Source organism: Ruegeria sp. SCP10 (genome assembly GCF_040329495.1).
Taxonomy (GTDB): Bacteria; Pseudomonadota; Alphaproteobacteria; order Rhodobacterales; family Rhodobacteraceae; genus Ruegeria.
This window is the reverse complement of sequence record NZ_JBDZYF010000002.1, coordinates 337,721-541,431: the sequence shown is the minus strand read 5'-3', so window position 1 is coordinate 541,431 and position 203,711 is coordinate 337,721. Positions and strand designations below refer to the sequence as shown.

207 protein-coding genes and 1 other RNA gene (1 of these 208 cut by a window edge) are annotated in these 203,711 nt (G+C 58.2%); 82 read left to right on the top strand and 126 right to left on the bottom strand.

The genetic code is table 11. From position 1 onward, the window contains the following. From ABLN87_RS09055 to rpsL, 4 genes are all read right to left on the bottom strand, one after another. Positions 1–111: GTP-binding protein (locus ABLN87_RS09055; RefSeq protein ID WP_170744588.1), on the bottom strand; the 111-nt coding region annotated here is incomplete at its 3' end. Between the two features lie 60 nt (positions 112–171). After that, complete coding sequence (fusA, locus tag ABLN87_RS09050) at positions 172–2,289, bottom strand: elongation factor G (RefSeq protein ID WP_170455048.1); 2,118 nt, start codon at positions 2,287–2,289, stop codon at positions 172–174. A gap of 18 nt (positions 2,290–2,307) precedes the next feature. Next, positions 2,308–2,778, bottom strand: coding sequence for a 30S ribosomal protein S7 (gene rpsG / locus ABLN87_RS09045; RefSeq protein ID WP_039529242.1), 471 nt, complete (start codon positions 2,776–2,778; stop codon positions 2,308–2,310). 15 nt (positions 2,779–2,793) lie between these two features. Beyond that, entirely contained in the window at positions 2,794–3,165 is a 372-nt protein-coding gene (gene rpsL / locus ABLN87_RS09040; RefSeq protein ID WP_005621086.1) for a 30S ribosomal protein S12, read from the bottom strand. 370 nt (positions 3,166–3,535) lie between these two features. Here rpsL and ABLN87_RS09035 point away from each other — a divergent pair, with 370 nt between their 5' ends. Further along, positions 3,536–4,351, top strand: coding sequence for a putative rhamnosyl transferase (locus tag ABLN87_RS09035; protein ID WP_353009237.1), 816 nt, complete (start codon positions 3,536–3,538; stop codon positions 4,349–4,351). A 14-nt stretch (positions 4,352–4,365) separates the two neighbouring features. Continuing rightward, entirely contained in the window at positions 4,366–5,172 is an 807-nt protein-coding gene (locus ABLN87_RS09030; protein WP_417750393.1) for a putative rhamnosyl transferase, read from the top strand. Here the strand turns inward: ABLN87_RS09030 and ABLN87_RS09025 are convergent. From ABLN87_RS09025 to rplJ, 7 genes are all read right to left on the bottom strand, one after another. Further along, positions 5,157–6,026 carry a DMT family transporter gene (locus ABLN87_RS09025; protein WP_353009231.1) on the bottom strand — a complete coding sequence of 290 codons (870 nt, stop codon included), beginning with the start codon at positions 6,024–6,026 and terminating at the stop codon, positions 5,157–5,159. The two genes, ABLN87_RS09030 and ABLN87_RS09025, sit on opposite strands and share 16 nt — an antisense overlap. Positions 6,027–6,108: 82 nt before the next feature. Next, the gene (locus ABLN87_RS09020; RefSeq protein WP_353009229.1) at positions 6,109–6,564 is read right to left on the bottom strand and encodes a macro domain-containing protein; all 456 of its coding nucleotides are present in this window, start codon (positions 6,562–6,564) and stop codon (positions 6,109–6,111) included. Continuing rightward, positions 6,545–7,084 carry an NADAR family protein gene (locus ABLN87_RS09015; protein WP_353009227.1) on the bottom strand — a complete coding sequence of 180 codons (540 nt, stop codon included), beginning with the start codon at positions 7,082–7,084 and terminating at the stop codon, positions 6,545–6,547. The genes ABLN87_RS09020 and ABLN87_RS09015 overlap by 20 nt, the downstream gene beginning before the upstream one ends. An 81-nt stretch (positions 7,085–7,165) precedes the next feature. Beyond that, positions 7,166–11,407, bottom strand: a complete 4,242-nt coding sequence (gene rpoC / locus ABLN87_RS09010) for a DNA-directed RNA polymerase subunit beta' (RefSeq protein WP_353009224.1) — start codon at positions 11,405–11,407, stop codon at positions 7,166–7,168. 215 nt (positions 11,408–11,622) lie between these two features. Next, a complete protein-coding gene (gene rpoB / locus ABLN87_RS09005; protein ID WP_353009222.1) occupies positions 11,623–15,759 on the bottom strand; it encodes a DNA-directed RNA polymerase subunit beta in 4,137 nt (1,378 codons plus the stop codon). 251 nt (positions 15,760–16,010) lie between these two features. After that, a complete protein-coding gene (gene rplL / locus ABLN87_RS09000) occupies positions 16,011–16,388 on the bottom strand; it encodes a 50S ribosomal protein L7/L12 (RefSeq protein WP_353009219.1) in 378 nt (125 codons plus the stop codon). A gap of 79 nt (positions 16,389–16,467) precedes the next feature. After that, complete coding sequence (gene rplJ / locus ABLN87_RS08995; protein ID WP_170533156.1) at positions 16,468–16,986, bottom strand: 50S ribosomal protein L10; 519 nt, start codon at positions 16,984–16,986, stop codon at positions 16,468–16,470. 411 nt (positions 16,987–17,397) lie between these two features. Between rplJ and ABLN87_RS08990 the strand changes: the two genes are divergently transcribed. Then, on the top strand, positions 17,398–18,357 hold the full coding sequence (locus tag ABLN87_RS08990) for an aminoglycoside phosphotransferase family protein (protein WP_353009216.1): 960 nt from the start codon (positions 17,398–17,400) through the stop codon (positions 18,355–18,357). 65 nt (positions 18,358–18,422) lie between these two features. On the opposite strand, the gene rplA is transcribed toward ABLN87_RS08990, so the two are convergent. The 10 genes from rplA to ABLN87_RS08940 form a co-directional block, all read right to left on the bottom strand. Next, on the bottom strand, positions 18,423–19,121 hold the full coding sequence (gene rplA / locus ABLN87_RS08985; protein ID WP_353009213.1) for a 50S ribosomal protein L1: 699 nt from the start codon (positions 19,119–19,121) through the stop codon (positions 18,423–18,425). 1 nt (position 19,122) lies between these two features. Next, on the bottom strand, positions 19,123–19,572 hold the full coding sequence (gene rplK / locus ABLN87_RS08980) for a 50S ribosomal protein L11 (protein ID WP_010440985.1): 450 nt from the start codon (positions 19,570–19,572) through the stop codon (positions 19,123–19,125). Positions 19,573–19,810: 238 nt separating this feature from the next. Then, complete coding sequence (locus ABLN87_RS08975; RefSeq protein WP_353009211.1) at positions 19,811–20,629, bottom strand: DUF2189 domain-containing protein; 819 nt, start codon at positions 20,627–20,629, stop codon at positions 19,811–19,813. A 205-nt stretch (positions 20,630–20,834) separates the two neighbouring features. After that, positions 20,835–21,368, bottom strand: a complete 534-nt coding sequence (gene nusG / locus ABLN87_RS08970) for a transcription termination/antitermination protein NusG (protein WP_170533167.1) — start codon at positions 21,366–21,368, stop codon at positions 20,835–20,837. Between the two features lie 192 nt (positions 21,369–21,560). Beyond that, positions 21,561–21,758, bottom strand: coding sequence for a preprotein translocase subunit SecE (secE, locus tag ABLN87_RS08965; RefSeq protein ID WP_170533170.1), 198 nt, complete (start codon positions 21,756–21,758; stop codon positions 21,561–21,563). A gap of 101 nt (positions 21,759–21,859) precedes the next feature. Continuing rightward, the gene (ccoS, locus tag ABLN87_RS08960) at positions 21,860–22,018 is read right to left on the bottom strand and encodes a cbb3-type cytochrome oxidase assembly protein CcoS (protein WP_353009207.1); all 159 of its coding nucleotides are present in this window, start codon (positions 22,016–22,018) and stop codon (positions 21,860–21,862) included. 6 nt (positions 22,019–22,024) lie between these two features. Beyond that, positions 22,025–24,190, bottom strand: coding sequence for a heavy metal translocating P-type ATPase (locus tag ABLN87_RS08955; RefSeq protein ID WP_417750391.1), 2,166 nt, complete (start codon positions 24,188–24,190; stop codon positions 22,025–22,027). A gap of 16 nt (positions 24,191–24,206) precedes the next feature. Further along, entirely contained in the window at positions 24,207–24,665 is a 459-nt protein-coding gene (locus tag ABLN87_RS08950) for a FixH family protein (RefSeq protein WP_353009202.1), read from the bottom strand. 2 nt (positions 24,666–24,667) lie between these two features. Further along, positions 24,668–26,095, bottom strand: a complete 1,428-nt coding sequence (ccoG, locus tag ABLN87_RS08945) for a cytochrome c oxidase accessory protein CcoG (RefSeq protein WP_353009200.1) — start codon at positions 26,093–26,095, stop codon at positions 24,668–24,670. Positions 26,096–26,195: 100 nt separating this feature from the next. Beyond that, a complete protein-coding gene (locus ABLN87_RS08940) occupies positions 26,196–27,074 on the bottom strand; it encodes a LysR family transcriptional regulator (RefSeq protein ID WP_353009198.1) in 879 nt (292 codons plus the stop codon). Between the two features lie 101 nt (positions 27,075–27,175). Between ABLN87_RS08940 and ABLN87_RS08935 the strand changes: the two genes are divergently transcribed. After that, entirely contained in the window at positions 27,176–27,334 is a 159-nt protein-coding gene (locus ABLN87_RS08935; RefSeq protein ID WP_353009195.1) for a hypothetical protein, read from the top strand. A 150-nt stretch (positions 27,335–27,484) separates the two neighbouring features. Here ABLN87_RS08935 and ccoP read toward each other — a convergent pair whose 3' ends face one another. The 4 genes from ccoP to ccoN are packed head-to-tail and all read right to left on the bottom strand — an operon-like array spanning position 27,485 to position 30,914. Then, complete coding sequence (gene ccoP, locus ABLN87_RS08930) at positions 27,485–28,348, bottom strand: cytochrome-c oxidase, cbb3-type subunit III (protein WP_353009192.1); 864 nt, start codon at positions 28,346–28,348, stop codon at positions 27,485–27,487. Beyond that, a complete protein-coding gene (locus ABLN87_RS08925) occupies positions 28,345–28,551 on the bottom strand; it encodes a cbb3-type cytochrome c oxidase subunit 3 (protein WP_353009189.1) in 207 nt (68 codons plus the stop codon). The genes ccoP and ABLN87_RS08925 overlap by 4 nt, the downstream gene beginning before the upstream one ends. Positions 28,552–28,563: 12 nt before the next feature. Beyond that, positions 28,564–29,292 carry a cytochrome-c oxidase, cbb3-type subunit II gene (ccoO, locus tag ABLN87_RS08920; RefSeq protein WP_170533196.1) on the bottom strand — a complete coding sequence of 243 codons (729 nt, stop codon included), beginning with the start codon at positions 29,290–29,292 and terminating at the stop codon, positions 28,564–28,566. Positions 29,293–29,306: 14 nt separating this feature from the next. After that, a complete protein-coding gene (ccoN, locus tag ABLN87_RS08915; protein ID WP_353009184.1) occupies positions 29,307–30,914 on the bottom strand; it encodes a cytochrome-c oxidase, cbb3-type subunit I in 1,608 nt (535 codons plus the stop codon). 192 nt (positions 30,915–31,106) lie between these two features. Here ccoN and ABLN87_RS08910 point away from each other — a divergent pair, with 192 nt between their 5' ends. Next, positions 31,107–31,946, top strand: a complete 840-nt coding sequence (locus tag ABLN87_RS08910) for a universal stress protein (protein WP_353009181.1) — start codon at positions 31,107–31,109, stop codon at positions 31,944–31,946. 46 nt (positions 31,947–31,992) lie between these two features. Here the strand turns inward: ABLN87_RS08910 and ABLN87_RS08905 are convergent, their stop codons facing one another. Next, the gene (locus ABLN87_RS08905; protein ID WP_417750392.1) at positions 31,993–32,223 is read right to left on the bottom strand and encodes a GlsB/YeaQ/YmgE family stress response membrane protein; all 231 of its coding nucleotides are present in this window, start codon (positions 32,221–32,223) and stop codon (positions 31,993–31,995) included. 80 nt (positions 32,224–32,303) lie between these two features. Then, a complete protein-coding gene (fnrL, locus tag ABLN87_RS08900; RefSeq protein WP_353009177.1) occupies positions 32,304–33,047 on the bottom strand; it encodes a transcriptional regulator FnrL in 744 nt (247 codons plus the stop codon). 61 nt (positions 33,048–33,108) lie between these two features. Between fnrL and hemN the strand changes: the two genes are divergently transcribed. Further along, on the top strand, positions 33,109–34,464 hold the full coding sequence (hemN, locus tag ABLN87_RS08895) for an oxygen-independent coproporphyrinogen III oxidase (protein WP_353009175.1): 1,356 nt from the start codon (positions 33,109–33,111) through the stop codon (positions 34,462–34,464). A gap of 209 nt (positions 34,465–34,673) precedes the next feature. Next, positions 34,674–36,602 (top strand): elongation factor G, encoded by a 1,929-nt coding sequence (locus ABLN87_RS08890; protein ID WP_353009173.1) that lies wholly within the window; start codon positions 34,674–34,676, stop codon positions 36,600–36,602. A 19-nt stretch (positions 36,603–36,621) separates the two neighbouring features. On the opposite strand, the gene ABLN87_RS08885 is transcribed toward ABLN87_RS08890, so the two are convergent. The 5 genes from ABLN87_RS08885 to ABLN87_RS08865 all read right to left on the bottom strand — a co-directional run bounded on the left by ABLN87_RS08885 (position 36,622) and on the right by ABLN87_RS08865 (position 43,026). Beyond that, entirely contained in the window at positions 36,622–38,199 is a 1,578-nt protein-coding gene (locus ABLN87_RS08885; protein ID WP_353009171.1) for an ABC transporter ATP-binding protein, read from the bottom strand. Next, a complete protein-coding gene (locus tag ABLN87_RS08880; RefSeq protein WP_353009169.1) occupies positions 38,196–39,302 on the bottom strand; it encodes an ABC transporter permease in 1,107 nt (368 codons plus the stop codon). The genes ABLN87_RS08885 and ABLN87_RS08880 overlap by 4 nt, the downstream gene beginning before the upstream one ends. Then, positions 39,303–40,388, bottom strand: a complete 1,086-nt coding sequence (locus tag ABLN87_RS08875; RefSeq protein ID WP_170533221.1) for a microcin C ABC transporter permease YejB — start codon at positions 40,386–40,388, stop codon at positions 39,303–39,305. Between the two features lie 6 nt (positions 40,389–40,394). Continuing rightward, positions 40,395–42,338, bottom strand: a complete 1,944-nt coding sequence (locus ABLN87_RS08870) for an extracellular solute-binding protein (RefSeq protein ID WP_353009167.1) — start codon at positions 42,336–42,338, stop codon at positions 40,395–40,397. A gap of 175 nt (positions 42,339–42,513) precedes the next feature. Further along, complete coding sequence (locus ABLN87_RS08865; RefSeq protein ID WP_353009269.1) at positions 42,514–43,026, bottom strand: c-type cytochrome; 513 nt, start codon at positions 43,024–43,026, stop codon at positions 42,514–42,516. Between the two features lie 120 nt (positions 43,027–43,146). On the opposite strand from ABLN87_RS08865, the gene ABLN87_RS08860 reads away from it, so the two are divergent. Next, positions 43,147–43,980, top strand: a complete 834-nt coding sequence (locus ABLN87_RS08860) for a prephenate dehydratase (RefSeq protein ID WP_353009164.1) — start codon at positions 43,147–43,149, stop codon at positions 43,978–43,980. Between the two features lie 10 nt (positions 43,981–43,990). On the opposite strand, the gene ABLN87_RS08855 is transcribed toward ABLN87_RS08860, so the two are convergent. The 4 genes from ABLN87_RS08855 to nudC are packed head-to-tail and all read right to left on the bottom strand — an operon-like array spanning position 43,991 to position 46,532. Further along, a complete protein-coding gene (locus ABLN87_RS08855; protein ID WP_353009161.1) occupies positions 43,991–44,533 on the bottom strand; it encodes a chloramphenicol phosphotransferase CPT family protein in 543 nt (180 codons plus the stop codon). 5 nt (positions 44,534–44,538) lie between these two features. After that, positions 44,539–45,012, bottom strand: a complete 474-nt coding sequence (locus ABLN87_RS08850; protein WP_353009159.1) for a GNAT family N-acetyltransferase — start codon at positions 45,010–45,012, stop codon at positions 44,539–44,541. Between the two features lie 34 nt (positions 45,013–45,046). Next, positions 45,047–45,514 carry an SRPBCC family protein gene (locus ABLN87_RS08845; protein ID WP_353009156.1) on the bottom strand — a complete coding sequence of 156 codons (468 nt, stop codon included), beginning with the start codon at positions 45,512–45,514 and terminating at the stop codon, positions 45,047–45,049. A gap of 34 nt (positions 45,515–45,548) precedes the next feature. After that, positions 45,549–46,532 carry an NAD(+) diphosphatase gene (nudC, locus tag ABLN87_RS08840; RefSeq protein WP_353009153.1) on the bottom strand — a complete coding sequence of 328 codons (984 nt, stop codon included), beginning with the start codon at positions 46,530–46,532 and terminating at the stop codon, positions 45,549–45,551. Between the two features lie 180 nt (positions 46,533–46,712). On the opposite strand from nudC, the gene ABLN87_RS08835 reads away from it, so the two are divergent. The 3 genes from ABLN87_RS08835 (at position 46,713) to rsgA (ending at position 49,916) form a co-directional block, all read left to right on the top strand. Beyond that, complete coding sequence (locus ABLN87_RS08835) at positions 46,713–48,590, top strand: bifunctional 2',3'-cyclic-nucleotide 2'-phosphodiesterase/3'-nucleotidase (RefSeq protein WP_353009151.1); 1,878 nt, start codon at positions 46,713–46,715, stop codon at positions 48,588–48,590. Positions 48,591–48,629: 39 nt separating this feature from the next. Next, an RNA gene (gene ffs, locus ABLN87_RS08830) (signal recognition particle sRNA small type) lies at positions 48,630–48,728 on the top strand. Positions 48,729–48,887: 159 nt separating this feature from the next. Beyond that, entirely contained in the window at positions 48,888–49,916 is a 1,029-nt protein-coding gene (gene rsgA / locus ABLN87_RS08825) for a ribosome small subunit-dependent GTPase A (protein ID WP_353009148.1), read from the top strand. Positions 49,917–49,947: 31 nt separating this feature from the next. Here rsgA and ABLN87_RS08820 read toward each other — a convergent pair whose 3' ends face one another. After that, on the bottom strand, positions 49,948–50,805 hold the full coding sequence (locus ABLN87_RS08820) for an alpha/beta hydrolase family protein (protein WP_353009146.1): 858 nt from the start codon (positions 50,803–50,805) through the stop codon (positions 49,948–49,950). A gap of 181 nt (positions 50,806–50,986) precedes the next feature. Then, complete coding sequence (locus ABLN87_RS08815) at positions 50,987–51,499, bottom strand: protein-tyrosine phosphatase family protein (protein WP_353009144.1); 513 nt, start codon at positions 51,497–51,499, stop codon at positions 50,987–50,989. 173 nt (positions 51,500–51,672) lie between these two features. Here ABLN87_RS08815 and ABLN87_RS08810 point away from each other — a divergent pair, with 173 nt between their 5' ends. The 3 genes from ABLN87_RS08810 (at position 51,673) to recR (ending at position 54,583) form a co-directional block, all read left to right on the top strand. Next, positions 51,673–53,436 carry a DNA polymerase III subunit gamma/tau gene (locus ABLN87_RS08810; protein WP_417750390.1) on the top strand — a complete coding sequence of 588 codons (1,764 nt, stop codon included), beginning with the start codon at positions 51,673–51,675 and terminating at the stop codon, positions 53,434–53,436. A gap of 147 nt (positions 53,437–53,583) precedes the next feature. Further along, positions 53,584–53,928: a YbaB/EbfC family nucleoid-associated protein gene (locus tag ABLN87_RS08805; protein WP_353009142.1), complete on the top strand. Its 345-nt coding sequence runs from the start codon at positions 53,584–53,586 to the stop codon at positions 53,926–53,928. Between the two features lie 61 nt (positions 53,929–53,989). After that, positions 53,990–54,583 (top strand): recombination mediator RecR, encoded by a 594-nt coding sequence (gene recR / locus ABLN87_RS08800; protein ID WP_353009140.1) that lies wholly within the window; start codon positions 53,990–53,992, stop codon positions 54,581–54,583. A 9-nt stretch (positions 54,584–54,592) separates the two neighbouring features. Here the strand turns inward: recR and ABLN87_RS08795 are convergent, their stop codons facing one another. Beyond that, on the bottom strand, positions 54,593–55,300 hold the full coding sequence (locus ABLN87_RS08795) for an SMI1/KNR4 family protein (protein WP_353009137.1): 708 nt from the start codon (positions 55,298–55,300) through the stop codon (positions 54,593–54,595). Between the two features lie 165 nt (positions 55,301–55,465). Between ABLN87_RS08795 and ABLN87_RS08790 the strand changes: the two genes are divergently transcribed. Next, the gene (locus ABLN87_RS08790) at positions 55,466–55,954 is read left to right on the top strand and encodes a hypothetical protein (protein WP_353009135.1); all 489 of its coding nucleotides are present in this window, start codon (positions 55,466–55,468) and stop codon (positions 55,952–55,954) included. On the opposite strand, the gene ABLN87_RS08785 is transcribed toward ABLN87_RS08790, so the two are convergent. Next, on the bottom strand, positions 55,951–56,592 hold the full coding sequence (locus ABLN87_RS08785) for a ribonuclease T2 (RefSeq protein WP_353009133.1): 642 nt from the start codon (positions 56,590–56,592) through the stop codon (positions 55,951–55,953). The two genes, ABLN87_RS08790 and ABLN87_RS08785, sit on opposite strands and share 4 nt — an antisense overlap. 130 nt (positions 56,593–56,722) lie before the next feature. Here ABLN87_RS08785 and ABLN87_RS08780 point away from each other — a divergent pair, with 130 nt between their 5' ends. Both ABLN87_RS08780 and ABLN87_RS08775 read left to right on the top strand, forming a co-directional pair. Then, positions 56,723–57,487: a DUF1013 domain-containing protein gene (locus ABLN87_RS08780; RefSeq protein WP_353009131.1), complete on the top strand. Its 765-nt coding sequence runs from the start codon at positions 56,723–56,725 to the stop codon at positions 57,485–57,487. Positions 57,488–57,539: 52 nt separating this feature from the next. Continuing rightward, positions 57,540–57,929 carry a hypothetical protein gene (locus ABLN87_RS08775; RefSeq protein ID WP_353009129.1) on the top strand — a complete coding sequence of 130 codons (390 nt, stop codon included), beginning with the start codon at positions 57,540–57,542 and terminating at the stop codon, positions 57,927–57,929. Positions 57,930–57,976: 47 nt separating this feature from the next. Here ABLN87_RS08775 and ABLN87_RS08770 read toward each other — a convergent pair whose 3' ends face one another. Both ABLN87_RS08770 and ABLN87_RS08765 read right to left on the bottom strand, forming a co-directional pair. Beyond that, on the bottom strand, positions 57,977–59,008 hold the full coding sequence (locus ABLN87_RS08770; RefSeq protein WP_353009126.1) for a permease: 1,032 nt from the start codon (positions 59,006–59,008) through the stop codon (positions 57,977–57,979). Then, positions 59,001–59,309 carry an ArsR/SmtB family transcription factor gene (locus ABLN87_RS08765; protein ID WP_353009124.1) on the bottom strand — a complete coding sequence of 103 codons (309 nt, stop codon included), beginning with the start codon at positions 59,307–59,309 and terminating at the stop codon, positions 59,001–59,003. Before ABLN87_RS08765 ends, ABLN87_RS08770 begins: the two co-directional genes overlap by 8 nt. A gap of 132 nt (positions 59,310–59,441) precedes the next feature. Between ABLN87_RS08765 and ABLN87_RS08760 the strand changes: the two genes are divergently transcribed. The 7 genes from ABLN87_RS08760 (at position 59,442) to ABLN87_RS08730 (ending at position 69,530) form a co-directional block, all read left to right on the top strand. Further along, complete coding sequence (locus tag ABLN87_RS08760; protein ID WP_353009122.1) at positions 59,442–60,902, top strand: PLP-dependent aminotransferase family protein; 1,461 nt, start codon at positions 59,442–59,444, stop codon at positions 60,900–60,902. Between the two features lie 125 nt (positions 60,903–61,027). Beyond that, entirely contained in the window at positions 61,028–62,797 is a 1,770-nt protein-coding gene (gene xsc, locus ABLN87_RS08755) for a sulfoacetaldehyde acetyltransferase (protein ID WP_353009120.1), read from the top strand. Positions 62,798–62,824: 27 nt separating this feature from the next. Then, a complete protein-coding gene (pta, locus tag ABLN87_RS08750) occupies positions 62,825–63,868 on the top strand; it encodes a phosphate acetyltransferase (RefSeq protein ID WP_353009118.1) in 1,044 nt (347 codons plus the stop codon). A 55-nt stretch (positions 63,869–63,923) separates the two neighbouring features. Next, positions 63,924–64,955, top strand: a complete 1,032-nt coding sequence (locus ABLN87_RS08745; protein WP_417750389.1) for a YeiH family protein — start codon at positions 63,924–63,926, stop codon at positions 64,953–64,955. Positions 64,956–64,982: 27 nt separating this feature from the next. Beyond that, positions 64,983–67,802, top strand: coding sequence for a molybdopterin oxidoreductase family protein (locus tag ABLN87_RS08740; protein WP_353009116.1), 2,820 nt, complete (start codon positions 64,983–64,985; stop codon positions 67,800–67,802). A 91-nt stretch (positions 67,803–67,893) separates the two neighbouring features. Next, the gene (locus ABLN87_RS08735) at positions 67,894–68,643 is read left to right on the top strand and encodes a 4Fe-4S dicluster domain-containing protein (protein ID WP_353009114.1); all 750 of its coding nucleotides are present in this window, start codon (positions 67,894–67,896) and stop codon (positions 68,641–68,643) included. After that, a complete protein-coding gene (locus ABLN87_RS08730; RefSeq protein ID WP_353009112.1) occupies positions 68,643–69,530 on the top strand; it encodes a dimethyl sulfoxide reductase anchor subunit family protein in 888 nt (295 codons plus the stop codon). Before ABLN87_RS08735 ends, ABLN87_RS08730 begins: the two co-directional genes overlap by 1 nt. 146 nt (positions 69,531–69,676) lie before the next feature. On the opposite strand, the gene dapA is transcribed toward ABLN87_RS08730, so the two are convergent. Next, complete coding sequence (dapA, locus tag ABLN87_RS08725; RefSeq protein WP_353009109.1) at positions 69,677–70,549, bottom strand: 4-hydroxy-tetrahydrodipicolinate synthase; 873 nt, start codon at positions 70,547–70,549, stop codon at positions 69,677–69,679. A 135-nt stretch (positions 70,550–70,684) separates the two neighbouring features. Between dapA and ABLN87_RS08720 the strand changes: the two genes are divergently transcribed. Beyond that, positions 70,685–72,658, top strand: coding sequence for a lytic transglycosylase domain-containing protein (locus ABLN87_RS08720; protein WP_353009107.1), 1,974 nt, complete (start codon positions 70,685–70,687; stop codon positions 72,656–72,658). Here the strand turns inward: ABLN87_RS08720 and ABLN87_RS08715 are convergent. Together ABLN87_RS08715 and mnmD are read right to left on the bottom strand one after the other, a co-directional pair. Then, positions 72,632–73,501, bottom strand: a complete 870-nt coding sequence (locus tag ABLN87_RS08715; RefSeq protein ID WP_353009105.1) for a DMT family transporter — start codon at positions 73,499–73,501, stop codon at positions 72,632–72,634. The two genes, ABLN87_RS08720 and ABLN87_RS08715, sit on opposite strands and share 27 nt — an antisense overlap. Further along, positions 73,498–74,163, bottom strand: a complete 666-nt coding sequence (mnmD, locus tag ABLN87_RS08710; RefSeq protein ID WP_353009102.1) for a tRNA (5-methylaminomethyl-2-thiouridine)(34)-methyltransferase MnmD — start codon at positions 74,161–74,163, stop codon at positions 73,498–73,500. Before mnmD ends, ABLN87_RS08715 begins: the two co-directional genes overlap by 4 nt. Before the next feature lie 55 nt (positions 74,164–74,218). On the opposite strand from mnmD, the gene ABLN87_RS08705 reads away from it, so the two are divergent. Beyond that, a complete protein-coding gene (locus ABLN87_RS08705) occupies positions 74,219–75,253 on the top strand; it encodes an NAD(P)/FAD-dependent oxidoreductase (protein ID WP_353009100.1) in 1,035 nt (344 codons plus the stop codon). Between the two features lie 7 nt (positions 75,254–75,260). Here the strand turns inward: ABLN87_RS08705 and ABLN87_RS08700 are convergent, their stop codons facing one another. From ABLN87_RS08700 to ABLN87_RS08690, 3 genes are all read right to left on the bottom strand, one after another. Beyond that, positions 75,261–75,800, bottom strand: coding sequence for an NADPH-dependent FMN reductase (locus ABLN87_RS08700; protein WP_170533307.1), 540 nt, complete (start codon positions 75,798–75,800; stop codon positions 75,261–75,263). 87 nt (positions 75,801–75,887) lie between these two features. Continuing rightward, positions 75,888–76,559 (bottom strand): OmpA family protein, encoded by a 672-nt coding sequence (locus tag ABLN87_RS08695; RefSeq protein WP_353009098.1) that lies wholly within the window; start codon positions 76,557–76,559, stop codon positions 75,888–75,890. Positions 76,560–76,689: 130 nt separating this feature from the next. Then, complete coding sequence (locus tag ABLN87_RS08690) at positions 76,690–77,385, bottom strand: helix-turn-helix transcriptional regulator (protein WP_353009096.1); 696 nt, start codon at positions 77,383–77,385, stop codon at positions 76,690–76,692. 104 nt (positions 77,386–77,489) lie between these two features. Here ABLN87_RS08690 and ABLN87_RS08685 point away from each other — a divergent pair, with 104 nt between their 5' ends. After that, positions 77,490–77,681: a hypothetical protein gene (locus tag ABLN87_RS08685; protein WP_353009094.1), complete on the top strand. Its 192-nt coding sequence runs from the start codon at positions 77,490–77,492 to the stop codon at positions 77,679–77,681. A gap of 2 nt (positions 77,682–77,683) precedes the next feature. On the opposite strand, the gene ABLN87_RS08680 is transcribed toward ABLN87_RS08685, so the two are convergent. Further along, a complete protein-coding gene (locus ABLN87_RS08680; protein ID WP_353009093.1) occupies positions 77,684–78,331 on the bottom strand; it encodes an RluA family pseudouridine synthase in 648 nt (215 codons plus the stop codon). A 97-nt stretch (positions 78,332–78,428) separates the two neighbouring features. Here ABLN87_RS08680 and ABLN87_RS08675 point away from each other — a divergent pair, with 97 nt between their 5' ends. Together ABLN87_RS08675 and ABLN87_RS08670 are read left to right on the top strand one after the other, a co-directional pair. Continuing rightward, positions 78,429–78,839 (top strand): nuclear transport factor 2 family protein, encoded by a 411-nt coding sequence (locus ABLN87_RS08675; RefSeq protein ID WP_353009090.1) that lies wholly within the window; start codon positions 78,429–78,431, stop codon positions 78,837–78,839. Positions 78,840–78,841: 2 nt separating this feature from the next. After that, entirely contained in the window at positions 78,842–79,552 is a 711-nt protein-coding gene (locus ABLN87_RS08670; protein WP_353009089.1) for an SGNH/GDSL hydrolase family protein, read from the top strand. Here the strand turns inward: ABLN87_RS08670 and rarD are convergent. The 12 genes from rarD to ABLN87_RS08610 form a co-directional block, all read right to left on the bottom strand. Then, positions 79,543–80,448 carry an EamA family transporter RarD gene (rarD, locus tag ABLN87_RS08665; protein ID WP_353009086.1) on the bottom strand — a complete coding sequence of 302 codons (906 nt, stop codon included), beginning with the start codon at positions 80,446–80,448 and terminating at the stop codon, positions 79,543–79,545. The genes ABLN87_RS08670 and rarD overlap by 10 nt on opposite strands. A gap of 262 nt (positions 80,449–80,710) precedes the next feature. Then, positions 80,711–83,164, bottom strand: a complete 2,454-nt coding sequence (locus ABLN87_RS08660) for a GcvT family protein (protein ID WP_353009084.1) — start codon at positions 83,162–83,164, stop codon at positions 80,711–80,713. An 89-nt stretch (positions 83,165–83,253) separates the two neighbouring features. Beyond that, positions 83,254–84,237: a GlxA family transcriptional regulator gene (locus ABLN87_RS08655; protein ID WP_353009081.1), complete on the bottom strand. Its 984-nt coding sequence runs from the start codon at positions 84,235–84,237 to the stop codon at positions 83,254–83,256. A gap of 17 nt (positions 84,238–84,254) precedes the next feature. Then, positions 84,255–85,148: a homocysteine S-methyltransferase family protein gene (locus ABLN87_RS08650; RefSeq protein WP_353009078.1), complete on the bottom strand. Its 894-nt coding sequence runs from the start codon at positions 85,146–85,148 to the stop codon at positions 84,255–84,257. 11 nt (positions 85,149–85,159) lie between these two features. Further along, entirely contained in the window at positions 85,160–86,212 is a 1,053-nt protein-coding gene (locus ABLN87_RS08645) for an alcohol dehydrogenase family protein (RefSeq protein ID WP_353009075.1), read from the bottom strand. Between the two features lie 12 nt (positions 86,213–86,224). After that, positions 86,225–86,701, bottom strand: a complete 477-nt coding sequence (locus ABLN87_RS08640) for a cupin domain-containing protein (RefSeq protein ID WP_353009072.1) — start codon at positions 86,699–86,701, stop codon at positions 86,225–86,227. Positions 86,702–86,720: 19 nt separating this feature from the next. Further along, on the bottom strand, positions 86,721–89,171 hold the full coding sequence (locus ABLN87_RS08635) for a GcvT family protein (protein WP_353009070.1): 2,451 nt from the start codon (positions 89,169–89,171) through the stop codon (positions 86,721–86,723). 15 nt (positions 89,172–89,186) lie between these two features. Then, entirely contained in the window at positions 89,187–89,567 is a 381-nt protein-coding gene (locus ABLN87_RS08630; RefSeq protein ID WP_353009068.1) for a GFA family protein, read from the bottom strand. A 4-nt stretch (positions 89,568–89,571) separates the two neighbouring features. Continuing rightward, positions 89,572–90,195 (bottom strand): LysE family translocator, encoded by a 624-nt coding sequence (locus ABLN87_RS08625; RefSeq protein ID WP_353009065.1) that lies wholly within the window; start codon positions 90,193–90,195, stop codon positions 89,572–89,574. Beyond that, positions 90,195–90,764, bottom strand: coding sequence for a helix-turn-helix domain-containing protein (locus tag ABLN87_RS08620; RefSeq protein WP_170533351.1), 570 nt, complete (start codon positions 90,762–90,764; stop codon positions 90,195–90,197). The genes ABLN87_RS08625 and ABLN87_RS08620 overlap by 1 nt, the downstream gene beginning before the upstream one ends. Positions 90,765–90,888: 124 nt before the next feature. After that, positions 90,889–91,341, bottom strand: coding sequence for a GAF domain-containing protein (locus ABLN87_RS08615; RefSeq protein WP_353009064.1), 453 nt, complete (start codon positions 91,339–91,341; stop codon positions 90,889–90,891). Positions 91,342–91,411: 70 nt separating this feature from the next. Further along, the gene (locus ABLN87_RS08610; RefSeq protein WP_353009062.1) at positions 91,412–92,584 is read right to left on the bottom strand and encodes an acetyl-CoA C-acyltransferase; all 1,173 of its coding nucleotides are present in this window, start codon (positions 92,582–92,584) and stop codon (positions 91,412–91,414) included. Between the two features lie 103 nt (positions 92,585–92,687). On the opposite strand from ABLN87_RS08610, the gene ABLN87_RS08605 reads away from it, so the two are divergent. From ABLN87_RS08605 to ABLN87_RS08595, 3 genes are all read left to right on the top strand, one after another. Next, positions 92,688–93,026: an STAS domain-containing protein gene (locus tag ABLN87_RS08605; protein WP_353009060.1), complete on the top strand. Its 339-nt coding sequence runs from the start codon at positions 92,688–92,690 to the stop codon at positions 93,024–93,026. Positions 93,027–93,045: 19 nt separating this feature from the next. Continuing rightward, positions 93,046–93,495 carry an ATP-binding protein gene (locus tag ABLN87_RS08600; RefSeq protein ID WP_353009059.1) on the top strand — a complete coding sequence of 150 codons (450 nt, stop codon included), beginning with the start codon at positions 93,046–93,048 and terminating at the stop codon, positions 93,493–93,495. Between the two features lie 217 nt (positions 93,496–93,712). Continuing rightward, complete coding sequence (locus tag ABLN87_RS08595) at positions 93,713–95,290, top strand: gamma-glutamyltransferase family protein (RefSeq protein ID WP_353009057.1); 1,578 nt, start codon at positions 93,713–93,715, stop codon at positions 95,288–95,290. A gap of 34 nt (positions 95,291–95,324) precedes the next feature. On the opposite strand, the gene hspQ is transcribed toward ABLN87_RS08595, so the two are convergent. Further along, entirely contained in the window at positions 95,325–95,651 is a 327-nt protein-coding gene (gene hspQ, locus ABLN87_RS08590; RefSeq protein ID WP_170533369.1) for a heat shock protein HspQ, read from the bottom strand. Positions 95,652–95,731: 80 nt separating this feature from the next. On the opposite strand from hspQ, the gene ABLN87_RS08585 reads away from it, so the two are divergent. Both ABLN87_RS08585 and ABLN87_RS08580 read left to right on the top strand, forming a co-directional pair. Then, a complete protein-coding gene (locus ABLN87_RS08585) occupies positions 95,732–96,613 on the top strand; it encodes an AEC family transporter (protein WP_353009055.1) in 882 nt (293 codons plus the stop codon). A 61-nt stretch (positions 96,614–96,674) separates the two neighbouring features. Beyond that, positions 96,675–97,256, top strand: a complete 582-nt coding sequence (locus ABLN87_RS08580) for a lytic transglycosylase (RefSeq protein ID WP_353009053.1) — start codon at positions 96,675–96,677, stop codon at positions 97,254–97,256. A gap of 37 nt (positions 97,257–97,293) precedes the next feature. Here the strand turns inward: ABLN87_RS08580 and ABLN87_RS08575 are convergent, their stop codons facing one another. The 4 genes from ABLN87_RS08575 to ABLN87_RS08560 all read right to left on the bottom strand — a co-directional run bounded on the left by ABLN87_RS08575 (position 97,294) and on the right by ABLN87_RS08560 (position 103,430). Then, positions 97,294–97,866 carry a LolA family protein gene (locus ABLN87_RS08575; protein ID WP_353009051.1) on the bottom strand — a complete coding sequence of 191 codons (573 nt, stop codon included), beginning with the start codon at positions 97,864–97,866 and terminating at the stop codon, positions 97,294–97,296. 39 nt (positions 97,867–97,905) lie between these two features. Next, positions 97,906–100,797 carry a DNA translocase FtsK 4TM domain-containing protein gene (locus ABLN87_RS08570; RefSeq protein WP_353009048.1) on the bottom strand — a complete coding sequence of 964 codons (2,892 nt, stop codon included), beginning with the start codon at positions 100,795–100,797 and terminating at the stop codon, positions 97,906–97,908. A gap of 14 nt (positions 100,798–100,811) precedes the next feature. After that, a complete protein-coding gene (locus ABLN87_RS08565) occupies positions 100,812–101,993 on the bottom strand; it encodes an aminotransferase class I/II-fold pyridoxal phosphate-dependent enzyme (RefSeq protein WP_353009047.1) in 1,182 nt (393 codons plus the stop codon). A gap of 108 nt (positions 101,994–102,101) precedes the next feature. Next, positions 102,102–103,430 carry an amidase gene (locus ABLN87_RS08560; protein ID WP_353009045.1) on the bottom strand — a complete coding sequence of 443 codons (1,329 nt, stop codon included), beginning with the start codon at positions 103,428–103,430 and terminating at the stop codon, positions 102,102–102,104. A gap of 52 nt (positions 103,431–103,482) precedes the next feature. Between ABLN87_RS08560 and ABLN87_RS08555 the strand changes: the two genes are divergently transcribed. Then, a complete protein-coding gene (locus ABLN87_RS08555; RefSeq protein ID WP_353009042.1) occupies positions 103,483–104,745 on the top strand; it encodes an FAD-dependent monooxygenase in 1,263 nt (420 codons plus the stop codon). Here ABLN87_RS08555 and ABLN87_RS08550 read toward each other — a convergent pair. The 6 genes from ABLN87_RS08550 to ABLN87_RS08525 form a co-directional block, all read right to left on the bottom strand. Continuing rightward, positions 104,742–104,927, bottom strand: a complete 186-nt coding sequence (locus tag ABLN87_RS08550) for a Trm112 family protein (RefSeq protein WP_353009039.1) — start codon at positions 104,925–104,927, stop codon at positions 104,742–104,744. The genes ABLN87_RS08555 and ABLN87_RS08550 overlap by 4 nt on opposite strands. Continuing rightward, complete coding sequence (locus ABLN87_RS08545) at positions 104,924–105,565, bottom strand: LON peptidase substrate-binding domain-containing protein (protein ID WP_353009037.1); 642 nt, start codon at positions 105,563–105,565, stop codon at positions 104,924–104,926. The genes ABLN87_RS08550 and ABLN87_RS08545 overlap by 4 nt, the downstream gene beginning before the upstream one ends. A 27-nt stretch (positions 105,566–105,592) precedes the next feature. Then, positions 105,593–106,510, bottom strand: a complete 918-nt coding sequence (trxA, locus tag ABLN87_RS08540; RefSeq protein WP_353009035.1) for a thioredoxin — start codon at positions 106,508–106,510, stop codon at positions 105,593–105,595. Positions 106,511–106,586: 76 nt separating this feature from the next. Then, positions 106,587–107,375 carry an exodeoxyribonuclease III gene (locus ABLN87_RS08535; protein ID WP_353009034.1) on the bottom strand — a complete coding sequence of 263 codons (789 nt, stop codon included), beginning with the start codon at positions 107,373–107,375 and terminating at the stop codon, positions 106,587–106,589. A gap of 107 nt (positions 107,376–107,482) precedes the next feature. Further along, positions 107,483–108,121, bottom strand: a complete 639-nt coding sequence (locus ABLN87_RS08530) for a hypothetical protein (RefSeq protein WP_353009031.1) — start codon at positions 108,119–108,121, stop codon at positions 107,483–107,485. A gap of 291 nt (positions 108,122–108,412) precedes the next feature. Next, positions 108,413–109,099: a response regulator transcription factor gene (locus tag ABLN87_RS08525; RefSeq protein ID WP_170533404.1), complete on the bottom strand. Its 687-nt coding sequence runs from the start codon at positions 109,097–109,099 to the stop codon at positions 108,413–108,415. 160 nt (positions 109,100–109,259) lie between these two features. On the opposite strand from ABLN87_RS08525, the gene ribA reads away from it, so the two are divergent. Together ribA and ABLN87_RS08515 are read left to right on the top strand one after the other, a co-directional pair. Further along, positions 109,260–110,354: a GTP cyclohydrolase II gene (ribA, locus tag ABLN87_RS08520; RefSeq protein WP_353009030.1), complete on the top strand. Its 1,095-nt coding sequence runs from the start codon at positions 109,260–109,262 to the stop codon at positions 110,352–110,354. Next, on the top strand, positions 110,351–110,851 hold the full coding sequence (locus ABLN87_RS08515; RefSeq protein WP_353009029.1) for a L,D-transpeptidase family protein: 501 nt from the start codon (positions 110,351–110,353) through the stop codon (positions 110,849–110,851). The genes ribA and ABLN87_RS08515 overlap by 4 nt, the downstream gene beginning before the upstream one ends. Here ABLN87_RS08515 and ABLN87_RS08510 read toward each other — a convergent pair. Next, positions 110,835–111,494 carry a YggS family pyridoxal phosphate-dependent enzyme gene (locus tag ABLN87_RS08510; protein ID WP_353009027.1) on the bottom strand — a complete coding sequence of 220 codons (660 nt, stop codon included), beginning with the start codon at positions 111,492–111,494 and terminating at the stop codon, positions 110,835–110,837. The two genes, ABLN87_RS08515 and ABLN87_RS08510, sit on opposite strands and share 17 nt — an antisense overlap. 105 nt (positions 111,495–111,599) lie before the next feature. Next, a complete protein-coding gene (locus ABLN87_RS08505) occupies positions 111,600–112,580 on the bottom strand; it encodes a porin (RefSeq protein ID WP_353009025.1) in 981 nt (326 codons plus the stop codon). 282 nt (positions 112,581–112,862) lie between these two features. Here ABLN87_RS08505 and ABLN87_RS08500 point away from each other — a divergent pair, with 282 nt between their 5' ends. The 5 genes from ABLN87_RS08500 (at position 112,863) to ABLN87_RS08480 (ending at position 118,147) form a co-directional block, all read left to right on the top strand. Beyond that, complete coding sequence (locus ABLN87_RS08500) at positions 112,863–113,351, top strand: DUF3576 domain-containing protein (RefSeq protein WP_353009023.1); 489 nt, start codon at positions 112,863–112,865, stop codon at positions 113,349–113,351. Positions 113,352–113,423: 72 nt separating this feature from the next. Continuing rightward, entirely contained in the window at positions 113,424–115,976 is a 2,553-nt protein-coding gene (gene leuS, locus ABLN87_RS08495; RefSeq protein ID WP_353009022.1) for a leucine--tRNA ligase, read from the top strand. After that, positions 115,963–116,466, top strand: coding sequence for an LPS assembly lipoprotein LptE (gene lptE / locus ABLN87_RS08490; protein ID WP_417750388.1), 504 nt, complete (start codon positions 115,963–115,965; stop codon positions 116,464–116,466). Before leuS ends, lptE begins: the two co-directional genes overlap by 14 nt. Beyond that, entirely contained in the window at positions 116,463–117,491 is a 1,029-nt protein-coding gene (gene holA, locus ABLN87_RS08485; protein WP_353009017.1) for a DNA polymerase III subunit delta, read from the top strand. Before lptE ends, holA begins: the two co-directional genes overlap by 4 nt. 68 nt (positions 117,492–117,559) lie before the next feature. After that, entirely contained in the window at positions 117,560–118,147 is a 588-nt protein-coding gene (locus tag ABLN87_RS08480; protein WP_353009015.1) for a glutathione S-transferase family protein, read from the top strand. Here ABLN87_RS08480 and ABLN87_RS08475 read toward each other — a convergent pair. Then, complete coding sequence (locus ABLN87_RS08475) at positions 118,140–119,321, bottom strand: TIGR03862 family flavoprotein (RefSeq protein WP_353009013.1); 1,182 nt, start codon at positions 119,319–119,321, stop codon at positions 118,140–118,142. The genes ABLN87_RS08480 and ABLN87_RS08475 overlap by 8 nt on opposite strands. 46 nt (positions 119,322–119,367) lie before the next feature. Here ABLN87_RS08475 and ABLN87_RS08470 point away from each other — a divergent pair, with 46 nt between their 5' ends. Beyond that, on the top strand, positions 119,368–119,664 hold the full coding sequence (locus ABLN87_RS08470; protein ID WP_353009011.1) for an HNH endonuclease: 297 nt from the start codon (positions 119,368–119,370) through the stop codon (positions 119,662–119,664). On the opposite strand, the gene ABLN87_RS08465 is transcribed toward ABLN87_RS08470, so the two are convergent. From ABLN87_RS08465 to ABLN87_RS08455, 3 genes are read right to left on the bottom strand one after another with little or no spacing between them, the layout of a single operon-like run. Continuing rightward, entirely contained in the window at positions 119,665–120,402 is a 738-nt protein-coding gene (locus ABLN87_RS08465) for a VOC family protein (protein ID WP_353009010.1), read from the bottom strand. After that, positions 120,399–121,007, bottom strand: coding sequence for an enoyl-CoA hydratase/isomerase family protein (locus tag ABLN87_RS08460; protein ID WP_353009007.1), 609 nt, complete (start codon positions 121,005–121,007; stop codon positions 120,399–120,401). The genes ABLN87_RS08465 and ABLN87_RS08460 overlap by 4 nt, the downstream gene beginning before the upstream one ends. Next, positions 121,004–121,747, bottom strand: a complete 744-nt coding sequence (locus ABLN87_RS08455) for an SDR family oxidoreductase (RefSeq protein ID WP_353009004.1) — start codon at positions 121,745–121,747, stop codon at positions 121,004–121,006. The genes ABLN87_RS08460 and ABLN87_RS08455 overlap by 4 nt, the downstream gene beginning before the upstream one ends. A 139-nt stretch (positions 121,748–121,886) precedes the next feature. Between ABLN87_RS08455 and ABLN87_RS08445 the strand changes: the two genes are divergently transcribed. From ABLN87_RS08445 to lpxK, 5 genes are all read left to right on the top strand, one after another. Next, entirely contained in the window at positions 121,887–123,407 is a 1,521-nt protein-coding gene (locus tag ABLN87_RS08445; protein WP_425328971.1) for a DUF2125 domain-containing protein, read from the top strand. Positions 123,408–123,542: 135 nt separating this feature from the next. Further along, a complete protein-coding gene (locus ABLN87_RS08440; RefSeq protein ID WP_353008997.1) occupies positions 123,543–124,889 on the top strand; it encodes a TldD/PmbA family protein in 1,347 nt (448 codons plus the stop codon). After that, on the top strand, positions 124,876–125,676 hold the full coding sequence (locus ABLN87_RS08435) for an inositol monophosphatase family protein (protein ID WP_353008994.1): 801 nt from the start codon (positions 124,876–124,878) through the stop codon (positions 125,674–125,676). Before ABLN87_RS08440 ends, ABLN87_RS08435 begins: the two co-directional genes overlap by 14 nt. Beyond that, positions 125,673–126,908, top strand: a complete 1,236-nt coding sequence (locus tag ABLN87_RS08430; RefSeq protein WP_353008992.1) for a 3-deoxy-D-manno-octulosonic acid transferase — start codon at positions 125,673–125,675, stop codon at positions 126,906–126,908. The genes ABLN87_RS08435 and ABLN87_RS08430 overlap by 4 nt, the downstream gene beginning before the upstream one ends. Beyond that, positions 126,895–127,893: a tetraacyldisaccharide 4'-kinase gene (gene lpxK / locus ABLN87_RS08425; protein ID WP_353008990.1), complete on the top strand. Its 999-nt coding sequence runs from the start codon at positions 126,895–126,897 to the stop codon at positions 127,891–127,893. The genes ABLN87_RS08430 and lpxK overlap by 14 nt, the downstream gene beginning before the upstream one ends. Before the next feature lie 33 nt (positions 127,894–127,926). Here the strand turns inward: lpxK and ABLN87_RS08420 are convergent, their stop codons facing one another. Both ABLN87_RS08420 and ABLN87_RS08415 read right to left on the bottom strand, forming a co-directional pair. Next, a complete protein-coding gene (locus ABLN87_RS08420; RefSeq protein WP_353008988.1) occupies positions 127,927–128,589 on the bottom strand; it encodes a DsbA family protein in 663 nt (220 codons plus the stop codon). A 13-nt stretch (positions 128,590–128,602) separates the two neighbouring features. Further along, positions 128,603–129,109 (bottom strand): DUF721 domain-containing protein, encoded by a 507-nt coding sequence (locus ABLN87_RS08415; RefSeq protein ID WP_353008986.1) that lies wholly within the window; start codon positions 129,107–129,109, stop codon positions 128,603–128,605. Between the two features lie 105 nt (positions 129,110–129,214). Here ABLN87_RS08415 and mutY point away from each other — a divergent pair, with 105 nt between their 5' ends. Beyond that, the gene (gene mutY / locus ABLN87_RS08410) at positions 129,215–130,246 is read left to right on the top strand and encodes an A/G-specific adenine glycosylase (RefSeq protein ID WP_417750387.1); all 1,032 of its coding nucleotides are present in this window, start codon (positions 129,215–129,217) and stop codon (positions 130,244–130,246) included. A gap of 59 nt (positions 130,247–130,305) precedes the next feature. Further along, a complete protein-coding gene (locus ABLN87_RS08405; RefSeq protein ID WP_353008982.1) occupies positions 130,306–131,442 on the top strand; it encodes an alkane 1-monooxygenase in 1,137 nt (378 codons plus the stop codon). A 78-nt stretch (positions 131,443–131,520) separates the two neighbouring features. Here ABLN87_RS08405 and ABLN87_RS08400 read toward each other — a convergent pair whose 3' ends face one another. The 4 genes from ABLN87_RS08400 to ABLN87_RS08385 all read right to left on the bottom strand — a co-directional run bounded on the left by ABLN87_RS08400 (position 131,521) and on the right by ABLN87_RS08385 (position 135,438). Further along, positions 131,521–132,903 carry an adenylate/guanylate cyclase domain-containing protein gene (locus tag ABLN87_RS08400; RefSeq protein WP_353008979.1) on the bottom strand — a complete coding sequence of 461 codons (1,383 nt, stop codon included), beginning with the start codon at positions 132,901–132,903 and terminating at the stop codon, positions 131,521–131,523. A gap of 141 nt (positions 132,904–133,044) precedes the next feature. Beyond that, the gene (locus tag ABLN87_RS08395) at positions 133,045–134,148 is read right to left on the bottom strand and encodes a site-specific DNA-methyltransferase (RefSeq protein WP_353008977.1); all 1,104 of its coding nucleotides are present in this window, start codon (positions 134,146–134,148) and stop codon (positions 133,045–133,047) included. Positions 134,149–134,253: 105 nt separating this feature from the next. Further along, a complete protein-coding gene (locus ABLN87_RS08390; RefSeq protein ID WP_353008975.1) occupies positions 134,254–134,871 on the bottom strand; it encodes a ribonuclease HII in 618 nt (205 codons plus the stop codon). A gap of 111 nt (positions 134,872–134,982) precedes the next feature. Beyond that, complete coding sequence (locus tag ABLN87_RS08385; RefSeq protein WP_353008974.1) at positions 134,983–135,438, bottom strand: hypothetical protein; 456 nt, start codon at positions 135,436–135,438, stop codon at positions 134,983–134,985. A gap of 176 nt (positions 135,439–135,614) precedes the next feature. On the opposite strand from ABLN87_RS08385, the gene ABLN87_RS08380 reads away from it, so the two are divergent. The 3 genes from ABLN87_RS08380 to ABLN87_RS08370 all read left to right on the top strand — a co-directional run bounded on the left by ABLN87_RS08380 (position 135,615) and on the right by ABLN87_RS08370 (position 138,254). After that, positions 135,615–135,902, top strand: coding sequence for a hypothetical protein (locus tag ABLN87_RS08380; RefSeq protein ID WP_353008971.1), 288 nt, complete (start codon positions 135,615–135,617; stop codon positions 135,900–135,902). Next, positions 135,874–136,575 carry a winged helix-turn-helix domain-containing protein gene (locus ABLN87_RS08375; RefSeq protein ID WP_353008969.1) on the top strand — a complete coding sequence of 234 codons (702 nt, stop codon included), beginning with the start codon at positions 135,874–135,876 and terminating at the stop codon, positions 136,573–136,575. Before ABLN87_RS08380 ends, ABLN87_RS08375 begins: the two co-directional genes overlap by 29 nt. A gap of 107 nt (positions 136,576–136,682) precedes the next feature. Next, on the top strand, positions 136,683–138,254 hold the full coding sequence (locus ABLN87_RS08370) for a DUF427 domain-containing protein (RefSeq protein ID WP_353008966.1): 1,572 nt from the start codon (positions 136,683–136,685) through the stop codon (positions 138,252–138,254). A 113-nt stretch (positions 138,255–138,367) separates the two neighbouring features. Here ABLN87_RS08370 and ABLN87_RS08365 read toward each other — a convergent pair whose 3' ends face one another. The 6 genes from ABLN87_RS08365 to ABLN87_RS08340 form a co-directional block, all read right to left on the bottom strand. Continuing rightward, positions 138,368–139,162 carry a DUF1217 domain-containing protein gene (locus tag ABLN87_RS08365; protein WP_353008965.1) on the bottom strand — a complete coding sequence of 265 codons (795 nt, stop codon included), beginning with the start codon at positions 139,160–139,162 and terminating at the stop codon, positions 138,368–138,370. After that, positions 139,159–139,560, bottom strand: a complete 402-nt coding sequence (gene flbT / locus ABLN87_RS08360) for a flagellar biosynthesis repressor FlbT (RefSeq protein WP_353008964.1) — start codon at positions 139,558–139,560, stop codon at positions 139,159–139,161. Before flbT ends, ABLN87_RS08365 begins: the two co-directional genes overlap by 4 nt. Beyond that, positions 139,560–139,934 carry a flagellar biosynthesis regulator FlaF gene (flaF, locus tag ABLN87_RS08355; RefSeq protein WP_170533496.1) on the bottom strand — a complete coding sequence of 125 codons (375 nt, stop codon included), beginning with the start codon at positions 139,932–139,934 and terminating at the stop codon, positions 139,560–139,562. The genes flbT and flaF overlap by 1 nt, the downstream gene beginning before the upstream one ends. A gap of 77 nt (positions 139,935–140,011) precedes the next feature. After that, on the bottom strand, positions 140,012–141,262 hold the full coding sequence (locus tag ABLN87_RS08350) for a flagellin (RefSeq protein ID WP_353008961.1): 1,251 nt from the start codon (positions 141,260–141,262) through the stop codon (positions 140,012–140,014). Between the two features lie 209 nt (positions 141,263–141,471). Next, positions 141,472–141,831 (bottom strand): flagellar biosynthesis protein FlgN, encoded by a 360-nt coding sequence (locus ABLN87_RS08345; protein WP_353008959.1) that lies wholly within the window; start codon positions 141,829–141,831, stop codon positions 141,472–141,474. Then, on the bottom strand, positions 141,821–142,090 hold the full coding sequence (locus ABLN87_RS08340; RefSeq protein ID WP_170533505.1) for a rod-binding protein: 270 nt from the start codon (positions 142,088–142,090) through the stop codon (positions 141,821–141,823). The genes ABLN87_RS08345 and ABLN87_RS08340 overlap by 11 nt, the downstream gene beginning before the upstream one ends. A gap of 113 nt (positions 142,091–142,203) precedes the next feature. On the opposite strand from ABLN87_RS08340, the gene ABLN87_RS08335 reads away from it, so the two are divergent. The 3 genes from ABLN87_RS08335 to ABLN87_RS08325 are packed head-to-tail and all read left to right on the top strand — an operon-like array spanning position 142,204 to position 145,026. Beyond that, complete coding sequence (locus ABLN87_RS08335; protein WP_353008956.1) at positions 142,204–143,436, top strand: flagellar hook-length control protein FliK; 1,233 nt, start codon at positions 142,204–142,206, stop codon at positions 143,434–143,436. Between the two features lie 2 nt (positions 143,437–143,438). After that, positions 143,439–144,101 carry a flagellar hook capping FlgD N-terminal domain-containing protein gene (locus tag ABLN87_RS08330; protein WP_353008954.1) on the top strand — a complete coding sequence of 221 codons (663 nt, stop codon included), beginning with the start codon at positions 143,439–143,441 and terminating at the stop codon, positions 144,099–144,101. A 58-nt stretch (positions 144,102–144,159) separates the two neighbouring features. Next, positions 144,160–145,026: an aminoglycoside phosphotransferase family protein gene (locus tag ABLN87_RS08325; RefSeq protein WP_353008951.1), complete on the top strand. Its 867-nt coding sequence runs from the start codon at positions 144,160–144,162 to the stop codon at positions 145,024–145,026. Positions 145,027–145,033: 7 nt separating this feature from the next. Here ABLN87_RS08325 and ABLN87_RS08320 read toward each other — a convergent pair whose 3' ends face one another. From ABLN87_RS08320 to ABLN87_RS08300, 5 genes are all read right to left on the bottom strand, one after another. Further along, positions 145,034–146,335, bottom strand: coding sequence for an NAD(P)/FAD-dependent oxidoreductase (locus ABLN87_RS08320; RefSeq protein WP_353008949.1), 1,302 nt, complete (start codon positions 146,333–146,335; stop codon positions 145,034–145,036). Further along, entirely contained in the window at positions 146,332–147,150 is an 819-nt protein-coding gene (locus tag ABLN87_RS08315; protein ID WP_353008946.1) for an ABC transporter permease, read from the bottom strand. Before ABLN87_RS08315 ends, ABLN87_RS08320 begins: the two co-directional genes overlap by 4 nt. Further along, positions 147,147–148,037: an ABC transporter permease subunit gene (locus ABLN87_RS08310; RefSeq protein WP_353008944.1), complete on the bottom strand. Its 891-nt coding sequence runs from the start codon at positions 148,035–148,037 to the stop codon at positions 147,147–147,149. Before ABLN87_RS08310 ends, ABLN87_RS08315 begins: the two co-directional genes overlap by 4 nt. Continuing rightward, positions 148,037–149,164, bottom strand: a complete 1,128-nt coding sequence (locus ABLN87_RS08305) for an ABC transporter ATP-binding protein (protein ID WP_353008942.1) — start codon at positions 149,162–149,164, stop codon at positions 148,037–148,039. Before ABLN87_RS08305 ends, ABLN87_RS08310 begins: the two co-directional genes overlap by 1 nt. Before the next feature lie 66 nt (positions 149,165–149,230). Then, on the bottom strand, positions 149,231–150,316 hold the full coding sequence (locus tag ABLN87_RS08300; protein ID WP_353008941.1) for a polyamine ABC transporter substrate-binding protein: 1,086 nt from the start codon (positions 150,314–150,316) through the stop codon (positions 149,231–149,233). A 176-nt stretch (positions 150,317–150,492) separates the two neighbouring features. Between ABLN87_RS08300 and ABLN87_RS08295 the strand changes: the two genes are divergently transcribed. The 4 genes from ABLN87_RS08295 to ABLN87_RS08280 all read left to right on the top strand — a co-directional run bounded on the left by ABLN87_RS08295 (position 150,493) and on the right by ABLN87_RS08280 (position 154,025). Continuing rightward, positions 150,493–151,140 (top strand): GntR family transcriptional regulator, encoded by a 648-nt coding sequence (locus tag ABLN87_RS08295; RefSeq protein WP_353008940.1) that lies wholly within the window; start codon positions 150,493–150,495, stop codon positions 151,138–151,140. Between the two features lie 71 nt (positions 151,141–151,211). Beyond that, positions 151,212–152,609: an aspartate aminotransferase family protein gene (locus ABLN87_RS08290; RefSeq protein WP_353008938.1), complete on the top strand. Its 1,398-nt coding sequence runs from the start codon at positions 151,212–151,214 to the stop codon at positions 152,607–152,609. Between the two features lie 269 nt (positions 152,610–152,878). Next, positions 152,879–153,358 (top strand): hypothetical protein, encoded by a 480-nt coding sequence (locus ABLN87_RS08285; protein WP_353008936.1) that lies wholly within the window; start codon positions 152,879–152,881, stop codon positions 153,356–153,358. Positions 153,359–153,548: 190 nt separating this feature from the next. Then, a complete protein-coding gene (locus tag ABLN87_RS08280) occupies positions 153,549–154,025 on the top strand; it encodes a hypothetical protein (RefSeq protein WP_353008935.1) in 477 nt (158 codons plus the stop codon). Positions 154,026–154,155: 130 nt separating this feature from the next. Here ABLN87_RS08280 and ABLN87_RS08275 read toward each other — a convergent pair whose 3' ends face one another. Both ABLN87_RS08275 and ABLN87_RS08270 read right to left on the bottom strand, forming a co-directional pair. Further along, complete coding sequence (locus ABLN87_RS08275; RefSeq protein ID WP_353008934.1) at positions 154,156–155,448, bottom strand: lytic murein transglycosylase; 1,293 nt, start codon at positions 155,446–155,448, stop codon at positions 154,156–154,158. Positions 155,449–155,538: 90 nt separating this feature from the next. Then, on the bottom strand, positions 155,539–156,252 hold the full coding sequence (locus ABLN87_RS08270) for a helix-turn-helix transcriptional regulator (RefSeq protein WP_353009264.1): 714 nt from the start codon (positions 156,250–156,252) through the stop codon (positions 155,539–155,541). A gap of 84 nt (positions 156,253–156,336) precedes the next feature. Here ABLN87_RS08270 and ABLN87_RS08265 point away from each other — a divergent pair, with 84 nt between their 5' ends. After that, on the top strand, positions 156,337–157,035 hold the full coding sequence (locus ABLN87_RS08265; RefSeq protein WP_353008933.1) for a glutathione S-transferase family protein: 699 nt from the start codon (positions 156,337–156,339) through the stop codon (positions 157,033–157,035). Then, positions 157,032–157,418: a DUF1801 domain-containing protein gene (locus ABLN87_RS08260; RefSeq protein ID WP_353008932.1), complete on the top strand. Its 387-nt coding sequence runs from the start codon at positions 157,032–157,034 to the stop codon at positions 157,416–157,418. The genes ABLN87_RS08265 and ABLN87_RS08260 overlap by 4 nt, the downstream gene beginning before the upstream one ends. On the opposite strand, the gene rnr is transcribed toward ABLN87_RS08260, so the two are convergent. From rnr to dapE, 3 genes are read right to left on the bottom strand one after another with little or no spacing between them, the layout of a single operon-like run. Beyond that, positions 157,409–159,667, bottom strand: a complete 2,259-nt coding sequence (gene rnr, locus ABLN87_RS08255) for a ribonuclease R (protein ID WP_353008930.1) — start codon at positions 159,665–159,667, stop codon at positions 157,409–157,411. The two genes, ABLN87_RS08260 and rnr, sit on opposite strands and share 10 nt — an antisense overlap. 57 nt (positions 159,668–159,724) lie before the next feature. Next, positions 159,725–160,300: a TIGR04282 family arsenosugar biosynthesis glycosyltransferase gene (locus ABLN87_RS08250; RefSeq protein ID WP_353008928.1), complete on the bottom strand. Its 576-nt coding sequence runs from the start codon at positions 160,298–160,300 to the stop codon at positions 159,725–159,727. A gap of 3 nt (positions 160,301–160,303) precedes the next feature. Beyond that, positions 160,304–161,443 carry a succinyl-diaminopimelate desuccinylase gene (gene dapE / locus ABLN87_RS08245; protein ID WP_353008926.1) on the bottom strand — a complete coding sequence of 380 codons (1,140 nt, stop codon included), beginning with the start codon at positions 161,441–161,443 and terminating at the stop codon, positions 160,304–160,306. Positions 161,444–161,652: 209 nt separating this feature from the next. On the opposite strand from dapE, the gene ABLN87_RS08240 reads away from it, so the two are divergent. After that, positions 161,653–162,711: a transporter substrate-binding domain-containing protein gene (locus ABLN87_RS08240; protein ID WP_353008925.1), complete on the top strand. Its 1,059-nt coding sequence runs from the start codon at positions 161,653–161,655 to the stop codon at positions 162,709–162,711. Here the strand turns inward: ABLN87_RS08240 and ABLN87_RS08235 are convergent. From ABLN87_RS08235 to ABLN87_RS08220, 4 genes are all read right to left on the bottom strand, one after another. Beyond that, positions 162,708–163,055 carry a hypothetical protein gene (locus tag ABLN87_RS08235; protein WP_353008923.1) on the bottom strand — a complete coding sequence of 116 codons (348 nt, stop codon included), beginning with the start codon at positions 163,053–163,055 and terminating at the stop codon, positions 162,708–162,710. The two genes, ABLN87_RS08240 and ABLN87_RS08235, sit on opposite strands and share 4 nt — an antisense overlap. 38 nt (positions 163,056–163,093) lie before the next feature. Then, positions 163,094–163,720 (bottom strand): LysE family translocator, encoded by a 627-nt coding sequence (locus tag ABLN87_RS08230; protein WP_353008922.1) that lies wholly within the window; start codon positions 163,718–163,720, stop codon positions 163,094–163,096. A gap of 108 nt (positions 163,721–163,828) precedes the next feature. Beyond that, complete coding sequence (dapD, locus tag ABLN87_RS08225) at positions 163,829–164,656, bottom strand: 2,3,4,5-tetrahydropyridine-2,6-dicarboxylate N-succinyltransferase (RefSeq protein ID WP_353008920.1); 828 nt, start codon at positions 164,654–164,656, stop codon at positions 163,829–163,831. A 108-nt stretch (positions 164,657–164,764) separates the two neighbouring features. Beyond that, positions 164,765–165,676 carry a threonine/serine dehydratase gene (locus ABLN87_RS08220; RefSeq protein WP_353008918.1) on the bottom strand — a complete coding sequence of 304 codons (912 nt, stop codon included), beginning with the start codon at positions 165,674–165,676 and terminating at the stop codon, positions 164,765–164,767. Positions 165,677–165,755: 79 nt separating this feature from the next. On the opposite strand from ABLN87_RS08220, the gene ABLN87_RS08215 reads away from it, so the two are divergent. Next, positions 165,756–166,598 carry an LOG family protein gene (locus ABLN87_RS08215; RefSeq protein ID WP_353008916.1) on the top strand — a complete coding sequence of 281 codons (843 nt, stop codon included), beginning with the start codon at positions 165,756–165,758 and terminating at the stop codon, positions 166,596–166,598. Positions 166,599–166,601: 3 nt separating this feature from the next. Next, entirely contained in the window at positions 166,602–167,699 is a 1,098-nt protein-coding gene (locus tag ABLN87_RS08210) for a cystathionine gamma-lyase (RefSeq protein ID WP_353008915.1), read from the top strand. On the opposite strand, the gene ABLN87_RS08205 is transcribed toward ABLN87_RS08210, so the two are convergent. Next, entirely contained in the window at positions 167,700–168,083 is a 384-nt protein-coding gene (locus ABLN87_RS08205; RefSeq protein ID WP_353008913.1) for a hypothetical protein, read from the bottom strand. Between the two features lie 157 nt (positions 168,084–168,240). On the opposite strand from ABLN87_RS08205, the gene ABLN87_RS08200 reads away from it, so the two are divergent. Beyond that, a complete protein-coding gene (locus ABLN87_RS08200; RefSeq protein ID WP_353008911.1) occupies positions 168,241–169,161 on the top strand; it encodes a J domain-containing protein in 921 nt (306 codons plus the stop codon). Beyond that, on the top strand, positions 169,158–169,496 hold the full coding sequence (locus ABLN87_RS08195; protein WP_353008909.1) for a hypothetical protein: 339 nt from the start codon (positions 169,158–169,160) through the stop codon (positions 169,494–169,496). The genes ABLN87_RS08200 and ABLN87_RS08195 overlap by 4 nt, the downstream gene beginning before the upstream one ends. Before the next feature lie 8 nt (positions 169,497–169,504). Here the strand turns inward: ABLN87_RS08195 and ABLN87_RS08190 are convergent, their stop codons facing one another. From ABLN87_RS08190 to ABLN87_RS08175, 4 genes are all read right to left on the bottom strand, one after another. Then, positions 169,505–170,128, bottom strand: coding sequence for a cytochrome P460 family protein (locus ABLN87_RS08190; protein WP_353008907.1), 624 nt, complete (start codon positions 170,126–170,128; stop codon positions 169,505–169,507). Positions 170,129–170,317: 189 nt separating this feature from the next. Beyond that, a complete protein-coding gene (gene rlmN / locus ABLN87_RS08185; RefSeq protein WP_353008905.1) occupies positions 170,318–171,505 on the bottom strand; it encodes a 23S rRNA (adenine(2503)-C(2))-methyltransferase RlmN in 1,188 nt (395 codons plus the stop codon). 168 nt (positions 171,506–171,673) lie between these two features. Beyond that, a complete protein-coding gene (locus ABLN87_RS08180) occupies positions 171,674–171,841 on the bottom strand; it encodes a hypothetical protein (protein WP_353008904.1) in 168 nt (55 codons plus the stop codon). A 164-nt stretch (positions 171,842–172,005) separates the two neighbouring features. After that, the gene (locus ABLN87_RS08175; protein ID WP_353008903.1) at positions 172,006–172,539 is read right to left on the bottom strand and encodes an invasion associated locus B family protein; all 534 of its coding nucleotides are present in this window, start codon (positions 172,537–172,539) and stop codon (positions 172,006–172,008) included. 182 nt (positions 172,540–172,721) lie between these two features. Between ABLN87_RS08175 and ABLN87_RS08170 the strand changes: the two genes are divergently transcribed. Next, the gene (locus tag ABLN87_RS08170; protein ID WP_353008902.1) at positions 172,722–173,720 is read left to right on the top strand and encodes an asparaginase; all 999 of its coding nucleotides are present in this window, start codon (positions 172,722–172,724) and stop codon (positions 173,718–173,720) included. Positions 173,721–173,725: 5 nt separating this feature from the next. On the opposite strand, the gene ABLN87_RS08165 is transcribed toward ABLN87_RS08170, so the two are convergent. From ABLN87_RS08165 to serB, 4 genes are read right to left on the bottom strand one after another with little or no spacing between them, the layout of a single operon-like run. Next, positions 173,726–174,046, bottom strand: coding sequence for a YciI family protein (locus ABLN87_RS08165; RefSeq protein ID WP_353008900.1), 321 nt, complete (start codon positions 174,044–174,046; stop codon positions 173,726–173,728). 22 nt (positions 174,047–174,068) lie between these two features. Beyond that, the gene (locus ABLN87_RS08160; protein ID WP_353008897.1) at positions 174,069–174,497 is read right to left on the bottom strand and encodes an SRPBCC family protein; all 429 of its coding nucleotides are present in this window, start codon (positions 174,495–174,497) and stop codon (positions 174,069–174,071) included. After that, positions 174,485–174,814: an ArsR/SmtB family transcription factor gene (locus ABLN87_RS08155; RefSeq protein ID WP_170533604.1), complete on the bottom strand. Its 330-nt coding sequence runs from the start codon at positions 174,812–174,814 to the stop codon at positions 174,485–174,487. Before ABLN87_RS08155 ends, ABLN87_RS08160 begins: the two co-directional genes overlap by 13 nt. Before the next feature lie 43 nt (positions 174,815–174,857). Further along, on the bottom strand, positions 174,858–175,736 hold the full coding sequence (gene serB / locus ABLN87_RS08150; RefSeq protein WP_353008894.1) for a phosphoserine phosphatase SerB: 879 nt from the start codon (positions 175,734–175,736) through the stop codon (positions 174,858–174,860). Between the two features lie 157 nt (positions 175,737–175,893). Between serB and ABLN87_RS08145 the strand changes: the two genes are divergently transcribed. After that, entirely contained in the window at positions 175,894–177,411 is a 1,518-nt protein-coding gene (locus tag ABLN87_RS08145) for a malonate--CoA ligase (protein WP_353008892.1), read from the top strand. Here ABLN87_RS08145 and ABLN87_RS08140 read toward each other — a convergent pair. From ABLN87_RS08140 to ABLN87_RS08120, 5 genes are all read right to left on the bottom strand, one after another. Beyond that, on the bottom strand, positions 177,401–178,135 hold the full coding sequence (locus ABLN87_RS08140; protein WP_353008890.1) for a metallophosphoesterase family protein: 735 nt from the start codon (positions 178,133–178,135) through the stop codon (positions 177,401–177,403). The two genes, ABLN87_RS08145 and ABLN87_RS08140, sit on opposite strands and share 11 nt — an antisense overlap. A gap of 117 nt (positions 178,136–178,252) precedes the next feature. After that, a complete protein-coding gene (serA, locus tag ABLN87_RS08135) occupies positions 178,253–179,848 on the bottom strand; it encodes a phosphoglycerate dehydrogenase (protein WP_353008889.1) in 1,596 nt (531 codons plus the stop codon). A gap of 57 nt (positions 179,849–179,905) precedes the next feature. Next, entirely contained in the window at positions 179,906–181,060 is a 1,155-nt protein-coding gene (locus ABLN87_RS08130) for a phosphoserine transaminase (RefSeq protein WP_353008886.1), read from the bottom strand. Positions 181,061–181,219: 159 nt separating this feature from the next. Then, positions 181,220–182,317, bottom strand: a complete 1,098-nt coding sequence (locus tag ABLN87_RS08125; protein ID WP_353008884.1) for a Gfo/Idh/MocA family protein — start codon at positions 182,315–182,317, stop codon at positions 181,220–181,222. Positions 182,318–182,328: 11 nt separating this feature from the next. Then, positions 182,329–183,039 carry a GntR family transcriptional regulator gene (locus ABLN87_RS08120; RefSeq protein WP_353008882.1) on the bottom strand — a complete coding sequence of 237 codons (711 nt, stop codon included), beginning with the start codon at positions 183,037–183,039 and terminating at the stop codon, positions 182,329–182,331. Between the two features lie 106 nt (positions 183,040–183,145). On the opposite strand from ABLN87_RS08120, the gene ABLN87_RS08115 reads away from it, so the two are divergent. The 6 genes from ABLN87_RS08115 to dctP are packed head-to-tail and all read left to right on the top strand — an operon-like array spanning position 183,146 to position 188,721. After that, complete coding sequence (locus tag ABLN87_RS08115; protein WP_353008881.1) at positions 183,146–184,300, top strand: LLM class flavin-dependent oxidoreductase; 1,155 nt, start codon at positions 183,146–183,148, stop codon at positions 184,298–184,300. Beyond that, positions 184,300–185,190, top strand: coding sequence for an aldo/keto reductase (locus ABLN87_RS08110; RefSeq protein ID WP_353008879.1), 891 nt, complete (start codon positions 184,300–184,302; stop codon positions 185,188–185,190). Before ABLN87_RS08115 ends, ABLN87_RS08110 begins: the two co-directional genes overlap by 1 nt. Next, positions 185,190–185,705, top strand: a complete 516-nt coding sequence (locus ABLN87_RS08105) for a flavin reductase family protein (protein ID WP_353008876.1) — start codon at positions 185,190–185,192, stop codon at positions 185,703–185,705. Before ABLN87_RS08110 ends, ABLN87_RS08105 begins: the two co-directional genes overlap by 1 nt. Before the next feature lie 52 nt (positions 185,706–185,757). After that, positions 185,758–186,345, top strand: coding sequence for a TRAP transporter small permease (locus ABLN87_RS08100; protein ID WP_353008874.1), 588 nt, complete (start codon positions 185,758–185,760; stop codon positions 186,343–186,345). Next, a complete protein-coding gene (locus ABLN87_RS08095; protein ID WP_170533636.1) occupies positions 186,346–187,635 on the top strand; it encodes a TRAP transporter large permease in 1,290 nt (429 codons plus the stop codon). 24 nt (positions 187,636–187,659) lie between these two features. Then, complete coding sequence (gene dctP, locus ABLN87_RS08090; protein ID WP_170533639.1) at positions 187,660–188,721, top strand: TRAP transporter substrate-binding protein DctP; 1,062 nt, start codon at positions 187,660–187,662, stop codon at positions 188,719–188,721. Between the two features lie 31 nt (positions 188,722–188,752). Here the strand turns inward: dctP and ABLN87_RS08085 are convergent, their stop codons facing one another. Continuing rightward, a complete protein-coding gene (locus ABLN87_RS08085) occupies positions 188,753–189,223 on the bottom strand; it encodes a tetratricopeptide repeat protein (RefSeq protein WP_353008871.1) in 471 nt (156 codons plus the stop codon). A 42-nt stretch (positions 189,224–189,265) separates the two neighbouring features. On the opposite strand from ABLN87_RS08085, the gene ABLN87_RS08080 reads away from it, so the two are divergent. After that, positions 189,266–190,507, top strand: coding sequence for a cytochrome-c peroxidase (locus tag ABLN87_RS08080; protein WP_353008868.1), 1,242 nt, complete (start codon positions 189,266–189,268; stop codon positions 190,505–190,507). A 36-nt stretch (positions 190,508–190,543) separates the two neighbouring features. On the opposite strand, the gene gcvP is transcribed toward ABLN87_RS08080, so the two are convergent. From gcvP to ABLN87_RS08060, 4 genes are all read right to left on the bottom strand, one after another. Next, positions 190,544–193,399, bottom strand: a complete 2,856-nt coding sequence (gene gcvP / locus ABLN87_RS08075; protein WP_353008600.1) for an aminomethyl-transferring glycine dehydrogenase — start codon at positions 193,397–193,399, stop codon at positions 190,544–190,546. Positions 193,400–193,577: 178 nt separating this feature from the next. Next, positions 193,578–193,943 carry a glycine cleavage system protein GcvH gene (gene gcvH, locus ABLN87_RS08070; RefSeq protein WP_353008599.1) on the bottom strand — a complete coding sequence of 122 codons (366 nt, stop codon included), beginning with the start codon at positions 193,941–193,943 and terminating at the stop codon, positions 193,578–193,580. A gap of 17 nt (positions 193,944–193,960) precedes the next feature. Then, a complete protein-coding gene (gene gcvT / locus ABLN87_RS08065) occupies positions 193,961–195,055 on the bottom strand; it encodes a glycine cleavage system aminomethyltransferase GcvT (RefSeq protein WP_353008867.1) in 1,095 nt (364 codons plus the stop codon). A 289-nt stretch (positions 195,056–195,344) separates the two neighbouring features. After that, on the bottom strand, positions 195,345–196,541 hold the full coding sequence (locus tag ABLN87_RS08060) for a Zn-dependent hydrolase (RefSeq protein ID WP_353008864.1): 1,197 nt from the start codon (positions 196,539–196,541) through the stop codon (positions 195,345–195,347). Between the two features lie 135 nt (positions 196,542–196,676). Between ABLN87_RS08060 and ABLN87_RS08055 the strand changes: the two genes are divergently transcribed. The 4 genes from ABLN87_RS08055 to ABLN87_RS08040 all read left to right on the top strand — a co-directional run bounded on the left by ABLN87_RS08055 (position 196,677) and on the right by ABLN87_RS08040 (position 200,641). Then, the gene (locus ABLN87_RS08055; protein ID WP_353008862.1) at positions 196,677–197,327 is read left to right on the top strand and encodes a histidine phosphatase family protein; all 651 of its coding nucleotides are present in this window, start codon (positions 196,677–196,679) and stop codon (positions 197,325–197,327) included. A gap of 483 nt (positions 197,328–197,810) precedes the next feature. Continuing rightward, entirely contained in the window at positions 197,811–198,425 is a 615-nt protein-coding gene (locus ABLN87_RS08050; protein ID WP_353008861.1) for a glutathione S-transferase family protein, read from the top strand. Between the two features lie 14 nt (positions 198,426–198,439). After that, on the top strand, positions 198,440–199,495 hold the full coding sequence (locus ABLN87_RS08045) for a saccharopine dehydrogenase (RefSeq protein WP_353008860.1): 1,056 nt from the start codon (positions 198,440–198,442) through the stop codon (positions 199,493–199,495). Between the two features lie 3 nt (positions 199,496–199,498). After that, on the top strand, positions 199,499–200,641 hold the full coding sequence (locus ABLN87_RS08040) for a saccharopine dehydrogenase family protein (RefSeq protein ID WP_353008858.1): 1,143 nt from the start codon (positions 199,499–199,501) through the stop codon (positions 200,639–200,641). A 98-nt stretch (positions 200,642–200,739) separates the two neighbouring features. On the opposite strand, the gene ABLN87_RS08035 is transcribed toward ABLN87_RS08040, so the two are convergent. After that, on the bottom strand, positions 200,740–201,057 hold the full coding sequence (locus tag ABLN87_RS08035; RefSeq protein ID WP_353008856.1) for a DUF3775 domain-containing protein: 318 nt from the start codon (positions 201,055–201,057) through the stop codon (positions 200,740–200,742). Between the two features lie 87 nt (positions 201,058–201,144). Further along, positions 201,145–201,915 (bottom strand): DUF1365 domain-containing protein, encoded by a 771-nt coding sequence (locus ABLN87_RS08030; protein ID WP_353008854.1) that lies wholly within the window; start codon positions 201,913–201,915, stop codon positions 201,145–201,147. Positions 201,916–202,064: 149 nt separating this feature from the next. Between ABLN87_RS08030 and ABLN87_RS08025 the strand changes: the two genes are divergently transcribed. Further along, positions 202,065–202,721: a sigma-70 family RNA polymerase sigma factor gene (locus tag ABLN87_RS08025; RefSeq protein WP_353009261.1), complete on the top strand. Its 657-nt coding sequence runs from the start codon at positions 202,065–202,067 to the stop codon at positions 202,719–202,721. A 10-nt stretch (positions 202,722–202,731) separates the two neighbouring features. Further along, positions 202,732–203,382, top strand: coding sequence for a ChrR family anti-sigma-E factor (locus ABLN87_RS08020; RefSeq protein WP_170534546.1), 651 nt, complete (start codon positions 202,732–202,734; stop codon positions 203,380–203,382). Positions 203,383–203,389: 7 nt separating this feature from the next. Here the strand turns inward: ABLN87_RS08020 and ABLN87_RS08015 are convergent, their stop codons facing one another. Then, positions 203,390–203,711: the final stretch of an adenylate/guanylate cyclase domain-containing protein gene (locus tag ABLN87_RS08015; protein WP_353008852.1), read on the bottom strand. Its footprint extends 983 nt past the window's final position; 322 of the gene's 1,305 nt are visible here — the last part of the coding sequence; its start codon lies off the right edge, out of view — the gene reads right to left on this strand; it ends in the stop codon at positions 203,390–203,392.

The following is a 203,711-nucleotide window of genomic DNA, read 5'->3' as shown; positions in this document are numbered from 1 at the left end:
ACCGAAATACTTGGTGATTGCTGCGGTCAGCGTGGTTTTACCGTGGTCAACGTGCCCAATCGTGCCGATGTTGACGTGCGGTTTTGTACGCTCAAACTTTTCCTTTGCCATGATGGCCTCCTTTTTCGGTAATGAAGGGAGCCCGTGAACCGGACCCCCTCAAATCTTCGCTTATGCGTATTTCGCCTGGATCTCGTCCGAGATGTTCTGCGGAACCGGATCGTAGTGGTCGAACTGCATGGTGAACTGGGCACGGCCCGACGACATCGAACGCAGAGTGTTGATGTACCCGAACATGTTCGCCAGCGGAACGAACGCGTCGATCGCGATCGCGTTGCCGCGCGGTTCCTGACCAGACACCTGGCCACGACGCGAGGTGAGGTCGCCGATGATACCGCCGGTGTATTCTTCCGGGGTGATCACTTCGACCTTCATGATCGGTTCCAGCAGTTTCGCGCCAGCTTTGCGCATGCCTTCACGCATACACATACGAGCCGCGATTTCGAACGCCAGAACGCTCGAGTCAACGTCGTGGAACTTACCGTCCAGCAGGGCAACCTTGAAGTCGATCACGGGGAAGCCAGCCAGCGGGCCGCTGTCCATGACCGAGTTGATGCCTTTTTCAACACCCGGGATGTATTCCTTCGGAACGGCACCACCAACGATGCGGGACTCAAACGAATAGCCTTCGCCCGGCTCGGTCGGCTGGATTTCCAGCTTAACTTCACCGAACTGACCCGAACCACCCGACTGTTTCTTGTGGGTGTAGGTGTGCTCGACCGGCATCGAGATGGTTTCGCGATAGGCCACCTGCGGTGCACCAATGTTCGCTTCGACTTTGAACTCGCGCTTCAGACGGTCCACCAGGATGTCCAGGTGAAGTTCGCCCATGCCCTTCATGATGGTCTGACCCGATTCCAGGTCAGTTTCCACACGGAAGGACGGGTCTTCGGCGGCCAGACGGGCCAGACCCTGGGACATTTTCTCCTGGTCGCCCTTGGTTTTGGGCTCAACCGCGATCTCGATCACCGGATCGGGGAAGGTCATGGTTTCCAGAACCACCGGATCCTTCGCGTCACACAGGGTGTCACCGGTGGTGGTGTCTTTCAGACCCGCCAGCGCGATGATGTCGCCTGCAAACGCTTCTTCGATCTCTTCCCGGTTGTTCGAGTGCATCATCATCATACGACCGATGCGCTCTTTCTTACCTTTGGTCGAGTTCAGGATCGAGTCACCCTTGTTCATGGTGCCCGAGTAGATCCGGGTGAAGGTCAGCGAGCCAACGAAGGGGTCGTTCATGATTTTGAACGCCAGACCCGAGAAGGCCATTTCGTCGTCTGCACGACGGGCGATATCACGAACTTCTTCCTCGTCGCCGGGTTTGAAGCCCATGTAATCAACAACGTCCAGCGGGCTGGGCAGATAGTCGATCACAGCATTCAGCAGCGGCTGAACGCCTTTGTTCTTGAACGCCGAACCACCCAGAACGGGAACGAACGCGATGTCCAGAGTGCCCTTGCGCAGCAGGGCGCGCAGGGTCGGAACGTCGGGCTCATTGCCTTCCAGGTATTCCATCATCGCGTCGTCGTCCATTTCGACGGCCGCTTCGATCATCTTGCCACGCCATTCGTCAGCCATATCTTTCAGGCTGTCGCGGATCGGCGCTTTGATCCAGCTTGCGCCCAGATCTTCGCCCTGCCACAGCCACTCTTCCATGGTGACCAGGTCGATCAGACCTTCCAGCTCGGATTCGGCGCCAATCGGAATACCAACCGGAACAGCACGTGCGCCGGTGCGGTCTTCGATCATGCGAACGCAGTTGAAGAAGTCTGCGCCGATCTTGTCCATCTTGTTGACGAAAACCATACGCGGAACCTTGTAGCGGTCAGCCTGACGCCACACGGTTTCGGTCTGGGGTTCAACACCGGCGTTTGCGTCCAGAACGCAGACGGCACCGTCGAGAACCGCCAGCGAGCGTTCAACTTCAATGGTGAAGTCAACGTGGCCGGGGGTGTCGATGATGTTCAGGCGGTGCTTGGGGGTATCGGCGGTCTGACCGTCCTCGGTGCGCTCCCAGAAAGTGGTGGTCGCAGCCGAAGTGATGGTGATGCCGCGTTCCTGCTCCTGCTCCATCCAGTCCATGGTGGCTGCACCATCGTGCACCTCACCGATGTTGTGGGATTTACCAGTGTAATACAGGATACGCTCCGAGCAGGTGGTCTTACCTGCATCGATGTGCGCCATGATACCGAAGTTACGGTATAGTTCGAGCGGATATTCGCGTGCCATTTTTGATAAGCCTCTGAATTACCAACGGTAGTGGCTGAAGGCTTTGTTCGCCTCGGCCATCTTGTGGGTGTCTTCGCGCTTCTTCACGGCGGTACCGCGGGACTGTACAGCGTCCAGCAGCTCACCGGCGAGGCGTTCTTCCATGGTGTTTTCGTTGCGGCCGCGCGCAGCAGTGATCAGCCAACGGATGGCTAGTGCTTCGCGGCGCTCGGGGCGCACTTCGACCGGAACCTGATAGGTTGCACCACCAACCCGGCGCGAGCGAACCTCGACCGACGGTTTGATGTTGTCGAGCGCTTCGTGGAACACTTCGACAGGTGCGCGCTTGATCTTGTTCTCAACGCGGTCAAAGGCGTTGTAAACGATGCGCTCTGCAACCGACTTCTTGCCGTCGATCATCAGGTTGTTCATGAATTTTGTCAGAACCTTGTCGCCAAATTTGGCGTCAGGCAGGACTTCGCGTTTTTCGGCGGCGTGACGACGTGACATATCAGCCTCTCCTTCTTACTTGGGACGCTTCGCGCCGTATTTCGAACGACGCTGCTTACGGTCTTTGACGCCCTGAGTATCCAGAACACCGCGCAGGATGTGGTAACGCACACCGGGAAGGTCTTTTACACGGCCGCCACGGATCAGCACAACCGAGTGTTCCTGCAGGTTGTGGCTTTCACCGGGGATGTACGAGATGACCTCGAACCCGTTGGTCAGGCGCACCTTGGCAACCTTACGCATAGCCGAGTTCGGCTTCTTCGGTGTGGTGGTATACACACGTGTGCAGACGCCGCGTTTCTGCGGGCACTGCTCCAGGTGCATGGACTTCGAGCGTTTTACTTTGGGCTGCCGCGGCTTGCGGATCAGCTGTTGAATAGTTGGCATTCCGGTTTCTTCCCCGTTTTGCAACACACATGACATGCACGCGCATTGCGTGCGGTTAAACTTGCTGCACTTATGCGTCCACAAGCGCAAAACCCGCGAGCGTTCCCATTCCGAGGTGAACGTCGCGGTTTGTTATCAGAGGACGCGAACGGCAAAATTGTCCGGGTCTTGACCAGTTCATTACTGAAATCGGTTATGGGGCGGCCCCCGGTACCGAGATGTCGCGCGTATTAAGGGGAGTCGGGCCAAGTGTCAACAGCCCGGCATTCAGAGCGTGATCCGCCCCCGGTTCGCGCGCTAGTGTCTTTCGGTTGCCGCGGGTCTAAAGCAACGCCATAGTGGCCGGAAGAGCGAAAAGAACAGGTTCTCAATGCAAGTCATCGGACTGTGCCGTTTCTCGTTTCCGGCTTTGGGCAGCTTTCAGATCGAACATGGAACGATCGACGAGCGGCGGCATCATCTGTACAACCCCGACCGGTTAGAAGAACGGTTCCGCCTGTTCGAATCCTCAACCCTGCCGTGTTTCCGCGAACAGACGGATGAGGATTTTGAGCTTTTGGTCGTGACAGGCGACTGTCTTCCCAAACAGGCGCGCGATCGGCTGCATGATCTGACGGCGGATGTGAAACAGGTTCGGATCGTTTCAAAACCTGCCGACAGCGGGTTGAAGACACGCCAAGTGATGCGCGATGTCCTGAACGAGGCCCGCATCGACGCGGATCAGCCCTGCATTCAGTTCCGGCATGATGATGACGATGCCGTATCCGTTGATCTGGTCGAACGCTTGCGCATCGCCATCCACGAAGGTCGCGGCCTGGTCGAAAGTCATTCAACCGTTGCCGTGGATTTTTGCCACGGGTTTCTGGCCCGCTGTGGTGCAGATGGTATTCAGGCCGCGCGTGTTTTTATCAATCAATTGGGCGTCGGACTTGGTATGTATGTTGCTGGCGGCTGCGACAAAGCCGTAATCAGCTATACCCATAACAAGATCGGGCGGTCGATGCCCGTGATCTCATATGGGGATGCGCCGATGTGGGTGCGGACGCTGCATGAATTTAACGACTCCCCGCATGCCCGCAAGAACAAGGTCGTCCTGCAGCCCCTGACCCCCGAGATGGAAGGTGAGTTTATCGCCCGCTACGCCATTGATCAGGAGGTCGTGCGCAAGGTGCATGGTGCGGCATGACGCGTCTGACCTCCATGCCGGTCATTGGCCTGTGCCGGTTTTCCTACCCCGCCATTGGTGGTTTTCAGGTCCAGCATGAAACAACCGAGGACCGGCGGCGCTACCTCTATGCTCCCGCACGCCTGGAAGAGAGGTTTCGATTGTTCGAAGCCTCGACCCTGCCCTGTTTGCGCAACCAAACGGATCAAGAGTTTCAACTGCTGATCCTGATCGGCGACTGCCTGCCCAAACCCGCCCATGATCGCCTGCGTGACCTAACCGCTGGAATGTCGCAAGTGCGGATCATACAAAAGCCGCCTGCCCGACACCGGCGTTTAATGAAAGAGCTTCTGAACAACGCCCGCACCGACCCGAACCAAGCGTGCCTGCAATTTCGCCATGACGACGATGATGCCGTCTCGGTAGATTTTGTGGAACGTCTGCGCCAAGCCGCTCAGGATTGCGCCGGTCTGATGCAAAGTCATGAGACAGTGGGGATCGACTTCAATTGCGGTTATCTTGCGCGAATGAATGCGGATGGCGTGCAGGCCACAATGGTGCATCGGCCGCTGGTCACTGCTGGCCTGGGTATGTATGTGCGCGGTGGAAGCTCTGCCACCATCATGAGCTATACCCATAACCGGCTGGGTCGCATCATGCCGGTCGTCAGCTATCCGGACGCTCCAATGTGGGTGCGCAGCCTGAACGGGTTCAACGATTCACCTGCTACACGCAACGCGCAGATCGAATTGAAACCTTTGGACCTCGCACACGAAGCAGAGTTTCGCACCCGCTTTGCCATCGACACACAGACCGTGCGGCGCGTTCACACTTCGGGCTGACGCGCACGCGTCCGAAACAGCGTAAATAGGCCCGAGCCAACCACAAGCATCGCACCCATCAAGGTAATCGCATCTGGCCAGTCCCCAAAGACCAGCCAGCCCAACCCAAGCGCCCACAGTAAACCGGTATAGCGAAACGGCGCGACGAAACCGACCTCACCAACACGCATCACCATGACACTGCACAAATAGGCAACCAGAACGAATATTGCAGCCGAAACAACCAATCCGCCCGTGGCGACAGAGACCGGCACCCATCCTTCAAAGATCGATACAATCGCGGCCGTCACCGTGATCGAGAACGAGGTCGCAAGCGTAACGAGCATCGAAGGTACCTCGGCCGACATTCGGCGCGTGATCAGATCGCGCGCCGTGACCGAGAGCACCGCAACCAACGCATAGATCGCGTATAGGTCAAACCCCTCGGGGCCGGGCCGAACGATCAGCAGCATCCCGGCAAACCCCATCGCAATCGCCACCATGCGCCGCCAGCCGATTGCTTCGTGAAAGAACAACGCGGCCCCAAGCGTTACTGACAGGGGCAAGACCTGCAAAACCGCCGTGACATTCGCCAAAGGCATATGTTTCAACGCAGTCAAAAAGAAGAAGGTTGCTGACAGCTCCGCCACACAGCGCAGGGCAATCAACCATCTGTCATGCCGTGGAAATCGTAGATGAAACGCGCCCAGATGCCGGGCCAACAGATAGACAAGCGACGTCGCCAACAATCCACGTAAGGCAATCAACTGAAACAGCGGCAGATCCTGCAAGGCGACCTTCACCAGCGTGTCATTGATGGTAAAGGCCATCATGCTGCCCATCATCAGCAGCGCGCCTTTCAGGTTGGGGGTCATTCGGGCAGAGTCCAAAGGTCAATACTTGCGGCCATTGGCCGGTAAACAAGTCAGGTTGTCAACTGAACCTGCTCACCAGTGTTCAACCTGAGTATTCGACCAGTGTATGGTCCAGCCCGTCCAAAGCCGCCTCGATCCGTGGTGCGATCTGGGCCCAATCCCCCCGCGCAAGACCGGCCCCGATCAACGGATATCCGATTCGGGATTTTAAGAAACGTCTGGCTACGTCCTCGAAACACCCGGATATTGCATCGTAGTCGGCTCGCCTGCCGCGCCCTCGCCAATCAAACTGTGTGTAGGCATTTACAACAACAAAACTAACCGCGCCTCGTGTGATTGTGGCCGTTGAAATCGTGCCGAGCTTCGATCTCTCCCCATAGCTGGTTTGTTTGTCCGCCTCATAAGCTTCAGGAAACCGCTGAGCGATGGTTTTGGCGACACCCGCACCCATCGTGTGAAAACAGTTGCAACCGTGGATTATCACGTCGAAGTGCCCGTCCATCGCAAGATGGATCAAATCACCCTTCACCTTCTTCATCGTCGACCTCTTGTTCCAAGCTCAGCTCTTGACGAACCTGCATCAATATCTTGCCCAGTTTATTCAGACCCCGCCCATCAGGGCCACAGCCCCAATAGGAATCCATCGGTGCATTTTCCACGATCCGAGCATTTTCAGTCGCAAGTAAGACCAGTCTGAGGGTTTCATGAGTCCGAAATTTCACCCGAACCGCGTCCAGCATGATCTGGTCCTTCACCTCCTCCCAATCGTCGCGCAACGGTAGTTTTCGCGTCATCCCCAGCGCCTTGGCATCCTTTGGCTTGCTCGTAAGTCTGATGCGTTCTCGATAGCCGGGGTCTAAGAACTTCTGAGCCTGAAAAAAGTGTTCGACAGTCCGCCACCATTGGCCGTCCACTGCAATACCGAAAGGGGCAAAGTTGGAAAACTCTGCATAATCGTCTGTTTGTGCGTAGAAAAATATTGTCGGGACAGTTGAATTTTCAGTCATGCCACAAGAAACACCCAAGTCACATCGGAAGGCAAGGCATGCTTTTGCCATCGACTATTCAGTCAAATGCATCAGCGACAAAAAAAGGCCCCGCGAAATCGCCGGGCCCTTCCAATTTGTAATCTGCAAGCCTTACTCGCGGCTTTCTGGGGTTTCCACCAGAACGTCCAACTCGTCGCCAACCATGTCGTCGTCGAATGCCGGCGCTGCCAGGGCTGCGGCAGCTTCGGCCTCTTCACGGCGAGCTTCGATCACGACGTTGTCGCGCGATTGCGCAACCTGACGCACGGCCTGAGTTGCGCCACCGGTACCGGCGGGGATCAGGCGACCAACGATGACGTTCTCTTTCAGGCCAACCAGCTTGTCTTTCTTGCCCTGAACCGACGCCTCGGTCAGAACACGAGTGGTTTCCTGGAACGACGCCGCCGAGATAAACGAACGCGTTTGCAGCGAGGCTTTGGTGATCCCCAGAAGGATCGGCTCGCCTTGTGCCGGACGACCACCGCGGGCGATGGTCTTCTCGTTGGCTGCGTCGAACTCCTGCTTGTCGACATGTTCGCCTTTCAGCAGGGTGGTGTCGCCTGAATCCAGGATCTCCCACTTCTGCAGCATTTGGCGCACGATGACCTCGATGTGCTTGTCGTTGATCTTCACGCCCTGCAGACGATAGACGTCCTGCACCTCGTCGATCATGTAATCCGCCAGCGCTTCGACACCCATAATAGACAGGATGTCATGCGGTGCCGGGTTACCGTCCATCAGGTATTCACCCTTCTGGATGAAGTCCCCTTCGGCGACCGGGATGTGCTTGCCCTTGGGTACCATGTACTCGATGGTCTCCATGGACTCGTCAGCCGGTTCGATGCTGATGCGGCGCTTGTTCTTGTAGTCGCGGCCAAAGCGTACGTAACCATCAGCTTCTGCGATGATCGCGTGATCTTTCGGACGACGCGCTTCGAACAGTTCGGCCACACGCGGCAGACCACCGGTGATGTCCTTGGTCTTGGCGCCTTCACGCGGGATACGCGCAACAACGTCACCGGCTTCGACGGTTTGACCGTCTTCGACCGAGAGGATCGCATCCACCGACATCGGATAGTGAACCGGGTTGCCCGCATCATTGCGGACCGGTTCGCCATCTTCGCCGACCAGAATGATCTCGGGCTTGAGGTCGCTGCCTTTGGGGGCCGCGCGCCAGTCGATCACGATCTTCTGTGTCATACCGGTTGCGTCGTCGGTCTCGTCGCGGACAGCAAGGCCCGAAACAAGGTCAACGTATTTCGCGGTACCGGCTTTCTCGGCGATGATCGGCAGGGTGTAGGGATCCCATTCGAACAGCTTGTCGCCACGGGCCACTTTGGTGCCGTCCTTGACAAACAGCTTGGAGCCGTAGCCCAGCTTGAAGCTGGCGCGCTCTTCGCCATGCTCGTCGTTGATCACCAGCTTCATGTTCCGGCCCATGACCAGGCTTTCACCTGCGGCATTGACCAGGATCTGCGGGTTCTCGAACGCAACAACGCCTTCCTGGTTGGCTTCCTGGAACGACTGCTGACCACCTTGCGCAACACCACCGATGTGGAAGGTCCGCATGGTCAGCTGTGTACCAGGTTCACCAATCGACTGCGCGGCGATAATGCCGACAGCTTCACCTGTGTTCACCATGGTACCGCGTGCAAGGTCACGACCGTAGCAGGTTGCACAGACGCCTTCCTCAGACTCACAAGTCAGAGGCGAGCGGATGCGCATCGAGGCAACACCGGCTTCGTCGATGGTGTCCGCCATGCGTTCGTCGATCAGCTGACCTGCGGCCACGATCACCTCATCGGTGCCCGGACGCAGCACATCGTCAGCAGCGACACGGCCTAGCACACGCTCGGCCAGCGAGGCAACAACCTCACCGTCGTTCACGGCAGCTTCGGCAGTGATCGCACGTTCAGTGCCACAGTCGATCTCACGCACGATGCAGTCTTGTGCCACGTCCACCAGACGGCGGGTCAGGTACCCCGAGTTCGCCGTCTTCAGAGCGGTATCCGACAGACCCTTACGGGCACCGTGGGTCGAGTTGAAGTACTCGAGAACGGTCAGACCTTCTTTGAAGTTCGAGATGATCGGCGTCTCGATGATGTCACCGTTCGGCTTGGCCATCAGGCCGCGCATACCGCCCAGCTGTTTCATCTGAGTGACCGAGCCACGCGCACCGGAGTGGGCCATCATGTAGACCGAATTCGGCTCCTGTTCGGAGCCGTCCTCTGCCCGATCCGACGACGAGATCGTGCTCATCATCGCATCAGTGACGCGGTCGTTACACTTCGACCAGGCATCAACAACTTTGTTGTACTTTTCGCCCTGAGTGATCAAGCCGTCCATGTACTGTTGCTCAAAGTCTTTCACCTGACCACGAGTGTCATCGACGATGCCCCACTTGTCGTCCGGAATGACCATGTCGTCCTTACCGAACGAGATGCCCGCCTTGAACGCTTCTTTAAAGCCCATCGACATGATCTGGTCACAGAAGATAACCGACTCTTTCTGACCGCAGTAGCGGTAGACGGTGTCGATCACCTGCTGCACTTCTTTCTTCCGCAGCAAGCGGTTGACCAGCTCGAACGGCGCCTTGTTGTTCATCGGCAGCAACGCACCCAGACGCAAACGGCCCGGAGTGGTTTCATAACGCTTCTGAACTTCGTTGCCTTCGTCGTCGATCTGCGTGATCCGCGCGGTGATTTTCGAGTGCAGATGCACTTCGCCCGAATCCAGCGCGTGCTGAACTTCGTCGATAGACCCGAACACCTTGCCTTCGCCCGGCATGCCTTCGCGTTCCAGGGTCACATAGTAGAGACCCAGGATCATATCCTGCGACGGAACGATGATCGGCGCGCCGTTTGCAGGCGACAGAACGTTGTTCGTCGACATCATCAGAACACGGGCTTCCAACTGGGCCTCAAGGCTGAGGGGCACGTGAACGGCCATCTGGTCACCGTCGAAGTCGGCGTTAAAGGCCGAACAGACCAGCGGGTGCAGCTGGATGGCTTTACCTTCGATCAGAACCGGTTCGAACGCCTGAATGCCCAGACGGTGCAGCGTCGGCGCGCGGTTCAGCATGACAGGATGTTCGCGGATCACCTCATCAAGTATATCCCACACTTCGGGACGCTCTTTCTCGACCAGTTTCTTCGCTTGCTTAACAGTCGAAGACAGACCCTTGGCTTCAAGGCGCGAGTAGATGAACGGCTTGAACAGTTCCAGCGCCATCTTCTTGGGCAGACCACACTGGTGCAGCTTAAGCTCCGGGCCAGTCACAATGACCGAACGGCCCGAGAAGTCGACGCGTTTCCCCAGCAGGTTCTGACGGAAGCGGCCCTGCTTGCCTTTCAGCATGTCCGACAGCGATTTCAGCGGACGCTTGTTGGCGCCGGTGATCACGCGACCACGACGGCCGTTGTCGAACAGAGCGTCAACGGATTCCTGCAGCATCCGCTTTTCGTTACGAACGATGATGTCAGGCGCACGCAGCTCGATCAGACGCTTCAGACGGTTGTTCCGGTTGATGACACGGCGATACAGATCGTTCAGATCCGACGTTGCAAAACGGCCGCCATCCAGCGGTACCAGCGGACGCAGTTCCGGCGGAATGACCGGGATCACAGTCATAACCATCCACTCGGGCCGGTTGCCCGACTCGAGGAAGGATTCAACAACCTTCAGACGCTTGATGATCTTCTTGGGCTTCAGTTCGCCGGTTGCTTCGGCCAGATCAGCGCGCAGCTGCTCGGCTTCGGCTTCCAGATCGATCTGGGCCAGCATCTCGCGGATGGCTTCAGCACCGATATTGGCGGTGAACGCGTCCATGCCATAGGCATCCTGCGCATCCATGTACTCTTCTTCAGTCAGCATCTGGCCGTAGGTCAGGTCGGTCAGACCGGGCTCGATGACGACATAGTTTTCAAAGTACAGAACGCGTTCCAGATCGCGCAGAGTCATGTCCAGCATCAGACCGATGCGAGACGGCAGCGATTTCAGGAACCATATATGCGCAACAGGCGCGGCCAGTTCGATGTGGCCCATACGCTCGCGGCGGACTTTCTGCAGGGTGACTTCCACACCGCATTTCTCGCAGACAACGCCGCGATACTTCATCCGCTTATATTTGCCACACAGACATTCGTAATCTTTGATCGGGCCAAAGATACGCGCGCAGAACAGACCGTCACGCTCAGGCTTGAACGTCCGGTAGTTGATGGTTTCGGGTTTCTTGATCTCGCCATAGGACCAAGACAGGATCCGCTCGGGTGACGCCAGCGAGACCTTGATCTCGTCGAAAACCTTCGGGGGTGTCAGCGGGTTGAACGGGTTGTTGGTGATTTCCTGGTTCATTTAAAGTCCCTTTCTTAGGGGATTTAGAAGAAGATGATATGGACCGATGCCAGGAAGGCGAACCCTCCAAAAAGAAAGAGTATCGGTCTTAGAATCTTGAAAAGGGTTGAGGTGCTGTGCGGGGCGTATTGAATTGACGCTATTATAAGGCAGCCACTCAGGTAAGCTCCTAGGACACCAGTCCATACTGGAAGCTCCCCAACCCAGTTCATTGATTACTCATCGACCTCCGCATCCAGGAGTTCCATATTCAGGCCGAGGCCACGGACTTCTTTAACCAGAACGTTGAACGATTCCGGTACGCCCGCTTCAAAGTTATCCTCGCCCTTGACGATCGACTCATAGACCTTGGTCCGGCCGGCGACGTCATCCGATTTCACGGTGAGCATCTCCTGCAGGGTGTAGGCGGCGCCGTAAGCTTCCAAAGCCCAGACCTCCATCTCACCAAAGCGCTGACCACCGAACTGCGCCTTACCACCCAGCGGCTGCTGGGTCACCAGGCTGTACGGCCCGGTCGAACGCGCGTGGATCTTGTCATCCACCAGGTGGTGCAGTTTCAGCAGGTACTTGATGCCCACGGTCACCGGACGCGCAAATTGCTCACCGGTGCGACCGTCGAACAGAACCGACTGACCGCTTTCCGAGAAGCCCGCACGCACCAGCGCGTCGTTGACGTCAGCCTCTTTGGCACCGTCGAAGACCGGGGTTGCGATCGGAACACCGCGGGTCACGTTGCCCGCAGCCTCGATCAGGCCATCCTCGTCCAGACCGGTGATGCCTTCTTCGTAGACATTCTCGCCATAGGCCAGCTTCATCGCTTCGCGCACCGGGGTCAGATCGCCGGAGCGGCGGTATTCACCCAGAGCCTCGTCGATGTTCAGACCCAGACCGCGTGCGGCCCAACCCATGTGGGTTTCAAGGATCTGACCAACGTTCATACGCGAAGGAACGCCCAGCGGGTTCAGACAGAAGTCAACCGGCGTACCATCAGCCAGGAACGGCATGTCTTCCATCGGAACAACCTTGGAGATCACACCTTTGTTCCCGTGACGACCGGCCATCTTGTCGCCCGGCTGCAGCTTACGCTTCACAGCGATGAAGACTTTGACCATCTTCATCACACCCGGCGGCAGGTCGTCGCCACGGCGGACTTTCTCGACCTTGTCTTCAAAACGGGCGTCCAGAGCACGCTTCTGCACTTCGTATTGCTCGTTAAGAGCTTCTACGATCTGTGCGTCCTGCTCGCCTTCCAGCGCCAGCTGCCACCACTGACCACGGGTCAGGGTTTCCAGCAGCTCCTCGGTGATCACCGACCCTGCCTTGACACCTTTCGGGCCTTTGACGGCGGTTTTACCCAGGATCAGGCCTTGCAGACGCGCATAGATGTTGCGGTCCAGGATCGCCAGCTCATCGTCCCGGTCACGGGCCAGACGTTCGACTTCCTCGCGCTCGATCTGCAGCGCACGTTCATCTTTTTCAACGCCGTGACGGTTGAAGACGCGGACTTCCACGACCGTACCGTAATCACCCGGTTTCACGCGCAGCGAAGTATCGCGCACGTCAGATGCTTTCTCACCAAAGATGGCGCGCAGCAGCTTTTCTTCCGGGGTCATCGGGCTTTCGCCCTTCGGAGTGATCTTGCCGACCAGAATATCGCCCGGCTCAACATCCGCACCGATGTAAACGATGCCCGCCTCGTCGAGGTTACGCAGCGCTTCTTCACCGACGTTCGGAATGTCGCGGGTGATCTCTTCCGGGCCCAGCTTGGTATCACGGGCGGCGACTTCGAATTCCTCGATGTGAACCGAAGTAAAGACGTCATCACGCGCGATACGTTCCGAGATCAGGATCGAGTCTTCGTAGTTGTAACCGTTCCACGGCATGAACGCGACGACCACGTTCTTACCAAGGGCCAGTTCACCCATATCCGTCGACGGACCATCGGCAATGACTTCGCCTTTCTGGACGGTGTCACCCACCTTGATCAGCGGACGCTGGTTTATGCAGGTATTCTGGTTAGACCGCTGGAACTTGCGCAGGCGGTAGATGTCAACGCCAGCGTCGCCCAGTTCCAGATCTTCGGTGGCACGGATAACGATACGCTGGGCATCAACCTGGTCGATGATACCGGCGCGTTTCGCCTGGATTGCAGCACCTGAATCGATCGCAACCTTTTCCTCGATCCCGGTGCCGACCAGCGGTGCCTCGGCCCGCAGCAGCGGAACCGCCTGACGTTGCATGTTCGAGCCCATCAGAGCGCGGTTAGCGTCGTCATTTTCAAGGAACGGGATCAGCGATGCCGCTACTGATACCAGCTGTTTCGGCGACACGTCGATCAGGTCTACATTCTCTCGCGGGGCAAGCGTGTAATCGCCGGCCTGACGGGTCGAAACCAGATCATTGATGAACTTGCCATCGGCGTCCAGCGTCGCGTTCGCCTGCGCCACGGTGTGACGCATTTCCTCGGTCGCGGACATGTAGTGAACCTCATCGGTCACCTCGGCGTCTTTGACGACTCGGTAGGGTGTTTCGATGAAGCCATACTTGTTCACGCGGGCAAAAGTGGCCAGCGAGTTGATCAGACCGATGTTCGGACCTTCCGGCGTTTCAATCGGGCACATCCGGCCATAGTGGGTCGGGTGCACGTCGCGCACCTCAAAGCCCGCACGCTCACGTGTCAGACCACCGGGGCCAAGCGCCGAGAGACGGCGTTTGTGGGTGACTTCCGACAGCGGGTTGGTCTGGTCCATGAACTGCGACAGCTGCGACGAGCCGAAGAATTCACGAACAGCAGCCGCAGCGGGTTTCGCGTTGATCAGGTCCTGCGGCATGACAGTGTCGATCTCGACCGACGACATACGCTCTTTGATCGCGCGCTCCATGCGCAGCAGGCCAACGCGGTACTGGTTTTCCATCAGTTCGCCGACCGAACGGACACGACGGTTGCCGAGGTGGTCGATATCGTCCACGTCGCCTTTGCCGTCACGCAGTTCAACCAGCGCCTTGATGCAGGCCACGATGTCTTCGCGGCGCAGGGTACGCAGGGTGTCCGGCGCGTCCAGAGCCAGACGCATGTTCATCTTCACGCGACCAACGGCGGACAGGTCATAGCGCTCGCTGTCGAAAAACAGCGTGTCGAACAGGGCCGATGCCGCTTCAACGGTGGGCGGCTCACCCGGGCGCATGACGCGGTAGATGTCCATCAGCGCGCTTTCGCGGTTCAGGTTCTTGTCCTGAGCCATGGTGTTGCGCATGTAGGGGCCGACATTGACGTTGTCGATGTCCAGAACCGGGATGTCGGTGATGCCCGCATCCATCAGATCCTTGACGGTGCCACCGATCAGATCGCCGTCTTTGTCATATTCCAGGGTCAACTCATCACCGGCTTCGACATAGATCGCGCCGTTTTCTTCGTTGATGATGTCCTTGGCGACATACTTGCCGACGATGTTGTCGAAAGGCACCAGCAGGTTGGTGACGGTGCCTTCGTCGATCAGCTTCTTGACCGCCCGCGGAGTGACTTTCTTGCCCGCTTCGGCAATCACTTCACCGGATTTGGCGTCAACCAGATCATAGGTCGGACGGGTGCCGCGCACACGCTCGGGGAAGAACGGCGTGATCCAGCCTTTCTTCTTGTCCAGCTTGTACGACACGGTGTTGTAATACGCGTCCATGATCGCTTCCTGATCCAGACCCAATGCGTACAGCAGGGTGGTCACAGGCAGTTTGCGCCGACGGTCGATACGGGCGAACACGATGTCTTTGGCGTCGAATTCAAAGTCCAACCAGCTGCCGCGATACGGGATGATGCGGCAGGCAAACAGCAGCTTGCCCGAGGAATGGGTTTTACCTTTGTCGTGGTCAAAGAACACACCGGGCGAGCGGTGCATTTGGCTGACGATCACACGCTCGGTCCCGTTCACGATGAACGTCCCGTTCGGTGTCATCAGGGGCATGTCACCCATGAACACGTCCTGTTCTTTGATGTCTTTAACCGATTTCGCGCCAGTGTCTTCATCGACATCAAACACGATCAGACGCAGAGTGACTTTCAGCGGTGCGCTGTAGGTCATGTCGCGCTGCATGCACTCTTCGACGTCATATTTGGGTTTTTCCAGATCGTATTTCACGAACTCCAGAACAGAGGTTTCGTTGAAATCCTTAATCGGGAAAACCGACTGGAACACACCCATGATACCTTCGCCGTCTGTGGGCTGTTCAGCATCGCCGGAGCGCAGGAAAAGATCATAAGAAGATTTCTGGACCTCAATGAGGTTTGGCATTTCCAAAACTTCACGGATTTTGCCATAATATTTACGAAGACGTTTCTGGCCAAGGAACGTTTGAGCCATGTCAGATGTCACCTTTCGATGTTCTCAGCGGGCAAAGACACCGTCGGGCCCCGGCATCTTGCACAATCGAGACAACACGTCCGGATCAATTCGTGGCCACCGTCCCGAAGGCGGCCTCCCGATCCGAAAACCGTGTCTTAGAAAACGCCCCCCCACCTTGAGGCCCTTTCTAAGACAGGTTCGGCTGGACCCGGATTTCTCCGGACCCAGCCAAATTTCCAGGCACATCAGAGATGCGCCAGCGGACTGACTTAGGCCAGTTCGACCTCGGCGCCAGCTGCTTCCAGCTTGCCTTTGATCTCTTCGGCTTCGGCTTTGTCCACGCCTTCTTTGATCTTGCCGCCAGCTTCGACCAGCTCTTTGGCTTCTTTCAGGCCCAGACCGGTGATGCCGCGAACTTCTTTGATCACGTTGATTTTCGAAGCGCCGGCGTTCTTCAGAACGACGTCGAATTCGGTTTTTTCTTCCTCAGCTGCGCCGCCGGCATCGCCAGCTGCGCCTGCGACCATAACGGCGCCGCCAGCTGCGGGCTCGATGCCGTATTCGTCTTTGAGGATGGTTTTCAGTTCTTGTGCTTCCAGCAGGGTCAGACCCACGATGCTTTCTGCGAGTGCTTTCAGATCAGCCATTGTATCAGCTCTTTCCGTTTACAGTGTGTGTTCCAACGTCAGGGAGTTTCCCCTACGCAGATCATTCAGTGCCAACCGCTTACGCAGCTTCCGCCTTCTCTTCGATGGTGGAAAGGATGCTTGCGATGTTGCTTGCAGGTGCGCCAATTGCACCGGCGATGTTCGAAGCAGGCGCGCCAAGCATACCAGCGATCGTAGCAATAAGCTCTTCACGCGACGGCATTTTCGACACGGCTGTAACACCAGCCCGGTCCAGAGCGTTCTCACCCATTGCACCGCCAAGAATTTCGAACTTTTGGTTCTCTTTGGCGTAGTCCTCGGCCACTTTGGCAGCTGCCACAGGGTCCTCGGAATAGGTCAGAACGGTCATCCCTGTCAGCAGGTCGGCCATGTTTTCACACGGCTTACCCTCAAGGGCGATTTTGGCGAGCCTGTTCTTGGCAACACGCACGGAACCACCCGCGTCACGAGCACGTGCGCGAAGGTCCTGCATCTCGGCAACTGTCAGACCGGCGTAATGGGCAACCACTACGACGCCAGAGCTTTCGAAGATTTGGCCGAGTTCCTCGACCACTTTCTCTTTCTGGGCTCTATCCACAGTTCTCTCCAAGTTAGGGGCGATACCTCACCCCGGCTCATATTTGCCGCGGGCAAGCCCTCGGCGTTCAGGTCCGTTGTTACGGGATTGGCCAAAATGCGCCCGAGGATGGGACCCTCAGAATTCTTTGGTCTTACCCGTCTCAGGCAGGAAATTAAGGAGTCAGATGACACCACCCACCGTCTTGGACGAAACGAAAGAAAGCGCACGACGAATCGCACGCTTTGTTCCGCAGGTCTACTTAGGGCAGACGCGCCCAGTTTCCAAGAGGTAAATTGCACGTCCGCGCAATCAATCGCGCCTATCGTTAGCCTCTGCCACCTACGCTCGAACCATTGACACAGGACTGACGCTCTTGTCTTGTCGGATGCGCCGAACACGCTCAGACAAACAACGCATAAACGCCAGACCATGCCGACACTCACGATTTCCGAATACGACATGGCATCGGGCTTCGCCAGTGAGTTTGCTCGACACCAACTAAACGACCGCATCACCGGTTTGGAATGCGTCTATCGCTCGCACGGGTTTCCCGGATCCCGGCTGGTGATGAAGGTCGAAACACCAGGTCAAGACTTTGCCCTCAAGATCGATACCATCTCGCCTGAATCGGGGCGTCTGGGCAGAGAGTTCGAAACGCTAGGTCGGGTTTTCGACCATTTCAAAGGACACGAATCCGGCCGCGTCGTGCGACCTGTCTATTTGGACCCCGGTGGCGCTTACATGGTGACGGAATATGTCGACCGGCCCACAGCTGTCGATGTGATCTATAACAGCGACGATGACAAACAGGTTGCGCAGGTCTATCGCCGGGCCGGAGCCTGGCTGCATCATCTTCACAGCCTGCAGAACCCAGTTCAATACGCGTTCCGGCCCCGCTGGATGACTGACAACATCCGCGAATTGTCAGCCTTGGTCCCGGATCATATCACTCCGATCAGCCAACCCATGGTGGACACGTTTCTGGCCGAAGCCGCACGGCTGCGAAACCGGCCTGATCTGCGCGTATTCTCGCACGGGGATTTCCATGGCCTCAACCTGATCATGGGTCAGGGCACCACCATCGGCCTAGACTTCACCGAAGCGCGCGACAAGCTGGCCGTCTACGACATCGTCGATTTTGTGAAAGCCGACATCTTTCGCGGCGCCACTCAGGAGGAGGTTGACCGGAGCGGTATGCTCAAGATTAACAAACAGATGTTCTTCAAACTCTACCGCCACCCAATCGACACCGAGATCCTGGATTGCTGCCTGCGTGGCCGCCTGCTGAAGGACTGGCTACGCCTCTGGCGGCCAGACTTCATTTGCAGCCAGTTTGAAGAGCGCAAGCGCGACCTGTTAGAAGCGCGCCTGAAACAGATATTCCTGTAGCAGACAAAAAACCCGGGCAGTTCGCACCACCCGGGTCTTGTTACTAGTGGCTGGATGCCTAGGGTTTATTCGCCCGATGCAGCTGCCACATCCAGTGTCACACCGGGGCCCATGGTCGAGCTCAGCGCGATTTTCTTCATGTAGGTGCCTTTGGCGCCCGACGGCTTGGCTTTTGCAACGGCCGAGATGAAGGCACGGACGTTTTCGACCAGTTTGGCTTCTTCGAACGACGCTTTGCCAACACCGGCGTGCACAACGCCGCCTTTCTCCGCTTTGAACTGAACTTCACCACCCTTGGCTGCTTCCACGGCTGCTTTCACGTCCATGGTCACGGTGCCGACCTTGGGGTTCGGCATCAGGTTGCGAGGGCCCAGAACTTTACCCAGACGGCCAACGATGGGCATCATGTCAGGGGTTGCAATGCAGCGATCGAATTCGATGGTGCCGCCCTGAATGGTTTCCATCAGGTCTTCTGCGCCAACGATATCGGCGCCAGCTTCTTTTGCTTCGTCAGCCTTGGGGCCACGCGCAAAAACAGCAACGCGCATCGCTTTACCGGTGCCGTTCGGCAGGCCAACAACGCCGCGCACCATCTGGTCCGCATGACGGGTGTCGACGCCCAGGTTCAGGGCGATTTCGATGGTCTCGTCGAATTTCGAGGTCGCGTTGCCTTTGACCAGGGAAACAGCTTCTTCAACCGACAGGTTTTCCTTGCCGGCGACAGCTTCGCGCGCAGCGCGTGTACGTTTACCGAGTTTTGCCATCTTACTTCACCTCGATGCCCATAGAGCGGGCCGAGCCCAGGATGATCTGCATTGCGCCTTCGACGTCGTTGGCGTTCAGATCTTTCATTTTGGCTTCGGCGATTTCGCGAACCTGCTTGCTGGTCACGGTTGCCACGGTCTCACGACCTGGGTTCTCCGCGCCACGAGGACGGTTGCGCTTGCCAACCGGCTTCAGACCAGCTGCTTTTTTCAGGTAGTAAGACGCGGGCGGCGTCTTGATGTCCATGGTAAAGGACTTGTCCTGGTAATAGGTGATCACGGTCGGGCACGGAGCGCCGGGCTCCATGTCTGCGGTTTTGGCGTTAAATGCCTTGCAGAATTCCATGATGTTGATGCCGCGCTGACCCAGCGCCGGACCAACTGGAGGCGACGGGTTCGCCTGACCTGCAGGAACCTGCAGTTTCATTGTACCAGCAAGCTTCTTGGCCATTTGGTTTTCCTTTCAACGTAGGTAGGACGCGTCCCACCCGGTTTATGTTGCGTGGTCCGGTTCGGGATCGCGATCCCTGAGACCTCCCACGAGAGAATCTCGCCCGAAGACGATAGAGGCGGCGTTTATAGGGGAATGTATGGGTTGGCAAGTGGGTGGCATCCTGAATTCTCCCCACTTGATCAAACCTAAAGGCAAGTTTTGCTGAGGTGGGTTTCTTTGCCTATTGCAAAGGATCTCATATCTCAGATGGTGACACAGCCCGCTTATAGAGATGCCACGTGGTATGGCCAAGGATCGGCAGAGTAAAGATAAGACCCAGAAATGCCGGAACCAAAGACAACAACATGGTAATCGAAATGATCGCCGCCCAGCCTAACATGACAACGGGGTTCTCGGTGACAACCCGAATGGACGTAAGCATCGCTGAAACAAAATTTGTTTCGCGGTCGAGCAGCAGCGGCATCGCGACGACGGTCACCGAGAACAAAACGGCTGACAGAAAGGCTCCGACGCAAGTACCAATTGCAAGGAAAGTCCAGCCCTGCGGTGTGAAGAATACCGAGTTTATAAACCCGTCGAAGTCAGAGAATGATGCATTTTGCAGGATGATCGCCAGCCAAAGCCTGATTTGGTAGGTCCAGACCCAGAAAATGAACAGCGTAACAAATGCCATCCAGCCCATTTCACGATTGCGTTGATTAGCCATGGTTTCGAGGATGTCAGACCAACCGAAGTCCTCTCCCTTCTCCAGCCGACGGGACATCTCATAGAGCCCGGCTGCAGCGAATGGCGCGACCAGCGGGAAGCCTATGGCTGCGGGAATAATCATCCAGATCTTGCCAAGCCAGACCAGACACCAAACAAACAGGATTCCGAAAACCGCATAGAAAAGGCCAAAGAAACCGCTCATGAGGGGGCGCGCGAGAAAGTCAGAAAACCCCGCTTTGAGCGAAGCTGTGATATCATCCTTTGTTAGACGATTGACCTCGGGCACGTCCTCTTGTTGCGGTGTCAGATTTTTCGGTGATGTGGAACCGTTGGCACTGGGTGCCATCACAAACTCCTCCCAAACCGTAATGTCTGAATGGTCTGCCTATCCAGATGAGCAGACGGCGAGACAGATGACATTACCTTGACAACAAGTTTGCAGCAGATGAGCCTTAGGCACAAGAAGAGTATATAGCAGCCAGATTTGCCCCGCAGCTATCGAATGTCTTGGTGATCTATCTCAGCTCGGGTAGTCGAACCCAGAAGCGACGTTAACTCTGCTTCGTGACCTGCGTGAAGTCCAGCTCGACCGGGGTTTCGCGGCCAAAGATCGAAACAGACACTTTCAGCTTCTGCGCCTCGTCGTCCACGCCTTCGACCATGCCGTCGAAATCCTCGAACGGGCCGTCGTTGACCTTGACCTTCTCGCCCACCTCGAAGGTGATCATCAGCTTGGGCGCTTCTTCACCTTCTTGAACGCGGTTGAGGATCTGGTTGACCTCGGCATCGCGCATCGGCATCGGGCGGCCTTGAGGACCGAGGAAGCCGGTGACGCGGTTGATTGAGTTGATCAGGTGATAGCCCTGATCGGACATTTCCATATGCACCAGCACGTAGCCCGGCATAAACCGGCGCTCGGTGGTGACTTTCTTGCCGCGGCGCACTTCGATCACCTCTTCGGTGGGCACCAGCACTTCGTCGATATCGTCTTCAAGGCCCTGTTCAGCCACCGACGTGCGGATCTGCTCTGCGATCTTCTTTTCGAAATTCGAAAGAACGCTGACCGAGTACCACCGTTTCGCCATGAACCTGTCGTCCTTGTTTAGCTCCGAGGCGGCAAGCCGCGCACCCCGCGTTGAAATTCAATTGCGTGACCCGGAATAAAAAGCGGCGCGCAACCTGATTCGCCGCACGCCCATTCCGAATAGTCATGTCACCTACTCTGACACGCCGTGCTGTGCAAGGGGGCAGTGGTGTTTCCGCCCGCCCAAACTGCCTTAGCTGAACGCGCCCAGCACCAGCTGAAGACCCCCGCGAATGCCCAGATCGACCAGCGCAAAGAAGGCAGCGGTCAGGGCGGCCATGATGAACACCATAACCGTGGTCAACAGCACCTCACGCCGGGTCGGCCAGACGACCTTGGAAACTTCGGCACGGACTTGCTGAATGAACTGGATCGGGTTGGTGGTGGCCATGTGGCTTGGTCTCTCTGCTAGCGGATAGGCCGGACATAGCCGGGCATTGCGGCAATTTCAAGGGCGGTTCGGATCAACTCTGCTTGGTCGATGCGCCGCGGTTACGGCTTGGGCTTGTCGTCCCATTCATCGCTTAGGATGCGGCGGGCATCGCCCTCGGGATCCTCGTACTGGTTCGACCGAACGGTATAGACAAACGCCACCAGACCAACACAGCCCAGAAACAGGGATATTGGGATCAGATAGGCCAGCACTTCCATTCGAGGTTACCTCAGCCGCAGGGCGTTCAGGGATACGGTAATGGACGAGGTCGACATCGCCAAGGCCGCTATCAGTGGCGTCGCCAGACCAGCAACGGCCAGCGGAACCGCAATAACATTATAGACGGTGGCGATGCGGAAGTTTTCCCGAATCCGTTTGGTGGCTTTGACGGCGGTATCGCAAGCGTCCGCGATGGGCGACAGATCGGTGCCCAACAAAACGATGTCCGACGCGACGCGGGCAGCATCCAAGGCAGAGGCCGGAGAGATCGAGACATGCGCGGCAGCCAGTGCCGCCGTGTCGTTCAGGCCATCCCCGACCATCAGCACATGCCGGCCCTGGTCGCTGAGCTCTTGAATACGCCGGGCCTTGTCTTGCGGCAGCGCCTCGGCGATCCAGTTCTGGATGCCCAGCTTGTTGGCCAATGCCTCTACAGCACCTTTGGAATCGCCCGAGATCAGCATGATCTGCTTTCCAGTCCTGGCAAATGCCTTGACCGCCTCTGCCGCTCCGGGCCGTAGGGTGTCTGAGAAGATGAAAGCCTTGGGGGGACTTGATCCGACCGACAGCCACGCTGAAGTCTCGGGCCCTTGCGCGCCACCGACCCAAGCCGCCCGGCCCAGGCGAACCCGCTGACCGCGATACTGCCCTTCGGTGCCGTAACCCGGCACCTCAACGATATCCTTCACCCCGGCGGGTTTGACACCGGCAGCCTGCACTGCCTGTGCCAATGCGACCGATAGCGGATGGGCCGATGCCTCGGCCAGTGCCAGCGCGACTTCCAGATCGGCGCGGGAATGGTCGCCCAGATTGATCAGTTCGGGCGCGCCTGAGGTGAGCGTGCCGGTCTTGTCGAAAACAACCGTGTCGACCTCGGCCAGACGTTCCAGCGCTGTTGCATGTTTGATCAGCATCCCTTTGCGGAACAACCGGCCTGAGGCGGCTGTCGTCACCGCTGGCACAGCCAGCCCCAAGGCACAGGGGCAGGTGATGATCAACACCGCCGCAGCAATGTTCAATGCAGTGCGCAGATCGCCGGAATAGATATACCACCCCAAAAAGCTGAGCGCAGAAAGGATGTGAACCCCCGGCGCATAAAGCTTGGCAGCCTTATCGGCCAGCGACGTGTACCGAGACCGACCGGATTCTGCGATCGCTACCAGATCGGCCATGCGGTGGAGTGAAGTGTCTTCGCCCACGGCGGTGACTTGAATGGTCAGCGGGCCGGTTAGGTTGACCTCGCCCGCGCTAACGGTTTGACCTGCTTCGGCAAATACCGGCAAGGTTTCACCGGTCAGCAAAGAGCGGTCTAATTCGGACTGGCCCGAGACGATCTGACCATCCACCGGCATGCGCCCACCGGGGCGAACCAAGATCAGATCACCAACGATCAAATCGGAAACGGCAACCTCTTCCTCGGACCCATCGATGACGCGAATGGCGCGAGGCACCTCAAGCGCGGTCAACTCTTCAGCTGCCGAGCGCGCCGCTGCCCTGGTTCGGTAGTCCAGATACCGTCCGGCCAGCAGGAAAAAGGTCAGCGTCAGCGCAGCATCAAAATAAGCATGCTCACCGCTCAGCGCGGTTTCCCAAACCGACGTGACCAAGGCCAGCAGGATCGCCAGTACAATCGGCACATCCATGTTCAGGCGTCGGACGCGCAGGGCGCTCCAGGCGTTGGCAAAGAAGGGCTGTGCCGAAAAGGCAATGGCTGGCAAGGCGATGGCAGCAGAAATCCAGTGGAACATGTCGCGCGTCGCATCGGCGGCACCTGACCAGACCGATACGGACAGCAGCATGACATTCATCGAAGCAAAACCGGCCACCGCCAGCCGCATCAACAGATCCCGACCCGCCTTATCCGCGCTGGTTGCAGACAGGGCACCGGAGTCCAGCTCATGCGCCTCATATCCGGCGCGTTCCAGAACCGGGATCAGGTCTGCGGCCCGCGTCTCGGGCGCGGCTTTGATCATCGCGCGTTTGAGAGTCAGGTTGACGCGCGCATCCTCGACCCCGGGATGTGCGTTCAATGCACGCTCGACATTCGCGATACAGGCCGAACAGTGAATGCTTGGTAATGACAGCGCAATCTGTACATCCTCGGGGATCGGGCGCGCCGGTTCAGCCGGGGTTGCGATGCACCCGGGACAAGCTGCCGCACCAGAAGGCATTTGCGCCGTCACACTGTCAGCCTTTCACGTAGAGTGGAACGCGCTGAGCAAACTCAGCGCCCGCATGATCGCGGGCCACCAGCCGGATATTCCAGTTTCCCTTACCCAAAGCAGCCGGTGTCGCGTAGGCGATGCCATCAAAGGTGAACTCGGGCGAGAAATCATCCTTTACATGGGTTGCTCGGCCCACGACGGCCTGCAATTCTGCAACCTGAACCGGCGCACCGGTCGCATCAGTAATGTGCAGGATCAGCAGACCGCCTTTGGTCTCGGCCCGAACCTCCCACCCCAAGGCTCGCTGTTCTTGCAGGCGTTCGTTGAAGTTCTGGCTGGCGACGTAGGAGTTCTTTACCTCCAACCCCGGAAAGGTTTTCACCGCGCTATAGGCCAACAGCAGGTTGACTGAGATGATGACTGTGAAGGCACCCACAAATATGGCCAGTGCATGTTTTCCCGTGAACTTACGCTCTGTCATGATCAATTTCCTCGTCCATTGAACGTGGTGTCTTTGTAAGCACGCTCGCCGTTGGTGATGTCCTCGACCCAAATCCGAACCGGCGTTGTGTCCGCACCAGCGGGGCCGGTGTCACCCGAAGCCACGATATAAACCCGAACCAGCTGTGCCGTATCAGCCGTCACATTTACAGTATGCAGGTTTGTGCCCTCAATCTCCATCCGCATGCTTGGGTCGCCAGCAAGTGACAGGCTGAACAACCGATCCTCGCCATGTTTGTTGCGCAAGCGCACATCATAGGTGTTGCGAATGGTGCCATCAGACAATGTCACAAAGGTCGGGTTGCGGACAGGAGCAACGGTCAGATCAATATCGGACCGGATGAACAGGGCAAAGAGAAGCGCGAAGCCAACCGCAGACCAAAGTGACGTGTACATAATGGTGCGCGGGCGCAAGATATGTTTCCAGACACTCTTTGGGGGATGGCCCGCACGTTCGCGAGACTCATCGCTCAGTGCCATATAGTCGATCAAACCACGCGGCTTGCCGATCTTAGCCATCATGTCGTCGCAGGCATCGATGCAGAGCGCGCAGGTGATGCATTCCAACTGCTGACCATCGCGGATATCGATGCCAACAGGGCAGACATTCACACAGGCCATGCAGTCGATGCAATCGCCCAACTCGGAGTCAGCCGTGCGCTTGCCCTTGCCGCGCGGCTCACCGCGCCATTCTCGATAGCCAACGACCAGAGTATCCTCGTCCATCATCGCCGCCTGAATGCGCGGCCAGGGGCAGGCATAGATACAAATCTGTTCGCGCGCGAAGCCGCCGAACAGGAAGGTTGTGCCGGTCAGGATCAACACGGTTGTGTAAGCCACCGGGTGCGCATTGCCGGTCACCAGATCGCGCAGCAGAGTTGGTGCATCGGCGAAATAGAAAACCCAAGCGCCGCCCGTCAGCAAACCGATCAGGAACCAAGACACCCATTTGGTCAGGCGCAGGCGTGCTTTGCGAAAATCCAGCTTCTCTTGCCGATGCAGCCGCAAGCGCGCGTTCCGGTCGCCCTCGATCCAGCGTTCGACCAGAATGAACAGGTCGGTCCACACGGTTTGCGGGCAGGCATAACCGCACCAGACTCGACCCAAGGCCGAGGTGAACAGGAACAGTCCAAGCCCAGCCATGATCAGCAGGCCCGCGACAAAATAGAATTCATGCGGCCAGATCTCGATCCAGAAGAAATAGAAGCGCCGGTTGGCCAAATCCAGCAGCACCGCCTGATCCGGCAAACTGGGGCCACGATCCCACCGGATCCACGGGGTTAAATAGTAGATCCCCAAGGTCACGATCAGGATGATCCATTTCAGGTTGCGGAATGGTCCGGATACGCGCCGCGGAAAGATAGGTTCTCGTGCGGCATATAAGCTGGGGGCGGGGTCGGAATCGCTCACTGGCTGGCTCCAAGAATTGGCACTTTGGCTCGCGTGTTTTCTCAGATCACGTCGGTGCAAACTTTGACATGGGTCAAAACGCGCATCGAGCAATCATCTTTTATTGAGCTGCGCCAGCTTGTCGCTTCAACCACCGAACAAAGGTCTTCACAGCCGGTCTAAGCGGTGTTTTTGCCGTTAAAACATGGTATCCGCTACTTTCTGGCTCGGCATAGAGCTCGACCAGGCGCCCGGCGCGGATATCCTGTTCGACGAAATGTCGCACCGTGGCCGTCACTCCTTGCCCGGCGCGAAGACCATCTAATAGCAGATTGCCTGGCAAAGATAAACGACCCGCCAACGGGGGATGATCTACACCCCGTTTGGCCAGCCAATTGCTGGCCTCGGTGGTGCCAAGTTCTTCCAGCCAAGGCAACTGGCTCAGCTCTTCCGGCGTCCACTTGGCTTTGCCCCCTAACAAAACAGGCGCTGCCACGACAACAAAAGGTGTTTTTAGCAACATCTCAACATCAACTCCCGGCCACCCTCCAGCGCCGTACCGGATTGCGACATCAACCCCGCCGGGCACAAGGGTGACGAGATGTGGTGAAGGGTCGATAGCCAGGTTGATATCAGGGTACTCGGCCTGAAACGCGGGCAAGCGTGGCATCAACCACGATGCGGCGAATGAAGGTGTCAAAGACACATGAACCGGGCGCGCCTCGCCCGACCGCATCAGATCTTCTACAACAGCACTGATTGATCCAAACCCAAGCTGCAGGGCGCGGGCCAGATGCTCGCCTTCGGCAGTCAGGGTCAACACCTTCCCAGTGCGATCTAAAAGCGCAACACCAAGGTGTTTTTCAAGCACACGAAGCTGTTGGCTGATTGCCGCATGACTGACGTTCAACGCGGCACCGGCATCGCTCACATTCCGCCTTTCAGCAAAGGCTGCAAAAGCCCTGAGTGAGGCCATCGGAGGAAGAGAAAGCCAATCCATATGTAACCCATACTTACATGTTGGAATGGTAATTGAGTGGCATTCAGGGCGTCAAAGGTCAATCTCTATTGTCAGAAATGCTTCTGCACAGGAGAGAAACCATGCTAGATGTTCTTGCCCGTTCTTATATGACTGCGACCCGAATAGACACACCGCGCATCCAAGACGTTCCAAAGCAGGGCGACCGCAAACGTCACTGGCTGCCAGAAAGTCACTGGTGGATCAAGAACCCGCGCGATGTGGATCTGGGCAATCTTTGATGCGCGCAAAGACAAGGTGTACGAACCGCTGCCAAGGACAACCTTATTCATAATATACAGGCACCGGCTGCCCAGGAAACGCGCGAACAGATCGAGCAGCCGGTGCCTGAACCTGCGGGCAGCGAACTGCCTGCAGGTATTCTTGTAGGCTTACTGACCGCCACCCAGCTGGTGGACATAGGCCGTGACCGCACGGATCTGAGCTTCGGTCAGGCGGGTATCCCAAGGCGGCATCACGCCAAATCGGCTGTAGGTTACCGTTTCGGTCAAAGCCTCCTCACTTCCGCCATAGAGCCAGATCGCATCAGTCAGGTTCGGGGCCCCTTGGAAAACATCCCCCTGACCATTCTCACCATGACAGGCCGAGCAATTGTCTTCGAACACCACCTTGCCAGCTTGCGCCGCCGCTTCGTCGGTTTGCGCGTTGGTCAGAGACATGACGTATTGAACCACCTGTGTGATCTCCTCCTTTTCAAGGATCTCACCAAAGGCTGGCATCTCGGACCAGCGGGTATCATCACTTTCCTCGCTGCGGATGCCGTAGCTGACTGTGGTTTCGATGTCTTCCAGCGTTCCGCCCCACAGCCACGCGTCATCCAGCAGGTTCGGGAAGCCCGGAGCGCCCTGCGCACCGGAACCGTGACACTGTGCACACCAGGTGCGGAACACTGCGCTGCCCGCGTTGACAGCATATTGCTGTAACTCGGGATCCCCGGAGATGTCCTGCAGCGGGGTTTCCACCAGCTTCGCGTTCCAGGGCGCGTTGGCCTCTTCGAACGCAACCAGTTCCTTCTGCACTTCTTCGCGGGATGACCAACCCATGACGCCTGCGGTGGCGGATTGAACCAGTGGCCATGCCGGATACATGATCGTGTAGATCACGCCCCAGACGATCGTGGCATAGAAGGTCCACAGCCACCAGCGCGGCATCGGGTTGTCAAACTCTTCGATTCCATCCCAGGTATGGCCGGTTGTATTTGGATCACCCGGCTGTTTATCAGGTGTCTTGTTCATTGCCGCGCCTCCTTGGATGTGGCGGGTTCGTCTTGCTGCGGTGCAGGTGCATCGGCGTGCCGGAAGGGGATGTTTGCGGTGTCCTTGTATTCCTTGCTGGCGCCGGGACGGAAAACCCAGATCACGATGCCAATGAAGAAGGCAAAGAGCAGCAATAGCATCCAGCTATCCGCGAATTGCCGTAGGAGTGTGTATTCTTCCATCCTACCCTCCTGTTACCGATTTGCTTCTGGGGTGAAGGTCGAGAAATCGACCAGCGTACCCAGCATCTGCAGATAGGCGATCAGCGCATCAGCCTCGGTCAGTTCGGGCTGACCATCGAAGTTACGCACGTTGACCTTGTCGCCATAACGCTCCAGCAACCCGTCAAAATCACTGTCTGGATCGGCCTGAGCGCGGAAGTCCGCCACTGCGTTCTCCAACATCTCTTCGGTGTAGGGTGTTCCAACAACAGCGTTCACCGCCATGATGTCACCAATGTATTCACCGTCGATCTTGCGGTTTTCAAGGAAACCGTATTTCGGCATCACAGATTCCGGCACCACCGACTGTGCATCGCGCAGGTGGCGCACATGCCAGTCATCCGAGTAACGGCCGCCCACACGGGCCAGATCAGGCCCGGTGCGCTTCGACCCCCATTGGAACGGATGGTCATACATCGACTCGGCCGCCAGCGAGTAATGGCCATAGCGTTCGACCTCGTCCCGCATGGGGCGGATCATCTGGCTGTGGCAGACATAGCAGCCTTCGCGGATGTAGATCTCACGCCCTGCCATCTCGAGCGGGGTGTAAGGGCGCATGCCCTCTACCTTTTCGATGGTGTTCTCAAGATAGAACAAGGGGGTGATCTGAACGATGCCACCGATGGTTACGACCAGAAAGCTAAAGATCAGCAGGAGGGTCGCGTTGGTTTCGAGGATCTTATGTTTGTCAAGAATTGCCATTGCTCCGGCCTCCTTTATTCAGCCGGGACTGCGACGGTCAGGTTGGCCTCACGGGCCGGCGCTTTCCGCACAGTCATCCACAGGTTGTAGCACATGATCAGTGAACCAGTGAGGAACAGGACCCCACCCAAACCGCGAACCACATACATCGGGAACTTGGCGGCTACGGTGTCAGCGAACGAGTTCACCAGGAAGCCATTGGCATCCACTTCGCGCCACATCAGGCCTTCCATGATACCGGTGACCCACATCGACGCGGCGTAGAGCACGATGCCGATGGTGGCGAGCCAGAAGTGCCAGCTGACCATCTGCAGCGAATACAGACGCTCACGCTTCCACAGGACAGGAACCAGAAAGTACAGCGCCCCAAAGGTGATCATGCCGTTCCAGCCCAACGCGCCCGAATGCACGTGACCAATGGTCCAGTCGGTATAGTGGCTAAGGCTGTTCACCGCACGGATCGACATCATCGGTCCCTCGAACGTGGACATGCCGTAGAAGCCGACCGAGATAACCATCATACGGATGATCGGATCGGTGCGCAGCTTGTCCCATGCGCCCGACAGGGTCATCAGACCGTTGATCATACCACCCCAGGACGGCATCCACAGGACGATCGAGAACACCATGCCCAGCGTCGAGGCCCAATCAGGCAGCGCGGTATAGTGCAGATGGTGCGGACCGGCCCAGATGTACAGAAAGATCAGCGCCCAGAAGTGGATGATCGACAGCTTGTAGCTGAAGACCGGACGTTCGGCCTGTTTCGGGATGAAGTAGTACATCATGCCCAGGAAACCCGCGGTCAGGAAGAAACCCACAGCGTTGTGGCCATACCACCACTGGATCATGGCATCTTGCACGCCAGACCATACGATGACCGATTTCGAGCCCCAGATGCTGACCGGGATGGTCATGTTGTTGACCAGGTGCAGCATGGCGACGGTCACGATGAACGCCAGATAGAACCAGTTGGCCACATAGATGTGGGGCTCTTTCCGCTTGATGATCGTGCCCAGATAGACCGCCAGATAGGCGACCCAGATGATTGTCAGCCACAGGTCAACATACCATTCCGGCTCGGCGTATTCCTTGGACTGCGTTCCGCCCAGAACATAGCCAGTTGCGGCCAGCACGATGAACAGCTGATAGCCCCAGAACACGAACCACGCGAGGTTTCCACCCCACAGCCGCGCGGCACTGGTGCGCTGAACCACATAGAACGAGGTTGCGATCAACGCGTTGCCCCCAAAGGCAAAAATCACCGCCGAGGTGTGCAGCGGACGCAGACGACCAAAGTTCAGATAGCCCTGCGCCCATTCAAAGTTGAGCGTTGGAAAGGCCAGCTGGAACGCAATAAAGGTTCCTGCAAGGAACCCAACAACACCCCAGAAGGCTGTTGCGATCACGCCATAGCGGATCACGTCATCCATGTATTCGCCCGAGCGATCTACAAGAATATCTGGCTCATCCGTGTTTCGAAGCGTCCAGATGAACAATCCCGCGGCGATGACCATCACCAGAATCGCATGCACCTGATACGCCAAATCCCGTGCGTAATTTGACCCTATGGCAGCAAACACCACCAAAAGGCCAAGCACGATCAGCTTGATGTAATTCGACATATTGCGTCCCTTTACCCTGCTCTGCCCGATTTACATGCCGCGCAGAACCTTTTTGACTGCTTGATGTAATGTCGAATGATGGTCCCGACTGCTTTGATCTGAGTCAAGACAACCCGCCGTTTTCTGTGACACCCATAATAGGTGAATGGGCGTCTACTGATACCGAACCCGCGCCCGGAAGATGAGGTCGACATGGCTTATAAATCTATTCTCACCATCATGACTGAAACAAAGTTGGCCCAGCCTGCACTTGCCCAGACCGCCGTTCTGGCCGAAGCGCAGGATGGTCATGCCGAGGCCCTGTGCCTGGGTGTTGATCGCAGCCAAACCGGCTATTATTACGCTGGCGCAAATGCGTTGATCCTTCAGGAAACACTCAGCCGGGCCAATGCGGATGCCGATGAAGTTCTGGCGTTTGCAAAGGATTATCTGAAAAAGACATCTGCACGCTGGTCAGCCGAAAGTGGCGTTGCCCAGATTGCCGATATTGGCCGCCACGTCGCGCACCGCGCCCGTTTCTCAGACCTCGTCGTTCTCCCTCAACCCTATGGCGAGGAGTGCGGGGCTGAAGCAGAGCCCATCATCGAGGCTGCGATGTTCGAAGGCCACGCCCCGGTACTGGTTGTCCCGGGCAAGGACAACCCTGTCGCTGCACCCCAGAATATCATGATTGCCTGGAACGAAAGTGTCGAAGCGATGCACGCCGTTCGACGCGCTTTGCCGCTCCTAATACAAGCTGAATTGGCGCGCATCGTTGTAATCGACCCGCCCCGCCACGGGCCCGACCGGTCGGATCCAGGTGGCGGCTTATCGCAGATGCTGGCACGGCACGGCGTGAAATGTGAAATCGAAGTACTCAGCAAAACCATGACCCGTGTGTCCGACATTCTGAACCGGCATGCGACCGACACAGAATCGGACATGATTGTCATGGGGGCCTATGGCCATTCGCGTTTTCGCGAGGCGATATTGGGCGGGGCAACGCGCAATATGCTCGAGCAGTCTGTGGTGCCGGTTTTTTTGGCCCACTAAACAGGGTTTGCACTGTGGAAGCTGCCTGTCTGGGCAGCTTCCTTGATCATCCGCGCCGCACCAAACCGATCAGGAACAGCAATATCACCGCGCCAATTGTGGCAGCGAAGATAGACGAGAACACGCCTCCGCCTACGGAAAAGCCCAGCGCCGGGAATATCAGACCGGCAACAAAAGCGCCGACTATGCCGACGACGATGTTCCCGAACAGGCCAAAGCCACGGCCTTCCATGATTTTGCCTGACAACCATCCTGCGATTGCGCCGATTGCAACCATCGCCAATACACTGCTGAATTCCACGGTGTTCTCCTTAACACTGGCGCGCGGCCGTTTGAGCCCGCTAGCGAGCCAGACACTCAGACAAGAAACCCGCCATCCGAGTCATCTCCGGCCTCTTCCAACAGCCGATCCATATCCGGTACGGTCACATGGCGTTTGCCTTCCAGCAAGATCACTCCGTCCTTTTTGAGCGCCGAAATCTGCCGACTGACGGTCTCTAGCGTCAAACCAAGATAATCCGCCATGGCTTCGCGTGTAAGCGGGAGATCGAAAACAAACGGACCAGACAGCCCCTTTTGGCTGACTGATGCATCGCGCCGGGCAATGATCGACAACAGGCTGGCAATCTTTTCCCTTGCGGTTTTGCGCCCCAGAACCAACATCCACTCGCGGGCGGCATCCAACTCGTCCAAGGTCATTTGAAGCAGGCGATGTGCGATATGTGGCGTCACATTCATCATCTCTTCGAAGGGTTTCTTGCGAAAACAGCACATCACCACATCCGTGGTGGCCTGCACATCATAGGCCGCCGCGTCGCGCCCGGGGCGACCGACAAAATCGCTGGGCAGCAACAGACCCACCATCTGGGTCCGGCCATCCTCCATCGTTTGAGTCAGCGAGGCGATGCCTGATACGACGGAGCCGACAAAATTCATATGATCGCCCGACCAAATGATCGTCTGACCTGCTTCGAAGCTACGGTAGTACTTGATACTGTCGAGTGCTTCGAGTTCATCCGCATCACAGCGCGCACACACAGCGCGATGGCGGATAGGGCAACTTTCACAGTTAGCGTGATCGAACTGTAGTTTTGCTGTCATGCGCGTTCCCACTTGATCTCGGTCAAAGCAGCCAAGTCGTCTATGTGCCTAGGGTATCGCTATGATACAGAAATCACAATTGGCTCGGCTTGGACTTTTTGACGCGAAGGTGCCGCGTTACACCAGCTATCCCACCGCCCCCCATTTCAGCAATGATGTGGGGGCGGATCGTTTTGGCGACTGGGTTTCCGCAATCAAGCCTGAAAGCGCGATCTCGCTGTACATCCATGTCCCGTTCTGTCGCAGGTTGTGCTGGTTCTGCGCTTGCCGCACGCAGGGAACACAAACCGATAACCCGGTGATCGCCTACGTGGATGTGCTGAAGGCCGAGCTTGATCTGCTAGCCGCGCGTCTGCCCGATGGTGTGGTTTTATCGCGCCTGCATTGGGGCGGAGGCACCCCGACCCTGTTGAATCCCGATCTGATGCGCGATCTGTCCCGCCATATCTTTAGCATTGTTCCTCTGGGCCACGATGCCGAGTTCTCAGTAGAGATCGACCCGAACGAGGTTGACGAAGCGCGGCTGGATGCGCTGGCCGAGGCGGGCATGAATCGGGCCTCAATCGGTGTCCAGGATTTCGACGACGAGATTCAAAAGACAATTGGCCGCATCCAAAGCTATGACACCACCCGAGATGCGGTTGATACGATCCGTGCGCGCGGTATCACCAGTCTGAACACCGATATTCTGTATGGCCTGCCCCACCAGACCAAGGAGCGCATGACCGAAAGCGTTCAAAAGCTTCTGTCGCTTAATCCGGACCGGGTGGCGTTATACGGCTACGCCCATGTCCCTTGGATGGCGAAACGACAGCAACTTATCCCGTCAGAGACGCTGCCAACGCCGGAACAACGGCTGGATTTGTTCGACACAGCCCGCCGCCTGTTCATGTGGGACAACTACGCTGAGATCGGCATCGACCATTTCGCGACGCAAGAAGACGGCCTGACCAAGGCGTTGAATTCAGGGCGGCTGAAACGGAACTTTCAAGGTTATACAGACGACCAAGCCGAAGTTCTGATTGGCGTCGGCGCAAGCTCGATTTCGCGCTTCCCGCAGGGTTATGCACAGAACAACCCGGCGACATCGGCGCATACCAAAGCAATTCGCGATGGGAGGTTTTCGACTTCGCGCGGACATTTGTTCAAGGATCAGGACGCGCTACGCGCCCGGCTGATCGAAGCACTGATGTGCGATTTCCAGATCAACACGGCCGAAATCCTAAGCAACTTCGATGTATCGGCCGAAGATCTGGGTGGTATGTACGATTCCACAAATTCGGCCTTCGGCGGTTTGCTGCGCATCACCGAAAATGGGTTGTTCATCCCGCCCGAGGCTCGCGCATTGACCCGGATGATTGCGCGAAGTTTCGACGCTTATGACCTAAGCAAAGCCGGGCACAGCTCCGCGATCTAACATCCCCAGTTGCGCAGCACCCCCGGACAAGAGATGCGAAACAGGGGACTTGACGCACGGCATGTGTATTCCGCACACTCAAGGCGTGGGCCGCCATATGGGCCCACAGCCCGAGGCAGGCCCATTCGCAGACAACCCGTGCCGACGCCCCAGCGTGAGGCAACCCCTTTCGTGCAGCCACTCTGCAACCTGAAAGAGGGACAGCACTTATGCGCGTTTTCACGGTTCTAGGCCCCAGCCAATCGGGCAAATCCACTCTGGTCGAGGCCATAAGCCGCCTCGACGGGCGCCCCACAACATTCGACATCTGCGGAACCGTGCATTTGCACGGTTTTTCTTATTTGGACGAACCCTGGTGTGCAGTTGACGTCGATGGCGGTGGCGATGCGCTGGCCTATGTCGGCCCTGCCATGGCCATCTCGGACGCCGCAGTTGTGGTTGTGCCACCCGACCCCGACGCTGCGGTCTTATGCGCGCCCTATCTGCGCTTGGTCGAAGAGGCCGGTATCCCCTGTTTCCTGTTCATCAATCGAATGGACAACCCAAATGGCCGCATCCGCGACATCATCGCCGCGCTGCAAACCTATTGCTCTCATCACATCGCATTGCGACAGGTGCCGATCCGGGATGGGGACACGATCATTGGCGCGGTTGATCTGATTTCAGAGCGGGCGTGGAAGTATCAGGAAGGCCAACCCTCGGCCCTGATTGAGCTGCCGCTATCGGTTGAGGATCGCGAACAAGAGGCGCGCACCGAGCTACTAGAAACCTTGTCGGATTTTGATGATCATCTGCTAGAACAATTGATCGAAGACAAACAGCCCCCAAGCGCCGAGGTTTATGAACTGGCCGCGCAAGTCTTACAGAACCATCAACTAATCCCAGCCTGCCTGGGGGCCGCGAGCCATGGCAACGGCCTGACCCGGTTGATGAAAGCCCTGCGGCACGAGGCCCCAGAGTTTGATATCGCCGCTGGGAGGGATGAGGCAGCCAACAATGCACGGGCCATTGCTGGGTTTGCTGACGTGAAGAAGCATATCGGTAAGATTACAGTGCTGCGCGGCCTGGGCGATGGTGTCAAAGCGCATGAAGCCTTAGGTGGTGAAACCGTTGGCAACCTGACCACGTTGGATGCAAAAACACAGATTGGAGCGCTAGAAGCCGGACAGATCGGCCTCGCAGTCAAGTCCGATCATCTCAACCCCGGGTTCATATACGACAGCCGCGTCGCCACACCGCTGCCCGATTGGGCCGCGTCGCACCCGGTTGCGCATCGACAGGTGGTCTCGCCCGCGCATGAGAGGGACGATGTGCGCCTGTCAAACGCCCTGAGCCGATTGGTCGAGATCGATCCAGGGCTTCAGATGGAACAGGATGAACTCAGCGGGCATGCTGTTCTGGGTTCGCAAGGACCGCAACATATGCGGCGCGTGACCGCCAAGCTGGCCGAAGATTTCGGGATTGAGATCGAGACCGACGCGGTTGAAACCGCTTATCGCGAGACAATCCGCACACCCGTCGACCACCGACATCGCCATCGCAAGCAATCGGGCGGGGCAGGACAGTTCGCCGATGTCGTCATCTCGGTTTCGCCATTACCCCGCGGCTCGGGCTTTCAGTTTGAAGAGGTCGTCAAGGGCGGGGCCGTTCCCAAGAACTACATCCCGTCGGTTGAACACGGGGCACAGGATGCTCTGGTTCAAGGCCCCGAAGGCTTCCCGGTGGTGGATGTCAAAGTCACACTGAGCGATGGGAAACACCACAATGTCGACAGCTCGGACTATGCCTTCCGAACGGCTGGCAAGAACGCTGTACGTGAGGCCCTGCCGCAAGCCAAGCCAGTTGTGCTGCAGCCCATTCTGAATGCCGAGATTCACCTGCCATCCGATTTTGTGGGTGATCTGGTCCCCACAATCAGTTCGCTGCAAGGGCAGATTCTGGGGTTCGAAGGCAACCCGAATGCGTCGGGTTGGGAGATATTCAACGCCCAACTTCCCGCAGTCGCACAGGATGAACTGCACCGAACCCTTGCCAGTGCCACGCGCGGTACCGGCTGGGTAAACCTGAAATTCGATCACTACGAGGAGTTGCGCGGACCGGTCCCAACTACGGCCACACGCGAAAAAGCCAACGCCTGATAAACGCGTAGGGCGAGCGTCAGCCCGCCGCTGCGATCAATTCGCGCGTATAATCTGTTTGAGCGTTTTCAAACAGGTCTTCCGCTGCGCCCATCTCGATCACGTCGCCGTTGCGCATGACGATCACGTTATGCGACATCGCCCGGACGACTTTCAGATCATGGCTGATGAACAGATAGGCCAGGCCGTATTTCCGCTGCAAATCGCGCAGCAGGTCGACGATCTGCACCTGCACCGTCATGTCCAGCGCGCTGGTCGGTTCATCCAGCACCAGCAGTTTCGGCCGCAGCACCATGGCACGTGCAATCGCGATCCGCTGACGCTGCCCGCCCGAAAACTCATGCGGATATCGATCCATCGAGGCGGGGTCCAGACCCACTTCGGTCATCACCTCAGCCACCAATTCACGTGGGGCGCGGTGCGGGTCAACCTTGTGGATTGCCAACCCCTCGGCGATGATCTGCATACAGGTCATACGCGGACTCAGACTACCAAACGGGTCCTGGAACACGATCTGCATGTCCTTGCGCAACCGCCGTAGCTGCCGCGTTGACCAGCGGCGCACGTCCTGATCGCGGAACGTGATACCGCCTTCAGATGCGATCAACCGCATGATGGCCAAGGCAAGCGTCGTTTTACCCGAACCACTTTCACCGACAATCCCCAAAGTCTCGCCAGCCCTGACACTCAGCGTGGCGTCATTTACGGCCTTCACGTGACCTACAGTTCGTTTCAGGAACCCACGCTGGATCGGGAACCAGACCTTAAGGTGATCGGTGCGCGCAACCTCTTCGGCACCGGCGGCCACAGGGTCAGGCTGGCCCGAAGGCTCAGCCTCCAGCAGCTTGCGCGTATAAGGGTGCTGCGGGTTGTCGAAAATCTCAGCCGTGATCCCGCTTTCGACGATCTCGCCATCCTTCATCACGCAGACGCGATCAGCGATCCGCCGCACGATGCCAAGGTCGTGAGTGATAAACAGCATCCCCATATTCTCGGATTTCTGAAGCTCAGCCAGCAGTTCCAGTATCTGCGCCTGAATGGTCACATCAAGCGCCGTTGTCGGCTCATCCGCGATCAGAATGTCCGGCTTATTGGCCAAGGCCATCGCAATCATCACCCGCTGACGCTGCCCACCCGACAGTTGGTGCGGATAGCTGTCCAGCCGTTCCTCGGGATCGCGGATGCCAACCTTGGTCAGCAATTCGACAATCCGAGCGCGCGCTGCATCGCCTGTTAGCCCCTGATGCAACGCCAGCGACTCGGCCATCTGTTTTTGGATGGTGTGCAACGGATTCAACGATGTCATCGGCTCCTGAAAGATGAAGCTGATGTCGTTTCCGCGAACCTCCATCAGCTTGTCCTCGGACGCACCAATCATTTCTTGCCCATCATACCGCACGGACCCTTCCACAATCGCGCTGTCCCCCAGCAGGGACACTGTCGACAAGGCTGTCACGGATTTACCCGATCCCGATTCCCCGACCAGCGCAACAGTTTCGCCCCGGTCCACGGTGAAGGAAACACCTTTGACCGCTGCCGAAACCTGCCCGTCCTGCCGGAACGAGACCCTCAGGTTGTTCACATCCAACAGGCTCATGAGAAGGTCTTTCTGGGATCAAACGCATCACGGACACCTTCGAAAATGAAGACAAGCAGCGATAGCATGATGGCAAAGGTGAAGAACGCAGTGAAGGCCAGCCAAGGGGCCTGAAGGTTCTGTTTCGCCTGCAAAGTCAGCTCCCCCAGTGACGGGGCCGAGGATGGCAGGCCGAAGCCCAGGAAATCCAGCGAGGCTAGCCCGCCGATGGTGCCGGTCACGATGAACGGCATGAAGGTCAGGGTGGCAACCATCGCATTTGGCAGCATGTGGCGGAACATGATGGTCATGTTTCCCACGCCGAGCGCGCGCGCGGCACGGACATATTCCAGGTTACGCGCCCGCAGGAACTCGGCCCGAACAACACCCACAAGGCCTGTCCAGCCAAACAGGATCATCAATGCCACCAACAACCAGAAACTTCGCCCCAAGATGGCGAACATGATGATGATGACATAGAGCGAGGGTGTTGCCGACCAGATCTCGATAATCCGCTGGAAAATCAGATCAAGCCAACCGCCAAAGAACCCCTGAATGGCCCCGGCAAATATGCCGATCAGGCTGGCCGCGCCTGTCACCAGTAGGGTAAACAGGATCGACAGGCGGAAGCCATAGATGACCCTCGCCAGCACATCGCGTTTCGTGTCATCCGTGCCCAGCAGGTTCTGCCCGTTGGGCGGCAACGGGGCCGCACCGGAGCGGTCGACGCTCGTGTTGTAGGAATACGGGATCAGAGGCCAGATGGCCCAGCCGCGTTCGAACCCGTCGGCCTGATAGGTTCCGGCGTCGATCTGTTCGATAATGCCTTCGGGATCGTCGAAACAGGCGTCCATGCCACCACTGTCGATCAGGCACATAACCTCGGGGTCGCGATAAATCGCTTCGGTTTGGAAGTCGCCGCCAAACTCGGTTTCTGGGTAAAAGTTGAAGATCGGCGTATAGAACTCGCCGCGGTATTGCACCAGGATCGGTTTGTCGTTCGCGATAAACTCGGCAAACAGTGACAGGCCGAACAAAATTGAGAAGATGATCAAAGACCAGAATGCACGGCTGTTACGCCGGAAATTGCGCCAGCGGCGCTGGTTCAGAGGGGAGAGAGCCACTTATCCCTCCCGCTTTTCGAAGTCGATGCGCGGATCGACAAGGACGTACATCAGATCGCTGATGATCCCAACCACCAAACCCATCAGGCCGAAGATGAACAGCGTCCCGAATATCACCGGGTAGTCCCGCGCCACGGCAGCTTCGAACCCGAGGCGCCCAAGCCCGTCCAATGAGAAGATCGTCTCGATGATGATCGATCCACCGAAGAACACCCCAATGAAAACAGCTGGAAAACCAGCGATCACGATCAGCATGGCATTGCGGAACACATGGCCATAGAGAACCCGTTTTTCGCTCAACCCCTTGGCGCGCGCGGTCATGACATATTGCTTCTTAATCTCATCGAGAAACGAGTTTTTGGTCAGCAGCGTCAGTGTCGCAAAGGCGGAAATGGTCAGCGCAATGATCGGCAAGGCGATGTGCCAGAAGTAGTCAGCGATTTTGCCAAGCAGGCTCAAGCTCTCCCAATTGTCCGAGGTCAGCCCGCGCAGTGGGAAGATTTGCCAATAAGATCCACCGGCAAACAGAACCAGAAGCAGGATGGCGAACAGGAAACCGGGGATGGCATAGGCAACGATAATGGTGCCGCTGGTCCAGGTATCGAAGGTCGATCCATCCTTGACGGCCTTGCGAATTCCCAACGGAATGGAAACGAGATAGGCAATCAGGGTCGACCAAAGGCCCAGAGAGATCGACACGGGCATCTTTTCCAGCACCAGATCAATCACGCTGATCGACCGGAAATAGCTCTCACCAAAATCCAGCGTCAGGTAGTTCCCCATCATGGTCAAAAACCGCTCTAGCGGCGGTTTGTCGAAACCGAACTCCTTTTCCAGTTCTTCGATAAATTCCTTCGGCAGTCCACGGGCGCCGATGTACTCGCTGTCTGACCCAAATGTTTCTTCGGTCTGAACGTTCTCGCCCCCGGCAAAACCGGCGAATACATCACCTTCGCCCTGCATCTGGGCCAGAATTTGTTCGATCGGGCCACCTGGCACAAATTGCACCAGTGTGAAATTCACGATCATGATGCCAAGCAACGTTGGAATGACCAGCAAAAGCCGGCGTAGTATATATGCGCCCAAAGTCTGTTACCTCACCGCGCCGGCAGTTTTTAGCTTCTGGTACTTCTCGTCATTGAACCACCAGAAATCAAACTGACCCACAGCCAGCGGAGGCAGCACCTCGGGATGCTCATACATGTCGTAATAGGCGACCCAAGTATCCGCAACATATCCGGAAGGTACCTGAATTCGCAGGTATCGAAGGACACGATCCAGAGCTTTTAGCGATGCAATCTCTTCCTCGCGCGATTTGGTATCCAGAGCCGCATCAATGATCGCGTCAACCAGCGGGCTTTGCAAAGACTGCGGATTGTAAGACGATACGACAGCGGTTTCTGATCCATACGCCTGTTTGAGACCGGTACCTGCTTCCAAGAACGGCTGGTTGCGGAAAAAGATCATGTCGAAGTCTTTGTCATAGTACCGCTGAATCCACTGGGCACTGTCGATCTTTTCAACCGTGACCGAAACACCAAAGCTTTCCAGGCTTGATGCATAGGTGGTCACGATAGCCTCTGCCGTGTCCGAAGAGGACGCATTCAACATGATCTGGATGGACATCGGATTGCCATCGGCATCCTGCAGCTTCCCCGCACCATTTACGGTCCAGCCCGCTTCGGAGAGCAGCTTTAAGGCAGTACGTTTGTTCCGACGGTCCACGGTGCGGGCCGGGCTTGAGCTGTGCGCACGTACCGCTTCCTGTGTCAGCACCTCTGCGGGCACCAAATCGCCAAGCGATTCGAGGAAGGTTTTCTCAAGACCCGTGGGAACCCCCTCGGCAGCAACTTCCGAGTTTTCTGCGAAGGAATGGCGCTGTTCGGTCAGACCATATTGCAGGGATTCGGACGTCCACTCGAAGTTGAAGGCAAGCCCCAAAGCCTCTCGCACTTTGATGTCGTCAAACGGTGCCCGCGTCATATTGAAGATAAAGCCCGAAGGCGATGGAGGCGACATGACCGGTATTTCTTCGCGTTTCACATAGCCGTTTTGGACAGCCGGAAAATCATATCCCGTTGCCCATTTCTTTGTGCTGCCTTCAGCCCGGAAGGTGTAGACACCCGCCTTAAACGCCTCAAATTCGGCAGCATCATCTGCGAAGTATTCGACCCGAACGGTCTCAAAGTTGTGACGGCCAACATTGATCGGCAGATCCCAACCCCAATAGTCGGGGTTGCGCCGATAGACGATATAGCGGTTCAGCTCAAAATCGTCGACCACGTAGGGCCCGCTGCCCATCGGGGTTTGCAAGCTCTGTTTGTCCAATCGCTCGCCCGTTTTTTCGTACCAGGCTTTTGAAAACACTGGGGTTCCGCCAACCTGAGAAATCAAGGAGCGGCGCGAAATTCCGTCCACAAAATTGTATTTGATCGTGTGGTCATCGATGATCTCATAGCCTTCGATCCGCTGCTTCACCGCGCGGGCATAGCTGCGGATGCCTTGTTCCAGAAACAGGTCATGCGTAAACGCTGCGTCATGGGCGGTCAGTGGAGTGCCATCTGCAAACCGGGCTTCAGGACGCATATAGAATATGCACCATTCCTTGGTGTCTGGGTATTCGACGGCTTCTGCCAACAACCCGTAAGCTTCTGTGATGGAGTCTGCAGGCGTCGCAGATCCAAATGGGCTTTCGCCAAACATGCTTTCCGCAATCAGCCCCGAATACAGCCCGGCTTTGCCTTGCCAGTTGAACCGGTTCATCCCGTCGAACGTTCCGCGCGTTGAAACCGATATATGGCCCCCAACAGGCGCATCAGGGTTCACATAGTCAAAATGTTTGAAGTCGGGTGGATATTTAAGGTCACCAAAGAACGAATACCCATGTGCCCGAATGATGGTCTCCGCATCAGCACCAGCGGCCAAAGCGCCGCCGAGCCCGGGGGCGGTTGCAGCAACAGCCGTACCGCCCAATAGTTGCAGCGCTGTACGCCTGTTCATACGCGCCTGCGTTGGTGTCGTGCTTTTGCGTGTCATCCCCACCTCTCCTACAAACCTGTCAACGTCTTGATGCGTCTCAGCCTAGCTAAAAGCCTAGACCACACAGTTTCAAGTTTAGAATGCATAAGCGTATTGTGAAGTAATCCTCACGCAAAAATTAAAGCCGCTGCAACAGGCAGCGGCTTTCACGAGTTTTTGATCTGTTAAAAGATCAATTGCCAATGGTTTGCAGATAGGCAATCAGATCGGCGCGTTCTTCTGGCTTTCTGAGACCAGCAAAGCTCATGGATGTGCCCGAGATATAGGCGCTTGGGCGCTCAAGGAAGGCATCCAGGGCTTCTGGCGTCCAGTTGCCGCCATGCGCCTGCATCGCCGCCGAATAGCCGGTGAACCCCTTGGCCGTTGCAACAGGACGGTCAACAATTGCATAAAGATACGGACCCGTACCATTTTCCCCGTCTTCCAGCTTGTGACACGCAGTACACTTCCGGAATACGCGTGCGCCCTTTTCCGGATCTGCTGCGGCCAGCAGGTCCTCGAAGACCACTTCTTCGCCATTCGCGCTTTCGCCCGCACTTTCGGTTTCGATAATGTAAGCGGCTTCCGCCTCGCCGTGACCACCGGGTGAATACAGGATATCCGCGCCCCATTTAGCCAGGAGAAGCACCAGGAAAGTGCCAAACAGGCCTGCTGAGGCCTTGGTAACTGTCATCGTGTCGAACATTGATCGCGTGTCCATTTCAGCTGTCTGCGCAGGTGTCTAAGGCTTCCCCTGACGAGAGGCAAGGTATAGACACCGCGACTAAACGCCCAATTCAAGAACTTGTTGCACGGAATCGACCAAATGACCAATCGCATTGCTTTTCAAGGGGAACCCGGTGCCTATAGTCACGAGGCCTGCCGCAATGCGCGGCCGGAAATGGAGGCGCTGCCCTGTCGTACGTTTGAGGATGTGATCGAATCGGTTCGCTCGGGCCAGGCCGATCTGGCCATGCTACCGGTCGAAAACACCACCTATGGGCGCGTGGCTGACATTCACCGGCTTCTGCCCCATAGCGGCCTGCATATCATTGACGAGGCTTATGTGCGCGTTCACATCAATCTGCTTGGTGTCCACGGTGCCAAACTGGAAGATGTGACCGAGGCACATTCCCATCTGGTTTTGCTGCCTCAATGCGCCACTTTCCTGCGCGAACATGGCATTCGGGGCCGCGTCAGCCCCGACAACGCCCGCGCCGCACGTGAAGTCTCTGAGGCGAATGATCCGCATTCAGCCGCATTGGCCAGCGAACTGGCGGCCGAAATCTATGGCCTGGACGTACTGGCGCGCCATATCGAGGACCACGGCGACAACACAACGCGGTTTCTGGTCATGTCACCCGAGGCTGATACCTCGCGTCGTGGTGACCATGAGATGATCACCAGTTTCGTCTTTCAGGTCCGCAACATTCCCGCTGCTCTCTATAAGGCCATGGGTGGTTTTGCGACCAATGGGATCAACATGACCAAGCTGGAAAGCTATATGGTTGATGGCTCGTTCACGGCGACCCAGTTCTACGCCGATATCATGGGGCATCCGGACGACCGGAATGTCCAATTGGCAATGGATGAGCTGCAGCACTTCACGACCAATGTCGAGATTCTGGGGGTCTACCCAGCCGCCCGGCCCAGAGGCTAACAACTATTAGTTAGTTTTTGGCGTCCGAGAACTCGGACCGGCGTTCACCGCTGCGCCATGTGGCGAGTATGGCATCAACGCATAGATCGGTTCCATCGGTCGACGTGACCTCAAGATCGTATCGCCTACCGATGTGGATCGTAGCGTTATCCCGCTCGGCGCTGCCCAATGGGCGGTCCCCTCGTCGACGCTCACGCTCGGTCAATACCGGCAATGGACAATGGACCGCGACAAACAGCACATCATGAGCTCTGAACAGGGACTGCAGCTGTTCGACCCAACCCGGGGTATCCAAGATATGCTCTAGGATCAGATGATTGCCCGCATCCGCATAAGCGGCCACCGACCTGTGGAACCCATCAAAGAATGCGGCCCGATCCGAGGGCCAATCAAACTCTGCTGCGCGATACCGATCCAAGGGCAGCACACCGGAATCCCTCAGATGATCAATCGAGATGTGCCAGAACGGCAGTTCTATCTTCTTCTGAAGCGCGCGGGCGATTGTGCTCTTGCCACTGCTTGATGCACCATGAAGGACAATGATATGAGACATGCGTGTCAGACTAACAGAGTATAGGCTTTCGACACCCCAGCATCGAGCCGTCGATAGGTTCGGAAACCCATCGCGTCATAATAGGCAAGGCCGTCTTCGTTATCCGCACCAATCGTTGCGTCGATTGATGTCAGCCCGAAATCGCGGGCAGCGTTCAACGTTTGGGCAAACAATCCGCGCCCGATGCCGCGTCGCGCGGCTGTTGGCCGGATATGAGTGCCAATGATGCCCCAACCCACCGCGACATCATATGGGTTGTCTTCGGCCGCATATCTCAGCGACTGAAACCCAAGGATCTGCCCGATGTGTTCAACGGCAACCGTGCAGCGAACACTGTCAGGATGGGCTATATAGTGACCCAGAACAAACTCGGCTGTTACTGGCGCCTTGCGCTTTCCGGCATCAAAGATGTCCTGCAAGACGCTTGCGATGCTCTCCGCGTCACCTTTTTGCGCTCGCCTGTAGAAGATTTCGCTCAAAAGCTTTGCCCCTAACTGTCCGCAGCAACCGACACTACGCGCCGTGCTTGTAGCGTTGCTCCAGCTCGCGCGCGAATTCAGCCAGCCGCAGTTGAAATTGCTTGCGGAACCGCGCTTGCCCCAGCTTCATCGATTGCAACAGCAACCGGGCGGGCAGAGATTTCGCGCTTAGTGACATATCCACACTCAACCGAGTCCGACGCTGCGACAGCGCCAGCAGATCAATCGTCGTGACGCCTGCCATCCCCTTGCTGTTGGCCTCAAACCGCATCTGCGCCGGGCGTTCACAATCGGTCATGACAACGGTCATCTGGCGCGCTTTGCCACGCAGTTTGAATTCGGTGTCCCAGGTGGTGCCTGCGACGGGCGGGATATCCTGCGTCACGCGCCGCACATCGATGCCACGCCGCATCGCCATCCGCTCGAACCGGTCGAAATCGGCGACCATCTCGAACACCGAATTTATCGGGGCTTCAATATCTTCACGTGCTGAAAACTGCATTTCGGCCTTTACTACTTTTTTTTCTAGTTTTCCGTCAGTCTAATGTATCTGCAAGCCAGTTTCGCAGAAGGAAATGCGCAATTGCACCTTTCCGGGCGGGCAACAGCTTGGGATGATCTCCGGCGAAGGCCTGCATCATTTCGGTTTTGGTGACCCAAAGTGCGTCCTCGATTTCAACTGGATCAATCTTGATGTCACGCGATAGTGCTTCACCCGCGCAGCCAAACATCAGCGACGACGGAAACGGCCAAGGCTGGCTGGACAGGTACGAGACGACGCCCACCGGCACCCCTGCTTCCTCCATCACTTCGCGGCGCACAGCGGCTTCCAAAGTTTCGCCCGGCTCCACAAACCCCGCGAGTAGAGAATACATCCCTTCGGGCCAGCCGGGCGACCGGCCCATCAGAACCGCATCGCCATGTGTGATCAGCATGATGACAACCGGGTCGGTGCGTGGGAAGTGCTGGGCCCCGCAAGACGGACAGCTGCGTTGCCAACCCGCCTGCGCGATCTGGGATGGCGCACCGCATTGGGCGCAGAACTTATGCGTCTTGTGCCAGCCAATAACGGCCTTTGCGGTTGCTGCCAGCTCGGCATCGCGGGTTGAAAGCCGGGTCATGATCCGGCGCAGCTCAGCAAACGCAGTGCCCATGGGCAAGTCGGGGTGTTGCTGTTCCGACCGATCAACAAAAGTATCAAGGCCAGTCAGATCCTGACCCTCGGCTGCCCAGCCCGAGATGTCAAAGGCAAAGATCGGGGCGCGCCCTTCTTCTAAACCCAAAAAGATCGGGGCAGAGATAATCCCACCCGGTCCGTTTTGAATCACGGGGTGTGACATCGGAAGCCTGACAAGCTGATCCAGCGCCTCACCCTGCACCAGCAGTTTTCCGCGCCACAGGAGCACGCAGCGCGCCTTTGTATCACCTTGCGCTTGTTGCAGCCGTTCTGCGTCAGATCGCAGCTCAGCGGCTCGATCCAGGCCCGAGCCACCAAAAGTCACCAGTTCTGCGTTTTTCATTCATTGTCCCTTGGGCTTTGCTGACAGGGCTGCCACGGCAACCAGAATGTTGCAATGCAATTCCTCGGCACACCCCTGACCCTGCGACAACGCCGTGGTTGATACGCCTAAAAATATGTGCATTAAATCTACTAAATGTTGATTTTGAATAATATTATCGCCCAAAAGTAGTAGTTCAGAGTGAAAACAAGACCAGTTTGTACAAGTCAGACTGAAAGCGCAGACGTGAAAATTCGTATTCTCGCGACCACCGATCTGCACATGAACCTGACTGGTTTCGACTATTATTCCGACCTGCCTGATGCTTCAGTCGGGCTTACGCGAACCGCCAATCTGATCAACTCCGCACGTCATTCTGCAGGTGATGCAGTTGTCCTGCTGTTCGACAATGGCGATGCGCTTCAGGGCACACCGCTTGGTGACCGGGCGGTACAAGACCACGACACCCATCCGATGATGCAGGGCTTTGCCACTTTGCAGTACGATGCGATAGGTCTGGGCAATCACGACTTTGGCTTTGGACTGGACGCGCTGGATCGCATTCTTGCAGACGCGCCCTGCCCGGTTCTGTGCAGCAATCTGCACCCAACCAAAGGCATCCGAACACGCTGGCAAGACCACACGATCTTTGACCGAACCGTTACCTGGGACGGGCAAAAGATCCCACTGCGCATTGGTGTTTTTTCTGTTCTGCCGCCGCAGACAACCCAGTGGGAAGCGCACCACCTAAGTGGAATGGTAACCTCCGAAGGTATTCTCGACGCGGCCAAACGCGCGGTACAGAGCCTGAAATCGGCGGGATGCCATCTGATCATCGCATTGGCGCATTCAGGGATCGAGCAGGAAGACGAAGCCCCCGGGTCTGAGAATATGGTGATCGCGCTTGCAGGTCTTGCGGGCATAGATGCCCTGATCGCCGGGCATACGCATTTCACGATGCCCGGTCCAAGCCATAGCACCATGCCCCAAGTGGATCATGACGCCGGGTTGATCCATGGCAAACCCGTGGTCATGGCCGGTTCCGCAGGCTCACATCTGGGGCAGATTGATCTGCATATGGCGCATTCAGCCGATGCGGGCTGGGCCGTTGTCGCGCAAAATGCAAAACTGCATGCGGTGAGCACGGCATCAAATGACGCCGAGGCGCCGGAAAACCCCGAACTGGTCACGCTTTTTGAGCCAATCCATTCCAAAACCCGCGCTGAGATGGCAGAACCGGTGACCCGAATCTCGCAGCCCTTGCACAGCTATTTCAGCTTTTGCGCCCCGGATCAGGGGCTTGCACTTGTTGCAATGGCTCAGGCAGCAGGCCTCAGGCCATATCTAGCGGGCTCGGCACTGGCAGATCTACCGATGCTGTCGGCCGTCTCTCCTTACAAGTGTGGCGGTCGATCTGGCCCTCGCTTTTATACCGACGTCCCCGCAGGTGAGGTTTGCCTGCGCCACATCGCCGACCTGCATATTTTCCCCAATGAGCTGCGCGCCGTCAGAGTCACCGGCGCACAGGTTCTCGACTGGCTTGAGATGTCGGCTGGCGTTTTTCATCAGTTGCGATTCGATGCCGCATCCGAGCTGATTGATCCAAGCCGCGCAGGGTATAACTTTGATGTGCTGTTCGGGCTGAGCTACCAGATCGATCTGTCACAACCTGCGCGATTTGACCGCCAAGGGCAATTGCTGGGCCAAGACAATCGGCGCATACGACACTTACGCTTTAACGGGTCTGATCTGCGGCCCGAGCAGGAGGTCATCGTCGCACTCAACAACTATCGCGCCAGCGGAGGAGGGTATTTCCCATTCGTCGATCAGGCGCAGGCCATCAACTTACCGCCGCTGGATATCAAAAGGGTCCTGCGCGACTATTTGATCGGCGATCTGCCCGCCGATCCGCTGGCGCAGACACCCTATCCTTTTGCGCTTGCCCCCCAACACGGCGCACAGGCGATCCTGACCACCGGGCCCGGCGCGCTGAAGTACTTGGCCGAGTTAAACATATTTGAACCACAAGTTCTGGCCCCTGATCCCTCAGGTTTTGAACGCATTGAGTTAACTCTCTGACGGGTTGCCATTTGCAACGGGCTTGCCTATATCAAGCCCTGAGAGGTTGGCGCGGGCGAGCGCCTCGCCAACCTGGTCAGGTCCGGAAGGAAGCAGCCACAACGAGCCCCGCTTGGGTCGATGTCCAACCTCTCACTGATCGCAACCGACAAGCCGCAGGAGGGCTTTTATGAGTGTAGCAAAAACCCTTCAGGCAGCGCGGTTCTGATCGCAATCTACCCGACTGCCTGAACACATCGCCACTGGATGCGCGTCTGCCATCTGGTCGCTATGCTGTTTCTGAACATAGGCAGATCAATGTCTCATACACTTTCGGACCTGGGATGGTCCTCTCATTTTGCCGCGCAAAGCGTGGATTACTCTAATCACACCCCCTATCGCATCTCAGCGGTACACCGCGATCGCCTGATCGGGCTGTCAACTGAAGGCGAAACGCCACTTACTTCACCCAGTCGTTCAACTGGCGACTTTGCAGTGGGCGACTGGGTGCTTGCTGATCAGGATCAGCGCATTCAGCACCTGCTCGACCGGCGCAGCCTGCTGCAACGGCGTGCCGCTGGCACAGGAGCCGAGGCGCAACTGATCGCCGCAAATCTGGATGTGCTGTTCATCGTCACCTCATGCAATGCGGATTTCAACCTGCCCCGGCTAGAGCGATACTTGGCCCTTGCCAATCAGGCCGGGTGCTATCCGGTTATCGTGCTGACCAAAGCGGACCTGTGTGCTGATCCCGACGCAGTTCAGCGTCAGGCACAAAAACTTGGGCCATTCCTGACCATTCTGACCGTCAACGCGCTTGACCCTGAGGATATAGAAGAAGTCCTCAGCTGGTGCCCCACCGGACAGACGGCTGCTCTGGTTGGCTCATCCGGCGTTGGAAAAACCACGCTGGCCAATGGAATGACGGGTCAGGCAGAGGCAACGGCAAGCATCCGCGAGGATGACGCCCATGGCCGTCATACCACAACCGCCCGTGCCCTGCATCCAATGCGGAACAAAGGCTGGCTGATCGATACCCCAGGCATGCGCGCGTTGCGTTTGCTTGATGCGCAAGAGGGTGTGGATGAGGTCTTTTCAGACATTCTGGACCTTTCGCAAGGATGCCGGTTCTCGGATTGCCAACATGAACAGGAACCGGGATGTGCCGTACAGGCTGCGATTACCGATGGCACGCTTGATCCTGCGCGGCTGGATCGATGGCGTAAGCTGCGGCGCGAGGATCAGAGGAATTCTGAAACCCTCGCCCAATCTCGCGCGCGCGATAAGGCGTTCGGAAAGATGGTCCGGTCGGTTGTGAAAGGCAAAAAGCACCTAAAAGGTCGGTGAGCAAAACAGGGGCGTCGCGCAATCGACGCCCCTACTCAATCAACCGGGGCCAAACGGCCGCGTTACGCCGCGCAAACGCGCCGATATGACCGATCTCCCTAACCCCGAAGTCACGTGCAGACAGCACATGGCGTTGCGCTTTTGAACCATAAAGATCGGCCAATCGCCATACCGCCTTAGGCGGAACGGTCTGATCATCATCGCTGGTAAACAGATCCACCGGGACACCCGATTCCGCCCAGCGCGCTTGTGGCAGGTTTTGCCCCATCTCGGGTAGATAGCTGTGCGGCGCAGTGCACCACCTGCGCCATTGCCAGTAGACAGGGCCCGGCAAATCAGCCCCAAACCCGATTGCCTTGCCCGGCAAATACCCCAGCGCCTTCACCAGCAACGGCACATGCCCGCGCCAAAACATCCAGGCCAGCCCTTTGTAGGGCCAGGGATGATCCGACAAGGTGACCAGCCCCGAGCAGACACAGATCATTCGGTCGATCTTGTCGATATCCCGCTGCACCGGCCCCAACATCCCGCCGACCGAATGGCCAATTGTCCACTGGTTGGCATCAGGAAAACGTCGCCGCATCTCGGCCCGCGCCGCCGGCATGTCGATCAATGCCCAATCGGCCATTGTGACCTTTGAGTCTTTCAAACGCCCAGTGCATGAGTGGCCAAAATCGCTGTAGTCATAAGTTAGGCAGGCCATACCGCGCTCTGCAGCCAACCATCTTGCGAAGTGTTGATAATAGTCGCGTGGGACGCCCGTTGCCCCGTTCAATACAACAACTGTTTCGGGGTTGACTAAGGGACAATACAAGCGCGCCGACAGCATCGCTGATCCGGATGGGAACTGAAAGTCTTCAACTTTCGCTGCCTCGTGCGTATCTAACATCGCGTCTTCGGGTGCTTTCTGAACCGATCAGTTTACCGATCTACAAAGCACAACAAACCTTGTCCGAGTCAACCCGAGGACTACTTGACCAAACGTCCACCTGCGCAACACCATGCATCTGCCCAGAGTTGCAACGACACCGCACGCGCCCCTGCTCAAGACCCTTAGAGATTTAGCCGGATCACCCCGAACGCAGTTCGAGTACGTCGGTGGTCGCGCGTGTGGCCCATCTCATCTGCTCGTCGGTCTCAACTGCGCACGGACGCAGCGCTCGCAAGCGAGTCAACGCTTGATCAAAACGCTCACCGCATTCGATCATCAGCCGCAGAACAACCATTCCTGATCGCCCGCACCCACCCCGGCAGTGAACCAGCACCCGGCCACCCCCAGACAGCGCATGTCGCGCCGCCGCGCTGACGGCAACCCACTCATCCTCGATACTGGGTGACGGAACTCCATAGTCCTCGACCGGCAGATGTACCCACCGGCTGGCGCGCCCCTGAATGTCGCTGCCAAAGCTCTGTGCGCCGACCTGCAACATCTCGGCATCTGTCGTCATTGAGATCACAAGCCCGGGTTTCCAATCTGATATCGTGTCCAGATCATCGGCATAGTCGCCCCCACGACCCGGCAGCGACGTCAGCGCAAGCGTGCCACCCCCAACCTGCAAGGCATAGACCACCAGCTGAGACATCAAAGTCCTCCTCCCAAAACCGCGCCTGTTCAAAAGTTTTGTTTCTGCAAATCTGAGACCCCAGTTTACGCAGATCGCGATTCGCTCCAAACCAAATTTCCTGAAGCGCGCTGTGGACGCGGGCAGCGGCGGCCACTACGCTGTGGCGACGTCCCGAATCCGCCAGAGCAGACATGACCGAAACAGACAGCCCCGCCTATCAGGTTCTCGCCCGCAAATATCGCCCGGAAACCTTTGCGGATCTGGTGGGTCAGGATGCAATGGTGCGCACCCTGAAAAACGCGTTCGAGGCCGATCGGATCGCGCAAGCCTTTGTCATGACCGGCATTCGTGGGACGGGTAAAACCACCACGGCCCGTATCATCGCCAAAGGCATGAATTGCATCGGTGCGGACGGCAATGGCGGCCCGACCACCGAACCCTGCGGCCAGTGCGAGCACTGCACCGCGATCATGGAAGGTCGTCATGTCGACGTGATGGAGATGGACGCCGCCAGCCGCACGGGCGTCAATGACATCCGCGAGATCATCGACAGTGTCCGCTATCGCGCCGCCTCAGCCCGTTACAAGATCTACATCATCGACGAGGTTCACATGCTCTCGACCAGCGCTTTCAACGCGCTGCTCAAAACGCTGGAGGAACCACCCGCCCATGTGAAATTCATCTTTGCGACCACCGAGATTCGCAAAGTCCCCGTCACGGTTCTGTCTCGCTGCCAGCGCTTCGACCTGCGCCGGATCGAACCCGAAGATATGATCGGCCTGCTCCGCAAGATCGCCACAGCCGAAGGGGCCGAGATTGCCGAGGATGCATTGGCATTGATCACTCGTGCGGCGGAGGGATCAGCGCGGGATGCGACCTCGCTGCTGGATCAGGCGATCTCCCACGGGGCCGGGGAGACGACGGCTGATCAGGTGCGTGCCATGCTCGGTCTGGCCGATCGTGGACGGGTTCTGGACCTGATGGACATGATCCTGCGCGGCGATGCCGCCGGCGCGCTGACCGAACTCAGCGCGCAATATGCCGAGGGCGCCGACCCGCTGGCTGTGCTGCGCGATCTGGCCGAGATCACCCATTGGGTCTCGGTCGTGAAAATCACGCCGGACGCAGCAGAGGACCCAACCGTATCGCCCGACGAACGCGCGCGCGGCCAACAGATGGCTGAGGCCCTACCCATGCGCGTGCTGACTCGGATGTGGCAGATGCTGTTGAAAGCGTTGGAGGAAGTCTCCGCTGCGCCAAACGCGATGATGGCAGCCGAAATGGCTGTGATCCGCTTGACCCATGTGGCCGACCTGCCCAGCCCGGAAGAGTTGATCAAACGTCTTCAAGATGCACCGCCACCGCCCATGGGCGGGACGGGAGGCGGCGCACCCGCCCACAACAATGGCGCGGCCCCTGTGGAAACACGCGGTCCGATGGCTACACCTAACCAGCCCACACCGCGCAGTTCCGGCGGCGCGCCTGTCGCAGCGCTCGCACAAGATGTTCAGGTCGCGCTGGCCCGGTATCCGACCTTCGACCATGTGGTCGAGCTGATCCGGACCAACCGCGATGTCAAATTACTGGTCGAAGTCGAAAACGGTGTTCGCCTGGTTTCATACCAACCCGGTCGGATTGAGTTCACACCCGCCCCGCAAGCCCCAACTGATCTGGCCCCTCGGCTCGGCTCGGCCTTGCAACGCTGGACGGGCAACCGCTGGGCTGTTTCTATTGTGTCGGACGGCGACGCGCCGACAATTGCCGAAATCCGCGACAAGGCCGAGCTTGCGCTGAAGGAAGAAGCCACTGAACACCCTCTGGTTCAGGCCGTGCTTGCGCAATTCCCGAAAGCCAAGATCACCAGGATCGAAACCCCCGAACAGCGCGCGGCGCAGGTGGAAACCGAAGCCCTGCCCGAGGTCGAAGACGAATGGGACCCGTTCGAGGAGGACTAGGCTTCGCGCCTTGAGACTAAGCTGCAGGGTCAGAACCTCGGGAAAGCTATCCTACGACCTCGAAGACAACGGGACGTTGTCTGCCCCCTTGTACCATAGCTGCACCCCTCGTATTTAGGCATCAAACAGAGATACAGGAGAAATCGGATGCTCAAAGGTTTAGGCGGTCTGGGCGATATGGCCAAGATGATGAAATCGGCTCAGGACCTGCAGACCAAGATGACCGACATGCAGGAAGAACTGAACACCATCATGGTGGTTGGTGAATCCGGTGCAGGTCTGGTCAAGGCAACAGCCACAGCCAAGGGCGAACTCAAGGGGCTGGATATTGATCCGTCGATCTTCAACGGCGACGACAAGGAAGTGGTCGAGGACCTGATCCTGGCCGCGATCAAGGACGCCCAGACCAAAGCTACCGAACGCTCTCAGGCCGAAATGGCCAAGCTGACCGAAAGCATGGGCTTGCCCGCTGACATCAAACTGCCGTTCTGATCTCGGTCATTTCGCTAATACACTCACCGGAGGCCACCTCCGGTGCCAGACAGGACAGGCCGTGAGCTCAAACAGCGACATCGACAATCTGATCGACCTGATGGCAAAACTGCCGGGCCTCGGCCCGCGTTCGGCCCGTCGCGCCGTGCTGCACCTGATCCGCAAACGTGCCCTGTTGCTGACGCCCTTAGCGGACACGATGCAACAGGTCGCTGCCACCGCCCGCGAATGCCTGAATTGCGGCAATGTCGGCACCACCGATATCTGTGACATCTGCAATGACGAGGCCCGCGCGACCGGAGAGCTCTGTGTGGTTGAAGACGTCTCGGACCTCTGGGCGATGGAACGCGCCGGAGTCTTCAAAGGCCGCTACCATGTTCTGGGCGGCACTTTGTCTGCTCTGGATGGCGTGGGCCCCGACGAATTGCGCATTCCGAGGTTGAAAGACCGCGTTGTAGCCGAAGAGATTTCCGAGGTCATCCTTGCCCTGAATGCTACTGTCGATGGCCAGACCACCGCCCACTACATCGCTGACCAACTAGAGGGTCAGGTCCGCCTGACTTCACTGGCACAGGGTGTGCCGATTGGAGGGGAGTTGGACTATCTGGATGATGGGACAATCACAGCAGCATTGAGGGCGAGGAAAGAGTTGTAGTTGTCGGCTTTATTGACGAAAAAACACATTTTTCAAGCGATCCAGTATTCCTATGTCGGGACTTCTTGAATCCTCAGCCTGCTTCGCCAGACGCTCCCAATCCTTGGTGTCACCTGGAAGTGGGCTAACTTCTGCGATCTCTGTTCCGTCGTCCCGATACCGGGTCATCTGCCTGCTGACTTCATCTTCAAGAAATCTTGATAGGGAGGGCCAACTCGCCCCTACCAAATCAAAATCACGATGATAGAGTTCGACCTCTCCAGTGCTGTTCAAATAAAGTTGACCCTGAGAATACCAATCCCCATTCATTGTACCGAAACCGAAATGGCCTTCTGGGATGTACTCGGGTCTCAAATAGTAAAGGTTCTGATAGCTGATGCTAATTGGTTGCCCAATAGGGTCTTCCAAACTTCGGGGATTTATTCCCATCGTAGCACCCAACAACGAAATACCCATAATCTGTGCGCCATTAAACACTCTCAATAAGTCCTTATACGGCTCAGGCAGGTATCGCCCGCTTTCCTCCTCAGCACACACAAGCCCTTCTTCAGACAGACCCGCGTAACACCGGCATAGATAAGCAGTAGGAGCCTCGCTAGGCATGTGCCCGGTCGCAAAACCACCGTCTTCGGCTTCAACAAAACCTAGTGCATCCCACCTTTCACGCATCATTTGCGAGACTAGGTTTGTTTGCTCCAAAACGCTTTTGGTTTCCATCTCAAGCTTCCGACCGTTAATGTGAATCTGCATCTACTAGGCCACGGAAAAGATAGATCAAATACCTTTTTTGAAAGAAGATGAAACCGTAAGCCAAAATAGTCTTTGTTGTACAAATCACCTATGCCAGATTGCACATGAACACTGGAAATCACTGATAGTCCCATGACCCGCCTTCTCGCCCTCACCATCGCCGCTTTCACGGCCACCTCTGCCCTCGCTCAAGACCTCGTCGACAAGGGCTTTGTCGAAAGCTGGAACATCATGATGGATCCCGCGCTTGGGAACAGGTGCCTGATCCAGACGGTGTATCAGGACCTCTCGGTCGTGCGTCTGGGCTATGACGCGCTGGACAATCGCGGGTATTTCACTGTGTTCAACAAGGCCTGGGGCGAGATTGAGCCGGGGCAGAGCTATCCGATCCGGTTCGAGCTGGACGGTAAGAGCTTTGATGCCACAGCCATCGGGTTCAAACAGGACCGCGTGCCGGGGGCGACGGTGTTCTTCACGGACCGCGACTTCGTGACAGCGATTGCGCAGAACAAAACGATGACCGTTTTCAACCCCGAGGGTCAGCCGGTCATGGCGATTGATCTGACAGGCACAGCCAAAGCGCTGGAATATGCGCGCGAGTGCCAAAACAAAGAGCTTTAGCGAATCGGATCAAGCAGCGCGTCTTTGGCCGCACAATCGCGGATCACATCCCGTCCACACGGGACCGGGTTCAGATCGCGGGACAGGCACAAGCGAACCTCTTCGATGTACCCCTGCTTACAAGTTACAGTGATCATGTCGCGCTCTAGTCCGGGATTGGCCTTTAGAAAAGCCTCTTCGACCACTGCGGCGGGCAGTTTCACGGTTGCGTCCAGTTGGCGAAAAACACTGGGGCGTTCAACACGGTCATAAGCCTCGCGCGACAGGGCGAAATAGGCTCTTGCTGACAGGCCCGAACAGGTGCCATGTTTTTTCCACTGATGCCAAGCCAGACCAGAACTGCCCTGAATATCCTCCATCGCGCGGGTCATGCTGCGCGAGGGCGGGGCCTCGGGCGTGCGGCAGTACGACGGCCAGCCCTGATGGAATTGCGGCCAGAGTCCGTGCAAGATCCAGCCATGATCGTGCCGCGCATCGCATTGATCCGACCCACGTGCGTCCCCTTCGCGGGCGCACCAGTTTGGTGACCAGCTGAGCGACAGGACATAATAGTCAAATTCGCCCGCCTTCTCGCCCTCGGCCTGCGCCGCCGCAGCGCCCAGCAGCGCGAAAACAAAGCCCAGAATCCCTTGGCGCATTCGCCTCTTCCCTTCTTGCACTGGCGCGACTATATACGGGCCAAGTTCCCCGACAACGGAAACCTGCCCCAAAATCCCGGGGCCGCCGAATTCCGGCGACGGGACAGATGTATGTATAGGAGACGGGCTGATGGCAAAACCGCTTATGGCCAAGGCTACCGCCGTATGGCTGGTGGACAACACCACGATCAGCTTCAAGCAGATCGCGGATTTCGTAGGGATGCACGAGTTGGAAGTGCAGGGCATCGCCGATGGTGATGTGGCCACTGGTGTGAAAGGTTTCGACCCGATTGCCAACAACCAGTTGACCCAAGAAGAGATCGACACGGCGCAGAACAACCCGCTGCACAAGCTGAAGCTCAAGTTCAACCCGTCGGCCACGGGCGAGGAAAAGCGCCGCGGCCCGCGCTATACCCCGCTGTCCAAACGTCAGGACCGTCCGAACTCGATCCTGTGGCTGGTCAAATTCCACCCAGAACTCACTGATGGACAGATCGCCAAGCTGGTCGGAACCACCAAACCGACGATCCAGTCGATCCGCGAGCGCACGCATTGGAATATCTCCAACATGCAGCCCATCGACCCGGTTGCCCTGGGCCTATGCAAACAGTCCGAGCTGGACGCCGTGGTTCAGAAGGCGGCCGCGAAGAAGGCGGCCGAAGGCGGCGTGATGAGCGATGATGAACGCCGCAAGCTGGTTTCGACCGAGCAGTCGCTGGAAATGGACGCTGCGCCGAAAATCCCGACGGCGATTGAGGGTCTGGAGACCTTCTCTCTGTCAGACGAACCGGAAGGCGAGACAGAAGACAGCGATCCGATCGTGGATGCTGACAGCTTCTTCAACCTGCCCAAAGGCAGCGGGGACGAAGAAGAAGAGGACGATCAGCGCCCCTGATGTGTTTGCCGCCTCGGCCTAAACAGGCCGGGGCCTTTCCAACGGAAGCCTCATGCTTAGCGTACTTTCCGCCATTTTTGGCCCACACCACGCCGTTTCGATTTATGCGTTCCTCAGGACTTGGGGCCTGGGTCTGGCTGCGGGCGTAGGGATGATCGCAATCGTATCCACTCTGTTCCTACTGGGCGGAGATGGCGAGCACGAGCATCATTCGTTCATGACCGTCCCCGTCCTGTCCGCCACCGCGATCAACGGTGACCTCAGAAATGGCGTGATCGCATCGGTCCGGCTGCCGGATGGTACCGCAGCCTCGATCACCTCGACCGAGGCACCCGTGTCCCAAACAGTTGGAACCAGCGCCTGCATCGAAAAGCGCATCTATGTGGACAGCGGAGAGCCCAGATATCGCTTCAAACTGCCAAAGTTCTGCGACGCAAGCTGATCTGAATGGAATTGAAACCGCCCGGCCATGGAGCCGGGCGGTTCCCTTTAGAGCGTCTGGAACACGATGCCGGCGACGATCGCACCGCCAACGCCGAGGCTCAGATAGGTGGCGAAAACACGCGGCTTCACCAGCGACCAGACCGCCGCCATCGCAGGGATCGAGCTCACAGCACCTGCGACCATGAACGACATCGCAGCGCCCGCAGTCATACCCTGTTCCATCAAACCGGCCAAAAGCGGCGGCGCGACGTAGGAGTTCAGGTAGGCAGGCATTCCAACCAGTGCTGCGATTACGATGGGCAACACACCTTCGCCTCCAACAACGCGGGCAATCAGGTCTGCAGGTACGTAGCTGACCAGCAGCGCCTCAAGCACATAGGCCAAGGCCAACCATTTCAGCAGGAAGATACCATTGTGCAAAAACTCGGCGCGGAAACGCTGACGTCGTTCGGGTTCCTGCCAGAATTTCCAGACCGGCTTGTCATCCATCTTGGGCCCGCAGCCGCAGCATCCCGCCGGTTTGTATTCCCGCAAAGGCTGGGCGAACGCCCCGCTGCGCATTAAAAAGCGAACGGCGAAACCGCCGAACAGGCCCAGCGCTACGGCAGCCACCGCCTTGCCAATAGCAAAGGGCCAACCCAATGCGCTTGCCGTAATCAGCAACGTCGGCGGGTCGATGAGCGGTGAGCTGAGCCAGAACGCCATCACCGCTGACAGCGGTGCACCCAAAGCCAACAGACCGGCGATAAACGGAATAACCTCACAGGAACAAAACGGCGCTAGACCACCGAACAGGGCCGCCAGAAAGATCATCCGTGTTTCGCGCCCTTCAAAGGCGCGCGCCACCATAACTTCGGCCCCTGTAGCCTTGAGGTACGAGAGCAACAAAACCGCAAACAGGATGTACTGACCCGTATGCGCCAGTGCCTTGGCTGCGAAGGTCACGACCGCGACCCAGTTGCCCGGATCAAGGATCGCCACCAACGCCAGGATGGCAATGATCAGCGCCCAAGGCGTCTTGATTAGGTTAAGCACAGCCTTAGATGAAAGTTTCGGATTTTGTGTTAACTCAGCCATCGTTCGCGGCCTTTCCCACCTCATCGGCGCAGCATTCGCTAAGAATGAACTGCGCCAGATTTCGCAACTCGTCAAAGCAGGCACGGTTAATCGTGCTGCGCCCGATCTTTTCCTGTTCGACAACGCCACCGGCAGCCAGAAACCGCAGGTGATGGGCCAGGGTTGATGGTGCGATCCCGGTGCGCGTCTGGATTTCGCCGACGGTCAAACCGGTCTCACCCGCGCGGACGAGCGTTTTCAGAACCTGTAACCGGGCCTCGGACCCCATGGCCGAGAATCCCGCCGCTGCGGTTTCCCACATTTGATTTCTCCATTAAACTAATCTTCTAGTTATTTAGTTTGATTCGAGCTGTCCGTCAATCCACTGCTAGAAATTTCAGCAACTAGTGTAAGTCCAGATTGCCCTATCCTTAGGTCCAGCCTATAAGCGCCTATGGCCATCTCGATCGACACATTCTTCCTTGAGCTCAATGGGCAAGGCACGCTGCAGGCGCAGATCCAGCAGATGATCGCCGAAGGCATTCTTTCAGGTCGGTTCCATGTCGGAGAGAAACTGCCATCGTCCCGGAAACTGGCTGCACATCTGGGTGTCAGCCGCATCACCGTGACGCTGGCCTATACTGAACTGCTGGCTAATGACTACCTGACTGCGAAAGGCCGATCCGGATACTACGTGTCCGAGAATGCGCCGGTACCGCCAAAATATTCACCTGTTCAGCGCAACGAAGAAACCATTGATTGGAACAGCGCCTTGGCCCGTCGGTTTTCAGGCGGGGATTTGTTGTCCAAGCCCGCTGATTGGCGCGACTACCGCTATCCATTCATTTACGGGCAGGCCGACCGAACCTTATTCGATCACGCCAACTGGCGGCTCTGTGCTGTTCGCGCGCTTGGGCATAAGGACTTCGCCTCGTTAACCGCCGACTACGTGGATCAGGATGATCCGCTGCTGGTGGAATTCATTGCCCGCCACACCCTGCCCCGCCGTGGCATTGCTGCCCGGCCCGAAGAGATTCTGATCACCATGGGCGCGCAGAACGCGCTGTGGCTGGCCTCACGCGTGTTGCTTACCCACCATCGCACTGCAGTGATCGAAGACCCTTGCTATTACTCGCTGCGCAACCTGCTAGATCATTGGGACTGCGATATAACGGCCCTTCCCGTCGACCGGGACGGCCTGCCCCCAGATCAGTTGCCCGAAAACACCGATGTGATCTTCACCACCCCCAGCCATCAAAGTCCCACCACCGCGACCATGCCTATTGCGCGCCGGCACAAACTGCTGGAACGCGCGCGCGAATTGGACGCCATGGTGGTTGAAGATGACTACGAGTTCGAGATGGCCTTTCTGGGCGCGCCCTCTCCGGCACTGAAGTCGATGGATCGGGATGGGCGCGTAATCTATGTGGGTAGCTTCTCAAAATCTCTCTTTCCCGGATTGCGATTGGGGTACATGGTCGGGTCAGAGCCCTTCATTCGTGAAGCACGCGCCCTTCGATCCATGGTGTTGCGTCATCCGCCGGGCCATATCCAGCGGACCGCGGCCTATTTCCTGTCGCTGGGCCACTACGACGCTCAGATCAGGCGCATGTCCAAAGCACTGGCAGATCGGCGGGAAACGCTCGACAAGGCCGTCGAACACCACGGGTTGACCGTCGCCGGACGGGGCATCATGGGCGGATCATCCCTGTGGATGTCAGCACCCGAGAATGTCGACACCACCCGGCTTGCGCACAAGCTGCAGGGACAAAGCGTACATATCGAACCCGGGCTGCCCTTCTTCTCGGGGCCAGGGCAGCCACAGAACTATTACCGGCTTGGGTATTCCTCCATTCCCCAAGATCGGATCGAGCCTGGGATAAAGCTGATCGCCGATGCGATCCGGGCAAACTGATAGCCGACTGGACCTAATCCGCGCCGCGTTCTGGACCTAACGCCACCCCGCCCAATGGGTCAAAACCGATGGCAACGGCGGGGTAGCGTGCCCGGCCATTCCTCACCTGCCCGGAGATCAGTCACATGAAAATGACCACAGAAGAAGCTTTTGTTAAGGTCCTGCAAATGCACGGGATCGAACATGCGTTTGGGATCATCGGCTCGGCCATGATGCCGATCTCGGATTTGTTCCCCAAAGCCGGGATCATGTTCTGGGACTGCGCCCATGAAGGCAGCGCCGGTATGATGGCCGATGGCTACACCCGCGCCACCGGCAAGATGTCGATGATGATCGCCCAGAACGGACCCGGCATCACCAACTTCGTCACCGCCGTTAAAACCGCCTATTGGAACCATACCCCGCTGCTGCTGGTCACCCCTCAGGCGGCAAACAAGACCATCGGTCAGGGTGGTTTCCAGGAAGTCGAGCAGATGAAGCTGTTCGAAGACATGGTCGCTTATCAGGAAGAAGTCCGTGATCCGTCCCGCGTTGCCGAAGTTCTGACCCGCGTCATCAGCCAGGCCAAGCGTCTGTCGGGCCCGGCGCAGCTGAACATTCCGCGCGACTTCTGGACTCAGGTCGTGGACATCGAAATCCCCGAGCCCATCGAATTCGAACGCAGCCCGGGTGGCGAAAACTCGGTGGCGAAAGCGGCTGAGATTCTGTCGAACGCCAAGAACCCGGTCATCCTGAACGGCGCCGGCGTTGTTCTGTCTGAAGGCGGCATCGACGCGTCAATGGCGCTGGCTGAGCGTCTGGACGCACCGGTTTGTGTTGGCTACCAGCACAACGACGCCTTCCCCGGCAACCACCCGCTGTTTGCTGGTCCGCTGGGCTATAACGGCTCGAAAGCCGGTATGGAGCTGATCAAAGAAGCCGACGTTGTTCTGGCTCTGGGCACCCGTCTGAACCCGTTCTCAACCCTGCCCGGCTATGGCATGAGCTACTGGCCCGAAGATGCCACCATCATTCAAGTCGACATCAACCCGGACCGTATCGGCCTGACCAAGAAGGTAACTGTTGGCATCGTCGGTGACGCCGCCAAAGTAGCAAACGGTATCCTGCGTCAACTATCTGACGACGCTGGCAACACTGGCCGTGAAGCGCGCAAGGCCAACATCGCGCAGAAGAAATCCGCTTGGGCGCAGGAGCTGACCTCGCTGACTCACGAGCAAGACGATCCCGGCACCACGTGGAACGAACGCGCCCGTGCCGCCAAGCCCGACTGGATGAGCCCCCGTATGGCCTGGCGCGCAATCCAACAGGCCCTTCCGCGCGAAGCAATCATCTCGTCCGACATCGGCAACAACTGCGCCATCGGCAACGCCTATCCAGATTTCGACGAGGGTCGCAAGTATTTGGCACCGGGTCTGTTCGGCCCCTGTGGTTACGGTCTGCCCGCCATCGTCGGCGCTAAGATCGGTCAACCGGACGTGCCAGTTGTTGGCTTCGCCGGTGACGGTGCCTTTGGCATCGCAGTGAACGAGCTGACCGCCATCGGCCGCTCGGAATGGCCCGCCGTAACCCAGATCGTTTTCCGCAACTACCAGTGGGGTGCGGAAAAGCGGAACTCGACCCTGTGGTTTGACGACAACTTCGTGGGCACCGAACTGGACACGCAAGTGTCTTACGCCGGTATCGCACAGGCCTGTGGTCTGAAAGGTGTGGTCGCCCGTACTCAGGATGAGCTGACCGCTGCCCTGAACCAGGCCATCGAGGATCAGAAGAACGGCATCACCACCCTGATCGAAGCCATGATCAACCAAGAACTGGGTGAGCCCTTCCGCCGCGACGCGATGAAGAAGCCCGTTGCAGTTGCCGGTATCGATGCCAGCGACATGGCTGCACAGTAAGCCAAACTCGGATCGGAGCCGGAACGTATGACCCTAACGCCCATCGAGCTTTTGCGTCAGAACGTCCCGGCGACCCGACCTGTGATTTCCCTCTGCGAAGGCAGTGATCCCCGCGTTGTTGCGGGGGCACTGGCCGCGCATCAGGCCGATCTAGCCGATATCATACTGGTTGGACTTAGGGCCGACGTAGAAGCCGCGCTGCAAGACCAGGGCGCCGCTCCGTCAACCGGTATCGCGGTTCACGACCCTGCAACCTCGGACCTGTCCGAGGAATTTGCCCAAACCTATTTTGAGCTGCGCCAGCACAAAGGTGTCGACCTTACGAAGGCTCAGGCGGCTGTCAAAACCCCCTCTGTCTATGCGGCGATGTTGGTCCGCAGTGGCCGGGCCAACGGTACGGTTGGCGGTGCTGTTCACACGACCGGAGACATCGTCCGCGCGGCCATTCATGTGATCGGCATGGCGCCTGACGCCGGAATGGTGTCGTCTTTCTTTTTGATGTACCCGTCTGAGAACGCGCAACCCGGCGCGCGCGCAATGATCTATTCCGATTGTGGGTTGATCATCAATCCAACCTCGGACGAGCTGAGCAAAATCGCTATCGCCTCGGCAGCTTCAGCCCGCGCCCTTCTGCAGGTTGACCCCAAGGTTGCGATGCTCAGCTTTTCGACCAAAGGCAGCGCCCGACATTCGGATGTCGATAAGGTGGTCGCGGCAACGGACACTCTGCGCAACGCTGCTACTGATTTGGATGTTGATGGAGAGCTGCAATTCGACGCAGCCTTTGTGCCATCGGTCGCGGATCGCAAATCCCCCGGATCAACTGTGGCAGGTCAGGCCAATGTAATGATCTTCCCCAATCTCGACGCGGGCAATATCAGCTACAAGATCACCCAAAGGCTGGGGGGCTACAGCGCGATTGGCCCGGTTCTGCAAGGGTTGGCAAAACCCGCCAATGACCTTTCCCGCGGCTGCAGCGCAGACGATGTGACACAAATGATTGCCGTAACCGTGTTGCAGTCGCTAAGTGTAGCCTCACCACCACCGCCGGTTCATTCAGCTAGCACCTAATCTTTGCGGCTTTGCCGCCAAACATGAAATGCGTTCAGGAAAGAACACCCGACAGATGCTGGCTAAGTTAGATCTCAAAAACCATTTCGGCGCGGACGCCAAACAGACGTTGCGCACTTTATTTCCCGGCGTGATGGTTGCGATCATCGTTGCTGTATCAGCAAAGTTTCTGTCCGAACATTATGCAACCCCCGCCATGCTGATGGCGCTGTTGCTTGGTATCGCGCTCAGCTTTCTGGGGGAAGAAGGCAAAACCGTCCCCGGCGTCAATTTCTCCGCCAAGTCTCTGCTACGTCTGGGTGTTGCGCTTTTGGGGGTGCGCATTTCGATGACACTGATGGTGGGCCTTGGCTGGGATCTGATCGCGCTGGTTGTGGGCGGCGTGCTGTCCACGATCGCCTTTGGCCTTCTGATCGCCGGCTTCTTTGGACATAAATGGCGTTTTGCCTTCCTGACCGCTGGCTCTGTCGCCATTTGCGGCGCCTCCGCCGCGATGGCAATCAGTGCGATCCTTCCAAAGGATGAGCGATCCGAGGAACGGCTGATCTTTACCGTGCTTGGTGTTACCGTACTGTCGACCATAGCAATGATCGCCTATCCGATCCTGGTGCGCACTTTGGGTATGAACGAGGTTGCAGGCGGCGTGTTTTTGGGTGGCACGATCCACGACGTGGCACAAGTTGTCGGCGCAGGTTTTTCAATTTCTGAACAGACGGGCGACACCGCCACGCTGGTAAAACTCTTCCGCGTGGCGATGCTGGCCCCGGTGGTTCTGATCGCATCGCTTATCATTCGAGGTTTGACCAACTCGGACGAAATGGGCGCGCGACCACCGATCCTGCCCGGCTTTGTGATCGGCTTTCTGGTTCTGGCAGCGGCCAGTTCCTTTGGCCTGATCCCACCCTTCCTCTCGGAACTGCTCAGCCAAACGTCACGTTGGCTGCTTCTGATCGCGATCGCCGCAGTCGGGATGAAAACTAATCTGAAACAAATCCTGTCGGTCGGCGGCGCCGCAATTGCCCTGATCGTTGTAGAAACTCTTTTTATTGCAGGAGTTATCCTCGCCGGACTAACATTCCTGACCTGACCCGACGCCCCTAAACAAGGACGCCAGATGACAATCCAGCAACCGAAGATCGACACCAGCCCGAAAGTCTCGGACGAGATCCGCAAGACCACGTGTTACATGTGCGCCTGTCGCTGTGGCATCAACGTTCACATGAAAGACGGTAAGGTTGCTTACATCGAAGGCAACCGCGATCATCCGGTGAACAAAGGCGTGCTCTGTGCCAAAGGCTCGGCCGGGATCATGCAAGTCAATGCCCCATCCCGCCTACGCAAACCATTGCGCCGGGTGGGTCCGCGCGGGTCCGGAGAGTTCCGCGAAATCGAATGGGATGAGGCAATCAGCACCGCTGTTGGTTGGCTGAACGAATTGCACGAGACGGCTCCGCAAAAGCTGGCCTTCTTCACCGGCCGCGACCAGAGCCAGAGCTTCACCAGCTTCTGGGCACAGAATTTTGGCACACCCAACTATGCGGCCCATGGTGGCTTCTGCTCGGTCAATATGGCCGCTGGTGGAATCTACACAATGGGCGGCGCCTTCTGGGAGTTTGGCCAGCCTGACTGGGACCACACCAAGCTGTTCATGCTGTTTGGCGTGGCCGAGGATCATGACAGCAACCCGATCAAGATGGGTATCGGCAAGATCAAGGCGCGCGGCGCGCGGGTGATCGGCGTGAACCCGATCCGTTCAGGCTATAACGCGGTGGCTGACGACTGGGTCGGGATCACGCCCGGCACAGACGGTCTGTTCATCCTGTCGCTGATCCATGTGCTGATGAAGGCGGGCAAGATCGATCTGGACTATCTGAGCCGTTACACCAACGCGCCAGTTCTGGTGAATGCCACCGAGGGTCCAGAGAAGGGCCTGTTCCTACGCGACGTCGATGGCAAACCGCTGGTGATCGACCGCGTGACCGGCAAGCCAACCGCCTTTGACCAACCCGGTGTACGCCCTGACCTTTCAGCGACATACGAAAAGGATGGTGTCACCCACCGCCCGGTCTTCCATCTGATGGCTGAAAAATACCTCAGCGACGATCACGCCCCCGAGGCCGTGGCCGACCGCTGTAGCATCCCTGCCCAACGCATCCGCGCCATTGCCGCCGAAATTGCCCGCGTCGCCTTTGATGAGGCGATCGAGCTGGATCATGAATGGACCGACTTTCGGGGTGAAACACATTCCAAGATGACAGGTCGGCCCGTCAGCTTCCACGCCATGCGCGGGATTTCCGCCCATGCCAACGGGTTTCAGACCTGTCGCGCCCTGCATGTGCTGCAAATTCTGCTTGGTACGGTCGAGGTCCCCGGCGGCTTTCGTTTCAAACCGCCTTACCCCAAACCGGTTGAGGCGCACCCGACCCCGCACGGAGACCGTCGCCCGGGCCGCCCACTGGAAGGCCCTCACCTTGGCTTCCCGCGTGGTCCCGAAGACCTGCTGCTTGACGAGTGCGGCACCCCCCAGCGTATCGATAAGGCCTTTACCTGGGAAAATCCGATGTCGGCCCACGGGCTGATGCATATGGTAATCTCAAATGCCGCTGCGGGTGATCCCTACAAGATCGACACGTTGTTCATGTACATGGCGAACATGTCATGGAACTCCTCCATGAACACCAAAGGTGTGATGGAGATGCTCACGGCCAAGACCGAAGACGGCAAATATGTCATCCCGAATATCATCTATTCGGATGCCTATTCCTCGGAAATGGTCGCCTATGCCGACCTGATCCTGCCCGACACGACCTATCTGGAACGGCACGACTGTATCAGCCTGCTGGATCGTCCAATCTGCGAGGCCGACGCCGCCGCAGATGCGATCCGCTGGCCGGTGATCGAGCCTGACCGCGATGTGCGCGGCTTCCAATCAGTACTGATCGAACTGGCCAACCGCATGAGCCTGCCGGGCTTCACCAATGAAGACGGCACGCCCAAGTGGAAGGACTACGCAGACTACATTGTCAATCACCAGCGCAAGCCCGGCATCGGCCCATTGGCGGGGTTCCGGGGCGAAGATGGCGACAAAGAAGGGCGTGGAGAGGTCAATCAGGACCAGCTGAACCGCTATATCGAAAACGGTGGTTTCTACGTGGCCCATATCCCGGAAGGGGCCGACTACTACAAACCATGGAACGCGGCCTATCAGGACTGGGCCGTGGGCATGGGCCTTTATGACAGCCCACAACCTTACTTGTTCCAACTATACTCTGAACCAATGCGCAAGTTCCAACTTGCCGCCGAAGGGCACGGCGACCGCCAGCCGCCGGATCACCTGCGCGAGCGGATCAAAGACAAGATGGACCCGCTGCCAATCTGGTATGAAACTGATCAACAGGGTAACGAAGGCTACACCGTCAACGCCCTGACCCAACGCCCAATGGCGATGTATCACAGCTGGGGCACTCAAAACGCCTGGCTGCGGCAGCTGCACGGGCGCAACCCGCTCTATGTCCCGACCAAACTGATGCGCGAACACGGGCTGCAGGATGGCGACTGGGCCAAAGTCAGCTCTCCGCACGGGGAAATCACAGTACCAGTCATGGAGATGGCCGCGCTCAACGACAACACCGTCTGGACCTGGAACGCCATCGGAAAGCGCAAAGGTGCCTGGGCCCTGCAAGAAGACGCGCCCGAAGCCACCAAGGGCTTCCTACTGAACCACCTGATCCACGAGCTCCTACCGCCGAAAGGGGATGGAATGCGATGGGCAAATTCCGACCCTGTAACCGGACAGGCCGCCTGGTTCGACCTCAAGGTCAAAATCGAAAAGACCGACCCGCCATCAGATGCGGAAAGCCAACCTGAATTCGGCGCTATCCAGTCCCCGGTTGGCACCGGTCCCAGGGATATCGCATGGAAGGTCGGAAAATGACCCGATCCATTCTTCATCTGGCTAAAAGTATCCCGGGGTCTGGGGCAGAGCCCCAGCCCGCCCTCACCACCAAAGCGGAGGCAAGGCCGTCATGACCCAGCTCCCCCAATCCACCGAACGCAAGATGGGTCTGGTCATCGACCTGGATACCTGTGTGGGCTGCCACGCCTGCGTGATTTCCTGCAAAGGTTGGAACACCGAAAATTACGGCGCGCCCCTGTCGGATCAGGATGCCTATGGGGCCGACCCATCCGGCACCTTCCTGAACCGTGTGCATTCTTACGAGGTACAACCGGAACAAGGTGCGGCTCAGCTGATCCATTTCCCCAAATCCTGTCTACATTGCGAGGATGCACCCTGCGTCACCGTCTGCCCCACCGGGGCCAGCTACAAGCGGGTCGAGGACGGGATCGTATTGGTCAATGAAAGCGACTGCATCGGCTGCGGCTTGTGTGCCTGGTCCTGCCCCTATGGCGCGCGCGAGATGGACATGGCCGAAGGGGTGATGAAGAAATGCACCCTCTGCGTTGATCGCATCTACAACGAAAACCTGCCCGAGATAGACCGCGTGCCTTCATGTGTGCGCACCTGCCCGGCCGGTGCCCGCCATTTCGGCGACCTCGGCGATCCGAACAGCGATGTCAGCAAACTGGTGGCAGAGCGGGACGGCATGGACCTGATGCCCGAAATGGGCACCAAACCGGTTAACAAATACCTGCCACCTCGACCCAAAGATCAGATTGAGGACCAGATCGACATTCTCGCCCCTCTGCTGGCCCCTGTAGCGGAAGAGCCCAAAGGGTTCCTTGGCTGGCTCGATAAAACACTGGAGAAGCTCTGATGCATCCGGCCCCTTCTGTCATCATCTTCACCACCTTGTCCGGTCTGGGCTTTGGTCTGCTTATCTTTCTGGGCCTCGGCCTGCCCGAAGTCACCGGCTGGGTTGCGTTTGTGTTTTTTGCCATCGCCTATGCCTTGGCCGTCGGCGGTCTGATGGCGTCAACCTTTCACCTTGGCCACCCGGAACGCGCGACCAAAGCCTTAACGCAATGGCGCTCAAGCTGGCTTAGCCGGGAAGGTTGGTGTGCGGTTATCGCCCTGATCATTATGGGGTTCTATGCTATCGGCGCTGTGTTTCTTGGGCAGCATTGGGGCGCACTTGGACTGCTGGGCGCACTGTTTTCGCTTGCGACGGTGTTTACGACATCAATGATCTACACACAGCTCAAGACGATCCCGCGCTGGAATTTGAAACTGACACCGGCGATGTTCCTGAGCTTTAGCTTGGCCGGGGGGGCACTGCTGGCTGGCCAGACGTCTATCGCCATACCATTGTTGTTGATCGCTGCGTTGGTCCAGATTCTGTACTGGCATCAAGGTGACAGCGCGCTCGCAAACTCCGGAACCGATCTGGGCACCGCAACCGGATTGGGTGCGCGCGGAACCGTGCGTGCGTTTGAGCCGCCGCATACAGGCACCAACTACCTGCTGCGGGAATTCGTCCATGTGGTGGGTCGCAAACATGCACAGAAGCTGCGGATGATCGCGTTTTTGCTGGGCTTTGTGTTGCCTCTGCTTCTGCTGGTTCTACCGGTCGGAGGTTTGGCGTTGAAGCATCTTTTTGCGTTGCTGGCCGCGATCTCACATCTGGCGGGCGTTGCCGCGTCGCGTTGGTTGTTCTTTGCCCAAGCCGAGCATGTGGTCGGATTGTACTATGGCAAGCGATAGGTAGGGGGGCCAGCCCCCCTCTTGAGCCTGCGGCTCAATTCACCCCCCGGGATATTTCTGGCCAGATGAAGTCTGGATCCGGGCTGAAATGGAAAGGGCGGCGCTCGGGGATCGAGGCCGCCCTTTTTACTTGGACTTGTTTAGGCTCAGATCAGACCGGCATGGGCCATGGCCGCGTCAATGGCCGCTTTGGTGCTGTCTTCCAATGTGGTCAGCGGCAGGCGCACCTCAGCGCTGCAGCGGCCCAATTTGCTAAGCGCGTATTTAGCACCCACAAGGCCCGGTTCGATAAAGATGGCCTCATGCAAGGGCATCAGACGATCCTGATAGGCCAGTGCCGTGGCATAGTCGCCTGACATTGTCGCTTGCTGGAATTCAGCGCAGAGTTTCGGGGCCACATTGGCCGTGACCGAGATACACCCGACACCGCCATGGGCGTTGAAGCCCAAAGCCGTCGCATCTTCACCTGACAGCTGGCAGAAATCGGCGCCGCAGCTTGCACGCTGTTGGCTGACCCGCGCCAAATCGCCGGTGGCGTCTTTTACCCCGACAATACGTGGCAGCTTGGTCAGCTCACCCATCGTGGCAGGCGTCATGTCGATGATCGAGCGACCGGGGATGTTGTATATGATAATCGGAATGTCGGCACATTCATGCAGCGCGGAAAAATGTTCGAACAGGCCGCGCTGGGTCGGCTTGTTGTAGTAGGGCGTCACAACAAGTGCGGCATCCGCGCCGACCTTCTTGGCAAACTGAACAAAGCGTACTGCTTCAACCGTGTTGTTCGATCCGGCACCGGCAATAACCGGCACGCGACCTGCGGCGGCTTTGACCACCTCTTCCACAACCGTCTCATGCTCATCATGGCTGAGGGTCGGGCTTTCCCCGGTGGTGCCCACGGGGACCAGCCCGGTAGACCCGGATTCGATCTGCCATTCGACCAGGTGTTTGAGCGTATCCAAGTCCAACGCGCCGTTTGTGAACGGGGTGACGAGGGCGGGCATAGAGCCTTTGAACATGACACGCTCCTTAAGGTGCAGTTTCCGTGTTTTTTATACCTCGGGCCATCACGATTTAGGCTTTGTGAGTTGATCCCGGTGGCGCAAGGTTTATCCTCACAGGCTCTATCCTTGGTTGGTTGGGAAATGCAAGGCATGACACGCGTTCTGGGCCTGATGATGGCCGTGATTCTGTACTCTGCACTGACGCCGCAAGCCGCACGGGCGGATGCCGCCGCTGATTTGCGTGCCGGGTTGAACGAGATGCGCAAGGGCGACTGGAACGAGGCGCTGCGGGTGTCCGGGCAGCGCGGATCGGTATCGCGCGATATCATCGTGTGGGAATGGCTGCGGCAGGGCTTTGGCAGCTCAGGCGATGTGCTGGTGTTCCTGGATCGCCGTCCGGACTGGCCCGGACTGGCCTGGCTGCGCCGCAAAAGCGAGCCGTCTTTTACCGGCGCCGACCCCGATCGCGCCTTGAAGTTCTACGCGGATACGCCGCCGCAAACGGCGGAGGGTGCGTTGAACTACGCTGTCGCCCTGATGGCGAAGGGTCAGCAGGGCGAGGCGCAGGCTGATATTGTCACCGCCTGGCGCACCATGCCCATGGGGGCGGGGTTACAGAAAGACTATCTGGAAAACTTCGGCAAGCTGCTGAAACCGCATCACGCGGCACGGCTGGACCGGATGTTGTGGGATGGTCATCTGGTGAGTGCATCTCAGATGTTACCACTGGTGGGCGCGGATGATCGCAAACTGGCCGAAGCGCGGATTGCTTTGCAGAAACGCCAGCCGGGGGTCGATACCAAGGTGGCGGCGGTTCCGAAAACGGTCGCGGATGCACCGGGCCTTGCCTTTGACCGTTTCGTCTGGCGCGACAGGAAAGAGCTAGATGACAGCGCGGTTGATCTGATGCTGGCCCGATCAACAAGCCCCGAAGCCTTGGGCGAGCCTGACAAATGGGCCGAAGGACGGCGCAGGCTCGCAAGGCTGGAGATGCGGCAAGGCCGACCGGCGCGGGCCTACAAGGTTGCCTCAACCCACCATATGACGCCAGAAATGGGCTATGCCTATGCTGATCTGGAATGGCTGTCCGGATTCCTGGCCTTACGCAGGTTGAACGATCCAGCTACGGCTGTGCGTCATTTCCAGAATTTCTCGGACGCCGTGCAATCGCCAATCTCGAAAGGTCGCGGTGGGTATTGGCTGGGCCGTGCTTATGCGGCGCAGGGTGAGGCGGAAAAGGCCTATGAGGCTTATGCCATCGGGGCGGATAATCAGACCTCGTTCTACGGGTTGTTGGCGGCGGAACAGATCGGACGCCCGTTTGATCCTGAACTGGCCACACCCCGCCGTGCGCCGCATTGGCGGCAGGCGGATTTCACCAACTCGAGCGTTCTGGAAGCCGGGCTGCTGCTGTTGAAAGCAGGCGAGGATAATCTGTCCGAGCGGTTTCTGACGCATCTGGTCGAAAGTCTCGATCCGGTTCAGGCCGCTCAGTTGGGCGATCTGGCGATTGAGCTGAACGAACCGCATCTGGCGGTCATGATTGCCAAACGGGCGGCCACCACCGGAACGGTTCTACCCGCAGCCTACTACCCGGTGCACCCGGTGGCCGATATGGGCCTGCCCATGGCCAAAGAGATGACACTGGCCATCGCACGACGCGAAAGCGAGTTTGATCCGGTTGTGATCAGCGGTGCAGGCGCGCGCGGTCTGATGCAGGTGATGCCAGCCACGGCGAAACTGGTGGCACAGGAGCTAGGTATCCTCAGCGGGCATCAGACCGGACGCTTGACTTCGGACTGGCAGTACAACGCGAAACTCGGGGCCAATTACCTGTCGGGGCTTGCGGCTGATTTCAACGGCAATGTGGTCATGATGGCGGCCGGATACAATGCCGGGCCACGGCGGCCCATTTCTTGGATGGAACGCTATGGCGACCCACGCCGGGGGCAGGTTGATGTGGTCGATTGGATCGAGACCATCCCGTTTAGCGAAACTCGCAACTATGTGATGCGCGTGGCAGAAAGCCTTCCGGTTTACCGCGCGCGTCTGGGCCAACCAGCCCTGCCAATCCCCTTTTCGCAGGAGTTGACCGGCTCAACCCTGGCTGCGTTCGCGCCATAGGGTGAAAAGGCCCGCGGCCACAACAACTGCCGCCCCGACAACCACCTCGGGGCGCAGTACTTCACCAAAGACCGAAATGCCTAGGATCGCGCTCCAGACCAGGTGGAAATAGGCAAAGGGTTGAACGGCGCTTGCCTCGGCCATCTCATAGCACTTGATCAGCAGCCAATGCCCAAGCGCCCCGCTGACGCACAACACCGCCATCCAGCCCCAATCGCCTTGGGCCATGGGTTCCCAGAACCACATGCCAACAAGCGTCATGGCGACTGCACCGGACACGCCGGTCCAGAAAAAGCTGGTGGCCGTACTGTCCTGACGCGCGGCATAGCGGGTCAGCAAGCCGTACAAGGCAAACATCAAGGCTGAGATCAACGGAATGATGGCCCAAGGATTAAACACTCCGACCCCCGGCTGCAGGATGATCAGAACACCAACGCAGCCCACACCAATCGCCGTCCACCTACGCCATCCGACCCGTTCGCCCAACACCGGTCCGCTCAGTGCCGCAACGAGCAGCGGATAGCAGATAAAGACTGCCATGCTGTCGATCAGACCCAGAATGGTAAAGCTGAATACGGCAACGCAGATTTCAGCCGCCAGCAAGACACCCCGAAAGATCTGCAATCCGAGTTGGTTGGTTCGTGTCGTTGCTCTCAATCCTCCGGGCGCGCGCGCAGCCAAGGCGATCACGAAGGCAGCGAAGAACCAGTAGCGGATCATCACAACCATGTACGTATTATAGGACTCGGCCAGATGGCGAGAGATTCCATCCTGCAAGGCAAAGACGATTGTCGCGCCGATCATCAACACAACGCCCGCACGTGTGTTGTTCTGCTGCGTCATGCTTTGACCGCCCGTGTCATATGGCGTTTGCGGCCATAGCCGGGGGTCCTGGTAACTTGGAATCCCGCCTCTTCCAATCCGCGCCGCACGAAGCCGGCGGCGGTATAGGTGGCCGCCGAGCCCCCTTGGACCGTGTGATCTGCGACCAGCTGCATCAAGTCAGAGCCCCAAAGCTCGGGGTTCTTGGCGGGAGAGAACCCGTCAAGGAACCACGCATCCGCCTGCCCCTGCCAATTCTGTAACGTCTGGCGTGCGTCGCCTTCGATGACGGTTAGCGCCAGCGTATCGAGAACGCACTGTTTCCCTGTCCATTTCTCCAGAAATCGATCCGCCCATGGCGCCAGTTCGGGGAACGCAGCCAAAGCCCGCCGCATATCCGCCCTATCCATTGGAAAAGCTTCGAAGCTTGTGAAGTACAGTGGGGTCGTTTGGCCCACCTGTTCCCAGGCAGACCAGACCGTAAGCATGTTCAACCCGGTGCCGAACCCCAGCTCTGCAATGTGAAAACCGGGGGCAAACCGCGCAGGCAAGTCGTTGCCCGCAAGGAATACGTGCCGTGTCTCCTCAACCCCGTTTTGTAACGAATAGTAAGGGTCGTCGAAACGATCCGAGACGGGTATCTGATCCTCGGTCCACGTGACCTCGGCGCGCTGGTCTGCCATCGGGGAATCCTGTAGCTAAGCGGCGCGACACTGAACAAGGAATAGGAGTTTGGCAATGGTCGATGTGACCGTCCGTGGCGCCGGGATTTTCGGCTTGTCGATCGCCTGGACCTGCGCGCAGCGCGGCGCGAAGGTGCGCGTCATCGACCCCTTTGGGCCGGGCGCGGGCTCCAGCGGCGGTCTGGTCGGCGCTTTGGCCCCGCATGTGCCCGAAAACTGGAACGCCAAGAAGGCTTTTCAGTTCGACAGCCTGATCATGGCCGAACCCTTCTGGGCTCAGGTCGAGGCCGTCGGCGGTGTCTCTGCCGGGTACGGGCGGTTGGGGCGTATCCAGCCGATTGCCGACCCGCGCACCCTTGATCTGGCGCGCGCGCGTGAACTGACTGCACAAGAGCTGTGGCAGGGCCGTGCCGCGTGGCAGGTAATCGACACGGCCGAGGCTGGATCATGGTGCCCGCCCAGCCCGACCGGCTATGTCATTCATGACACGCTAACCGCGCGCATGCACCCACGCCGCGCTTGCGCCGCGCTGGTCGCGGCTTTGGCGGTTATGGAGGTAAAGGTGGTCACTGACGCACCCGATGCAGGTCGGGTTGTGCACGCCACAGGGGTTGCAGGTCTTCAGGAGTTGAGCGAAGCCTTTGGCAAAACGGTCGGCAATGGCGTGAAAGGCCAGGCAGCGCTGCTAAGGTTTGATGCGGGCGCGGTACCGCAGCTGTTTGCAGATGCAATCCATATCGTGCCCCATGCTGACGGGACGCTGGCCATCGGCTCGACCTCGGAACGTGACTATGACGATCCCGCCAGCACCGACAGCGCGCTGGACGATGTGATCGAGCGTGCGATGCAGGCGGTTCCGCTGCTGCACGGGGCCGAGGTGATCGAGCGTTGGGCGGGCGTCCGCCCCCGCAGCAAAAGCCGCGCGCCGATGCTGGGCGAACACCCCCTGCACAAAGGTCAGTTCATCGCCAATGGCGGGTTCAAGATCGGTTTCGGCATGGCCCCGAAAATTGCCGAAGTCATGGCCGATCTTATGCTGGATGGGCGTGATACGATACCGGATGATTTCCGGCCCGAAGCCTCGCTTTGACCCGGCTCTAAGCGCTCAGGTTCCGCAGCTTCTGCATCAAGGTCCCCAGCGTCTGCTCATAGCGCGCACTGGTCAGCCTGCCCTGATCATCAAACTCGTTCGAACTGTTGGCCAGGTGGATTTCCGGACCCTGCAAAATCAGCGGCTGGAACGGTACCATATAGGCCCGCAGGATCATCTGGGCCCGTTCACCCCCTGCACGACCCGCAGCGGCTGACATAACCGCAACGGGTTTGTCGGCCCATGGGTTGCCTTCGGTCCGGCTGACCCAGTCCAGCGCATTTTTTAGAACACCAGAGGGACCTTTGTTGTATTCCGGGGTCGAGATGATCACCGCATCTGCTTGCTCGATCTGAGCCCGCAGGGTCTGAACAACGGCAGGAATACCCTCGCCTTCCTCAAGATCCCCATCATAGAGAGGGAGGTTCAGGTCGGCCTCGACAAACTCGGCGGGATCAAAAAGCCGTGCAGCTTCGCGCAGCAATTTGCGGTTGGTCGCGCTTTGGCGCAGGGACCCAGACAGGCCCAGTAGGATCGGTTTGGACATCAGGGGAAACTCCGTTTCGTTGTTTCCCCATAGTTAGACCGGGACAGGCGCGATCCAAACCCCATTCCGTGCACAGGCCCTGCGCGATCAGGCGTTTCCGCTGGGAACGATCACGATCTCAACCCGACGGTTCTGCGCTTTGCCCGCCGGTGTCAGGTTCGACGCGATCGGATTGTTTTCGCCCTGTCCGATGGTTGTGATGCGGTTGAAGCCGACGCCGTTGGCTTGCAGAATGTCCGCGACCGCATTCGCACGACGGACCGAGAGGCCCTGATTATACGCGGCATCGCCATCACTATCGGTATGGCCGATGATCTGCACATTCGAGTTCGGGTAGTTCACCAGGTTCTGCCCAACCTTCACCAGGTCCGAGCGCAAGGCCGGACGCACAGTGGCGCTGTCGGTGTCAAAGGTGATGTCGTTCGGTACGGTCACAATCAGACGATCCCCGGTATTCACGATAGTGATGCCGTCATTGGCCAGTTGCTGGCGCAGTTCGGCTGCCTGACGGTCAAGCTGATTGCCGATCAGACCACCGCCTGCCGCACCAATTGCGCCGCCCGCCAACGCGCCCAGCAACGGGTCCGAGTCATTGGCAATAGCCCCGACCCCTGCCCCGACCAAACCGCCAATAAGTGCACCCTGCTTGGCATTCTGGTTAGGATCACCGGGCGCATTCAACGTACCCGGATCGGTACATGCTGCCAGCGCCAGGGCCGAGCCCAGCCCGGTTGCCACAATAAACTTGGAAATCGTCATGATATCACCTTCTGCTCCGGCCCCCGGTTTGTTCGGGTTTGCCCTGTTCAGCCCGTTATATCATGGGGACTACCTAAAGGCTCAAGCAACAATGCGGTGAAGTCGGCGAATACCTGCCCAAACCCACCGATCAGGCGGTTTCGACATGGCTGTCCCAACGGGTCTGTTCCTGCCAGAGAGTACGCAGGGAGTCACCCTGGCCGCAAAAGCTCTCATCTATGCTTTCACTGGCCCAGATACGGTCCGTTCGAAAATGGCGAAACCCGCTCCGCAGCTCACACCAGGCGGCCAGCATCGTGCATTCGATATGGTAGATCAGGGCCACGGGGCGGACGACGCGAATAGTGCGTTCCTCTGCCCCATTCACATAAGTGATGCGAATTTTCTGTTCGCTGCGAATGGCCTCTCGATAGTTGGCTACAGGCACGCAGCCTTTGGCGGGATCATCCGGCGGCGTTCCCCAGGTTGAGACCTGCAGCCAGCGCCGTGGTGTGTCATGCAGCGCGTCGATCTTACGGCAGATACGGCGGGCGGCTTCTTGCAGCTCACTATCCCCCGTACGCGCCAGAAGCGACAGCCCCACCCAAAGGGCCTCGACCTCTTCCGCATCGAAATTCAGCGGCGGCAGATCATATCCCCGGCGCATCAGATACCCGATCCCCGCCTCGCCTTCGATGGGGGTGCGCTGCGCCTGCAGTGCCGCGATATCGCGGTAAACTGTGCGCGCCGAGACTTCGAGCTTGGCCGCCAATGCCTCGGCCGTCACCGGCGCGTCAGCCGCGCGCAATATCTGGATGATTTCGAACAATCGGGTCGAACGGCGCATGTTTTTCTCCCTCAACGCTACTGACACATTAGCACGCCCCACTGACAAGGGGGTGTCAGGAGTGATGGGCGAAGCTGGAACAGTCCCGAAAAAGGAGTGATGGCATGCCCTATCTCGACAACCACGTCATGATGACCCTCAAACTTGGCCGCTGGTCGGACGACCACACGCTGCGCGCCTTTGAGATTGAACGCGAACTTGCACAGGCCAGACAGCCTTGCCAAGCCAGCACAAAAAAACGCGCGCGCCGCTTTTCGCTTGGCAATCTTAAATTGCTTTGGACCAGTATCGCCTGAAGTCAGAAATCCGCCGTTGCCCTGAATTTCATGGAAACCCCGCCTTCGGGGTGTTTCAGACGCAGTTCCTCGGAATGCAGCATCAGGCGCGTGAATTCGCGCGCAGGGCCTTCGGCATAAAACGGGTCACCCAATATCGGGTGGCCAATCGCCAGCATATGAACACGCAACTGGTGTGATCGACCGGTCTTCGGAAACAGGCGCATACGGGTACTCTCACCTTCATGTTTCACAACGCGCCAGTCGGTCACCGCCGGTTTGCCGGTCTCATGACATACCATCTGGCGCGGGCGGTTGGGCCAGTCGACGATCAGCGGCAGATCAACGGTTCCGGTCTTATCGTTGACCCGCCCCCAAACGCGCGCAACATAAGTTTTTCGCGTCTGACGTTTCTCGAACTGCATGCTCAGATGCCGTTGCGCATGAGGGGTCTGGGCGAACACCATAACGCCCGAGGTATCCCGATCCAGCCGATGCACCAACAAGGCCTGCGGAAACGCAGCTTGCACACGGGTCAACAAACAATCCGCCAGATGATCACCCTTGCCCGGAACCGACAACAATCCCGAAGGTTTGTTGATTACGATCAACTGCGCATCTTCATGCAACACATCCAGCGGTGTCTGCGGGGGATCATAAGCCTCGGTCATGCGCGCCTGCCTAACGCAGGGCGCACCCTACCGCAACGTCGTCCTTGCGTGCCACACGGTGTTCGTGAACCCTTGGACCCAGCAAGGGAGAGATGCCATGCATCCAACAATCGAACACATGCAACAGGTTGTCGCCAAAGGGGACGAGGCGCTAATCCGCCCGCTTTTGGCCGAAGACGTCCGCTTCTTGCCCCCGACCTATTTCAGCACATGGACAGGACGAGAGCCCGTTGCGGCTGTCCTAGGCCACGTGGGGCAGGTATTTTCCGACTTTCGGTATCGACGGATCATGGGCGGTGACTGCGATTGGGCATTGGAATTTCAATGCAAGGTCGGCGATCTGGACGCGGTTGGCGTAGATCTGATCACGCTCAACGATGACGGCCTGATACAGGAATTTGAGGTTGTCATGCGCCCTTACAAAACCATCGGTGCCCTGCGCGAGGCGATGATGGCCCGCGTCACACGCGATCCGCGCTTTCTGGACTTCAAATCCGCACTCAGCTGAAAATGCCAGTCCCGATTGCCTCCGATCAGATCGTGCGCGTGCCATTGGCGCCGGTTCTTGCGTTACAGGGTTTGGCGGTGCGCCGCAGAGTTCAAATGCTGCCGGAACCCGCTGGCCCGCGCCAGGGGCAAATCGGTCATGGGCCCCGGCTGCGCCTGTTGATCACGGGTGACAGTTCTGCCGCAGGGGTCGGCGCAGGCAGGCAAGATCAGGCCCTTTCCGGCCATTTGCTGCATCACCTGTCCAAGCATAACGCGGTCGAATGGCGGCTAGAAGCCACCACCGGGCATACAACTCAGGACACGCTGAACAGGCTGTCGCAGCTAGGCGGCACATATGACGCTGTTGTCACTGCATTGGGGGTGAATGATGTGACCCGTGGTGTCACGCTAAAACGTTTCATCGAACGCCAGACCCAATTGGCGACGCTGCTGACGCAGAAGTTTGGCGCATGTCGGGTCGTGGTTACAGCCGTCCCCCAAATGGACCGGTTTCCTGCTCTGCCGCAGCCTCTGGCATGGGTTCTGGGCCAACAATCCGCGCGACTGGACCAGGGTCTGCAACGAGTGGTAGCTGCGTATCCAGAACTCAGGCATCTGAAACTGGATCTACCTGACGATCAAGCCCTGGTCGCACCGGACGGCTATCATCCCAGCCCCAAGACCTATGCGATCTGGGCCGAAAGAGCAGCGAAACTTTTGCTTCAAACCTGACGCCGCGCCTGTCGGATCATCGGAATCGAATAGACAATCAGTGCCGCCCAGATCAACGGAAACGCAATCATCCGGCCACGATCAATCTGCTCTCCGAACAATGTGATCGCAGTGATAAAAATCATTGTGGGCGCAATGTATTGCAGAATACCCATTGTCGACAATCGCACCAGCTTGGCTCCGTTGGCGTAGACCAACAAAGGCACAGCGGTCACAATACCTGCGCAAGACAAGAGCAGAGTGTCAGACGCAACAACTCCGAAATGGCCAGTGCCTTGCACACCCAGCAACGTCACGTAAGCCAGCGCCGGGATCAGCAGGATCAGCACTTCTAGCAGAAACCCCTGATTGGGACCAATGGGCAGAGAGCGTTTGAAAAAGGCATAAAAACCCCAGCTGACCATCAGACCCAATGCGGCCCAAGGCAACCGCCCGGCCTCGAACACCAAAACCAGAACACCCAGCGCGGCCAGACCAACCGCAACAAGCTGCGTTCGGTTCAGCGGCTCGCGCAGCAATATCGCGCCCAGAGCGATGCTGAACAAAGGATTGATGTAATACCCCAACGCAGCATCCAGCGCATGCCCGGTTGAAATCGCCCAAACATAAATCGCCCAGTTCACTGAAATCAGCGCAGCCGTGACCGCTGCCATCCCCAGCATCTTAAGATTACCAAGGGCTGCCTTTAGATCCCCCGTACGCCCCAGCAGGATCAACAATAGGCCCGCAACCGGCACCGACCAGATCACACGATGCGCAACCACTTCGACCGGACCAATATGATCCATCGCTTTCATGTAAAGCGGCAGGAAACCCCAAAGAACATAAGCCGTAACCGCAAGCACCAACCCCTTTGGTGTATCTACATTCTGTGGTGAAGAGGGTGTGCGTGACACGACAAATCTCCGGTTGATACCGGACCGGTGTACGGCAATTCCTAAGGGGTTGAAAACTCCGAAATCGGTGAAGCCCAACATAACGAATAGTGATGGGTCGACACGTGACCGCGCGCTCAATCCAATCCAAACTCAGCGAGGCTCTGCCTCGCGCTCCGAGATATTTTTAGCCAGATGAAGTCAGGATCCCATGCTTCATCTGGCCCGAAATATCTCGGGGGAGGTGCCCGAAGGGCACCGGGGGCAGAGCCCCTGATCCGTTTCAGACTTTGACGCGTTCGGATTTGGGATCGTACATTGGTTTCAACGAAGCTTCGGCTTTGACCTTCACGCCACAGACATCGATCTCGTAAGTCGAAGCCAGGACATCGGCTGCTTTCTCACCTTCACAAGGAACATAACCCATGCCGATGGCACCGCCCAACGTATGGCCGTAGTTGCCCGAGCTCAGATAGCCGACATATTCGCCATCCCGCACAATCGGTTCGTTATGAAACAGGAGCGGTTCGGGATCGGTCAGTCTGAACTGTACCAGACGGCTTTGGGGCCCATTTTCCTTGCGTGTGATCACGGCCTCACGGCCAATGAAATCGCAGCCCTTGTCGACCTTGACGGCAAAGCCTAGCCCTGCATCGACCACATGATCTTCGCAGGTGATATCATGCCCGAAATGGCGGAAACCTTTTTCAATCCGGCAGCTGTCCATCATGTGCATGCCGCACAGCTTCAGCCCCATGTCTTGCCCGGCGTCATGTAGCGTTTCGAACACATGGCCGGCCATATCTGAGGAGACATAGATCTCCCAACCAAGCTCACCCACATAGGTCACGCGATGGGCACGGGCCAGGCCCATGCCGATTTCGATGTTCTGCGCGGTACCAAAAGGGTTGGTCGCGTTCGTGAAATCCGCTGGAGAGACCTTTTCCAGCAACGCGCGCGCGTTCGGACCCATCACGGCCAGCACGCCTTCGCCCGGGGTGACATCCGTGATGACCACGTTGAAATTGCCCGCATGGCGCATCATCCAGGTCTGATCAGCCAGGCGGGTCGCCGCCGGGGTAACAACCAGATAGGCGGTCTCGGTGAGGCGGGTAACTGTCACGTCGGCCTCGATCCCACCCGCTCGGTTCAGAAACTGGGTGTAGACGATCTTGCCATTGGCGACCGCGTAATCGCCGCCGCCGATATAGTTCATGAACTTCTCGGCATCCGGCCCTTCGACGCGGATTTTGCCGAAGGAGGACATGTCATACATGCCGACATTTTCGCGCACGGCCCGGTGTTCGGCGGCAGAGTTTTCGAACCAGTTTTGACGTTTCCAGCTGTATTGATATTCGCGTTCCTGCCCTTCGTGCGCAAACCAGTTGGCGCGTTCCCAACCGGCCAATTCGCCAAATACGGCCCCTTGTTCCTTCAGGTGATGATGGAACGGCGTCCGGCGCACACCACGCGCGGTGGCTTTTTGGCGGTACGGGAAGTGATCGGCATACAGCAGGCCTAATGTCTCTTTCGAGCGTTCGAACAGGTATTGCTTGTTGCCCTGAAACGGCTGCATCCGGCTAATGTCCACGTCACCCAGATCGAAGGGCTTTTCACCGCTGTCCATCCATTCGGCCAGCGCCATGCCCGCTCCACCGGCGGACTGGATACCGATCGAGTTGAACCCGGCGGCGACCCAGACATTGTCCATCTCGGGCGCGAGGCCCAGATGGTAGGCATCGTCGGGCGTAAAGCTTTCCGGCCCGTTAAAGAAGGTATGAATCCCTGCTTCGGCCAGCATCGGCATGCGCTCACAGGCAGCTTCAAGGATCGGTTCGAAATGGTCGAAATCCTCGGGCAATTGATCGAACTCGAAGCTGTCGGGGATGCCGTTCATCGCCCAGGGCTTGGCGTTTGGCTCAAACGCGCCCAGCAGGATTTTCCCTGCGTCTTCTTTGTAATAGGCACATTCATCCGGTACACGCAGCACTGGCAACTGAGTCAGACCGTCTATCCCTTCAGTCACGATGTAGAAATGCTCACACGCGTGCAGCGGCACATTCACACCCGCCATGCGGCCAACTTCATGTCCCCACATTCCGGCACAGTTCACCACCATTTCGCATTCGATATGGCCCGAAGTACTGCCATCGTCGGCGACCCAGTCCACGCCCGTGACCTTGCGGCCCTGTTTGACGACATCTGTGACTTTCACCCGTTCCTTGACGACACCACCGCGCTGGCGGGCACCTTTGGCCAGCGCCAGCGCAATGTTCGCCGGATCACCCTGCCCGTCCAGAGGCAGGTAAACGGCCCCTTTTACTCCTTCAAGATTGATGTGCGGATACAGCTCTTGCACGCGCTCGTTCGAGATCTCTTCGACCTCAACACCGAACGCGCGGGCCATGGCGGCCTGACGGTAGATCTCTTCCTTGCGCTCATCGGTCAAGGCCACGGTGATCGAACCGCAGCGTTTGAACCCGGTGGCCACGCCAGTTTCCTCCTCCAGCGCGCCATAAAGCTCCTGACTGTATTTCGCCAGTTTGGTCATGTTTGCCGTCGCGCGCAGCTGCGCGATCAGGCCCGCCGCATGCCATGTCGTGCCGCAGGTCAACTGCTTGCGCTCAAGCAGGACAACATCTTGCCAGCCCTTCTTGGTCAGGTGATAGGCAACCGAACATCCGATGACACCGCCACCGATGATGACCACTCGGGCTTTGCTGGGCAGATCAACCATTGTGCAGACTCCGCTTTGTCAGGTTTTCCCCTGCATCGCATGGAAGATCGACAGAAAACCTGTCAAAAACGTCAGCACAACTACAAAAATCACCTATGCGCGGTTTGCCTCTTCTGGCGCCGCATCGCGAAAGGCGTGACCCCAAAAAAGCTTCGGTAGACCGACGAGAACCCGTTTGGAAAGCCGCAGGCGAGGCCGATCTCACGGACGCTCATGGTTGTGTTCAGCAACAGGTTGTTGGCCTTGGCCAGCCGCATTTCCCGATAAAACCCATTGGGCGTGGTGCCGAAGAAGGCTTTGAATTTCCGTTCCAGCGACCTGTTCGACAGGCCCAGCAGATCCACGATCTCATGAATAGGCAGCGGTTCTTCGATATTTGCCTGCATCAGCTTGATACATTGATCCAGCTTGAGGTCCCCGGTCGCCGTGTTCTTGGCCCCAGAAAACGGCTGCAAGGACGAAAAATCGCGGATGTTTTCATGCAGCATGATATCAGCCACTGTCATTTGCACAGCGCCTGAGATGTGGCGCCCGATCACCGCCAGCGCGATATCTGTCGTCGCGCCCATCCCCGCACACGTGACCACCGCTCCACGTTCGGTTGCGATTGATAGTTTGGCCTCAAAACCTGCACCACGTTCACGCAGAAAAGATGCGTTTTCCCAATGCGTTGCCAAATCGGCTGTGCCCTGTTCGTCTATGTAACGGCTGGCTGCTTCGGCGAGTAGGAACACCTGCGCACCGCGATAGGTATAGTCCGAGACGACACGGCCCAGCGACAGGTCTGGCTGATCGGGATTGGTATTGCCTATGACAAAAAGGTAGGTCGCCGTCGGGTTGGGCAAAACGGCTCTGGTCTCAACCGTTGCATCGCTGCTGCTCGCAATAGGTCCGCCGCGCAGAGATCGGTAGCTGAAGGAAAACCGGGGCGATGGGCAGACCCGGTTGGCAATGCGCAGCACATCCACCACAGAGGCCAGTTCCAGCAGTACATAGCCCGACGCGACCAGTATGTCGAAATGGACAAGGTCGGCGCCTTGATCGGCAGAGGCTGAAACGGGTGTCTCTGTCATTCAGCCCCACACATTTCTCAGACGATCTTATGACCGGCAGATTTAAGGCGCTGTGCTAGTGCTTCGATATGGTCCGGGCCGATCTCACAGCATCCGCCGACTATCGTTGCACCTTGATTGACCCAAGCCATCGCGTGATCAGCATAGGCCTCGGGCCCCAGATCATGGCGCTGTTCCAGCGCATCTACAGTCGGGGCGTCTTTAAGGAACCCATCTGCGATATGGGTAAAACCATTGGCATAGGCCCCGAATGGTAAACCCATGCCGGACAAGACTTCCAACGCCGCCGGGACGGCCTCAGGCCGCGAGCAGTTGACCAGAACGGTGTCGGGGTGATGTTCAGCGATCAGTGGGACGATATCTTGCAACGGCTCGCCTGAGCGTAGGCGTGTTCCGTCCTCATCCATCACTGACACGGCCAGCCAGACAGGTCTTCCGCAGTTGGCTGTCCCGCGCAGGGCCCCTTCCGCCTCAAGTACCGAAGACACGGTTTCATGCAGGAACAGATCCACGTCATCCGCCATCAACGCGACCAGTTCGCTGAACTTTTGGGCCGCGTCGTCCGGGTCAGGCATCAGGTCGGGCCGGTATGACGCCAGCAGAGGCCCCAACGATCCGGCGACCCGCCCGACCCCATCCGGCCGCGCGGTCTTGGCCTGTGCCACAGCGGTTTCAACCAGCAGCGCCAGCTGATCCTCGATCCCTTCGCGCACCAGGCGCGAACGATGAACAGCGTAGGTGTTCGTCGTGGCAACGGTTGCGCCGCGCGCAAAGTATTCAGCATGCACGTCATGGACCAGTTCGGGGTGATCGATCATCACCCGCGTCGACCAGAGGGGGCTCGGACGCTTTCCGCTGCGTTTCACCAGCTCTTGCCCAATCGAGCCATCCAACAAAGTAATCTTCGCCATACCAAACTTCCTTACGGGATCAGCACCAGTTTCCCCGGCAGCGCTTTGGACTGAAACGCCTCTTGCGCCTGGGCGATATCCTTTAAGGGATATGTTTGGGAGATCAACGGTTTGATGTGACCAACATTCATCAGTTCGACCAAGCGGCCAAAGACCTCGGGCGATTGATGCGTGCAGCCACGGATGGTGATGTCGCGCAGATAGATATCGCGCAGGTCCGCCTGTACGATCGGGCCTGCAATTGCGCCGGATACGGCGTAGTGGCCGCCGGGTTTCAGCGCAAGGATCAGATTTGCCCATGCCGGGCCACCAACCACGTCGATGACAACGTCGAACATATCGGCAGGCAGAGGCGCGTCGCGGTCAAAGGTCCCGACCGCACCCTGAGATTTCACCACCTCTGCTTTTGCCGCCCCGGTAACGCCCCAGACCAGCGCGCCCCGCAGACGGGCCAGTTGCACAGCGGCCAGACCTACGCCACCCGATGCGCCGGTGATCAGGGCCTTGTGACCAGCGGTGACGCCCGCGCGGGTCAGCAGATTCTCGGCGGTCCCAAAAGCGCAAGGTATGGCCGCGATCTCGATATCTGACAGGGGCGAAGCGGAGACGTCATAAAGATCATCCGTCTCAACCAGACAATATTGCGCAAAGGCCCCATCGATCTCGGACCCCAGCGCAATGAACCCGTGTGGGTGACCGGGGCGCGGACGCGGCAGGTTGATCGGGCAAGTCACACGCTGCCCCGGTTTGAACCCCACATCAGAACCGATAGCTTCGACAATGCCGCACAGATCACCCCCCTGAATCCTGGGGAATTGTAACGCACCGCCCCAGCCTCCTGCCTCGACATCCTGATCGACGTCGTCTGTGGCCCCCTTTACATCCGAAGAGTACCAGCCGACCCGTGTATTGATATCCGTGTTATTGACCCCGGCAGCTGCAACGCGCACCAGAACTTGCCCAACTCCGGGTGTTGGCACTGGAATATCCTCGCGCCATTCCAACGCTTCGGGCCCACCATGGCGGGTCAGGTAAACGCCGGACATTGTCGTTGGAATCGTCATTGTTGACTTCGATCAATCTGCGTCATCGGGATGAGGAGGAACAGGGCCCATCGGCACAATGTCGTAGCGGGCATTGAGTGCTGCCATCTTCGCTTCATCGGCAAAGTCAGCCTCGCTCATATTCGCCATCTCAGCCAGAAAATCATCAAAACCCGAAGGTTGGTAGATCATCAGCATCCTTGCGGGTGCATTGCCCGCTGTTCGGCACGCGTGCGGTACACCGGGGGGCACGTGCATCGTTGTCCCTGCCCCGCAGCGATGCCAATCGCCATCGATGTAAAAATCAACCTCACCAGCCAGAAAATAGAACGTTTCAGCGTGAGTTTCATGACGATGAAGGCCAAGCGCAAAGCTGGCCTTCAGATTGTCCTCCATCAGGGTATAAGCGCCATTCGTATCCCGTCCGGCCACTTTCACAAACGTGTGGTCGTTTTCCCAGTCATAGTTGGGGCCTTCACCAGGCCCCAGAGCTGAATAGCGTTTGCCCATATGGTCTTCCTTTCAACGGTCAGGCGCGCAGCCGCTCGTTCGCCGGATCCCAGAGCGGTTGGTCCTGTTCTACCACAGCGCGGTATTTCTGGCCGTAGATTTCCACCTGAAGCTCGGTTCCGGGGTTCGCAGCATCAGTTTTGACCATGCCCAGCGCGATGGACTTTCCAACGCGATAGCCCCATGCGCCCGAGGTCGTTTCACCCACGATCTGATCGCCCTGCCAGATGCAGGACATGTAAGGCGCGTCGCAATCGCCCGCCTCAACGGTCAGCGTGACAAAGGCTTTCTTCACCCCTTGCTGCTTTTCGTTCAGGATTGCAGCCTTGCCGGGGAAGTCCTGGGGCTTGTCCAGTTTAACGAACCGCTCCAACCCGCCTTCGAGCAGCGAGTAATCGGTCGACAGATCGCCCTTCCACGCACGGTAACCCTTTTCGATGCGCAGGGAGTTCAAGGCATACATCCCAAACGGTTTGGCCCCGGCGTCGAGGATTGCGTCGTAGATGGCAGGCATATCCGCGTTCAGGGCATGGACTTCCCAGCCCAGTTCTCCTGCGAAGGACACACGGATCAGATGGGCAGGCTGCCCGGCCACAGTGGCGCTTTGATGGGTCAGCCATCCCAGCGACAGGTCGGCATCGGTCAGACCCGAAAGAACCTCGCGCGATTTCGGGCCGGTCACGATCAGCGTGTCGCGTGTTGTGGTGACATCCTCGACACTGACGCCAGCGGGCATCGCGGCTTTCAGGATATCACGGTCATGCCACTGTGCCGTTGCGGCGGTGATCATGACGAACTCGTCCTCGCCCAGTCGCAGGCAGGACATTTCGGTCAGGATGCGACCTCGCGGATCAGAGATGTAGACCAGGTTGATACGACCGACTTTGGGCAAGCCGCCCGCGACCAGCCCGCGCAGCGCTTCGGCCGCGCCGTCACCCTTGACCATGAACCGAGAGAACCCGGGCAGGTCCAGCACGCCGCAATGGTCACGCACCGTCTCGCATTCTTCCTTGACCCGCTGCTCCCACGGACCCGAACGTCCCCAGGTATGGGTGGCATCCAACGAGGTATCGTCGCCCGGCTTCGCGAACCAGTTGGCGCGTTCCCAGCCGTTATAGGCCCCCATGACACCACCCTGCGCGATGATCTTGTCATGCACTGGAGACAGCTTCTTGTCTCGCGCGGCAGGCCATTCGTGGTGGGGGAAGTGCATGGCGTATTCGTTTCCATACACCTCCAGACCCTTCTGGTTACAGTAGTCCTGATCGGTATAATCTGTGTATCGGCGCGGATCGACGGCCCACATATCCCATTCGGTGGCGCCATCAACGATCCATTCCGCCAGCACCTTGCCGGCGCCCCCGCCCTGCGCGATGCCAAAGGTAAAGGTGTGGGCTTCAAACGCGTTCTTCACACCCGGCATTGGGCCGATCAGGGGCAGACCGTCCGGCGCATAGGGGATCGGGCCATTGATAACGCGGCCAACGCCCGAGGTCGCCATCAGCGGCACCCGCTCCATCGCATAGGTGACAATGTCTTCGATCCGGTCCAGATCGTCGTTCCAGAGTTGGAACGAGAAATCCTCGGGCATCGGGTCATCTTCGGTCATCCAGTGGCCCTTACAGTTGGGCTCATACGGGCCGAGATTGAAGCCGTGCTTCTCTTGTCGCAGGTAGTAAGAGATATCCACGTCGCGCAGTAGAGGCAGCTTCTTCCCACCATTTTCCTTCGACCACGCTTCAACCTCGGGGACTTCGTCGGTCAGCAGATACTGATGGCTCATGACCATGGCGGGCACGGTGCGGCCGCCGAAGGGCTTGAACCATTCACCCACGCGCTGTGCGTAGTATCCGGCGGCATTGACCACATAGTCACAGTCGATATCGCCTTTTTCAGTATGCACGGTCCAGGTGCCATCATCATGCTGGGTCACACCTGTCGCAGGGCAGAAGCGGATGATCTTTTGACCCATATCGCGGGCCCCTTTGGCCAGCGCCTGTGTCAGCTGGGCCGGATCGATATCACCATCTGTTGGGTCATACAGAACACCTTCAAGATCATGCGTTTCTAGGAACGGATAGCGTTCCTTGGCCTCTTCCGGGGTCCACATTTCCATCGGAATGCCCTGATACCGGCCCATCGCCATGGCGCGTTCGAATTCCTGCATCCGCTCTTTGCTATGCGCCAGCCGGATCGAACCCGACTGGTGATAGTTCATCGGATAGTCGACTTCATCGCCCAGACGCGCATAGAGCTCGGTCGAGTAGCGCTGCATGTTCATGATTGCCCATGAGGTCGAGAAGGTCGGCACGTTGCCGGCGGCATGCCAGGTCGAACCCGCAGTCAGCTCGTTCTTTTCCAGCAGGACGCAATCGGTCCAGCCTTTCTTGGCAAGATGATACAGGGACGAGGCCCCCACCACGCCGCCGCCGATGATAACCACGCGGGCCTTTGTCGGAAAATCATTCATGTCATTCAGTCCCTGTTACTGTGCCTCTTGAGGCAGGTCGTCCGTGATGTCGTAGTAGTCGCCCTTGTCAGCCACAAAGATGTGGCGGGCGAGTTGCAATCCGGTGGGCGCGTCAAACGCCCCCATAGATATCGAAATTGTGTCTTCGTCATTGTGCTGCCAGAAAAGGAATGAGCCACACGCGCCGCAAAATCCACGACGGGCGGTGTCAGAGGCTTCGAACCACTTCAACGTGTCATCGGCGGTAAAGCTTAGGTTGTCCTCATGCGTCCAGGTCGAGGCCCAAACATGCCCAGATTGCTTGCGGCACTGGCCGCAATGGCAGGCCGAAGGTGGCGACAATTCTCCATCAATCTCAAAGGCTACAGAACCGCAGAGACAAGATCCGGAATACATGGTGTTACCCCCTTGCTGCGGGCGTAGAGCTGGCCCCCAGCAACACGCCATAGATGATGAAACAGGTCGCCATGACGCGGCGCACCCAGACATTGAACACAGCACCCAAGGCTGCTTTGCCCATCATTGCGCCCAACAATGTGAAGCCTGTATAGCTGAGCGTGGTGATCGCCAGCGCGGTGGGCATAATCACCCCCATTTGCTGCCAGACAGGTACGTCGGGCTGCACAAATTGTGAAAAGGCGGCAAGGTATCCGGCCACGCTTTTGGGATTGATTGTCGCAACGGCCAACGCGTGAAGATAGATGTGGCTTGCGGGTCTTTCACTGGCCGGTGCAGGCTTGGCTGCGTTCATCCAGCCGCGTATCCCGAGCCAGATCAAGAAACCGGCGCCGATCAGTTTTGCAATGAAGAACCCGGTCGGAGAGGCAGCAATCAGCGCTGTGACACCTAGCGCCGAAAAGATAAGAAACGCGCTTGCCTGCGTCAGGATCGCAAGAACCCCCAGCATAGCCTTGTGAAGTGGCAAGCTCATCCCGTTTGAGATGCAATTGACCGCGTTCGGCCCCGGCGTGGTCACAAACACCACCCAGAACAGCGCGAATATGGTCCAGGCTTCAAAGCTCATCAATACACCGGCGGGGCGATCACCCAGATAGCCACCGCAGGCTCATCATAGGGGTTCGCCCATTGATAGGGTTCATGCTTGATCCGAAAACTGTCACCCGGTCCGACGGCGTACTGGCGCGCACCGATGGTCAGATCCAGCCGGCCCGAGATCATATATCCAACTTCCTGCGTCGGTCGATTGGCAGGCTTTTGCATTCTTGATCGGGGCTCAAAGGTGGAATGGACCATTTCGAAATCGTCTGTCAGATCGGGCGAAAGCAACTCTTCAATCAGCCCTTCCTCGCCCGAGCCCATAGGTCGGCGTGTACCGGCGCGAACCACATAACCTTGCTCTTCCGCGGGCACCGACGAATGCGCAAACAACATCGACATCGGCACACCCAGGCATTCTGCAATCTGGCGCAGGTCCGAGATCGACGGGTCGGACATGTCGCGCTCAACCTGGCTGAGCCACCCGACGGAGCGGTTAAGACGCTCGGCAATCTCGGACAAGGTTAGCCCGCGCGCCTTGCGCAAGGCGCGCAGGTCCGCTCCGAGTGTGGCGCTTTGCGGGGCCTGACTGTTCAAAGTGCGCTCCGAATCTCGTGAAATTTACATCTCGTTTTTCACGATGGCGCAGTTCCGTGAAATTTCCAAGAGTTTTTTCACGTACGTTTACGCCGTGTTGCCTCACTGAAGTGAGACGCGTGTGCTACCCGCCAAATGTCTGGGTCAGGATCGATTCAAGGTGATCTGCATCGGTTTGATCAAATGCGTCCGGCTGGTCGCTATCAATGTCAAATACTGCGATTACCTCACCCGTGGCATCACGCACCGGCAGAACCAGCTCGGACCGGGTAGACGAGGCACAGGCGATATGGCCGGGAAATGCGTCCACATCCGGCACCAGTTGCACCGCACCCGTGCGCGCGGCAGCCCCGCAAACACCGCGTTCGAACGGGATGACCAGACAGCCATGGCCCCCCTGATACGGTCCGATCTTCAGCAGACCGGGCTCGGTCACGCGGTAGAACCCGGTCCAGTCAAACCGATCATCGGAATGATGCACCTCGCAGGCGATAGTGGCCATAAGGGCAACATGATCAGTTTCCCCCTCGGTCAGGGACGCGATGGTTTTGGCGAGGGTGTTGTAGTCGACGGTCATGACGCACTTTCCGGCAGAGGATACGAGAACCAGCCTCGTATCCCCGAACTATGTGGAAAATGATAGAGCGTCAAACTCGTTCAATTGCGATAGCGGTGCCTTCCCCCCCGCCAATACAAATCGCTGCGACACCGCGTTTGAGGTTCCGTTTTTCAAGCGCGTTCAGCAACGTAACCATGATCCGCGCGCCCGATGCGCCAATGGGATGACCCAGCGCGCAGGCGCCGCCATTCACATTCACCTTCTCACGTGGCAATCCCATTTCATGCATGAAAGCCATGGGGACGACGGCAAAGGCTTCGTTCACCTCCCACAGATCGACATCCTCGGTCGACCAACCGATCCGATCCAGCAGTTTCCGCGCTGCGGGAACCGGAGCCGTCGTGAATAGACCCGGTGCTTGCGCATGACTGGCGTGGCCCAGGATGCGCGCACGGACAGTCAGAGCCTGCGCTTCGGCCTGGGCCGCAGACGCCAGCACCAACGCGGCAGCACCATCCGAGATTGAGGAAGCGTTGGCCGCAGTGACTGTGCCATCCTTGCGGAAGGCAGGTTTCAGGGTCGGGATTTTCTCAGGTCGGGCGGATTTAGGCTGCTCATCCGTGGACTGGGTCACCTCACCCTTGCGGGTGCGCACCGATACGGGCGTGATCTCTTGGTCGAAGGCGCCGTTTTCCTGTGCAGCCAATGCGTTAGACAAAGATTGCAGGGCGTATTCGTCCTGCGCCTCGCGCGTGAATTGATAGGCCTCGGCACAGTCTTCGGCAAAGGTGCCCATCAGGCGGCCTTTGTCATAGGCGTCTTCTAGACCATCAAGAAACATGTGATCGACAACCTGACCATGCCCGATACGCGCGCCCCCCCGCATTTTGGGCAACAGATAGGGGGCATTTGTCATGCTCTCCATTCCGCCCGCAACCATCAGGTGCGCATGGCCCAGCGCGATCTGATCAAAGGCCATCATGGCAGCTTTCATGCCCGACCCGCACATCTTGTTCAGCGTTGTTGCGGGCACGTCTTCGCCCAAACCAGCTGCAAACCCGGCCTGGCGCGCGGGGGCCTGCCCCTGGCCTGCGGGAAGAACACAACCCATAAGAACTTCATCCACTGTCTGGGTGCCTGCCTGCGTAAGGGCTGCCCGGATCGCCGTTCCACCAAGCTCCGCCGCCGAGACGCCATCAAACATGCCCTGAAACCCACCCATCGGGGTACGAGCGGCCCCTGCGATCACAACATCTTTCATCCCGGCTTTCCTTTGTTCGATTTCCGCACCCTGAATACCGAATGGTAAGATTTGCCGTCTAGCGTATTTCTACGACGTAGTTTTAGCGAAGAGGGCGGTCACAATGGGTCTGACCAGTAAAACGACCGGGGCCACTCAGGTCATAACAGTTGAATCTGACCGAATCGATGCTGCCATGGCCATCCAGTTCAAAGAGGATATGCGGCGCGAAACCGAAACGGAGTGCGACCGCGTCATACTAGATCTGACAGGGGTCGAATTCATCGACTCGAGCGGACTGGGTGCCATCGTTGCCTCGATGAAGCAGCTTGGGGACGGGCGCAGGCTGGATTTGTCAGGCCTGCAACCGGTTGTCGAAAAGGTCTTTCGCCTGACGCGCATGGACACAGTGTTCAAACTGTTCACCACTCTGGACGACGCTTTGGCAGAGACGTTGGACTGATCTGGCAGGAGTGGACTGCGTGACGCCGATACGGAACGAAACCTGCCTGGAGCTCAGCTTTCCCGCCACAGAGGTGGAAGCCAGCGCTGGGATTGCACAGCTCAGCGCTGGGCTATCGCAGCAGGGATTGCCTGATCATATGGCAGATGATGTTAAGATTGCCCTGGCCGAGGCAATCAATAACGTCGTTGAACATGCCTATGACGGGATAGCGCCCGCTAAGGTACAGGTAACCTGTCGGCTGGAACGCGACCGATTGGACATTTTGATCTCGGACACCGGGAACCCGATGCCCGGGTATCAATTGCCTGACGGGACCCCTGCCTCGGTCGAAACGGACCTACAGGATTTGCCTGAAGGCGGTTTTGGTTGGTTTTTGATCAATCAGTTGACCAGTGATATCTGCTATGAGCGACACCAGGGATGCAATCGCCTGTCCCTAAGGTTCGACTTTGAACGCCAGCCTTAAATGCAGACATAACGCCACAATAACGCCTTTTTCGAACCATTGTGGCGCCGCAAACAACCATCATAAAGTGACTCGTAGCTCAGATAGCTTCCCTCGGCGCCAAGTGTCACAGCCCCCACCCAGTGAACGGCGCCGAGGAACCTCCCTCACCTTGAAATCACTGGACAATCCCTCCCCTCACTTTACCTTCGCCACGGTTAGGAAGAGGAGAGAATTCATGCGCGATTTGCACCTGCCTGGACGGTCCGAGGTTCTGGCAACTGAGGGTATGTGCGCAACATCGCATCCTCTGGCGGCGAAGGCCGCGCTTGATATTCTGGCGCAAGGCGGTAACGCGATGGACGCCGCCATCGCCGGGGCGGTTCTGCTGGGCTTTTGCGAACCACAAATGACCGGGCTGGGCGGCGATTGCTTTGTCCTGTTCAATCGGGCGGGTGAGAACAAGGTTCGCGCACTGAACGGATCAGGCCGAGCCCCGGCCAGGGCGAATGCTGATGCATTGCGCGCGCGGTCGCTGACCGCGATCCCCCTGACCAGCGCCGATGCGGTAACAATTCCCGGCGCGATCGACGCGTTTTGCCATCTGTCTGAAACTGAAGGGCGGCTAGGTCTGGACGCAATTCTGCAACCCGCCATCCACTATGCCGAGTTGGGTGTTCCAGTCGCGCCACGCGTTGCATTCGACTGGAAAAGCGGTGCGGCAACCCTGCAAGGGGCTGCCAAACAGCACTATCTGATTGATGGACAGGTGCCCAAGATTGGTCAGGTTTTCCGATCCCCCGGTCAGGCCGAGGTGTTGCGCCGCCTCGCCAAAAACGGGCGCGAGGCCTTTTACACAGGTGAAATTGCGCAGGATATGCTGGCTGCCCTGTCTCAACTCGGAGGTGTCCACACTGCCGATGATTTTGAACGCACCGACTGCACGCCAACAGACCCGATGAGCGGCAGCTACGGCGGCATTGATCTGGTTGAACATCCACCGAACGGACAAGGCGCAACCGCCATCCTGCTGCTGAACATCCTGAAACACTTCGATTTGGTGCGCATGGATCCGTTTGGCGCAGAACGGGTTCATATCGAGGCGGAGGCCACCAAGCTAGCCTATGATGCCCGCAACCGTTTCATCGCCGATCCGGACCACACCGCGCGCGCGGAACAATTCCTCGACTCAGACGTAGCCGAACGCCTCGCTGCGCTGATTGATCCCAAACGCGCAATGGGGTCTCCCGCACCGCTGACCGAAGCCATTCACAAAGACACGGTTTACATCACAGTTGTTGATCGGGACCGGATGGCCGTGTCGCTGATCTATTCGATCTTTCACAGTTTCGGTTCAGGGATTGCCTCGGAGAAATACGGCATTCTGCTGCAAAACCGTGGGGCAGGCTTCACGCTTGAACGCGGTCATCCCAACGAACTGGGCGGTGGGAAACGCCCGATGCACACAATCATACCGGGCATGCTGACCGAGAAAGGGCGCATCATGATGCCGTTTGGCGTGATGGGCGGGGCCTATCAGCCAACGGGCCACGCCCGGTTTGTATCGAACCTGACGCATTTCAAACTTGGGCTACAAAACAGCATTGATGCCCCCCGCGCCTTTGCCGATGGGGGAGTTCTGAAACTGGAACGTGGATTCTCAGAGAAGGTCGCTCAACAATTGGCAGACATTGGCCACACTGTCACGATTCCAGAAACCCCGCTTGGCGGGGCTCAGGCTATTCGAATCCGCGAGGATGGTGTGTTGGAAGGCGCCAGCGATCCACGCAAGGATGGATGTGCACTCGGCTACTAGACACAGCCGCCTTGGACCCCTCGGGCCCAAAGGTTCAGTTCAGATGAAAGTGCAGCGGGTAGGACCCATCTTCGAAAGGACCAAACATATTGGGGATATCCGGATGCTCGACCGGCTCGCCCGATTGATCCTCGATCAGATTTTGTTCTGAAACATAAGCGACATAGAAAGATTGATCATTCTCGGCCAGCAGATGATAGAACGGTTGGTCCTTGATCGGCCGACTGTCTTCGGGGATGGCTTCGTACCATTCCTCGGTGTTCGAAAACTCTGGATCGACGTCAAAAATCACCCCTCGGAAGGGATGTTTTTTATGTCGAACAACCTGTCCCAGGCCGTATTTGGCGTGTGTCTTTAGCATTGTTTCAGCCCCCAAAGCAGTTACTACCTCTTTCCGGGCGGAAAAGCCAATCATTGATCTGAAATTCGGGGAAACAGTCTGTGAACCTTCTACTGACAGTGTTCGAAATCGTCGCGCCGGTCTTCATTCTGGCCGGGATCGGCTTTGCCTGGATCAAGTTGGGGTTCGAATATCGACTGCAATTCGTCACCCGATTTGCCATGACATTGGCGGTCCCCAGCCTGATCTTTGTCGCCCTTATGCAAACCGAGATACCCGGCGGTGACCTGTCGCGCTTTACCATCGCTACGATCGTCGCCAACCTTGTTCTGGCAGCTGTCTTCTGGGTCCTCGTTCGCATGCTGAAACTGGACCAGCGCACCTATCTGTCACCGCTGATTTTTGGCAATACCGGTAATCTGGGGTTGCCCTTGTGCATCTTCGCCTTTGGTCAGGCAGGTCTGGGATATGCTGTGATTTTCCTGTCGGTGACGGCTTTGTTTTCCTTCACCTACGGTATCTATTTGGTTGCCGGAAAAGGCGCGCATGGTCAGGTGATCCGACAACCCATGGTCTGGGCCACGATTCTCGGCGCACTGTTTTTGTGGCGCGGGTGGGAGACTCCGGTTTTTTTGACCAACACGTTGGATTTGCTGGGGCAAATGGCTGTGCCGTTGATGCTGGTCACTGTTGGTGTCGCTATTGCCCGGCTCACAACGCGTAGTCTGGGTCGCGCAGTCTGGCTGTCCCTTCTGAAAGTCGCTGTCTGCTTTGCGCTGGGTTGGTTTGTTGCTGTTGCATTCGATCTTGAAGCGATCGCCTTTGGTGTGCTGGTCCTGCAGATGTGTACTCCGGTCGCGGTCACATCTTATCTGTTGGCCGAACGGTTTGAAGCGGATGCAGATGCGGTGGCCGGGATGGTTATGGTGTCAACGTTGGTGTCCGTTGCAACACTGCCACTTGTTTTGGCGCTTGTGCTCTAGCGATTGTGATTCCATCCACGCTCAATCTGCGCTAGAATGCCCGAAAAAAGGCATGAGGCACATGAGCAGATTTCTTTTCGTACTCCTTGGGGTGCTGCTTTTGGCATCCTGTGGGGGTGGTTCTAAGCAACCGCCCAGCAGATTGAATGACGCGTGCAGTATTGCGCGCGAAAAGCCCGACTATATCCGGGCCTTCCAAAAAACCGAGCGTAAATGGGGTGTTCCCGTTCATGTTCAGATGGCCACAATCTATCAGGAAAGCCGCTATCGCCACGATGCGCGTACGCCGCACCGCTATGTTCTGGGTGTCATCCCGATGGGCCGTCAAAGCAGCGCCTATGGCTATGGTCAAGCCCTGGATGGCACGTGGGAGCAGTACCAGCGTGAAACCGGCCAGCGCCGCGCCAAGCGAGATCGGATCGGCGATGCATCGGACTTTATTGGTTGGTACATGAACAAAAGCTACGAGCGGAATGGCATCCACCCCTCCGACACGCGTAACCAGTACCTAGCCTATCACGAAGGGCACACGGGGTATGCGCGTGGCAGCTACAATCGCAAATCCTGGTTGCTTGGCGTAGCCAGCGACGTGGATGCGCGCGCTGATATGTACCAGTCACAGCTGGCAAACTGCCGATATTAAGCGTGATGGGGTCAGCGGTTTTGCTGACCCTTATTCGCTATTTGTCTGAAAAGAGATCCTGGTCAAAGGTACCGCCCTTGTTCAGCGGGCCCAGCAGCACCGTGGTTTGGGTGCCTGCATTGTCGTGGATCACCCATTTCCGCAGCTCAACAGGATTGTCGGTAAACATCAGCTCGATCCGGCCTGAGTCTGGGTTCTTGGGATCCTGCGCCGTGACAACCGTTGCCGTACCGTCAAACTCGTGCCCAACCACCATATTAGCCTGCCCCAGGTTGACGTTCCGTGCCAGAACCAGAGACAGCGGTGTGCGCTTGAGCGGATATTGCTCGGGCGGTTGGTTCGATTTGGGATCGAAGATCAGAACACTGCCCGTCCGCGCCAGAACAACAGCGCTGTCCGGCGGATCATATTCGAACCGCATCTTGCCCGGTCTTTGAATCCAAAGCTGGCCGGTGCTCAGCGAGCCATCGTCATTGACCTGGGTAAAGCTCGTCTGAACCGTTTTCATTTGGTTCAGGTAGTTCGAAATCTCTGACAATGGCAGTTTGTCCGCCGCCCAGGCCGCAGGCGCGGCCAATGTCAGTGCAAGGGCAAAAGCAATCTGTTTCATAAGGTTCAGATAAGCCTTTTGCCCTTGTTATTAAATATCCTACTGCTCGGGGACGAGGATTTCCCGCTTACCGACGTGATTTGCCGCCGAAACAACGCCTTCGTCCTCCATCTGCTCAACCAGCCGGGCGGCTTTGTTGTAACCGATGGCAAGTTTCCGCTGGATGTATGAGGTCGAGCATTTGCGATCCTTGATCACAATTGCCACCGCTTGGTCATACAACGCATCTTCGCCGTTGGTGTTGCCACCAGTGTTCAGCCCCAAAACGGCGTCTATGTTGTCGGCCTTTTCTTCGGCCGGTCCATCGACGACGCCGCTCATGTAATCCGGCGGGCCGAATTGCTTCAGGTGGTTTACGATTTCCTCGACCTCTTCATCCGAGACAAACGGTCCGTGGCAACGGGTGATCTTGGCGCCACCCGCCATATAGAGCATGTCACCCTGCCCCAGCAGTTGCTCGGCGCCCATCTCACCCAGAATGGTGCGGCTATCGACCTTCGAAGTTACCTGGAACGAAATCCGCGTCGGGAAGTTTGCCTTGATCGTACCGGTGATCACGTCGACCGAGGGGCGCTGCGTGGCCATAATCAGGTGAATACCCGAAGCCCGCGCCATCTGCGCCAGACGCTGGATGCAGGCCTCGATCTCTTTGCCGGCGACCATCATCAGATCGGCCATCTCATCAACGATGACCACTATATAGGGCATCGCCTCGGGCGCGAATTCTTCAGTCTCGAACATCGGTTCGCCGGTTTCATCGTCAAACCCGGTCTGGACTGTGCGCGAGAACATCTCACCCTTGGACAGCGCATCCTTCACGCGCCCATTATAGCCCGCGATGTTACGCACGCCCATTTTGGACATCTTGCGATACCGATCCTCCATCTCGCCCACGACCCATTTCAGGGCGACAACCGCTTTTTTCGGGTCGGTCACCACGGGGGACAACAGATGCGGGATGCCGTCATATACGGACAGTTCCAGCATTTTGGGGTCGATCATGATCAGGCGGCATTCATCCGGGCTCAGCTTGTACAACAGCGACAGGATCATCGTGTTGATCGCCACCGATTTACCCGAACCCGTGGTCCCGGCGATCAGCAGGTGAGGCATCTTCGCAAGGTTCGCCACGACAGACTCACCGCCAATATCCTTGCCCAGCGCCAGTGGCAGTGCATGGTTACCGTCACCAAAATCACGGCTGGCAAGGATCTCGCGCAACACCACCATCTCACGATTTTCGTTAGGTAGTTCGATCCCAATGACCGAGCGGCCCGGCAGAGTCGAAACCCGCGCCGACAAGGCAGACATCGAGCGTGCGATATCGTCGGCCAAACCAATCACACGGCTGGCTTTAAGGCCCGGCGCTGGTTCCAGTTCGTACATGGTGACCACGGGACCGGGGCGGACGCTGACGATCTCACCTTTGACGCCATAATCGTCCAGCACGTTTTCCAGCATCCGCGCATTTTCCTCCAGCGCTTCGTCGCTCAGGTGGTGGCGCTGAATGGTGGATGGGTTGGACAACAGGCCCAAGGGGGGCAATTCGAAATCTGAATGCCGCTCCTCAAAGGACAATGTCGGCTGCGCCTCGGCCTGCGCACGGCGTGATGGCTGCGGCGTGCGACGCACGGGCTGGGCAACCACCGGCTTGCGCGGTTCAGCCACCGGGATTTTCATCGCAGGACGCGCCTGCGGTTCAGATGCATGCATATCTTCGAACACGGTATCGTCGTCTTCAAGTTCCGGCTCAGCCGCAAAATCCTGATGCAGCGGTTCTTGCCACTCTGTCGTGGCATCGGCGCTCAGCGTCGGCTCGGGTGGCAGATCGGTCCAGCTCATCGGCGGTTCGGGCGGCAGTTCCGCCGCAGCACCTGTATTCAGGATCAGGGGATCCGGCCCTCGGCCCCGGCCTTTGGTCAACGGCAGGTTCGGATCGGGCTCAGGCGTCATTTCGCCGGTCGCCACCTTGCGATTACGTACCGCTGCCGAGATCTTCGAGCGGATGCGATCTTCGCCCGGCATTTCGTCAAAACCTTCGACCGGCATCGCTTCGATCAATTCCGGTTCAGGCATCGGATCAGGGCGGCGGATCAAGGCTGGCATACGGGCCAGCAGGCCAGTTTTGGGGGCAGGTTCGTCCGCTTCCTCTTCCAGCTCTTCAAAGACGGGATCACCAAAAGCAACCGCATCCTGCAAGACAGGCTCAACCCGCGCTGCTCGGTGCTCTTTCCACTGCGCGCGACGATCCCGAGCCGCTTGCGCCGTGGCCGAAGCTCCACGACCCAGCAGGGTCATCAGCATGTCATAGGACACCACCAAGCCCAGCAGGAAGGCCCTAAACCCGCGCTGTACATCACTTCTGGTGAAGCCCAGGACGAAGACACCCAGCGCAAGCATGCCAAGCGCCATAACCAATGACATCAGTTTGACAACAAAAGCCGACGAGATCGGGAGAATCAGCAGGATAAAGCCCAGCACAGTATCACCACCCAAGCCGCCCAGGCCGTAGCTGTGGGTCGCGCGCCAGGCCTCTCCGGGCACCAGCGTTGCTGCGTAGACGGCCAGAACTGCGATCCAGATAGGTGCAAAGATCAGCCGGGCAATGGCGCGATCCTCACCGAAATGACCGGCGAACCGCACGCCCCATACGATCAATGCCAGGGCAAAGCCCCAGCTACCCCAGCCCACAACCATAAAGGAAAACGCTGCAATCCAGGCACCGACCCGGCCCATCCAGTTCTGCACCGGCGCATCGGTCGAAACCATCCAGTTCGGGTCCTCTGGCGTATAGGACCAGATCATCGCCGCTGCAGCCAGACCCAGCAGGATCAGTGCAATACCGATCAGTTCTTTGCTGCGTCGCTCGATGGCGGCCTGTGTGGTGCTGTCCAGCAGTGGATCGCGGTTGCGCGCGTTCAATGATGCCATTTTGCCCTCGTACCTCACGAATAGATACAGTCGCGGAGCGTGATCAGCCCGCGCTGCAACTCTGTTTTTGGGGCCACCATAGCGGCCCGAATAAAATGCTCGCCCGGGTTTTGCCCCGGGTCGCCCTGAGAAAGATATGCGCCTGGCAGGACCCGTACTCCGGTCTCTTGCCACAGCTTCAATGCGGTCTCTTCACCGTTTTCGACCGGCAACCACAGGAAAAATCCGGCCTCAGGCGGCATATAGCCTTGCACATTGGCAAAGACCTGATCCGCAAGATAGTATTTTTCCTGATAGAGCGCGCGGTTTTCGACTACATGCGTCTCATCCGCCCAAACCCGCGCGGCAGCGGCTTGCAGAGGCAAAGGCAACGGCGCACCGGCGTAGTTGCGTAATTGTTTGACGCGCCTGATGGTTTCCGGCCCACCCGCGATTAGGCCGGACCGCAGACCAGCCAGATTTGAACGTTTCGACAAGGAGTTGAACAGGGTGATCCGTTCGGGATCAGCGCCCATCTCTTGCGCGACGGTCAGAACGCCAGTGGGGGCCTCATCCCGGTAAATCTCGGAATAGCATTCATCCGCAAAGATGCGGAAATCGTATTTCTCGGCCAACGCAATCAGCTCGGCCCAGTAGTCACGTGATGCCACTGCGCCCTGTGGATTGGCCGGAGAACAGATGTAGGCAATCGCCGTTCGGTTCAGCACGTCCTCGGGAAGCCCGGCATAATCGGGCAGATGGCCCGTAGCCGCAGTCGCAGGCACAAAGACAGGCTCGGCCGCAACCGAGATCGAGGCGACCATGTAGACCTGATAAAACGGGTTCGGGCACAGAACGACCGGCTTTTGCCCATTCTTCTGCTCGGGGCACAGGGCCATCGCGGCGTTATACAGCCCCTCACGCGTGCCGTTCAGGGCCATCACATTGGTGTCGGGGTCCATACTCACGCCATAGCGGCGCTTGATCCAGTCGGTGATCGCACCGCGCAGCTCGGGCGAGCCTTCGTTGGGCGGATAACCCAGAAACCCTGCCGCGTTCTCAGTGATGACATCTGTCACCCAAGCAGGGAAATCATGCATCGGCGCGCCGATGGTCATGTGAATGACATCTCCGCCCGGCTGGTGATGATCCAACAAGGTGCGCAGACGCGGGAATGCATATTCCGGTAGGTTCGAAAACCGCTCGGGAAAATTCATAACTACTGCCTCAAGATCGGGATCGTTTTCGCCCCGTTTTTTGACAGATTACAGATCACACCCCACCCCGTCCAGACAAAGAGACGTCGAATCAGGGGATTGTGGTATTCAGGCCAATGCAGATTCGGCGGCTGATCCCAGCCGCAGCAGGGCCTCTTCCGACCCTGGATAGCCCAGCATCATCAACCCGCACCCGGGTGTTCCGGTCGGCAGGGTCAGGGCGGCCAGCCCCATCAGGTTGCCAATGCGGGTGTTGCGCAGGGCCAGCAGATTCTCGGTTACATAGTAATCGTGGTCGCTCATCAACCGGTCCAGATTGGGCGGCAAAATGGGCGCTGTGGGGGCTAGGACCGCGTCGAATTCGGCGGTGGCCGCATCCCATGCAGCCCGACAAGCTTTCAGCTTGGACCAAGCCGCGACATAGTCCGGCCCGGAATGGGCCTGTCCCATGCGGAATCGTTCGAGTATCTCGGGATACATCGCATCGGGATTGGCTTCGATCACGTCTTTCCACAGGCCGTAGGCTTCGGTGGTATAAAGCACTCCCGACAGACCCATCGCATCGTTCAACTCGGGCACCTCAAGCGGAACAATCTCGGCTCCTGCATCGGCCAGGCGTTGTAACGCCCCCTCATAAGCTTTGCGCGGTTCATCCCTTAGGTCATCTTTGGCCACGTTTTGAAGATCAGCAAAGCGGCGTCCAACCAGTGAGGCACCGCGCAGATCAGCGGGCGCGCCGCCCTCGAGCAAGGCCAGCATATGCGTTGCATCCTCGACCGACCGCGCCAGTGGACCGACAGTGTCGAAGCGCAAGCACAATGGCACAGTCCCTTCCAGGCTGACCCGCCCCGCGGTGGTTTTCAGCCCCACCAGATTGTTCCACGCCGACGGAATGCGAACAGACCCGCCGGTATCCGATCCGATCCCGCAGGCCGCCAACCCCCAGGCCACCGAGGCCGCTGCACCCGAAGATGAGCCGCCCGGCACAGCCTCTTCATCATCAACGCAAGGCGGAGTGCCAGTGATCGGGTTCAGACCAAGCCCGGAAAACGCAAGCTCACTCATATGGGTTTTGCCCAGACAAACCGTGCCCATCGCGGTTGCGTTCCGCACAACCACGGCGTCTGCTTCGGGCACACGGCCTTTCAACAGGGCGGATCCCGCCTCGGTCCCAATACCGGCGGTATCGAACAGATCCTTCCAACTGATCGGAACGCCATCCAACAGCGACCGGCGCAAACCCAAAGCGGCGCGGTCCTTTGCAGCCTTCGCCTCGGCCCGTGCGCGATCATGGGTGACGCGCGCATAGATACGATCACGATGCGGATGGGCGTCAATGGCGGCTAGGTAGGTTTCGGTCAGCTCGACCGGGTCGATCTGCCCCATGCCAATACCTCGACCCAGATCACAGGCTGTTATCGTCAACCATTCCTGCATCACCGCGCTCCTTCTTTTTTGGCTGAACCGGACGGTAGCGACAGGACCGCACATGGACAATCCCGAAAGGGCGCGCATAGTGCAGGGCATGACACGAGGCTCTGACATTCTGATCGTTGGCGGAGGGCTAAATGGCCCCGCCTTGGCCCTGGCACTGGCTCAGACCGGTCATTTGGTCACGGTGATTGATGCACTGGCCGAAAAGACACGTAAGAATGCGGGTTTTGACGGGCGGTCCTATGCTTTGGCGCTGGCCTCTCAGCGGTTGCTGGATGCAATCGGGATATGGGATCGGGTTGCTGAACACGCTCAGCCAATGCTTGAAATCAAGGTCACCGATGGGCATGCGGGCTTAGGCCCGTCGCCCTTTTTCATGCATTTCGACCACGCCGAAATCGAAGAAGGCCCGATGGGCTACATGGTCGAGGATCGCCACCTGCGCCGCGCGTTTCTGGACGCGATGGCCAAGGACGAACGCATCACCCTGATCAACGGCAAAACCGTTGTAGCGCAGGAAACGGGTACGAGCGGGGCCGTTCTGACACTGGATGACGGCACCACGATCGAAGGGCAGTTGCTGGTCGGCTGTGATGGTCGCCGCAGCGGTACGGCGGCGCGGGCAGGGATCAAGCGCACCGGATGGGACTATGGCCAAACCGCACTGGTTTGCGCGATTGAACATGAGTTGCCGCATCACGGCATCGCGCATCAGTTCTTCATGCCCCCAGGCCCCCTGGCCATTCTACCGCTAACCGGCAACCGCAGTTCGATTGTCTGGAGCGAACGGACAGAGACCGCGCATCAAATCAACGCCTTACCTGAGGCTGAGTATCTACAGGCACTGCGCCCAAGGTTCGGCGACTTCCTTGGCGATATACGCCTGCAGGGCGACCGATTCACCTATCCGCTGAACCTGACCATCGCCAATTCTTTCATCGCCGATCATCTGGCTTTGGTTGGAGACGCCGCACATGGGATGCACCCGATTGCCGGGCAGGGTCTGAACGCCGGTCTGCGTGACGTGGGCGCGCTGGCCGAAGTGCTGACACTGGCCGGGCGGCGGGGTGAAGAGATCGGCTCAACCCTAGTGCTGCAGCGGTATCAGGAATGGCGGCGGTTCGATACCGCCTCACTCGCCATGGCGACGGATGTGTTCAACAGGCTGTTTTCGAACGACAATCCGCTGCTTCGGCTTGGACGGGATATCGGGATGGGGATCGTTGGCTCACTGCCCGGATTACGCCGCGGTTTCGTACGCGAAGCGGCAGGGCTGACCGGGGACCTGCCAAAGCTTCTACAAGGGCGCGCGATTTAATCCAGCGGACGCGCCTCATCGACCAACATCACAGGAATGCCATTTCGGATCGGAAAGGCCAGCCCTGCGGCTTTGGACACCAGCTCCTGTTTTTCGGAATCATAATGCAAGGTGGTCTGTGTCTGAGGGCAAACAAGCGCCTCAAGCATATGGCGGTCAAAGGCGTTCGCGGAATCGCTCATTGCAAAGTTTCCTCATTTGATCCGCCGCGCATGGCGAATTCAATCAATGTCACCAATGTCTCGCGTCGGGTCCGCAGGCAAGGGGCCTCAAGCAGGGCTTGTTTGTCTTCCGGATCGAAATCCATCAGCATCGACAGAGAATTCACCAAAAGCTCATCATCCGCATCCTTGAGCGAATCCCAATCGGTCGATAACTGACGGGAGTCAAAAAACCGCTCCAGCAAGGTTAGGAACCGGGTTCGGTCGAACCTTTCATCCTTCTCGGATTTCCCAAGATCGCGGTCAAACCCCTCCCAAGAAACTTCACAGCGTCGATAGGGCGTGAACCCATCAAGCTCCGATTTGATGCGGAACCGGGACACCCCGGTCAGGGTGATCAGATAGCGCCCGTCTTCTGTTTCGGAGAACTGGGTAACTCGCCCCGCGCATCCAATCCGATGCAGCTTTTTCTCATCATTCAGAGACGGGTTTGGCTGAACCATTGCGATCAGCCGTTCCTTGGTCTTCAGCGCATCGTCCAACATCTGCAGGTAACGCGGCTCAAAGATATGCAGCGGCAGGCGAGATCGGGGCAGCAACAGCGCCCCGGGCAATGGAAAAACGGACACCGTTTCCGGCAGGTCAGCGGGATGCATCATGTATCCGAGTGTAGCTCTGATCGGGAATTAGGCAAATATCATCGAGCTGAGCTTGCGTCGCCCGTTCAGAACAATGGGATCATTGGGCTTGAGCGCATCGAAGATCGTGAACAGCTGAGCCTTAGCCGCACCGTCATTCCACTCACGATCCCGGCGGAACAGTTCCAGCAATTGCGCAACGGCGTCTTCGACATCCCCGTTGGCGTGCAGAGCTTGCGCCAGATCGAAACGCGCCTGATGGTTGTCAGGCTCGGCCTCGACTGTTGCCATCAGTTCAGCTACCGGCCCGGCATCCGCGGCCTGTTTCGCCAGTTCCAGCTGCGCATGGGCCGCCTCCAATTCGGGCGCGCTGGAGATTTCGGCAGGGGCTCCGTTCAGGATTGCCTCGGCCTGTTCCAGATCGTCGGATGCAATATGAGCACGCACCAACCCACCGTAGGCTGCCGCATGGTTGGGGTCTTCGCCCAGAATCGCCGAAAAGGTCTGCGCTGCATCAACAGCCGCGCCTTCGGCCAACATCTCTTCGGCAGCCTGTACGGCATCCTCTAACTGACCACCCGGGCTTTCGCCACCTGCGGCCTCGATCACACGGTCGACGAAGGCCTTGATCTCGGACCCCGCAACAGCGCCCTGAAACCCATCAACCGGCTGGCCTTTGAAGAACGCATAGACGGTTGGGATCGACTGAATGCGCATTTGCGATGCGATCATCTGTGCCTCATCCACGTTGATCTTAACCATCTTCACCGCGCCCTTGGCAGCGGTCACGGCCTCTTCCAGCAAGGGCCCAAGCGTCTTGCACGGGCCGCACCATGGGGCCCAGAAATCCACGATCACTGGGGTTTCCTGCGACGCCTCGATCACATCGGCCATAAACGTCGCCTCAGATCCATCCTTGATCAGATCGGTGGCGGCGGTGCTGTCTGAGCTGTTCAGAAGGTCCATGGCAAATACTCTTTCGTTCAAACTTGCGCCCTATATGCAACCGCTTGGCACAGAAACCAAGGGCCGAGTTGCACAGTTACAGATCGAAGCTGGCAAAGACCGGTGCGTGATCGCTGGGTTTCTCCCACCCGCGCGCGTCGCGCAGAATGCGGCTGGAATGGCCAGCGTTCGAAATATCCGGCGTGGCCCAGACGTGATCCAGCCGTCGCCCTTTATCTGCCGCATCCCAATCCCGCGCGCGGTAAGACCACCAACTATAAAGCTGCCCTTCGGAGATATCCTGACGGGTGATATCGACCCAACCGCCTGCATCCTGCGTCTCGCCCAGTTGCTCGACCTCGATCGGGGTATGAGAGACAACCTTGAGCAACTGTTTGTGCGACCAGACATCATCTTCGCGCGGGGCAATGTTCAGATCGCCGACCAGAATCGATTTCTCGGGTTTTTCCGCGTGGAACCAATCGCGCATGTCGGTGAGGTAGTCGAGCTTTTGCCCGAACTTCTCATTCACCTCCCGATCAGGCACATCCCCGCCCGCCGGGACATAGAAGTTGTGGATCGTCACCCCGTTCTCCAACCGCCCCGCGATGTGGCGGGCATGGCCAAGACCGGCAAAATCCTTATCGCCCACTTCCTCCATCGGCAGGCGCGACAGGATGGCAACACCGTTATAACCCTTCTGCCCACGCGCAACCATGTGGGTATAGCCCAGTTCCGCAAAGCCTTGGGTCGGGATCTTTTCAACCGGAGATTTACATTCCTGCAAACATAGCACATCCGGAGCCTCTTCCTGCAGCAATTTCAGCACGATAGGCTCACGCAAACGGACCGAGTTGATGTTCCAGGTGGCAAGGGTGAAGGGCATGGGTTGGGATTCCTCTATCGCGATTGGGCGAAGGTTAACGCGGTGCGAGATGGGGTTCCATGGAAAAACGAACCTGAACTGATTGCCACCTTTCAGTTACGCCCTGGTCAGAGTTGGAAGTGCACATGGTCGTCGTGGCGTGCAGCACGGCACCCCTGAAAGCGAATCTTCGAATGAGCAACGCCCAATCGAGTGACCAGATGTGGCTCCACAAAGATCTTTTGCACGCGATCATCGCGAGATAGGATTTCCAGCACGGCCCTCAATCGATCATCGTCCAGGTCATAATCATGCCAGAATGGCTGCAAAACATCCAAATTCCATCTTAAGGTTGGCCAACTGGCTCCGCAGTTTGACGGACCGTTTTCGAAAGCGAAGTACCCTATGGGTGAACGCGTTGCACCGGCCAGGTATCCTGCCGCATCAGAATAATAGAATGCAAGATCTGCCTTTTTGCCATCATCATGTGACAAATGTGGCAGCAATGGGAAACCGTTCCAGAAAGGGAAATTCGCATCCAGAACCAGAGTTTTGGTGCCGGGATAGACGCGGTCCATTTCCTCCGCTGTTTCAGTCAGCACATGCGCCAACTCGGGCGTGACATAGTGCCTGTTCAAAGCACAATAGAAATAGCTCTGTATTTGCAGAGGACCTTTGTCGAAGCAACTCAACGGAACACGACCGAACTGGGGCGCGACAACATGGGCCGCAATCGAAAGCCCCGCGTAGAATACGAGAAACGACATCAAGCGTCTTTTGAAGAGAAGGGCCGCAATCCATGCCACCCCCCCGATCTGCGTGAGCAGGGTTAGAAGAACAACAATTGCGATATGAAGAAACACCCGAAACATTCGCAATAGCTGGCACTCCTTTTCGTTCACCTCAATGGCGAAGTTATATGTAAACAAAAAAAGCCGGGCCATCAGGCCCGGCAGTCCAACAGGGAGGTACATGTCATAACCCGGACATGCGCGGGATGGGAGTAACCTAATTATGAGTGCAGAGTATCACTTTGATCCAAATCAATCCATAGGCGATCAAGACACTAATCGATATCCGCCCGATTCTGTGACCAAAAGGCGCGCATTGGACGGATCGGGCTCGATTTTTTGACGCAGGCGATAGATGTGCGTTTCCAGCGTGTGAGTCGTGACACCCGCGTTATATCCCCAGACCTCATGCAACAGCACATCGCGTGCGACAACCCCATCGGTCGAGCGGTACAGGAACTTGAGGATATTGGTCTCTTTCTCAGTCAGACGGATTTTCCGGTCTTCCTCGGTGATCAGCATCTTCATGGCTGGCTTAAACGTATACGGCCCCAGCACAAACACCGCGTCCTCAGATTGCTCATGCTGTCGCAGCTGTGCGCGGATACGGGCCAGCAGAACCGGGAATTTGAAGGGTTTCGAGACATAGTCGTTAGCGCCAGCATCCAGACCTAGTATGGTGTCAGCGTCGCTGTCATGGCCGGTCAGCATCAGGATCGGGCTTTTGACGCCCTGTTTGCGCATCAGGCGGCACAGCTCTCGCCCATCGGTATCAGGTAGACCAACATCCAGAATGACCAGATCGTAGATCGCCTCGCGGGCCCGCTCCATTGCTGATGCACCGTCCGAGGCTTCGAAGACGTCAAAGTCCTCGGTCATCACCAGTTGCTCACTGAGCGCTTCGCGCAGGTCTTCGTCGTCATCCACCAGCAGGATTTTCTTGAGCTGAGCCATCTGCGGTCCTCCTAAGCCTTTTCCATCACTTGCGTTTGGAATATGCAATCAGCAAGCTTTGCTGCAATCGTCTCACGCCTTCGTGTCGGACGCAGCGGAAATGTTTCACTTTTTCGGGTGAAACCGATAGTAATTCGCCGGATATTGTAAGGTATCATCGATGAGTCTTAGCCCTGATATGACCGAATTGCTGGCCCGCGCACGGGCCGATTTGCGCATGGGCGTGCCGGTGGCACTGACCGATGATAGCGGGTTTTGCGTGTTGGCCGCATCGACCGAGACGCTCAGCCCCCAACGGCTGGCCGATTTGCGCAAGCTTGGCGGCACGCCTGTTGTTGCGATCACCGGGCGGCGTGCCGAGACGCTGAAGGCGCGCGCCTATGACGGCGATCTGGCGCGGGTTCTTGTTCCTGCGGACGCAGATATCAGTTGGGTGCAAGCCGTTGCCGACCCATCGGACGACCTCAACGCGCCGATGAAAGGCCCGCTGATGACCGAGCGGCAGGGCAGCGCCAATCTGCATCGCATTGCCATCGCTCTGGCCAAATCGGCGCGTCTGTTGCCCGCTGCGGTGGTCGTTTCTGTCGAAAACGGCCGGTCCTTCGCGGCTGAGCGCGGGCTGACTTGCATCGATCACGCGCGCGCCGCGCCGCATTTGGCAGAACGCAGCGCTTTGCACGAAATCGTCGCCGCGCGCCTGCCGATGGAGGTGTCCGAAGCCGGGCGGTTGCATGTTTTCCGTCCTGAAGACGGGGGCGAAGAACATTACGCCGTCGAAATTGGACGCCCGGATCGCAGCAAGCCGGTCCTTGCCCGCCTGCATTCAGCCTGCTTCACGGGTGACCTGATGGGCAGCCTTAAATGTGATTGTGGGCCTCAACTACGTGGAGCTCTGGCGCAAATGGGGGATGAAGGCGCGGGCGTATTGCTCTACCTGAATCAGGAAGGTCGCGGGATTGGGCTGGCCAACAAGATGCGCGCCTATTTCCTTCAGGATCAGGGGTTTGACACGGTTGAAGCCAATCACCGATTGGGCTTTGAGGATGACGAGCGCGATTTCCGGCTGGGCTCGGACATCCTGAAATCGCTGGGTTTCAGCTCGGTTCGACTGTTGACAAACAACCCTGCCAAGATCGCTATGATGGAAAAAACCGGCATCGCTGTAACCGAGCGAGTCCCGCTGAAGGTCGGTGAAACTGCACATAACCGAGGCTATCTGGCCACCAAGGCCGCGAAGTCCGGGCATCTGCTGTGACACCTGGTGATCTGGTCCTAACCCCGCGCGGGGCCCGGTTCATGGGGCGCGTGTTTCCCTGTTCCATCGGGAAAGGAGGGCTCAGCAACGCAAAGCGCGAAGGCGACGGCGCGACGCCAACCGGAACCCATCGAATCGTAGGAATGCTTTATCGCCCTGATCGCATCTCACCGCCTGCCGGATGGGCCCAGCCCATTGGCCCTTGGGATCTGTGGTCAGATGATATGTCGGATGATAAATATAACTCTTTGGTCACAGCACCTTATGAGTGTAGTCATGAGAGACTGCGCCGCGCGGATCCGCTGTATGATCTGGTTTTGATCACCAACTGGAACTGGCCCAATGCGGTGCCGGGTTCCGGGTCAGCCATTTTTATTCATCAATGGCGCAGGCCCGGGTATCCGACTGAAGGGTGCATTGCCTTTCGGCGTGATCACCTGCACTGGATTGCCCGCCATATCATACCCGGCACGCGTTTGATCATCCCTGAGGTTTGACGCGCTCGCCGAAGATGGCCGAACCAACGCGTATGTGGGTGGCACCTAGTGCGATGGCCTGTTCAAAATCACCGCTCATCCCCATCGACAGGCCCGTCAAACCATTTCGCTTTGCGATTTTGGCCAGAAGAGCAAAATGTAGTGCGGGTTCTTCTTCGATTGGCGGAATACACATCAGGCCTTGGATAGGTAGATCAAGCGCACGGCATTCGGCTACAAAACTATCCGCCTCTAACGGCAAAATCCCCGCCTTTTGCTCTTCTTCACCTGTATTGACTTGAATGAAAAGCGCGGGGCAGCTTCCGATCTCTTGTGCCAGTCGGGCCAGGGTCTTGGCCAGCTTCGGGCGATCAACCGAATGGATGGCGTTGCATAACTCCATCGCCTGACGTGCCTTGTTGGTTTGCAGCGGGCCGATGAGGTGCAGATCAATTCCTTCGAATTGTTCCTTGAACATCGGCCACTTGCCCGCCGCCTCCTGCACCCGGTTCTCACCGAAGCAACGATGGCCCTGCTCCAGTACAGCCTGCACCCGCTCATTCGGCTGCACCTTGGAAACAGCGATCAGCTTGACCGACCCCGGATCGCGCCCAGCTTTGGCTTCGGCACTGGCGATGCGGGTGGTGATGTCTTGCAGCGACATAGTGTTCCTTGAATCTGCTTTCTGAGGCGACAGAACACCATGTGACGGCAAAAGAAAAGGGCGGGTCCGAAAACCCGCCCTAATACCTTGTGGTTTCAGATCAACTTAGAAGTTGAACTGAGCACCGAAGTCGGCACGGGTTGTACCGTCTGCGCTACCAACTTTGGAGCGACCGATACCACCGCGCAGCGATGCACCACCGCCCAGATCATAGATCGCGCCGATACCGTACTGCTGGGTGTCACCATCTGCCGAACCGTCACCGTAAGCGGCGGTCAGGGTCAGAGCGGAACCAACGTTGTAGGCCGCCGAAATACCATAGTTGGTGCCATCGGTTTCTTCACCAGCGTCGTTAAGCGGCGTGTCGCTATCGCGACCAACGAACAACGTACCCGAGAAATCACCGAATTCTGCACCCAGGGTCAGCACAACCAGGCTTGGATCATCAGCACCGGCAGGACCGTCGGTTTGACCGTAGGCCAATGCGGCGGTGATGTTGTTAAAGGTGTAGGTCGCGCTGATGTCCCACTGGTCAGCACCGCCCAAAGCAGTGTTGCCGTTGTTTGTGGTGTTCTGGTCATAAGACGCGCCAAACGCAAAGTCACCAACCGCATACTGGAAGAACACGGCGTTGGCACCGGAGCCGGTCGAGCTGTAGGCTAGGAATTCATAGTCAACACCGGAATACTGACCGATGAAGTTTTCCAGGCCAGGCTCGTTACCGTAGTAGTTTGCCAGGTTGTCGAACGCGCCAGCTACGTTGCCCGCGTCAACACGCAGACCGCCGAAGATGACCGAGAAGCGGGCACCGTTCAAACCAGCAGACCCTGCTTCACCAGTGCTAGCATCGTCATCAGCCTGCAGGCGAACGCGGCCCTCGAAGCGGACGCCACCGTCAGTTTCAGTGATGCCGTCGATGTTCAGACGGAAGCGAGAAACCAATGCGGTATCGCTTACATTGTCGTTGGTCGAACGATCTTCGATATAACCAATACCAAAGCGACCATAGCCGCTGAACTTAACTTCAGCTGCTGCAACGCCTGCGGTCGCGATCAGCGCCGTCGTTGCAAAGAGAACTTTTTTCATCTTGTTTCCCTCGGTTTCAAAGATTTATCTACTCGACACATGCCTAGCACATGTCTCAGCACGGACATCGTTTCGCTCTTTTTGCCCCCTTTACGCAAGCTTGGCCTAATCAACGCGCTGTCATTGGCAAAATATTGGTGCAAGGATGCCACAGTCATCTCCTCGCCCCGCCGCGCAGCGGCACCCTCAATAAATACTAAAGAATAGGGTTGTTGCACACAGGGACCTTAGTTAGGAGTATCCCCTGACAATGACAGCGAGTGAAAACAGGACCTGCTTACGATGCGTGTGCCTACGATTTTGGGTTTGATTGCAACAATTGCCGCCGTTTCGGCCTGCGGCCCGAATCGAGGCGCGGCGCCTAACCCGGCTTATAGCAACACCGACAGCAGCCGGTCGTCCGAGCGCGAGCTGAACGATCCTGAGCGCACATCGATCTGGGATGTGTTTGATCGCGGCACCGCCGAGCAGACGACCAATGTGAACCGCTATCTTTGGTCTGCTTCTCTGGATGTTCTCAGCTTTCTGCCGGTTCAGGAGGTTGATCCCTTCACCGGCGTGATCGTGACGGGATATGGCACCCCTCCGGGTGGAGGACGCTCCTATCGGGCGACCGTACATATCAGCGACCCGGCCCTTGCTGCGCGGTCTTTGTCGGTCGCCTTGCAAAGCAGCGGCGGCGCGCCTGTCAGCGATGCGACCGCGCGCGCGGTCGAGGATGCGATCCTATCCCGCGCCCGTCAGCTGCGCATTGCAGACAGTAAGTTCTAGCAACCCGACGAAATACACTCTAATACCACGCCGGGTTCTGACCCGGCGTTTTCATTCACGAAGGACCGCATGATGTCGCGCTATTCGGCCAACGAAATCGAAGCAAAATGGCAAGAGGCCTGGGACAAGGCCGGGATTTTCACGGCAAGCAGCAAGGCAGACAAGCCGAAATACTATGTGCTTGAGATGTTTCCTTACCCGTCCGGGCGCATTCACATGGGTCATGTGCGCAACTATACGATGGGCGATGTGATCGCACGGCACAAGCTGGCAACCGGCCATAACGTATTGCATCCAATGGGTTGGGACGCATTCGGGATGCCTGCCGAAAACGCGGCAATGGCAATCGGCGGCCACCCGAAAGATTGGACATACAGCAACATCGCCGACATGCGCGGGCAGATGAAACCTCTGGGCCTGTCCATCGACTGGTCCCGAGAATTCGCCACCTGTGACCCCGAATACTACGGTCAGCAGCAGGCCTTATTCTTGGATATGCTTGAAGCCGGGCTGGTCTATCGCAAGAACGCCGTCGTGAACTGGGACCCGGTCGACATGACCGTTTTGGCCAATGAACAGGTGGAAAACGGGCGCGGCTGGCGTTCGGGCGCATTGGTGGAACGGCGAGAGCTGACCCAGTGGTTCTTCAAGATCAGTGACTATTCCGAAGAATTGCTTGAAGCGCTGGATACCCTCGATAACTGGCCCGCCAAGGTCCGCCTGATGCAGGAAAACTGGATCGGCAAGTCGCGCGGCATCGAAATCCCGTTTGAGCGCACGGATGGCGGTGAGCCCATCATTTGCTACTCGACCCGTCCAGATACGCTGCGTGGTGCAAGTTTCATTGCAGTCTCGCCGGAGCATCCTTTGTCGCGCCAACTGGCAGAAAACAGCCCCGAAGCTGCTGAATTCATCACAGAATGCCGCAAGATGGACACCACCGAAGCGGCCATGGAAAAGGCCGAGAAAAAGGGCATCGATACCGGTATCTCAGTGCGTCATCCCGTCTGGCCGGATCAGGAACTTCCGGTTTGGATCGGCAACTTTGTCATGATGGACTATGGCACGGGCGCGGTTTACGCCTGTCCAGCGCACGACCAGCGTGACTTGGATTTTGCCCGCAAGTACCAGCTTCCCGTTGTGCCTGCGTTCCATATGCCAGGTGATGAATCCGAGATCGAAACCGAGGCGCTGGTGCCCCAGAAATCCGAGAAAGTCGTCTATATTGAACACTTTGCCGGTCTGGGCGAAACCACCAGCCAGGACGGGATCGACAAAACAATCGACTGGTTCGAACAGCAGAATTTGGGCAAAGCGCAAGTCAAGTACCGCCTGCGTGACTGGGGCCTCAGCCGTCAACGCTATTGGGGCTGCCCGATTCCCGTGGTTCATTGCGAGAAATGCGGCACAGTTCCCGAGAAGAAAGAGAACCTGCCGATCGAACTGCCTTATGATGATGGCAACGGCAAACCCATCGACTTTTCGATCCCCGGCAACCCGCTGGACCGCCACCCCAACTGGCGCGACACCCCGTGCCCTGCCTGCGGCGCTCCAGCCAAGCGCGAAACCGACACGATGGACACGTTTGTCGATTCGTCCTGGTACTATGCCCGTTTCACAGCCCCGCATGCCGAAACGCCCACAGATTTGGCCGAGGCCGAGTACTGGATGAATGTCGACCAATATATTGGCGGGATTGAGCATGCGATTCTGCATCTGCTCTATTCCCGTTTCTTTGCGCGGGCGATGCAGATCACTGGACATCTGCCGAAAAAGGCTATTGAGCCGTTCGATGCGCTGTTCACTCAAGGCATGGTGACGCACGAAATTTACCAGACCCGCGACGCCAAAGGTCGTCCGGTCTATCACCTGCCTGAAGATGTGACTGACGGGAAACTGGCTGACGGCACCGAGGTCGAGATCATCCCCTCGGCCAAAATGTCGAAATCCAAGAAGAACGTGGTGGACCCGGTCAGCATTATCTCAGCCTTTGGCGCGGACACTGCGCGCTGGTTTGTTCTGTCCGATTCTCCGCCTGAACGGGACGTGGAATGGACCGCATCCGGGGCCGAGGCCGCCTTTAAGCACCTCAGCCGCGTGCACCGCATTGCGTCTGAGATCGCAGCGTCGGATATCCCGGCTAATGACGAGGATGTGACCCTTCTGCGCGAAATGCACAAAGCGATCCATGATGTGTCTGGCGGCGTCGAATCCTTTGGCTTCAACGCCTCTATCGCTAAGCTTTATGCGTTCACCAATACGCTTGCCAAATCCAAAGCAGGGTCAGATGCGAAGCGCCAGGCAGCGAAGATATTGGCGCAGTTGATGTCGCCGATGACGCCGCACCTGTCCGAGGAGCTCTGGCAACTGTTGGGAGGTGAAGGGCTGGTAGCAACTGCCTCATGGCCAGAGGCGGATGAGGCGATGCTGGTGGATGATACCGTTACCTTGCCCATTCAAATCAACGGCAAGCGCCGCGCGGAAATCAGCGTTCCGAAGGATATGCCCAAGGACGAGGTTGAAAAAATCGCGCTTAGCACCGAAGCTGTCGAAAAGGCGCTGGATGGTGCCGCACCGAAGAAAATCATCGTTGTTCCGGGTCGGATCGTGAATGTCGTCGTTTGATCGCAGAAAAGTTCTACTGATGCCACTGGCAGCGTGCCTTGCCGGGTCTGCCTGCGGATTTGAACCTGTTTACGCCCCAGGTGGGTCTGGTTCCGAGCTGTTTGGCCGGGTCGAACTGTCGGCCCCGAATACGGTTGATAGTTTTCTTCTGGTTGAAAACCTTGAACAAAAACTGGGCCGCAGCGCCACATCCGGCAAGGACTACAAGCTGAACGTCCAGGTTGCGACTGACATTCAAGCCGCCGCGATCACGACAACCAACGAAACCAACCGCTATACCATCAACGGCCGGGCAGAGTTTTCGCTTCGATCCAACGAAACAGGTCAGATCATGGCGTCTGGCACCGTGACCGATTTTGTAGGGTATTCAGCTGCAGGTTCGACCGTTTCCACACTGGCGGATGAGCGAGACGCGAAACGGCGACTGATGTCGATTCTGTCGGATCAGATCGTCAATCGCCTTTATGCCACGCCGGACCTGACCGCATGAAGCTGAGCCCGCGCGAGGCGGATGGCTATTTTGCCAAGCCCGATGCGGACAAAACCGGGCTGCTGATCTACGGTGCCGATGCCATGCGGGTGGCGCTGAAGCGCCAGCAGGTACTGGCGGCCCTGCTTGGGGCAAATGCCGAAGAGGAAATGCGTCTGACCCGGATGCCGGGCAGCGACCTGCGCGGCGATCCTGCGCTGTTGCTGGATGCGGTCAAGGCAGTGGGCTTCTTTCCGGGCCCACGCGCGGTATTTGTGGAAGAGACCACCGATACCGCCGCGCCGTCGATTTTGGCGGCGCTTGAAGATTGGGTGCCCGGTGATGCGCAGATCATCGTTACCGCAGGTCAGCTGAAACCCAACTCGAAAATCCGCAAGGCCTTTGAGGCGCATCCGCAGGCCTACGCGGTTGGCATCTACGATGATCCCCCTTCACGAGCCGAGGTCGAGCGGGTTCTGAACCAAGCCGGACTACGCAACATCCCGCGCGATCAGATGTCAGCACTCAGCGAACTGGCCGTCAGCCTCAGCCCAGGTGACTTCGCCCAAACAATTGAAAAGCTGTCACTTTACAAACGCGGCGATGATACCGAGCTGAGCATGGATGACATAGAAGCCTGCGCGCCCCGCTCGACCGAGGCGGCGTTGGATGATGTCCTGAACGTTGTTGCCGAAGGACGCGCCGGAGAAATCGGGCCGCTGATCCGGCGGTTGCAGGCACAAGGCACCAATGGGGTAACGCTGTGCATCGGTGCGACCCGGCATTTTCGAACACTTTATGCCTGCGCCTCGGATCCTGGCGGCGCGGCGCAAGGCATCGGCAAGCTGCGGCCTCCGGTCTATGGCAAACGGCGCGACCGCATTCTGCGTCAGGCGCAGGGATGGGGCGCGCCAAAACTACAAACGGCACTGACGGTGCTGACAGATACCGACCTGTCCCTGCGATCTGCCGGCCAAACCGCCCCCGCGATGGCATTGGTCGAACGCGCAATGATCCGATTGGCGATGCTGGCGCGGTCGCGCTGACCCCGCGTATGTCTTGACGTACGCGCGATCCGGGTCACATTCGGGCAAACATTTGGCAGGAGGATAGCATGTACAAAGTCTATGGGAGCGTTCGAAGCCGCGCAGCGCGTGTCATCTGGCTGCTTGAGGAGTTGGGTCAGCCCTATGAGCTGATAAAAGTCGGACCACGCGACCCCCAGGTCGTTGCGTTGAACCACACTGGCAAGATCCCTGTACTCGAGGATGGTGGCCAGTTGATCTCGGACAGCTCCGCGATCATGACCTATCTGGCTGATAAACATGGCGCTTTCACCTATCCGGCAGGCAGCTATGACCGCGCCATTCAAGATTCGCTTTTTCATGCAATTCTTGACGAGTTGGACGCCGTTCTATGGGTCGCCGCACGACATGGCTTCATTTTGCCCGAAGACAAACGCGCACCCGGCATCAGTGAGTCGGCCAAATGGGAATTCGACAATAACTTCCAGCGGCTAGAACGCCGGTTTCAAGGTCCGTTCCTGCTGGGTGATCAAATGACAATTGCCGATATCCTTTTGGTCCATTGCATGAGCTGGGCCAAAGGCGCCGGCTTCCCTTTGAACTCAGATGTACTGAAAACCTATGGCAAAGAAATGCGGAACCGGCCTGCCTATAAGAAACTGGCCGAACTTAGCTAGTTTGCAACCAGTCAGCGGCTGATCGACCGGCCCAGCGCCCGGTGGCGAAACACGCCGTGAGCAGATAGCCCCCTGTCGGGGCTTCCCAATCCAGCATCTCGCCCGCGCAGAACACACCCGGAAGGTTGGTCAGCATCAGGCCATCATTCACTGCATCGCGTGAAACACCCCCTGCGGTCGAGATTGCTTCGTCTATCGGGCGCAATCCAGAGTGACGGATGGGCAACGCCTTGATCACCTTGGCCAACGCCTCGGGCTCGGAGGGAAGAGGGCGACCAAACTCGGTCAGCAAAGCGGTTCGGGTCGGACCCAGCTTGAGCGACTTGCGAATATGGTTGGATAGACTGGCTTTGCCGCGTGTTTTGCTTAGGCGCTGCGCCACATCCTCCGCCGACAGATCGGGCATCAGGTCAAGGGTCAACTCCGCCCCTTCCCGCACGGCTTTGCAGATGGTGTAGATGCCGCCGCCTTCCAGACCACGGGCGGAGATCATGGCTTCGCCCCGCGTGCGCAGCGATCCGGCCTGAAGTGCCACGCCTTTGATCGGCGCGCCGAAATGCGGTGCCATGTGATCTGACCAATCGACCAGAAAACCGGCATTGGCGGGCGCAAACGGGGCACTATTTACACCTTTCTGGGAAAGGATGTCCGCCCATGCGCCATCCGATCCCAAACGCGCCCAACTGGCCCCACCCATCGCAAGAATCGTCACGTCTGCCTTGATCGCCTGCCCCCCGTTAGGTGTGTCGAAACTCAGCGCTTCGCCCCGCCAGCCAGTCCAACGCCAGCGGGTTCTGATCTCAACACCCGCCTCTGAAATGCGCGCCATCCATGCGCGCAACAAGGGAGAGGCTTTCATGACCGTCGGAAACACGCGCCCCGTGGAGCCGGTGAATAGTTCCTGCCCCAGCTCTCGGGCCCAGTTTTTCACATCCTGCGCGTCGAATTCCGCCAGCATCGGGCGGAGCCAGTCAGCGGCTTCGTCATACGATTGGAGCAGCGACTCGAACGGTTCATCCTTGGTCAGGTTCAGGCCCGACTTTCCGGCCATCAGAAACTTGCGCGCGGCAGACGGCTTGGCCTCGGCCACCAGAACCCTGTGACCAGCTTGGGCCAGCTGTTCTGCGGCCATCAATCCGGCGGGCCCTGCCCCGATCACCACTGCCTGCGCCATCGCAGCCCTCTTGCCTTCATCGCCCGCAGGCGCATCATTCCATATCATGACGAACAGCGATCAAATCTGCCCGCTTTGCGACCGCCCGATCCCCGAGGGCAGCGGAAGCCTGCATCATCTGATCCCAAAACTCAAAGGAGGCAAGGGCGGACCCACCGTGCTGCTGCACAACATTTGCCACAAAGAGGTCCACGCCACCTTGTCCGAGGCCGAACTGGCGCGCAGTTTCAACACGGTCGAGACCCTGCGCGCCCATCCACGGCTTGAGAACTTCCTGAACTGGGTCCGCAAACGCCCACCCGGCTTTCAATCGAAAGTGCCGGGCAAGCGCAGAGGGCGATGATCAAACTGGAAAGATGGGATCGCCAAACGCATCCTGAATTGGCTCTGCCAAACCTTCGACCTCCAACCCCTTAAAGTCCGGTACAGGCGCAAATTGCGCACCCGGAATGTGCTGGAATTCCAGCGTTGAGTAAGGGCGTTTCCAAAGCCATTCGCGGTTCGACACCGCCCAAAGATCGGGATCAGGCGGTACGTCATGCGTGAACGCATAGAAATGCAGATCGAAGCCGTGCGGGGCGACCTCCTGCATCGATAGAAGGGACATACCTTGGGCGCGACAGACTGCATCTTCCGCTGCGATGTCACCGGTCCGCAGGGTGATTTGACCAACCCGCGCTTGCGCAAAGGGTCGCGCCAGATCGGCTGCGTTTTCAGGCCGGTTGCCTTCGAAATCATGCTGCAACAGCTCGATCACGAACCCTTCAGGGTCGCTTAGATGGGCCATATAACCGATGTCCAGAAACTGGCGCGGCGCGCTGACCGCGTGATCCTGTTGGCGCAAGGCTTCCACCGCCATGTCCACATCCGGCAGAGTGATCCCGATCTTCCAATAGCGCTGGCCAGGGTCGTGGGCGTATCCACCGCCGCCCGGCATCAGCAATAAGTCCGCATCCTGCCCGTCATAGCCAACACGGCGATTCTGCCCCTCGGCCCTCACCGACATGCCCAGCGCATCCCGATAAAAACCGGCCAGACGATCCGGGTCAGCGACGCGCAATCGCAGTGCGGACAGCCTCATCGGCACAGCCCAGCAATACCCGCCGCGATGTCGGGCTTTGCAGCGACACTGTCCGCAACCAGTTCGCGCGCTGTGGGCATCAGGTCTTCGTGTGCGACGATGCGATCGACGAGGCCAAAAGCATAGGCCTCCTCGGCCGAGATTTTCTGGCCAGACATCAGGATCAGTTTAGTCCGCGCCGGGCCAATCAGGGCCGCCATGCGCTTCGGATCAGACGGTTGCGGCAAGAAGCCAAGTTTCATCACCGGATAGAAGAACTTGGCGGAAGGTACTGCAATGCGCAGATCACAGGCCAACACCATCCCGTTCGCCCCACCCGCCAGCGTGCCGTTCAGGGCGGCAACCGTCAGGCAGGGCAAGACGGCAATGGCACCCGACAGGCGTTCCCAGACATCCGATGTCGCCAGCCCGGCGCGCGCCTCGTCCAGATCGGCACCGGCACTAAACACTTTGCCTGCACCTGTCAGGATCAGGGCGCTGGCCACGGTCGCCGCCTCTGCAATCTCGGCCAGTTCGGTCAGCATCGCCCCGGTCAGGGCGTTTGCCTTGCCGGGGTTGTTGATCGTGACGGTCCAAAGCCCGTCGTCTTGCGTCAGTTCAATCACGTCAGGCCGATCCTTTGGCGGATGTCATCCTGGCGCAGGGAAATCTCGGCCCCTAGAAACTCATCCGCGTCAGGCGAGCACATCCACAACAGCGCCCGCGCAGGCCAGTCCGCCGGGATATGAACATCCCAGTCCAACTGGCTGACCGGGTTGATGCCGCTGGCCTTAATGACACGCTGCATATCCGTGGCCACCGTGCCCGGAGACAGACCCATGGCGCGGATACCGTTATGCACCTCTTCCAGATGCAGGCATTCGGTCAGCATCTTTGCCCCGGCTTTGGAGGAACAATAGTGGCTCCACGCCTCAACCGGGTTGGACGCTGCGCCGGATGAGACGGTCAGTATCGTCCCTCCGCCCGCGGCACGCATAACTGGCAGGGCGGCGCGCATCCCGTAGAACACGCCTTTAAGGTTGATGTCGATGGCCTGGCTCCAGGATTCGACATCTGCATTGGCCAGATGAAAGATCGGCTCGATCACCCCGGCATTACCTATTAGCACATCCAATCCGCCAAAACGGGCGACGCAATCAGCCACCGCCTGCTCGACCTGTGCGAAATCGCTGACATCGCAAGCCAACGCAATCGCATTGTCGCCCAGCGCAGCCGCCAGCGCATCAATCTGATCACGACTGCGCGCAACCAGCGCCACATTGGCCCCGGCTGCGGCAAAAACGCGCCCTGCCTCGGCCCCGATGCCCCGGCTGGCGCCGGTTATTAGTACTGTTTTTCCCTGCATTTGCCCCTCCTCACGCATTGGGCTGGAATTTGGCTACAGGCGTAGCGCGGAAACGGGGAAAGGGTCCAGCCCTTGCCCCCTTGACGATGCCCGCCACAACCCCGACCATGCGCCCCAAATTGATCAAGAAAGGTTCCTTATGTCTGTTTTCCTCCGCCGCAGTTGCGGCGCTGCCTTAGCCTATACCATCGCCACCCAAGGCGCCTGGGCCGACCTGACCGCCAATGATGTCTGGGTGGATTGGCAATCTTACTTTCAGTCGATGGGCTATACCATTACCGGTGATGAAAGCAGTGCCGGGGACGTGACGACTATCGCGAACATGACTGTGCTGATGGATCTGCCCGAGGATGAGGCCGAGTTTAGCATGATGATGCCTGAAGTTACGCTGACAGAAAACGGAGATGGCACGGTCAGCATCGGCTTCCCAGAAAGCTTTCCGTTGACACTGTCCGGCACCGCAGAAGATGAGGTGTTTTCCGTCGATCTGGTCTATTCTCAGACCGATCTGGACATGGTTGTCTCAGGCACACCTGAGGACATGACCTATGATTATTCGGCGTCCCAGCTGAGCGTCGCGATTGAAGAGCTGGAGGCAGGCGATGAAGCGCTGCCCGCTGATGCATTTGACGTCCAGTTCGACATGGTCGATGTGACCGGCAGCTCGCGCATGCTCATCGGTGAAGATCGCACCATCGCTCAGACCCTGGAGGCCGCAGAGCTGTCTTACAACATCGCGTTTGAAGACCCTGAACTTGGGGATTCGGGCCTGTTCGTTGGACAGTTGAATGATCTGACATTCGAAGGCGACAACGTTCTGCCAAGCGGGCTAGACCTGAGCGATCCCAGTGCGTTTTATACCTCCGGTTTCGAATTTGATGGTGAATTCACTTACGGCTCGGGCGAGACAAATGTCAGCGGGGTCGCAGAGGGTAGCGAGTTCACCATGGCAAGCTCCTCCGAAGGTGGGCGTTTCGCGGCCAGTATGGACGCCGAGAGCTTGGCTTATGATCTTGAACAGAACAAAACCCAGATGGCAGTGACCACAGCCGACCTGCCTTTCCCACTGGAACTGGCGATGGAAAAGGCTGGTCTGAAGCTTGATATCCCGGTGCAGCCCTCGGATGAGGTCAAACCGTTTGGGTTTGCGATGAATCTCACCGATTTCACCATGTCCGACGTTTTGTGGAGCATGTTTGACCCCGCAGGCACCCTGCCCCGCGACCCGGCAACAATTGCACTGGATACAAGCGGAACGGCCAAGGTGCTGATGAACATCTTCGACCCGGAACAGGCGGCAGCTCTGGAAAGCTCCGACGAACTGCCTGCCGAGTTGCATTCGTTGACGATCAACGAGCTGCTGGTCTCGCTGGTTGGCGCGCGCCTGTCAGGTGACGGCGACTTTGCCTTCGACAACGAAAACACCCAGGAATTCGGCATGCCCGCCCCATCGGGTGTCGCTAATCTTGAGTTGGTGGGCGCAAATGCACTGATCGACAAACTGATTGGAATGGGTCTGGTGTCCGAGAATGACGCGCTGGGTGCGCGTATGATGATGGGCATGATGGCCGTACCGGGTGATGAGCCGGATACGCTGACATCGAAGATTGAGTTCACCGAAGACGGCCAGATTCTGGCCAATGGTCAACGCATTAAGTAAATGTGATCGAACAAGGGCGCCCCAATGCGCCCTTGTTCATGACCTTGGATGCAAACACCACGATTGCATCCGGCTGCAGGTCTTGCGAGACGGGCTGTGCAAGGCTAGGTCCTGTGCAAAGAAACCGGAGACGCCATGACCCGCACGCCACAAGAGTTGACCCAGAACCTGTTGGATGCTGCCCGCAAAGCCGGGGCCGAGGCAGCGGATGCCATCGTGATCGATGGCTCTTCGGTCTCTGTCGAGGTGCGGCACGGAGAGTTGGAGCATGCCGAACGCTCGGAAGAAACGGAATTTGGGCTGCGCGTGTTCGTGGGCAAACAGCAAGCGATTGTCTCCAGTTCTGACACGCGACCCGATACGCTGACCAAAATGGCGGAACGCGCCGTGGCCATGGCCAAGGAGGCGCCGGAGGACCCGTTTACGGGCCTAGCTGACAGCGCTCAACTAGCGACAGATTGGGATATCGACGCGTTGGAGCTGTTCGATCCTGCGCCGGAACCCGCAGCAGATGCCTTGATGCAGGATGCGATTGCCGCCGAGGCGGCGGCAATCGCCGTGTCCGGCGTATCGCAAGTGTCGGATGCAGCGGCCGGTTACGGCACCCATCGGGTTAGTTTGGCGGCGACCAACGGGTTTTCCGGGGAGTACGCGCGCAGCTATCGGTCAACCTCCTGCGTGGCGATCTCGGGCGAAGGCACGGGGATGGAGCGTGACTATGACGGCGACGCCCGCACCTTCCAATCGGACCTGCGCACGCCGCAGGATATTGGCCGCTCGGCAGGCGAACGGGCCGTGTCGTTGGTGGGCGCGCGCAAACCGAAGACCGGAAGCTTTCCGGTTTTGTTTGACGAGCGCATATCGACTTCTTTGATCGGTCACTTGCTGGCAGCCAGCAACGGCGCCGCTATTGCGCGCGGGGCATCCTGGCTGAAAGACAATCTGGGGGAACAGGTTCTGCCCGCGCATCTCTCCCTGATCGAAGACCCGCATCGCCCGCGCATCTCGGGCTCTCGCCCCTTTGATGCCGAAGGCCTGCCAACCCAAAGTCGTGCGATTGTCGAAAACGGGGCACTGACCGGCTGGACGATGGATTTGTCCAGCGCGCGCAAGCTGGACATGGCCTCGACCGGAAATGCCGCCCGTGGCGTTTCAGGTCCGCCCTCGCCCAGCAATTGGAACCTGAGCCTGACCCAAGGCACGCAAAGCCGTGTCGATTTGCTGCGCGATATGGGAACCGGACTATTGGTCACATCGATGATTGGTTCAACGATCAACCCCAACACCGGTGACTACTCACGCGGGGCATCGGGTTTCTGGGTCGAAAATGGCGAGATCACCTATCCGGTCAACGAATGCACGATCGCGGGCAACCTGCGAGATATGCTTATGCGGATGATCCCGGCCAATGATGCGCGGCCCTATTTGTCGCGGGTCGTGCCCTCGGTACTGATCGAAGGAATGACGCTTGCCGGCAACTGATCTGCCCCTTCTGATCGACGCGGCCCTTGAGGCTGGCAAGATCGCGTCCCGCTATTCGGGACCGCAGGCGCAGCGCTGGGATAAACCCGACGGTGCCGGACCCGTGACCGAAGCCGATCTGGCCGTGAATGCGATGCTCGAACAACGCCTACCAGCGGCCCGCCCGGGCTATGGCTGGCTCAGCGAAGAGACCGAAGACACCGCCGCGCGCCTTGATCGAGACCGAGCCTTTATCATCGACCCAATCGATGGCACCCGCAGCTTTGCCGAGGGGTCCCGGACATGGGCCCATTCGCTGGCCGTTACCGACAACGGCGAAGTGACTGCTGCCGTGATCTACCTGCCCATGCGCGATCTGCTTTATGCCGCCAGCAAGGGCCAGGGGGCCACGCTGAATGGCGCGCCGATCCACGCGACAAAGGCCGAGGTTTTGGACCAGTCCGAGCTTCTGGCCGCCAAGCCGAACTTGGCTGCGCATCATTGGCGCGCGGGTCAGGTGCCACCCTTCAAACGGGCCTACCGCCCATCGCTGGCCTATCGCATGGCTCTGGTCGCCGAGGGCCGGTTCGACGGAATGCTGACGCTGCGCCCTAGCTGGGAATGGGATATCGCAGCAGGCGATCTGATCGTGCGCGAAGCGGGCGGAATATGTACGGATCGCCAAGGTCAGCCGCTGCGCTTTAACAACGAACATCCCCGATTGAACGGGGTGGTCGCCGCCGGTGAAGGACTGCATACCATTCTGGCCGCGCAACTCAATGAGGATGGTCCGGGGATCCCGGTATGAGCCAGCCCCAATCGCTTAGCCTTATGGCCTATCGGATTCTGTCGTGGCGTATGCCGAAAAAAGACGGCAGAACCGATCTGCCACGCCCGACAGGCGAGGTTATGTGGGTGCATATCGCTGATCCGAACCGCCTGCGCGTGATCGTCGATCTATGCGAGCGACTGAAACAGGTCCGGCCGGGATTGTCCGTGCTGCTAACCGCCCCTCCGGATGCTGATCTTTCGCGTTGGACGGAAACCAGCTTTCCCCTGATCACACTCCCTTTGGAACATACTGGCGCAGCCCGAAGTTTTTTGGATCATTGGCACCCGGACATGGGTCTGTGGGTCGGTGGTGGGTTGATGCCAAGCATCATCACCCGCGCCGCAGAGCAGAAAATCCCTCTGATCCTGATCGAAGCAACACCCGATGTTTCAAGCGCCAGACTTGCGCGCTGGCTGCCGGATATCAGCCGGTACACCTTCAATTGCTTTGATCATATTCTGACGCCATCAGAAGAGATCGCGCGCCAGATTAGACGGCTGGGTATTCCGTCGTCAAAAGTCGAGGAAACCCCACCCCTTCAGATCAGTCCAAACCCGAAGCCATGGCCCGAAGACGAACTGATCGAGGTCACCCATACCCTGTCCAGCCGACCCGTCTGGCTAGCGGCATGGGTTCAGGATAAAGAGTTTATCTCGGTCCTCAGCGCCCACCGTCAGGCCTTGCGCATGATGCCCCGGCTGGTGTTGGTTTTGCATGTCGCCGATATGGGCGAAGCACAGCCCCTGCAGCGGCGCCTGGCATCGATGGATTTGCGCTGCAGCAACTGGGACGAGGGTAACCAGATCGAAGACGCAACACAGGTCATCCTGACCTCAGAGCCCGAGGATCTGGGCCTGTGGCAACGGGTCTGCCCGGTGACATTCATGGGCAGCTCGCTTGAGCGCGGCGCAGGCGGATGCGATCCGCTGGAAACGATTGCCCTTGGCTCAGCCATCGTGCACGGACCATTTGTGCATCGATACCAGGGGCTTTACGATCAGCTGGAACAGATCAAAGCAGCCCGTATGATCAAATCCGCAACCGAGTTGGGCGACGCGGTGGCCGAACTGCTGGCACCGGATCAGGCGGCGGGAATGGCACTGGCCGGGTGGCAAATGATCACCGAAGGCGCGCCTCAGGCCGACAGGTTGATCGAGATGGTGCAGGACGCGCTGGACCAACGGAGTTCGGACAATGCGAGCACCTGAATTTTGGAACACACCCCCGGATCAACTGGATCTAAGGGCGCGCATATTGACCCCCCTGGGTCGTATCTATGCGTCGGCAACGGCCCGCCGCGTCGCACAGGAGGCCAGTGTCAAACCGGGCGTGCCGGTTATTTGCATCGGCAATCTGAACGCAGGCGGTACGGGCAAGACACCCACTGCAATCTGGATGGTCGAGCAATTGCGCGACAGCTGGCACACGCCACATATCGTGACCCGTGGACACGGCGGCACGCTGGAAGGCCCGGTGCGGGTCGACCCCGGCAAGCACTCGGCAGCGCAAGTCGGGGATGAACCGTTGCTGCTGGCCATGTTCGCCGATGTCTGGGTCGCAAAAGACCGGGCCGTCGGGGCACGCGCGGCGGCGGAGGGTGGGGCAACGGTCATCGTTTTAGACGATGGGTTTCAAAACCCCTCGGTCGCCAAGGATTTCTCGATCATCGTGGTGGACGCCCAGCGCGGGTTCGGGAACGGACTTTGCTTGCCCGCAGGTCCGTTGCGCGAACCGGTCGATGTTGGCCTGAAACGCGCCGATCTGGTGCTTTCGCTTGGAGATGCCGCCGCACAGGCAAGTTTTGCCGAGCAGTGGGGTGACGCGATCACCGTGCCGCTTGCAACCGGAGTGGTCGAGCCCTTGCAGACCGGTATGGACTGGGCAGGCTCAAAATTGCTGGCCTTCGCCGGGATCGGCCACCCCGAGAAGTTCTTTCAAACCCTCCGCCAACAGGGGGCAGAGCTTGCGCGCGCCGAAGCGCTGGATGACCACCAGCCTTTGACCACAGCCCTGATGACCCGCCTTGAGAACGAAGCGCGCCTAATGGGCGCACAAATGGTGACAACCGAGAAAGACGCTGTCCGCCTGCCCGAAGCCTTTCGGCGAAAGGTCGTGACCCTGCCGGTTCGTCTTCAGATCTCGGATGCAGACGCCGTCAAAGAGTTGTTGGCAAAGGTCGCGCCGTCACCCTAGGGCCGGCCCTGTTCGGGCCGACCGGATAACAGCTTAGCTGCCCAGTTCGGATTCGATCAGCTGCTTGAAATCGTCATAAGACTGGTTGGACACTTTCTTGCCGTTGACGATGAAAGACGGTGTCGCCTCAATCCCGTCACGCTCGGCGTTTTCCTGATACCAGGCAACCAATGTCTGAGCGCGTGTGCCATCTTGCAAGCAAGCTTCAAGCTGATCGTTGTCGATCCCTGCGAGGCGACCGATCTTGCGCAACTCATCCACGATCTCAGTCGGGCCACCGGCGCGGGTCCATTCGGACTGACCCTCGTAAAGCAGATCGGTGATGCCAAAGAACTTATCGGGACCCGCGCAGCGCGCTATCATCGAAGCCCACAGACCATAGCGGTCAAAATAGACCTCACGATAGGTGAACTTGACCTTGCCGGTGTCGATGAAATCCTTCTTCAACTGCTTATAGGCGCCTTTATGAAAGGTGGCGCAATGCGGGCAGGTGTAGGATGCGTATTCGATGATCTCGACCGGAGCATCTTCGGCCCCCTGAACCATTTCAACAATGGTCGATGTATCCAGCTCTGCCTCTTGTGCGACGGCACTTCCGACCAGCGGGTTGGTGGGGGTCGAACTTGTGGTTGTCAGCCAATACCCACCAGCGGCAATGGCGACAGCCGCACAGATTCCTGTTGCAATACGGCTCATTCTCAGCCCTTTCTCAGCGTTTGTGCTTAGATAAAATGTTGCGGCCCAGACGTTCAAGGGCAGCGCGCAAATCACCATCGTGAATGTCACGCGACACTTTGTCTGCCTCGGCTGCGATTTCAGGTTCGATTTCGGGTTTTGGCGGCTTCGGTTTGTGATCGAAACTGGCCTGCCCCTCGGCAAATCCGGTCGGAGCGGTCTGGGTGATGCGGATACGGCTGATCGCGTTGTAACCGTAAACGGCATTCACCTTTCCGCGCAGCTGCTCCTTCTGCATTTCCAGCATCGGAGCCTGCGGCCCGGTGGTCAGCAGCGTCAATGTGGCACCAATCCCGCCTTTGCCATACCCCACATTCACTGGACGCGCGATCGAGGCAGTATCCTGCCCCACAATCTCGGCCCAGTGAGTCAGCAGACGCGACACAGCAAATCCCCGGCTTTCCCCGGCGCGCCGAATCTGATCATTCAGCAAACTGGCGGTGCGTTTGAACCCGCGGGTCGAGGAACGTCTGCGTTGCATCTGGTTTCCAACTCCTGCGCCGCTATTGTAATGGGCAGGATGGCAGGTGCCAGCGAAACCCGACAGGGAGTTAGATAAAACTTGCGTGACATCACTGAATTCAGCGTGAGCACCACGCTTTTGGACTGGTACGACCGCCACGCCCGCGAAATGCCATGGCGCGTGGGGCCGGCGGATCGGGCGGCTGGTGTACAGCCTGACCCATACCGCGTCTGGCTGTCCGAGGTGATGTTGCAGCAAACAACCGTGGCCGCCGTGCGCGATTACTTCATGCGCTTCACCACGCGCTGGCCCACGGTTCAGGCGCTGGCCGCCGCACCCGATGATCAGGTCATGGGTGAATGGGCCGGACTTGGCTACTATGCTCGCGCCCGCAACCTGTTGAAATGCGCGCGGGTCGTGGCCGAAGATCACAATGGGCAGTTTCCGGACACTTACGATGCGCTTTTGCAATTGCCCGGAATTGGCCCCTATACCGCCGCTGCGATCTCGGCCATTGCCTTTGACCGTCCCGAGACTGTACTGGACGGCAATGTGGAACGGGTGATGGCGCGGCTTTATGACATACACGATCCGCTGCCCGGATCGAAACCCGTTCTGAAGGAAAAAGCCGCCACGCTGACGCCCAACCTGCGACCCGGAGACTACGCGCAGGCCGTCATGGATCTGGGCGCAACCATCTGCACTCCGAAATCCCCCGCCTGTGGCATCTGCCCGCTGCGCGATCCCTGCCAGGCCCGGATCGCCGGAACACAGTCAGAGCTGCCAAAGAAAACCCCTAAAAAGCCCAAACCCACCCGCTTTGGTCATATCTACATCGCCCAACGCATGGACGGCGCACTATTGTTGGAACGCCGTCCTGATAAGGGTCTATTGGGCGGTATGCTCGGCTGGCCCGGGTCTGACTGGTCTGAGACCCCTGCCGAAGCGCCCCCTTTCCAAGCGGATTGGCGCACCCTGCCGCGCCAAGTGCGCCACACTTTTACGCATTTCCATCTGGTGCTGAAAATCTGGACAGCCGAGCTGCCAACCAACACCATACCAGACGGGCTGACACTTCTGACCAAGCATGAGTTCAAACCCAGCGACCTACCTACTGTGATGCGCAAGGCTCACGATTTGTGGAGGGGGCAATAAGCCCGCTGTCCAAGCGCGATTGGTGGGGCTAGGCTGGATTCAAAGGCGCGGAGCAACAGATGATCGCAACTCAAACCCTGACCCGTTGGCAAACGGCGATGCCCTTTTGGATGTCGTTCCTGCTGATCCCCTTGATCTGGGCCACAGCAGTTGCCGGAGGTTGGTGGGTCCTGCTGATCCCGTTGTCCACCTGGTGGGCCTTTGCCGCTCTCGATCGGCTCACCGGGCTCAATCTGGAAAATGCCGACCCGGAAACGCCCGATGACATCTTGCATTGGTACATCCTGCTGACCAAGCTTTGGGTCCCTGCCCAGTTCATCACACTGTTTGGCCTGATCTGGTATGCAACCCATACCGACCATCTGACGACCTGGTCCAAGATTGGCCTGTTCTTCGGTATGGGCATCCTTTCGGGCACGGTGGGTATCAATTACAGCCATGAATTGATGCACCAGAAATCCCGGCTTGAGCGTTGGCTGGGGGATATCCTGCTGGCAATGGTATTGTATTCTCATTTCCGATCCGAACATCTGCTGGTGCACCACCGCTATGTCGGAACGCCGCGAGACCCGGTTACCGCGCGCTATAACGAAGGGTTCCATCGCTTCTATCCACGCGTTTTATTGCAATGCCTGGTCTCAGCCTTTCACGCCGAGAAGGACAAGCTTGCCCGCAAAGATCGCCCTTGGGCAGACCGCGCAAACCCGTTCTGGCGCTATTGGGCGCTACAGGGCGGGATGCTTCTGCTGGCCGGGCTGATCGGAGGATGGGTCGGGCTGGGATTGTTCCTGCTGCAGGCGGGCGTTGCCATCTGGCAACTGGAATTGGTCAACTATGTCGAACATTACGGGCTGACGCGGAAACACATGGGTGACGGCAAATACGAACATGTCCTGCCCCGCCATTCCTGGAACGCCGCGCAAAAAGCATCGAACTGGCTGCTGATCAACCTTCAGCGTCACTCGGACCACCACTATAAACCAAACCGGCGCTTCCCCTTGTTGCAAAACCATGCAAATGAGGACGCGCCGCAACTGCCCTATGGCTATCCCGTGATGACCGTTGCCGCGATGATCCCGCCCCTGTGGCGGCGCGTCATGAACCCTCGGGTCCGGGCCTGGCGGCGGCAATACTACCCCGAAATCAAGGATTGGCGCCCTTACAACAAAGCGCTGAACCCACGGCCAAATGCCTGACCGCAGCGCGCCCTGCGCGCTGCCCGGCCCAACGGGTGGGGTTGCATCTTTGATGCGGCCCCTCCAAGCGGGAGCTCCTTAGTTGATCCAGATATCCATAGGGTCTTCAACGCCGCGCACTGGTTGGCTGGCTTTTTGGGCGAACCCTTCCAGCAATGGCTGGCTCGTCGGGCTTTCTTTCGACGCTTGGTTCCGCAGTGCATCACTGATCACAATATCCGCCTTGAATTCGCGGGTCATCGCCTCAAGCTTGGCCGCCACGTTCACGGCATCGCCGATCACTGCAAACTCCAGCCGGTTGGCACCGATATCTCCCAAAACGACCGAGCCATAGTGGACCCCGATTCCGACGTGAATCTCGACCTCACCCGCGCGTCGGCGCTCAAGATTCCAGCGCTCGATAACCTCGGCCATGGCCCGCGCACAGCCAAGCGCGTTGGTCGCATCCAACGGCGTTGTGACCGGAGTTCCAAACGTGGCCATCAAGCCATCGCCAAGATACTTGTCCAACGTACCGTTATGCCGAAATACCTCGGTCTCCATCCGCCCATGAAATCCGCGCAGAACCTCGATCACCTCATAAGGATCGCGACCCGCCGCAAACCGGGTGAACCCAACAATGTCGATAAACAAAACCGCTATATTCTCTTTGCGAACCTGTTTAAGTGGCTCGTCGTTATGGCTGAGCGATTCAACCACATTCGGCGAGAAATACCGTGACAGGTTTGCGCGCTCCCTCTCCAGTCCTGCATTGCTGAGCAGAAGGCGATTGAGCCGTCGCATCGAAATGCCCAAGGTCACAGCAACCATCACAAATACGATGACTTCCTGAATCCGCAGAGACACGAGGAAGTTGTTGGGATCAAGCAATCCCTGCAGATCGGGATACCCTTGCAGCGCGACAAAGACCCTTTCACCCAATTCAGGGAATGGCGTCGCAATCCACCAGGCAATGACCCAGCCAACGGTCCAAACCATAGCCGTCCAGGATCCGATCGCAACAACAGTGCGCCATGAATAGGCCAGCGTTCCCGCAGCAAGAATAATGAAAAAGTACTGGAAGTTGTCGAACCGAAATTGTGTCGCAAGGGGCCGTACATCATCGCTGAACGGGTTCGGGACGATCATACCAAGCGTCATGATCAGCAGATCGGCAAAGATCAGAAGCAGCTCGACCCTGGATTGCCCGACGCGCCCCGCACGTTGGATCAACCAGCCGTTTGCGCAAATCAGCAAAAGGATGAAGTGATAGTACAGAACCTCCCAGTTTGGGTTCAGGTAGATCAGCAAAATCCCGGTCAAACCCATCGCAATCCAGCGGGCTCTGACAGCCAGCTCCAGCCCCTCGCGCTTGTGCCGTTCCAGCGCCTCTTCGGCGTATTTGTGGTCCAGATCAAAATCGTCCGGCTGAGTTATAAAGAAACGGCTAAAGCGGGACGGGCTGGGTGCAATGTCGGTCAAGGGTCAGCGCTCCTATACGGTCTGACGGGGTTGGCTTATGCAATCATTCCTTGGTCAAAAACAAAAGACCCCGCCGTAGGATCGGCGGGGCAAGGCTAAGTGCCTTGTGTCAGGCCACAGGCACCGGCGGTATTCTTGAAATCAGTTGTGCATCTCGGACCGGATTTGCTGACGCAACACGTCGATGGGCACTGTCTTGCCATCGCGCTTGAAGCACCAATATGTCCAGCCGTTGCAGGAGGGGGCGTTTTCCAGATGCGCTCCAACCTGATGGATCGAGCCTTTGACATTGTCACCCACGAGGGTGCCATCTGCCCGAACCTTGGCTTTGTGACGCTGGTTCATGGAATAAAGCTCCTCACCCGGACGCAGCATGCCGCGTTCGACCAACTGGCCGAAGGGCACGCGCGGCTCGGCGCGTTTGCTGGCGCTGACCTCCAGCGCCTCACGGTCGAACTTGCGCACCTTGGCAATCCGCTTTTCCGCAACGTTACGATAGCTTTCCTCGCGCTCGATGCCGATGAACTCACGCCCCAACATCTTGGCAACAGCCCCTGTTGTGCCCGTTCCAAAGAACGGGTCCAGCACAACGTCACCGGGATTGGTCGAGCCGATCAGCACGCGATGCAGCAGCGATTCCGGCTTTTGCGTCGGATGTGCCTTGTCGCCGTTCTCGTCTTTCAGGCGTTCGTGCCCGGTACAGATCGGCAGTACCCAGTCGCTGCGCATTTGCACGCCTTCGTTCAGGGCCTTCAGCGCCTCATAGTTGAACGTGTATTTCGCGCCTTCCTGTTTCGAAGCCCAGATCATCGTCTCATGCGCGTTGGTAAAGCGCTTGCCACGGAAATTCGGCATCGGGTTCGATTTGCGCCACACGACGTCATTCAGAATCCAGTAGCCCGCATCCTGCAGCGCCGAGCCCACGCGGAAGATGTTGTGATAAGACCCGATCACCCAGATCGCACCATTGGGTTTCAGCAAGCGATGTGCCGCCTTTAACCATTCCCGCGTGAACTGATCATAGGCACCAAAACTGCTGAACTGATCCCAGTGATCGTCAACCGCATCGACTTGAGAGTTATCCGGGCGATGCAACTGGCCTTTCAGCTGCAGATTATAAGGCGGGTCTGCAAAGATCAGATCAACCGACGCCTCAGGCAGACTGTTCATCACATCGATGCAGTCTCCGGATAGAATCGTGTTTAAAGGGAGCGCGGCTGCGCCCTTTGTCTTAATGGTGGTCATATCACTGCCTCAGTTCCACGGCGCTTTTGCGCTCATTTGGTTGAGACAAGGATGAGTCAAAGATGATTCGCCGTCAAATTCTTTTTTGAATCAGTGACTTACAATTTACTCTTGATACAAGATATTGTGGACCGGTTTGAATGAACGTCTATGGTGTGGGGTCACACCAAGATTTTGCAGCGCATCGCGGTGTTGTTTTGACGGATAACCGGCGTTTGTCTCCCATCCATATCCCGGATGCTGTTGCGCCAAATCCACCATCAGTTGATCACGCCAATTTTTTGCCAGGATCGAGGCCGCCGCAATCGACACTGATCGGGCGTCTCCTTTGACCACGGCTTGGGCGGGGATCTTCAGGTCGCGCGGGACCATATTGCCATCGATCAGCACGTAATCCGGCGCCGGGTCCAGGGCCGCCACCGCCCGCTCCATTGCCAAATGCGAGGCGCGCAGGATGTTGATCTCATCAATCTCGGCCACGGATGCTTCGGCCACTGCAAATTCTGATCGGTCCCGCAAAGCCGCATCCAAAGCCGAGCGGCGTTTCGCGGTCAGCTTCTTGGAATCATTCAACCCTTCGGGAATGTCTTGCGGGTTCAGGATCACGGCGGCCGCAACCACCGGCCCAGCCAATGGGCCGCGCCCCACCTCATCCACACCCGAGATGCGAAGACGCCCGCTGTCCAAAAGGGCCTGCTCAAGCTCAAAATTCGGAACCATCATCTCTTTGAAAAACCGTGTTTCATCACCGACCGCAAGAAAAAAGAGAGGGCCGCCTGCGCCGCCCCCTCTCTTGCGCGGTGCTTCTGCGGCACCGCTCCTGCTCGTGACTGATTACTGATAAACCACGCGGTAACCTTGTTGGCGCAAGCACGCGGGCTCGTAGGCCCGTTTGACCTTTTTGCCATTCCAGAAACCGACCTTGCACTCTTGTGGCAGGCTATTGGCGTGTTTGTAGTGCTTGTTGAGACATCCGGTCCCCAAAAGCGGCCGGTCCCCATAGGCATTGAAAGTTCGCAAACAGCGTTGTGGCAGATCATAACGCGCTACCCGTTTGGGCAGTGGTTTCACATGGCTCGGTTTTGGGTCCACATGAGTATGCTGCCGCGAGGCCCGCTCGCGATCTTTGCGTTTTTCCTTGTTATAGTGATTGACCGCCGCGCCAATGATCGCAATCGCAGCCAGCCCGCCTAGAATGTCTCGCGTGTCCGCCGCGCGCGCCTGCGAAGCAGAAATACCGGTAATAGCCATGGCGGTCCCAACGATCAGAGCGATGAATTTCTTATGCATCTTGCTTGTCCTTTCGGATGTGGATGCGACCGCATGACGGGTCGCGCATTCGATGCATCCAGACTGGGCCCTCACCTTTCAGACAGGCAATAACAGGCCTCTGCTATCCAATATCAGCCTGCGCAAACCCCTTGCGTTATTGAATATCGGACCAACTCATGCGCAGGATGCGGCCTATGAAACAGATCATCTCTTCTTTGGCCCTGGCGTCCCTGATATCGGTGGGCTCAGTCGCGTCCGCAGCAGACTGCTATGCGGACTACAAGGCGAAACAGGACAACCCGTTGCGCCTGCACTACGGTGTGATGCAGGTGACCTCGTGCGACAAAGGTCAGGCGAAGCAAGAGGTCGCCCAGCGCCTGCAAGGCTCTGGCTGGACCTTGCTGAATGTAATGACGGTGTTCGGGCCGGAAGGGTTGGATCAAAGGAAGGCCAATGCCGGAAAATTCTATCTCCGTTTCTGATGCAAGACGGTCTGGTACCCGGCTGGTGGGGCTGGGAATCGCTGCGATCCTGATCATCCTTGTCACCGCCGCCGCTTTTTTGTTGTGGACATTGCCGGATGCCAATGCCTTCAACGCGCGGGTTGAGCGGCTGTTCGTCGAAAGTGATCTGACTTCGCAGGCAGAAATCCGGCTGCTGGAGATTCTGGCACAATCCGGCACCGCCTTTGCGGACACGCTGGCAAGCTATCGGATGGTGATCTACGTCTTGTTGGTCTTTTCCTGCGCGATGCTGATTTCCGCGTTTGTGTTTCTGGTCATGCTGGTGCTGCTGAACCGTCGCATGGCGCAGATCGAACGCACCGGGATACAGGTTACTTCCCTGCTGATCAGCCGCGAGGAAAACACCGTTTACCTCAACAACATGGATTTCAAACTGACCCCTGCGGCAATGGAAACCCTGTCGGTTCTGGCGGAATCCCGTCTGGATGATGAGGTGCTGTCCGGCGCGCAGATCGAAGGAATGATCTCGGGCCGCGACGCCTCAGATTGCGACGAAGCGGCAGGTGCGACACGGATCAAACGTTTGCGCGATGCCTTGGGCAATCAGATGGTCAGCGAGCTGTTGGTGAAAAACATCGCAAAGAAAGGCTATATGCTATCGATCGAGAAAGATGTCATTCAGATGGTCTGACATCACTGGGGGATCAGACCCGCACCCGATAAAATCTGCATGATCCCTCTTGGAATGGACGGCGGAAAGCCCCATTCTTTGTGGACCCATGGCAAGGGAGGTCGATCATGAACGTCCACGCCACACCAAGAACCACGGGCTATGGAATCTCGGTTGAACCGCTAAAGGGCAAGATCGCCATTTATCGGAACGATACTCTGTTGGCCGAAAGTCATAGCGCCAAGGTGATGTATGAAACTCGCTTGCCGCCGACCATCTACATCCCCCGCGATGATCTGTGCGTCGACCTGAGCGACGAAACCGAGTTGCAGACCTTCTGCCCCTTCAAGGGCACCGCGACGTATCACGACATAACAGTACACGGCGAGCATCTGGCCAATTCCGTCTGGGCCTATGAGCAAGCTTTGCCAGAGAGCATCGCCATTCAGGGCCATATCGGATTTATGCCGGGCGCTTACACCGATATCGATCTGGGTCAGAACCAGCTGCGCGATCCAGATGATGGTAACATCAGCGGCCCATTGATCGATTGGTTGATGCGAGGTGCTTCAACCGCGACGACGCCCGAGGCTTTTACCAAAGCCCTGGCCAAGAAAATGCTGGAACACGGGATCGCCATCCAACGCCTAAGCATCCTCGCCTGGTCCCTGCACCCGCTGATCGCGGGGAAGCATTTTATATGGGAAAAGGATCAGGATGAAATCCTGACCCGCGCGCCGACTTATGAAATCTATGACCATCCGGCCTTTATCAACAGCCCCTTGCGGCACGTTTCCAATGGGCTGGGCGGTGTACGTCAGCGGTTGAATGATGAAAACCCGCATAACAGCTTTCCCATCATGGAGGATTTGCGTGAGAAAGGTGCGACAGACTACGTGGCGATGCCCCTGCCTTTCTCGGACGGGCGCACGAATGTTCTGACCCTCACCTGCGACCACCCCAATGGCTTTACCACCGAAAACCTGGGGCTGGTATTCGAATGCTCATCGGTCATCGCGCGCTATTACGAAGTGTTCATGCAACGCGAAAATGCGCAGGTGCTGTTGGAGACATATGTCGGCAAACGGTCAGGCGCGCGGGTTCTGGGCGGTGAAATCCGGCGTGGTGACGGCGATGAGATCGACGCCGCGATCATGTTTTGTGACTTGCGCAACTCTACCAGTCTGGAGGAACAGCTGGGTCGTGAAGCCTATATCAATCTCTTGAATGAGTTTTTCGAAACTGTCTCGGAAATCGTGCACGAGAACGGTGGCGAGGTGCTGAAGTTCATCGGCGATGCTGTGCTTGCGGTTTTCCCGGCCTTGGATGACCCAGACCTCGCGCGCGAAAGTGCACAGCGCACGGCGATTAACATCGTGGAACGGTTGGGCGAGTTGCGGCAATCGGGCACCGATATTCACTGCGATTGTTCAATCGGGCTGGCCTATGGGCGCGTGACTTATGGCAATGTCGGATCGCGCGAGAGGCTGGATTTTACGGTCATCGGCCACGCGGCAAATGTGGCAGCACGACTAGGTGAGTTTGGCAAAACGGTTGGCCATCGCATTGTTGTGTCCGAAGACATCGCCCCTGCCTGTGCCCATGCGCAGCCCTTGGGTGAAGTTGCCCTGCATAATGTATCAAAGCCTGTTAACTCTTACGCCCTGCGCACATCCGCGGATGAGATACTGAATTCTTAGTAAGCCCGACAGCAGTTTCTTCGTCGCAAGAGCGGTTCGCCTACTCACACAGCATTGGCCAACCCTCGGAGTGGCACACGTGAAAGTTCTAGTGGTCGAGTACCAACCTCTGCCTACACTGCCCCCAGCAAGATAAGCGCAGTCTGTGCTGGCGAGATAGTGCTCTGCAACTGTGCGATCTGACTGCGCGCTAGATAGGTGTCGGTCAATCTCGTTGCCGCGTCTTCGTCGGTGAATTGCGCCAGATCATCAGACCCGGTCAACCGAAGCAGCCTGTCCTTGAATTCGACCAACTGCTTGTCGATATCCAGCTGCCCAAACGACGAGGGCAACCCCAGCGCCGTTTCCATCATGCTGCGCAGCGGAGGCCGACCCATCAGATCGAACCATTTGGTGTCAACGCTGACGTTCTCCTGCGCCAGTTCGGTCAGCGCATGTTGAGCATACAGGGCGATCCGCATCGTCTCATCCGATTCACCAACCGAAATCTCGAACCGGGCCGTCATGTTGTCCTGAGCAACCTGTTCCATCAAAAACGCAAAGCCGGTTCGCCGAATCTGACCGGGCCCGAACCCAAACGCGTCCGAAAACTCCCGGTACCTTTTGTCGGCCAAACGATTGGACAAGGCATCATCCGCACTGGTCCCGTCTTCCAGAATCTTTCGGACGAAAAACCGATTGTCCAGATCGCCTTCCAGACCAAAGGCCCCCAGCGCGACCTGCAACAGACGCCGATCCGAAACCAGCTGCTCTGCCGTTTCAATCTTGCCGATGTTTTCCAGGAAGTAGCGATTGTCGCGCTCGTTGATGGTCGAGCTCGAAAAAGCCTGAAACTGCGAGTCGTACGTTCGCTGGAGGAAGCGCCATCCGACCAATCCACCCGTGGGTATGACGGGTTGGAATGTCATTGCTGATAAGCCATCAAACGCTCTTCTCGCGGCAAGAGTGAACGAAGGGATTTGAGGCATTTGTAGTACTGCTCGCCTACCAATGCATCCGTGGCCTCGCCCAGCACACGGCGGCTGTCAGAGTCTGTGAATACCTGGCTCAACTCCTCGACCCGGCGCAGCAATTGCTGCCGCGCTTCAACAGGGTCCATATCACCTGACAGAACAAGTTGTGCGGCATAACACACGCGCCGGACAGGGGTGTTAACCTCATCGGGGTGTATCGCGTCCCGCAGCCGCAGAACATTGGCCTGAGGCGTCATGATCGAGAACCGGCTGCGACGGTCCCCGTTTTCGATCACAACCCCGTTTATCAGAACCCTCTCTTTCGGGGCGAGTTTCAAAACCAGCCCCCCCATTATGCCGCCCCACCCTGACGCAGGCCGCGCAAGACCGCCGTATTGATCTCCAACAATGGTTCTACGGTGGCGTTGTTGCCAAGGACCTGACTGCTATGGTGTTCCGTGAACTCTGCCAGATAGAAAATTCGCGCGCGTAATTCATTGGGCAAGGCGTTGTCGGAATCTGAAACGCCCGTCGCCAGAACCGTCCACAAGCGACGGTTTTCATGTACGGCCTGCACAAACGCGGCGAAATCGGTTGTCTTGCTAGCCGCGGCCGCTTTCAGGCGGCGCGTGATTTTCGAGATCGCCTCGAATTCAGTGTCTCGTGGTGTACGAACAGGAGCGGCAGTTTGCGCATAAGCGTTGTGAGCAAGCATTTGCGGGGTCACTTGAAATCCTTCCAATTGGCCGTCTTCAGGCGGTCAGAACCGGGGCGCGAAAACCGCGCCCCGGCCAAGTTCCGGGATTAGCGGAACAGCGACAGGATCGACTGCGGTGCCTGGTTGGCAATCGACAGCGACTGGGTCGCCAACTGCTGCTGGACCTGCAACGCCTGCAGACGGGCCGAGGTTTCCTCCATATCCGCATCAACCATCGCGCCGATGCCGGATTTGAATGAGTCGGTCAGCTTCGACACAAAGTCCTGCTGGGTCTCGATCCGGCCCTGGGCCGAACCAAAAGCAGCAGCTGCGTCAATCGACGTGTCGATCAGCGATTCAATCGTGCCAAGTGCAGCAGCGGCACCCGCATCAGTGGATACGTCAATCGAGCTAAGCGCACCCAAACCACCCGAACCAGCATTTGAGAACTGAGCAGATACCGAGATATCCTGATCCGCGTCAGCCCCGGCAGCCGCCGTACCTGTTGCGAAGGACAGCGTATTCGGAGCACCCGACGAGTCATAGTCAACCGCCAGTCCAGTGATGCCAAGCGCATCAATCTCGTTCTTCAGGCCAACCGCCACCAATGCGTCGGTATAGTTCTCGTCATACGTGCCAGAAGGATCGAGGTCGCTGTCCTGGATGGTGTAAGACACCTCTTGTTCGCCAACCCGAATCGAGACCCGGTCGCCAACTTCGAAGTTGTCAGTGGAACTGTCGATCAAGATATCGCCGGTGCCGGCTGTACGGTCCATGGTGAACCCAGCCACGTCATTATCGGTGGTCGCACCATCCGAACCTGCAAGCACGCCTTTGGCGGTATACCCACCGATGGACAGATCCTGGCTGGCGACCGAGATAGACGCCGAGTTGACTGCACCCGTACCATCACGATCCAGCGAAGACAGGATCGAAACGGTACCCGCAGAACCATCCACAAGGTTCAAACCATTGAACTGCGCGGCGCCAACAACCGATGCAATCTGATCCCGCAACGCTGTCACGTCATCATTGATCTTGGCCCGATCAACGTTGCCTTCCTGTGCAGCGACGATCTTGCCTTTCATCTGGGTCAGAAGGTCGGTCACAGTTTCAGATGCGTTCCGCGCAACCGCCACAGTCGACTCACCCAATGCAAGGCTGTCTTTAATCGCATTGAAGCCTTTGACGTCCGATTCCATCACTTTCGAAATCGCCCAGACCGCCGAGTTATCCTTGGCAGTTGCGACGTCCTTACCTGTTGAAATAGCGTTCTGCGTCATCGCCAGGTTTTTGTTGACCGACTTCAGGGTCTGCAGCGCAACCATAGCGCCATTGTTTGTCAGAATGCTGGACATTGCTGTCATCCTTTCACTTCGGGCGATTTGCGCCCATGTTCACCCCGCAGAGAACTGCAGGCTTGGCTGTCTTTCTGACCTGTGCGATGCGCCCTGTGGCCATTCGCGCCACCTGCTGATTTCAGGTGCAGGGATACTTTTGGCGCTGATCCCCTAACGGAGTGCTAAGATGTCCGATCCCGAAACTTCAGATTTGAATCAACGCGGCACTAAGCCCGTTTTTCGAGCTTTGCGTGGCTGCGAACTGCAAAGCCGCTGCGTTGCCCGTCGGCCCCATAGGTGCTGAACTCCTGCCGTACGCGGCGCAGTTCGGCCATGCGGGCGGCAACGGCGCGGATGCCATCTGCTGCGCTGTTTAACAAAGCCTGGTTACGTTCGACCTTCTGCTGAACCCGAATCAGATCGGCACTGTCGCGCACCTGCAGATCATTGATCGCGCCGATCAGTTTCTCTTTTTCCGGCACCATATGCGTCAGGCGGTCCAGATCGCCGTCCACCAGCGCAGTGCGTTCAAGATCCAGAATCTCTTCCAAAGATTTAATGAGCGTCATGCTTGGTTCAGCCGTCATTGAATTTCTCCATCATTGAATTGAACAGAATTTCGGACAGACCCACGCCGCCCGACTGGGCCAATTGCTGGGCCTGATGCTGGACAAGGAAAGATGAAAACTGATCCTCACCTGCACCGCCACCGAAGGAATCGCGCGACTCACCCAGCCCTGCGGATTTCAGCATCTCAGCCAGAAATGTCGCCTCAAGCTCGACCGCTGCGGCCTGCAGCTTATCTGCATTGGTTTGAACCGGTTGGGGCAGTGCCGTGACCTTCATCGCTTTCTCCGAAATTTACATCGAACTTTCTCGATCAAAGGTGAAAGCGGTTAAAATAAACGTAACTTCCTGCGGGCAGATTTCTGATCAGACATGACGGAGCCCGGAGCAAAATGCCCAACCCGCTTACACTGATGACAGCTGCCACAACCTCGACCGTCAAACCCGAGGCGGACGCAGAGAAAGCGCGCCATAACAAGGCCGGGGCCCAGTTTCAGGATGTTCTTGATCAACAGGACGCGCCGCCTGAGCTGGAAATCTCGTCCGAAGATCTGCCAGAGGATCAAGATGCTCCAGTGGCGGCCGAAACCGATATCCCCCCGATCAAAGGTGATTCTTTGAACCAGGATGTAACTGAATCTGACCCGGCACCGCGTCTCGAAACTCAAAGCCCAGTTGAGGTTGAGAAAACGGAACTCGCAACCGCTCCGACACAAACTCAGCCGGGGAATGAGGCTATCTGGCAGCCGCAGCAGGGACGCGGCGGGGCGGATATTCCGCCAGATTCGACACATAGCGCGATGCCCAATTCACGGATCGAGCCTGCAGACCCAACGCAGCAAGTTCACCCAAAGCCACAAGGGGAAACCCTCGTGGCTCAAAAGGATGTGGCCAATCGTCCCGACACCAGTGTGTTCGCGATGCAGGCAGTTACAGCGCAAGCAAAAGACAGATCGGTGCAGGTCGATACAGTGCCTGCTGACACAGCACCGGATGCAAATCCCACAATGTTTCAACCGCAAAAGTCGGAACGAGCCCTCACGTACGGGGCTGCCGGCATCAGCGTCGCGCAATTGCAATTGACCGCCTCTGCTCGGCAGCGAGACGCAGAACAGGCTGTAAAAGTCGATACCGGCGAACCTATTGCTGCCTTGGGTGAGGAGCCTGTGTTGCAATCAGCCCGCGATTCGGCGGCACCGCTCAGCGCGCCTGCACAGGCGGCGCGGGCTGAGGTTGCGCGGGCAATCGCGGGCCAGATGGCCGCAGCCATACAGGCGCGGGCTGGCTCCGGCGCAATCGAGATTGCTCTGAACCCCGAGGAGTTGGGGCGCGTTTCCATTATTCTGAATGGTCGCGAGGACGGGTTTCACCTGACAATTGCGGCTGAACGGCCCGAGACACTGGACCTGATGCGCCGCCATATCGCGGTGCTGTCCGAAGAGTTTCAGAAACTGGGCTATGGCGACCTGTCATTTGATCTCGGGAATTCCTCGGATTCGCAGCAAAATCCTCTCGATCACCAACAGGCTAACAGCTTCGACCTGACACCCCAGGACCTTGGTGCGCAGGCTGCACCGTTTCCAAAGAATACCGCCCCGGGGCGGGGCGTAGATATGAGGCTTTGAACATGATCAATCCAACACAGGCTGCTCAGACATCGGTTCAATCACAAGCAACCTCGGGGTCAAAGACCAGTGCAATCGCCTCGGATTTCGAAACCTTTCTGTTGATGATGACGACGCAAGCCCAGAATCAGGATCCGCTGGACCCGATGGATTCAGCCGAATACGCCTCGCAACTTGCGCAGTTTTCGATGGTGGAACAGCAAGTTCAGACCAACGATCTGCTGGCGTCACTCACCTCCAGCATGGGCAGCCTGAACCTGGGCGAACTGGCGAATTGGGTCGGCATGGATGTCCGGTCAACATCCGGGTTCAGCTTCGATAGTCAGCCGGTGACGCTGTTTGCGGCTCCACATGAAGCTGCGGATCAAGCTACGCTGACCGTGCGGGACGCTGATGGAGAAGTGGTTTCCACCTCGGATGTCCCGCTTGATCAGACCGAATTTACCTGGGCCGGAACCGATTCTGATGGCGACCCGCTGCCGCCGGGGAACTACACCGCAACCCTCAGCAGCTATCAGGATGGAGAGCGCTTGTCTGAAACACCTGTCGCCTCATACGGCCGGGTTGTTGAAGCGCAGATTGGCACGGATTCGATCTTGCTGACCCTCGAAGGCGGGCAGATTGTTCCCACACATCAGGTGAGCGGGGTTCGATCAGGCGCTTGATCTGATCAGAAGCGCAGGCCAAACCTAGGCGGATCGCGATTCGCCCCTAGAACTGGTTTTGACCCTGCCAAACTTTTCCGCCCCTCCGACCGATCTTGTGCACCAGCTTTCCGACCAAAAGCTGGTGCAAAACGATGCGCGTTTCGAAACGCTTTACGGCGGGCGGACCAATCAGGTCTGGAAGGTTCTGGGCGGAGACGGCGACCGCGTTCTGAAACTGTATGGTTCGTCGTTGCAAAACCCGCTGTTTCGCAACGACGCCGCGCTAGAGGCACGATGCCTTACCGCATTGGAACCTACGGGATTCGTACCACGCCTATGCGCTGCCGGTGGTTATCATGCAGATCATTGGGTTCTGTACGATCATGCGCCCGGCACCCCTTGGGACGATGATCCCGCGCCCGTTGCTTGGTTGCTCTGGCAACTGCATCAATCATCGGTCAGAGTAGCAGCGCCAGCGGGCTGTAACGGAAGTGCCGATCTTGCCGGACATGGGCAAGACATCCTGGACCTTTGTGCCCCCGAAACCCGCGACAAACTGCTGAGCCTTAGACCAAATCACGCAGTCGCACCAACAGCAAAACTATGCCTGATCCACGGCGACCCGGTGCCCGGCAATATTCTGGTCGCTGCATCCGGGCTGACGCTTATTGACTGGCAATGCCCTGCATTGGGCGACCCGTGCGAAGACCTGGCAATGTTCCTGTCCCCGGCGATGCAACTGCTCTATCGGGGTGGGCCTTTGGAGGGAGATCAGGAAAACCGCTTTCTAAGCGCCTACGGAGAGCCCGACGTCCTGTCTCGATACGAACAGCTTCGACCGTGGTTCGCCTGGCGCATGGCCGCCTATTGCCTGTGGCGGATGGAAAATGGTGCCCCGGACTATGAGCGCGGGTTTCAGCTTGAAGTTGAGGCGTTGTGTTAGCTGCACATCACCAATCAGCAACCGCCATTGCCGCATAGGCGGGCGGCAACAGCGCGCGCCGCATGCGCCCCAACGGGAACCGAGCGGGCGTTTGCGTCATCAGCTTTGGCAGACCCGTCGCCTGCCCCAAAGCCAATCGTGCCAGCGCACGACCGCAATAACTGCCCATCGCAACGCCGTTCCCATGAAACGCAAATCCTGCGAACAGACCAGGATGCCCCGGAACGGGCCCCGCATAAGGCAACAGCGAACGTGAAAGGCACACCATGCCTGACCAGATATGGGTGATCTCAACCTCGGACCATGCCGGGAACATCCCTCTGAAATCCCGCTGCACCAAGTCCCGGATCGCCTTCTCGGACGCCTCGGAAGATCGCAGCCCCCCTCGCATTCCGAACAGAAACCGCCCATCCGGCATCAGACGAAAGTAGTGCAGAAGATGCCGCGTATCGTAACACATCTGGTCCGAGGTCCAGCCCTGCGCTGCCTTCTCGGGCTCGGTCAGGGGCCGTGTAACCAGAACCGTCGATTGCGCAGGCATGTATCGGCCTGACATCCAATCGGGAACATCCTCGCTGGAATACCCGTTTGTGCAGATCAGCACCTGATCGGCCCGCACCCGTCCCTCGGGCATCTCAAGCTCAGAACCTGATGAGGTTTTTTCGACCTTTCGCACAGGGCTGTTCTGATAAAACACCGCCCCCAATTCGGCTGCGGATTGAGCAAGCCCAAATAGGTATTTCCGAGGGTTCAATCCAAACCCGACCGGGGTCGTGTACCCGCCAAAAAACGGGCCATTCAGGCCCAACCCCGGCAAATCCTCTTGCTCGTGCAAGGTGCCGTTTTGGTCTGCGGAACGACGCAGTTTCGCCATCGCGCGCGACGAATGCGCCAGCTGGGTCTCACCAACTGAATGCGTATCAGCCGCGATCTGATTCTCCTCAAGCAAGGCGACCACTAACGCGACGGCATCATGTTCTGCTTGTTCATAAGCGGCGGCACCGTCCTGCCCAAAGCGGCGCGCTAAGGCGCTATGGCCCAGTTTCGATCCGCCCAGACAACAGAAACCGCCATTGCGCCCCGATGCGCCCCAACCTGGGGTTTCCGCTTCAAGCACGGCGACCGAAGCCCCCGCTTTGGCAAGGTGCAACGCGGCAGATGTTCCAGTGAAACCACCGCCGATGATGGCGACGTCTACTCTCTGATCACCGTTCAGTTCCGGCCACTCAGGGCTGGGGCAGGTCTCATCCCACCAACACCCATCCCGTGGGCCGGGGCCGTAGGTGTAGGCGGGATAGATGCGTTTCATTCGGCGCGGGCAGCGGCCATTTCATCCTGCCGCTGCCGCATCATCGCACGTTTGGTGACCAGCGACGCGGTGATGACCCCCACCGTGACCACCGCAATCATGATAGTTGAAAGCGCGTTAATTTCGGGGCTGACCCCAAGCCGGACCGCTGAGAAAATCTTGATCGGCAAGGTCGTCGCCGATGGACCCGACGTGAATGAAGCAATCACCAAGTCATCCAATGACAGGGTAAAGGCTAGCAACCAGCCCGAGATCACGGCGGGCGCGATGATCGGCAAGGTCACAAGGCGAAACGCCTGCGCGGGGGAACAGCCCAAATCCAGCGCGGCCTCTTCCAAAGATTGATCAAATGTCACAAGGCGCGACGAGACAACAACGGATACAAAGCACATTGAGAATGTCGTGTGCGCTAGGATGATGGTCAGAATACCCCGGTCCAAACCGATCCCGATGAACAGCAACAGCAGCGAGAGGCCGGTAATCACCTCGGGCATCACCAGCGGTGCATAGATCATGCCCGAAAACAGGGTTCGCCCAAAGAAACGGCCCCCACGCACCAGCACATAGGCCGCAGCGGTGCCAAGTATCGTCGCCAATGTCGACGAAAACACCGCAACCCGGACGGTAACCCAAGCAGCGTCCAGAAACGCCTCGTTTTGGACCAGTTCGCCGTACCATTTGGTCGAGAAACCCGCCCAGACCGTGACCAGTTTGCTTTCGTTGAAACTGAAGATGATCAGGATGATCATCGGAATGTACAGGAACGCAAGGCCCAGCGTCAGCGAGACGGCATTGAACCAGCTTAGCCTTCTCATTGCTCGGCCTCCGTCTGTTTTTGCTGGTTGCGCTGGAACAGCACAATCGGGATCACAAGGATCAACAGCAGGACAACGGCGACAGCGCTGGCAACAGGCCAGTCACGGTTCGAGAAGAACTCCTCCCACAGCACCTTTCCGATCATCAGCGTACCCGATCCACCAAGGAGTGACGGGATCACGAATTCGCCAATCACCGGAATCATCACAAGGAAACAACCGGCGATGATACCGGGGCGCGATAGGGGGATCGTGACCAGCCAGAAGGCTTGTAGGCGGGAACATCCAAGATCTTCGGCAGCCTCAATCAAGGATTCGTCCATTCGCTCCAGCGCCGAGTAAATCGGCAGGATCATGAAAGGCAGATAGGTGTAGACGATGCCAATATAGACCGCCGTATTGGTGTTCAGAATGGTCAGCGGCGTTGAAATAATACCCGTCCAGAGTAGAAGCTGGTTCAGATAGCCCTCATTCGACAGGATGCCCATCCATGCATAGACGCGGATCAGGAACGAGGTCCAGAACGGCAGGATCACCAGCATCATCAGTGTTGGCCGCCATTCTTCGGGCGCGCGGGCCATGCCATAGGCGATGGGATAGCCCACCAGCAACGTCAGAACCGTCGAAATCAGCGCGATTTTGACGCTGGACAGGTACGCTTTCCAATACAAGTCATCCTCGGTCAGCCAGACGAAATTCTCAAAATCCAGCTGGCTGAAGAAATCTCGGATGCCAGCCCAGCCCTGTGACAGATCCAACGTCGGCGTATAGGGCGGGATCGCAAGTTCGGTGTCGGACAGCGAAATCTTCAACACGATGAAGAACGGCACCATGAACAGCGCCAGCAGCCAGACATAGGGTACAGCAATCAGCAAGGCACGGCGCATCAGTTCGCCAGCAAAACCGCAGCCGTTGCTGTCCAAGACAGCCAGACCGGGTCTTCCCAAGTAAAAGATCGACGCGAGATGCGGCGCGTGTTGGCAGATTGCGCCTTGATGATCGTACCGTTTGACAGTTCCACGTGATAGGTCGAGAGGTTACCCAGATAGGCAATGTCCAGCACCTTGCCCTGCACAGCGTTGATCGCCTCATCCGGGCGATCGGTCGAGATTGTCACTTTTTCAGGCCGGATGGCCAGATGGCAGGATTGACCATTCGAAAGTTCAGTGCCCGATGTCGCGGTCAGGGGTGCCTGCCCTTCGGCCCATTCGATCTGATAGGTCTCATCACCTGTCGATGTTGCACGACCTTCGATGATGTTCACATCTCCGATGAAGTCGGCCACGTAGACCGAGTTTGGATTTTCATAGATACGATCCGGCGTGGCAACTTGCATCAGTTTGCCCTGATCCATCACAGCGACACGGCTGGCAACGGTCATCGCCTCTTCCTGATCGTGGGTGACGATCACAAAGGTGGTGCCGGTCTTCTCCTGAATATCCATCAGTTCGAACTGCGTGTCCTGTCGCAGTTTCTTGTCCAGCGCGCCAAGGGGCTCGTCCAGCAGCAACAGCTTCGGAGCCTTCGCCAGCGACCGTGCCAATGCGACCCGCTGCCTTTGCCCACCCGAAATCTGGTGCGGCTTGCGGCGGGCGAATTGTTCCAGCCGTGTCAGGCGCAACATTTCTTCGACCCGGTCCTCAAGATCGTGCTTGGGCATGTTGTCCCGTCGCAGACCAAAGGCGATGTTTTCCCAAATGCTGAGGTGAGGGAACAGTGCGTAAGACTGGAACATCATGTTCACCGCCCGCTTGTTCGGTGGGATCGGGTCAATGTCCTGCCCGCCCAGCATGATATGCCCCTCAGTCGGGGTCTCAAATCCGGCCAGCATCCGCATCATCGTGGTCTTGCCACAGCCCGAGGGGCCGAGCAGAGCAAAGAATTCGCGTTCGAAAATGTCCAGCGACAGGTTGTCGATGGCGGTGAAGCCCCCGAACCGTTTGGTGACATTCTGGAACTGGATCAGTGGTTTCGCCTGTGGATCATCCCACGGCGCAAAGACATCAGCGTTCAAACCGGCCCCCGCATTTCTGTACGGTAAAGAAAAACGCGGGGCGTTGTTTCACCCCGCGCCGCAATATCAGGTGCCTGACTTGATCTTCGTCCAAAGACGGGTCACGACCCGCTGTGTTTTCGAAGGATAGGGCGTCGTGATATAGAGGTTCTGCATCGTCGCATCATCCGGATAGATCGCCGGATCACCGATCACGTCTTCCTCCAGAAACTCCTGCGAAGCCTTGTTGCCGTTGGCGTAGTACACATAGTTCGACGCGGCAGCCATGTTATTGGCGTCCAGGATGAAGTCCAGGAACTTGTGCGCACCCTCAGGATTGGGCGCATCCGCAGGAATGGCCATCTGGTCGAACCACATCAGCGACCCTTCGGCGAAGGGGTGGTATTCAATCTCGACACCATTGTCGGCCTCTGCCGCACGATCCCGCGCCTGAAGGATGTCACCCGACCAGCCGACGGCCACACAGATATCGCCATTGGCCAGCGCATTGATGTATTCCGAGCTGTGGAACTTCTGAATGTACGGGCGCACCGCCGTCAGCACTTCTTCTGTCTTGGCGATGACATCCGGATCATGACTGTCAGGATCCTCACCCAGATACTGCAGCGTCATCGGTATCATTTCCGCTGGTGCGTCCAGGAAATGAACACCGCACGAGGCCAGTTTTTCCATGTTCTCGGGTTTCAGGACAAGGTCCATGCTGTTCAGAGCTACATCGTCGCCCAGTGCCTCCCTGACCTTTCCGACATTCACCCCAATACCAGTCGTCCCCCACATGTAGTTGATGGAATAGGCGTTGTTCGGATCGTATCCGGCAGTGCGGTTCTGAATCACATCCCACAGATTGCCGGAATTGGCCAGTTTGGCAGCATCCAGTTCCTGAAATGCTCCAGCCTGAATCTGACGCTGCAAGAACGTGCCCGACGGCACCACAACATCATAGCCTGAACCACCGGCCAGCATCTTGGTTTCCAGAACCTCGTTACTGTCGAACACGTCATAGATCAGGGTCAGCCCTGTCTCTGCCTCGAACTTCGCCAGCAGGTCCTCGTCAATATAGTCGGACCAGTTGTAAACACGCACCTCTTCGGCAAAGGCTGCCGAAGTCCCCAATGCGATGACCGCTGTCAGCGTCAGCGTTTTGATTGTCATTTTTTTCTCCCTGCAAATGTCCGGGTATTTTCCCGGTTTTTCAGATTTGATCAAGTTTTGCGTTTTTCGATGGTACCGACTATGGTTCCACGAAGGGTCTGACCCCGCAAGCCGCAGGTAGCGAAACTGGAACCAGCCCATTGGATTTGATCAAAAATAAGGCAAATACAGTACAGATGAGCGACACCAAAAGCCCCGTGCATGAACAGGTCTACCACACACTCAAATCGCAAATCCTGTTTGGCGATTTGGTTCCGGGGCAACCGGTCACAATTCAGGGTTTGGCCGATGCATTGGATGTTGGAATGACACCAGTGCGCGAAGCGATTCGCAGGCTGATATCTGATGGGGCATTGGTGTTTCAGGGGAATCGACGTGTCAGTGTTCCACTGATTTCTGATTCGGATATTGACCAGATGAAGTTCGCAAGAAGTTCAATAGAATCAGAACTTTCAAGACGTGCGACTCCCAATCTAAGCCCTGCTGATATTGATGAGCTGGAGCGAATTGACCAGTGTCTCGACAGTATGATCGCAGATGGCGACATCAACGGCTATCTTCGCTTGAACCATGCTTTTCACAAAGCGCTTTATGCTCACGCCCACGCCCCGATTCTGCGTGACCTGGCCGAGCGGCTATGGCTCAGATTCGGTCCATCGCTGCGGGTTGTCAGCGGGCGATTCGGAACGCAAAGCATGCCTGACCGGCACAAAGACATCATCGCAGCGCTTCGCGAAGGAGATGCCAACAAAGCCGCTCTGGCCACTGCACAGGATGTTGAGCAAGGGATGGAGCTAATGATCGGCGCTCTGGCTTCAGCCTGAATCACGTGATTCGATTGACAGCAAAAAATTTGATCATATTGTGGCGTGCAACTGCTTGAGGAGGTTTCAGGATGCCCACCATTACCAACCACATGCCCACCGCTGAGTTGCAGGCCCTGGATGCGGCCCATCACCTTCACCCGTTCTCGGCCAATGGCGCTTTGGGGCAGGAAGGCGCGCGCGTCATCACTCGCGCCAAAGGCGTCTACCTGACTGATAGTGAGGGAGAAGAGATCCTCGACGCGATGGCCGGTCTGTGGTGCGTGAACATCGGCTACGGGCGCGACGAACTGGCCGACGTCGCCGCGCGTCAGATGCGCGAGCTTCCCTATTATAACACGTTTTTCAAAACGACCCACGTGCCCGCCATTGCCTTGGCGGCCAAGATTGCCGAGCTGGCACCGGGTGATTTGAACCACGTCTTCTTTGCGGCCGGTGGTTCAGAGGCAAACGACACCAACATCCGTCTGGTGCGCACCTATTGGGCCGAAAAAGGCCAGCCCGACAAGAACATCATCATCAGCCGCCATAACGCCTATCACGGATCCTCCGTGGGGTCTGCCTCGCTGGGCGGTATGGCCGGAATGCACGCGCAGGGCGGTATTCCGATCCCGAATATCCACCATATCAACCAGCCGAATTGGTGGGCCGAAGGTGGCGACATGACGCCCGAAGACTTTGGCCTGGCCCGTGCGCGTGAGTTGGAAGAGGCCATTCTAGAGCTGGGTGAAAACCGCATCGCCGCCTTTATTGCTGAACCCGTGCAAGGCGCTGGCGGGGTCATTGTCGCGCCGGATACCTACTGGCCCGAGGTTCAGCGTATTTGTGACAAATACGATATCCTGTTGATCGCCGATGAAGTGATCTGTGGCTTTGGTCGTACCGGCAACTGGTTCGGGTCGCAAACCGTTGGGATCAAGCCCCATATCATGACCATCGCCAAGGGCCTCAGCTCGGGTTATGCGCCCATCGGCGGGTCAATCGTCAATGACGAGATCGCCGAGGTGATTGGCGGAACCGAGTTCAATCACGGCTACACATATTCCGGTCATCCGGTGGCGGCAGCGGTGGCGCTGGAGAACCTACGCATCCTCGAAGAAGAAAAGATCGTTGAGCACGTCCGCGACGTCGCCGCGCCTTATCTGAAGGAAAAATGGGAGGCTCTGGCCGATCATCCGCTCGTGGGCGAGGCCAAGATCGTCGGCATGATGGCCTCGATCGCACTTACGCCCGACAAGGCAAGCCGCGCCAAATTCGCCTCGGCCCCCGGCACCGTGGGGTATATCTGCCGCGACCGTTGCTTTGCTAACAACCTGATCATGCGCCATGTGGGCGACCGGATGATCATCTCTCCACCACTTGTACTGACTCCGGCGGATATCGACGAGATGTTCCTACGCATCCACAAATCGCTGGATGAGGCGCAGGCAGAGATTCTCGCGCAAGGGTTGATGAAGTCGGCGTCTTGAGTCGGATGATACTATGTTCGGAAAAGGCGGCCATTCCGGCCGCCTTTTTCTTTGGGACCTAGTCCGATGGCATTGTCGTCATTAAGCCCTTAGCATTCTTTTTCGCAACTTGGCTGAAACGCCCGACAATTGGCGCAGATCCCGAAAAAATGCTCAGGTGTCTGCAGATAAACCCATCTTAACTTGCAGACATTGAACATTCGGCACCATAGTTCTTCCAACCCAAAGTTGTTTCTACGATGACCGAGACCTCGTTGAAGGAGATTATTGTGAAGTTTGACTTACTCAAAAAGGGACTTCTCGCAAGCCTTGTTGCTTGTGCGTCGGTAGCAGCTGCGGAAGAACCGAAAAGTTGGCTCTTTATGGAAGTTGCGGATACCGCTTCACTCGAAAATGGCAAGCTGGTGCTCAAGGGAATTGATGATCAGATTGTACTCTTCACGGATCGCCCATATCGCGACGCGATGAAAATGCCGGTAGAGTCGATTGTCAAAAACTGGGGTGCCGGCGCGAACAGTTTTGAATCTGATCCGCCCAACGCGGCTTTGACAGGAAAGAACGAAGGCTCACAGGTTGGGTTAATCGTCACCATTAGCAATCCCAAACTGGAGGATGGAAATCTACAGTTTGACTATGAGACGCTGAATGGAACTGATGTCACGCACCTCGAGAACGTCTCTTTGGTAGTCGATTCGGTATACTATACCCTTCAGTGTTGGGCTTCCTGGGGGCAGGACTGCGGCAACTAATTAGATCTGCCTTAGGCAGTGCAGTGGTCGGACGCGCAAGTGACGGCGGCAATCAAGAAATGAGGCCGATAGTGGTTTCAAGGACCCGAGCAAGTCATGCCACCATCCGTCAAAAACACACACGTTTTTAAGGTGTAGGCACCTTTATCGAATATAAAAAATTTCAAAACGCCGGGAGAATGAAGTGAAAATGTCAGCGAAACTCTTTGGAGCAGTGGCTGTTTTGGGTGCCATGACATCGATCGCGATGGCGCAATCGTCTGACGACACATCAAAGCCTGAGAGTTATCTGTTCATTGAAACCGCTGATCGCGCCACGCTATCCGACGGTACCATGACCTTGCACGGAGTTAGTCCCGATGTACCCGTTTTTGCGGATCGGCCTTACCGTGCTGCGGGACAGATCAGTCGCGCTGATTTTCTGAAGGTATGGAGCAGTGGGCAGGACAGCTTTGAGGCAGACCCCCCCAATGCCGCGATAACCGGAGAGAGTGAAGGAAAGCAGGTTGTTCTGATCGCCGAAATCAAACAACCCAAAGCCGATGGTGACTGGGTCAGCTATGAAGTGAACATTCTGGAGGGATCCGAATTTTCCGAGCTGAATAATCCGGTCATGGTGATAGATGATAACATCTTGCAGGAAATCTTCTGTACGCCCTGGTGCTGATAGAACCGTTTGTCCTGACGGATGGGAGCTGTGAGTACAAGTTAAGCTAAAACGGCCTAGTTTTCTTTGGGCAAAACAACGGCTTTGTCCGCCTAACGGACCCAAATGCTCTCAGCAATCTACCACCCAATCACCGCAACCGCTCCAACAGCTTCAACGTTGGGTACCCGTCCGGCACCAATCCCTGCGCCAATTGATAAGCCCGTACAGCGTCGATCGTGTTCGGTCCGGTACGCCCGTCGACGCCTTGCGTATCAAATCCAGCTTTGGTCAGTCGGGTTTGTAGCTCTTTCTTCTCGGTAAAGCTCAGCACCCGGTCGCCGCGTGGCCAAGGGGTCTGAAACGGTGCGCGGCCTGCCAGGCGGTCGGACAGGTGACCAATGCCGATGACATAGGCATCTGCGCCGTTATAGCTCTCAATCACACCGAAATTATCGAAGATCATCAGCGCGACGCCCTGCCCGCCAGCGGGCAGAAGGATCGCGGCCTGCCCGTGATCAGCAACAGGTTCCCCATCGCGTCCAACCACACCTAGTTTCGCCCACTCCGACGGCATCAAGGTGAAATCCCGTTTGGCCGTGGCATAGTCGAACCCCTCGGGCAAGCGCACTTCGACACCCCATGGCTGCCCCTTGGTCCAGCCGTGCCGAGCCAGATAGGCCGCCGCCGAGGCCAGCGCGTCGGTCGGATCATCCGACCAGATATCGCGCCGCCCATCGCCGTCGAAATCGACCGCATGATCTAGGTAAGAGGTCGGCATGAACTGCGTATGCCCCATCGCCCCGGCCCAACTGCCGATCATCCGGCCCGCGCTGACATCGCCCGCCTGAATGATCTGTAAAGCCGCGATCAGCTGGGTCTCAAAGAAGGACGCACGGCGCGCATCGAACGCCAATGTCGCCAGCGACCGGATCGTCGGGTTACTGCCACGATAGGTGCCAAACGATGTCTCTAACCCCCAGATCGCGGTTACGACCTCTTTCTCGACGCCGTATTGCGCCTCGATCCGCCTTAGGACCTTTTGGTGCCGATCCAGCGCCGCGCGCCCATTTGCGATGCGCGTGTCCGAGACGGCGCCATCCAGATACTCCCAAATCGGCTTTGAGAATTCAGCCTGATTGCGATCCCGCTTGATAACGTCCAGATCATAGGACAGGTCCGCCAAGGCGTGGCCCAGCGTAGATTGCGAGATACCCTGATCCCGCGCCCGGTCTTCAAACGCCCCAAGCCAGGCCTGAAACCGGGCGTTTCCTGCCGAGGACGCTCGCACGACCTCAACCGTGGGCCGGGGCACCGGTCGCAGGGATGTTGTAACATCCGCCGAAGCCAATTGAATTTCGCCACCCACAGGCCGAATCTCGGGCCTGGGGGCGTGTTCTGCCGCTGACGCCTGCACGATGGATGCCCATAATGCGGCGGTCATGACGCCACCTATGCATTTATGCATTCCGATTTTTTTCCTGAGTACTGCTCAACTCCAAGGATAGCGCAAAATCAGCAATTCTCAAAGGTCTTAGCTGTTTTCGTCCCGCTCATGTGCGGCACGCTTTGCACGAATCTGGGCAATAACATCGCGCAGCATTGGTATGCGATTTGGGCGAAAGCTTTGATCTGTCACCGACATTTCCCGCATGCGATCCAAGCGAAAGACGCGAAAATCCTGCCTGAGATGGCACCAGCTGAGCAAGACATTCGAGCGGTCCATGTACACAATGCTCAAGGGATCCACCCGTCTGCGGGTCTCATCCCCCTTGGCATCGGTATATGCGAATTCGACTGTGCGTTCATCCCATGTGGCCTGCCGCAGATCGGCAACTTCGATGGTCGGCGCAGGGGGGCGGTTGAACCGCGTTGCAGCAAGAACTGCATGGCTCAGCCGGTGGGATTGTCGTGGCGGCAGGCGTCCTTGAAGTTTGCGTAACGCGGCGCTGGCCGCGTCAGCCAGTGCCGGATCGCCGATCACCTGCACTTCGCGCAGTCCCAGAACCAGCGCCTCAAGCTCATCATCGGTAAAACCCAGCGGCGGCAGCGTTGCGTCTTCGATTAGGGTGAACCCGAATCCAGCCTCACCATCGATAACCGCGCCAAGGCCGCGCAGCGCATCGATATCGCGGTGGATCGTACGAGGAGACACGCCAAGATCCTCCGCCAATTGAACCGAAGTTTTCGGCGACGAGCCAGAGCGTAAGGCTTGCATCAATTGGAACAGGCGGGCGGTGCGGGACATATCGGATATTAGCTTACCTCTAATGTCAGAAACTGTCATCAGCCGTGCCTAAGGTCCGGCCATCCCCAATGATGGAGCCCCCTGATGCTGACCCTTCTCACTTACCCTTCGGCCTTTGGCTTGTTCAGCGCCAGCCCATTCTGCGTGAAAACCGCGCTGATGCTGCAAAAATCAGGCCAGACCTGGCAGCGATCCGACATTCTGGACCCTCGCAAGATGCCGCACCAGAAGCTGCCTGTGCTACGTACGCCCGAGCGTTTGGTCCCGGACAGCGATCTAATCCGCGATTGGCTGGAACAGCAAGGGGCCGACTTCGACGCGGGCTTGTCGGATGTTGAAAAGGCACAATCCCGCGCCTTGATCCGTATGGCCGAGGAGCATCTCTATTTCCACATCGTTCTGGACCGCTGGGACAATGATGAGGTCTGGCCCATCCTGCGCGAGATGTTCTTTAACAGCATTCCAGCCCTAATCCGCAAACCGGCCTCTAATGCAATCCGCAAATCCGTCCTGAAAGGCATCAACGCTCAGGGCATCGGTCGCTTTTCCCTGAATGAACGTCTGGACCGGGTCGAGCGTGACCTTGAGGCGATCTCGGCCTATCTGTGGCAGTCACCGTTTCTGCTGGGCGAACGACCGACCGCTGCGGATATGAGCGTTGGTCCCATGCTGGCGGCAATGCGTGCGACACCTGTTGAAACACCGCTGACCCGCCGCATCAAACAGGATAACCTGCTCAACACTTACGTAGACCGGATGGAACAGGCAGTACCCCTGTCATGACTCAGATTGAAGATCCCGCCGTAGCGGCCGCCTTTGCGGCATTGCCCCCGGACACGCGTGCCGGAGCACTTGCCTTGCGCGATCTGATCCTTGAGACCGCCAGCGCACTGCCCAGTGCCCAACCGCTGCAAGAGGCGCTGCGCTGGGGTCAGCCCGCCTATCTGGCCCCCAAGGGCTCAACCATTCGGTTGGGTGGACATAAGTCCGCGCCATTTGCCCTGTTCGTGCATTGCCAAAGCCGGTTGATGGGGGACTTCACGACCGCCTTTCCCGATGAGGATCGGATTGAAGGCAACAGGGCGGTGCTGTTCGACGATGTGGATCAGATCGATCCGACCCGCCATGGCTGGCTGATCGCGCGGGCCTTAACCTATCACCTCTGACGGCGCTTACGTTCGACCTTACGCTTGATTTTGTCCTTCTTGCGCTTGGTGCTGACCGCCTTGCGACGCGCGCCCCGCTTGGCAGGGCCGCGCCCGCGCGGTAAGGCCTGATCGTCGATGGACAGCAGTTCCAGTTCCAGCCCACCTGTCACCGGGGTTGCCTCGGTCAAGCGCACGGTAACACGCTGGCCGATGGCGATGATCAACCCGGTATCCGACCCCATCAGGGTTCCGGCCTCGCGGTCGAAATGAAAGAACTCGCGACCCAGGGACCGCACGGGCACCAGCCCGTCGGCCCCGGTTTCGTCCATCTTCACGAACGCCCCGAACCGCGCGATACCACTGATCCGGCCTGTGAACTCATTGCCCACGCGTTCGCTGAGATAGGCCGCCAGATAGCGGTCTGTGGTGTCCCGTTCTGCCATCATGGATCGACGTTCGGTGTCCGAAATATGCGTTGCCGTTTCATCCAACCGGGCGATTTCCTCCTCGGTCAGCCCGTCCTCGCCCCAGCCATGGGCCGAGATCAGCGCGCGATGCACAATCAGATCGGCATAGCGCCGGATGGGCGAGGTGAAATGCGCATAATTGCGCAGGGCCAGCCCGAAATGGCCGAAGTTTTCTTGGTTGTAATAGGCCTGCGCCATCGACCGTAGGGTCGTTAGGTTGATCAGTTCCGCATCCTCGGTGCCCGCCGCCGCGTTCAGCAGGGCGTTCAGGTGACGAGTTTGCAAAACCTGACCCTTGGCGAGGTTCAGGCCAGCGGCTTGCGCCGTTTCACGCAGGCTCTCCAGCTTTTCAGGTGCGGGTTCCTCGTGGACGCGAAACAGCAGGGGCCGACGTTTCGCGATCAGCGTTTCGGCAGCGGCGACATTGGCGAGTATCATGAACTCTTCGATCAGCTTGTGCGCATCCAAACGGTCGCGGAAGGCGACGCTGGTTACCTCACCCGTGTCGGACAGAACGATCTTGCGTTCCGGCAGGTCGAGTTCCAGCGGTTGCCGCGCCGCCCGCGCCTTTTTCAGCGCGGCATAAGCGGCGTAGAGCGGTTTCAACACCGGCTCCAACAGCGGCTCGGTGCGGTCGTCAGGGGTGCCGTCAATGGCCTCTTGCACTTCGGCGTAGTGCAGAGACGCGGCCGAGCGCATCAAGCCGCGCACGAAGCGATGCCCGATCTTGTTGCCTTCGGCGTCGATCTGCATCCGCACGGCGATACAGGCGCGCGGGACACCCTCATGTAGTGAACACAGATCACCGGACAGACGATCCGGCAGCATCGGCACCACACGGTCCGGGAAATAGCTGGAATTGCCCCGCTTGCGCGCCTCGCGGTCCAGCGCGGTGCCAGGCTGCACATAGGCGGCCACGTCAGCTATGGCGACCCAGATCACATGACCGCCGGGGTTCTTGGGGTCGTCATCGGCATGGGCATAGCAGGCGTCATCATGGTCGCGCGCATCCGAGGGGTCGATGGTCAGAAGCGGCATGTCCCGCAAGTCTTCGCGACCCTTCAGACCAACGGGTTTGGCCTTATCCGCCTCATCAATAACCTTATCGGGGAAATCATCGGGGATGCCGTGCTGATGAATGGCAATCAGCGAGACGGCCTTGGGTGCGGTCGGATCGCCCAGGCGTTCAACGACGCGCGCGCGGGGCAGCCCCATACGGTTCTTGGGCCCGGCCTGTTCGGCCTCGACCAATTCACCATCCTTGGCCCCATGCACCGCGCCTTCGGGCACCAACCATTCCGTCGAACCGGCTTTGTCGATGGGCACGATCCGCCCGCCCTCGGCCCCTTTGCGATAGATACCCACGATCTTGCGCGGGTTGGTTCCGATACGGCGGATCAGGCGGGCTTCGTAATTGTGGTCTTCTTCCTGCACCACGGTCAGGCGCGCCAGAATGCGGTCGCCCTCGCCCAGCGCCGGATCGCTGGCGCGGGTGATCAGCAGGACGATGGGCTCGACCCCGTCGCCATGCCATTCCAAGGGCCGCGCGAACAGATCGCCATCTTCATTCGGGGCCTTCACCTGCAACACACTAACCGGCGGCAGACGATCCGGGTCACGATAGCTGCGCTTGCGCTTTTCCAGATGCCCCTCGGCCTCAAGCTCCTTGAGGATGCGTTTCAGATCGATCCGATCCGCGCCCTTGATGCCGAAGGCCTTGGCGATATCACGTTTCGAGGTCAGGGTGGGGTTCGCTGAGATCCAGTCGAGGACCTCCTGCTTGGTGGGAATGCGACTCATGTCTTTGGCCTAGCACGCGCATGCAACCGCGTCATGACCAAAAAGTGTCCCTTCGGCTCAGCCGTGCAAATCAGCGACGGTATCCACATCACGCAGTTCGTTCAACAGGGCGACACCACAGCCGGGAACCGACGCCAACGTATCGGCCAGCGCATGTTCTGTCGACCAGCGCACATCCCGAAACAAGCCCAAGGGCAACGCGCCATAGCGTTGCGCACCGACCAGCCAATAGCCGCCATCCGGGGCCGGGCCGAACACCATTTGCGAACGACCCAATGCCTTGAACGCGTCCGCGATATGATGGCGCGTGATGCCAGGAATATCCGCCCCAATCAGGCAGACAGGCCCTTTGGGCATCCTGCGCAGCATCCGCCCCATTCGATCGCCCAGATCACCCCGCCCCTGCGCCGCGCGTGGCAGATCGGCAGGCCAGATACGACTGGTCAGCCCTTCTGTGTCGGGGGAAACCGCCAACACAATCTGCCAACGCGGATCGCGCAACCGACGGATCAGAGACCGCGTCTGGTGCCGGAACCACCAGGCCGCGCCTACCATGCCGATACCGCGCCCCAACCGGGTTTTGACGCGACCCGGACGAGGCTCTTTGACCATGATGACCAGAGTGCGCTGCATCGGTCAGGCGAAATAGTCCGTCAGAATACGCGTATAAATCGCCTTCAACTGCTCGATCTGGGCCACCTCGACGCATTCATCGACCTGATGCATGGTGCGACCGACAAGCCCGAACTCGACCACCGGGCAGTGGTTTTTAACGAAACGCGCGTCGGAGGTGCCACCGGTTGTTGACAGCTCGGGTTGCACGCCCGTCTCGGCCTCAACCGCCTGCGCCACCAGATCGGACAGCGCGCCCGGTGGAGTCAGAAAGCTCTCGCCCGAGATTTTGATTTTGCTCTCCACCTCAACGCCAAACTCTTCGGCCACACGCGCGGCCTCAGTCTTGAGCCAATCACTCAGGCTCGCACCGGAATGCGTGTCGTTGAAGCGGATATTGACGGTGCCACTGCATTGCGCCGGGATGACATTTGTCGCGGGATTGCCCGTGTCGATGGTGACCACGGCCAGCGTGGAGGCATCGAAATGATCGGTGCCCCGGTCCAGTTCATGACTGGCCAACCGATCCATAAGCCGCGCTATGGCTGGCAGAGGGTTCTTGGCCCGATGTGGGTAGGCCGAATGGCCCTGAACGCCAGTCACCGTGAACCAAGCGGTCATCGACCCGCGCCGGCCGATCTTCATCATCTCGCCCATCCGGTTCGGGCAGGTTGGTTCGCCGACCAGACAAACACTCATCCGCTCGCCCACCTGATCCATATGATCAAGCAGCGCGGTTGTGCCATCCAGCGCGTCAGCTTCTTCATCGCCGGTTATGGTCAGAATGATCGCCCCGTTGGGCGGAGTGTCGCGCACGAAATCAATCGCCGCAGCTGCAAAGGCGGCAACGCCGGACTTCATATCCGTCGCGCCGCGCCCATACATCACCCCGTCATGAACCTCGGCCCCGAAGGGCGGTTTGGTCCAGGCCGCCTGATCCCCTACAGGCACCACATCCGTATGGCCGTTGAACCCAAATGTCCGCGCGTGCCGTTTGGCCCCCCAACGGGCGAACAGGTTACTGATGCCACCGCGATCCACCCGGGTACATTCGAACCCTGCCTCCGTTAGGATGTCCTGCAGCAGGACAAGCGCACCGCCCTCATCAGGTGTGACCGATGGGCAACGGATCAGGTCTGCCGTCAGTTGAACTGCATCGGTCATATGTGGGCCTCGCTGTTGGTCTTGCGCTCAGGTTCGTGCACAGATTCAACGAATTGACCGGATTGCCAAGGCCAATCCAAAAAAATTATCGCACTGAGCAGGCGATGTATCAGTCTGAGAGCGCAACAAAACATGTCGATTTACCCGGCGGCCACCTTGCCCACGCATATACATTCGCGTTACAGGGCCGCGAAACGGGTGACTTGACCATGAAGCGCGCATTCTACGCATTGATCAGCCTGACTTTCGCCGTTCTCGCACAGCAGAGCCTGGCACAGACGCTAAATGTTACGACAGTGACACGCCCGCCGTTTTCCTATGTTGAGGACGGTGCTGAAACCGGATTCTCGATGGACCTGCTGGGGGCTCTTTCTGAGGCTTTGGGATGGGATTACTCTGTCCAGCGCGTGGAGTCATTTGCCGAGATGCTGGGCGCGGTCGAGGACGGATCGGCCGATCTGGCCATCGCCAATATCTCGATCACGGCATCACGCGAAACGCAGATGGATTTTAGCCAGCCGATTTTCGAGGCGGGCTTGCAGATCATGGTGCCATCGGATGCGGTGCGCCGACCGTCTCTGTTGCAGGCGCTGCTGTCCACCGAATTGTTCATCGCCATTGGCTTGGCCTTCGCCATCCTGCTCGGTGGCGGCATGTTGATGTGGGGGTTCGAACGACGTGCGCAGCCCTATTTCGACCGCAAGCTGAACGAGGCATGGTTCCCATCCTTCTGGTGGGCGCTGAACCTGGTCGTAAATGGCGGTTTTGAAGAACGAATGCCCCGCACACCATTTGGCCGCATTCTGGGCGTGGTGCTGGTGGTATCCTCGCTATTTATCGTATCTGTCTTCACCGCTCGCATCACCAGTGTGATGACCGTGGACGCGATCACCGGAAATGTGAATTCGGTGAATGATCTCTATGGCAAGAATGTCGGCACCATTACAGGTTCAACTGCGGCCAGCTTTCTGGACCGGCGCGAAATCGAATACGCAGGCTATCCAGGGCTCGATCAGATGCTTGAGGCATTTAAGGCCGAAGATCTGGACGCTGTCGTGTTCGACGCGCCTATCCTGTCCTACTTCGCGGCGCATGAGGGGCGCAGGATTGCAACGATGACGGGTAGCATCTTCCTGCGAGAAAACTATGGCATTGCCTTCCCGACCGGCTCGCCACTGGTAGAAGAGGTCAATCAGGCGCTGCTGTCCCTGCGTGAGAACGGGACCTATGACGAATTACACCGCAAATGGTTCGGATCGCAGAATTAAGAGGCTGAGGTCTCGTCTTCAAAAAACGGGGTCATCTGCGCCACGATTACCGCGTTTTCGTCCAGCGCGCGCTGCATCAGAGTACGTTCATCCGCATCGATGTCATGGCCCTGTGCCTCACGCTCAGCCAACGTGCCGTAACCGGTGACATCCAGTGGTGCCGTATCTGCCTGTTTCAGGATCGCCACGGTCTCGCGCACGGCCTCGGCCTCATCCACGCCACTGGCATAACAGATCAACGCCGCACCTGTTGCCCCGTCAGGCAAACCATCCCCATCCTTCCGTCCGATCTGAACAAGAAGGGTATAGACTTGCTGGCGCGAGGGTTTTTTCTGCTTTTCCATGGCACGGGCCTTAGCCCTGCGGCCTGAATTGGTCAAGCTCAGCGCTCGGCTGTGGCCAGTTTGAAGGCCAGCGCAACAAAGATCACGCCCGAAACGCGGTTCATCCACAGCTGAACCGAAGGCGAACCCCTAAGCCAGCTACCCAACGTGCCGGCAGCAAGGGCCACGGCCCCAAACACCACAACCGTCGCCAGGAACATCAGCGCGCCCAGTTGATAGAACTGCCCGATCAGCGATCCGTTCAGCGGATCGACAAATTGGGGCAGGAAGGCCAACATGAAAATCGTCACCTTCGGATTGGCGATGTTCATGATCAACCCACGCAAATAGAGTTTACGCGTCGGGATCTCCGGCGCATCAACGCCGTCAAGCGCAGTCCCTGCTGCAGAAAACGCCTTCCACGCCAAATAGACCAGATAAGCCGCACCGGCGTATTTCAACGCCGCAAAGGCGGTTTGTGAAGTTTGGAAGATGACGGCCACGCCCAAAGCCGCTGCGGTAGTGTGCACGATAAGCCCAGAGGCCAGTCCCAGCGTCACAACCAACCCTGACATCCGGCCATAGAGTGCCGATTGCGTCATCACAAAGATATTGTCTGGCCCGGGAACAGCGGCCAGCGCAATCGCCGCCCCCATGAACAAGATGGCTATGTCGATTGGGATCATGGGTCTTCCTCTTCCTGTGCAGCAGCGCCCGGTATAGCAGCATGATGTTCTTACAAAAAAGGCCGCGGAGCCTATCCACGGCCTTTTGTCATTCACGCTACGTTTGGATCAGTCACGCAGCAGCTCATTGATCCCAGTTTTCGAACGGGTTTTCTCGTCCACACGTTTCACGATCACCGCGCAGTAGAGGTTCACGTTGTTCTTGGACGGCATCGATCCGGCGACAACCACTGAATAGGGCGGTACCTCGCCATACATGACCTCGCCGGTCTCACGATCCACGATCTTGGTCGACTTGCCGATGAACACGCCCATCCCCAGAACCGAGCCTTCGCGCACGATGCATCCCTCGACAACTTCGGAACGCGCGCCGATAAAGCAGTTGTCCTCGATGATTGTTGGGCCCGCCTGCATCGGTTCCAACACACCGCCAATACCAACGCCGCCGGACAGGTGCACATTCTTGCCGATCTGCGCGCAGGAGCCGACGGTGGCCCATGTGTCAACCATGGTACCTTCGTCCACATAGGCACCCAGGTTCACGAAGGACGGCATCAGAACGACACCCGGTGCGATGAAGGCAGATTTGCGGACAACGCAGTTCGGAACCGCGCGGAAGCCAGCGGCTTTCCACTGGTTGTCACCCCAACCTGCGAACTTGCTGTCGACCTTGTCCCACCAGCCGCCACCTTGCGGACCGCCGGTCTGCATTTCCATGTCCTTGATGCGAAAGCCCAGCAGGACCGCTTTCTTGGCCCATTGATTCACATGCCAGTCACCGCTCGGTTGCTTCTCGGCAACCCGCAATGACCCGCTGTCCAGCGCGTTCAGGGTATCCTCTATGGCTTCGCGCTGCTCACCCGTGGTTGCGGGTGTGATCGTATCGCGCGCCTCCCAGGCGGCCTCGATGGCGGCTTCCAATTGCGCGTTGGACATTGGGCGTCTCCCTACAGAATCTGTTCGTGTTGGTTTGGCCTATACGCAAGTGACACTCATGGCGCAATGCGACGAACGCGGTTCCGTTTACGTCTGGGCAACGATCATTCACCCGGCAAGCGGGTCGGGGGCGATATTCCCACCGCAGATCAGGACCGCGACACGCTCGCCCGGTTCGGGCTGATAGGCCCCCGAAGTTAGCGCCGCCAACGCCGCGGCCCCCGCCGGTTCCACCAGAATGCGATGTGCCTTCCATAGCATCTGTTGCGCTTCTGCAATGGCTTCATCAATCACCAGAACCGAGCTCATACCCTGCGCCAGATCAAAGCAAATCTGGCCAATCCGCCGGGCACCCAACGCATTCGCTGCAATGCCGGACACGGACACATCCACAGGCTCACCCGCCTTCAGCGCCGCATTCAAGGCGCAAGAGGTCTCGGGTTCGACCGCCACAACCTTACGCGCGCCGTCAAACCACGCCAGAGCGCCTGCGATCAGACCACCACCGCCAACAGCGACCAGAACGGTATCGGCTTCCAGCCCCTGGGCGTCCCACTCGGCAAAACACGTCCCCTGCCCGGCCACCGTTGCGGGTGCGTCATAGGCATGGATTTGCATCGCGCCGGTAGCCTGTTCATGCGCCTGCGCGGCGGTTAGCGCGTTGGCATACTCACCCGAGACAACGCTCAGGTCCGCACCGGTTTGCTTGATCAATGCGATTTTGGACGGCCCCGCAAGCTCGGGCACAAAAATCTTGGCCGGGTAGCCCAGCGCCTGCGCCGCATAGGCGGCGGCTGCGCCGTGGTTGCCACCAGAAGCCGCCACCACTCCGGCCTCGGGAACGTCAGAACTGATCAGGGTGTTGAATGCCCCCCGCGCCTTGAAGCTACCGGTATGCTGCATCTGCTCCAGCTTCAGTTCGATGGGATAGCCCGGTATCTTGCTGGTCATCACGGGTGTGACCTGCGCATAGCCCGAAATGCGATGCTGGGCGGCTAATATTTCGCTCTTCCAATTCATTCTTGTCTTTCCGTGACTGGCGCTCTGTCCGCGAACCCTATAGCTGTTTGAAAAACACGCAAGCAGGGATCGATCACCCATGAGAGAAGACCGTCACAGCCCGTTCCGCGACGCACAAACAGATCGCTCGACCGCGCGCGAGGTGCCGGATACGCCGCAGACCCGCTCGCCCGCCTATCGCCTTGCGTTTGCCGACGAAGAGTTCCTATGCCGGGATGAGCTGCGCCCGGTGCGTCTGCAGTTGGAGTTGCTCAAGCCCGAGATGATCATGAGCGAACGCCAGATCACCTCGACCATCGTCATGTTCGGTGGCGCGCGTATTCCTGAACCGTCGCAAAAGCACACTGCACGGACCGAAACTCTGGCGGGTCTGTCGCAATACTACGACGAAGCCCGCGAATTCGCGCGGTTGATGACCGAGAAATCTAACGAAACCGGCTGCCGCGAGAACGTCATCGTCACAGGTGGTGGCCCTGGCGTAATGGAAGCTGGGAACCGCGGCGCGCAAGACGCAAACGGCTGCTCCATCGGGTTGAACATCGTGCTGCCACACGAACAGGCTCCGAACCTGTATGTGACGCCCGAGCTTAGCTTCAACTTCCACTACTTCGCGATCCGCAAGATGCATTTCCTGATGCGTGCCCGCGCCATCACCATCTTCCCCGGTGGTTTCGGGACAATGGATGAACTGTTCGAATCCCTGACCCTGATCCAGACAGGCCGGATGGAGCGTGTGCCCTTCCTGCTGTTTGGTCGTGAGTTCTGGGAGAAAGTCATCAACTGGGCGGCACTGGCCGATGCGGGCACGATCTCGGATGAAGATCTTGACCTATTCCGTTTTGTCGACACCGCGCAAGAAGCGGTCGATATCATCGAGAATTGGGAACCCGCCCCGCCCCGCGACGCCATTCCGGGGCGCTGAACCATGGCTCCCAAACCCGGAGAAATGCTGCACCTGCGTGGCAATGCCCTGAACGCGGGTGATCCGGTCGCCCTGCCGCTGACCCAAAGCAGCATGTACCACCTGCCGGGCGCAACGGATGGTCTGGCCACTTATGGCCGCGTCGACAATCCGACATGGGTGCAGCTGGAACATATGCTGTCACATCTTGAAGACGCGCCGTGCCTCAGCTTTCCATCGGGTATGGCGGCGATCTCAGCAGCGTTGTTTGCCACGGTTCAGGCCGGATCACGCCTGCTGATCCCGTCGGACGGGTACTATGTCACGCGCCTGCTGTCGGATCGGTTCCTCTCGCGCCTCGGGGTCGAGGTCGAGGAACGCGCAACAACGTCCTTTGCCGAGGGTGGTTTCGAGGGGTTTGACGTGGTGTTTGTCGAAAGCCCTTCGAACCCCGGCCTGGATATGATCGATCTGGCCGCCGTTGCTGAACAAGTGCGCGCTACCGGAGGGGTAACAATTGCAGATAACACAACCCTGACCCCGCTGGGCCAGCGCCCGCTGGATCTGGGGATCGATGTCGTGGTGTCCTCCGACACCAAGGCAATGGGCGGGCATTCGGATCTGCTGATGGGCCATGTGGCCAGCCGCAACACCCAGATTATGGAACAGGTCGAGGAATGGCGACGCGTCTCAGGCGCAATCCCCGGTCCTCATGAGGCATGGTTGCTGCATCGCGGGCTGGAAACACTGGACGTACGCTATGACCGCATGTGCGCCTCGGCCCAGGTGCTGGCCGAACGGCTGGCTACCCATTCCGCAGTCAGGCTGGTGCGCTATCCGGGACTGCCTGGCGATCCGGCGCATGCACTTGCTCAGGCTCAGACGAAACGGTTCGGATTTCTGTTGTCCCTGACGCTGGACAATGAGGACATGGCAGAGGCGTTTATCAACGGCTGCCCTTTGTTGCGCCCTGCGACATCCTTTGGCGGCGTCCACAGCTCCGCCGAGCGCCGCGCCCGCTGGGGCGATGATGTTGACCCCGGTTTCATTCGCCTGTCCGTTGGATGTGAACCGGTTGAAGAGCTGTGGCAAGCCATCGAGGCCAGCCTGAACGCGCTCTAGCTAGTTCTTGGGCCCGCGCAGTTCGGGGAACACGTAGATCGGCAGAACAATGCTGCCGATCAAGGCGCCCAACCATACCAGCAGCGTTGCTGCCAACAGATTTGCCACCCCTCCGATAACAAGTCCGGCTGTGATCCATTCGGTCACCAGCAGACCCACAAAAGTCACGATCAGGGCGATCCCGCCTTTGAGTGCAGGCGCTTTCTTTTCTCCGATCTTCAGGATCAATGGCTCTGCGATCACTTGAACAACGGTGAAGACGAGGACCACGACCACAAAGGACAAAGGCTTGATCGCAAAACCGGTCAGCAGCAACACGGCCAATATCAACCCGATTGCGTTCCCGGCCAGCAAGGCCAAAGCGGATTTGAATCTGCGTGACATGCGGGGCCTCCGTCAAAGAACCTGAGATCATGTAGATACTACCAGACCTGCCGGATTTTATGTAGCAATTCAAATGCCTCTTCCTTTCGGCCCCTTGAAATCGCATGCTGAAATAGACTCATAAAGATCAGACCGACCCACATCCGCGAGAGGTGAGATGAGCGACGATCCCTATTCCGTCCTCGGCGTCGCCAAAGACGCCAGTGCTGCCGATATCAAGAAAGCCTATCGGCGCATCGCAAAAGAATGCCATCCGGATCTGAAACCCGGTGATGCCGAGGCTGAGGCAAAGTTCAAAGCCGCAGCAGCAGCCTATGACCTGTTGAAAGACCCCGAAACCCGCGCGCGCTATGACAATGGCGAGATTGACGCCTCGGGTCAGGAACGCCCGCAACAGCAATATTATCGTGACTATGCCGAGGCTGCCGGAAACCCCTATCGCGGACGACAGGCGGACCCGGAGGATATGTCGGATATCTTCGCCGAATTCATGCGTGGCCGCGGTGGATTTGGCGGTCAGCGCACGCAGGAGTTCCACGCGCCGGGTCACAACTTGAACTACTCGCTGCAGATCAGCTTTCTGGATGCAGTGTTTGGGGCCAGCCAAAAGCTGACCTTGCCCGATGGCAACCGGATCGAGGTTAAAATCCCGGCGAGTATCACCACAGGCCAGACCATCCGACTGCGAGGCAAGGGCGCTCCGGGCTATGGCGAGGGACCGGCGGGCGACGCTCTGGTTACGATCTCGGTGGCAGACCATCCGGTGTTCGACCGGCAGGGTGATGACATCCACATCACCCTGCCCATCAGCATTGATGAGGCCATTCTGGGCGGCAAAGTCCGCGCGCCCACGATTGACGGTGGTGTCAATGTCACCGTCCCTGCGGGCACCAGCAGCGGCAAAACCCTGCGCCTGCGGGGTAAGGGGGTTAAGAAACGCGGCTCATCTGAACGCGGGGATCAACTGATCGAACTCACCGTCGCACTGCCCGACCAGATCGACGACGACCTCAAGCAATTCATGGAGACATGGCGCAATGCCCATCGCTATGATCCTCGGAAAGGAATGCCGTCATGACCCTGACCGAAGAGGAACTGATTGCCACCATCACCCGCCTGACCTCGGATCGCCTAACCGAATATCTGGCCGCCGAAATCGTGATCCCCGAGCAATCGGCACAAGGCGTGGTTTACCACAGCATCGACGTCGCCCGGTTGGAACTAGCCTGCGAGCTGCATGAGCAATACGATATGGAGGCGGATGCCCTGTCGATGATGATCTCTCTGATCGACCAAATGCACGGGTTGCGCGCCGAACTGCGCGAGGTTCTGAATGCTGTCGAAGCCCAACCCGAACCCATCCGCCAACAGGTGATCGAAGTGATCGGCACGGCGCGTTTCCAGCGCGGATAGTCTGACTGCTATTCGGCTTTGATCCGATACTCCTCGGGCACGAAGAAGGTATAATCGCGCTCAGCCACCTGTTCGTGACATTCATGGCAATAAACAACCTGATTGGGGCGTGATCCCGTGGTGTCGCCATAAAGCGAACCGTCAGGCAGCACCATGATGTAACGCCAATCAGCTGTTGCAGGGTTGGCGCCCTGCGGCAGCTTCTCCATCACGAACATCGCGCCGGGAAAGATCTTGCCTTCATCGGTAACCGTCATGCTGTCCTTTGCCAGAACCGACCCCGCTGGCAATACGTCTCCGTCCTGCATGGTTCCATAGTTATGGGCCATGCGATTGGCGTAGCTGTTCACATATCTTTGACCGTGGGTCGCCGAAACATAAGGCGCGTCATTGAACAGCGCCCAGCTTTGATAATTCCGGATCAAGTCAAGCTGGGCGCCGGCATAGCCGCGTGCCAGACGTCGGCTAAGCGATTGATAAATCTCTTCGGCCTCGTCTTTGCTGAGCTCGGCGGGGTTCTCGATTGTGATGTGTGCCTCGCGGTCATCGGCCTTTGCGGCTCCGATATGGAAAAGAAGCGAGAATGAAGCGACGAGTATTGTTTTGAAACTAATTTGAAAAATCGTGCTCATGGTATTGGCCCATCTGAAAACAGTTTGCCTGCGTACGGTCCGCGCGCAGGGCGTTGTCAAAGACTTAGCTTGTGGTTCACAACGACCCATTCCTCTCACAGTCTTGTGCACAAAGGTGAGCCTGACCTGAACCGAACAGGCCAAACATAACAAATTTTGAGTTCAGAAAACAGGCACGGGCAGTCTAGCTCAGCCGCTCAGCCCAGCCTCGGCCTCAATCTGTTTGCGCGACTTGCGGGCGCGTTCGGTGGCCGATTTCAGCTGGCCACAGGCGGCCATGATGTCTTCTCCGCGTGTTTTGCGGATCGGTGAAGCATAGCCTGCCTGATAGATGATGTTCGCAAAGGCCCGGATACGATTGTTCGAGCTGCGCTTGTACGGCGCGCCGGGCCATTCGTTGAACGGGATCAGGTTGATCTTGGCCGGGATATTGTGGCGCTTGATGTGCTCGATCAGGCGATGCGCATCCTCATCACTGTCATTGACGCCATCCAGCATCACATATTCAAAGGTGATCCGCTCGGAATTCGAAGCGTTGGGATAGCTCGCCAGTGCTTGCAGCAACTCCTCGATGTTCCAGCGCTTGTTGATGGGAACCAGTACATCACGGGTCTCATCCGTGGTTGCATGGAATGAGATCGCCAGCAGGCAGCCGATTTCATTGGCCGTGCGCGCGATCTCGGGCACCACGCCAGACGTGGACAGGGTGATCCGGCGGCGCGACAGCGAAATGCCTTCAGAATCCATGGCGATCTTCATCGCATCACGGACGTTTTCGAAGTTATAAAGCGGCTCGCCCATGCCCATCAGAACAATGTTCGACAGCAGGCGCGTTTCGTCCTTGGGAGCACCGGGGGTTGGCCATTCCTCAAGATCATCGCGAGCCATCATCACCTGACCAACGATTTCCGCCGCTGTCAGGTTGCGTACCAGTTTCTGCGTGCCGGTGTGGCAGAAGGAACAGGTCAGCGTGCAGCCCACCTGAGATGAGATACATAGCGTGCCACGATCCTCTTCCGGGATATAAACAACCTCGACCTCATGGCCCCCAGCGATGCGGCACAGATACTTGCGGGTGCCATCTTCCGAGACCTGACGGGTCACGACCTCGGGGATCTCGATGACGAAATTCTCAGCCAGCTGTACGCGATAGGCTTTGGCCAGATTTGTCATCTCGGCAAAGTCCCGCACGCCCCATTGGTAAATCCACTGCCAGATCTGCCCGGTGCGCATTTTGGCCTGCTTTTCAGGCGTGCCATGTTCGATCAACACCTCACGCAGGCGATCACGCGACAAACCCACCAGATTCACTTTCCCCTCGGGCAGTTTGCGGGGAATGGTCATAACGTCTTGCGTGATCGGCGCTTTGGGCGACATGCTGGTACCTTTTGGGGCGTATCTATGCAGATTCTGGCTTGGGATGCGCCTCTATATAGGAACGCGTGCAAAGATCAAAAGAAATCGTACCCAAGAGACTGTAATGCCCGGAAACGCAACTGGCCGCAGGGATCATCGCTGCGGCCAGTCAGTCGGGTCTGCGTGGTATCAGACACCTGCAGGCGGAACAACACAGTCTGCTGCATCCAGCTTTTTCACAGGATCTTCCGGACCACATTGTTCACCGGTAACCGGATAGTTTTCTCCGTTGTTTTCACAGGCCGTCAACAGAGCCCCACACACCATCATCAACACGACCAAAGATTTGTTCATCATATCTATCACTCCTTCGTTTTTCTTGAACCGATTAGTTCAGATTCTGAAGGCCGCGACATTGATACGGATCAAATTCAAAGCTGACACCGCGTAAAGACAATGACGGGTCGCCATAACGACAAAGCCCTGCCAGATGACAGGGCCTTTCACGCTTGGGCGCAGCCTTAGTTGGTGCAGCGAGTCTCGGCGTCTTCGATGGCCGCTGTAAAGCCCAGCAACGAAAACGTGTCTTTGGTCTGCGTTCCGCGTTCGGAGCGCGCGGTCAGCACTGCCTCGGTCCCGCGTTTCATCGCGGTGACGATCTTAGCGTCATCTGCGGCTGTTGCCGGCCAGGCCCATTCGCCTTCGGTGAACAGCTCAAATTCACTACCATCCACATTCAGGTTCACGGTCGAGCCTGATGCGAAAGGATAGCCACCGGTAAAGGTGACCTGACCTTTGACCTCAGCATTGGGGCGATAGAACACGAACAACAGGATATCGCTGCGCCGAACCGAAACAACGCGGCCGCCGCGCGTGTTCACGGTTTCCTTAGGGGCAGAAACGCTCCAGCATTCGGTGGGATCGTCTTCGACAAAAACGCTCCAATCGGTTTTTGCCGCTACGCGATTGGTGCTTGTCGCTTGTTGAGCGATTGTAGTTGTGGCCATCCCCGCCACACACAGGCCCGCGATCACGCGGACGAGCATTGATCCCATTTGTCCAGCCTCCTAGCTCGACCTTTTACCTCATACCCACCGGAATGCCCCGCGAACCCTGCCGGTTCGTCTTTACGAAAGTTGCGCATTCCGATGATTGCCGACATACACACACTAACGCAGGTTTCGCCACAGGCGAAAGGGCGATTGGCAGAATTTTGCGCAAAAAACCGGAGGTCCCGATGACGCAGCCTATCCCGATGACAGAACTGTGGCGCGGTCCTTTGCTGGAAAGCTTGCATCTGGGCCACGCTGTCATCTGCGACGATACCGGCCAGATTGTGCAAAGCTGGGGGGACCCGAACGCAGTGATCTATCCGCGCTCTTCCGCCAAGATGATTCAAGCACTTCCCTTGGTCACCTCCGGGGCGGCGGCAAAATACGGGCTGAATTCCGAGCATCTGGCGCTGGCCTGCGCGTCACACAACGGGGCTGCCATTCACACGGATCGCGTGACCGCCTGGCTGGATCATCTGGGACTGTCAGAGCCCGATCTGCGCTGTGGCCCGCAGGAACCGGCGGATACAGCGGCACGCGACCGGCTGATATTGGCCGACGACACGCCCTGTCAGATTCATAACAATTGTTCAGGCAAACATTGCGGGTTTCTGACCCTGGCGCAGCATATGGGGGCAGGGCCTGAGTATCTGGAAATCGACCATCCGGTTCAGCAGGCCTGTCTGGCTGCAGTCGAAGAAACCACGAGCGAAACCAGCCCCGGTTCTGGGATTGATGGCTGCTCGGCGCCGAATTTCGCCACGTCTTTGGCTGGCCTTGCTCGTTCCATGGCCTGGTTTGCGTCAGCCGCCGACCGCTCGGACCGGTCCAGCGATGCCGCGCAGCAGCTGACGGCGGCCATGATCCGGCATCCGGATCTAGTCGCAGGCGAGACGCGTGCCTGCACCGAGCTGATGCGCGCCATGGATGGTCGCGCCGCGATCAAAACCGGGGCCGAGGCCGTGTTTGTGGCCATCATCCCCGAAAAACGCATGGGCGTTGCCCTGAAAATCACCGATGGCACAACCCGCGCCAGTGAATGCGCGATTGCGGCCATCCTTGTCAGTCTTGGCGTACTGGAGGCCGATCACCCGGCCACCCGCAAGTTCATGAACGCCACGCAATACAGCCGCCGAGGGCTGGAATGTGGCGTGATCCGGCCCGCGCCAGGGTTTCCCGGTTAAGCCAGTTACATTTCGATCTCGTGCACCTCGGCCACTTCGACCGAGCCTGAACCGTTGACAACCATCGGGCAGCCCCTGGCCATCTCGGTCGCGGCATCCATGCTATCGGCTTTGATGACCGTGAAGCCCGAAGCAGGATTGGCACCGCCATTATCGACGACACCGCTACTGCTGACGGTATAGGATTGTCCGACCGGGTTGCCGGGGATATCCAAAGCCTTACCCATGTCCTGAAACCATGCGCCCCAGGCGGCCATGGTCGCCTCAATCTCGGCGGGGTCGGTGGGGGTATGGCCCCCGTGATAGACAAACAAATATTGGGGCATATCGCTCCTCCCTGATGAAACCCTATTTGCACTGCGCTTCGAGTTTACGCAGCGACGATGTCCAGCCTTTGTTATGGTTTGCGACGGCCTCGGCATCGGCCAGTTCGCGGTGATCCAGAACCAGCCGTGATCCGGCACCAGAGGCGGTGACGGTAAGGGTCACATGGCTTTCGGCCCCGCGCTGATCCTGATCGTCATGCCAGCCCCAGGTGAACCCGACCGAGTTTGGCGGATCGACATGGGTGACATGGCCCGAGACCTTGTATTGCTGACCCTCGGCATTCTGCATCACCGAATACCAGGGCCCGGTGCGTGAGAAATCCAGATTATGCTCGGGCACATGCATGCCCTCGGGACCCCACCACTGCAACAGCTTCGCCCCGTCCGAGACCCACGCGAACAAAGTTTCAGAGTCAACGGGAAACTCCCGTTCGAGTTTCAGGTCGGCCATGAGGTTTCCCTTTCCAAAATGTCGCCCAAACGATCCAGGCTGTTTTCCCAGAATTGCCGCTTCGAGATCGTCCAATCCGCAATCGCCCGCAGACCTTCGGACCGCACCGAATACAGGCGCTGCGTACCCTGTACGCGTTGTTGGATCAGCCCGGCCTCGCGCAGAACTTTCAAATGGCGTGAGATTGCGGCCCCCGACATGCCTTTGCCGTCGATCAGATCACCGGCAGGCAATTCCCCATCGGCCATCAACTGCTCGACAATCGAGAACCGCGTGGCGTCGGATAAAGCGGAAAAGGCGGTCAGAAGCGTGTTCATGACCGCTATTTAACATAGCTGTTAAATAAAAGAAAGCTTAGTTCTAGGAAACAGCAAACTCTGCGCGTGAATAGCCCTGCAAATACAGCAGCGCCGTCAGATCCCCGTGATTGATCCGCACCTCGCACTCTGCCGCGACCGAGGGTTTGGCGTGTAGCGCCACACCCGTTCCGGCGCGATGCAACATGCCCAGATCATTCGCCCCGTCACCCACGGCAAGAACATCCGATTCCGCGATCCCCAATTGCGCAGTGATCCGCTCCAGCGATTCAACCTTGGCCTCGCGCCCCAGGATCGGGCGCTGAACCTCTCCTGTCAGTTTGCCATCCGCGGCCAGAAGCGTGTTGGCCCGATTCTCATCAAACCCGATCAACTCGGCCACACGCGCGGTAAAGGCCGTGAACCCGCCCGAGACCAGCGCGGCATATCCACCATTTTCACGCATGGTTGCCACCAGGGCGCGCCCACCGGGCATCAAGGTGATCCTTGTGTTCAACACCTGATCAATCACCGCCTCGTCCAGACCTTTCAACAGGCCAACTCGTTCGATCAGGGCCCCTTCGAAATCCAGTTCACCATTCATGGCCCGCGCAGTGATGTCTTTGACGCGCTCGCCGACACCCGCCTCATCGGCCAGTTCATCAATGCATTCTTGTTGGATCATCGTGCTGTCCATGTCAGCCAGCAACATCTTTTTGCGCCGCCCATCCACAGGCTGCACGACAAGATCCACGCCCATGGCCTGCAAGTCAGCCCAGACCTCCCATTGATTGCCAGGAGGGGTTGAAAGGTTGAATTCTGCCGCTTCATCAGGGCTGAGCCAGATGATCTCTTCGCCGGCCCACGCGTTTCGCAACGACTCGACCAGCGCAGTATCCAGCGCGGGCGCGGTGGGGTTGGTCAGCAAAGTGGCAACAAACATCTCAGGTCTCCGGCAAACTGTCTTGCGCATATCGCAGGTGCAGCATTTTCGCCAGCGTTGGATGGGCCTTCGCCCTGGAAATATCTGGGAATCGGGTCTTGTCCGCCTCAAATTTCCAAGTCAGGTTCAGGGCGCAGCGCACCAAAGGGAGTAGACAATGGGCAACCCGCTTTATGATCGTTTGTTCGGCATCCATGCGGGGAAAGAGACGCCTTTTTTATACCTGCCCGATGGCCACACCATCACACACGCCGCGTTCCTGAACATGGCCGCGCAAATCGCCAATGCGCTGACGGCGCTTGGGCTGAATCCAGGTGACAGGGTTGCGGTCCAGGTTGAAAAGTCACCTCAGATGCTGGCGCTCTATGCCGCCTGCGCGCAGGCCGGGCTGATCTTCCTGCCGCTGAATACAGCCTATAAAACGGCGGAGCTGACCTATTTCATCGAAAACAGCGGCGCCTCTCTAGTGATCTGCGATACAGCCAATGAGACCGAACTGACCCTTGTCGCACACGCTCAGAATGCCAAGGTGGAAACACTGAACGGTGATGGCAGCGGCAGTCTGATGCGAAACGCACAGACCATGCCAACCCATTTCGAGACAGTGAACCGGGTTGATGATGATCTGGCCGCGTTCCTTTACACCTCGGGCACCACGGGGCGGTCCAAAGGGGCCATGCTGACACAGGCGAACCTACTGTCCAATGCAGAAACGCTGGTGCGGGAATGGCGTTTCACACGCCAAGACGTGCTGCTGCACGCGCTGCCGATCTTCCACACGCACGGGCTGTTCGTGGCGACGAATGTGATCCTCGCCTCGGGCGGGTCGATGATCTTTCTGCCTAATTTTGATCTGGACGACATGCTGCGCCTGATGCCGCAGGCAACATCGATGATGGGGGTACCCACCTTCTATACTCGCCTGCTGGGCGACGCGCACTTTATCGGTGATCTGACCCGACATATGCGGCTGTTCATCTCGGGCTCGGCACCGTTGCTGGCGGAAACCCATGAGCAGTTCGAGGCCCTCACAGGCCATCGCATTCTGGAACGCTATGGCATGACCGAGACGAACATGAATACCTCGAACCCCTATGACGGCGAACGCCGCGCGGGGACGGTCGGGTTTCCCCTGCCGGATGTCGAGTTGAAAGTGACCGATCAGGACAGCGGCGAGACCCTTCCGCAGGGCGAGATCGGCATGATCGAGGTGCGCGGCCCGAACGTGTTCAGCGGCTACTGGCAGATGCCTGAAAAAACCGCCGCCGAACTGCGCGAGGACGGGTTCTTCATCACCGGCGATCTGGGTCGGGTGGATAAGGATGGCTATGTTCACATTGTCGGACGCGGCAAGGACCTGATCATCTCGGGCGGGTTCAACATCTACCCCAAGGAAATCGAGCTGTTGCTGGACGACCAGCCCGGCGTGTTGGAAAGCGCCGTGATCGGCGTACCGCACCCGGATTTCGGCGAGACGGTTCTGGGGATCATCGTGCCCTTGCCGGGTCAGACCCCGGATCTTGATACGATCATGGCCTCGGTTCAAAACGACCTCGCCCGGTTCAAACACCCGCGCGAGTTGATCCTGATGGACGCCCTGCCGCGCAATACGATGGGCAAGGTGCAGAAAAACGCGCTGCGCGAGCAATTCAGGGATCGGTTCGTCAAAGGCTAGGGGTCAGCGGCACACGACCATTTTCGGTCAGCAACCAGCAGTCGCGACCTTCAAACACCGCAGGAACCAACGGTCGGCCCATCCCGGCTCCACCATCCAGATTGATCCGGTTTCCATGATGCTCGGCCCGTTGGGCAGGCGTGTGCCCGTGCACGATCAGACAGGGATGCGGGCGCGGATCGTCCAGAAACTCGCCCCGTATCCAAACCAGATCCTCTTCGGTTTGGTCCGTCAAGGGGACACCCGGACGAATGCCTGCATGGGCAAAGAACACCTCGCCTTCCTGATGATGTGTCACAAGGCTGTTCAGAAAGTCGATATGAGCCTGCGGAACAGCATCTCGCACCCGCTCAAGAAGCCGATAGATACGATCATCGCCCGAGAATTCCACACCGTAAGACGCCAAGGTCTCAGCCCCGCCGAGACGGTGATGCAGCCAGTGTTCTCCGACCCGCAGCTTGGCCTCGGCCGTGGAGCCATCATTCAGGAAACGGGCAAACATCCGGTCATGATTGCCCAGCAGAAAGACCCAATCTCGCGCGGCGCGGTGTTCCGCGGCCAGAAGATCCAGAACCGCGCGACTGTCCGGACCGCGATCCACATAATCGCCCAGGAACACCACACGGGCGTCCGGTCCGCCGTCGCGCTCGATCCGGTCAAGCGCCTGTTGCAGCATCTCAAGCTGGCCGTGAATATCGCCAATTGCGTAAACAGGGGATGGCATCGAACGCCCTCCATCAAACTGAATGTCTGGCTTGTCGCGCAAATCTTTGGGCAGGAAAAGAAAATACCCGCGCCTCGTGGGGCGCGGGTATGGATTGTCTCAGAAATTCAACACCGGTCAGGCGACATCGAACTCCAGCGGCTTTATCTGGGTGAACAGACCCGTCTCGGCCAGCTTGGCGCGTGCTTCGGCCGGGACCGGCTCGTCCACATAGAGAAGCGCGATGGCCTCCCCACCCGCCTCGGACCGGCCGAGGGTAAAGTTCGCGATATTCACGTCGTTCTCGCCCATGGTCTGGCCCAGCGCACCGATGATGCCCGGCACGTCTTCGTTGGTGGTGTAAAGCATATGCGCGCCCACCTCGGCATCGATATTGATACCCTTGATCTGAATGAACCGTGGCTTGCCGTCGCTGAATACGGTCCCACCAATCGAGCGTTCGCGCTTTTCCGTCACCACGGTCACTTTGATGTAACCCTCAAACGCACCGGATTTGTCCTGATTGGTGGTCGAAATCTGGATACCCCGCTCGCGGGCCACGACTGGGGCCGAGACCATGTTCACCTCGGGGTTGAACTTCTTCATGATCCCCGCCACGACCGAGCAGTTCAGCGCGGCCAGGTTCATCTCGGCGGCGACACCGTCGTAAAGGATGTTAATCGCCTTGATCGGCTCATCCGTCATCTGGCCAATGAAGCTCCCCAAGTGACCGGCCAGTTTGATCCATGGGCCCATGACCTTGGCCTCTTCCGCCGTCACACTGGGCATGTTCAGTGCGTTTTCCACAGCACCGGTCAGCAAGTAATTCGAGATCTGCTCGGCCACTTGCAGTGCCACGTTTTCTTGCGCCTCGGTCGTTGCCGCGCCAAGGTGAGGCGTGCAGACCACGTTGGGCAGGTTGAAAAGGGCGTTTTCCTTGGCCGGTTCCTCGCTGAACACGTCAAAGGCCGCCCCTGCAACATGACCGGATTGCAGCGCCTCAGCCAAGGCTTCTTCGTCGACCAGACCACCACGGGCACAGTTGATGATCCGTACACCCTTCTTGGTTTTGGCGAGGTTTTCCCGGCTCAGGATATTGCGGGTCTGATCGGTCAGCGGAACATGCAGAGTGATAAAGTCAGCGCGGGCCAGCAGCTCATCCAGCTCGACCTTTTCAACACCCATCTGGGCGGCTTTCTCTTCGCCCAGATAGGGGTCATAGGCGACAACCTTCATCTTCAGGCCAAGCGCGCGTTCGCAAACGATACCGCCGATATTGCCCGCCCCGATCACGCCGAGGGTCTTGTTGGTCAGCTCGATCCCCATGAACTTGGACTTTTCCCATTTACCCGCATGGGTCGAGGTGCTGGCCTCGGGGATTTGCCGCGCGACGGCAAACATCATCGCAATTGCATGCTCGGCGGTTGTGATCATGTTGCCGAAGGGCGTGTTCATCACGATTACGCCCTTTTTCGAGGCCGCATCCTTGTCGATATTATCGGTGCCGATCCCGGCGCGGCCGATGACTTTCAGCTTGTCGGCCTTCTCTAAAATGGTCGGTGTAACCTTGGTGGCCGAACGAATGGCAAGACCGTCATACTGGCCGATCACCTCGGCCAGTTTGTCTTTGTCCTTGCCCAGATCGGGCATGAAATCCACGTCGATTCCACGATCGCGGAAAATTTGCACGGCGGTTTCGCTGAGCTTGTCAGATACGAGTACTTTGGGGGCCATTTTCTCTGGTCCTTGAATTGTATGGAAGGTCCGGGCCTTGGACGGCCCGGTGAAAAGTCAGGCAGCCTCAGACTGCGATGCGATCTCGGCTTCAAAGGCCCATGCCAGCCATGGCAGCATCGCCTCGATATCCGAGGTCTCGACCGTACCGCCGCACCAGATGCGCAGGCCCGCAGGCGCGTCGCGATAGGCACCGATGTCCAAGGCGATATTCTCGACCTCAAGCCGTTTGGCCACGGCTTTCGCGAAGGCTGCACCGTCCTGAATGCGCCCATCTGTGAATTTCAGGCAGACCGAGGTGTTCGACTGCGTTGCCGCATCTTCGGCCAGATTGGCGATCCAATCGTTCTTGTCGCAGAAGGCGTGAACCGCACCGGCATTGGCATCGGCACGGGCGATCAACCCCTGCAACCCGCCGACCGAGCGTGCCCAATCCAGCGCAAACAGGTAATCTTCAACCGCGAGCATCGACGGCGTGTTGATCGTCGCCCCGGTAAAGATACCATCGATCAACTTGCCACCCTTGGTCAGGCGGAAAATCTTCGGCAGCGGCCATGCGGGCGTGTAGCTCTCCAGCCGCTGCACTGCGCGCGGGCTCAGGATCAGCATTCCATGAGCCGCTTCGCCGCCCAGCACTTTCTGCCAGCTGAAGGTGGTCACATCCAGTTTGTCCCAGGGCAAGTCCATCGCAAAGGCCGCCGAGGTCGCATCGCAGATCGTCAAGCCCTGACGGTCATCGGCGATCCAATCGCCATTCGGCACCCGCACGCCCGAAGTCGTACCGTTCCACGTAAACACCACGTCATTGGAGAAATCGACCGAAGCAAGATCAACGATCTGCCCGTAATCTGCGGTCTTCACCTCAGCGTCGATCTTCAGTTGCTTGACCACGTCGGTGACCCAACCAGACCCAAAGCTCTCCCAAGCCAGCATCTCGACCTTGCGCTCACCCAGCAATGACCAAAGCGCCATCTCAACCGCGCCGGTGTCCGAGGCGGGAACGATGCCGATCTTGTAGTCCGCCGGAATGCCCAGCACCTCGCGCGTGCCTTCAATGGCCGCCTTCAGCTTGTCCTTGCCAACAGCCGCGCGATGCGAACGACCCAAGGCAGCGTCGGCCAGTTTGGACAGCTCAAATGTAGGGGGTTTGGCACAAGGGCCCGAGGAAAAACGCGGATTCGCCGGCCGCGTCGCCGGTTGTTCAATGCTCATCTGTATTACCCTTCCAGATACACGCCCCTCGTTGGGGAGGGGTGTCCCACGGGCAGAGCTATTGCCTCAAAAACCTCTCAGCAAGCAGAAAAGACCTTTCCGATGTCAAAAACGACACTGGAAATCGCGTTTATCGGGAACACAGGTTTCCTATCGGCATCACGGGTCAAAACGAACTGTCTCTCCAGTGGTCAGCGCCTGCTGCGCCGCCAACCCCATCCGAACTGCCCAGAGCCCATCTTGAAGCGAGACATCCGGGGCAGCACGTTGACCCCGTACAAGTTCCAAAAATCCCTGATGCTGATAGAAGGTCGAGCCATTGTGGTCCCCAGCCGCCAGCAACTTGGGGTCAACCGGGATGTCTTTTGACACAGGTCCTTTAGGATCACGCGGGCTGACAATCAGCTGTGGCACCGGCGGCTTGCCCAAATGATCGGGCCAGAACCGACCTGGACCGGGCACCAACGCCTCGATCTTGGCCCTAGAGCCGACGGCAGAGACCTCTTCCTGATATCGCGATCCTTCGGCGAACATGCAAAGTTCCAACATCGCCCGCGCCCCGTTGGCGAAATCGACCAGCACATAGCCGTGATCCAGAATGTCCGGCGTCTCGCCACCATAGTTTTCATCCAAGTGGTTTATTGCCTGCCCGCCACTGGCGGTGATCCGCACCGGGTCGGAATGCAGGATCAAACGCATCAGGTCGAAGAAGTGGCAGCATTTCTCAACAAAGGTCCCGCCGGAGTTACGGTTGAACCGGTTCCAGTCGCCAACCTTGCTCAGAAACGGAAAGCGATGTTCACGGATCGACAGCATCTGTACGCCGCCCGTCACACCCGCCTGATCAATCAAGGCGGCGATCGGCGGCATATAACGATACTCCATCGCCACCCAGATCGGATAGGGATAGTCCCGCTGCACCTGCTCAAGCCGCGCGGCATCCGCCGGATCGGTGAACAGGGGCTTTTCCACCAGCAACGGCAATGGGCGCGTATTTGCAATCTCACAGATTTGATCCACATGTAGATGGTTCGGGCTGGCGATGACGATGCAATCCAGATTCTCGACCGACAGAAATTCCTGCACCGACCCGACGATCGCGGCCTCTGGCGCAATGGCCTGCGCGGTCGCTGCCATGTCCGGATCGGGTTCATAGATCGCCGCAACGCACGTTCCCTCCAGCAAAGCGATATTGTGCAGGTGCTCCTGCCCCATCATGCCGCATCCGATCAGCCCGTAGTGGATGGTCCGGGTCATGCGTTTTCCTTTTACTTCAGACGTTGGACATAGGTGGCCCGATCCGGATCGAACCATGTTTTTGAAAACTCGACGGGTTCGGCCTTTTCCGACCAGCTGAACCGCTCGATATACCCCACCGTTTCCCCGGCAGGTTTGGTAAAAGTCTCAGGCGTCCAGCCGGGCAGTTTCCCGACCGAGACCCTGTCTTCCGCCCGCGTGATCCAGAACCCAAGCTGGTGCTGATAATAGCGATAGAGCGAGTCGGAAAGCAGGTTGCGATCGATCCGACCGGCTGATTCGTCCAGCCAGATCTCCTCAACCGCGATGATTGTGTCATTCAGATAGCGCATCCGCCGCACGCGTGAGCCTCGGCCTGATGCCCCGAATTCAGGCAGATCGGCGGGCTTGTCGACCTGATCCACAGACAGGATATCCGCGCGCGGCAGGCCACCACCTTCGGGCAGCTCCAGCCGGAACATCGCGTAGACGCTGTTTTGCGTTCCGGTCTCGCGCACATAGTTGCCCGAGCCCTGTATCCGCTCCAGCATCCCTTTTTTCTCAAGCTCGGCGAGCGATTTTCGCAACGTCCCGACCGAAACCTTGAGCTCGGCCGCCATGTCCCGTTCCGGCGGCAGACGCTCGCCATCAATCATGCGACCTGCCGCGATTTCGCGGATCAGCAGCTCTGCGATCTGAACATAGATCGGCAAGGCATTGGGGTTTCGGTTGTTCGTGGTCACTTGCGCGCGCTTCACTGGGTCGCAGGAAAAATTGATACACTATTGATCTACATCAATGTGCTTGCTACGCAAGAGGAAAGTCAAAGATGCACGGAGTTTGAATCATATGACCATCGTCCCCATCACATCCCCCGATCTGGATGCGGCCGAGGTTTCGTGGTTTGCAGCACTTTGCTCGGATGACTACCAGTTTCTTGGCGTACCTGACGGCAATCTACGGTCCAGCTGGGATCATTGTTCCGGCATCGTCAAAGAGGCCGAAGCGCAGGGATTCCGCAATATCCTGTGCCCGTCGTCTTATCAGGTAGGCCAGGACACGCTGAGTTTCGTCGCGGGATGCGCCCCGATCACCGAGCGGATCAACCTGCTGGCCGCTGTGCGCTGTGGCGAGATGCAGCCGATCATGCTGGCACGCACCATTGCGACGCTGGACCACATGTTGCAAGGGCGGCTGACTGTCAACATCATCTCTTCTGACTTCCCGGGCGAGAAAGCAGACAGCGCGTTCCGCTACCAGCGCTCGCGCGAGGTGGTTGAGATTTTGAAACAGGCCTGGACGCAGGATGAGATCAATCATGCGGGTGAGGTCTATAACTTCTCAGGCCTGACCACTGACCCGGCAAAACCGTACCAGACCGGCGGGCCGTTGCTGTATTTCGGTGGTTATTCTCCCTCTGCGTTGGATCTGTGCGGTGAGCATTGCGATGTCTACCTGATGTGGCCCGAAACCAAGGACCAGCTGGCCGAGCGTATGAAGGCCGTTCACGCAGTTGCCGAGAACTACAACCGCACGCTGGATTACGGCCTGCGCGTCCACATGATCGTCCGCGATACCGAGGCCGAGGCGCAGGAATATGCGGATTACATCGTTTCGAAACTTGATGATGAATATGGCCGCGCGATCCGCGAACGGGCGCTGGATTCCACCTCGCTGGGTGTAGCGCATCAGGCCAAGAACCGCGATCTGGCGGATGAATACGGCTATGTCGAACCGGGTCTCTGGACGGGCGTGGGCCGGGCACGTTCCGGCTGTGGCGCGGCTTTGGTGGGCTCGACCGATCAGGTCATGACCAAGATCGAAGAATACCAGAAGATGGGTATCCGCGCCTTCATCTTCTCGGGCTATCCGCACATGGACGAGGCCAAGCATTTTGGTGCCCGCGTGATGCCCAACCTGAAAACCTGCTCTCTGCCCGAAGCCTACGGGCGGGTCCCTGCAAACACCCCGGCGACGGCGCTGGGCAATGGAGTTCGTCGCTGATGCAACGTGTGAAACTATCCGACACGCTGGAAATGAGCCGTCTTGTCTATGGCATGTGGCGGCTGGGCGATGACAGCGACACGTCCGTGGGCCATGTCGAGGCCAAGATACAGGCTTGTCTGGATCAGGGCATTACGAGTTTCGATCAGGCCGATATCTATGGCGGCTACGCCGCTGAGGCTGTTCTGGGCAATGCCTTGCGTGCCAATCCCAGCCTGCGCCAGAAGATGGAGATCGTCACCAAATGTGACATCGTCGCGCCGATGGGCCGGTATTCGGACGCCAAGGTCAAATACTACGACACCTCGCGCGACCATATCCTGAAGTCCGTCGATACGTCTCTGTCGGAGATGGCGATTGACCATATCGACCTGCTGCTGATCCACCGCCCCGACCCGTTCATGGACCACCATGAGACCGGTGCCGCACTGGATGAAGTTGTCGCCAGCGGCAAGGTCGGCGCGGTCGGCGTGTCGAACTTCCGCCCATGGGACTGGTCGCTGCTGCAATCGGCGATGAAAACGCAACTGGTCACCAACCAGATTGAAATCTCTCTGGGCGAGATCAGCCCATTCACCAATGGCGATCTGGCATTTCACCAACAGCATGGGCAACCGATCATGGCATGGTCGCCTCTGGGCGGCGGCCTTCTGATGGCCGGGAACCCGCCCGTGGGCGTCGTTGCCGATGAGATCGCAGCCGAGTTTGGAGTGGATCGTGCCGCCGTCGCGGTGGCGTTCCTGTTGGCCCACCCCGCAAACATCCTGCCGGTTATGGGCACAAATAACCTGAACCGCATCAAAACCATCTCGGACGCTCTGAAGGTCAAGTTGGATCGCGAAAGCTGGTATCGTCTCTATGAGGCGGCACTTGGGCATGAGGTACCATGATGAATGCAATCTCAAAGGACATGACCCACACCTTCGTTCCGCACAAGGACGACACCCGCACCCTGCGCGATGCGTTTGGGCGGTTTGCCACAGGCGTCACCATCGTGACCTGCGACAGCACTGATGGCCCGGTTTGCATCACCGCCAATAGCTTTTCGTCGCTCTCGCTGGACCCGCCCCTGATCATGTGGGCCGGAGACCGCAACTCGCGCCGTTTTCCTTATTTTCACAAAGCCCGCCATTTCACCGTGCATGTGTTATCGTCCGAACAAGCCGAGCTGTGCTTTGGGTGTTCCAAAGATGCCCATGCGCTGCGCGAGATTGAACATGAGCGCTGCGAGAACGGCACGCCTTTGCTGTCGGATTGTCTGGCGCGGTTCGAATGTGAACAACATGCCTATCACGATGCGGGCGATCACGTGATCGTGGTGGGTAAAGTCCTAAGGGCCAGCATGGCGGATGGAGACGCGCTGACCTTTTACGCCGGGAAACTCGGCCAATTCGCGCATCAATAAGCGTGGTTGAACCGCTGCGGGGAAAACCTGCGGCCGAAATGGGAGGATCCGCATGGGCGGACTGGCATCGGCGTTAGCGCCGATTGCATTCGTGAACGAAACCGTGCTGCGACTGGGCCGCGCGGTTGGCGTCGTTGCGATTGCATTGATGGTGATTGCAATCCTGATCCAGGTGTTCTTTCGATACGTTCTTGGCAATGCTCTGCCCTGGCCGGATGAGGCCGCGCGATTCTGTATGTTGTGGATGACCGGCCTGATGGCCCCCACCGCCTTTCGGCGCGGTGGCTTTGTGGCCATCGACATGGTGCCATTGATGCTGCCGCGCATTGTCGGGCAGGTACTGACCCTGTTCCTGCTGGTGGTCTCACTGGCGGTGTTGCTGGTCGCTGTTAACATTGGATGGTCCGAGGTCACCGGATTTGGCGGTAAATTCGCCACTGCTGCTTTGTACCTGCCCACCTCCTTCGGGTTCGACGAATGGTATCGCATCCCACGCAGCTGGATGATGGCCTCACTGCTGGTGGGGGTCATCCTGCTGATTTCTGTGAATATCGAGCTGGTCCTGCGTTCTGTCGTGACCCTAATGGGTGGCGGACATCTGTTGCCTGAAATTCCTGATGCACCTGCGGGGGCCGAATAGATGCTGATCTGGTTCCTGCCCACCTTCCTGGTTTTCCTCATCATCGGCCTGCCGGTCTTCTTCGCCTTGCTGGCCGCACCTGGCATCCTGCTTTGGCTAAACGGCCAGACGAACGACATCACGCTGCTGTATCGCAATGTCTACAATGGCATGGACAGCTTTCCGCTGATGGCGATCCCGTTCTTCATGCTGGCCGGAGAGTTGATGAACCGCGGCGGTATTACCATCCGCTTGGTCGAGTTCAGCCAAGCCCTGATGGGCCACCTGCGCGGTGGTCTGGCGCATGTGAATGTCCTCAGTTCGATCCTGTTCGCGGGCCTCTCGGGATCGGCGGTGGCTGATACCTCGGCCCTTGGGTCAATGCTGATCCCGGCAATGGAAAAACAGGGCTACACCCGCAAATTCGCCGCAGCAATCACAGCGGCGAGTTCTGTGATCGGCCCGATCATCCCGCCCTCGGGCATCATGATCATCTATGCCTATGTCATGGGTGAAAGCGTCGCGGCACTGTTCCTGGCCGGTATTGTGCCGGGCGTGATGGTCGGCGTCGGCCTGATGCTGATGATCAAATTCATGGCCGACAAGTATGACTTCCCCGTCGCCAGCCGCAAATACACCTGGGGTGAACGGCGTCAGGCCAGCCTCAAAGCGTTTTTCCCGCTGCTGACTCCGGTGATCATTCTGGGCGGAATTCTGGGCGGTATCTTCACCCCGACCGAGGCCGCCGCCGTGGCTGTAGGATATGCCTTCATCATCGGCTTTTTTGTCCTGCGCACGCTGACGTTGAAAGAGGTGCCCGAGATCCTCAGCAATGCAGGCCTGACCTCGGCCGTGGTTCTACTGCTGGTCGGGGCCGCGATGGCGTTCAAAACCGTTGTCAGCCTCAGCCACGCGCCGGAACAATTGGCCTCGCTGATCCTCAGCCTGTCAGAAAACCCCTTGATCCTGCTGTTCCTGATCAACCTGCTTCTGTTTGTCGTCGGCATGTTCTTGGATGCGGGCCCGGCGATCATCATCCTTGGTCCGATCCTTGGCCCCATCTTCACCAGTCTCGGCGTTGATCCGATCCATTTCGCGATCATCATGAGCGTCAATCTGACCGTTGGTCTGGCCACGCCGCCCATGGGGCTGGTGTTGTTCGTGGCCGCTGCCGTATCGCGCGAGAAGGTCGAGACCATCGCCAAGGCCATTCTGCCGTTCCTGGCTGTTGAAATCATCGTGATCTTTCTGATCACCTATATCCCCGCAATATCCATGACGATCCCGAGGATAACGGGATTTGCAAACTAACTGAGACCCATAGGGAGGAAACGCATGCTCAGAAACTTCATCAAAACCGCAGCGGTTGCCACGTCACTAGTGGCGGCATCCGCCATTGCGGCGACCGCAGCCGATTACACGCTGCGCGCCACCGCGAACTCGAATGAAAACGATGAGGACTATGACGGTCTGGTCGTCTTCAAAAACTATGTCGAGGCCGCGTCAAACGGCGCCATCGAGGTGGAACTGTTCATCGGCACGCAGCTGTGTTCGAACGGTGCGGAATGCCTGCAAGGTGTGGCTGACGGCACCATTGATATCTATATCTCAACTTCGGGCGGCGCGTCCGGCATCTTTCCTTACGTGCAGGTTCTGGACCTGCCCTATTTGATGGCCGATGACCGCATTGCGGAACATGTCCTGTCCGGCGACTTCACTCGCACCATGCGTGACATGGCACTTGAAGATTCCGGCGGCGCGATCCGTCTGATGACCATCGGCAACACCGGCGGCTGGCGCAACTTTGCCAACACGCAGCGTCGCATTGCCGAGCCTGCCGATATGGACGGTTTGAAGATCCGCACCGTGGTTGCCGACCTGCCGCAGGAACTGGTCAAGGCGCTGGGTGCATCGCCCACCCCGATCCCGTGGCCTGAACTGTTCACCAGTTTCCAGACTGGCGTTGTTGAGGGTTCCAAAAATGGCATCACAGACATCATGGGCATGAAATTCCCGGATGCGGGCCTGCAATATGTCACGCTGGACGGCCACGCCTATATGGGCGCGCTATGGTGGATGAACAACGCCAAGTTCCAGGAGATGCCCGAGGACATGCGCCGCGTAGTCGTCGACGGTTTCTATGCGCTACAACAGGCCACTTTTGCCTCGCCCAAGCGCAAGTCGATTCAGGCCTATGAAGACTTCGTCGCCGGTGGCGGTGACCTCTATGTTCTGACACCCGATCAGAAGGCCGCGTTCAAAGAAGCCGCTACTCCGGTTTATGACTGGTTCCAGTCCAACGTTGCCCGCGGTGATGAGATCTTTGTTGCGCTGACCGATGCAGTTGCAGCGGCTGAGGCCGATGTCAACGCATCGCGCGATGCGGACCTGAACTAAGCTAACGGGTCGGGCCCCTAAGGCCCGGCCCTTACCGAAACGGGTACATCCACCCTTTGTAGTCGTTCACCAGCACATGCGCCCTTTGGATCTGCTCCGGCGACATCTTCTTGACCACTTCCTCAAGGCTGATCGCGGCATCGGGATCGCCGCCAATGGCGCTGAGCGTGTACCACATATAGGCCCGCACCAGATCGGGCGCGGGTATGCCCAGACCAAGCTCATAATACCAGCCAACACCCGATTGCGCCCCCGGATGCCCCTTCATCGAGGCGCGCAAATACCATTCAAACGCCCGCTCGTAATCCTGCTCGACCCCAAGGCCCAGCCCGTACATCACCCCGATCAGCTCCTCGGCCTCGGCATTGCCGGACCGTGCCGCTGGCAACAGCTCCTCACGCGCGGCCTCAAATTCCCCAGCTTCCATCATGTCGCGCGCCTGTTCCAACTCGGCCAGCGCCGGGGATGCGAACAGGCAAAGGGCATATACAAACTGACGCACGGGGCTGCTTTCCTTCTGGCCGGGGCTGCAGCGGCGCAGGATTTGCCGCGCTCGCTGACGGATGCTGATTTCATCCCCTTTGATATGGAACAGGCCGCTATTGGTCATCAACTGTTTTACGATCCGATTCTGTCGGGCAACCAGAACATCAGCTGCGCCCATTGCCATCACCCGGAATTCGGCACCTCGGATGGGCTGTCTTTGGGCATCGGCGAAGGTGGAGAGGGTCTGGGCCCGGATCGCACACCCGGTACCGGGATCGATAGAATCCGCAAGCGCATTCCCCGCAATTCACCTGGGCTGTGGAACCTCGGCGCTAAGGACATCCACACAGTGTTTCACGATGGTCGCCTGAGCATATCGGATGTCTACGGCAACGGCTTCAATTCACCAGCGCAGGAATGGTTGCCCGAAGGGTTGAACTCATTGCTCGCCGCGCAGGCGCTGTTTCCCTTGACGTCGCAATTCGAGATGGCCGGGAATGTCGGCGAAAATCAGGTAACCGGAGCGGTCGCCGACCGAATCGATCTGGGCTGGCCCATTCTGGCCAAACGCGTCCGCACCAATCCGCGTTACGGACCGGCGATGATAAAGGCATTCGACGAAGTCGAAAACACCGAAGACATCACGATCACACAGATCGCCAATGCCCTGGCCGCATTCATGGCCATCGAATGGCGCAGCACCGACAGCCCGTTTGATCAGTATCTGGCGGGTGATACCACGGCGCTCACGGACACTCAGAAAGCCGGTATGAGCCTTTTCTATGGCAAGGCCAATTGCGCGACCTGCCATGCCGGCCCGCTGATGACAGACCAGAAATTTCATGCCTTGGGCCTGCCTCCCTTTGGCCCTGGACGAACCCGCCAATGGGACCCATACGCCCGCGATGTGGGCCGCATGGGCGAAAGCAACCGGATCGAGGATGCTTATCGCTTCCGCACCTCTATGCTCCGCAACGTCGCCCTGACCGCACCCTATGGCCATAATGGCGCCTTCCCCGATCTGGACACGATGATCCGCCACCATTTGAACCCGCAGGCCAGCCTTTCGAACTGGACACCGGACTCGGCGGCCCTGCCCGCGGTCCCGTGGCTGCAAAAAGCGGATTTTGTCGTCTGGCAAGACCGGTTCGAAACGCAGCGTGTGCGCAACACAATCGACATTTCCCCGGTGGTTCTTACCGACACGGAAATCAACACCCTCATCGCGTTCCTGAACGCCCTGACAGGCACGAGCTTGGACACACCGCCTTTTGGTGTGCCCAAAGATTTCAAGCCGTAAAGTGGCCCCCCCTTGTCGGGGGGGTGTTGTAGTTTTTTATTCGGCGGCGTCTTGGTATTCGGTCATTGGAGGGCATGTGCAGACGAGGTTTCGGTCGCCATATGCGTTGTCGACGCGGTTGACGGGGGACCAGTATTTGTCGACGCCCATGGAGCCTGGGGGGAAGCAGGCCTGTTCGCGGCTATAAGGCCGGTCCCAGTCACCGACCAGATCGCGCACCGTGTGGGGGGCGTTTTTCAGCGGGTTGTTGTCCGCGTCGATGGTGCCGTCGATGATGTCCTGTGCCTCAGCCCGGATCGAGAGCATGGCGTCGCAGAAGCGGTCCAGCTCGGCCTTGGGTTCCGATTCCGTGGGCTCGACCATCAGGGTGCCTGCCACCGGCCAGGACATGGTCGGCGCATGGAAGCCTGAATCGACCAGACGCTTGGCCACATCGTCGACGGTGACATGCGCCTCGGCGTCCAAGGGGCGGGTGTCGAGGATGCATTCATGCGCCACACGACCGGTCTCGGAGGTATAAAGGATGGGATAAGCATCCTTGAGACGCGCGGCGATGTAGTTGGCGTTCAGGATCGCCACTTTGGTCGCCTGCGTCAGACCCGCACCACCCATCAGCAGCACATAGGCCCATGAGACCGGCAGAATGGACGGAGACCCAAAGGGCGCGGCCGAGACCGGACCGACGGCGGTGCCATATTCCGGATGGCCGGGCAGATGCTCGGTCAGATGCGCCTTGACGCCGATCGGACCCATGCCGGGGCCACCGCCGCCATGGGGGATGCAGAAGGTCTTGTGCAGGTTCAGGTGGCTGACGTCACCGCCAATGTCACCCGGACGCGACAGGCCCACCATGGCGTTCATGTTGGCACCGTCGATATAGACCTGACCGCCATGGTCATGGGTGATCTGGCAGACCTCCTGCACGGTGGTCTCGAACACGCCATGGGTGGACGGATAGGTGATCATGCAGGCGGCCAGATAATCGGAGTGCTTCTCGGCCTTGGCGCGGAAGTCGTTCAGATCGATATTGCCATTCTCATCCGCCAGAACCGGCACCACCTGCCAGCCCACCATCTGGGCCGAGGCCGGGTTGGTGCCATGCGCCGAGGTTGGGATCAGGCAGACATTGCGCTGCCCTTCGCCGCGGGCGAAGTGGTAGTTGCGGATGGTCAAGAGACCCGCATATTCCCCCTGCGCGCCCGAGTTGGGCTGTTGGCTGATCGCGTCATAGCCGGTGATCTGGCACAGCTTGTCGTTCAGATCGGCAATCATCTCGTGATAACCCTGCGCCTGATCTTCGGGGCAGAACGGGTGCAGGTTGCCGAACTCGGGCCAGGTAACCGGGATCATCTCGATCGTGGCGTTCAGCTTCATGGTGCAGGACCCCAGCGGGATCATTGCCCGGTCCAGCGCCAGGTCGCGGTCGGCCAGACGGCGCATATAGCGGGTGATCTCGGCCTCGGCCCGGTTCTGGTGGAAGATCGGATGGGTCAGGTAGGCGCTTTCGCGCAGCGCGTAATCGGGCAGGCGATAAGCGACATTCGAGCTGTCATCCTGACGGTCGATGCCAAAGGCGCCCCAGACGGCCTCGATGGTCTCGGGCCGGGTCTGTTCGTCCAGACTGATGCCAACCTTGGTCTCGCCGACCTTGCGCAGGTTCACACCGCGCGCCACGGCGGCCTCCATCACTGTTGTCTGCAGGGGACCGACCTCAACCGTGATGGTATCGAAGAACACTTCCGGTTCAACGGCAAAGCCTGCCTCTTCCAGACCGGCGGCCAGGCGCGAGGTCTTGCGGTGCACCGATTGCGCGATGGCCTTGATGCCGTCGGGGCCATGATAGACTGCATACATTGAGGCAATGACAGCCAGCAACGCCTGCGCGGTACAGACGTTCGAGTTGGCTTTCTCACGCCGGATATGCTGTTCGCGGGTTTGCAGCGACAGGCGGTACGCCTTGTTGCCCCGGCTGTCGATGCTGACGCCGATGATCCGGCCGGGCATCGAGCGCTTCAGCTTGTCGGTGGTTGCCATATAGGCGGCGTGCGGGCCGCCATAGCCCATCGGCACACCAAAGCGCTGGGTCGAGCCGATGGCGATATCCGCACCCATCTCACCGGGGGATTTCAGCAGCGCCAGCGACAGGATGTCGGCAGCGACAATGGCGATGGCTTTATGTTCGTGCAGCGCCGCGATTTCCTTGGTGAAGTCGCGCACGTGACCATGGGTGCCGGGATATTGGAAGATCGCGCCAAAGACCGCGCCTGCGTCCAGCGTGTCCGGGTCGGCCACCTGCACGTCGATGCCCAGAGGCTCAGCGCGCGTTTTAATGACCGCGATGGTCTGCGGGTGGCAGTTTTTGTCGACAAAGAAAGCCGCGTTGTTGGCCTTGGACCGGCCGCCGCGCTTGGCCATGGCCATGGCTTCGGCAGCGGCGGTGGCTTCGTCCAGCAGCGAGGCGTTGGCCACGTCCAGCCCGGTCAGGTCGCTGACCATGGTCTGGAAGTTCAACAGCGCCTCAAGACGGCCCTGGCTGATCTCGGGCTGATAAGGTGTATAGGCGGTGTACCAGGCCGGGTTTTCCAGAATGTTGCGCAGGATCGGTGCAGGCGTGGTGGTGCCGTAATAGCCCTGACCGATCAGCGAGGTCAGAACTTTGTTCTTGCTCGCCACCTCTTTCATGTAGAACAGCGCATCGCGCTCGGTCATCGCCGGTCCCCAGTCCAGCGGCTCTTTCTGCCGGATCGCAGGCGGAACCGTGGCGTCGATCAGTTGGTCCAGCGTCTTGAAGCCGATCACCTTGAGCATGTCGCGCATCTCGGTCGGGCTGGGCCCGATATGGCGGCGGTTGGCGAAGTCATAGGCTTCGTAGTCGGTCAGTTTGAAGGCCATGTGTGCGCTCCTCAAGGAATGTCTCGCCCGGCCGCTGTGGCGGATGCCTCCGGCGTGGGGTGAGGGCCGTCTTGGAATCTGTCCAGTGGACAGATTCAGGCCCGAACGGGCGGAGCCCCAAATCAGCGGCTCCAGGTGAAAGAAGGGGCGAATCCGTGCAAGGACCCGCCGTTTGGGTTTATCCGATGAAGGCTTTGTAGCCCGCTTCGTCCATCAGATCTTCAAGCTGCGACGCGTCTGTGATCTTGATCTTGTAAATCCAGGCCTCGCCCTCGGGGTCGTCGTTCAGCGCGCCGGGATTGTCGGCCAGCGCCTCGTTGACCTCGGTGATCTCACCATCAACTGGCGCATAAAGCTCGGACGCCGCTTTGACGGATTCGATCACGCCAATCTCGCCATCCTTCTCGAACTCATCGCCCACCTCCTGCTGCTCGACAAAGACCACTTCGCCCAGCTGTTCAGCCGCGTGTTTGGTGATGCCCAGCGTGGCGGTGTCGCCCTCGACCATCAGCCATTCATGCTCTTCGGAATAATAGGTTGCCATGTCTCTCTCTCCTGGCTTCAACGCTTGTAATTCTGTGTGACAAAGGGCAGCGCCACGATCTGCGCCGGTTGCGCCTTGCCCCGGATGATCAGATTGACCTTTTCACCCGGCTCACCATGGCCTGCGGACACGTAGCCCATCGCCACCGGGCCACCCACCGTGGGGCCAAAGCTGCCCGAGGTGATCTGACCGATGGTGTTGCCGTTGCTGCACTGGATCTCAACACCCTGACGCGCCGGGGCGCGGCCATCGGGCTTGATGCCCACCAGCTTGCGCGCGGCACCCTCGGCCAGTTCGCGTTGCACGCGATCCGCGCCCGGGAAGCCGCCCTCTTCCTTGCGGCGTTTCTGAATGGCCCAGCCAAGGCTGGCTTCAATCGGCGAGGTGCTCTGGTCGATGTCATTGCCATAGAGGCACAGCCCGGCCTCCAGCCGCAGGCTGTCGCGTGCGCCCAGACCCGCAGGTTCGCACTCCTCATGCGCCAGGAAGGCGCGGGTGATCTCGATCGCCTTATCTTCGGGGATCGAAATCTCATACCCGTCCTCGCCGGTATAGCCCAGGCGCGAGATACGGCAGTCTACGCCGTTGATATCCGCCACGGTGGTTTCCATGAACTTCAGATCCCGCGCCGCGGGGCAGAGCGCGCCCACCACGTCTTCGGCTTTGGGACCCTGCACCGCAACCAGCGCCCGGTCGAAGATCTCGGTCACTTCAACGCCGTCCAGGTTCGCTTTCATATGCGGAATATCCTGATGGCGCAGCGCCGCGTTTACCACCACAAAGTAATGATCGCCCGCATTCGACACGATCAGGTCATCCATGATCCCGCCGTCCTCATTCGTAAAGAACCCGTACCGCGCCTTGCCTTCCTTCAGCGTCGCATAAGCCTGCGGGCACAAAGCTTCCAGCTTCTCGCCCACATTCTCACCGCGCAAAATCACCTGACCCATATGAGACACATCAAACACAGCCGCCTTCTCACGACACTGCTTATGCTCCCCCATGATCCCCAACGGATACTGAACAGGCATCTCCCAACCCGCAAAATCAACCAGCTTACCTCCCAACTCAACATGCAAAGAGTACAAAGGGGTGCGCTTCGGTGAAGTCATGGCGGGTACTGCCTTTCGTCTCTAATGGTCGCAACGCATGCGCATCAGTCTGACCCAAGCTGCAAAATTTGCAACGATTCAGCCCCGGATTCTGACAGTGGGGCTTTGTTGCGGCAAACCGGTATACGGGCGTATGCATTAATAATGTTCCTATAGGAAACTTTTTTCCGTTAGGCAACACTCGTTGCAATTGGCCCTGCGCTTCACCGAAATTAGTCAAAGGCGCGACCCCGCCAAGGATACTTACCCCAGGGTCAATACGCTGGGAAGTCTAGATATTCCATGTCTCTTATTCGGATCGCCCAGCCAAAGCTCTTACTGCATGTTCCAACACGCAAAGACCAGCGATCAGGTCATCCTCGGTCGTATCCTCGGCGAAATCATGGCTGATTCCATCGATCGAAGGCACAAACAGCATCGCAACTGGCATCAGGCGGGCGACATTGGTGGCGTCATGCAGCGCACCCGATGGCATTCCGCGCCAGTTCTCGGGTGAGACCTGTTCCGCACCAAGCTCCAACGCCGCGCGCAGGATCGGGTCCATGGCTACCGGCTCTAGCCCCAGCATCGGGCCGTAGCTGAGGGTCATGCTAAGCTCGTCCGCCACCTGCTGCGCGGTGGCTCGAATGATCTCCTCCATGCGGATCAGCCGGTCCCCATCGCCATCACGCCATTGCATCGAAAACCGGACGCGCCCTGGAACGATGGAGGAGGCATTGGGGTGCAAATCGACCCGCCCGATGGTCCAGACGGTCTGAGGGGTTACCACGTTGCGGAACCGGTCATTGAGCCGTGCGTTAAACAGAGACAAAGCCTGAAACGCATCACGCCGGAGATGCATCGGCGTGGTACCCGCATGGTTCTGTTGCCCTTCAAAGGTGATCGACATATCCCGGATTCCGACAATATCGGAGACAACACCGATTTGTTGACCCGCCGCGTCCAGCGCGGGGCCTTGTTCGATATGCATCTCGATGAAACCGCGGAACCGGGATGGTTCGACAAAACCCTTTGATAGCTCTGCCATCGCAGATCGAGCCGCGCCAAAGGTGATGCCAGAGCCGTCGGTCAGCTGATCGGCCTGTTCCAGCGGCAGCCCACCTGACCAGACAGCTGATCCGGTGGTCACGCCAAAGCGACCCTCTTCATCTTGAAAACTGACAACCGAGATCGGCTGATCGCTGGACCGCGCAATTTCAAGCGCGGCGATCACGCCCAGCGCCCCGTCCAACCAGCCGCCCTCGGGCTGGCTATCGGAATGTGATCCCATCAGCAACGACGTGCCCGGGGCAAGTCCAAACAGGTTCCCAACTGGATCAAAATGCGGCTCAAGCCCTGCTTCGCCCATACGACCCGCCAGCCATTTTCGTGCGGCAATATCCGCTGGGGAATAGGCAGGACGCACGACACCCTTGCCAATACCCGACGCCCCGAATTCGCGCAGCTTGTGCAGATCGGCCAGAAAACGATTTGGATCGATGCTCATAGGTCCTCCAAAAGCGCAGTTGCGGCAACCATAGCCAGAACGCATGAAGCTGTAAGGATTTTTTGCCACCAGAAGGAAACCCCTCTGGCCCCGGCCCGGAACCTGCCCTAAGACATCCGCATAAGAGGGACCGACATGTCACATATTACATTGGTGCGGCACGGGCAGGCCAACACGGCGGCGCGGGACGAGGCGAACTATGACAAGCTGAGCGATCTGGGGCATCAGCAGGCCCGTTGGTTGGGCGCGCATCTGCGCGACACGCGCAGCCATTATCCCCGCGTCTACAGCGGAACGCTGACCCGGCACGCCGAAACAGCGGCGAGCATGGAGCTAACCGACCCGATCCGTGACCCGCGGTTGAATGAGATCGAATACTTCACCCTCGCGCAATTGTTCGAGGATCAGCATGGTGTTGCCATCCCCACAGATCGCGAAGGCTTCGTAGAACACCTGCCCAAAACCTTTGCCGCCTGGGCCAACGGCGAGATCGAAAACGCACCCGAGACCTTTGAACAATTCGAAACCCGCGTCAGCGATGCGCTGCGGGACATCGGAACCGAAGGTGGGCCCGCCATCGTTGTCACCTCAGGCGGGTTGATCTCGATGGTGGTGCGGCAGGCGATGGGGCTGGATATCCCATCCATGGCCCGCGTCGCACTTGCCATCATGAACACGTCGATGCATCGTCTGCATCCGATTGGCGCGCATCTCAGCCCGGTTCTGTTCAACGCCGTTCCGCATCTGGAAACGCCTGATCGGCAATTCGCACAGACGCACCTGTAGGGAGCAGGAGTTCAATGAAGTATTTTGTGGCGGCCTTACTCACCGCATTCTTTGCAAACGGAGCCTGTGCTGAACCTGTAACGTACGAGTGCCAGCTGGAAGACGAGGAAGGCTACGGCTGGATCGCGCCCAACTACATCTTCGTAGTCGATACAGAAACTTCGAGCGCGACAAACGCCAGCAATCACTACGATTTCACAAAGACACGATTTAAGGTTGATCGAAAGGGACGGTACCGATTGTTCTGGAAAGCCAAACTTGGATCTAAATCTTCAGGCCAAAAGTTTGAAGTTCACTACACCGCGCATATCACTCCGACGGACAATACGATTCGAATGCGAGGAAAAATTATCAGTCACAAGTTTCGAAATAGGCCGATTGGAAGCGGCACATGCCGAATCCGAAGCTGAAGCCTCACGTGGCAAATTCAGTGCCAATTGCTTTGAACAGTTAGAAACCTTCAGGCCAATTCAGGAGACCCCGATGCAGCTCTATTACGCCCCTCGCACCATCTCGGTTGCCATTGCCATCGCTCTGGAAGAGGCGGGGCTGGACTATGAGGCCATCAAGCTGGATTTCGCCGGGGGCGAGCAGACCAAACCGGCCTACAAACAGATCAATCCTAAGGGTCGGGTTCCTGCGCTGGCGGTCGACGGAGGCATCCTGACCGAGACCGGCGCGCTGTTGGAGTTCATCGCGGCCAAAGCGCCTGAGGCCGGGTTGGTGCCTGCCGATCCGGTGATGGCCGCCCGAATGCGCGAGGTGATGTTCTACCTCGCCTCGACCATGCATGTGAACCATGCGCACAAGCAGCGTGGCCACCGTTGGGCGGATAAGGAATCCAGCTGGAAGGATATGACGGCCAAGGTCGCGGAGACAATGACTGCATCTTGTGACTACATCTCAGCCAACGGGCTGCGCGGGCCTTTTGTGCTGGGCGAAGTGGTCTCGCTGGCGGATGCTTACCTTTACGTGGTGTGCAGCTGGCTTGAGGGCGACGGGGTAGATGTTTCGGCCTTTACCAAAATTGTCGCTTTCCGTGAAGCGATGGAGGCGCGGGCGTCGGTTCAGGCCGTGCGCGCCGCCGGAATGCTCTGAGCAAAGGACACTGCATGACACATCTGTGGGTCCGGGCAGAACAGCGCCCGAACGAGGAACGGGTCGGTCTGACCCCCAAAGGCGCGGCCACGCTGATCGCAGCGGGTATCCGCGTGACAGTCGAAGAAAGCTCGGTCCGCGCTATTCCGATTGATGGGTACAAAGACGTAGGCTGCGAGATCGCGACCGAAAATTCCTGGCCCAAAGCCCCATTGGATGCAATCATCTTTGGCCTCAAGGAATTGCCCGAAGATGGCTCGCCCCTGCCTCACCGCCACATTATGTTTGGCCATGCCTATAAGGGTCAGCATTCGGGCCGCGCGCTGTTGCAGCGGTTCAAGGCGGGCGGCGGTACGCTATACGACCTGGAATATCTGGTCGATGAAGATGGCCGCCGTGTTGCCGCCTTTGGATACTGGGCGGGCTATGCCGGGGCGGCTGTCACCCTGAAAACATGGGCCGCGCAGCAACGCGGCGAAGAATGTCCGCCTGTGGGCGTGTACTCTGACAAAGACGCCCTCAACACAGAACTATTGGCCGAGTTGGACGCCATCGGTACCGACCGCCCCCGCGCCATCGTCATCGGCGCCCTTGGCCGCGTGGGCACCGGGGCAGCCGATCTGTGCGAAGCGATGGGCGTCAGCGTCACCAAATGGGACATGGCGGAAACCGCCAGCGGAGGACCATTCCCAGAAATCTTGGATCACGACCTGTTCCTGAACTGCATCTTCGCGCGCCCCGGCACACCGGTCTTTGTCCCGCGCGAGGCATTGACCGCACCCCGCAACCTGACCGCCATTGGCGACGTGGCCTGCGACCCGGACAGCGACTATAACCCGGTGCCGGTCTATGACCGCGCCACCACATGGGAGGCCCCCGCCCTGCGTGTGGCCGCAGACCCGGTGATGGACGTGATGGCCATCGACAACTTGCCCTCGATGCTGCCCGTCGAAAGCTCGCAAGACTACGCCGCGCAATTGCTGCCCTCTCTGCTGACGCTCACCGATCTGGACAGCGGCGTCTGGGGTCGGGCAGAAGCAACTTACAAAACGCATATCGAAGGGATCTGAACGATGACGATTCACTGGTGTGGCACCGGCCTGTCGGCCATCCCCGGCCTGCGCCGCCTGATCGAAGGCGGTCACAAGGTCACTGTCTGGAACCGAACCATCGAAAAGGCCAAAGCCGAGGTCGGCGACCTGACCGACGACATCCGCGCCTTCGACATCGACGCTCTGGGCGCGGTGCTGGAAGAGGGCGACGTGATCGTCTCGATGCTACCGGGCGACTGGCACGTGCCACTGGCGGAACTGGCCATTTCGAAACAGGCCAATTTTGTCTCGTCGTCCTACATCGCCCCCGAGATGCGCGCATTGAACGACAAGGCACGCGAGGCTGGTGTGGCTTTGGTCAACGAGGTCGGGCTGGACCCGGGCATCGACCACCTGATGGCGCACGCTTTGGTGGCCGACTACCGCGCCTCGGACGCTTTTGATGCGCAGAACCACCTCAGCTTTACCTCTTATTGCGGCGGCATCCCCAAGAACCCGAACCCGTTCCGCTATAAGTTCAGCTGGTCGCCCTTGGGTGTTCTCAAAGCTCTGCGGTCTCCGTCGAAATCCATCCGCGACTATGCCCCGCTGGTCGTCGCCCGCCCCTGGGACGCAATCAGCAGCTATATCGCGCCGCTGCCAACCCCCGAGAGCTTTGAGGTCTACCCAAATCGCGACTCGCTGCCCTTCATGGCCGAATACCAGTTTGAGGATCACTGGCCGGTTAAAGAGTTCGTCCGCGGCACCCTGCGCCTGAACGGCTGGACCGACGCCTGGGCCGACGTATTCACGGAGATCGAAACCCTCTCAGGCCCCGAAGGTGACGCGCGTCTGAAAGAGATGTCGGACCAGTTCTGGGCCGAAAACGCCTATGACGAAGGCGAGCCCGACCGCGTAGTGCTGTGCGTCGGCCTGAAAGCTGAGAAAGACGGCATTGAAGTCTGGCACAAAACCTATGTGATGGACGCCTGGGGCGACGAACGCGGCACCGCCATGGCCCGCTTGGTGTCGATCCCGGTGTCATTGGCCATCGAGGCCGTCCTGAACCGCGCGATACCGGCTGGCGTTCACGCAGCCCCAAGCGATCCGAAACTTGTCCAAGACTGGATGGGCGAAATCGACACCCTGGCCCAGCACCTGCAGATTGTGGATCACTTGGCCTGACACCACCTGCCAGAGCAGGCCGACCAATCCTTCTTCTGTTCAAAAATACCTCGGGGAGCTCGAGGGGCTGGCCCCTCGCTCCCAACACAAACAAAGTGCTACATCAGATCGTTTTCCACATCCTCGGCCGAAATCCCCAACGCATCCAGTCCGTTCTCTAGATGATCCGACAGATGCGGCGTTCCGATCAGGTAGTCAGCACAGGGGGTTGAGGCCTCGGATCTTGCGGTTGCGACAGCCTCAGCCAAATCCTCGGCAAAAAAGCTTTCGCGCCCGATCCACATGATGGCGACCAGCTCGGCCTGCTCATCCTCGCTCATCCGGTCGACAAAGGCGCGCAGCTCTCCTTCGGCACGGTCCAATTCACGGCCCATCATGGCGACCTGGGCGACTTTTCTTGCCGAGATTTCCAGCATGTTTCCAGCTCCTTCTGTTCGCGGTCTCAGAGCATCAGACCCGTTCTAAAGGCCCGAGTCTTTGATCTTACGCAAACAAAAGCCCGCCTAGTGCCGACTGCGCGATACCGGGTGATCCGGCACCGGGGTGGTGCGGAACGGGCGAAACCGGGCTTTCTTGAGCCGAAGCTTCAGCGCTTGCCAAACGATCAGGGCAAATGTCCGCCGCGCCCCAAAAGGCCGGCGCAGCAGTGACCACAGGATCGTACGATTGGTCAGTGGCTGGCGTGGCCCGGTCAAAGTGGCAATCAGCCCCCCACCCTTACGTTCGTAGTCAATCCAGACGCCCACGCGATCAGGGCGATAGTCAAACCGGAACGTATAGCTTCCTTCGATCTGCTGGAACGGAGACACATGCATCAGCTTGTCCGCCACCACACGGTCAGACGGGCCAATAGGCGAAAAATCCTGCTTATGGCAGACATAGCTGTGACGGGTTCCAAAGGTATTGGTGACCTCGGCAACCACCACGTACAGCTGCGCGTCAGTGTCAAAGCAAAGCCAAAAGCTGACAGGGTTGAACACATGGCCCAACACGCGAGGCTGCGTCAGCAACATGATCTGCGCAGGCTGCGGCACCTCCAATTCATCAAAGCGGGCACGCAACCAGCTTGCACCGGCACCTTGCTTTGGCACGCCTCCGTGATCGGTACGCCGCCAGTTGAAGATATTCGCACGATCCATCGAAAACAGCAGGGGTGTTATCAACTGCGCCTCGGGATCGAACAGGATGTAGTCAACAGAGTATCGGAACGCATTTTCAATCGCACCTTTGCGACCATGATATGTATGGCCTGCGATATGGTCGATTCTCTTCATGTCGTCGCGTATCCTGTCTGACCCGTAAACCGTTAAAATAGCGCTCTTTTCCTCAAAGAGCTGACATACCCAATACGAATCCTAGCGCGGATTGGATTATTTTGTCTCAGGAAAGTGATCCGCCTTGGGCCGCCCCGCGTAATGTGGTTATGTTTACCGAGATCAATACCGTGACCTTGGACGAACCTGCGGCTGAACAGGCCGCCCCTCAGCCTTGGCGCGCGAAGAAACGCATCAAGGGTAGACAGGTGAACGGAACGAACGGCAGTTGCGACACCAGGACCGAGTGGGTGGACCAAGTCAGGCGTATCCGGGATGCGCAGGACCAGGCGGCTTTTGCCGAGCTGTTCCAGCATTTCGCGCCACGTATCAAGGCGTTCCTGATGAAATCAGGGTCCGACGCCACGATGGCCGAAGAATGCGCACAAGAGGTGATGGCAACCTTGTGGCACAAGGCCCATCTGTTCGATCCATCGCGGGCCACAGTGGCCACCTGGGTGTTTACGATTGCTCGGAACAAACGCATTGACGTCCTGCGCAAGCAGCGCCGCCCCGAACCCGAGGAACTGGGATGGGGCCCCGAGGCCGAGCCTGATCAGGACGATGTCCTTGCGTTACAACAAGAAACCGCGCAGCTGCGCACCGCCCTATCGGCGTTGCCAGACGCGCAGAGACAGCTGATCGAGAAGGCGTACTTCGGAGATCTGAGCCATCGAGAGATTGCATCTCAGACCGGATTACCGCTGGGCACGATCAAATCACGGATACGGCTGGCGCTGGACCGCTTGCGCCATGCGATGAATTGAGATGAGTAATATGAGCAACCCGATCAAACATCACCTGACGGATGATCTGCTGATGGCCTACGCAGCTGGCACTCTGCCTGAAGCGTTCGACCTGATGGTCGCCACCCATCTGTCGCTATGCGACCACTGTCGCGCGCGCGCTGAAAGCTTTGACGCCGTGGGCGGTCATGTGCTTGAGGATCAGTCAGACAGCATTGGCATGAGCGATACGTCACTTGCGGCCACCATGGCTTTGATCGCCCAAGGCGCACCGACCCCCAAGCCCGCAAAACCGGGCTGCGCCGTCCTGCCGACACCACTGCAAGATTATGTTGGCGGAACCGTGGATGACATCCAGTGGAAATCCATTGGTATGGGCGTGAAGCAAGCAATCCTGCCCACGTCCAAGGATGCCACTGCGCGGCTGCTTTTCATTCCCGCAGGCGTTGCCGTGCCAGATCACGGACATCACGGGACCGAGTTGACCATGGTTTTGCAAGGCGCCTTCTCGGATGAGGTCGATCGCTTTGCCCGTGGCGATGTTGAGATTGCGGATGAGGATCTGGAGCATACGCCTGTGGCCGACATGTCAGAGGATTGCATCTGCTTGGCCGTCACAGACGCGCCATTGAAGTTCAATAAGCTGATGCCCCGGCTGTTCCAGCCTTTCCTGCGTATCTGACACGCAGTCAGGCGCTGCAATCCCGCCGGGGTATTCCGTATACATCCAACGCACCGCTGCGCCCGCGTACCTCTACCGGGGGTAGCGATATCAGTTCGGTATCAGACACCGAGGCACCCGCGGCGTCGATCAAAGCGGAGGACATAATCAGGGCCATGTCCGCCGAACGCGTCAGGCTTTCCAGCCGGGCCGCAATGTTGACCGTGTCACCAAACACCGAATACTCCAGCCGCTCCTGATCACCGATCACACCGACAAAAACCTCACCCCAATGCAGGCCGATGCCCGTTTCCAGCGTGGGCAGGTCCGCGTGCCTGCGCTCGATACTC

Excerpts from the sequence above, each read along its gene's own strand:
- ABLN87_RS08795 (WP_353009137.1), bottom strand. The coding sequence starts at position 55,300 with ATGGAAACCAAAAGCGTTTTGGAGCAAACAAACCTAGTCTCGCAAATG.
- ABLN87_RS08195 (WP_353008909.1), top strand. The coding sequence starts at position 169,158 with ATGACCCTGACCGAAGAGGAACTGATTGCCACCATCACCCGCCTGACC.
- ABLN87_RS08415 (WP_353008986.1), bottom strand. The coding sequence starts at position 129,109 with ATGCAACGCAGACGTTCCTCGACCCGCGGGTTCAAACGCACCGCCAGT.
- ABLN87_RS08865 (WP_353009269.1), bottom strand. The coding sequence starts at position 43,026 with ATGTTCGACACGATGACAGTTACCAAGGCCTCAGCAGGCCTGTTTGGC.
- ABLN87_RS08465 (WP_353009010.1), bottom strand. The coding sequence starts at position 120,402 with ATGAGGCTGTCCGCACTGCGATTGCGCGTCGCTGACCCGGATCGTCTG.
- ABLN87_RS08885 (WP_353009171.1), bottom strand. The coding sequence starts at position 38,199 with ATGAGCCTGTTGGATGTGAACAACCTGAGGGTCTCGTTCCGGCAGGAC.
- ABLN87_RS08395 (WP_353008977.1), bottom strand. The coding sequence starts at position 134,148 with ATGACCACCATTAAGACAAAGGGCGCAGCCGCGCTCCCTTTAAACACG.
- ABLN87_RS08595 (WP_353009057.1), top strand. The coding sequence starts at position 93,713 with ATGCGCGATTTGCACCTGCCTGGACGGTCCGAGGTTCTGGCAACTGAG.
- ABLN87_RS08770 (WP_353009126.1), bottom strand. The coding sequence starts at position 59,008 with ATGGCTGAGTTAACACAAAATCCGAAACTTTCATCTAAGGCTGTGCTT.
- ABLN87_RS08905 (WP_417750392.1), bottom strand. The coding sequence starts at position 32,223 with ATGGTTGCAATCGGCGCAATCGCAGGATGGTTGTCAGGCAAAATCATG.
- rnr (WP_353008930.1), bottom strand. The coding sequence starts at position 159,667 with ATGAGTCGCATTCCCACCAAGCAGGAGGTCCTCGACTGGATCTCAGCG.
- ABLN87_RS08290 (WP_353008938.1), top strand. The coding sequence starts at position 151,212 with ATGCCCACCATTACCAACCACATGCCCACCGCTGAGTTGCAGGCCCTG.
- ABLN87_RS08445 (WP_425328971.1), top strand. The coding sequence starts at position 121,887 with ATGTCTGTTTTCCTCCGCCGCAGTTGCGGCGCTGCCTTAGCCTATACC.
- ABLN87_RS08805 (WP_353009142.1), top strand. The coding sequence starts at position 53,584 with ATGCTCAAAGGTTTAGGCGGTCTGGGCGATATGGCCAAGATGATGAAA.
- ABLN87_RS08745 (WP_417750389.1), top strand. The coding sequence starts at position 63,924 with ATGCTGGCTAAGTTAGATCTCAAAAACCATTTCGGCGCGGACGCCAAA.
- hspQ (WP_170533369.1), bottom strand. The coding sequence starts at position 95,651 with ATGCTAAAGACACACGCCAAATACGGCCTGGGACAGGTTGTTCGACAT.
- ABLN87_RS08560 (WP_353009045.1), bottom strand. The coding sequence starts at position 103,430 with ATGCAGGAATGGTTGACGATAACAGCCTGTGATCTGGGTCGAGGTATT.
- ccoN (WP_353009184.1), bottom strand. The coding sequence starts at position 30,914 with ATGTCGAATTACATCAAGCTGATCGTGCTTGGCCTTTTGGTGGTGTTT.
- ABLN87_RS08860 (WP_353009164.1), top strand. The coding sequence starts at position 43,147 with ATGACCAATCGCATTGCTTTTCAAGGGGAACCCGGTGCCTATAGTCAC.
- ABLN87_RS08390 (WP_353008975.1), bottom strand. The coding sequence starts at position 134,871 with ATGATGGTTCCGAATTTTGAGCTTGAGCAGGCCCTTTTGGACAGCGGG.
- ABLN87_RS08640 (WP_353009072.1), bottom strand. The coding sequence starts at position 86,701 with ATGGGCAAACGCTATTCAGCTCTGGGGCCTGGTGAAGGCCCCAACTAT.
- ABLN87_RS08685 (WP_353009094.1), top strand. The coding sequence starts at position 77,490 with ATGCCCTATCTCGACAACCACGTCATGATGACCCTCAAACTTGGCCGC.
- rpsG (WP_039529242.1), bottom strand. The coding sequence starts at position 2,778 with ATGTCACGTCGTCACGCCGCCGAAAAACGCGAAGTCCTGCCTGACGCC.
- ccoP (WP_353009192.1), bottom strand. The coding sequence starts at position 28,348 with ATGAACAAGACACCTGATAAACAGCCGGGTGATCCAAATACAACCGGC.
- rplL (WP_353009219.1), bottom strand. The coding sequence starts at position 16,388 with ATGGCTGATCTGAAAGCACTCGCAGAAAGCATCGTGGGTCTGACCCTG.
- xsc (WP_353009120.1), top strand. The coding sequence starts at position 61,028 with ATGAAAATGACCACAGAAGAAGCTTTTGTTAAGGTCCTGCAAATGCAC.
- ABLN87_RS08705 (WP_353009100.1), top strand. The coding sequence starts at position 74,219 with ATGGTCGATGTGACCGTCCGTGGCGCCGGGATTTTCGGCTTGTCGATC.
- ABLN87_RS08275 (WP_353008934.1), bottom strand. The coding sequence starts at position 155,448 with ATGACCGCCGCATTATGGGCATCCATCGTGCAGGCGTCAGCGGCAGAA.
- ABLN87_RS08500 (WP_353009023.1), top strand. The coding sequence starts at position 112,863 with ATGCGTGTGCCTACGATTTTGGGTTTGATTGCAACAATTGCCGCCGTT.
- ABLN87_RS08095 (WP_170533636.1), top strand. The coding sequence starts at position 186,346 with ATGCTGATCTGGTTCCTGCCCACCTTCCTGGTTTTCCTCATCATCGGC.
- ABLN87_RS08660 (WP_353009084.1), bottom strand. The coding sequence starts at position 83,164 with ATGGTTGATCTGCCCAGCAAAGCCCGAGTGGTCATCATCGGTGGCGGT.
- ABLN87_RS08775 (WP_353009129.1), top strand. The coding sequence starts at position 57,540 with ATGCTTAGCGTACTTTCCGCCATTTTTGGCCCACACCACGCCGTTTCG.
- ABLN87_RS08890 (WP_353009173.1), top strand. The coding sequence starts at position 34,674 with ATGCGCGTTTTCACGGTTCTAGGCCCCAGCCAATCGGGCAAATCCACT.
- ABLN87_RS08340 (WP_170533505.1), bottom strand. The coding sequence starts at position 142,090 with ATGAAGGTCACGGCACTGCCCCAACCGGTTCAAACCAATGCAGATAAG.
- ABLN87_RS08200 (WP_353008911.1), top strand. The coding sequence starts at position 168,241 with ATGAGCGACGATCCCTATTCCGTCCTCGGCGTCGCCAAAGACGCCAGT.
- ABLN87_RS08140 (WP_353008890.1), bottom strand. The coding sequence starts at position 178,135 with ATGCCATCCCCTGTTTACGCAATTGGCGATATTCACGGCCAGCTTGAG.
- ABLN87_RS08105 (WP_353008876.1), top strand. The coding sequence starts at position 185,190 with ATGAATGCAATCTCAAAGGACATGACCCACACCTTCGTTCCGCACAAG.
- rpsL (WP_005621086.1), bottom strand. The coding sequence starts at position 3,165 with ATGCCAACTATTCAACAGCTGATCCGCAAGCCGCGGCAGCCCAAAGTA.
- ABLN87_RS08280 (WP_353008935.1), top strand. The coding sequence starts at position 153,549 with ATGTCAGCGAAACTCTTTGGAGCAGTGGCTGTTTTGGGTGCCATGACA.
- dapE (WP_353008926.1), bottom strand. The coding sequence starts at position 161,443 with ATGACCGATGCAGTTCAACTGACGGCAGACCTGATCCGTTGCCCATCG.
- ABLN87_RS08145 (WP_353008892.1), top strand. The coding sequence starts at position 175,894 with ATGGGCAACCCGCTTTATGATCGTTTGTTCGGCATCCATGCGGGGAAA.
- ABLN87_RS08785 (WP_353009133.1), bottom strand. The coding sequence starts at position 56,592 with ATGCGCCAAGGGATTCTGGGCTTTGTTTTCGCGCTGCTGGGCGCTGCG.
- ABLN87_RS08820 (WP_353009146.1), bottom strand. The coding sequence starts at position 50,805 with ATGTTAGATACGCACGAGGCAGCGAAAGTTGAAGACTTTCAGTTCCCA.
- ABLN87_RS08380 (WP_353008971.1), top strand. The coding sequence starts at position 135,615 with ATGAAACAGATCATCTCTTCTTTGGCCCTGGCGTCCCTGATATCGGTG.
- ABLN87_RS08210 (WP_353008915.1), top strand. The coding sequence starts at position 166,602 with ATGGCTCCCAAACCCGGAGAAATGCTGCACCTGCGTGGCAATGCCCTG.
- ABLN87_RS09025 (WP_353009231.1), bottom strand. The coding sequence starts at position 6,026 with ATGACCCCCAACCTGAAAGGCGCGCTGCTGATGATGGGCAGCATGATG.
- rsgA (WP_353009148.1), top strand. The coding sequence starts at position 48,888 with ATGTCTCATACACTTTCGGACCTGGGATGGTCCTCTCATTTTGCCGCG.
- ABLN87_RS08635 (WP_353009070.1), bottom strand. The coding sequence starts at position 89,171 with ATGAATGATTTTCCGACAAAGGCCCGCGTGGTTATCATCGGCGGCGGC.
- ABLN87_RS08375 (WP_353008969.1), top strand. The coding sequence starts at position 135,874 with ATGCCGGAAAATTCTATCTCCGTTTCTGATGCAAGACGGTCTGGTACC.
- dapD (WP_353008920.1), bottom strand. The coding sequence starts at position 164,656 with ATGTCCAACGCGCAATTGGAAGCCGCCATCGAGGCCGCCTGGGAGGCG.
- ABLN87_RS08625 (WP_353009065.1), bottom strand. The coding sequence starts at position 90,195 with ATGAGCTTTGAAGCCTGGACCATATTCGCGCTGTTCTGGGTGGTGTTT.
- ABLN87_RS08760 (WP_353009122.1), top strand. The coding sequence starts at position 59,442 with ATGGCCATCTCGATCGACACATTCTTCCTTGAGCTCAATGGGCAAGGC.
- lptE (WP_417750388.1), top strand. The coding sequence starts at position 115,963 with ATGTCGTCGTTTGATCGCAGAAAAGTTCTACTGATGCCACTGGCAGCG.
- ABLN87_RS08855 (WP_353009161.1), bottom strand. The coding sequence starts at position 44,533 with ATGTCTCATATCATTGTCCTTCATGGTGCATCAAGCAGTGGCAAGAGC.
- ABLN87_RS08110 (WP_353008879.1), top strand. The coding sequence starts at position 184,300 with ATGCAACGTGTGAAACTATCCGACACGCTGGAAATGAGCCGTCTTGTC.
- hemN (WP_353009175.1), top strand. The coding sequence starts at position 33,109 with ATGATACAGAAATCACAATTGGCTCGGCTTGGACTTTTTGACGCGAAG.
- ABLN87_RS08220 (WP_353008918.1), bottom strand. The coding sequence starts at position 165,676 with ATGAATTGGAAGAGCGAAATATTAGCCGCCCAGCATCGCATTTCGGGC.
- leuS (WP_353009022.1), top strand. The coding sequence starts at position 113,424 with ATGTCGCGCTATTCGGCCAACGAAATCGAAGCAAAATGGCAAGAGGCC.
- ABLN87_RS08535 (WP_353009034.1), bottom strand. The coding sequence starts at position 107,375 with ATGCCCTTCACCCTTGCCACCTGGAACATCAACTCGGTCCGTTTGCGT.
- ABLN87_RS08205 (WP_353008913.1), bottom strand. The coding sequence starts at position 168,083 with ATGTCACGCAGATTCAAATCCGCTTTGGCCTTGCTGGCCGGGAACGCA.
- ABLN87_RS08230 (WP_353008922.1), bottom strand. The coding sequence starts at position 163,720 with ATGATCCCAATCGACATAGCCATCTTGTTCATGGGGGCGGCGATTGCG.
- ABLN87_RS08615 (WP_353009064.1), bottom strand. The coding sequence starts at position 91,341 with ATGACCGTCGACTACAACACCCTCGCCAAAACCATCGCGTCCCTGACC.
- ABLN87_RS08570 (WP_353009048.1), bottom strand. The coding sequence starts at position 100,797 with ATGGCATCATTGAACGCGCGCAACCGCGATCCACTGCTGGACAGCACC.
- holA (WP_353009017.1), top strand. The coding sequence starts at position 116,463 with ATGAAGCTGAGCCCGCGCGAGGCGGATGGCTATTTTGCCAAGCCCGAT.
- ABLN87_RS08330 (WP_353008954.1), top strand. The coding sequence starts at position 143,439 with ATGATCAATCCAACACAGGCTGCTCAGACATCGGTTCAATCACAAGCA.
- ABLN87_RS09020 (WP_353009229.1), bottom strand. The coding sequence starts at position 6,564 with ATGAAGAAGGTGAAGGGTGATTTGATCCATCTTGCGATGGACGGGCAC.
- ABLN87_RS08990 (WP_353009216.1), top strand. The coding sequence starts at position 17,398 with ATGCCGACACTCACGATTTCCGAATACGACATGGCATCGGGCTTCGCC.
- ABLN87_RS08735 (WP_353009114.1), top strand. The coding sequence starts at position 67,894 with ATGACCCAGCTCCCCCAATCCACCGAACGCAAGATGGGTCTGGTCATC.
- ABLN87_RS08235 (WP_353008923.1), bottom strand. The coding sequence starts at position 163,055 with ATGGAAAAGCAGAAAAAACCCTCGCGCCAGCAAGTCTATACCCTTCTT.
- ABLN87_RS08475 (WP_353009013.1), bottom strand. The coding sequence starts at position 119,321 with ATGGCGCAGGCAGTGGTGATCGGGGCAGGGCCCGCCGGATTGATGGCC.
- ABLN87_RS08510 (WP_353009027.1), bottom strand. The coding sequence starts at position 111,494 with ATGTCGCTGCAAGACATCACCACCCGCATCGCCAGTGCCGAAGCCAAA.
- ABLN87_RS08020 (WP_170534546.1), top strand. The coding sequence starts at position 202,732 with ATGAGCAACCCGATCAAACATCACCTGACGGATGATCTGCTGATGGCC.
- gcvT (WP_353008867.1), bottom strand. The coding sequence starts at position 195,055 with ATGACTTCACCGAAGCGCACCCCTTTGTACTCTTTGCATGTTGAGTTG.
- ccoS (WP_353009207.1), bottom strand. The coding sequence starts at position 22,018 with ATGGAAGTGCTGGCCTATCTGATCCCAATATCCCTGTTTCTGGGCTGT.
- ccoO (WP_170533196.1), bottom strand. The coding sequence starts at position 29,292 with ATGGCAATTCTTGACAAACATAAGATCCTCGAAACCAACGCGACCCTC.
- ABLN87_RS08420 (WP_353008988.1), bottom strand. The coding sequence starts at position 128,589 with ATGAGCCGTATTGCAACAGGAATCTGTGCGGCTGTCGCCATTGCCGCT.
- ABLN87_RS08345 (WP_353008959.1), bottom strand. The coding sequence starts at position 141,831 with ATGACGGCTGAACCAAGCATGACGCTCATTAAATCTTTGGAAGAGATT.
- ABLN87_RS08045 (WP_353008860.1), top strand. The coding sequence starts at position 198,440 with ATGACACATCTGTGGGTCCGGGCAGAACAGCGCCCGAACGAGGAACGG.
- ABLN87_RS08440 (WP_353008997.1), top strand. The coding sequence starts at position 123,543 with ATGACCCGCACGCCACAAGAGTTGACCCAGAACCTGTTGGATGCTGCC.
- ABLN87_RS08300 (WP_353008941.1), bottom strand. The coding sequence starts at position 150,316 with ATGACAATCAAAACGCTGACGCTGACAGCGGTCATCGCATTGGGGACT.
- ABLN87_RS08470 (WP_353009011.1), top strand. The coding sequence starts at position 119,368 with ATGACGAACAGCGATCAAATCTGCCCGCTTTGCGACCGCCCGATCCCC.
- flbT (WP_353008964.1), bottom strand. The coding sequence starts at position 139,560 with ATGGGGGGGCTGGTTTTGAAACTCGCCCCGAAAGAGAGGGTTCTGATA.
- pta (WP_353009118.1), top strand. The coding sequence starts at position 62,825 with ATGACCCTAACGCCCATCGAGCTTTTGCGTCAGAACGTCCCGGCGACC.
- ABLN87_RS08730 (WP_353009112.1), top strand. The coding sequence starts at position 68,643 with ATGCATCCGGCCCCTTCTGTCATCATCTTCACCACCTTGTCCGGTCTG.
- dapA (WP_353009109.1), bottom strand. The coding sequence starts at position 70,549 with ATGTTCAAAGGCTCTATGCCCGCCCTCGTCACCCCGTTCACAAACGGC.
- fnrL (WP_353009177.1), bottom strand. The coding sequence starts at position 33,047 with ATGACAGCAAAACTACAGTTCGATCACGCTAACTGTGAAAGTTGCCCT.
- ABLN87_RS08630 (WP_353009068.1), bottom strand. The coding sequence starts at position 89,567 with ATGTATTCCGGATCTTGTCTCTGCGGTTCTGTAGCCTTTGAGATTGAT.
- ABLN87_RS08525 (WP_170533404.1), bottom strand. The coding sequence starts at position 109,099 with ATGGCTCAGCTCAAGAAAATCCTGCTGGTGGATGACGACGAAGACCTG.
- ABLN87_RS08335 (WP_353008956.1), top strand. The coding sequence starts at position 142,204 with ATGCCCAACCCGCTTACACTGATGACAGCTGCCACAACCTCGACCGTC.
- ABLN87_RS08605 (WP_353009060.1), top strand. The coding sequence starts at position 92,688 with ATGGGTCTGACCAGTAAAACGACCGGGGCCACTCAGGTCATAACAGTT.
- ABLN87_RS08480 (WP_353009015.1), top strand. The coding sequence starts at position 117,560 with ATGTACAAAGTCTATGGGAGCGTTCGAAGCCGCGCAGCGCGTGTCATC.
- ABLN87_RS08100 (WP_353008874.1), top strand. The coding sequence starts at position 185,758 with ATGGGCGGACTGGCATCGGCGTTAGCGCCGATTGCATTCGTGAACGAA.
- ABLN87_RS08505 (WP_353009025.1), bottom strand. The coding sequence starts at position 112,580 with ATGAAAAAAGTTCTCTTTGCAACGACGGCGCTGATCGCGACCGCAGGC.
- ABLN87_RS08645 (WP_353009075.1), bottom strand. The coding sequence starts at position 86,212 with ATGACGATTCCAACGACAATGTCCGGCGTTTACCTGACCCGCCATGGT.
- rlmN (WP_353008905.1), bottom strand. The coding sequence starts at position 171,505 with ATGTCGCCCAAAGCGCCGATCACGCAAGACGTTATGACCATTCCCCGC.
- gcvH (WP_353008599.1), bottom strand. The coding sequence starts at position 193,943 with ATGGCAACCTATTATTCCGAAGAGCATGAATGGCTGATGGTCGAGGGC.
- ABLN87_RS08240 (WP_353008925.1), top strand. The coding sequence starts at position 161,653 with ATGAAGCGCGCATTCTACGCATTGATCAGCCTGACTTTCGCCGTTCTC.
- trxA (WP_353009035.1), bottom strand. The coding sequence starts at position 106,510 with ATGGACCTTCTGAACAGCTCAGACAGCACCGCCGCCACCGATCTGATC.
- ABLN87_RS08700 (WP_170533307.1), bottom strand. The coding sequence starts at position 75,800 with ATGTCCAAACCGATCCTACTGGGCCTGTCTGGGTCCCTGCGCCAAAGC.
- ABLN87_RS08655 (WP_353009081.1), bottom strand. The coding sequence starts at position 84,237 with ATGACAGAGACACCCGTTTCAGCCTCTGCCGATCAAGGCGCCGACCTT.
- ABLN87_RS08160 (WP_353008897.1), bottom strand. The coding sequence starts at position 174,497 with ATGGCCGACCTGAAACTCGAACGGGAGTTTCCCGTTGACTCTGAAACT.
- ABLN87_RS08025 (WP_353009261.1), top strand. The coding sequence starts at position 202,065 with ATGTTTACCGAGATCAATACCGTGACCTTGGACGAACCTGCGGCTGAA.
- fusA (WP_170455048.1), bottom strand. The coding sequence starts at position 2,289 with ATGGCACGCGAATATCCGCTCGAACTATACCGTAACTTCGGTATCATG.
- ABLN87_RS08180 (WP_353008904.1), bottom strand. The coding sequence starts at position 171,841 with ATGATGAACAAATCTTTGGTCGTGTTGATGATGGTGTGTGGGGCTCTG.
- ABLN87_RS08040 (WP_353008858.1), top strand. The coding sequence starts at position 199,499 with ATGACGATTCACTGGTGTGGCACCGGCCTGTCGGCCATCCCCGGCCTG.
- ABLN87_RS08950 (WP_353009202.1), bottom strand. The coding sequence starts at position 24,665 with ATGACAGAGCGTAAGTTCACGGGAAAACATGCACTGGCCATATTTGTG.
- ABLN87_RS08545 (WP_353009037.1), bottom strand. The coding sequence starts at position 105,565 with ATGATGCATCCCGCTGACCTGCCGGAAACGGTGTCCGTTTTTCCATTG.
- ABLN87_RS09035 (WP_353009237.1), top strand. The coding sequence starts at position 3,536 with ATGCAAGTCATCGGACTGTGCCGTTTCTCGTTTCCGGCTTTGGGCAGC.
- ABLN87_RS08695 (WP_353009098.1), bottom strand. The coding sequence starts at position 76,559 with ATGACGATTTCCAAGTTTATTGTGGCAACCGGGCTGGGCTCGGCCCTG.
- ABLN87_RS08765 (WP_353009124.1), bottom strand. The coding sequence starts at position 59,309 with ATGTGGGAAACCGCAGCGGCGGGATTCTCGGCCATGGGGTCCGAGGCC.
- ABLN87_RS08320 (WP_353008949.1), bottom strand. The coding sequence starts at position 146,335 with ATGAAACGCATCTATCCCGCCTACACCTACGGCCCCGGCCCACGGGAT.
- ABLN87_RS08370 (WP_353008966.1), top strand. The coding sequence starts at position 136,683 with ATGAACGTCCACGCCACACCAAGAACCACGGGCTATGGAATCTCGGTT.
- ABLN87_RS08575 (WP_353009051.1), bottom strand. The coding sequence starts at position 97,866 with ATGAAACAGATTGCTTTTGCCCTTGCACTGACATTGGCCGCGCCTGCG.
- ABLN87_RS08170 (WP_353008902.1), top strand. The coding sequence starts at position 172,722 with ATGACGCAGCCTATCCCGATGACAGAACTGTGGCGCGGTCCTTTGCTG.
- ABLN87_RS08715 (WP_353009105.1), bottom strand. The coding sequence starts at position 73,501 with ATGACGCAGCAGAACAACACACGTGCGGGCGTTGTGTTGATGATCGGC.
- ABLN87_RS08265 (WP_353008933.1), top strand. The coding sequence starts at position 156,337 with ATGCTGACCCTTCTCACTTACCCTTCGGCCTTTGGCTTGTTCAGCGCC.
- serA (WP_353008889.1), bottom strand. The coding sequence starts at position 179,848 with ATGGCCCCCAAAGTACTCGTATCTGACAAGCTCAGCGAAACCGCCGTG.
- ABLN87_RS08125 (WP_353008884.1), bottom strand. The coding sequence starts at position 182,317 with ATGACCCGGACCATCCACTACGGGCTGATCGGATGCGGCATGATGGGG.
- ABLN87_RS08720 (WP_353009107.1), top strand. The coding sequence starts at position 70,685 with ATGACACGCGTTCTGGGCCTGATGATGGCCGTGATTCTGTACTCTGCA.
- ABLN87_RS08530 (WP_353009031.1), bottom strand. The coding sequence starts at position 108,121 with ATGTCGTTTCTCGTATTCTACGCGGGGCTTTCGATTGCGGCCCATGTT.
- ABLN87_RS08870 (WP_353009167.1), bottom strand. The coding sequence starts at position 42,338 with ATGACACGCAAAAGCACGACACCAACGCAGGCGCGTATGAACAGGCGT.
- ABLN87_RS09030 (WP_417750393.1), top strand. The coding sequence starts at position 4,366 with ATGCCGGTCATTGGCCTGTGCCGGTTTTCCTACCCCGCCATTGGTGGT.
- ABLN87_RS08675 (WP_353009090.1), top strand. The coding sequence starts at position 78,429 with ATGCATCCAACAATCGAACACATGCAACAGGTTGTCGCCAAAGGGGAC.
- ABLN87_RS08315 (WP_353008946.1), bottom strand. The coding sequence starts at position 147,150 with ATGAGAAGGCTAAGCTGGTTCAATGCCGTCTCGCTGACGCTGGGCCTT.
- mnmD (WP_353009102.1), bottom strand. The coding sequence starts at position 74,163 with ATGGCAGACCAGCGCGCCGAGGTCACGTGGACCGAGGATCAGATACCC.
- ABLN87_RS08165 (WP_353008900.1), bottom strand. The coding sequence starts at position 174,046 with ATGCCCCAATATTTGTTTGTCTATCACGGGGGCCATACCCCCACCGAC.
- ABLN87_RS08680 (WP_353009093.1), bottom strand. The coding sequence starts at position 78,331 with ATGACCGAGGCTTATGATCCCCCGCAGACACCGCTGGATGTGTTGCAT.
- ABLN87_RS08260 (WP_353008932.1), top strand. The coding sequence starts at position 157,032 with ATGACTCAGATTGAAGATCCCGCCGTAGCGGCCGCCTTTGCGGCATTG.
- ABLN87_RS08270 (WP_353009264.1), bottom strand. The coding sequence starts at position 156,252 with ATGTCCCGCACCGCCCGCCTGTTCCAATTGATGCAAGCCTTACGCTCT.
- ABLN87_RS08940 (WP_353009198.1), bottom strand. The coding sequence starts at position 27,074 with ATGGATTGGCTTTCTCTTCCTCCGATGGCCTCACTCAGGGCTTTTGCA.
- ABLN87_RS08565 (WP_353009047.1), bottom strand. The coding sequence starts at position 101,993 with ATGAATTTTCCCGAGCGGTTTTCGAACCTACCGGAATATGCATTCCCG.
- nusG (WP_170533167.1), bottom strand. The coding sequence starts at position 21,368 with ATGGCGAAACGGTGGTACTCGGTCAGCGTTCTTTCGAATTTCGAAAAG.
- ABLN87_RS08175 (WP_353008903.1), bottom strand. The coding sequence starts at position 172,539 with ATGGGATCAATGCTCGTCCGCGTGATCGCGGGCCTGTGTGTGGCGGGG.
- ABLN87_RS08740 (WP_353009116.1), top strand. The coding sequence starts at position 64,983 with ATGACAATCCAGCAACCGAAGATCGACACCAGCCCGAAAGTCTCGGAC.
- ABLN87_RS08580 (WP_353009053.1), top strand. The coding sequence starts at position 96,675 with ATGAGCAGATTTCTTTTCGTACTCCTTGGGGTGCTGCTTTTGGCATCC.
- lpxK (WP_353008990.1), top strand. The coding sequence starts at position 126,895 with ATGCGAGCACCTGAATTTTGGAACACACCCCCGGATCAACTGGATCTA.
- ABLN87_RS08955 (WP_417750391.1), bottom strand. The coding sequence starts at position 24,190 with ATGCCTTCTGGTGCGGCAGCTTGTCCCGGGTGCATCGCAACCCCGGCT.
- ABLN87_RS08790 (WP_353009135.1), top strand. The coding sequence starts at position 55,466 with ATGACCCGCCTTCTCGCCCTCACCATCGCCGCTTTCACGGCCACCTCT.
- ABLN87_RS08350 (WP_353008961.1), bottom strand. The coding sequence starts at position 141,262 with ATGTCCAGCATTCTGACAAACAATGGCGCTATGGTTGCGCTGCAGACC.
- ABLN87_RS08610 (WP_353009062.1), bottom strand. The coding sequence starts at position 92,584 with ATGAAAGATGTTGTGATCGCAGGGGCCGCTCGTACCCCGATGGGTGGG.
- ABLN87_RS08115 (WP_353008881.1), top strand. The coding sequence starts at position 183,146 with ATGACCATCGTCCCCATCACATCCCCCGATCTGGATGCGGCCGAGGTT.
- secE (WP_170533170.1), bottom strand. The coding sequence starts at position 21,758 with ATGGCCACCACCAACCCGATCCAGTTCATTCAGCAAGTCCGTGCCGAA.
- ABLN87_RS08550 (WP_353009039.1), bottom strand. The coding sequence starts at position 104,927 with ATGAGCGATTCCGCGAACGCCTTTGACCGCCATATGCTTGAGGCGCTT.
- ABLN87_RS08430 (WP_353008992.1), top strand. The coding sequence starts at position 125,673 with ATGAGCCAGCCCCAATCGCTTAGCCTTATGGCCTATCGGATTCTGTCG.
- nudC (WP_353009153.1), bottom strand. The coding sequence starts at position 46,532 with ATGAAAAACGCAGAACTGGTGACTTTTGGTGGCTCGGGCCTGGATCGA.
- ABLN87_RS08455 (WP_353009004.1), bottom strand. The coding sequence starts at position 121,747 with ATGCAGGGAAAAACAGTACTAATAACCGGCGCCAGCCGGGGCATCGGG.
- ABLN87_RS08385 (WP_353008974.1), bottom strand. The coding sequence starts at position 135,438 with ATGCATAAGAAATTCATCGCTCTGATCGTTGGGACCGCCATGGCTATT.
- ABLN87_RS08310 (WP_353008944.1), bottom strand. The coding sequence starts at position 148,037 with ATGCGCCGTGCCTTGCTGATTGCTGTACCCTATGTCTGGCTGCTGGCG.
- ABLN87_RS08935 (WP_353009195.1), top strand. The coding sequence starts at position 27,176 with ATGCTAGATGTTCTTGCCCGTTCTTATATGACTGCGACCCGAATAGAC.
- rplA (WP_353009213.1), bottom strand. The coding sequence starts at position 19,121 with ATGGCAAAACTCGGTAAACGTACACGCGCTGCGCGCGAAGCTGTCGCC.
- ABLN87_RS08555 (WP_353009042.1), top strand. The coding sequence starts at position 103,483 with ATGGACAATCCCGAAAGGGCGCGCATAGTGCAGGGCATGACACGAGGC.
- ABLN87_RS08975 (WP_353009211.1), bottom strand. The coding sequence starts at position 20,629 with ATGGCACCCAGTGCCAACGGTTCCACATCACCGAAAAATCTGACACCG.
- ABLN87_RS08250 (WP_353008928.1), bottom strand. The coding sequence starts at position 160,300 with ATGCAGCGCACTCTGGTCATCATGGTCAAAGAGCCTCGTCCGGGTCGC.
- ABLN87_RS08190 (WP_353008907.1), bottom strand. The coding sequence starts at position 170,128 with ATGAGCACGATTTTTCAAATTAGTTTCAAAACAATACTCGTCGCTTCA.
- ABLN87_RS08055 (WP_353008862.1), top strand. The coding sequence starts at position 196,677 with ATGTCACATATTACATTGGTGCGGCACGGGCAGGCCAACACGGCGGCG.
- ABLN87_RS08780 (WP_353009131.1), top strand. The coding sequence starts at position 56,723 with ATGGCAAAACCGCTTATGGCCAAGGCTACCGCCGTATGGCTGGTGGAC.
- ABLN87_RS08690 (WP_353009096.1), bottom strand. The coding sequence starts at position 77,385 with ATGCGCCGTTCGACCCGATTGTTCGAAATCATCCAGATATTGCGCGCG.
- ABLN87_RS08050 (WP_353008861.1), top strand. The coding sequence starts at position 197,811 with ATGCAGCTCTATTACGCCCCTCGCACCATCTCGGTTGCCATTGCCATC.
- rpoC (WP_353009224.1), bottom strand. The coding sequence starts at position 11,407 with ATGAACCAGGAAATCACCAACAACCCGTTCAACCCGCTGACACCCCCG.
- ABLN87_RS08925 (WP_353009189.1), bottom strand. The coding sequence starts at position 28,551 with ATGGAAGAATACACACTCCTACGGCAATTCGCGGATAGCTGGATGCTA.
- ABLN87_RS08670 (WP_353009089.1), top strand. The coding sequence starts at position 78,842 with ATGCCAGTCCCGATTGCCTCCGATCAGATCGTGCGCGTGCCATTGGCG.
- ABLN87_RS08130 (WP_353008886.1), bottom strand. The coding sequence starts at position 181,060 with ATGAGCATTGAACAACCGGCGACGCGGCCGGCGAATCCGCGTTTTTCC.
- rplK (WP_010440985.1), bottom strand. The coding sequence starts at position 19,572 with ATGGCCAAGAAGCTTGCTGGTACAATGAAACTGCAGGTTCCTGCAGGT.
- gcvP (WP_353008600.1), bottom strand. The coding sequence starts at position 193,399 with ATGGCCTTCAAACTGACCGACTACGAAGCCTATGACTTCGCCAACCGC.
- dctP (WP_170533639.1), top strand. The coding sequence starts at position 187,660 with ATGCTCAGAAACTTCATCAAAACCGCAGCGGTTGCCACGTCACTAGTG.
- ABLN87_RS08215 (WP_353008916.1), top strand. The coding sequence starts at position 165,756 with ATGAGAGAAGACCGTCACAGCCCGTTCCGCGACGCACAAACAGATCGC.
- ABLN87_RS08845 (WP_353009156.1), bottom strand. The coding sequence starts at position 45,514 with ATGCAGTTTTCAGCACGTGAAGATATTGAAGCCCCGATAAATTCGGTG.
- rpoB (WP_353009222.1), bottom strand. The coding sequence starts at position 15,759 with ATGGCTCAAACGTTCCTTGGCCAGAAACGTCTTCGTAAATATTATGGC.
- ABLN87_RS08405 (WP_353008982.1), top strand. The coding sequence starts at position 130,306 with ATGATCGCAACTCAAACCCTGACCCGTTGGCAAACGGCGATGCCCTTT.
- ABLN87_RS08060 (WP_353008864.1), bottom strand. The coding sequence starts at position 196,541 with ATGAGCATCGATCCAAATCGTTTTCTGGCCGATCTGCACAAGCTGCGC.
- ABLN87_RS08815 (WP_353009144.1), bottom strand. The coding sequence starts at position 51,499 with ATGTCTCAGCTGGTGGTCTATGCCTTGCAGGTTGGGGGTGGCACGCTT.
- ribA (WP_353009030.1), top strand. The coding sequence starts at position 109,260 with ATGAGTCTTAGCCCTGATATGACCGAATTGCTGGCCCGCGCACGGGCC.
- ABLN87_RS09015 (WP_353009227.1), bottom strand. The coding sequence starts at position 7,084 with ATGGCAAAAGCATGCCTTGCCTTCCGATGTGACTTGGGTGTTTCTTGT.
- ABLN87_RS08030 (WP_353008854.1), bottom strand. The coding sequence starts at position 201,915 with ATGAAGAGAATCGACCATATCGCAGGCCATACATATCATGGTCGCAAA.
- ABLN87_RS08035 (WP_353008856.1), bottom strand. The coding sequence starts at position 201,057 with ATGCTGGAAATCTCGGCAAGAAAAGTCGCCCAGGTCGCCATGATGGGC.
- ABLN87_RS08365 (WP_353008965.1), bottom strand. The coding sequence starts at position 139,162 with ATGACATTCCAACCCGTCATACCCACGGGTGGATTGGTCGGATGGCGC.
- ABLN87_RS08810 (WP_417750390.1), top strand. The coding sequence starts at position 51,673 with ATGACCGAAACAGACAGCCCCGCCTATCAGGTTCTCGCCCGCAAATAT.
- ABLN87_RS08910 (WP_353009181.1), top strand. The coding sequence starts at position 31,107 with ATGGCTTATAAATCTATTCTCACCATCATGACTGAAACAAAGTTGGCC.
- ABLN87_RS08155 (WP_170533604.1), bottom strand. The coding sequence starts at position 174,814 with ATGAACACGCTTCTGACCGCCTTTTCCGCTTTATCCGACGCCACGCGG.
- ABLN87_RS08650 (WP_353009078.1), bottom strand. The coding sequence starts at position 85,148 with ATGGCGAAGATTACTTTGTTGGATGGCTCGATTGGGCAAGAGCTGGTG.
- ABLN87_RS08295 (WP_353008940.1), top strand. The coding sequence starts at position 150,493 with ATGAGCGACACCAAAAGCCCCGTGCATGAACAGGTCTACCACACACTC.
- serB (WP_353008894.1), bottom strand. The coding sequence starts at position 175,736 with ATGTTTGTTGCCACTTTGCTGACCAACCCCACCGCGCCCGCGCTGGAT.